The following is a 230,686-nucleotide window of genomic DNA, read 5'->3' as shown; positions in this document are numbered from 1 at the left end:
CCCATTGGCTCCGCCATGCCTCAATCCTCCGCCTCGCGATGCACGCACCCCCACACCGCTCCTTCACCCACCCCCCCCAATTGCCGGTCGGTCTAAGAAAGCTCTCAGAAACGACGCCTAGCGTGCGGAGCATGACAGCCACACCCCGTACTAAGTCCGACGAAGCAGCCGCCGCCGCAGGCGAGCCCGACCGGGGCGACGAGGTCGCCGCAGCAGAGATCAGCAAGGGCGTCGGCCCGGGCGTCACGGACGAGCGCGCCGGCCGTCACGCCGACGCCGACGCAGGCGCAGGCGCCGAGGCAGGCGCAGGCGCAGGCGCCGAGACAGGCGCAGACGCCCACGCCGGGGACGACGGCGTCCACGCGGACGCGGGCGATCAGGCCCCGCGGGTCTCCTCCGGCGTTGCGTCCGGCGCCGGTGCCGTGGCGTCCGCGGTGCTCGGCCTCGCCGCCCTCACCGGTACCTGGATCAGCCGCGTCGCCGCCGAGCGCGAGACGCTCATCGGCCAGCTGGGGACCGCCCAGGGCGCCAGCCCGGCCGACCAGGTCGCAGCGCTCTACGGCAACGCCTGGCACATGACGGCCCTCATCAACGGCGGCTTCGCGCTGCTCGCACTCCTCGTCGCCGCCGTTGTGCTGGTCCGTCCGGCCTTCGGTACGCCCGGCGCCGTGCGCCACGCCGGCTGGATCCGCTCCGTCGCGTGGGCGGGCGTCGCCGTCGGCGTCCTCGGGCTGATCATGTCCGCGGGCATGTACCTCGACCTCTTCGCCTCGATGCCCACACCGCCCGCCGGAACGGGCGCAGGTGCGGGCCAGTAAGCGGGACACGTAAGGCAGCCCGGCCGGGGCCTTAGGGACGTACGCAGACATCCGCGTACGTCCCTAAGGCCCTTCGCGCGGTCAGGATGCGGCACCCTCCCGATGTGCCGGGGCCACCTGGGAAGCGAGAGTCGAAGTATCGCGGAAAGCGACTTCGACCCACGGTCGCACCAGACCGTCACACCCGGGAGAACACCGTGTTCGAGCTCGAGATCCAGAAGCAGCACGCGGCCGAACTGATCCGCCGCGCCGACGCCGAGCGCCTCGCCCGGCAGGCCGTCACCGCCCGGCGCGCCGCGCGCCGGGCCGCCCGTCACGGCGGCCGCCACTCCGGTGGCAACACACCGGAAGGGCCGGTGAGTTCCCTGCGCAGCCGGTTCACCCGGGCTGCCTGACCACCGCGGTGGCCTCGCCGGCCCCGGGGGCCACGAAATTGGCTCTCGTACTGTCAGACCCCTGTGCGATGCTCAGCGATGTGGAAACCAGGTCCGTCAGCCCCGTGTTCGTCGGCCGAGCGGCCGAATTGGCCCAGCTCACCGATGCGCTCGCCCGCGCCACCGCGGGCGAGCCGCAGGCGTTGCTCGTCGGCGGGGAGGCGGGTGTGGGCAAGACGCGCCTCGCCGAGGAGTTCTTCACGGCGGCCTGCGACCGTGGGGCCGTCGTCGTGGCGGGCGGCTGCCTGGAGATCGGTGCCGACGGGCTGCCGTTCGCCCCGTTCTCCACCGCGCTGCGCGCCCTGCGGCGGCGGCTTCCCGACGAGTTCGCCGCCGCGGCCGCCGGCCAGGAGGGCGAACTGGCCAGGCTGCTGCCGGAACTGGGCGAGACGACGCACGCCCGGCACACCGAGGACGGCATGGCCCGCCTCTTCGAGCTCACCGTCCGCCTGCTGGAACGGATCTCGGTCGAGCGCCCACTCGTCCTCGCCCTGGAAGACCTGCACTGGGCGGACACGTCCACGCGCCACCTGCTCGCCTACCTCTTCCGCACGCTGCGGCGCGGCCGGCTGGTGGTCGTCGGCACCTACCGCTCCGACGACATCCACCGCCGCCATCCGTTGCGGCCCCTCCTCGCCGAACTCGACCGGCTCCGCACGGTCCAGCGGATCGAACTGTCCCGCTTCAACCGCCTCGAAGTGCACCGCCAGCTCACCGGAATTCTCGCCGCCGAACCGGAAACATCCCTGCTCGAAGAGGTGTTCACCCGCTCCGACGGCAACGCGTTCTTCGTCGAGGAACTGGCCTCCTGCATCGGCACCGGCTGCACCACGGGCCTCAGCGACTCCCTGCGCGACGTGTTGCTCGTGCGGGTCGAAGCGCTCCCCGACGACGCCCAGAAGGTCGCCAGGATCGTGGCCGAGGGCGGCTCGACCGTCGACTACCCACTGCTGCTCGCCGTCGCCCGCCTCCCCGAGGACGACCTGATCGAGGCACTGCGGGCCGCGGTCGGGGCCAACCTGCTGCTGGCCACTCCCGAGGGCGACGGCTACCGCTTCCGCCACTCGCTCGTCCGCGAGGCGCTCAGCGACGACCTGCTGCCGGGGGAGCGGTCCCGGCTCAACCGGAGGTACGCCGAGGCGCTGGAGGCCGACCCCTGGCTCGTACCCGCGGACGAACGCGCCACCCGGCTGGCCAGCTACTGGTACGCGGCGCACGACGCTGCCAAGGCGCTGCCCGCCGTACTGAAGGCCTCCGTCGAGGCCCGCCGCCGGCACGCGTACGCCGAGCAACTGCACCTGCTGGAGCGGGCGATGGAGCTGTGGGACGACGCCCCCGCCGACGTCCGCTCCGTCCTGCGCCCCCTCGACTACGCCGAGGTGTACCCGCCCTGCGGCTGCGACCCGGCCACCACGCCGCTGCGTTACCTCGACCTCATGGCCGAAGCCACCGTGGCGGGCCGTTTCGGAGGCGAGCGCGAACGGGCACTGAAGATCGCGAAGAAGGCCGTGCGACTGCTGGAGGGCGAGGGCGATCCGCTCCGCGAGGCCTGGTTCTGGGTCCAGCGCTGCAAGTTGATGTCGAACTTGTCGCGCGGCGACGGCTGGGCCGAGCTCGCCGCGGCCCGTGACCTGGTGCGTGGGCTGCCGCCGTCCGCCGTCCACGCCGAGGTCCTCGCCCAGGTCGCGGGCTGGGGCATGCTGCACGAACCGGGCCCCGACACCCTGGTCGCGGCCGAACAGGCCGTGGAGTACGCCCGCATGGTCGGCGCCGGGGACACCGAACTCACCGCCCGGATCACCCTCGGCATCCTGATGGTCGACTCCGGGGACATCGAGGACGGCCTCACCATGCTGAACGCCGTCAGGGAGCAGGCGGTCGAGCAGGGTCCCGCCACGGTGGCGGGCCGCAGCCACGTGAATCTCCCCTCCCAGCTGGAAGCGGTCGGGCGCTCCCGGGAGGCAGTCGGCATAGCAGAGGAGGGCGTTGCCTACTCCCAGAAGTACGGCCTCGCGGAGAACGAGGCCTGGGTCCGCGGCAACCTCGCCGAATCGCTGGTCTCCCTCGGGCGCTGGAGCGAAGCGGTCGAGCACGCCGTCAGCATCGAACGTGCTTCCGTGCCCAGCGCCAAGCCCCGTGGCTCCGCCGCCTGGATACGGGCCGACGTGGCTCGTGCCCGCGGCGAGCTGGAGGAGGCGGAGCAACAGCTGGCTGCCGCCCGGGCGTATTACGGCAGCCACGACCCCATGCCCCAGCAGGATCTCCCCGTGCACCGGATCGCGCTCACCCTCGCGGCGGCCCAGGGCCGCATCCTGGACGTACGCGCCGGATTCGCCCAGGCCGCGGAGTCCGGCTTCCCCCTCGGCACGCACCGCTACGCCTGGGCCCTGCTTGCCGAAGCGGCGGTGGCCGAAGCCGACACCCGCGGGCTCCCCGCGGCGGAGGCCGGCCGGGCCGAGGCGCTGGAGCTGATCCGGACCCGGGCGAGACGCCTCGCCACCCCCGCCCCGCTCTGGGACGCGTACGCGAGGTGGGTCCACGCCGAGCTGCGCCGGGCCGAGGCACTCGACACGGCGGACGACTGGGCCGCGGTCGTCGCCGCGTTCGAGACGGTGGAGCGCCCGTACGACCTGGCGCGCGCTCGCCTGCGCTGGGCGGAGGCGCTGCTCGCGGCCTCCACCGCGACCGGTCCCGGCTCAAGCGCCGGCACCGGGGCGGTCGGGGCCGAACGGCCGCGCTCCTCGGCGCCCGGACCGTCGGCAGAGATGCGCCTGCGCGAAGTGGCGGGCGGCGGTGCACGGGACCGGGCCGCCGACCTCCTGCGTCTGGTCCGGGCCACGGCGGAGCACCTGGACGCCCGGCCCCTGGCGGAGAGCGTCGCGCTACTCGCCCAGCGCGCCCGGCTTCCGCTGACCCAGACCCCGGCGTGTCAGGCCCCCGAAGTCCCGGAGCTGGAGGTGAGCCCGGCTGCGTCGCTCGGTCTCACCCCCCGCGAGCAGGACGTACTGCGCCTGGTGGCGGCGGGCCGCAGCAACCGGCAGATCGCCGGAGAGCTCTACATCTCGCCCAAGACGGCGAGTGTCCATGTGTCCAACATCCTTGCCAAGCTCGGTGTCTCCGGCCGGGGCGAGGCCGCAGCCGTGGCCCACCGGCTGCGACTGTTCAGCGACATCCATGACGAGGCAGCAGCCGCGCGGACCGCCCAGGCAGTCGGCTGACCGGAGCCGGCCAGCCGTGCCGCGGCCGGCACTGAGACGCCGGGCACGGCGCGTCGCGCGTGGCTGGGCTGTCCGCGTCGCGGGCGCTGCGTGGCCCCTCGGCGCGCCTTGCGGTGGACCCGCGCGCGCCGTGCGGTGCATCCGCGCCGGGCGCCGCCGCCTGCCGGTCAGGGCCGCCGCGCCGCCGCGCCGTGGCCCGTGGCCTACTGCACCTCCAGGTCCAGGATCCGGTCGTCGCCGGACTGCGGCGTGCCCCGGTCGTCCGTCTCGCTCGTCACCAGCCACAGTTTGTGGCCGCCCGCCGCCACCACGGTGCGCAGCCGGCCGTACTTCTCCGCCAGGAACGACTCGGGGTCGGCCACCGGCTTCACGCCGTCCAGCGGGATCCGCCACAGCCGTTCGCCGCGCAGCCCCGCCATCCAGACGGAGCCCTCGGCGTACGCGATGCCGCTCGGCGAGGCCTCCGATGTCTTCCACTGCGCCACCGGGTCGACGAAGCCCTCCTGGCCGGCCTTGCCCTCCACCTCGGGCCAGCCGTAATTGGCGCCCGGGCGGATCTCATTGAGCTCGTCCCAGGTGTCCTGGCCGAACTCGGCCGCCCACAGCCGTTTCTCACCGTCCCAGGCCAGCCCCTGCACATTGCGGTGTCCGTACGAATAGACGACCGAATCCGACTCCGGATTGCCCTGCGCCGGTTCCCCGTCCGGAGTCATCCGCAGGATCTTGCCGCCCAGCGACTTCCTGTCCTGCGCCAGCCCCGTGTCGCCCGTCTCGCCCGTACCCGCGTACAGCATCTTGTCCGGGCCGAAGGCGATCCGGCCGCCGTTGTGGATCGTCCCCTTCGGGATGCCCCGCAGGACCGTATCGGGTGCGCCCAGCTGCTGTCCCGCAGGCTTCTTCTCGTCGTACATCATGCGGGCGATGCGGTTGTCGGACGCGGTGGTGAAGTACGCGTAGACCATGCCGTCCGAGGCGAAGGACGGCGAGACGGCCAGGCCCATCAGGCCGCCTTCACCGGCGGGTGCGACGCCCGGCACGGTGCCGATTTCGGTCTTCTCGCCGCTGTTCTTGTCGACCCGGGTGATCGTCGCCTCGTCGCGCGAGGAGACCAGCAGGTCGCCGCCCGGCAGCGCGGCGAGCCCCCAGGGCGACTTCAGTCCCTCGGTGAGGGTGCCCGTCACCTTCGCCGACCCCTTCGCCGGCGGCGGCTCCGCACGGAACCCCGTTCCGGCCGCGTCGCCCGGCGCCGACTGGCCCGGCGCGGCACTTTCCCGGCCGCCCCGGGGCTCGTCGTCCGCACCGGAGCATCCCGCCACGAGCAGGAGAACGGAGGTGGTCAAAAGAGCTGTCACAGCTGGACGTTGCATGGGAATCCCTTCGACGGCCGGCAGTCGCCGCCTCACAGCAGCTCCTCCTACTCATACACCTCATACACCGCGGACCCGCGAGAGGTTCCCGATCACCCGTCGTGCGGCCTTCCCCCGCTGCCGGTCGGTCCAACCTCTGCGCATACGCGCCCTTCGCATAGCCTCCAGAGCATGACCGCAGACATATGGCTCCCCGTTCCGCCCGCCGAGATCGTCGGCCTGCCCGACGGCTTCACCTACCGCTTCTGGGACGGTGGCCAGGACTATCCCGCCGATCCCGCCGACTGCGCCTTCTATGTCGTCCCGTACATGAAGGGCCCCGAGATCGCTGCCCGTCCGTTCTCCGCGATGACGTCCGTGCGCGTCGTGCAGACGCTGTCGGCCGGCATCGACCACGTGCAGCCCGGCCTCCCGGATCTCCGCGCGGGCGTACGGCTGTGCAACGCCCGAGGTGTGCACGAGGCCAGCACCGCCGAACTGACGCTCGCGCTGATCCTCGCGTCCCTGCGCGGGATTCCGGGCTTCGTCCGGGGCCAGGACGCGCAGGAATGGCGGGCCGGCTTCTACCCCGCGCTCGCCGACAAGAACGTCCTGATCGTCGGGTACGGCTCCATCGGCGCGGCCATCGAGGACCGGCTCACACCCTTCGAGTGCGCGCGGGTGGCGCGCGTCGCGCGCTCCGCCCGTACAACGGAGCGCGGCCCCGTGCATCCACTGGCCGAACTCCCCGCGCTGCTGCCCTCCGCGGACGTCGTGATCCTCTCCACGCCGTTGACCGAGGCCACCCAGGGCCTGGTGAACGCCGACTTCCTGTCCCGGATGAAGGACGGATCGCTGATGGTCAACGTCGCCCGCGGCCCCGTCGTCGACACCAAGGCCCTCATCGCCGAACTCGAATCGGGCCGGCTGCGGGCGGCCCTGGACGTCACCGACCCGGAGCCGCTTCCCGCAGGTCACCCGCTCTGGACCACCCCAGGCGTGCTCATCAGCCCGCACGTCGGCGGCAGCACCTCGGCGTTCATGCCGCGGGCAAAGCGTCTGATGGCGGACCAGCTGACCCGCTTCGCCGCCGGAGAACCACTGAGGAACGCCGTCCTCACCACCGACTGACCGCCACTCGCACCCTGCTCACACCTGCTCATGACCACGCTCCGAATCCACTCGAATGCTCCGCGTGCCGACATCGTCGCTGGTCGTCACGGAGAGTAGAGGAACTATGTCCCAGAGTGACGAGTCTGGTGTATCGTCCGGTCCAAGGGGCTGCGCCGCGCAGTATCACGGCGCCGGGAGCGACTGGACTGTGAGGGGGGCGACGGACGATGCACGGCCACAGGACCAACGATCCGACGCGGCGGGGCCACCGGCGACCGCCGTCACCCGATCGGGCCACCAGGCAGGGATCAGGGGTCAGGCCGGGGTCAGCGGCCAGCCAGGGGTCAGGGGCGGGGCCGGCGCATCCGGCCCCGCGTAGGAGGGCGGCCCGGTGAGCGCCCCCGCGGCCGTGCTCGTACGGCGCCCGGTGCCCGGCGGCGGAGCGGGCCTGGTCTCGCAGCTGCTGCTCGCCCTGATCTGCGGGGGGTACGCCACCGGGGCCGCCTTCGGCTGGGGCTCACCGCGGCTCGCGCTGATCATGGGCGACTTCGGTCTCGCCCTGGCCGCCCTGATCGCCGCCGTCTCCTGCTTCCTGTACGCCCGGGCGCGGGACAGCTGCTTCCGCCCCGCCTGGCTCCTTTTCGCCGTCTCCTCAGCCATGGCGGCCTGCGGGAACGCCGCCTGGGGCTGGTACGAAGTGGTGCTGGACCGCCCGGTCCCGGCACCGTCCTTGGCCGACTTCTTCTTCCTCTGCTTCGGACCGCCCGCCATCGTCGGCCTGCTCGTCCTGGCCAAACGCCCGGTCAACCGGGCCGGCTGGGTCTGTCTCGGCCTCGACGCCTGGCTCATCGGCGGCTCCCTGCTCACCCTCTCCTGGAGCCTCGCCCTCGCGCACACCGCCCAGTTCCAGGGCGAGAGCGTGGCCCACGCGGCGCTCTCCCTCGCGTATCCGCTGCTCGACATCGCGCTCGTCAGCATGGTGCTCGCGCTGCACTTCCGGCGCTCCAACGCCAACCGCACGGCGATCAACACCGCCATCGCAGCCCTCGCCATGACGGTGCTGTGCGACGCGCTCTTCACCTCACCGCTGCTGCGCGAGAACTACCGCTCGGGCCAGCTCCTCGACGCGGGCTGGTTCGCGGGCTCGCTGCTCCTCGCGTACGCACCCTGGGGCGCGCGCCGCGCGGGGCAATGGGGGGAGAGCGCTCCGCACAGTCGGGGCAGCCGCAGTCCGAGCCGCCCCATCGGCGGTTCGCTGGCCGCCCTGACGCCGTACCTCGCGGCCGCCGTCTGCACCCTCGGGATCCTCTACAACGTCACCGACGGCCGGCGGGTGGACCGCGTGGTGGTCTTCACCGGCTGCACCGTCGTGCTCGCCCTGGTCGTCCGCCAGGGCATCATGCTCCTCGACAACATCTCCCTCACCCAGGAACTGGCCCAGAAGGAGAACCACTTCCGCTCACTGGTGCAGGGATCGAGCGACGTCATCATGATCGCCGCGCCCACCGGCATACTGCGCTACGTCAGCCCCGCCGCCTCCGGGGTCTACGGCCGCGAGGCCGAGGAGCTCATCGGCTCCGAACTGGCCTCGCTCATCCACCCCGAAGACCTGGGCAGAGTTGTCCACGAGGTGCGCCGCTTCCTCGCGGCGCCGCCCGCCCAGGAGCCCACCACCCGCATCGAATGCCGCTTTAGATCCGGCACGGGGGACTGGCTCAACGTCGAGTCCACCGTCAACCGCCACCAGGGCGGCCTGATCTTCAACAGCCGGGACGTGACCGAACGGGTCCGCCTCCAGGCCCAGTTGCAGCACAACGCCGAACACGACCCGCTCACCGACCTGCCCAATCGCGCCCTGTTCACCGCCCGGGTCAAAGGCGCCCTCGGCGGGCGCCGGGCAGGCGACCCGGGCACGGCCGTCCTGTACATCGACCTGGACGGCTTTAAAGGGGTCAACGACCGCCTCGGCCACCAGGCCGGCGACGAGCTGCTGATCCAGGCGGCCCGCCGCCTCCAGGACTCCGTGCGCTACGGCGACACCGCGGCGAGGCTCGGCGGCGACGAGTTCGCCGCCCTCATCGTCGGCGAGGGCTCCCGCGACCAGGCCGCCCGCGAATGCCAGGTCCACGAGATCGCCGACCGGCTGCGGCTCACGCTTTCCCAGCCCTACCGGATCAGCGGCAACGAGGTGCGCGTCGCCGCGTCCATCGGCGTCGCCTTCGCCGACTCCGGAGTCACCCCCACCGACCTCATGCGCAACGCCGACCTCGCGATGTACCGCGCGAAGGCCGCAGGCAAGGACCGGGTCGAGCTGTACGCCCCCCAGATGCAGGCCGAAGTGGTCCGCAGTACGGAGCTCGCCACCCGGCTGCGCACCGCGCTGCACGACGGCGAGTTCGCGCTGCTCCACCAGCCCGTCGTCAGCCTCGCCACCGGGCAGATCGCCTCGGTCGCCGCCCAGGCCCGGTGGCGGTCCGCCCAGGGCATCCTCTTCACCCCCGCCGAGTTCCTGCGGGTGGGCGACAGCGCGGAGGCCCAGGAGGGCGGCCGCACCGCCGAGCTGGGCCGCTGGCTGCTGGAAGAGGCCGTCGAGCAGGCGGCGGAGCGCAACCGCGCCGGCCACGAAGTACCCGTCGCTGTGCGTCTCTCGGCCCGCCGGCTGGTGGACAGGTCCCTGCCGCTCGGCTCCATCGAGGCGCTGCTCACGCGGCACGGGCTCCCGTCGGGCTCCCTGATGATCGAGCTGGCCGACAGTGACCCTCGGATCTCCTTCGAAGAGCTGGAGCGCCGCCTGGTGGCGCTGCGCAGGCTCGGTGTGCGGATCGCGCTCGACGGTTTCGGCAGCGGTTACGCCGCGATCAACGCGCTGCGCCGGCTCCCCGTCGACGTACTCAAACTGGACCGCGGGCTGGTCGAGGGCGTCGTCGAGTCCGCCCGGCTGCACAAGATCACCAGTGGGCTGCTGCGGATCGCCTGCGATCTGGGGATGCAGTCCGTGGCGGACGGCGTGGACGTGCCCGAACAGGTCAGTGCCCTGCGCGCGATGGGGTGCACGCACGGGCAGGGGATGGCGTTCTCCGGACCTCTCGACGAGTACCGGCTGCGCCGAACCCTGGTTCGCGGCGAATTTCCGGTGCCCGGCGGGATCGCGCTGCCCGTCCTCGCGGGCGGACCGCCGGTATCCCTTCCCGTGCGTCAGGCGGGCGGGAACGGAAAAGAGTCGCTCACACGTACCCCAATGCGCTCAAATAGTGAGACGCCCGTCCCACCTGCTTGACAGGTGCCGTGCTCCGGAGGGAGGGTCAGTGTCATGCGCACCCGAATTCTCGTACTTGGAAAGCGCGTCGGCTGAAGCAGGGCACACCACCATGGCCCCGCAGACCGCACCCGACGCGCTCCCCTCGCCTGCCTCACGGCACGAGGGGTTTTTTGTTGCACAGGCACTCCCCAAAACCTCGCAAAACCCTCAGCTTCGAGAAGAGAATGCCGATGACCGAGCAGGCCTCCGGGGCCCACCATCCGACACCGCGACCCCGCAACGGCGGACACCACGCCGCCACCGTCGAGCACGTGACGGGCGCCCAGTCGCTCATCCGCTCTCTCGAGGAAGTGGGAGCCGACACGGTGTTCGGTATCCCCGGCGGAGCGATCCTGCCCGCGTACGACCCGCTGATGGACTCCTCGAAGGTCCGCCACGTCCTCGTCCGCCACGAGCAGGGCGCGGGTCACGCCGCCACGGGTTACGCCCAGGCCACCGGCAAGGTCGGCGTGTGCATGGCGACTTCGGGGCCCGGCGCCACCAACCTGGTCACGCCGATCGCCGACGCCCACATGGACTCCGTGCCCATGGTCGCGATCACCGGACAGGTCGCCTCCAAGGCGATCGGCACCGACGCCTTCCAGGAGGCGGACATCGTCGGCATCACCATGCCGATCACCAAGCACAACTTCCTGGTCACCAAGGCCGAGGACATCCCGCGCACCATCGCGGAGGCCTTCCACATCGCCTCCACCGGCCGCCCGGGCCCGGTTCTGGTCGACATCGCCAAGGACGCCCTCCAGGCGCAGACCACCTTCAGCTGGCCGCCCGGCCAGGACCTGCCCGGCTACCGCCCGGTCACCAAGCCGCACGCCAAGCAGATCCGTGAGGCCGCCAAGCTGATCACGGCCGCCAAGCGGCCCGTGCTGTACGTCGGCGGCGGCGTCATGAAGGCGAACGCCACAGCCGAGCTGAGGGTCCTCGCCGAGCTCACCGGCGCCCCCGTCACCACCACCCTGATGGCGCTGGGCTCCTTCCCCGACAGCCACCCGCTGCACGTGGGAATGCCGGGCATGCACGGTGCGGTCACAGCCGTCACCGCGCTGCAGAAGGCCGACCTGATCGTCGCCCTGGGAGCCCGCTTCGACGACCGCGTCACCGGCAAGCTGGACAGCTTCGCGCCGTACGCCAAGATCGTCCACGCGGACATCGACCCGGCCGAGATCGGCAAGAACCGCGCCGCGGACGTGCCGATCGTCGGTGACGCCCGCGAGGTCATCGCCGACCTGGTGCAGGCCGTCCAGGCCGAGCACACCGAGGGCAACACGGGCGACTACAGCGCCTGGTGGAAGGACCTGAGCCGCTGGCGCGACACGTACCCGCTGGGCTACGACCTGCCGGAGAACGGCCAGCTGTCCCCCCAGCAGGTCATCCAGCGCATCGGTGAACTCGCCCCGGAGGGCACCATCTACGCCGCGGGCGTCGGCCAGCACCAGATGTGGGCCTCGCACTTCATCCAGTACGAGCAGCCCGCGACCTGGCTGAACTCCGGTGGCGCCGGGACGATGGGGTACGCGGTCCCGGCCGCCATGGGCGCCAAGGCCGGCATGCCGGACCGTACGGTCTGGGCCATCGACGGCGACGGCTGCTTCCAGATGACCAACCAGGAACTGACCACCTGCGCGCTCAACAACATCCCGATCAAGGTCGCCATCATCAACAACGGCGCGCTCGGGATGGTCCGCCAGTGGCAGACCCTCTTCTACAACCAGCGCTACTCCAACACCGTGCTGCACAGCGGCCCCGGAGCAGACGGCAAGCAGCCGAGCTCGGGCACGCGCGTCCCGGACTTCGTCAAGCTGTCCGAGGCCATGGGCTGCTACGCGATCCGCTGTGAGGACCCGGCCGACCTCGACAAGGTCATCGCCGAGGCCAACTCCATCAACGACCGCCCGGTCGTGGTCGACTTCATCGTCCACGAGGACGCCATGGTGTACCCGATGGTCGCCGCCGGCACCTCCAACGACGAGGTCATGGCCGCCCGCGGGGTCCGCCCCGACTTCGGCGACAACGAAGACGACTGAGCAGACGAGAGAGAGACACCCATCCCATGTCCAAGCACACCCTCTCCGTCCTGGTCGAGAACAAGCCCGGTGTCCTCGCCCGGATCACGGCCCTGTTCTCCCGCCGCGGATTCAACATCGACTCCCTCGCGGTGGGCACCACCGAGCACCCCGAGATCTCGCGCATCACGATCGTGGTGAACGTGATCGAGGCGCTGCCGCTGGAGCAGGTCACGAAGCAGCTGAACAAGCTCGTCAACGTACTGAAGATCGTCGAACTCGAGCCCGGCGCCGCGATCCAGCGCGAGCTCGTCCTGGTGAAGGTGCGGGCCGACAACGAGACCCGCTCCCAGATCGTCGAGATCGTCCAGCTCTTCCGCGCCAAGACCGTCGACGTCTCCCCGGAGGCCGTCACGATCGAGGCGACCGGCGGCGCGGACAAGCTCGAAGCGATGCTCAAGATGCTGGAGCAGTTCGGCATCAAGGAACTCGTCCAGTCGGGGACGATCGCCATAGGGCGCGGGTCGCGGTCCATCACGGACCGCAGCCTGCGGGCGCTGGACCGCTCGGCCTGACCCGGCTGCGACGGCCTGACCCGGCTGCGACGGCCTGACCCCGCTGCGACAGCCTCACCTGGCTGTTCTGGCTGTTCGCGCGACGCGCCCGGCTGTTCGCATACCGAGACCCCACAACTCACTTTCCGCACCCCGCCGTACGGTGGGACGTACAACCCGCACACAAGGAGAAACCCAGTGGCCGAGCTGTTCTACGACGCCGACGCCGACCTGTCCATCATCCAGGGCCGCAAGGTCGCGGTTCTCGGCTACGGCAGCCAGGGCCACGCCCACGCGCTGTCGCTGCGCGACTCGGGTGTCGACGTCCGGGTCGGCCTGCACGAGGGCTCCAAGTCCAAGGCCAAGGCCGAGGAGCAGGGTCTGCGCGTCGTGACTCCGGCGGAGGCGTCCGCCGAGGCCGACGTCATCATGATCCTCGTCCCGGACCCGCTGCAGGCCCAGGTCTACGAGGAGTCCGTCAAGGACAACCTCAAGGCCGGCGACGCGCTGTTCTTCGGCCACGGCCTGAACATCCGCTACGGCTTCATCAAGGTCCCCGAGGGCGTCGACGTCTGCATGGTCGCCCCGAAGGGCCCCGGCCACCTCGTGCGCCGCCAGTACGAGGAGGGCCGCGGTGTTCCGTGCATCGCCGCCGTCGAGCAGGACGCGACGGGCAACGCGTTCGAGCTCACCCTGTCGTACGCCAAGGGCATCGGCGGCACCCGTGCGGGCGTCATCAAGACGACCTTCACCGAGGAGACCGAGACCGACCTGTTCGGCGAGCAGGCGGTGCTCTGCGGCGGTACGGCCGCCCTGGTCAAGGCCGGCTTCGAGACGCTGACCGAGGCCGGTTACCAGCCGGAGATCGCGTACTTCGAGTGCCTCCACGAGCTGAAGCTGATCGTGGACCTCATGTACGAGGGCGGCCTGGACAAGATGCGCTGGTCGGTCTCCGAGACCGCCGAGTGGGGCGACTACGTCACCGGCCCCCGCATCATCACCGACCAGACCAAGGCCGAGATGAAGAAGGTCCTGGCGGAGATTCAGGACGGCACCTTCGCCAAAGAGTGGATGGCGGAGTACCACGGCGGTCTGAAGAAGTACAACGAGTACAAGAAGGCCGACTCCGACCACCTGCTGGAGACCACGGGCAAGGAGCTCCGCAAGCTCATGAGCTGGGTCGACAACGACGAGGTGTAAGACCGGCCGGTCTAAGCCTCCGGTGTGAGGGGCCGCTGCGGTGCGTCGCGGCCCCTCACGCACACCTGGACAGAACGTCCAGCCACGGACGGGTGATCCTTCCGCTCAGGCGAAAGACCAGGGCGTTCGCGCCACTACACTCGACCACACATACACGCGTCAGGCCCACAGCGTCGTGCGTCTCACACGCGGCTAGCCCCTCCACCGCCTGCGGCCGTCGGGACGGCCGTCCGCAAAAGGACCAGTGAGGACTCACGTGAGCTCGAAACCTGTCGTACTCATCGCTGAAGAGCTGTCGCCGGCCACAGTCGACGCTCTGGGCCCGGACTTCGAAATCCGGCACTGCAACGGCGCCGACCGGGCAGAGCTGCTGCCGGCCATCGCCGACGCGGACGCGATTCTCGTCCGCTCCGCCACCAAGGTCGACGCCGAGGCCATCGCCGCCGCGAAGAAGCTGCGCGTCGTCGCCCGTGCCGGTGTCGGCCTCGACAACGTCGACGTCTCCGCCGCCACCAAGGCCGGCGTGATGGTCGTCAACGCGCCGACGTCCAACATCGTCACCGCCGCCGAGCTCGCCTGCGGCCTGCTCGTGGCCACCGCGCGCAACATCCCCCAGGCCAACACCGCCCTCAAGAACGGCGAGTGGAAGCGTTCCAAGTACACCGGCGTCGAGCTGAGCGAGAAGACGCTGGGCGTCGTCGGCCTCGGCCGCATCGGTGTCCTGGTCGCGCAGCGCATGTCGGCGTTCGGCATGAAGATCGTCGCGTACGACCCCTATGTGCAGCCCGCGCGGGCCGCGCAGATGGGCGTCAAGCTGCTCTCGCTCGACGAGCTGCTCGCGGTGTCCGACTTTATCACCGTGCACCTCCCCAAGACCCCCGAGACGCTCGGCCTGATCGGCGACGAGGCGCTCCACAAGGTCAAGCCCGAGGTCCGCATCGTCAACGCCGCGCGCGGCGGGATCGTCGACGAGGCGGCGCTGGCCTCCGCGCTCAAGGAAGGCCGCGTCGCGGGCGCCGGCCTGGACGTGTACGCGAAGGAGCCCTGCACGGACTCCCCGCTGTTCGAGTTCGACCAGGTCGTCGCGACGCCGCACCTGGGCGCGTCCACCGACGAGGCGCAGGAGAAGGCGGGCGTCGCGGTCGCCAAGTCCGTGCGCCTCGCGCTCGCCGGTGAGCTCGTACCCGACGCGGTCAACGTCCAGGGCGGTGTCATCGCCGAGGACGTACGCCCCGGTCTGCCGCTGGCCGAGAAGCTCGGCCGGATGTTCACCGCGCTCGCGGGCGAGGTCGCGGTCCGCCTCGACGTCGAGGTGTACGGCGAGATCACGCAGCACGACGTGAAGGTGCTCGAACTCTCCGCGCTCAAGGGCGTGTTCGAGGACGTCGTCGACGAGACCGTGTCCTACGTCAACGCCCCCCTCTTCGCGCAGGAGCGCGGCGTGGAGGTGCGCCTGACCACGAGCTCGGAGTCCCCGGACCACAAGAACGTCGTGACCGTACGCGGCACGCTCTCCGATGGCGAGGAGGTCTCGGTCTCCGGCACGCTGTCCGGCCCCAAGCACCTTCAGAAGATCGTCGGCGTCGGCGAGCACGACATCGACCTGACGCTGGCCGACCACATGGTCGTCCTGCGCTACCAGGACCGCCCGGGCGTCGTCGGCACGGTCGGCCGGATCCTCGGCGAGGCCGGTCTGAACATCGCGGGCATGCAGGTCTCCCGCGCGGACCAGGGCGGCGAGGCGCTGGTCGTCCTCTCGGTCGACGACACCGTCCCGCCGACGGTGCTCGCGGAGATCGCCGAGGAGATCGGCGCGGCCTCGGCCCGCTTCGTCAACCTCGCGGACTGACCGCCTTCTCTCACACCTGTGCCCGGCGCACGAGCGACGCTCGCGCACCGGGCACAGGTGTGTTCTGGCTGAGAAGCTGTTGTCCAACTCCCGCTGCGAGCGGCCGTGCCAGACGCCCCGAGCCCAGCGGGAGTTGGACAACAGCTTCTGAGGTACCGGCGAGGGTCCAGGGTCCGCGACTTCGTGAGCACCGGCTCCTGCGGAAACACCGGAATCCGGGCTGGGCGAGCAGCGGCGGTGTCGGTGGATGATGCGCAATCGGCGGTTCCTCCTCGGTAGAGTCGGTGACAGTGAGTGAGGTATCCATGGTCTTGCTGATCACCGGTTTTGCTGACTGTGGCGGGTCATGACGTTGTTGACGGTGGGGTTGTGCTGGCCGTCGGAGCGGGATCGGCCGTAGGCGGTCTCGCGCGGACGACTGCTCGGTCGCCTCGTGGCCCGAACATGTGAAGGATCTCCACGGCGCTCGTGCCCGCCGGACCGAACCAGTGCGGTTCGGTGGTGTCGAACTCGGCCACTTCTCCGGGGCCGAGGGTGGATTCGTGTTCTCCGAGAATGAGTCGCAGCTCGCCTGCGAGGACGTAGAGCCACTCGTAGCCGTCGTGGGTGACCAGCTTCGGCTCGCGGGCAGCCAGTACCTGCTTGAACACCTGCACCCTGCCTGGGTACTGCGTCAGGGGCACGAGGGTGTTGCCGTGCCCTTTGCGCAAGGGCGTGAGATGCACCCGAGGGTCACCGCTGGCTGGCGCGGCCACCAGTTGGTCGAGCGCGATGCGGTGCGCACGCGCGAGCGGGATGAGCAGCTCCAGGGTCGGGCGCCGTTTACCTGACTCGAGACGAGACAGCGTGCTCACCGAGAACCCGGTCGTAGCGGCAAGCGCCTCCAGCGTGAGTCGACGGTCCCGGCGCAGCGCGCGCAGCCGGGGCCCGATGCCGTCGAGTATCTGCTCCAGTTCCTTGTCCATGGAGTCCATTTTGCAGTCTTCGCAAATCTGCTGGGCGGTGGTCGTCGTCCGGCCCGAGCATGGCCGCACAGATGTTCCCGGACTTGAGAGGTAGGCCGTGACCGCGACGACTCACGATGTGCAGCCCGTTCTGAGCGCGCGTAGGCGCTGGACGGTGCTTGCCGTCTGCTGCCTGAGCATGTTCCTGGTGGGTCTGGACACCACCATCGTCAACGTTGGCCTGCCGGCCATCGGGCGCGGCCTGGATGCCGGGACTCGCGGGCTCGAATGGACCGTGGACGCCTACACCCTGGTCCTGGCCAGTCTCCTGATCTTTTCCGGTGCGCTGGCGGATCGCTTCGGACGCCGACGGGTGTTCCGGTTCGGGTTGGTCGTATTCGGCGCAGCCTCGCTGGTCTGCGCAATCGCCCCTTCGGTGGGCGCGCTCACCGCGGCCCGTGCGGTCCAGGGAATCGGCGCCTCGATGCTCAGTCCCGTGGCACTCGCGATCGTGGTGAACGCGATGCCCGACCCGAAGGAGCGAGCGCAGGCGATCGGGGTCTGGGCGTCGGTCTTCGGGCTCAGCATGGCCGTCGGCCCGGTCACGGGCGGCGCCCTCATCGCCGGCTTTGGCTGGCGGTCGGTGTTCTGGGTCAACGTGCCGGTTATCGTCGTCGCCCTGGTGCTCAGCTCGGTGTTCGTGCCGGAGTCCCGGGCGCAGCGGGCACAGCGGCTCGACCTGCCAGGTCAGGCCCTGCTGACAGCGGTCATCGGGGTCTCGGTCGGCGTCCTCATCGAGGGGCCGCGCATCGGTTGGACGTCGCTCGCGGCGCTTTCCGCGTACGCGTTCGCCTCCGTGGCGGCGGTCGGATTCGTGTGGGTCGAGTCCCGCCGACGCGAGCCGCTGATGGATCCACGACTCTTCCGCAGTCCGGTTTTCAGCGGTGCGGTCCTGGGCGCCGTGGCAGTCTTCGTCGCCCTGAACGTGACGCTGCTGCTCAACACCTTCTACCTGCAGCACACCCGGGGATGGACGCCACTGGCCGCCGGGATGGCGACCTTGCCCATGGCTGCCGGAGCGACCGTCTGCGCACCCCTGTCCGGCTGGCTGGTCGGTCGTGTCGGAGCCCGGCCGCCGCTTGTCCTGGCCGGGGGCTTCATGACAGCAGGCGGACTCTGCCTGGTCAGGCTCGACCAGCACACAAGCGTGCCACTGCTTCTGCTGGCCTACCTACTCATCGGCATCGGGTTCGGGTTCGCCAACGCTCCGATCACCAACACCGCAGTGAGCGGACTGCCTCCGACCCGTGCCGGCGTGGCCGGAGCGATCACGTCCACCGCACGCCAGTTCGGCTCTGCGGTCGGCATCGCCATCGCCGGCGGACTGGTCGCCGGTACAGACCCGGCGGGGCTGGCCCACGCATCCCGTCCGGGCTGGATCCTGGTCGCCATCTGCGGACTATTCCTGTTCCTCGTGGCCCACGCATCGCGGCTGCCACCACGTCGCTCGTGACCCGCCGCCACACACGGCGAACCCCCCGCCTGCCATCACGGTCAGCGACGTCACCCATCGCCGCGCGAGCCGCCTGAACCGGATCGCGGATTTGCTCATTCATCGTCGGTGGAGCGCCTTCATTGTCAGCGAAGTCGCGGATCCTGCACTCGCGGTCACAGGCGGGCCGCTTTCAGGGACATGTGGAGCAGGAGGCGGTCCTCGCCTTCGTGGAGGTCCAGGCCGGTGAGTTGTTCGACGCGGGACAGGCGGTAGTAGAGCGTCTGGCGGTGGATGTTCAGGGCGCTCGCCGTGCGGCCCGCCTGGCCGGCGCAGTCCAGGAACGCCTCGGCGGTGCGGGCGAGTTCGGCGTGCGCTGGTTCGAGGAGGGGGCGTACGGCGGGGTCGACCGGGTGGCCGGGGCCACTGTCCGGGAGTGCGGCCAGCAGGCGGTACGGGCCGATGCCGGACCACTCCGCGACCGGCCCGAGGTGGGGCCGGGCCAGGGCCGCGCGGGCCGCCGCCGAGGCTTCGCGCCAGGCCGCGGGCAGGTCGTCCAGGGTGGCGAGCGGGGTGCTGATGCCGGCCACCGGGCCCGGGGTGGTGAGCAGGGTCGCGGCTGCCTGGTGGGCGGGGGAGAGGTCCGCGTGGGTGCGTAGCCGGAGCAGGGCCGCGAGGCGGGGGCCGGCGGGGCCCGGCACCGCGAGGAGGGTGAGGGCGGCGGCGCCCGGGACCGTACGTACGCCTGGGGGCGGGGCCGGCCAGGGGGCCACGCACAGGACGGCGTACGGGCCACCGCCGCCCAGCGCCTCGCCCAGCGCGGCCAGGGCCGCGGCCCGGCGCTCGGCGGAGTCCGAGGTGAGCAGGGTGGCCAGGTGGGGGCCCAGGTCGGCGCGGGCGCGGGCCTCGTCGGCGAGGAGGGAACCGATGCGGGCGCAGACCCCCATGGCCGCGTCGACGGCGGGCGCCGGCCGGTCGTAGTCCCCGGCGAGCAGCCAGACGTAGCCGTGGACGGTGCCCCGGTGGCGCACCGGGAGGCAGAGCCTGCCGCGCAGTACGCCGGCGGCCGGATCGGCGGGGATGTGCACGGGGCCTTCGGCCTCGGTGATGCCGAACCGTTCGAACCACGCCCGCACCTCGGCCGTCGAGCGCCGGGTGAGGATCGAGCGGGTACGGACCGGGTCCAGGGTCGTCGCGTCGACATCGGTGTCGCTGTCCTGCGCGCCGTACGCGATCAGCCGGAAATCCCGGTCCTCCAGCGTCGCCGGGGCGCCAAGGAGTGCGGAGATCTCGTCGACCAGGTCCTGGTAGTCGCCTTTCACTCGCCCATTCTCGCACCCGCTCAGACATTTGTATGAGAGCCGGGACACGGATGCGTGACAGCTGTCGATGGTCCGGCACCGGGGTGATCCTTAGATTTCACGGTGGTTATCCGTGCCGTTCAGGTTGTTTCTCCTGGGTCGGCCCCCTTCGAGCCCTTTCCGTGGAGGTGCCCCGTGCTGGGTCCCGTGATCCTCGCCGCCTCGCGCAGCGACAAGATGCGCCGCTTCGTGTCGGCCGCCCCGGGCACCAAGCAGGTCGTCGGCCGGTTCATCGCCGGTGAGACGGTCGAGCAGGTCGTCCCGATCGTCCAGGACGCCGCCGGCAAGGGGCTGGAAGTCACCCTGGACGTGGTCGGCGAGGACATCACCACCCGCGAGCAGGCCTACGCCGCCCGTGACGCGTACCTGGACCTGATCCAGCACCTCAAGGGCCTCGGCCTGGGCGACCGCGCCGAGATGTCCGTCAAGCTGTCGATGTTCGGGCAGGCGCTGGACGGCGGGCACGAGCTCGCGCTCGCCAACGTCCGCCCCGTCGTCGAGGCCGCCGCCGAGATCGGCACCACGGTGACCCTCGACGCCGAGGACCACACCACCCTGGACTCGATGTTCGCCATCCACGAGGAGCTTCGGAAGGACTTCCCGCAGACCGGCTGCGTCACCCAGGCGTACCTCTTCCGCACCGAGGACGACGCCCGCAGGCTTGCCGCCGCCGGCAGCCGCGTGCGTATCGTGAAGGGGGCGTACAAGGAGCCCGCCCTGGTCGCGATCCAGGACAAGGGCGAGATCGACAGGGCGTACGTCCGCATCCTGAAGATCCTGATGGACGGTGACGGCTACCCGATGATCGGGTCCCACGACCCGCGCCTGATCGCCATCGCGCAGGATCTCGCCCGCCGGGCGGGGCGCAAACTGGACGAGTACGAGTTCCAGATGCTGTACGGGATCCGCAGCGAGGAGCACATCCGGCTCGCGGCCGAAGGTCACCGGATGCGTGTGTACACCGCGTACGGCACCGACTGGTACGGCTACTTCATGCGCCGCCTCGCCGAGAAGCCGGCCAACCTGCTCTTCTTCGTCCGCTCGATGATCACCAAGAACTAAGGAGTTACGGAAACCATGGACGCTGTGACCCAGGTCCCCGCCCCGGTCAACGAACCGGTGCACTCCTACGCCCCCGGTTCGCCGGAGCGTGCGCGCCTTACGGCCAAGCTGAAGGAGCTGGCGGAGAACCCCGTCGACCTTCCGATGACCATCAACGGCGAGAAGCGGATGGGCGGTGGCGAGCGCTTCGACGTCGTACAGCCGCACAACCACAAGGCTGTCCTCGGCACCGCCGCCCATGCCACCCGGCAGGACGCGCAGGACGCCGTCGACGCGGCGCTGGCCGCCGCTCCGGCGTGGCGCGCGATGTCGTTCGACGACCGCGCCGCGATCATCCTGCGCGCCGCCGAGCTGCTGTCCGGCCCGTGGCGCGAGACGCTCGCCGCCTCGACGATGCTCGGCCAGTCGAAGACCGCCCAGCAGGCCGAGATCGACACCCCGTGCGAACTCATCGACTTCTGGCGCTTCAACGTCAAGTACGCCCGTGACCTGCTCGCCGAGCAGCCGCCGGCGAACTCCCCGGGTGTGTGGAACCGGCTGGACCACCGCCCGTTGGAAGGTTTCGTCTACGCGATCACGCCGTTCAACTTCACGGCCATCGCGGGCAACCTGCCGACCGCGCCGGCCCTGATGGGCAACGTCGTCGTGTGGAAGCCGTCCCCTACGCAGACCCACGCCGCCGTGCTGCTGATGCAGCTGCTGGAGGAGGCCGGGCTGCCCAAGGGCGTCATCAACCTGGTCACCGGCGACGGCATCGCCGTCTCCGAGGTGGCGCTGAACCACCGCGACCTGGCCGGGATCCACTTCACCGGCTCGACCCCGACCTTCCAGTACCTGTGGAAGACGGTCGGCGAGAACATCGCGAAGTACCGCACCTACCCGCGTCTGGTGGGCGAGACCGGCGGCAAGGACTTCGTCGTCGCGCACCCGAGCGCCGACCGCGCGATCCTCAAGACGGCGATGACCCGTGGCTCGTTCGAGTTCCAGGGGCAGAAGTGCTCCGCGTCCTCGCGTGCGTACGTCCCGGCGTCGATCTGGAACTCCGGCTTCAAGGAGGAGTTCGCGGCCGAGGTCGACTCGATCACCATGGGTGACGTCACCGACCTGTCGAACTTCATCGGCGCCGTCATCGACGAGCGCGCTTTCGCGAAGAACAAGGCCGCGATCGACCGCGCCGCCGCCGACCCGACGTGCACGATCGTCGCGGGCGGTTCGTACGACGACTCGGTGGGCTACTTCGTGCGCCCGACGGTCATCGCGTGCACGGACCCGGCGAACGAGGTCTTCACGACCGAGTACTTCGGCCCGATCCTCGCGGTGCACGTCTACGAGGACGAGAAGTACGACGCCATGCTGGAGCAGATGGAGTCCGCTTCCGACTACGCCCTGACCGGCGCCGTCATCTCCGGTGACCGCGCGGCGGCGGCGTACACGATGGACAAGCTGCGCTACGCCGCGGGCAACTTCTACATCAACGACAAGTCGACCGGCGCCGTCGTCGGCCAGCAGCCCTTCGGCGGCGGCCGCGCGTCCGGCACCAACGACAAGGCCGGCGCGCCGCAGAACCTCCAGAGGTGGACCCTGACCCGGGCCATCAAGGAGACCCTGGTCCCGCCGACCGACTACACGTACCCGCACCAGGGCTGACCGCCCGCGGGCCCCGCACCCGCCGGCGCCCGCCCCGAAACGCCGCCCCCGTCCCGGCCCCCCACGCCGACGGGGGCGGTTTCGTGTGCGGGTACGGGTGGGGGCGTGCGGGTGGGGTCAGATCTTGCGCCAGCGGGCCATCGCGAAGGAGAACAGGCCGAACAGCGCCAGCCCCAGGGCCACCAGCACCAGCAGCCACGGCCCCGCCGGGGTCTCGGTGAGGGAGCGCAGGGTGTCGTCGATGCCCTTGGCCTTGTCGGGTTCGTAGTCGACGGCCGCCTTGACCGCGAAGCCGCCGAGCACGGCGAAGACCACGCCGCGCGCGACGCCGCCGCCCACGCCCGTCACGTCGACGGCCTGCCGGGTCCGCCCGTTCAACTGGCCCATATTCAGGTGCTTGTGGTACTTGCGCATCACGGCCCGCGCCGCGATCCACAGGCCGACGCCCGCGATGACCAGGCCGCCGATGCCGACGATCCACTGCCCGGCGGGGAGTGCCATGGCCTTGGCCGTGACGTCCTCGGACTGGGCGTCGCTCGATCCGCTTCCGCTGCCCTGGGAACCGGCCGCGAACGACAGCACCGAGTAGGCGACGAAGCCGTAGAAGACGAAGCGCGCCAGGGACAGCAGACGCTTGCCCGTCTTGTCTCCGTCGGGGCCCGCCGCGCCGAAGACGGCCTCGGAGAGCCGCCACAGGGCCATGCCGGCCAGGCCGATGCCCAGGGCCCAGAGCAGCACCGCACCGAACGGCTGCTTGGACACCTCCGCGAGCGCGCCGCCACGGTCCGCCTGGCCGCCGCTGCCGAAGGCGATGCCCAGCGCCAGCGCGCCGATCAGCAGGTAGAGCACCCCGCGTGCGCCGAACCCCCAGCGCGCCGCGGCCTCCAGGGCCGAACTGTCCGACGCCTGCCGTGCCGTGCGCTTTCCGCGTTGGGTGAGTGCTCGTGTGTTCATACGTCCGCCTCCATAGTCCGCGTACGTGTGCCCCGAAGCGGCGGCGAAATACGTCCGGTGTCCGTCCGGTGTCCGTCCGGGGGGAGGCGGTCTTGTGCGATGGCAATGGGCATGTCAAATTCCTGTTTCGGTGGCACCAGGGACACCCCCAGGTAACCGGACTAAGGAGATTCCCCCATGAGACGCACCCCACGTGCGCACGCAGCGCTGTCCGCCCTCTTCGTGGTCGGCGCACTCGGCCTCGGCGCATCCCCCGCCGGCGCCGCGCCCACCCCCGCGCCCGACGCCACGGCGACGTACGCCCTGAACACCGCGCTGACCCAGCGGCTCGGCGACGACACCGCCGGAACCTACATCGACGACCGCACCGGCGGCCTCACGGTGACGGTCACGAGCGACCGTGCCGCCGATCAGGTCCGCGCGGCCGGGGCGACGCCCCAGCGGGTGAAGCGCAGCGCCGCGCGGCTGGACGCGGCGATGGCGGCGCTGGAGTCCGGGGCGAAGATCACCGGTACGTCATGGGGGATCGACCCCCGGACCAACCAGGTCTCCGTCGAGGCCGACCAGTCCGTGTCCAAGCGGGAGATGGCCCGGCTGAGGAAGGTCGCGGACGTGCAGGACGGCGCGGTGCGCGTCTCGCGCGTGCCGGGTACGTTCAAGCGCGAGGTGGCGGGCGGCGACGCCATCTACGGCGGCGGCTCGCGCTGCTCGGCCGCGTTCAACGTCTCGAAAGGCACCGCGCGTTACTTCGTCACCGCGGGCCACTGCACCAACATTTCCGCCAACTGGTCTGCCACCTCGGGTGGTTCGGTGATCGGCGTCCGGGAGGGCACCAGCTTCCCGACCAACGACTACGGCATCGTCCGCTACACCAACGGTTCCTCGCCCGCCGGAAACGTCAACCTCTACAACGGCAGCTACCAGGACATCTCTTCCGCCGCCGACGCCGTGGTTGGCCAGGCTCTGAAGAAGAGCGGGTCCACCACCAAGGTGACGAGCGGCTCCGTCACCGCCGTGAACGTCACCGTCAACTACGGCGACGGACCCGTCTACGGCATGGTCCGCACCACCGCCTGCTCGGCCGGCGGCGACAGTGGCGGCGCCCACTTCGCGGGCAGCGTCGCCCTGGGCATCCACTCGGGCAGCTCCGGCTGCACCGGCACCAACGGCTCGGCCATCCACCAGCCGGTGCGCGAAGCCCTCTCCGCGTACGGCGTGAACGTGTACTGATCACGCCCGCCGGACGGGCCGTAAAGCACGGGCCCGTCCGGCACCCGGGCTGGAAGAGTGCGGTGCATGACTGAGCCGATGGCCGCCGCCCGGATGCGTACCGCCCACACGAGTGACCTCACCCCCGACGAGCTGCGGGAGATCCGCGCCCTGCTGGACGCCGCCTTCGACGGCGACTTCAGCGACGACGACTGGGACCACACGCTGGGCGGCGTCCATGCCCTCGTCCACGACGGGCAGGGCCTCGCCGCACACGGCAGCGTCGTCCAGCGCCGCGTCGTGCGCCGCGGCCGTTCGCTGCGGGTGGGTTACGTCGAAGGGGTGGCCGTACGCGCCGACCGCCGCAGACAAGGGCTGGGCGGGGCGGTGATGGAGGCGCTGGAAGGGGTCGTCGACCGGGCGTACGCCCTCGGTGCGCTCTCCGCGTCCGACGACGGGGCCGCGCTCTACCAGGAGCGTGGGTGGACGGTGTGGCCGGGGCGGATCGCCGCGCTGGGCCCGGACGGCGCCGTGGCGCTGCCCGAGGAGGAGGGCTCTACATACATACGACCGGCGGCTGGGGGAGCGCTCGGGGACCGCTCCGACGCGCTGTTCTTCGACTGGCGCGACGGCGATCTGCTCTGAAGCGGACACGACGGGACCCCCAGGCGGCCAAGATCGCGTCTCAGATAGTAGGAAGTCCGAGTAATTGTGGAGACAGGGCGTCCACTCTCGCTTAGCTTGGAAGAAGCCGAACGTCTCGCTCCATCAGCGAACGGCGGTCGTGAGCCCGCGCCCGATGCAGGTAACCCCTGCGGCGCCCGCTCCCCGCCCATTCCGGCACCTCGAAATCACTGTGATCTCCAGGAGTCGATCATCATGGCCGAGACCGCCCGACGCGTCCGCCGCACCTCCCGTACCACCGACACCGACCGCCGACAGGCGGCCGAGGCCCTCCAGCGGGCCCTCGACCGCCGCGACAACGGCGGTTCCACCGGCCACTAGGACCTGGCCCCCTACCGCGCAGTCCGAATGGCGGACGCACGGTGTCAGAGGGTGGGACGCGGGAGTAAGGTGCCGGCATGTCTCGCAGCCTCAATCTCGCAGTGATCCCTGGTGACGGTATCGGCCAGGAGGTCGTGGCCCAGGGCCTGAAGGTCCTCGAAGCCGTGCTCCCGCAGGATGTGAAGCTGGAGACCAAGGAGTACGACCTCGGCGCCCAGCGCTGGCACCGCACCGGCGAGACCCTCCCGGACGCGGAGCTGGACTCCCTCAAGCAGCACGACGCCATCCTGCTCGGCGCGATCGGTGACCCGTCCGTGCCGTCCGGCGTCCTGGAGCGGGGGCTGCTGCTCAAGCTGCGGTTCGCCTTCGACCACTTCGTCAACCTGCGCCCCTCCAGGCTGCTGCCTGGCACCGCGACACCGCTGGCCGGCCGCCCCGACATCGACTTCGTCGTCGTGCGCGAGGGCACCGAAGGCCCGTACACCGGCAATGGCGGCTCGCTGCGCACCGGCACCGAGCACGAGGTCGCGACCGAGGTCAGCCTCAACACGGCGTTCGGAGTCGAGCGGGTCGTCCGTGACGCGTACGAGCGGGCCGACGCCCGACCGCGCAAGAAGCTGACGCTGGTGCACAAGAACAACGTCCTGGTCTACGCCGGCCACATGTGGAAGAACATCTTCGACAAGGTCGGCCAGGAGTACCCCCAGGTCACCACCGACTACCTGCACGTCGACGCCGCGACGATCTTCTTCGTCACGCAGCCCGAGCGCTTCGACGTCATCGTCACCGACAACCTCTTCGGTGACATCCTCACCGACCTCGCCGCTGCCGTGACCGGCGGCATCGGCCTGGCGGCCTCCGGCAACATCAATCCGACGGGCGCGTTCCCGTCGATGTTCGAGCCGGTGCACGGCTCCGCGCCCGACATCGCGGGCCAGGGCAAGGCCGACCCGACAGCCACGATCCTCTCCGTGGCCCTCCTCCTGCGCCACCTCGGCTTCGAGGCGGAGGCCCTCCGTATCGAGGACGCGGTCACCGCCGACCTCGCGGAGCGCGACGGCGCCGCCACCCGCACGACCGACCAGATCGGCGACGACCTCGCGGTACGCGTAGCGGGCTGACCCGACGGACTCCTCCCACAGCCGCCGGGTCACCGACACCCGGCGGCTGTGCTTTGCCGCGGCCGGGTGCGACCATCGAACCCGGACCGCATTTCACGCCTTTTGGGCAGCCGCCGTCCGAGGCACTTCTCATACCCGCCCCCCTTCGCGCGATAATCGAACGCGGGGCCGCGGTATGAGGGGAAGCTCGGACGTCCTACTTCAGGCGTGAGCGCGGTCCACCCACACAACCGGTGAAGGACACGCACTCATGACGACGACGCCCACGATCGAGCTCAAGCCCTCCGCGCACCCGCTGTCGGACGCGGAGCGCGAAGCGATGATGGCCAACCCCGGATTCGGTCGGCACTTCACCGACCACATGGTCACCATCAGGTGGACGGACGGCCGAGGCTGGCACGACGCTCAGCTCGTGCCGTACGCGCCGCTTTCGATGGACCCGGCCAACATGACCCTGCACTACGCGCAGGAGATCTTCGAGGGCCTCAAGGCCTACCGGCGTCCCGACGGCTCGGTCGCCACCTTCCGACCCGACATGAACGCCAAGCGCTTCCAGGTCTCCGCGCGGCGCCTGGCCATGCCGGAACTGCCGGTCGAGACGTTCATCGAGGCCTGTGACGCACTCGTCCAGCAGGACAAGGCGTGGGTTCCGGCGCACGGCGGCGAATCCTCCCTGTACCTGCGCCCGTTCATGATCGCGAACGAGGTCGGCCTCGGCGTGAAGCCGGCCAACGAGTACCTCTTCCTGGTCATCGCCTCGCCCGCCGGCTCGTACTTCCCCGGCGGCGTCAAGCCCGTCTCCATCTGGCTGTCCGAGAACTACGTGCGCGCCGTCCCCGGCGGCATCGGCTTCGCCAAGACCGGCGGCAACTACGCCGCGTCGCTGCTCGCCCAGGCCGAGGCCGCCGCGCAGGGCTGCGACCAGGTCGCCTACCTCGACGCGGTCGAGCACAAGTGGGTCGAGGAGCTGGGCGGCATGAACCTGTGCTTCGTGTACGGCGACAAGATCGTGACCCCGGAGCTGACCGGCTCGCTGCTCGCGGGCATCACCCGTGACTCGCTGCTGCGGCTCGCCGGTGACCTCGGCTACACCTCCGAGGAGGGTCGCGTCTCCATCGACCAGTGGAAGCGCGACACCGAGAACGGCACGCTGACCGAGGTGTTCGCCTGCGGCACGGCCGCGGTCATCACGCCGGTCGGCACGGTCAAGTCCGCGGGCGGCGAGTGGACGCAGTCCGCCGGGCGGCCGGGCGAGGTCACGTTGAAGCTGCGGGAGGCGCTGCTCGGCATCCAGACGGGCAAGCGGGACGACATCCACGGCTGGATGCACCAACTGGCGTGACGCCGGGTGGGGGCGCGGGGGAGGGGCCGCTGAGCGCGCGGCCACTCCCCGGGCCCCGGACCCCGCACCCCCTTCGGGCGTTGTCGTCAAAGGTGAACTTTGTCCATACGGCCTGGTGCGCGATAGGGGGCGGATCAGCCCGCGGCGTCGGATGCGGTGCATCGCAAGGCGGCGGAGCGTCCTCATAGCGGAGCTATCAGGGCGTTTCGCCAACGCGGCGAGGTGCCGTAGTCGGCGTCGCGGGCCCGTCCCCTATCGCGCACCAGGCCGTTACCCGCCGACCGGGCAAGGCTGGTGCCACTCACGCCGGGCTGCGGACCTCCGCCGCCGGCTTCACGCCCGCCCTCGCCGTCGCCACCGTGTACGCGAGCCCGCCCACCACGCCGGAGAGCACGAAGCTGCAGTCGACGCCGCCGGTGAGGGTGAGCAGTGGGCCCTGGTAGACCGTGGTGGAGACCGCCGCGAGGCCGACGCCCGCGCCCAGCGCCCAGGACGCGGTGGCCGCTACGTTCCAGCCCGCTCGGTACCAGTAGACGCCGCCCTTGGCGCGGCGGTTGAAGACCTGGAGGGCCTCCGCGTCGTACTGACCGCCGCAGCGTACGTACCCGATCAGCGAGATCACGGCCCACGGGGTGCCGATCGCCGTCAGCAGCAGGACGAAGGACGTCATCGCGGACTGCGCGTCCCAGGCGAAGGAGCCGACGAAGACGAACGCGGTCGCCACACCGGCCGCCGCCACCGTGGCCCGGGTGCGGGTGGTCCGCGGCATGATCGCGTCCAAGTCGAGGCCCATCGAGTAGAGCATCAGCCCGGCGTTGCCGACGGACCCCGCCGACGCGGCCAGCAGCAGCGGCGCCAGGTACCACAGGGGCGCGGCGCTGACCAGCGGTCCCGCGTACTCCAGCCCCGCGCGGGCGGCGAGCGCCGTGTACGTGCCGAACAGCTGCGGCACCAGCAGGCCGAGGAACAGGCCCAGACACGTTGCCCGGAGCACTTTGCGTGAGCTGTGGCGGCGCGGCGAGATGTAGCGCGTGTAGTCACCGAGCAGCGTGATGAAGGCGACCGGGCCGCTCAGCCCGGCGGCGACGGCCGCGAGCAGCCAGGTGGACCAGAAGGAGTCCAGCAGGTACGGGGTGTCCGGAGGCGCGGCCGCGGTGAAGTCGCCGGCGTACGCGAAGACGCCGAGCAGCAGCAGGGCGAGCATGACGAAGGACAGCACCTTGCTGAGGCGCAGCAGCAGGCGGTAGCCGTAGACCGCGGCGACCACCGTGCACAGGGCCAGCAGGGTGTACATCACCGCGCGCGAGGCCCCGTCGTCGGGCAGCCCCACGAGCCGGGACAGGGCACCCACCATCACGTCGCCGCCGATCCACACCGTGAGGGCGGTGTAGCCGAGCGACAGCAGCAGGCCGACGACCGATCCGACGAGCCGTCCGCGTACGCCGAACTGGGCGCCGCTGGACGTGGAGAGGTTGGTCGCCGTACGCAGCGAGATCAGTGCCAGCGGCGCCGTGAACGCGATGCCGACCGCCGTGCCGACGACGATCGCGGTCACCGAGGGCAGCAGGCCGAGGCCGAAGGACGGCGGCAGCCAGCCGAAGACGATGACGCCCAGGCAGAGGTTGGAGCCGAGCAGGATGGAGACGAGGTCGCGCGGCCCGCTGGTGCGCTCCTCGTCGGGGATGGTGTCGACGCCGCGCTGTTCAATCGGCATGGATGGATCTCCCGGTGTGCCGGACAACAAAAGTTTTGAGTGCTGTTCAATGTGACTTAGGCCTAGGCCGCACGTCAATGTTTTCAGGCCATGAAGCTTGTGGTTAGAGTGAAGTTCTAAACCTGGGAGGTGTGGCGGCGTGCGACTGACCCCGACGGAACGCGACCGGCTGCTGCTGTTCGGAGCCGCCGAGCTGGCGCGGGCGCGCCGGGCCCGTGGGCTGCGGCTCAATGTGCCCGAGGCGACCGCGCTGATCGCGGACACGGTGTGCGAGGCGGCCCGCGACGGGCGGCGGCTCGCCGAGGCGATCGAGGCCGCGCGTTCGGTGCTCGGCCCCGACGACGTGCTGCCCGGCGTGGCCGACGTGGTGACCGAGGTGCATGTGGAGGCCGTCTTCGACGACGGCTCGCGGCTCGCGGTCGTGGCGTCGCCGATCGGCGGTGGAACGCTGGGCCGGGACGCTCCGGGCGCGGTGTTGCCCGGTCCCGCGGACGCGGAGCAGGAGCCCGCGGTGCGGCTGACCGTACGCAACACCGCGACCGTGCCCGTCAGTGTCACCTCCCACTTCCACTTCTTCGAGGCGAACCCGCGTCTGCGCTTCGACCGGGCGGCGGCGTACGGCATGCGGCTGTGCGTACCGGCCGGCTCGTCCGTGCGCTTCGACGCGGGCGGCGAGGCCGAGGTCGGGCTCGTCCCGATCGGCGGCGCCCGGATCGCGATCGGCTTCGCGGGCTTGGTCGACGGCCCGCTGGACGCGCCAGGAGCGAAGGAAGAGGCCCTGCGTGCGGCGGCGGCCTGCGGTTATCTCGGAGCAGAGTCAGGAGCACAGGCATGAGCATCGATCCGCTGGAGTACGCCGCCGTGCACGGCCCCCGCGCCGGCGACCGCGTCCGCCTCGGTGACAGCGGGCTGACGGTGCGTGTCGAGTCCGACGCGCAGAAGCACGGCGACGAGTTCCTGGCCGGCTTCGGCAAGACCGCCCGCGACGGGCTGCATCTCAAGGCCGCAGCCGTCCGCGACACCTGCGACGTCGTCATCAGCAACGTGCTGGTGATCGACGCCGCGCAGGGCATCCGCAAGGTCTCGATCGGCATCAGGGAAGGCCGCATCCACGCGATCGGTCGGGCCGGCAACCCGGACACCCTCGACGGCGTGGACGTCGTCGTCGGCACCGGTACGTCGATCGTGTCGGGGGAGGGGCTGATCGCCACCGCCGGCGCCGTGGACGCCCACGTCCATCTGCTGTCGCCGCGCATCATGGAGGCCTCGCTCTCCTCCGGCGTGACGACGATCATCGGTCAGGAGTTCGGCCCGGTCTGGGGCGTCGGCGTCAACTCGCCGTGGGCCCTGCGGCACGCCTTCGGCGCGTTCGACGCCTGGCCGGTCAACATCGGCTTCCTGGCGCGCGGTTCGTCCTCCGACGCCGCGCCCCTCGTCGAGGCGCTGGCCGAGGGCGGCGCGTCCGGATTCAAGGTGCACGAGGACATGGGCGCGCACACCCGCGCTCTGGACACCGCGCTGCGGGTCGCCGAGGACCAGGACGTACAGGTCGCACTGCACAGTGACGGCCTGAACGAGTGTCTGTCGGTCGAGGACACCCTCTCCGTCCTCGAAGGCCGTACGATCCACGCCTTCCACATCGAGGGCTGCGGCGGCGGGCACGTACCCAACGTCCTCAAGATGGCCGGCGTCCCCAACGTCATCGGCTCGTCCACCAACCCCACCCTCCCCTTCGGGCGGGACGCGGTCGCGGAGCACTACGGGATGATCGTCTCCGTCCACGACCTGAAGACGGACCTGCCGGGCGACGCCGCCATGGCCCGCGACCGGATCCGCGCCGGGACGATGGGCGCCGAGGACGTCCTCCACGACCTGGGCGCGATCGGCATCACCTCGTCGGACGCGCAGGGCATGGGGCGTGCGGGCGAGACCGTGCGCCGTACGTTCCAGATGGCCGGGAAGATGAAGGCCGAGCTCGGCCCGATGGACGGCGACGGCCCGGACGACGACAACGCCCGCGTCCTGCGCTACATGGCGAAGCTCACCATCAACCCCGCCATCGCCCACGGCCTGGCCCACGAGATCGGCTCGATCGAGGTGGGCAAGCTCGCCGACATCGTGCTGTGGCGCCCCCAGTACTTCGGCGCGAAGCCGCAGCTGGTGCTCAAGTCGGGCTTCCCGGCGTACGGCGTCACCGGTGACCCGAACGCGGCCACCGACACCTGCGAACCGCTGGTCCTGGGACCACTGTTCGGGGCGTACGGCGCCACCCCGGCCGACATCTCGGTGGCCTTCGTCGCCCAGGCCGCCCTGGACCAGGGCAACGACCTGATGCCGACCCGCCGGCGCCGGGTCGCGGTGCGCGGCACGCGGGGCATCGGCCCGGCGGACCTGCGCCTGAACTCCCGTATCGGACAGGTCGGGGTCGACGGACACAGCGGACTCGTCACGCTCGACGGCGACCCGCTGCGCTCCGAACCGGCCGACTCGGTCTCCCTCAACCGCCTCTATTTCCTGTAAGGACCCGCCATGACCTACCGCATGCCCGCTGAGTGGGCCCCGCACGAACGCACCTGGATGGCCTGGCCCGGCCCCAACGTCACCTTCTCCAACGAGGACGAACTCGCCGCCGCCCGCGCCGCCTGGGCGTCGGTCGCCCGCGCCGTACGCGCCCACGAACCGGTGACCATGGTCGTCGGCCCCGGCCAGTCGGCCGGCGCCCGCGAACTGCTCGGCCCGGACATCGACCTCGTTGAGCGTGAACTCGATGACGCCTGGATGCGCGACATCGGCCCGACCTTCGTCACGGACGACGAGAGCGGCGAACTGGCCGCAGTGGACTGGGTGTTCAACGGCTGGGGCGCGCAGGACTGGGCGACCTGGGAGCACGACGCGAAGGTCGCCGGTCACGTTGCCGACCTGGCCGGCGTACCGGTGCTCAGCTCCACGCTGGTCAACGAGGGCGGCGGCATCCACGTCGACGGCGAGGGCACCGTCCTGCTCACCGACACCGTCCAGCTCGGCCCGGAGCGCAACCCGCAGTGGACGCGTCGGCAGGTGGAGGCGGAGATTCACGCCAAGCTCGGCACCACGAAGGCCGTCTGGCTGCCCCGGGGCCTGACCACCGACTACCCGCCGCACGGCTTCGGCACCCTCGGCCACGTCGACATCGTCGCCGCCTTCGCCGCGCCCGGCGTCGTACTCGCCCACACCCAGCCGGACCCGGCCCACCCCGACCACGAGCCGTGCAAGGCCAACGTCGCCCTGCTGCGCGCCCAGACCGACGCGCAGGGCCGCCCGCTGAAGGTCGTCGAGGTGCCGGCCCCTACCACCGTGAAGATCGACGGCGAGTGGGTCGACTACTCGTACATCAACCACTACCTCTGCAACGGCGGCGTCGTACTCTGCGCGTTCGACGACCCGCGCGACGAGGAAGCGGCCGAGATCTTCCGCGGCCTTTTCCCGGACCGTACGGTCACCCTGGTCGACGCCCGCGAGATCTTCGCGGGCGGGGGTGGCATCCACTGCATCACCCAGCAGCAGCCCGCAGCCGCCTCCCTGGACCGCTGACCGGCAGGCACCGCTTGTCAGGCACCGCTTATCAGGTAGAACGTACGGGTGCTTAATGTGAACGCCTCATGACCGAGCCCGCCGCCACCCCGCCGCCCCGCAGGCGCAACAGCGCCCCGCCCCGCGAGACCATGCTCGCCGCCGCCATGGCGAGCATCGCGGAGCGGGGGCTGGAGCGGCTGACCATGGCCGGGCTCGGCCGTGAGGTCGGCATGAGCAGCGGGCACCTGCTCTACTACTTCCGCAGCAAGGACGAACTGCTCCTGCAGACCCTGGAATGGAGCGAGGAGCAGCTCGGCGTGGACCGCAGGACGGCGCTCGCCCGGCAGGTCCCGGTGCGCGAGCGCCTTGACGCGTACGTCGACCTGTACGTCCCCTCCGGGCCCCGCGATCCGCACTGGGCGCTGTGGCTCGAACTGTGGAACCGCTCGTACGAGGTCGACGAGCAGACCAGGGCCCGGCTCCTGGACATCGAGATGTCCTGGCACCGCGACCTGGTGGCCCTGCTGGTCGAGGGCGCCTCGCGCGCCGAACTGCGCTCGGTCGAGGACGCCGACCGCTTCGCGACCCGGATACGGGCGCTGCTCGACGGATTCAGTACGCATGTGGCGATGGGGCTGCCGGGGTCGGAGCGCTCGCAAGTCCTGACGCAGATCGCCGAGTTCCTGGACGAGTCGCTGCACTGAGAGTCGCTGCACTGACGAGAAGCCGGTACTGGCGGGGAGTCGGTTTCGGCGGGAAGCGCGGGGGCACCCGGCGGCGTACGCCCGCATCGTGAGACGGGGATCCCATGCGGCGGTAGACGTGCGAGACTTCCCTCGTGTTCTCGTTCGCCATGATTATGGGCAGCAGGCGCGCCGGTCCCCAGTGACCGCCCCGTACCACCCCGTACGGCGCGGCCACCGTGCCCCAGACCCGCGCGCAGACCTCTCGCACCCGCGAGAGGTTTTTTCGTTTCCCGGCCCCATCACGGCCGGGGCGAGGCGCGCGCGATGATGGGGGCAAGTGGAGCCAGTCCTTCCACTCGACAGGAGTCCAGACAGCCATGACCACTTCAGGCCCCGACGACAGTTTTCACGTCTTCGACACCACGCTGCGCGACGGCGCCCAGCGCGAGGGCATCAACCTGACGGTCGCCGACAAGCTGACCATCGCCCGGCACCTGGACGACTTCGGCGTGGGCTTCATCGAGGGCGGCTGGCCCGGCGCCAACCCCCGCGACACCGAGTTCTTCGCTCGCGCGAAGGCCGAGATCACCTTTCAGCACGCGCAGCTCGTTGCCTTCGGCGCGACCCGCCGCCCGGGCGCCAGGGCCGCGGACGACCCGCAGGTCGCGGCGCTGCTCGCCTCCGGCGCCCCGGTCGTGACCCTGGTCGCCAAATCCCACGACCGGCACGTCGAACTGGCGCTGCGCACCACCCTGGACGAGAACATCGCGATGGTCCGCGACACGGTCGCCCACCTGCGCGCCGAGGGCCGCCGCGTCTTCGTCGACTGCGAGCACTTCTTCGACGGCTACCGCGCCAACCCCGAGTACGCGAAGGCGGTCGTACGGGCGGCCGCCGAGGCCGGCGCCGACGTCGTCATCCTCTGCGACACCAACGGCGGCATGCTTCCCGCCCAGATCCAGGCCGTCGTCGCCACCGTCCTCGCCGACACCGGCGCCCGCCTCGGCATCCACGCCCAGGACGACACGGGCTGTGCGGTCGCGAACACCCTCGCCGCCGTCGACGCGGGCGCCACCCACGTCCAGTGCACCGCCAACGGCTACGGCGAGCGCGTCGGTAACGCGAACCTCTTCCCCGTCGTCGCCGCCCTGGAACTCAAGTACGGCAAGCAGGTGCTCCCCTCGGGTGCGCTCGCCGAGATGACCCGCATCTCGCACGCCATCGCCGAGGTCGTCAACCTCACGCCCTCCACCCACCAGCCGTACGTCGGAGTCTCGGCCTTCGCGCACAAGGCGGGCCTGCACGCCTCCGCGATCAAGGTCGACCCGGACCTCTACCAGCACATCGACCCGGGCCTCGTCGGCAACCGGATCCGCATGCTCGTCTCCGACATGGCCGGCCGCGCCTCCATCGAGCTCAAGGGCCGGGAGCTCGGCGTCGACCTCGGAGGCGACCGCGAGCTGGTCGGCCGCGTCGTCGCCCGCGTCAAGGAACGCGAGCTGAAGGGCTACACGTACGAAGCCGCCGACGCCTCCTTCGAGCTCCTGCTCCGCGAGGAGGCCGAGGGCCGCGCCCGCCGCTACTTCCGTACGGAGTCCTGGAGGGCCATCGTCGAGGACCGCCCCGACGGTACGCACGCCAACGAGGCCACGGTGAAGCTGTGGGCCAAGGGCGAGCGCATCGTCGCCACCGCCGAGGGAAACGGCCCGGTCAACGCCCTTGACCGCTCCCTGCGCGTCGGCCTGGAGCGGATCTACCCGCAGCTCGCCAAACTGGAGCTGGTCGACTACAAGGTCCGCATCCTGGAGGGCAAGCACGGCACCGAGTCCACCACCCGCGTCCTGATCACCACCGGGGACGGCGAGGGCGACTGGTCCACGGTCGGCGTCGGGGAGAACGTGATCGCGGCATCCTGGCAGGCGCTGGAGGACGCGTACACGTACGGTCTGCTGAAGGCGGGCGTGGAGCCCACCGACTAGAGGGCCTGTCCGGCCCTGGGCGGCGGCTCGACCGGGGGACGCGGCGAGCCGCCCGCCGTCCGTCCCCCACGCCCGTCCCTCAGGAGGCGCGATGTCCGTTCGCAGAGTGGTGCCCGACATCCGGACGGAGTCCGCCGCGGCGATGCGGGCCAGCCGTGACTTCTACGGCCTGCTCGGTCTGGCCGAGGTGATGAACGAGGGCTGGGTCATGACGATGGCCGCCCCCGGCAACCCCACGGCCCAGGTCTCCTTCATGACCCGCGAGGAGTCGGCGCCCGTCCAGCCCGACGTGAGCATCGAGGTGGACGACGTGGACGCGGTCCACGACGCCATGGTCGCGAGCGGGGCCGAGATCGTGCACTCACTGCGGGACGAGGCGTGGGGCGTGCGCCGCTTCTTCGCTCTCGACCCGAACGGCACGGTCGTCAACGTACTGACCCACAGATAACCGAGCCTGCCCTTTTTTCACCCTTTCGGGTAGCGTCGAGGTATGAGAGCACGGCTGTTCTCCACCTTGTCAGGGTTGCTGCTCACGCTGGCGGCCGCCACCTTCGCCGCGGCGCCAGGAGCACAGGCCGCCCCGGGACTCGACACCGCGGCCGACGCGCTGCGCCAGGGCCCGGTGTACGTCGATCCACGCGCCGCCGGGCTGCTGCCGGCCGACGACGCGAACGCGCTGGAAGAGAAGATCCTCGACGCCGGAAAGCCGGTGTTCGTCGCCGTACTTCCGCAGAACGCCGACTTCCCCGAGCAGGACCTGCTGGTGGACCTGCGCACCCAGACCGGGATCACCGGGCTGTACGCCGTCCGGCTCGGTGACGGATTCGACGCGGCCGCCGACGCGAGCGTCATGCCGCCGCGCGCCGTCGACAACCTCACCAACTCCGTCGAGCCCGCCGAGGCGGGCGACGCCGTCACCCAGCTGAACACCTTCGTCGACGACGCCATAGACCAGGCGAAGGGCAGCGCGCCCGACACCTGGGAGAGCGCCGATGACGGCCCGTCCTCGGCCGTCGGTCTGATCACCTTCGCGGTCTTCCTGCTGGCCGCAGGCGCGGGAGTGTTCCTGCTGGTCAAGCAGAACAAGAACCGGCGCGCCGCGCAGGAGCGGGCCGCGCTGGACAAGGTGCGAGTGGTTGTCGACGAGGACATCACCGCCTTCGGCGAGACCCTGGAACGCCTGGACTTCCATCCCGCCGAGCCCGGCGCCGACGACGCGATGCGCTCCGACTACGAGCACGCTCTGGACGCGTACGAGAAGGCCAAGTCCGCCATGGCCAAGGCGACCAGGGCCGACGACGCCCGTGTGGTCACCGAGGCGCTGGAGGACGGCCGCTTCTCCCTCGCCGTCCTCGAAGCCCGCCGCGAAGGCGCCCCCCTGCCCGACCGGCGCCCGCCCTGCTTCTTCGACCCGCGCCACGGCCCCGCCACCGCGGACGCCGACTGGGCCCCGCCCGCCGGCACCACCCGCAGGGTCCCGGTCTGCGCCGCCGACGCGGCCAGGCTCGCCGACGGGCAGGAACCCGACTCCCGCATGGTCGAAACGGGCGACCGCCGCCGCCCGTACTGGGAAGCCGGACCGGCGTACGCCCCCTGGATCGGCGGCTACTACGCGGGCGGTCTGCTCCCCGGCATGCTGATGGGCACCATGCTCGGCTCGATGCTGTACGCGCCCGCGTACGCCGACTCCGGTGGTTACGAGGGCGGCGACCACTCCGGCGGCGACTTCAACTCCGGTGACTTCGGCGGTGGAGGCGACTTCGGCGGCGGCGGTGGTTTCGGCGGCGGAGACTTCGGCGGAGGCGGCGGCTTCTGACGCACGTACGACAGCACTGAGCCCCGGAAACGCTCGTCGCGCACCGGGGCTCAGCGCTGCGCGGGGCAACAGCGCGGGTGGGGTACCAGCGCGAGCGGGGCACCAGCGCCGCGTTCCACGTCAGACCCCATCGCGGATAGACGTTCCGGCAACATTCTCCCGACGCCCTCTGGCGGACGCGCGTAGAACTCGGGCACCATCTCCTTGCTCCACCTGCACAGCTGTTCCGTACATCCCCATGGTCATCACAGCCATCACGGTCACCAGCAGGAGGAAAACCCCGTGAGAATCCGCTCCGTCATCAGCGCGCTCGCGCTCGTCCTCGGCGCCCTCTTCGCGCCCGGCTTCGGCGTCTTCACCGGCGCCACCGAGGCCCAGGCCGTCAGCAAGGTCAGCCACTCCACCGCGACCTCGATGTTCCGCTCGTCCGGCATCACCTGGTCGTCGTCCGGCGGCTGCTCCGACCGCAACAACCCCACCTGCACGTCCTTCGAGCAGCTCAACCTCGCCAGCGCGCAGGGAGCGCAGACCCTCAAGAGCGCCAGCGGCTGCGCCCTCAACATCACCGGCGGCACCGAGACCGGGCACGCGGGCGGCACGTACTCCCACTGGAACGGCTACAAGCTCGACTACGCGAAGTACACCTGCATCGGGAGCTACATCAAGAACACCTTCACCTACATCGGTGTGCGCGGCGACGGAGCGCCGCAGTGGAAGTCCGGGTCCGGGAACATCTACGCGGACGAGGGCAACCACTGGGACGTGACGTACTACAACTGCGGCGGCTGCTGAGCGGCTCGCCTCCGGGCTCGCCCCGGGGCTTGGACTTCCGGGCGGCGGTTGTTGGACTGCCGCTGCCCGGAGGGCCTCGCTTCGTTGACGCCCTCCGCGCGGGGCGACTACTCAGTCCTCATGTCACCCAGATACCGAGCGGCGTACGCCGTCGCAGCCGCCTCGTCCGCCGTGTTCGCCCTGGCCGGGCCCGCCTCCCCGGCCGCCGCCCGCGCCCCGGTCGCGGCCCCGGCGGATCCGGCCGCCGCCGTCGCCGGCATCGTCATCGGCTCCGCGCACCTCTCGGTCGCCGTGGCCGCGGACTTCCCGCGGGTCCTGTCCTACACCGACCGGGCGGGCGGCGCCGCCCTCCTCGGCAGTACGCGGCCGGTCACCGAGGTCACCCTCAACGGCAAGGCGTACGCCGTCGAGACCAGGGGCGCACCTGCCGTCCGGCCCGACAGTGCCGCGTACACCCTGGCCTTCCCCGCCCTGCCCGGTGTCGAGATCGACGCGACGCTGTCCGTGACGGGGCGGGCCACGACCTTCCGGGTCACCGCCGTCCGGGACACCGAGGCGTTCCGGGTCGGGACCCTCGACATACCCGGGCACGACCTGGTTTCGGTCGGCAGCCGGGACGCGGGCGCCGAGACGGCGTTCACCCGCCTCGACCCCGACTCGACGAAGACCGCGGACGTGTTCGCCGATGTGACGGACGCGACGCCGGCCGACGCCGCGCCGGTGGGCGCCTCGTACGCCATCGTCAACACGGGCCGGCTCGCCGCGGCCGTCGAGTCCAACTCGTCGTACGACAAACCGAGCGGCCCGACCGGCGGCGACGACGCCCGGCTGTGGCACCAGGCCCGCACGGCCGACGACGGCAGCGTGCGCGTCGGCGTCTGGTCCGGCCAGTGGACCTACCGGGGCGCCGGGGCGCCTGCCCCGGGCAAGGATCTGCCGTGGTCCAAGGTCGTCGTGACACCCGACGCCAACGGGGACAAGGCAGTCGACTGGCAGGACGGCGCCGTCGCCTTCCGCGCGATCGGCGTCAAGGCGCCCGGCGGCGACGAGACCCCCGACCGCGTGATCACCCACATCCCCTTCAACTTCGCCAGTCAGGCCACCCACCCCTTCCTGCGCACCCTGGACGACGTCAAGCGGGTGTCGCTGGCGACGGACGGGCTCGGGCAGCTCGCCCTGCTCAAGGGGTACGGGTCCGAGGGGCACGACTCCTCGCACCCCGACTACGGCGGCAACTACAACAAGCGCGCCGGCGGCCTCACCGACCTCAACAAGCTGCTGAAGGGCGGCAGGAAGTGGGGCGCCACCTTCGGGGTGCACGTCAACCAGACCGAGGCGTACCCGGAGGCGAAGGCCTTCAGCGAGACCCTGGTCGACAAGACGAAGCCCGGCTGGAACTGGCTCAACCAGAGCTACTACATCGACCAGCGCCGCGACATCAACAGCGGTGACATGGCACGTCGGTTCCAGCAGCTGAGGGACGAGACCGACGCCAACCTCAGCCTTCTTTATATTGACGTCTATTACACCCACGGCTGGATCGCCGACAAGACGATGGAGGAGATCGGGCAGCAGGGCTGGAACGTCGCCACCGAGTGGGCCGACAAGTTCGAGCGGACCTCGCTGTGGTCGCACTGGGCCAACGACCTGAGTTACGGCGGCGCCACCAACAAGGGCCTCAACTCGCAGATCATCCGATTCATCCGCAACGGCGAGAAGGACGTCTGGAACAACGACCCAGTCCTCGGACAGACGGCTCTGGAGGACTTCGAGGGCTGGACCGGCGAGAGCGACTGGACGAAGTTCTCCGCCAACATCTGGCAGAAGAACCTGCCCGCCAAGTACCTCCAGCAGCACGACATCCTGCGCTGGGACAAGAGCGGGAACACCGTCGACTTCACCGGCGGCGTCCGCGGCTCCGTCGTCGACGGCCGGCGGACGTTCACAGCCGGCGGCGCGAAGGTCCTCGACGGCGACCGCTATCTGCTGCCCTGGCAGGGCAAGAAGCTCTACCACTACAACAAGCAGGGTGGATCCAGCACCTGGGAGCTGCCCGAGAAGTACCGGAAGACCAGCGCCTTCACCGTCCACCGGCTCACCGACAACGGCCGCGTCGACGCCCGTACGGTAGCGGCCACCGACGGCAGGGTCACCCTCGACGCCGCCGCCGGCCAGCCGTACGTCCTCTACCCGAAGGACAGCGCCCCCAAGGCCCGCGACGCGGCCTGGGGCGAGGGCACGAAGCTGGGGGACCCGGGCTTCAACGACGCCGGGCTGAAGGCCTGGCAGAAGACCGGCACCGTGGAGCGTGACACCGACAGCCAGGGCCGCAACAGCGCCGAGCTGACCGGTACCCCCACGGCCGCCGTCGGGCAGCGCGTGAGCGGTCTGAAGCCCGGCGAGCGTTACACCGCGTCTGCCTGGCTGGAGGTCGAGCCGGGCAAGGAGCGGCGTACGACGCTGTCGGCGGGCGGCGAGGAGACAGTGATCGAGCGGTCCACCGCCAAGGAGCAGACCGCCGCCAACGACTGGCACGGCACGTACTTCCAGCGCGCCAAGGTCAACTTCACCGCGCCCGCGAACGGCGCCACGACCCTGCGCGTCGAGGCGGCGCGGGGGAGCGCGGCTGAGGGGAGCGCGGCTGAGGGGAGCGCGCCGAAGGTGCGGATCGACGATGTGCGCCTTGTCGCCAACGCACCGGCCGGCAGGCCCGGCACCCTCGTGTACGACGACTTCGAGGCCGTCGACCAGGGCTGGGGGCCCTTCTTCAAGGGCGACGCGGGCGGCGCCACCGACCCCCGCACCCACATCGCGCAGAAGAACGCCCCGTACACGCAGGCGCGCTGGAACGGCAAGCGCATCGACGACGTGCTCGAAGGATCCGAATCGCTCAAGTCCCACGAGGAGAACACCGGTCTGGTCTACCGGACCGGCCCCGGCACCGTGCCGATGCGGGAGGGCCGCAGCTACCGCGTCGAGTTCGACCACCAGTCCAGCCACGCGGGCGCCTACGAGTGGGTGACCGGGTACGACCGGATCGGCGCCGACGGCGCGGCGGCCTCGGTCGAGACCCGGCGTACGCCCGTCGCGGCCACTTCGGACACCGAGCACTTCACCGAGACCGTCGTGGCGGGCTGCGGGGACACCTGGACCGGGCTGCGCAAGAAGAGCGGCGCCCCGGACGGCGCGGACTTCGTCCTCGACGGCTTCACCGTCACCGACCTCGGCCCGGCTCCGGACAATGCGCCCTGCGGCACGCTGGCCCTCGCGGCCACCGGCGAAACCCTGGAACCGGGCCGGAAGAACGAGGTCAAGGCCACCTTCACCAACCTCGAATCGGCCCCGGCCACCGGGGTCGAGGTGCGTCTGACCTTGCCGGAGGGCTGGCGGGCCGAGCCGGCCGGCCCGGTCGGGTTCGCCTCGGTCGCGCCGGGCGCCAAGGTGACGGCGGCCTGGCAGGTCACCCCGCCGGTGGACGCGAAGTACCAGACGTACAGCCTGAGTTCGCAGGCGTCGTACGCGGTGGACGGCGAGGCCCGCAAGCTCGGGGCGACGGCCTCGGTACGCACGCTGCCGCCCCCGCCGACCACCGACACCTACGCCAGTGACCTCGACTGGACGTCGATGGACAACGGCTGGGGACCGGCCGAACGCGACATGTCCAACGGCGAGACGGCCGCCGGCGACGGAAAGCCGCTCACGGTCAACGGCGCGGTGTACGCGAAGGGGCTGGGCACCGCGTCACCTGGGAAGATCCGCTACTACCTGGGCGGGAAGTGCACATCCTTCACCGCGCAGGTGGGCCAGGACGACTCGCAGGGAACCCGCGGCAGCGTGCGGTTCGGCGTGTCCGCCGACGGCAGCGAGAAGGTCACGTCGCCGGTGCTGCGGGCGGCGGACGCGGCGTGGTCGCTGACGGCGGACGTTTCGGGCGCGACGTATGTCGACCTGGTGACGGGCGACGGCGGCGACGGCCCCGGCAACGACCACGCGGACTGGGGCAACGCCCGCTTCCACTGCGCCGCCTGACCCGGACGCCCCCTCGGCGTTTGAGGAGCGGAGGGCGGGTCGGGGAAACAGGCCCGCCCTCCGCAGGGATCGCAAGCGCTTTCTGTCGGTGCGGTCAGGGCCATTGAACGCCGCCGCACCCCGTGCTAGACCCATCCGCACAGGTCTGCACCACCGCCGCCCGCCCCATCGGAGGCCCCCGTGCCGCACACGCCCCCCTGGTCCCGCCGCACCTTCCTCGCCGCCGCGACAGTCACCGCGACAGCCGCCGCTACCGCAACCGTTTTCGGCCTCGCAGTCCCCGTCCCCGCCACCGCCCAAGACGCGAAAGCGGCCGACGAGTTCGACACCCTCCGCCACCGCTGGCTGGACCTCTCCCTCGGCATCGGCTACGACCCCACCGCCGACCCCTACGCCGCCCGCCTCGCGGAGACCGGCCGCCTTGCCGCCACCTTCCGCTCCTCCATGGCTCCCACCGCCACCTCCCTGTGGTCCGCATACCCGTTCACGCCCTCCGCCGGCATCACCCAGAGCTACAACCGCCTGTGGACCATGACCCAGGCCTACGCCCAGCCCGGCACCGGACTCACCGCCGACGCGGGGCTCCTCGCGGACATCGCCCAGGGCCTCGACCACCTGTCCGCGAGGATCTACAACCCCTCGACCACCCGCTACGGCAACTGGTGGGACTGGCAGATCGGCAGTCCCCGCTTCCTCATGGACATCGTCGCCGCCCTCCACGACAAGCTCACCGAAGCGCAGCGCGCAGCCGCCTGCGCCGCCGTCGACCACTTCATCCCCGACTCCGTGCTCACCAACTACTCCGGCACGAGCACCGGCGCCAACCGCGTCGACCTCTGCCGCTGCGTCGCCCTGCGCGGTGTCCTCGGCCGCGGTCCGGCGAAGATCGCCCTGGCCCGCGACGCCCTCAGCCCCGTCTTCCCGTACGTGACCAAAGGTGACGGCCTGTACGCCGACGGCTCGTTCATCCAGCACACCTGGGTCGCCTACTCCGGTACGTACGGGCAGGTCATGCTCGACGGGCTCGGCCGCCTCTTTACCCTGCTCGCCGGCTCCACCTGGGCCGTCACCGACCCGAAGCGTCAGATCATCCTCGACTCGGTCGAGAACGCCTACGCGCCCCTGATCTACAACGGCCTGATGATGGACAGCGTCAACGGCCGTGCCATCAGCCGTGGTTACCTCAAGAGCGACGACCGCCAGGTCATGCGCAGCGACCACTTCCACGGCCAAGGGCTCATAGCCGCCATCCCGCTCCTCGCCGGCTCGGCGTCCGAAACCGAGCGGCAGCGCTGGACCGCGATGGTCAAGGGCTGGATCGAGCGCGACCGTACGACGCCGCTGCTCACCGCGCCCCAGTTCGGCGTCGCCGACCTCGCCCGGCTGCACACCGTCGCCGCGTCGCCCGTGCTCGCGGCCCCGGAGCCCGTCGCACACAAGCCGTTCGCCTCCATGGACCGGGCCGTGCACCGGCGCCCCGGCTGGGCGGCCGGCATCTCCATGGCGTCGGAGCGGATCTCGTACTACGAGTGCGGCAACGGCGAGAACCCGCGGGGCTGGCACACCGGGGCGGGAATGCTCTACTGGTGGCCGGGAGCGCAGCACAACGACCAGTACACCGACTGGTTCTGGCCGACCGTCGACTTCTACCGGCTTCCCGGCACGACCGTGTCCACCAGGCGACTGGCCGACAAGGCGGGTGGCGAGTGGGGCGCGGCCAGGCCCGCGGCGAAGTGGGTGGGCGGCGCCACCGACGGCGAGTTCGCCGCCGTGGGCCAGCACCTGAGGGGCCTCGGCTCGACCCTGGAGGCCCACAAGTCGTGGTTCTGCCTCGCCGACACGGTGGTCTGTCTCGGCGCCGGAATCACGTCCACCGACGGTGTCCCCGCCGAGACGGTGGTCGACAACCGCATGCTCGGCGAGAACGGTACGCACCCGCTCACCGTCGACACCGCCCACACCGCCCCGCACTGGGCCCACCTGGAGGGCCACGGCGGCTGGGTGCTGCCCGGCGGCGCGGCCCTGAAGGCACTCCGCGAGGACCGCACCGGCTCCTGGAGCGACATCAACACCACCAGCACCACCACTCGCCGGACCCGCCGATACCAGACCCTGTGGCTCGACCACGGCACCGACCCGGTCGACGCCTCGTACACCTACCTCCTGATGCCGGGCGCCTCCCGGCGCATCGTCGCCGTCCGCGCCGCCGACCGCGGCTGGCTGAAAGTGCTCGCCAACACCCGCGCCCTCCAGGCGGTGTCCGTCCGCTCCCTCGGCGTCACCGCGGCCAACTTCTGGCAGCCGGGCACCGCCGAGCGGCTCACGGCATCGGCGCCGGCGAGTGTGCTCGTACGCAGGAGAGGGCGCGCCGCCACCCTCGCAGTCGGTGAGCCGACGCGCACCGGACAGCCGATTGACCTGACCTGGGATCACCAGCACCGCACCGTCCGCGTCGTCTCGAAGGACCCGTCCGTCGAGGTGCTGTCCGCCGACCGTACGCTGAAGCTCCGCGTCACGCCGGGCACGGCCGGGGCGAGCCACCACTGTGAGGTGACTCTCAGCTGACTGCGTTGCCCCAGTTGTCGGACCCCCACAATCCGAGAACGCTCTGAGCTGGTACTTAGGCTGCATTGCCGAAAGGTTCTGTTCAGGCCTGACAGGAGAACGGGCCGGAGACTGTGAAGAGTCGACGGCCTGTTTTTCTTGTGCGGCTTCGTAGGGTCAGTACATGACCGTTTTGGACGAGACGCCGCGCGAGCCCACCGACGCCCGAGGCCGGGTGGCCGAGCTGCTGGCCCTGCGCGACGAAGCCCGCCGCGGCCCCAGCGAACGCGCGACCGAAGCCCAGCACGCCAAGGGCAAGCTGACCGCCCGTGAGCGCATCGAGCTGCTGCTGGATCCGGGTACGTTCAAGGAGGTCGAGCAGTTGCGCCGGCACCGGGCGACCGGGTTCGGCCTGGAGGCGAAGAAACCGTACACCGACGGTGTCATCACCGGCTGGGGCACGGTGGAGGGCCGCACGGTCTTCGTGTACGCCCACGACTTCCGCATCTTCGGCGGCGCGCTGGGCGAGGCCCACGCCACGAAGATCCACAAGATCATGGACATGGCCATCTCGGCCGGTGCCCCGCTGGTCTCCCTCAACGACGGCGCCGGCGCCCGCATCCAGGAGGGCGTCTCGGCGCTCGCCGGGTACGGGGGCATCTTCCAGCGCAACACCCGCGCCTCCGGTGTCATCCCGCAGATCTCGGTGATGCTCGGCCCGTGCGCGGGCGGCGCGGCGTACAGCCCGGCGCTCACCGACTTCGTGTTCATGGTCCGCGAGACCTCGCAGATGTTCATCACGGGCCCCGACGTCGTCCGCGCGGTGACCGGTGAGGAGATCACCCAGAACGGCCTCGGCGGCGCCGATGTGCACGCCGAGACCTCGGGCGTCGCGCACTTCGCGTACGACGACGAGGAGACCTGCATCGCCGAGGTCCGCTACCTGATCTCGATGCTGCCCTCCAACAACCGGGAGAACCCGCCGGCGGTCGAGTCCGCGGACCCGGCGGACCGGCGCGGCGACGTACTGCTCGACCTGGTCCCGGCCGACGGCAACCGCCCGTACGACATGCGCAAGGTGATCGAGGAGCTCGTCGACGACGGCGACTACCTGGAGATCCACGAGCGCTGGGCCACCAACATCCTGTGCGCGCTGGCCCGCCTCGGCGGCCAGGTCGTCGGTATCGTCGCCAACCAGCCGCAGTCGCTCGCCGGTGTCCTGGACATCGAGGCCAGCGAGAAGGCCGCGCGCTTCGTGCAGATGTGCGACGCCTTCAGCATTCCCCTCGTCACTCTGCTGGACGTCCCCGGCTTCCTTCCGGGCGTCGACCAGGAGCACGGTGGGATCATCCGCCACGGCGCGAAGCTGCTGTACGCGTACTGCAACGCCACCGTGCCGCGGATCTCGCTGATCCTGCGCAAGGCCTACGGAGGTGCGTACATCGTCATGGACTCCCAGTCCATCGGCGCGGACCTCACCTACGCCTGGCCGACCAACGAGATCGCCGTGATGGGCGCCGAGGGCGCCGCGAACGTCATCTTCCGCCGCCAGATCGCCGACGCCGAGGACCCCGAGGCCATGCGTGCCCGCATGGTCAAGGAGTACAAGGCCGAGCTGATGCACCCCTACTACGCCGCCGAGCGCGGCCTGGTCGACGACGTGATCGACCCGGCCGAGACCCGCGAGGTACTGATCGCCTCCCTCGCGATGCTCCGCAACAAGCACGCCGACCTGCCGTCGCGCAAGCACGGCAACCCCCCGCAGTAATCCTGCGACGTATCCGACGAACACGGAGCCCCAGATGAACGAGTCCATGCTGCGCGTCGAGAAGGGCCACGCCGAGCCCGAGGAACTGGCCGCGATCACCGCGATCCTGATGGCCCGCGCCGCCGGCCGCGCCGACGAGGCGCCCGCCCACCACGGCCGTTCCACGGCCGGCTGGCGTCGCCTGGAGCGCACCCCGGGCTTCCGAGCGCCGCACAGCTGGCAGGGCTGAGGCCCGGCTCCTGCTGGGGGTCCGGGGGTCGTCCCCCGGGTGGGCGCAGTCGAGCGCCGCACAGCTGACAGGGCTGAGGCCGGCTCTTCACCGGCCTCAGCGCGTACGTACGAGAATGGTCCCGCACTCCTCGGAGTGCGGGACCATTCTCGTACGTACGCCGGTCCTACCGGAGCCGCGCCATCAGGGCGTGCTCTACGAGCGTGATCAGCGCGCTCTTGGCGTCCGCGCGGTGGCGGGCGTCGGTGGTGAGGATCGGGGTGTCCGGGCCGATCTGCAGGGCCTCACGGACCTCGTCGGGGTTGTACGGCTGGTGTCCGTCGAAGCCGTTGAGGGCGATGACGAACGGCAGCCCGCTGTTCTCGAAGTAGTCGACCGCCGGGAAGCAGTCGGCCAGCCGCCGGGTGTCGACCAGAACGACAGCGCCGATCGCGCCGCGCACCAGGTCGTCCCACATGAACCAGAAGCGGTCCTGGCCGGGCGTACCGAAGAGGTACAGGATCAGGTCCTGGTCCAGGGTGATACGGCCGAAGTCCATCGCCACCGTCGTGGTGGTCTTGTCTCCGGTGTGGGTGAGGTCGTCGATACCCGCCGACGCGGATGTCATGACGGCCTCGGTGCGCAGCGGGTTGATCTCCGAGACGGCTCCGACGAACGTGGTCTTGCCCACGCCGAAGCCGCCCGCCACCACGATTTTCGCGGAGGTTGTGGAGCGGGCTGCTCCGCTGCTAGAGCTTGCGAAGTCCACTGAGCACCCTTTCGAGCAGTGTCACGTCTGGCTGACCGCCGGCGGACTCGTCGCCGCCGGGCTGGTGAATGGCTACAAGTCCGGCCTCGGCCAGGTCGGCGACGAGGATCCGGGCCACCCCCAGGGGGATGGTGAGAAGTGCCGAGATCTCGGCGACCGACTTGATCTCGCGGCACAGGTGGCAGATCCGCTGGTGCTCGGGCAACTGCCCTTGCAGCCGGGCGGGGTCCGCCGTGGTGCTGACCAGTGCCTCGATGGCGAGCTGGTAGCGCGGCCGGGTCCGGCCGCCGGTCATGGCGTACGGACGCACCAGCGGGTTGTGGATCGACTGCGCGGGCGCGGGAGCCCGCCGGGACTGCGCCGGCTGCCGCTGCTCGTACTGCGACTGGTCGTACTGCGGCGGCTCGTACGGCGACTGCCCGTACGGCTGCTGCTGCCGGCTTGGACCGGAGGGGAAATGGAACCTGTTCTGCGAGGTGTCACCCTGATTCTGGCCCTGGCCGTAGGGCCAGTTGGCCGAAGAACCGTCCGGGGGTGTTGCCACGTTTCCTCCTCCGACTGCCGCGCGCCGATCGCTGTGGAGCCACGTCCCCGAACCCTAAAGCCCGGCCACTCCAAAGCACACTGTCTGTTTACTAGTTGAGAAGAGTTCCTTGCAGCTCGGCGCGGAGGTCCGGGGTCAGGACACTGCCTGCCCGGTCCACCAGGAGAGCCATTTCGTAGCCCACAAGACCGATGTCCGCGTCGGGGTGGGCGAGCACGGCCAGCGAGGAGCCGTCCGAGATCGACATGAGGAAGAGGAAGCCGCGCTCCATCTCCACCACGGTCTGATTGACCGCGCCGCCCTCGAAGATCCGGGACGCCCCCGCGGTCAGCGAGGTCAGGCCGGAGGCCACGGCCGACAGCTGGTCGGCACGGTCACGCGGGAAGCCTTCGGACATCGCCAGCAGGAGTCCGTCGGCGGAGACCACCACGGTGTGGGACACCCCGGGGGTGTTGTCCACGAAGTTGGTGATCAACCAGTTCAGATTCTGCGCCGCCTGGCTCATCGGGCTCACACTAACGCTCCTGGTTGTAGGTGTTGCCATGGCCACCCTGCTGATCGTAAGTGGCCGCTGTGTTCGTGTCCGTTCCCGCGTTGCGTCCCTGCTGGACACCGCGGCGCAGGTTGCTCAGCCTGCCCCGCACGTCCTCGGGTGCGCGGGAGACCTGGGGGCCGCCCTGCGGGGTCTGCTCCGCGGTGCCCTCGACCAGATTGGCCTTGGGTACCCGGCGGGGAAGGCCGGAGGAGGTGACTCCGCCCGCCTGGGGCTCACGGAGCTTCTCGGCCCGCTGCCAGCGCTCGTCGTTCGACGAACGCCAGTCCTCCACGCCGTCACCGGTGCTGACGACGCCGCCCTTGCCGTCCGTGCCCTGCTGCGGCAGGTCCTGCTGCTGCCGCGAGTCGGCCACGGGCCGCTGCGCCGGCGGTCCGGCGGATGGTGCCGCGGGCTCCTCGGCGGGCTGCCAGTGCTGCTGGCCGCCTCGGCGCGGGAGCCCCGCGTCGGTCAGCTCGGGGCCGGTGGCCGGGGCGGAACCGGGACGCTCGAACCCTACGCGCTCACGGTCGTTCGCGGGAGCGTCGGGCGCAGATTCCGGTTCCTGACCGAACTCGCTTTCGTAGCCACCCTGGTAGGAATTCTGATCCTGCCAGTTCCCCTGGTGGGAGGGCGAATCGTAGGTGTTGTCGTACGTCGCCTGAGGCGCGGCGCGGTCCTGGTAGTCGGACTCCGGATAGGCCTGGTAGGCAGGCGCAGGGTAGTCGTCGAATCCGCTCTGGCCGTAGGCGGGCTGCTGCGGCTGGTCGTAGCCCTGCTCGTGCCCGTCGTACGCCGCCTGCGGGTCGTCGTAACCGCCCTGCTGTCCTACCTCGTCGCGGTACAGCGGACGCTCGCCCGGTCCGGCCTGCGCCTCCAGCTGCGCGCGACGCTCCTCGCGCATCAGCGAGCGGCCCACCGGGTCCAGCTCACTCGCGTCGTCCGGGACCTCGGTGTAGCGCGAGTCGTCGAAGCCCAGCTCGGCCGCGGTGCGCATGGGGGCCTTCTCGAAGGACGGCTGCGCGGGAATGATGGAGGAGACCGTGAAGTCGTCGTGGGGGAGTGCCTCGCCGCCACCACCGTGCGTGATGGCATCCGGCAGCATGACCAGCGACGTGGTGCCGGCCTGCTCGCCCGAGGGCCGCAGCTGGACCCGGATGCTGTGGCGGTCCGCGAGGCGGCCGACCACGAACAGGCCCATGCGCTGCGAGACGGCGGCGTCCACTGTCGGCGGGTTCGCCAGCTTGTGGTTGATGTCCGCGAAGTCCTCGGCGGTGAGGCCGATGCCCTTGTCGTGGATCTCCACCATGACGCGGCCGTCGGGCAGCCGGGTCGCGGTGACCCGCACCTTCGTCTGCGGCGACGAGAACGTGGTGGCGTTCTCCAGCAGCTCGGCCAGCAGGTGCACGAGGTCGGTCACGGCCTGGCCGTGGATCTCCGACTCCGGTACGCCGCTCAGCTCGATGCGCTCGTAGCTCTCCACCTCGGACGAGGCGGCGCGCAGCACGTCGACCAGCGGCACGGGCTGGTTCCAGCGGCGGCCCGGCTCCTCGCCGGCGAGGACCAGCAGGTTCTCACCGTTACGGCGCATACGGGTCGCGAGGTGGTCCAGCTTGAAGAGGTTCTCCAGCTGGTCCGGGTCGGCCTCGTTGTTCTCCAGGCCGGTGATCAGCGTCAGCTGGCCCTCGATCAGCGACTGGTTACGCCGCGAGAGGTTGGTGAAGATCGCGTTGACGTTGCCCCGCAGCATGGCCTGCTCGGCGGCGAGCCGGACGGCCTCGCGGTGCACCTGGTCGAAGGCCCGGGCGACCTCGCCGATCTCGTCGTGCGACGTGATCGGGATCGGCTCCACGCGGGTGTCGACGCGGCCCGGCTCCGTACGGGAGAGCTGGTCGACCAGCATCGGCAGGCGCTGCTCGGCGATGCCGAAGGCGGCCGTACGCAGCTGGCGCATCGCGTTGGACATCTGGCGGGCCATGAGGCCGGCCAGGATGACGGAAGCGAGCAGCGCGATGACCACGATCAGACCGTTGACGATGGCGTCGGTCTTGGCCTCGGACGAGATCGTGCCTGCCTCGTTCAGCGATTCGGCGACCAGGTCCTTCTCGATCTCCGTGTAGCCGTCGAACTTGGCAGTGGAGGCGGCCATCCAGGCCTCGGGCGTGATGCCCTTCGCCTTCAGGTCGGACGGCTTGCCCTGGCCGATCTCCTCTGCCATGCCGGCCAGTACGGAGCCGTCCTTGCTCGGCGGAGCCACGAACTTGATGCCCGCCTGGTCGGCCTGCTGCTTGGCGGTGGCGAGCTTCTCGGCGCCGTCCTCCGCTTTGCCCTTCATGATCCGCTTGAGCTTGTCGACGTCTGCCTGCCTGGCACCGGACACGTACTCGCCCAGGGCGATCTGCTCAAGGTAATTGTACGAGTTGAAGGCGACCGACTGCTTCGCGAGCTTGTCCGCGTCTGCGCTCGGGCGGATCAGGAGGTGCAGGCCGATGGAGCGCTGCAGCGAGGCGGCGGCCTTGGAGAGCTGGATGGCGTACACCGCCCGGCCGTAGCTCGTGACGTTGCCGGATTCCAGGCTGAGCTCGTTGGAGAGCTCCATCAGGTAGTGCTGGACCTGGACGTAGCCCTCTTCGGTCTTGACCGGGTCGAGGGCCTCGCTGTACGCGACCTTGCGCAGCGCGGGGAGCTTCGGCTCCGCCTTCGCGAACAGGTCGAGGCGGCGCCTGAGATTCGGGTTGTCGGGCAGGCCCTCGGTGGCGGCATCGAAGTTCTTCGCGGCCTCGTCGGTCGCGGCGTACGCCTGCTTGACTTCGGTGCTGTTGCGCTTGTTCTGCAGAAGCGGCGCGGCGGTGAGGTCACGCTCGTTGAGCAGTGCCTGGCTGTACTCCGAGGCTGCGCCGATGAGGACGGCGGTCTTCTCGGCGTCCTGGGCGTCCTGCCAGGTGTCGATCGAGCCCTTGACCTGGAAGCCGCCCATGACGAGGCCGACCAGCACGGGTATGAGCAGGATCGCGTTCAGCCTGGTGGGCACGCGCCAGTTGCGCGGCGCGAAACGGCTGCTGCTGCCGCTGGCCGCGCCACCGCTGCTCACCGCGGCGCCGGCGGGCGAGGCCGCGGCGGACGTCGCTGTGCGCGGCGGCGGGGTGAAGTTGCCCCGCGCCTGCTGCTGTGCGGAGCTGTCGCTACGCCTCACTCGACCAACAACCTCTCGGCGCCGGCACCTACGTCGTGCCGTCTTTCTTGTTCAGGGCCGTACTACTCGGGAGTTCGACGAATTCCAGCACGTCGAGCCGCTGCTTCCAAACACCCGGAACTGGCCGTTCAGAGTGGTGTAAGCCTCAGATAAAACGGTCAAAAAGAGCGAGCCCCGCCAAAAGGCGGGGCCGAGGTGAGCGCAGTGACACCAGGTGAACGCAACCTGTGGCCGCAGCCGGGCAATTCTCTGTCGAAACGTTATGAACACAGGGGTGGAGAGTGTCAAAGGACACAATCCACCCCCGTCAGGCTATGACAACTGCCGTATATGGGCGACTACTTGAGTCGTGCCATCAGCGCGTGCTCGACGAGCGTGATGAGACCGCTCTTGGCGTCGGCCCGGTGACGGGCGTCGGTGGTGATGATCGGGGTGCCGGGGCCGATCTGCAGGGCCTCGCGCACCTCGTCCGGAGTGTAGGGCTGATGTCCCTCGAAGCCGTTGAGGGCGATGACGAACGGCAGCCCGCTGTTCTCGAAGTAGTCGACCGCCGGGAAGCAGTCGGCCAGCCGCCGGGTGTCGACCAGGACGATCGCGCCGATCGCGCCGCGCACCAGGTCGTCCCACATGAACCAGAAGCGGTCCTGGCCGGGCGTACCGAAGAGGTACAGGATCAGGTCCTGGTCCAGCGTGATACGGCCGAAGTCCATGGCGACGGTGGTCGTCGTCTTGCCCCCGGTGTGCGTGAGGTCGTCGATACCTGCGCTGGCGCTGGTCATGACGGCCTCGGTGCGCAGCGGGTCGATCTCCGAGACGGCTCCGACGAACGTGGTCTTGCCCACGCCGAAACCACCCGCCACCACGATCTTCGCCGACGTGGTGGAGCGGGCCGCTCCGCTGCTAGAGCTTCCGAAGTCCACTGAGCACCCTTTCGAGCAGTGTGACATCCGGCGTGCCGCCGGCCTCTCCATTGCCCGGCTGGTGGATCGCCACCATGCCGGCTTCCGCCAGGTCGGCGACCAGGATCCGGGCCACCCCCAGCGGCATCGACAGCAGCGCGGAGACTTCCGCCACCGACTTGACCTCGCGACACAGCTGGCATATCCGCTGGTGCTCGGGCAGGAGTGAGGCGAGATGCGCCGGGTCGGCTGTGGTGCTGACCAGCGCCTCGATGGCGAGCTGGTAGCGGGGCCGGGTCCGGCCGCCGGTCATCGCGTAAGGACGCACCAGCGGCTGGTCGCCTTCCTGATCGTACGACGCGTCGAGGCGCGCTCCGTACGGATCATGAGAGGCGTGGGGCGGGGTCATGGATCCTCCGGGCATGACAGCAGCGGGTCGGCGTGCCGTCTGACGGGGCCGGGGTGGGGGGCAAGTGCGCGCGGCCTGACGGTTTCAATCTCGGCAATACGGCGGTACCTGGCCTGCGCGGACTAGTGGAGCAGGCTGCCCTGGAGCTCCGCACGGAGATCCGGGGTGAGGACGCTGCCGGCCCGGTCGACCAGCAGCGCCATCTCGTAGCCCACCAGACCGATGTCGCAGTCGGGGTGTGCGAGCACGGCCAGCGAGGAGCCGTCCGAGACGGACATCAGGAAGAGGAAACCGCGCTCCATCTCGACGACGGTCTGGGTCACGGCCCCGCCCTCGAAGATCCGGGACGCCCCCGCGGTCAGCGAGGTCAGGCCGGAGGCCACGGCCGCCAGCTGGTCGGCACGGTCACGCGGGAAACCTTCGGACATCGCCAGAAGGAGTCCGTCGGCGGAGACCACCACCGTGTGGGACACCCCAGGGGTGTTGTCCACGAAGTTGGTGATCAACCAGTTCAGATTCTGCGCCGCCTGGCTCATCGGACTCAACTAACGCTCCTGCTGGTGAGTGGGGTCAATGCGGAAACTGCCGGTCGACTGGCCGCTGCCGGCCTGCCGGCCCTGCTGGATACCCCGACGAAGATTGGTCAGCCGGCCGCGTACGTCGTCAGGCGCACGCGAGACCTGCGGACCGGTCTGGTGGTTCTGCTGCTGCGCGGTTCCGGGCACCAGATTGGCACGCGGGACGCGACGCGGCAGACCCGAGGTCGTGACACCGCCGGCTGCGGGCTTCTTGACCCGCTCGGCCTGCCGTACGAGTTCGTCGTTCGGCGAGGTGCGCCAGGAGGCGCCGTTGGTGGCGTTCGTACCGTTGGCGGCGCTGCTCGCGGCGCCCGTCTCACGCGCCTGGGCGCGCTGCGGCATCGCGGGGCCCGCGGCGGGTGCCCCGGGCGACTGCTGCGGCGCCGGGTGTCCCGGCTCGTGGGGTGCGGCCGGTGCCTGCGGCGCGTTCTGCTGCTGGAACCAGTTGGACTCGAGGGTGTCGAACAGCGGCGTACGGCCGTCCCCGGGACCGGAGGCGGGCGGCAGCTCGTGCTGCGGCGGCTGCGGAGGCAGGCTCGCGGCGGGCTGACGCTGCGCGCCGACGGCGCCGTTGCCGGGGCCGCCCGCGCCACCGGCCTTGCCGGGCCGGCGCGGCGCCACCGGGCCGAGGCCCTGGGGGCCGCTCTGGCCGGGGCCCGCCGGGGGGCGGCCCTGACCCGGGTGCCTGCCCTGGTCGGGTGCTGCGCCCTGCGGCGCGTTGAAGTCCGGGCGGGCGAACTGCTCGGTGGCCGCCGCGTTCTGCGGGGCCTGGAGCTCGGGCCGCTGGTACTGGCCCGGACGGCCGTTGCCGGGGTTGCTGTTGCGCGGGGCGCCCGGCGCCGGGCGCGCGAACTGGCCCGTGGCAGCGGGGTCCACCGGACCTCGTACGTCGGACCGCTCGAACTGGCCCCCCGCCTGGCCCCCCGTGGACGGGGACGCCGGCGCGGGCGGCGGAGCGTCGAAGTCCGGGCGCTGGAACTGCGCCGTGGAGCCCTGGCCGGCCGCGTTGCGGCCGGCGGTGTCCGCCTCTTCGTGACCGCGCGGCTGGTCGTTGCCCCAGCTGGTGGCCTGCGGGCGGACCGGACGCTGCGGGGCGCCGCCCGCACCAGGCAGCTCTGGGCGCGGACCGCCGTTGCGAGGCTGTGTCTGCGGCGGCTGCGGCGGACGGCCCTGGTCGGCGGGGCCACTCTGCTGGAAGCCGTTCTGCCGTACGTCGCCACGCTCACGGTTGCCCGTCGGCCGGGTGCCGCCACCGGCGCCGAACGCACCGGCGAGGCCGCCGCCCTGACCACTCTGACCACCCTGGCCGCCACCGGGCTGCGGTCCCTGACCGCCGCCGGCGCCGTCGCGACCGGGCAGCGCCGCACGCGGACCTGAGCCCGCGACCTGGCCGCGCTGCGCACCGGGACCGGAGGGCAGCCGGCCCGCCGGAGCGGGGCCGCTGCTGAGGCCGGGGCGCCCGGCGCCAGCCGAAGGCACCTGCGGCTGCGCGGAGGCACCGGGCTTGGCCGGGGCCTTCTTGCCGCCCTGGGCGACGTCGACGGGCAGCATGACCAGCGCGGTCGTACCACCGGAGTCGGAGGGGCGCAGCTGGATGCGGATGCCGTGTCGCAGCGACAGGCGGCCGACTACGAACAGACCCATGCGGCGCGAGACCGACACGTCCACGGTGGGCGGCGAGGCGAGCCGCTCGTTGATCGCCGCGAGGTCCTCGGGGGAGAGGCCGATGCCGGTGTCGTGGATCTCGACGAGCACGCGCCCGTCGGGCAGCGCGTGACCGGTGACGCGGACCTTGGTCTGCGGAGAGGAGAACGAGGTGGCGTTCTCCAGCAGCTCGGCGAGCAGGTGCACGAGGTCGTTGACCACGCGGCCCGCGACCTCGGTGCCGGGCACCGACGACAGCTCGATGCGCTCGTACTGCTCCACCTCGGACGCGGCGGCACGCAGCACGTCGACGAGCGGCACGGGCCGGGTCCAGCGCCGGCCGGGCTCCTCACCGGCGAGAACCAGCAGGTTCTCACCGTTACGGCGCATGCGGGTCGCGAGGTGGTCGAGCTTGAAGAGCGAGGACAGCTGGTCGGGGTCGGCCTCGCGCGACTCCAGCTCGGAGATGAGCGAGAGCTGGCGCTGGATGAGACCCTGCGAACGGCGCGACAGGTTGGTGAACATCGCGTTGACGTTGCCTCGCAGCAGCGCCTGTTCGGCGGCCAGTCGGACCGCCTCACGGTGCACGTCGTCGAAGGCCGCGGCCACCTTGCCGATCTCGTCGCGCGAGTGCACACCGACGGACTCCACGGACGTGTCGACGTCCTGCGGGTCCGTCTCGGACAGCTGCTTGACGAGCTCGGGCAGACGTTCCTGGGCGACGGTGGTGGCGGTGTCCTGGAGCCGGCGCAGCGACCGGATCATGGAGCGGGCCACGACGAACGCGCCGACCAGCGAGACGCCGAGGACGAGCAGGATCAGCGCACCGTTGAGGATGGCGTCCTGCTGCGAGTCCTGGCGCAGCTCACGGGCCTTCTGCTCCATCTCGTTGAGGAGCGTGGCCTCGATCCGCTTCATCGCTTCGATCTTGGTGGAGTCGGCGTCGGCCCAGTCCATGTACGAGCGCGGACTGCGGTCCCGCAGGCCGTCCGGGTACGAGAGCACCCGCTGCGCGTACTTGTCGGAGGCCGCGATGATGGCGTCGCCCTCGTCCAGCGGCGCGGTCAGCGCTTCGGCGTCGCCCGCGTACACGTGGGCGAACGTGTTGCGTGCGGCTTCCTCGCTCTCCATCGCGGACTTGGCGAAGAGCCGGTCGCCCTCGTTGAGCTTGCCGCGCTCCCGGTCGTTGGGCGGCAGTGCCGCGGCGATGATCGCGCGCTGGATGGACGCGTACTCCTTGGCCGAGGAGAAGGCCGACAGGGCCCGCGTGCGCTTGATCATCTCCGGGTTGGAGGTGGCCTGGGCCATGTCCTGGGAGAGCGACAGCAGCGAAGCGATCAGCTGGCTGTAGTTGTTGACCGTCTGCGAGTTGGACGTCTGGGTGTACGCGTCCTCGCGGATCTGCTGGATCGAGTTCAGGCGTCCGGCGATGTCACGGAGGTTGACCTGGATGCTCTGCAGGCTCTCGTCGCCCTGCGCGTCGATGTCGTTGGTGCCCGCGATGAACGCCTGCCGCGCCCGGTCGGTCTTGTCCCGGGGACCCTTGACCTTGAAGTCGGCGGGGCTGGTGCCGTTGGCGAGCGGACCGGCCGACTTGTCGCGCTCATCCTGGAGCGCGATGGCGAGTTCGGTCGCCTGCTCGGTCATCTCGGTCAGCAGCTGCATGTGCTCCAGCTGCTCCATGTCGTTCATGGACTCGTTGATACGCAGGCCACCGAGGGTGGTCGCCGCGACCACCGGCAGCGCCAGCAGGGAAACCAGTCGGGTACTGATGCGCCAGTTGCGCAGGGCTATTCGGGAGCCGGTGAGATTCGGCTCCTTGCCCCGCGCCGCAGCGGCCTGCTCACTGCCGCCCTGCGTCCCGGCGCGACCGGCACGCTCGCCGCCACCGACCTTGGCCGGCGCCGCATTTTGGGCGTGCTGGGGCGAGGATCCGCGGTCGGTCCCGCCACGCGGCTCCTGCTCCGCCGCAGCGCTGCCATCCCTCTTGAAACGTCCCTGCACTAGCGTCGCAACCTCTGGACCAGGCGTTCCCCCGCGTGAACGGCGGAACGGTGTCGAGTCGTGGGGCACCGAGCGGGCCCCATGGGTGGTCGTGAGTGACCGGCGATTCTCCCCCTACCCGCCGTCACTCGGCGCTGCGTCGCGCCGTGTGCGCCGGGTTCAAGTCTCGCGGCGGTCCGTGGAATTCCAGCACAGTGCCGGATCTCCAACAAGGCCCGCGTGTCGAGCCGTGACACGAGTGACACCGAGTGGTTGCCGTGTAACAAGGCGTAGGAAGTGATCAGCGTTAAACGGGGCAAAGCAGAACGAGTCTCTTAGGGGTAGGGGGTGTCCCAGTCCTGATGATCAGGAGCGGAATGGGACCTTCGGTGGGCTAATGTCCGTTTTCAGGAGCGGCGAGTGGCGCCTGAAATGGTCGAAATGCCCGCCATCTCGTGAGGAAACTCACACGCTGTTCCCGACTGCTTCACATCTTCGGCGGGGATGACGCTGTTTAGCCTGGCGCTTTACAGGCATGGCGAAACCGACCACCACCGCGCCCATCCGGCGCCGTACCGACAAGGCCACGAACCCCTCATGAAGACCTCGACGATCTTCCGCAGCACCGCCAACCCGCGCCGCACCACGCTGGCGCATCTCGAGGACGCCGTGGACCTGATCACCGCCGCGCGGCCCGAGCACGCCATGGAGCTGCCCTCGGAGACCGCCAACCCGCGCCGGACCATCCTGATGGAAGCCCCGGCCGCCTAGGGGGTGTCTGACAATTTCCCCGGGCGTCGCGACGCCGCGGGGAATTGATCAGACACCCCCTAGCGCCTGTCCGGCGGATCAGGCCGGAGAGGCACAGGAGCTGTACGGGAGGCGGGCCCCCTCACCCGCGTTAGCCTGGGGCGTCAGTCTCCAGCCAGCAGCAAGTAAGGGGCGGCAGCATCCCGTGCGCATCGCCAGGTTCTCCATCGACGGCAATGTCGCCTTCGGCGCGGTCAGCGCGTCCGCCGGCGATGGCGGCCGCGACGACCTCGTCCTCGACATCATCAAGGGCATTCCGTACGCCGACTTCGAGCTCTCCGGCGTCAAGGTCCCGCTGAGCAAGGTCCGTCTTCTGTCGCCCGTGCTCCCCAGCAAGGTCGTGGCCATCGGCCGCAACTACGCGGAGCACGCGGCGGAGCTCGGCAACGCCGTCGTTGACGATCAGGGCCGCCCGGAAGCCCCGATCGCCTTCTTCAAGCCGTCCACCTCGGTGGCCGGCCCCGGAGACGGCATCGCGTACCCCTCCTTCTCCAGCGAGCTGCACCACGAGGCCGAACTGGCCGTGGTCATCGGCCGGATGTGCCGCGAGGTTCCGCGCGAGCGCGTCAAGGACGTCATCCTCGGCTACACCTGCGCCAACGACGTCACCGCGCGTGACGTCCAGCGCCGCGAGAAGCAGTGGGCCCGCGCCAAGGGCTTCGACACCTCGTGCCCGCTCGGCCCCTGGGTGGAGACCGACGTCGACCCCGGCGACCTCACCATCCAGTGCACGGTCAACGGCGAACAGCGCCAGCTCGGCCGGACCAGCGACATGATCCACTCCGTCGAGGACCTGGTCGTGCACATCAGCGAGGCGATGACGCTGCTCCCCGGCGACGTCATCCTCACCGGCACCCCGGCTGGGGTCGGACCGCTCAACGTCGGCGACGAAGTCGCCGTCACCATCGAAGGCATCGGCACTCTCACCAACAAGGTGATCAAGCGTGGATAGCGCACCCCTCTCCCCGGTCCGTGTACGTTTCTGCCCCTCGCCGACCGGGAACCCCCACGTGGGCCTGGTCCGCACCGCCCTGTTCAACTGGGCGTACGCCCGGCACACCGGCGGCACCATGGTCTTCCGCATCGAGGACACCGACGCGGCCCGCGACTCCGAGGAGTCGTACACCATGCTGCTCGACTCGATGCGCTGGCTCGGCCTCGACTGGGACGAAGGCCCCGAGGTGGGCGGCCCGCACGCCCCGTACCGCCAGTCCGAGCGCATGGACATCTACCGGGACGTGGCGGACAAGCTCCTCGCCGCCGGCCACGCCTACCACTGCTTCTGCACCACGGAGGAGCTGGACGTACGCCGCGACGCGGCCCGCGCCGCCGGCCGTCCCTCCGGATACGACGGCCACTGCCGCGAGCTGACCGCCGAGCAGAAGGCGGCGTACGGGACCGAGGGCCGCGCCTCGATCGTCCGCTTCCGGATGCCCGACGAGACGATCACCTTCACGGACCTGGTCCGCGGCGAGCTGACCTTCCAGCCGGAGAACGTCCCGGACTTCGGCATCGTCCGCGCGAACGGCGCCCCGCTCTACACGCTCGTCAACCCCGTCGACGACGCGCTGATGGAGATCACCCACGTGCTGCGCGGCGAGGATCTGCTGTCCTCCACCCCGCGCCAGATCGGTCTCTACAAGGCGCTGATCGAGCTGGGCATCGCCAAGGAGATCCCGCACTTCGGGCACCTCCCCTACGTCATGGGCGAGGGCAACAAGAAGCTCTCCAAGCGCGACCCCGAGTCGTCCCTGAACCTCTACCGGGAGCGCGGTTTCCTGCGCGAGGGCCTGCTCAACTACCTCTCGCTGCTCGGCTGGTCCATCGCCGAGGACCGCGACATCTTCTCCGTGGAGGAGATGGTCGCCGCCTTCGACATCGCGGACGTCAACGCCAACCCGGCGCGCTTCGACCTGAAGAAGTGCGAGCACGTCAACGCCGAGCACCTGCGCATGCTGTCGCCCGCCGACTTCATCGCGGCCTGCGAGCCCTGGCTCAAGGCGCCGTACGCCAACTGGAAGCCCGAGTCCTTCGACCGGGCCGCGTTCGAGGCGATCGCCCCGCACGCCCAGACGCGCCTGACGGTCCTGTCCGACATCACCGCCAACGTCGACTTCCTGTTCCTCGACGAGCCGGTGGAGGACGAGGCGTCCTGGGCGAAGGCGATGAAGGGCGACCCGGCCGCCCTCCTCACCACGGCCCGCGCCAAGCTCGCCGGCGCCGACTGGACGAGCCCCCAGTCCCTCAAGGAGGCCGTCCTGGCGGCCGGCGAGGAGCACGGCCTCAAGCTCGGCAAGGCCCAGGCCCCGGTCCGCGTCGCGGTCACCGGCCGCACAGTGGGCCTCCCGCTCTTCGAGTCCCTGGAGATCCTGGGCGAGACCCGCACCCTCGCCCGCATCGACGCGGCCCTGGCCAAGCTCACCGCGTAGGCGCCGACAGCGCCCGTACGGGCGGAAGGGCCCGCAAGCCACGGCGCCACGGCTTGCGGGCCCTTCGCCCTTACGGGGGCCGTGGGTAGGGTCGAAACCATGCCGATTCGCGCCGTGCTCTGGGACATCGACGACACGATCTTCGACTACGCGACCGCCGATACCGCCGGCATGCGGGACCATCTCGCCGCCGAGGGGCTGCTGGCGGGGTACGGATCCGTCGACGAGGCGCTGGGCCGGTGGCGGGAGCTCACCGAGCTGCACTGGGCGCGGTTCGCCGCCGGAGCGGCCGGTTTCGAGGAGCAGCGGCGCGATCGGGTGCGGGACTTCCTCGGTACGGGGGCGATGACCGACGAGGCGGCCGACGCGTGGTTCCTGCGGTACGTCCGCCACTACGAGGCCGCGTGGAAGCTCTTCCCCGACGCGGTGCCCGTACTGGACGTGCTCGCCGCCGACTACCGGCACGCCGTGCTGTCCAACTCGAGCGTCCACAACCAGGACCGCAAGCTGCGCGTCCTGGGCGTGCGGGACCGGTTCGAGGCACTGCTGTGCGCCGCGGAACTGGGTGTCTCCAAGCCCGCCCCGGAGGCCTTCCACGCCGCCTGTGACGCGCTGCGGCTCGCGCCGCACGAGGTCGCGTACGTCGGTGACCAGCCCGACATCGATGCCCGGGGCGCCGTCGACGCCGGACTGGTCGGCATCTGGCTCGACCGCGGCGGACTCGGCTGCCGGCCCGAGCTGGTCCGCATCACCGGGCTCGCGCAGCTACCTGGGTTGTTGCGGGCTGATACCCGTTTTGGAGCGCCGTCCACCTTCGGGTAATGTTCTTTCTGCGCCGCTCGCGAGGGCCTAAAGGTCAGGTCGGGAAGCGCAACCAAACAGACCCCCATCAGGGGGTTGAGTTTTGGTGGGCTATGGTGTAATTGGCAGCACGAGGGTTTCTGGTTCCCTTAGTCTAGGTTCGAGTCCTGGTAGCCCAGCTCGCAGGAGCTGTTGAAGTACAAGCAGAAGTACTAGCAGTCGTCTGCAAGGCCCCCGTTGTGTAGCGGCCTAGCACGCCGCCCTCTCAAGGCGGTAGCGCCGGTTCGAATCCGGTCGGGGGTACAGATCCTTTCTTTCCACCACCTCCGGGTCGCTCCTGGATGCGGTGACGTAGGGATCGCCAAGGCCCCCGTTGTGTAGCGGCCTAGCACGCCGCCCTCTCAAGGCGGTAGCGCCGGTTCGAATCCGGTCGGGGGTACTGGTTCAATCATACCGGTCCGGACTATTGGTCTAGACCATTGTGGGCTATGGTGTAATTGGCAGCACGAGGGTTTCTGGTTCCCTTAGTCTAGGTTCGAGTCCTGGTAGCCCAGCGCAGTAACAGCAAGAGGCAGTAACAGCAAGAAACAGGCCCCCGTTGTGTAGCGGCCTAGCACGCCGCCCTCTCAAGGCGGTAGCGCCGGTTCGAATCCGGTCGGGGGTACGCGAACGGACAAGGCTCTCCACCCATCAGTGGGGAGCCTTTCCGCTGTGTCAAGGCACTGTCCGCGCTCCGGATGATCACGCGGTGAGCGGCACCGGGTTGATCTCGTCCGCCGGATGACCGGCTCGCGTGTGGACGCGCTGCACGGCCTCCACCGAGGGCCCCTCGGACAGGCAGTACACATTCCCCGACTCCGGGTCGGCCCACGCCTGCCTGAAGTGCACGCCTTCCTCGGCCTCGATCTTGAGATCCGCGCTGTGCGCCTCGTACAGCTGCTCGCCGGTGATGCCCTTCATCCCGCGGTGGACATCCATGAACTCGGCCATGACCCGCACCTCCTCGTCGCACCGGGCCCGGGGCGGCTTCCGCGGTCCGGACGCCGACCGCTGCGGGGACCCGTCGTACTCCCTATCGTCCCACCGGCCCCGCCGACGCACCTGCCCAGACACGCGCCGACCCGCCGCCCGGTCTCCGGCGAGTGAGCCGGAGGCGAACCGAGCCCCCAGCGAACACAGTTCAGCCGCCCGAGCGGCGCAGGGCCTCCGAGAGGCGCGCGGCGGAGTCGATGACGGCCTGGGCGTGCATGCGGCCCGGATGCCGGGTCAGCCGCTCGATCGGTCCCGACACCGAGACGGCCGCGACCACGCGGTTGGAGGGCCCGCGCACCGGCGCCGACACCGAGGCCACGCCCGGCTCGCGCTCACCGATCGACTGGGCCCAACCGCGGCGGCGTACCCCCGACAGGGCGGTCGCCGTGAAGCGGGCCCCCTGGAGACCTCGGTGCAGCCGCTCGGGCTCCTCCCAGGCCATCAGGATCTGGGCCGAAGAGCCCGCCTTCATGGTGAGCGTCGAGCCGACCGGGACGGTGTCCCGCAGTCCGGACAGCCGCTCGGCCGCCGCCACGCAGATCCGCATGTCACCCTGCCGGCGGTAGAGCTGGGCGCTCTCGCCGGTCACGTCCCGCAGGTGCGTGAGCACGGGCCCGGCCGTGGCCAGCAGTCGGTCCTCGCCGGCCGCGGCCGAGAGCTCCGACAGGCGGGGGCCGAGAATGAAACGGCCCTGCATGTCCCTCGCCACCATCCGGTGGTGTTCCAGTGCCACGGCAAGGCGATGTGCCGTGGGTCGTGCAAGCCCGGTCGCCGCGACCAGCCCGGCGAGGGTGGCCGGACCGGACTCCAGGGCGCTCAGTACCAGAGCTGCCTTGTCGAGAACGCCGACGCCGCTAGAGTTGTCCATGCGTCGATACTCGCGTCTCACTCTGTGAAACGCAAGTTCAATTTTCGCGGGAACTTGCGAACCTGGAGGAGAGGCCGCACAACGGCCCGTGGCCACCGCCCCTAGCCACCGCGCCCCGCACGGGGGTCAAGGCGGCGGCGAACCGATCTCTAGATGGGCCGGCGAAGACGCCGGTCGAAGGGAAAGCGATGGGTAGGACACTCGCGGAGAAGGTCTGGGACGACCATGTCGTCCGGCGCGCCGAGGGCGAGCCCGATCTCCTCTTCATCGATCTGCACCTGCTGCACGAGGTGACCAGCCCGCAGGCCTTCGACGGTCTGCGTCAGGCCGGCCGCCCGGTGCGACGCCTCGACCTCACCATCGCCACCGAGGACCACAACACCCCGACCCTCGACATCGACAAGCCCATCGCCGACCCGGTCTCGCGGGTCCAGCTGGAGACGCTGCGCAAGAACTGCGCCGACTTTGGGGTGCGGCTGCACCCCCTCGGCGACGTGGAGCAGGGCGTTGTCCACGTGGTGGGACCGCAGCTGGGACTGACCCAGCCCGGCACCACCGTCGTCTGCGGCGACAGCCACACCTCCACCCACGGCGCCTTCGGCGCGCTGGCGTTCGGCATCGGCACCAGCCAGGTCGAGCACGTGCTGGCCACCCAGACGCTGCCGATGGCCCCGCCGAAGACCATGGCCATCACGGTCGAGGGCGAACTGCCCGCCGACGTGACCGCCAAGGACCTGATCCTCGCCATCATCGCGAAGATCGGCACCGGCGGCGGTCAGGGGTACGTACTCGAATACCGCGGCCCCGCCATCGAGAAGCTCTCGATGGAGGCCCGGATGACCATCTGCAACATGTCGATCGAGGCCGGCGCGCGGGCAGGCATGATCGCCCCCGACGCCACCACGTTCGACTACCTGCGGGGCCGGGCGCACGCCCCGCAGGGCGAGGACTGGGACGCCGCCGTCACGTATTGGCGCACGCTGCGCACCGATGACGACGCGGTCTTCGACGCCGAGGTCGTCATCGACGCCGCCGCACTGGCCCCGTTCGTCACCTGGGGCACCAACCCCGGCCAGGGCGCGCCCCTGTCGGCGAACGTCCCCGACCCCGCTTCGTACGAGGACGCTTCGGAACGCTTCGCCGCCGAAAAGGCCCTGGAATACATGGGGTTGACCGCGGGCCAGCCGCTGCGTGACATCAGGGTCGACACCGTCTTCGTAGGTTCGTGCACCAACGGCCGTATCGAGGACCTGCGGGCCGCCGCCGCGCTCGTGGACGGCCGCAAAGTCGCCGACGGGGTACGGATGCTGGTCGTCCCGGGCTCGGTGCGCGTCGCTCTGCAGGCCATCGAGGAGGGGCTGGACAAGGTGTTCACCGCCGCCGGCGCCGAATGGCGGCACGCGGGCTGCTCGATGTGTCTGGGCATGAACCCCGACCAGCTGGTTCCCGGTGAGCGCTGCGCGTCCACCTCCAACCGCAACTTCGAGGGCAGGCAGGGCAAGGGCGGCCGCACCCATCTGGTGTCGCCGCAGGTGGCCGCCGCCACCGCGGTCCTGGGCCACCTGGCCGCGCCCGCCGACCTGTCCGACGCCCCGACGCTCGTGGAGGCCTGAGCAGCATGGCCATGGAAGCTTTCACCGCACACACCGGCCGGGCCGTCCCGCTGCGCCGCAGCAACGTCGACACCGACCAGATCATCCCGGCCCACTGGCTGAAGAAGGTCACCCGCGACGGCTTCGAGGACGGGCTGTTCGAGGCCTGGCGCAAGGATCCCACGTTCGTCCTCAACCGCCCCGAGCGGGCAGGCGCCACGGTCCTGGTGGCGGGCCCCGACTTCGGTACCGGGTCCTCCCGCGAGCATGCCGTCTGGGCCCTGCAGAACTACGGCTTCAAGGCCGTGATCTCCTCGCGCTTCGCCGACATCTTCCGCGGCAACTCGCTCAAGAACGGCCTGCTGACCGTCGTGCTCGACCAGAAGGTCGTCGACGCTCTCTGGGACCTGGCCGAGGCGGACCCGACGGCCGAGATCACCGTCGACCTTGAGGACCGGCAGGTCAGGGCCGAAGGCATCACGGCCGATTTCGACCTTGACGAGAACGCCCGCTGGCGTCTGCTCAACGGCCTGGACGACATCAGCATCACCCTCCAGAACGAGCCGGACATCGCGGCATACGAGGCCACGAGGCCCTCTTTCAAGCCAAGTACCGTGCAGGTCTGACGCTCTCGTTTCACTCCGTTGCCCCCCGCCGTTCACGGCGGGGGGCAACGGCATGTTTCGGCCCCAACTGCCGTGACACGCGCAGGAGATGTGCCGCTCGCGGGCCGCCTTCGAGCGGCGTTTCGGAGGCCCGGATTCCGTTAGTTGCCCCCGCCGCAGGCGACAACTCGCCCCAGATGGCACAATCGGTGCATGGAACGCGACAGCCAACTCGAGCTCTACGAGGCAGTCGCGGACCGGCTGAAAGAAGCACACACAAGGGTGCGCACACTGCAAGTCCCGGAGGGCGTACGGATGGCGCTGTCTCGGAAGCTGCTGGTCATAACGGCCGCGGCGAAACACGATCTCGCCGACGCGGCAAGGCGCCTGGACAGATTGATGAAGGACCTCGACGAGGGTCGATTCCCTGAAGGCAACTGAGACCTCTCGAACTCCCAAGAGGTCTACTTCGTTGCGGCACTAGGGTGATTAGCCCGTTTCGTGTTTGATTTGCGGTATATATCTGCCTAACGTGCGAAAAAGCTTGAACGCATTCGTTCTGGCAATGTCTCCGAAGGGGAAGACGTGAACAAGGCGCAGCTCGTAGAAGCGATTGCAGACAAGGTCGGCGGTCGCCAGCAGGCCGCCGACGCGGTCGACGCGGTACTCGACGCGATCGTCCGTGCAGTGGTCGCCGGCGACCGTGTTTCGGTCACCGGCTTCGGATCGTTCGAGAAGGTCGACCGCCCGGCCCGGTACGCCCGCAACCCGCAGACGGGTGAGCGCGTACGGGTCAAGAAGACCTCGGTTCCGCGCTTCCGCGCCGGTCAGGGCTTCAAGGACCTGGTCAGCGGCTCGAAGAAGCTCCCGAAGAACGACGTGGCCGTCAAGAAGGCCCCCAAGGGCAGCCTCTCGGGCGGTTCTTCCACCCGTACGACCGCCAAGGCAGCGGCCAAGAAGGCCACCGCGAAGAAGGCGACCGCGACCAGGAAGGCCACCGCCGCCAAGAAGGCGGTGCCGGCCAAGAAGACCGCCGCGGGCACCGCCACCGCCAAGAAGACGACCGCCAAGAAGACCACCGGGACGGCCAAGACGACCTCAGCCGCCGCGAAGAAGGCCACCGGGTCCAAGAAGGCCACGCCTGCGGCCAAGAAGGCCACCGCCAACAAGACTGCGCCGGCCAAGAAGGCCACCGCGAAGAAGGCCCCGGCCAAGAAGGCCACGGCCCGTACGACCACCGCCAAGAAGGCCACTGCCCGCAAGTAGTGCGGCAGCGAGGATTCACGCGCCGGGCCGGGCTCCCTCCGGGGAGCCCGGCCCGCGGTGTGTCCGGGGGCGGGCGGCACCGGCCCGCCGGGCGGGCCCCTCAGAACGTCTGGAGCGTCACCAGGGTGATGCGCAGGGCCGCGCCCTCGCCGTCCCCCTCGATACGCACGCGCTGCCCAGGGCGCAGCAGCCGCAGGCCGCCCGCGTCGAAGGCCGGGGCGTCGAAGTCCACCGGGGTGCCGTCGTCGAGCAGCACACTGCCGCTGCGGGTCTGGGAGTCGTACGTGAACGCGGTCGCCTGCATGGCCGCAGCGTATCGGCCGCCGAGCCGTGCGCTCAGCCCGGCCGTGCGCGGGCCCACGCCCAGTGCCACGGCCGCCAGCAGATCGTCCCCCGTGTCCACGTCCTGACGTACGGAATCGACTCCGGCCAGCGGGATTTCCGTGGCTCCCCCGGCCGAATGCCGGGCCCGCGAAGAGCCCCCGAAGGACGGATTCAATTCCGAGCCGGGAGCGGAGGAAAGCAGCGTCGTACCGATTCCGGCCGCATCCGCCAGAAATGCGCGCGGAAATGCGGCGGCGTAATCGAGCACCTGCTGCAATTCGCTGGGCCTGAGTGCGGGAAGATCCGCATTCAGCGCCGCGACGGCGGCGCGGGGCCGCCGGGCACGGACGGTCCGCGCCCCGTGCGCCAGCGCGGCGTTGAGACCGGCCGCCGGGGCGTCCGTGACGACGCGTGCCCCCAGGGCGGTCAGGGCTCCTCCCGCCGCGGCGTCGTCCGTGACGACCACCACATCGCGCACCACGGCGCAGGCCAGTGCCGCGGCCACGGTGTCCTCGGCGAAGGCGAGCGCGAGCCCCGGGCGGAGCGCCTCGCCCGCCGTGGGGGCGAGCCTGCTCTTGGCCAGCAACAGGGGCTTGAGGGGGACGACCAGGGACCAGGAGGCGGTCCGGGGCGTGTTCAGTGGCGGGCCCTCCGTCCAGTGCGCGGCGGGCCCCATTGTGGCCTGTCCGTGGCAGAAACCGGAGGTCCGGGGTGCGGCCCGGGGCGTACGGTGTTCTCGACAGACTGGGGCCATGGGGCGACACTTGTGCGGCTGATCGGGCACGCATGTTCACTGCAGCCAGGTCGCGCAAGAGGAAGGTGTCTGAGTGTCCCGCCGCAGAATCGGCTTCTGGTACCGCCTGGCAGCGGTCATCGCCAAACCGCCGCTGGTGGTGCTGTTCAAGCGGGACTGGCGGGGAATGCAGCACATTCCGGCCGAGGGCGGATTCATCACCGCGGTCAATCACAACTCGTATCTGGACCCGCTGTCCTACGGGCACTTCCAGTACAACACGGGACGCGTTCCGCGGCTGCTGGCCAAGGCGGGCCTCTTCACCACCCCGTTCGTCGGCATGATTCTGCGCGGCACGGGCCAGATTCCCGTCTACCGCGAGACGGCCAACGCCCTGGACGCCTTCCGGGCCGCCGTGGACGCCATCGAACGCGGCGAATGCGTCGCGTTCTACCCCGAGGGCACCCTGACCCGGGACCCCGACATGTGGCCGATGGCGGGAAAGACCGGAGCGGCGCGCGTCGCCCTGACGACCAGAGCGCCCGTCATCCCGGTCGCCCAGTGGGGCGCCAACCTGGCGATGCCGCCGTACGCCGAGGAGAACAAGCTCCGGCTCTTCCCGCGCAAGACCCTCTCGGTGCAGGCGGGTCCGCCCGTCGACCTCGACCGCTTTTACGGCAGGGAACCGACCCCGGACGTCCTGCGCGAGGCCACCGAGGCCATCATGACCGCCATCACGGGGCAGCTCGTCGAGCTGCGCGGCGAGCCCGCGCCCGCCGAACCGTACGACCACCGCAGGGCCCGCGCGGAGCAGCGCCGCATGGCCGAGGGAGAGAACGCGAAGTGACACGCCAGCCGGTCAAGGCGGCCGTATTCGGAACAGGCTCCTGGGGTACGGCCTTCGGCATGGTGCTGGCCGACGCGGGCTGCGAGGTGACCCTCTGGGGCCGCCGCCGCGAAGTCGCCGACGCCATCAACGACAGCCGCCAGAACCCCGACTATTTCCCGGATGTGGAGCTGCCCGCCTCGCTGCGGGCCACCACCGACCCCGCCGAGGCCGCCGAGGGGGCCGACTTCACGGTGCTGGCCGTCCCCTCGCAGACGCTGCGCGGCAACCTCGCCGCCTGGGCGCCGCTGCTGCCCGCCGACACCGTTCTCGTCTCCCTGATGAAGGGCGTCGAACTCGGCACCGCCAAGCGGATGAGCGAGGTCATCGGGGAGGTCGCCAAGGCCCCGGCCGACCGGGTCGCCGTGGTCACCGGGCCCAACCTGGCCAAGGAGATCGCGGCCCGGATGCCGGCGGCCGCGGTCGTCGCCTGCAGCGACGAAGCGGTGGCCACCCGGCTCCAGTCCGTCTGCCACACCCCGTACTTCCGCCCATACACCAACACCGACGTGGTCGGCTGCGAACTCGGCGGTGCCGTCAAGAACGTCATCGGGCTCGCCGTCGGCATCGCGGACGGCATGGGCCTCGGCGACAACGCCAAGGGCTCGCTGATCACCCGCGGCCTCGCCGAGACGACCCGCCTCGGACTGGCCATGGGCGCCGACCCCCTCACCTTCTCCGGGCTCGCCGGCCTCGGTGACCTCGTCGCCACCTGCTCGTCGCCGCTCTCGCGCAACCACACCTTCGGCACCAACCTCGGCCGCGGCATGACGCTTCAGGAGACCATCGCGGTCACCCGGCAGACCGCGGAGGGCGTGAAATCCTGCGAGTCGGTGGCCGATCTGGCCCGCCGCCACGGGATCGACATGCCCATCACGGACACGGTCGTCGACATCGTCCACAACGGGAAGCCGCCCGTCGTCGCGCTCAAGGAGCTCATGGCGCGCAGCGCCAAGCCCGAACGCCGCTGACGAACGCGGCTGACGAGCCGCGCTGATGAACGCCGCTGACGAACGCCGCCGACGAGCCGCGCTGCCGAGCCCGGCGCCACCAGGTACCCTCAACGCGATATGAGCAGCGAGAACCTCCCCCAGAGCCCTGCGCAGGAGTCCCGCAAGCCGCGGGTGGCCGTCGTCTTCGGCGGTCGCAGCTCCGAGCACGCCATCTCGGTCGTCACGGCCGGCGCCGTCCTGCGGTCCATCGACCGTGAGAAGTACGACGTACTGCCGATCGGCATCACGACGGACGGCCGCTGGGCGCTGACCGCCGACGACCCCGAGCGGATGTCCATCGCGGAACGGACGCTGCCGAGTGTCGACAACCTCGCCGAGTCCCCGGCGGGCGGCGTGGTGCTCTCCGTCGACCCCGGCAGCCGCGAAGTGGTCTACAGCGAGCCCGGATCGGTGCCCAGGGCACTGGGCGAAGTCGACGTCGTCTTCCCGATGCTGCACGGCCCGTACGGTGAGGACGGCACTCTCCAGGGCCTCCTGGAGCTCTCCGGCGTGCCGTACGTCGGCTCCGGAGTCCTCGCTTCGGCCGTCGGCCAGGACAAGGAGTACATGAAGCGCGTCTTCATCTCCTTCGGCCTGCCCGTCGGACCGTACGAGGTCGTCCGCCCCCGCGAATGGGAGCTCGACCCCTCGGCCGCGCGTAAGAAGATCCTCGGTTTCGCCGAGGAACACGGCTGGCCGCTGTTCGTCAAGCCGGCCCGCGGTGGCTCCTCGATGGGCATCACCAAGGTGAACGACCTCTCCGGTCTCGACGAAGCGATCGAGGAGGCCCGGCGCCACGACCCGAAGATCCTCGTCGAGTCACTGCTGCGCGGCCGCGAGATCGAGTGCGGCGTGCTGGAGTTCGAGGACGGGCCGCGCGCGAGCGTGCCCGCCGAGATCCCGCCCGTCACGTCCCACGACTTCTACGACTTCGAGGCCAAGTACATCGACTCGGCGTCCGGCCTGGTGCCCGCGCCGCTGACCGAGGAGCAGACCGCCGAGGTGCGCCGCCTCGCCGTCGACGCGTTCGACGCAGCCTCCTGCGAGGGCCTGGTGCGCGCGGACTTCTTCCTGCTCGACAGCGGGGAGTTCGTGATCAACGAGATCAACACGATGCCGGGGTTCACGCCCATCTCGATGTACCCGCGGATGTGGCAGGAGAGCGGGGTCTCCTACCCGGAGCTCGTGGACCGGCTGATCCAGGCGGCGCTGCGCCGCCCGACGGGACTGCGCTAGCGAGCGGTGTGCCGGACGGCCCCTGGGGCGGACCCCACTAGAGGCTGTCCGGCACCGCCTTGCGCACCGGCTTCGCGAAGACCGCGAGCGGCGTGGAGTCGTGGGCGTACTCCACCGGCAGGGTCACCTCGACGTACGCCTCGCGGTACGTCGTGGTGAAGCGGGGGCGGCCGTCCCGCTGCGGCTCGAACATCCAGTTGACGCCGTCCGCCTCCACCGCCTTCGCCTGAGGATCATCCATCTTCCCGGGCCGCGGGACCCCGCAGCGCAGTACGATCGCCGGATCTCCCCATACCGCGCTGAGGTCCGACTCCGGGTCGGCGCTGCGCCGCTGCCGCCCCTCGACGCTCTCCGGCAGTTCACCGTGCAGCGCCCGGCACACCTCGCCCTCTCGCGAGGACGGGGTGGGAACCTGGACAGCCACGGCGTCGTCCGTGAGGGAGCAACCGGAGGCGGCGAGAAGCAGCGCGGCGGACGACAGCGACAGGAGCCGGCGGGAAGAAGTCACCGGCCAAGAGTAGACGGGGGCTAGAGGTGGACGACCGGGCAGGTCAGGGTGCGGGTGATGCCGTCCACTTGCTGGACTTTGGCCACCACCATGCGGCCGAGTTCATCGACCGTGTCCGCCTCGGCGCGCACGATCACGTCGTAGGGTCCGGTCACGTCCTCGGCCTGGATCACTCCCGGAATCTTGCCGATGAGGTCGGCGACGGTCGACGCCTTGCCCACCTCGGTCTGAATGAGGATGTACGCCTGTACCACGGAACCTCCAGGGCGGCCACGAGGATCATGTGGGGGAAAGAGACGCCACCGTATCGCGTCGTCGTGGGCAGCGGGGAGTCCTGCGCGGCCGTCGCGGCACGGGGCGTGGCGTACGGCGAACAGAAGTTGACGTATGTGTTGACGGTACCTACAGCAGTGACGGCTCGCGACCGCAAGCGCACTGGGGCAGAAGGGGCACATCCATGAAGGGCACAGTGGGCGAGCTGGGGGAGTTCGGGCTCATCGACAAGCTCACCTCCCGGCTCACCACCACCCCGGCGGTACGGCTGGGGCCCGGCGATGACGCCGCTGTCGTGGCCGCACCCGACCGGCGGGTCGTGGCGAGTACGGACATCCTGCTCGAAGGCCGCCACTTCCGGCGCGACTGGTCGACGGCGTACGACGTGGGCCGCAAGGCCGCGGCGCAGAACCTCGCCGACATCGCCGCCATGGGCGCGGTCCCGACCGCGCTGCTCCTCGGCCTCGTCGTCCCCGGCGAACTCCCGGTCAGCTGGCCCACCGAGCTGATGGACGGCATCCGGGACGAGTGCCAGGTAGCGGGCGCCGCCGTCGTCGGCGGTGACGTCGTACGGGGCGACACCATCACGGTGGCGATCACCGCGCTCGGCGACCTGCGCAACCACGAACCGGTGACCCGGGGCGGCGCCAGGCCGGGCGATGTCGTCGCCGTCACCGGCTGGTTGGGCTGGTCGGCGGCCGGGCTCGCGGTGCTCTCGCGCGGCTTCCGCTCGCCGCGCGCCTTCGTCGAGGCGCATCGGCGCCCCGAGCCGCCGTACCACGCGGGCCCCGCCGCCGCCGGGCTCGGCGCGACCGCGATGACCGACGTCAGCGACGGACTTGTGGCCGACCTCGGGCACATCGCGCAGTCCAGCAAGGTCCGCATCGACCTGCGGTCGGGTCTCATCGACATCCCGACGCAGATGTCGGACATCGGGCAGGCGGTGGGCGTAGACCCGCTCCAGTGGGTCCTGACCGGGGGAGAGGACCATGCGATCGTCGCGACATTCCCGCCGGACACGAAGCTTCCCGCCCGCTGGAGGGTGATCGGGGAGGTCCTCAACCCGTCGGCGCTGCCACAGGTGACGGTCGACGGGGCGCCCTGGACGAGCAAGGGCGGCTGGGACCACTTCGCGGACATCGAGACGGGACAGTAGCCGGGAGGCGTCCGGGCCGTTTGCGGGGCGTACTAGATTCGCTGGTATGCGAATACTTCCTTGCGTCCTCACCGTCGCCGGATCCGATTCCGGCGGCGGTGCGGGCATACAGGCCGACCTCAAGACGATGCTGGCTCTCGGCGTGCACGGCATGAGCGTGCTCACCGCGGTGACGGCGCAGAACTCCCTGGGTGTGCAAGGCGCCTGGGACCTGCCGGTGGAGGCGGTACGGGCGCAGTACCGCAGCGTCGTCGACGACATCGGCGTGCAGGCCGTGAAGACCGGCATGCTGTCGTCGGCCGAACTCGTCGAGACCGTCGCGGAACTGCTGGCGGACACCGACGCTCCGGTCGTCGTCGACCCGGTGGGCGTCTCCAAGCACGGTGACCCACTGCTGGCCACCTCGGCCCTGGAATCCGTACGGACGAAGCTGCTTCCCACGGCCACCGTCGCCACCCCGAACCTCGACGAAGTGGCTCAGCTCACCGGCGTACGCGTGGAATCCGAGACGGATCTGCGCCGGGCCGCGGGGGCGCTCCTGGAATTCGGGCCGCGCTGGGTGCTCGTCAAGGGCGGGCACCTGCCGGGCGACGCGGTGGACCTGCTGTCCGACGGCACCGAGGAGCACTGGCTTCGCGCCCCCCGCCACGACAACCGCCACACGCACGGAACCGGCTGCACCCTGGCCTCCGCGATCGCCTCCGGCCTGGCCAAGGGGCTCGACGTACCGCAGGCCGCGGCCGCGGCCAAGGAGTACGTGACCGAAGCGATCGCCGCCGGCTTCGCACTCGGCGCCGGAATCGGCCCGGTCGACCACGGCTGGCGGCTCAGGAGCGGCCCCGCGGCATGAAAAAACCGGTCCACCCTGAGGTGGACCGGTTTCTTAGCAACCAGCTAGGTGGCCGCGCTTGGCATACGTCAGCGCGAGACCTTGCCGGCCTTGATGCACGAGGTGCAGACGTTGAGCCGCTTCGGCGTCCGACCGACCACTGCACGCACGCGCTGGATGTTGGGATTCCAGCGACGGGACGTACGGCGGTGCGAGTGCGAAATGTTGTTGCCGAAGCCCGGCCCCTTGCCGCAGACGTCGCAGTTGGCAGCCACGGGTCACTCCAAAGACTTCAGATGCACTTACAGTGGATCCCGGCATGCCGGGATCGAAGAATCGAGTGGCGTAGCCGGGGGAATGTCCCGATGTTCATCGGGCAACCGGAGCAGCATACATCGGCTGCTCCCGTACAACGAAACTACCATGGCTGCCGCGGCCCCCGTCCCGGTCCCTGCCTCCGCGCGGGCCCCTGGCGGGGCTACCCTGCGGATCGAACCGCTCGCTAGGAGGACGTCAGGTGCCGCAGACCCTCGACGCTGTCGCGGTGCGCACCTGGTGCTCGCTCGCGCTTGAGGCGCTGGGCCAAGCCCGCGAGGACATCGACGCTATCAACGTCTATCCGGTCGCGGACGGGGACACCGGCACCAACCTCTACCTGACCGTGGAGTCCGCCTGCCGCGCCGTCGAGGCGGTCTTCGCCGCCCACGAGACGGTCACCGCGGACGGACAGGAGGACGGCGCCGCGTCCGTGCCTGCTCTCGCCGACACGGTACGGGCCATGGCCCACGGGGCCCTCATCGGCGCCCGGGGCAATTCCGGAACCATCCTGGCGCAGCTGCTGCGCGGCATGGCGCAGGTGCTGTGCGAGGGGGCCGCCGACGCCGAAGGGCTGCGGCGGGCTCTGCGCAGGGCCGCGGAGGCGGCGTACCAGGCGGTCGCGCACCCGGTCGAGGGCACCGTCCTCACGGTCGCCACCGCAGCGGCCACGGCAGCGTCGAGCGCCGTCGGCGGCGCCGTCGGGGTGGCCCGGGCGGCGTACGAGGGGGCGCGCACCGCACTGGACGCCACCCCCGGACAGCTGGCGGTGCTGGGCCGCGCAGGCGTGGTCGACGCGGGCGGGCAGGGGCTGCTGACCGTGCTCGGCGCGCTGGTCGAGGCGGTGTCGGGCGAGGCGGTCGCCGTGCGCAGGCGGGCCGCGATGCTGCGGCTGCCGGTGGCCGCCGCGGCCCCGGCCGCTCCGGGCGCTGCTGACGGGGATGACGGCGACTGCCCGGCGGATTCCACGCCGTCGGCGGACGCGGCCGAGCAGGGGGGCCCGGCCTTCGAGGTGATCTACCTCCTGGAGGCGGACGACATGGCGGTGGCGCGGCTGCGCGCCCGGCTCGACGCGCTCGGGGACTCACTGGTGGTCGTCGGCGGCGACGGCCTGTGGCACGTCCACGTGCACGTCGACGACGCCGGCGCCGCGGTGGAGGCGGGCATCGAGGCGGGCCGCCCGTACCGGATCCGCGTCACCCACTTCGCCGCCGACCGCCTCGCGCCGCCCCGCGAACGGGCGCAGCGCGCGGTCGTCGCGGTGGTGCCCGGCGAGGGGCTCGCGAACCTGTGCACGGAGGCCGGGGCGACCACGGTCCTCGCCCGCCCCGGTGAGCCGCCCGCGAGCGGGGAGCTGGCGGAGGCGATCCGGCGGGCCCACGCGCGCGAGGTCGTGCTGCTTCCGAACAACGCCGACCTGCGGCACACGGCGGCAGCGGCGGCGGAACAAGTGCGTACCGAGGGGGTACGGGTCGCGCTCATCCCGACCCGCGCGGCGGTCCAGGGCATCGCGGCCCTCGCCGTCCACGAACCGGACCGCCGGTTCGACGAGGACGTCGTCGCGATGACCTCGGCGGCGGGCGCCACCCGCTACGGCGAACTGACCGTGGCCGAACGGCAGTCCTGGACGATGGCGGGCATCTGCCAGGCCGGGGACGTGCTTGGCCTGATCGACGGCGACGTGGTCGTGATCGGGTCCGACCCGCGCGCGGCGTCCCGCACGGTCCTGGACCGGATGCTGACGGCCGGCGGAGAGATGGTGACGCTGGTGCTGGGGGAGGAAGCGCCGGCGGGGCTGGCGGAGTACCTGGAGGCGCACGTCCACGAATCCCACCTCGCGGTGGACACGGTCACGTACGCGGGGGGCCGGCAGTCCGCTTTGCTGCTGATCGGGGTGGAGTAGCGGCGGGTGGGGCGTGGGGTGCGGGACGCCCTCCGGGCGTGCCCTCAATCGCCGGACGGGCTGAAAGTTGCCGCAAGCGGCATATCAAGCCGTCCGGCGATTGAGGACCGGGGTCCGGCGGAGCCCCGGTTCGGGAAGGGGCGGGTCGGGGAAAGCCCGCCGCAGGCGCACCCTGCGCACCCGCCACCCACCCCCACCGCCAACGCGAACGCCCTCACTGTCAGAGCCATGGTGTGGAATGGATCCGTGCCCGCGCTCGACGAACCACTCAAGAAGACGCTCGGCGGCACCACCGCGAAGGTGATGGCCGAGCACCTCGACCTGCACACGGTCGGTGACCTGCTGCACCACTACCCCCGGAGATACGCCGAGCGCGGCGAGCTGACGCAGCTCGCCGACCTCCCGCTCGACGAGCACGCCACCGTCGTGGCGCAGGTCGCCGACGCCCGCGTCCTGCGGTTCAACAACGGCAAGGGCCAGCGCCTGGAGGTGACCCTCACAGACGGCAGCGGCCGGCTCCAGCTGGTCTTCTTCGGCAAGTCGATCTACCACCACCAGAAGGAACTGCTGCCGGGCCGCCGCGGCATGTTCTCCGGCAAGGTCGGCGTGTTCCGCACCACCCGCCAGCTCTCCCACCCGGCGTACGAAATGCTCGGCAAGGACAGTGGTGAGGACGCCGTCGAGGCCTGGGCGAACCAGCTGATCCCGCTCTACCCGGCCTGCGCCCAGATGGAGAGCTGGAAGATCGCCAAGACCGTCGACGTGGTCCTGGCGTCCATGGAGGCCACCGGCTGGCAGGAGATCGCCGACCCCCTGCCGCCCGCGCTGCGCGAGGGCCGCGGACTCACCGACCTGCCCGACGCGTTCCGCAAGGTCCACCGCCCGCGCACCAAGGCGGACATCGCCGAGGCACGGGACCGGCTCAAGTGGGACGAGGCGTTCGTCCTCCAAGTCGCCCTGGCCCGGCGCCGGTTCGCCGACACCCAGCTTCCGGCCGTCGCCCGCAGGCCCGTGGCCGGCGGCCTGCTCGACGCCTTCGACGCCAAGCTGCCCTTCACCCTCACCGACGGCCAGCAGAAGGTCTCGAAAGAGATCTTCGACGACCTGGCCACCGAACACCCCATGCACCGCCTCCTCCAGGGCGAAGTCGGCTCGGGGAAGACCCTGGTCGCGCTGCGCGCGATGCTCGCCGTCGTCGACGCGGGCGGTCAGGCCGCGATGCTCGCGCCCACCGAAGTGCTCGCCCAGCAGCATCACCGCTCCATCACCGAGATGATGGGCGAGCTGGCCGAGGGCGGACTGCTCGGCGGCGCCGAGCACGGCACCAAGGTCGTGCTGCTCACCGGCTCCATGGGCATGCCCGCCCGCCGCCAGGCGCTCCTCGACCTGGTCACCGGCGAGGCCGGTATCGTCATCGGGACGCACGCGCTGATCGAGGACAAGGTGCAGTTCCACGAACTGGGCCTGGTCGTCGTCGACGAGCAGCACCGTTTCGGCGTCGAGCAGCGTGACGCCCTGCGTTCCAAGGGCAAGCAGCCCCCGCACCTGCTCGTCATGACGGCGACCCCCATCCCGCGCACGGTCGCGATGACCGTCTTCGGTGACCTGGAGACCTCGGTCCTCGACCAGCTCCCGGCCGGCCGCTCACCGATCGCCACCCACGTCGTCCCCGCCAAGGACAAACCACACTTCCTTGCCCGCACGTGGGAGCGCGTACGCGAGGAGGTGGAGAACGGACACCAGGCGTACGTCGTCTGCCCGCGCATCGGTGACGGGGATGACGACCCCAACGCTGCCAAGAAGAAGCAGGCGGCGCAGGCGGATGAGGACCCCGAGAAGCGCCCGCCGCTCGCCGTCCTGGAGATCGCCGAGCAGATCACCGCCGGCCCGCTCAGGGGCCTGCGCGTCGAAGTCCTGCACGGGCGGATGCAGCCCGACGACAAGGACGACGTGATGCGCCGCTTCTCCGCCGGTGACGTGGACGTGCTGGTCGCCACGACCGTCATCGAGGTCGGCGTGAACGTGCCGAACGCCACCGCGATGGTGATCATGGACGCCGACCGGTTCGGCGTCTCGCAGCTGCACCAGCTGCGCGGCCGGGTGGGCCGGGGCTCGGCGGCCGGACTGTGCCTGCTGGTCAGCGAGATGCACGAGGCGAGCCCGGCCCGCGCCCGGCTGGCCGCGGTGGCCGCCACTCTCGACGGCTTCGAGCTCTCCCGTATCGACCTCGAACAGCGCCGCGAGGGCGACGTACTCGGACAGGCCCAGTCCGGTGTCAGGTCGTCCCTGCGGATGCTCGCCGTCATCGACGACGAGGAGGTCATCGTGGCCGCCCGCGAGGAGGCCGTCGCCGTCGTCACCGCCGACCCCGACCTCGAACGGCTCCCCGAGCTGCGCACCGCCCTGGACGCCCTGCTCGACCAGGAGAGGGAGCAGTACCTCGACAAGGGCTGACAATGGGTTCAGCAGCATCCACTCCCACCAGGCACCCGACCCTAGGAACCGACACCCATGACCCGCGTGATCGCCGGTACGGCCGGCGGACGCCGCCTGGCCGTCCCGCCGGGCAACGGCACCCGCCCCACCTCCGACCGAGCGCGCGAAGGCATGTTCTCCACCTGGGAGTCGCTGCTCGGCACCCTGGAGGGCACCCGGATCGCCGACCTGTACGCCGGATCGGGCGCCGTCGGCCTGGAGGCGCTGTCGCGGGGCGCGGTGCACGCACTCCTGGTCGAAGCCGACAGCCGGGCCGCGCGCACAGTCCGGGACAACGTCCGCACGCTGGGTCTGCCCGGCGCCGAGGTACGGGCGGGCAAAGCGGAGCAGATCGTCACGGGCCCCGCCCCCCAGGCGCCGTACGACGTGGTCTTCCTCGACCCGCCGTACGCCGTCACCGACGACGATCTTCGCGAGATCCTCCTCACACTCCGCGCCCAGGGCTGGCTCGCGGACGATGCCGTCGCCACCGTGGAGCGCAGCACACGAGGCGGAGAATTCAGCTGGCCCAAGGGATTCGAACCAGTGCGGGCCCGTCGCTACGGCGAGGGAACGCTTTGGTACGGTCGCGCCGCCGCTGCGTGCGAAGACGCCCCATGACCGGACCGGAGAGCGAGGGAACACAGATGCGCCGTGTCGTCTGTCCCGGGTCGTTCGACCCCATCACCAATGGGCATCTCGACATCATTGCCCGCGCCTCCAAGCTGTACGACGTCGTGCACGTCGCAGTGATGATCAACCAGTCCAAGCAGGGACTGTTCGCGATCGAGGAGCGGATCGAGCTGATCCGTGAGGTCACCGCCGAGTTCGGCAACGTCGAGGTCGAGTCCTTCCACGGCCTCCTCGTCGACTTCTGCAAGGAACGCGACATCCCGGCCATCGTGAAGGGCCTGCGGGCGGTCAGCGACTTCGACTACGAGCTGCAGATGGCCCAGATGAACATCGGCCTGTCGGGCGTCGAGACCCTGTTCGTGCCCACCAATCCCACCTACAGCTTCCTCTCCTCCAGCCTGGTCAAGGAGGTCGCTGCCTGGGGCGGCGACGTCTCCCACCTGGTGCCCCCGAAGGTTCTCGGGGTGCTCACCGAGCGCCTCGGCAGGAAGTGACGTACTGACTGCCCGTCACCAGGTGTCGGACGGAGGCCGACTGCCCGTACAGTCGTTCCGTCCGTCTCCAGCCGGAAGAACAGGTGGCGAGCACACGGTGGACGTGCAGAAGAAGCTCGACGAGATCGTCGAGGCGGTCGGCAGTGCCCGGTCCATGCCCATGTCGGCCTCGTGCGTGGTCAACCGCGCCGACCTGCTCGCGATGCTCGAAGAGGTACGCCAGGCCCTGCCGGGCTCCCTCGCGCAGGCGCAGGAGCTGATCGGCGGCCACGAGGAACTGGCCGAGCAGGCCCGGCAGGAGGCCGAGCGCATCATCGAGTCGGCGCACGCCCAGCGCGGGACGCTCATCTCCGACACCGAGGTCGCCCGGCGCTCCCAGGAGGAGGCCGACCGCATCCTCGGTGACGCCCGCCGGGACGCCGAGGAGATCCGCGCGGAGGCCGACGAGTACGTAGACTCCAAGCTCGCGAACTTCGAAGTCGTCCTCACCAAGACCCTCGGCTCCGTCGACCGCGGCCGCGAGAAACTGCTCGGCAGGGGCCCCGGTCTCGACGATCAGGGGTACGCGGACCCCGACTTCGCTGAGGCGCCGGAGCGCAGCCAGGACCCCCAGACGCTGCGCGAGCGGGCCGACGAATACGTCGACACCAAGCTCGGCGCCTTCGAGGCCGTGCTGTCCAAGACGCTCGACGCGGTCGGTCGCGGCCGGCAGAAACTGCACGGCCGGGTCGCCTCGGACGAGCTCGGCGCGCACATGGTGGCCCAGGACGGGGCCGAGCAGCAGCGCAGCAGCGACGAGGACTTCCTCGCTGACCTCGCCGAACCGCAGGCCGCGCACGTCGCCGCACCGATGTCCGCACCGAAGTCCGTGCCGATGCCTCCACCGATGCCGCCGCCCGCGGAGCAGCAGCCCCACATCCCCGAGCAGCAGCAGCCGTACGACCCGTACGCGTACCAGCAGCCCCACCAGCCGCAGGACACCTACGCGTACCAGCAATCCCAGGACCCGTACGGCTACCAGCAGCAGGATCCGTACGCGTACCAGCAGCAGGGCTACGACCAGCCCTACGGGCAGCAGCCGCAGCAGGCCACGCACCAGCAGCCGCAGCAGGCCACGCACCAGCAGCCGCAACAGCCGCAGCAGCACCAGCAGCAGAGCGGCGCTCTCGACGAGACCAGCCTGTTTGACACCAGCATGATCGACCTCGACCAGCTGCGGGAGTACGAGCAGGGGCGGTAGGGACCGGATTGGGCCCTGGGCGAAGCGTCAAGTATCCTGGCTCTTCGGTCGCGCGTATGACCGCGATCTCGGCTGCCCGATTTTGCCCTTGCGGCACGGCGGCCCACCACAGCGATCCGAAAGCGGGAAAACCCCTGAACGCCCACCTCGACCACCGCAACCCCCTCGTGTTCGACACACACGAGCTGGGCCGGCGTCCCGGTGCGCTCCAGCGGCTGACCCGCTCGGCAGTGGCCCCCAAGGACTTCGGTATCGAAGGGGTCGTCGGAGTGCCCGAGGGTGCGCCGTTGGATCTCAAGCTCCGCCTCGAATCCGTCATGGACGGGGTGCTTGTCACAGGCACCGCCCGTGCGACGGCCAAGGGGGAGTGCGTAAGGTGTCTGGAGCCGCTGGAGCTCGATGTTGCAGCGGACTTCCAGGAGATGTTCTCGTACCCTGTCGCCGACGACCGGGGCCGCGCAAAAGCGGAACCGGCCGACGACGACGAGGACGACGAGGACAGGCTCTTCCTCGAGGACGGCCTGTTCGACCTCGAGTCTGTGCTGCGTGATGCGGTGGTGCTCGCACTGCCGATGCAGCCGGTGTGCCGGGAGGACTGCGCCGGCCTGTGCCCCACCTGTGGGGTCAGGCTGGACGACGAACCCGACCACCACCATGACGCCGTCGACATTCGTTGGGCGGCACTGCAAGGACTCGCCGGGACCATTCAGGACGGCGAGAAGGACAACATCAGCGGCGCCGCCGAGTCGGGCGTCGACGAGAAGCAGGAGAAGTAGCCGTGGCTGTTCCGAAGCGGAAGATGTCGCGCAGTAACACGCGCCACCGCCGGTCGCAGTGGAAGGCTGCGGTCCCCACCCTGGTTTCGTGCGAGCGTTGCCAGGAGCCGAAGCTGCAGCACATCGCGTGCCCGAGCTGCGGCACGTACAACAAGCGCCAGGTCCTCGAGGTCTGAGCGGCTCGTGAGAGGCACCGTGTCTAGCCACCAAACGGCGGATGACGCCAAGGCGGAGAACGCCAAGAAGCCGGCGGAGAACACGGCCTCGTCCCACACGCTTCTGGAAGGGCGGCTCGGGTATCAGCTCGAGTCCGCCCTTCTGGTGCGTGCGCTGACCCACCGTTCGTACGCGTACGAGAACGGCGGCCTGCCCACCAACGAGCGGCTGGAATTCCTCGGGGATTCCGTGCTCGGCCTGGTGGTCACGGACACGCTGTACCGAGCCCACCCCGATCTGCCGGAAGGCCAGCTGGCCAAACTGCGGGCCGCGGTGGTCAATTCTCGTGCACTTGCGGAGGTGAGTCGCGGCCTCGAACTCGGCTCCTTCATCCGGCTCGGCCGGGGCGAAGAGGGCACGGGTGGCAGGGACAAGGCTTCCATCCTGGCCGACACCCTGGAAGCGGTGATCGGCGCGGTCTACCTGGACCAGGGCCTGGGAGCCGCATCGGAACTGGTGCACCGGCTGTTCGATCCGCTGATCGAGAAGTCTTCGAGCCTCGGGGCAGGCCTGGACTGGAAAACCAGTCTCCAGGAACTGACCGCGAGCGAGGGACTCGGCGTGCCCGAGTACCTGGTCTCGGAGACCGGACCCGACCACGAGAAGACCTTCACTGCTGCTGCCCGCGTCGGTGGTGTCTCGTACGGCACCGGCACCGGACGCAGCAAGAAGGAAGCGGAGCAGCAGGCCGCGGAGTCCGCGTGGCGCGCTATTCGCGCGGCCGCGGACGAGCGTGAGACGGCGGCCGAGGCCGCCGGCGAAGCGACCCCCGTGACGCCTGAGGCAACTGCGACGCCTGCGGAGCCCGTGGCACCCGAGACCGACGACGCATCGCCGTCGGCCTCCGCCACGGCCTGATCCACGCAGGGCTTTTGTGACCTGGGCGCCCCCGACCGGATTCCGGCCGGGGGCGCCCAGGCATGCCGTCACATTCTCCCGAGGAGCACCGTGCCCGAGCTGCCCGAAGTCGAAGTCGTACGGCGTGGGCTGGAGCGCTGGGTCACCGGACGTACCGTCGCCGAGGTGCAGGTGCTGCATCCCCGGGCCGTACGCCGTCACCTGGCCGGCGGCGAGGACTTCGCGCTGCGACTGACAGGGCACCGCATCGGCGCCGCTCGCCGGCGCGGCAAGTACCTGTGGCTGCCGCTGGAGGACACCGCCGCCTCCGTCCTCGGCCACCTCGGCATGAGCGGCCAACTGCTCGTCCAGCCGCAAAGTGCCCCCGACGAGAAGCATCTGCGCATCCGCGTCCGCTTCGCCGACGAGTTCGGCACCGAGCTGCGCTTCGTCGACCAGCGCACCTTCGGCGGTCTGTCCCTGCACGAGAGCGCCGCCGGGAGCACGGACGGACTTCCCGACGTCATCGCGCACATCGCACGCGACCCGCTGGACCCGGCGTTCGACGACGGCGCGTTCTTCGCGGCGCTGCGGCTGCGCCGTACGACCGTCAAGCGCGCCCTGCTCGACCAGTCGCTGATCAGCGGCGTCGGCAACATCTACGCGGACGAGGCACTGTGGCGCACCCGGCTGCACTACGAGCGTCCCACCGCGACCCTCACGCGCCCCCGCGCGGCCGAACTGCTCGGCCATGTGCGGGACGTGATGAACGCCGCGCTCGCGGTCGGCGGCACCAGCTTCGACAGCCTCTACGTGAACGTGAACGGGGAATCGGGCTATTTCGACCGGTCGTTGGACGCCTACGGCCGCGAGGACGAGCCGTGCCGCCGCTGCGGTACGCCGATGCGCCGACGCCCCTGGATGAACCGCTCCAGCTACTTCTGCCCACGCTGCCAGCGCCCGCCGCGCATCACGCCGTAACCCTCGCGTCGGGGCCCTCCCCGGTAGCCCGGGGAGGAGAGTGCGGGCTCAGAAGCCGAAGTTCTGCGTCCACCAGGGGCCGCCGGAGGCCATGTGCACGCCGACGCCCAGGGTCTTGTACTCGCAGTTCAAGATGTTCGCGCGGTGGCCCTCGCTGTTCATCCAGGAGTCCATCACCGACTGTGCGTCGGACTGGCCGCGGGCGATGTTCTCGGCCGCGAGGCCGGTGATGCCCGCCCGCTCGGCGCGGTCCCAGGGGGCCGCGCCGTCGGGGTCGGTGTGGTCGAAGAAGTCGCGGGCGGCCATGTCCTCGCTGAAGTTCCCGGCCAGCGCCGCCAGATCGTTGTCGGCACGCACCGGGGAGCAGCCGGCCTTCGACCGCTCCTGGTTGACCAGGCTCAGGACGGCGGCCTCGGCTGCCGCTTCGGCGTCGGTTCCCTGGGTGTTCCCTGTGCCGCCCGTGTCCGGGGTCTTCGGGGCGGGCGCGGCCGGGGTGCGGTCCGGCTGTGTGCTCTTCCTGCGCGGCTCGGCGGGCTTCTCGGCCGCCTTCTCCCGCTGGGAGGGAATGGTGGACGGCTTGGTGGAAGGCTTCGCGGACTTGGAGGGCTCGCTCGTCCTGGATGCCTCGGCCTTGGACGGCTCGGAAGTCTTCGGCTTCGGCGAAGCGGACTTCGACGGCGTGCCCTGCGGCGACGCGTCCTGGGAGGCGGGCGCCGACGGCTGGTCCGTGGGCTCCTGCCCACTGCCGCCCTGCGTCTCCAGGTCGGCCGGCCCCTCGGCGCGGACGCGGTCGCTGGGGCCGCCACCGCTGAGGGAGTAGTTGTCCGCGCCGGGCACCAGCCCGGAGGTCACCGCCACCGCGCCGAGGGCCACTGCGGCGGAGACGCCGAGAAGCCCGGTGCGTACGGGGGTGGCCCGCTTCTTCCGACGGCGGGCACCATGCTGGTGCCGGCCGGCCGGAACGTCCGCGTGATCTGCGGCGACGGGTCCGGCGGCGGAGCGACGATGGCGTCCCATCTCCTGTGCCTTCCTGAATGCCTCAAAACTCTTCATGGTCAACTCAAACGTGCTTCACCCGAAAGAATGAAACGCATTTCGTCGGGACTGTACGCCATGACCGCTGGGGGCGAAGTGCCTCATGTGCAATTGGCCGGTTAGCGTGACGTCATGAACGAAGATGTGCGGCTGACCGCCTGGGTGCGCGGCCGAGTACAGGGAGTCGGCTTCCGCTGGTTCACCAGGGAAAACGCTCTGGAGATCGGCGGCCTGGTCGGCTTCGCGCTCAACCTGGACGACGGCCGTGTGCAGGTCGTGGCCGAGGGCCCGCGTGAGAATTGCCACCGTCTCCTGGAGTGGCTCCACTCCTGCGACACTCCCGGGAAGGTCGACGGAGTGACGGAGATCTGGGGCACACCGCGCCGCGGATACGCGGACTTCGCGATCCGCTGAAGGCATCCCCGAAGAGGTGCCCGGCGGAGGCGCGAGGAGGGGGACTCGCACGGGTGTCTGGGACAGAAATGGCCTGGTGGTTGCCAAGAATGGCTTGCCGTGGAAAGCTGCCGACCTAAGGATGATCTCTACGCCCCCAGGGCCCCGCTGCAGAGGCCGCGTCGCGCAGTTCGCGACCGCGTGCCCCCGGGCCGCCCGCCGATACGGGGCGTGATCGTGTTGACCGTCAAACTTTTTGGTGAGACTCTGGAATCCCCGCGCACTCCAGCTGTTTGGCATTGAGAACAACAGATTCAGATGATGACAAGCACCGCGGGTGCGATTCCCTCACGACCCACCACCGCTTCGGTCGGTCACTCATTGTGGAGGACCATCCATCATGGCAAAGGCGCTTCTCGGTTACGTCGGCGGTTCCGACCCGCGACTCCTCGCCGAGATGCGACGGCTTCAGCAGCGCGTTCAAGATCTTGAGTCCGAGCTCAACCGGATTCAGGACGAGAACGACGCGCTCAGCGCCGCCGCTCACCACCGCGGAGATTCGCTGCTCGACAGCATCGACATCGACGTACCCCAGGCGGAGCCTGCGCTCACCTGACGGGGTTTGCAGACAGACCACGCCAGGCTGTCCGTAACAGCCGCTTGAGATCTGCTCAAGATCTATCCAGCAAGACATTGCAAGGGACGCTCCGGCGTCCCTTCTTTCTTTCCGCCCCCGTCGTAGACCTCTTCCCCTACCGTCTGATGTGCCCTGCACCTTGACAGGTGAAACCGGCGGTGAAAGGTAGAGTGCGGCGGTGCATCTCAAGGCCATGACTCTCCGCGGTTTCAAGTCCTTCGCGTCGGCCACCACCCTGCGGTTCGAACCGGGCATCACCTGCGTCGTCGGACCCAACGGATCAGGCAAGTCCAACGTGGTGGACGCGCTGTCCTGGGTGATGGGGGAGCAGGGCGTCAAGTCGCTGCGCGGCGGGAAGATGGAGGACGTCATCTTCGCCGGGACGACCGGGCGGCCGCCGCTCGGCCGCGCCGAGGTCTCGCTGACCATCGACAACTCCGACGGTGCGCTGCCCATCGCATACGCCGAAGTCACCATTACGCGGATCATGTTCCGCAACGGCGGCAGCGAATACCAGATCAATGGCGATACCTGTCGGTTGCTCGATATTCAGGAACTGCTCTCCGATTCCGGTATTGGACGCGAGATGCACGTCATCGTCGGGCAGGGGCAGCTCGACTCCGTTCTGCACGCCGATCCGATGGGGCGCAGGGCCTTCATCGAGGAGGCCGCCGGCGTACTCAAGCACCGCAAGCGGAAAGAGAAGGCGCTGCGGAAGCTGGACGCGATGCAGGTGAACCTCTCGCGCGTACAGGATCTGACCGACGAGCTGCGGCGGCAGCTCAAGCCGCTCGGCAGGCAGGCGGTGGTGGCCCGGCGGGCGGCCGTCATCCAGGCAGACCTGCGCGACTCCCGGCTGCGGCTGCTCGCCGACGACCTGGTCCGGCTGAGGGACGCCCTGCGTACGGAGATCGCCGACGAGGCGGCCCTCAAGGAGCGCAAGGACGCCGCCGAGGCACAGCTCAGGGCCGCGCTGGGGCGCGAGGCCGAACTGGAGGAAGAGGTACGCCGTCTGGCGCCGCGCCTCCAGCGTGCCCAGCAGACCTGGTACGAGCTGTCGCAGTTCGCGGAGCGGGTGCGCGGCACCGTCTCGCTGGCCGACGCCCGGGTCAAGAGCGCGACGGCGGCCCCCGATGAGGAGCGGCGTGGCCGCGATCCCGAGGAGATGGAGCGGGAGGCCGCGAGGATCCGTGAGCAGGAGGCGGAGCTTGCGGCAGCCCTGGACGCGGCGCAGCGGGCTCTGGAGGACACGGCCGAGCACCGGGCCGAACTGGAGGCGGAGCTGGCCGCCGAGGAGCGTCGGCTCAGGGACGCGGCGCGGGCCATTGCCGACCGGCGTGAAGGGCTGGCCCGGCTGCAGGGTCAGGTCGGCGCGGCGCGCAGCCGGGCCGGTTCGGCGCGGGCGGAGATCGACCGGCTGGCCGCGGCACATGAGGGCGCCGAGCAGCGGGCCGTGGCCGCGCAGGAGGAGTACGCGCAGCTGCGGGCCGAGGTCGACGGTCTGGACGCCGGCGACGCGGACCTTGCCGGGCAGCACGAGACGGCCAGGCACCGGCTCGCCGAAGCGGAGGCGCAGCTCACGGCCGCCCGGGAGGCCACCACCTCCGCCGAGCGCCGCCGGGCGGCGACGTCCGCCCGCCACGACGCGCTGGCACTGGGCCTGCGGCGCAAGGACGGCACGGGGGCGCTCCTGGGTGCGCAGCCCCGGCTGCCGGGACTTCTGGGTCCGGCGGCGGAGCTGCTGACGGTGACCCCGGGATACGAGGTCCCGGTGGCGGCGGCGCTGGGCGCGGCGGCCGACGCCATCGCGATGAGCGACCCGGCCGCGGCCGCCGACGCGATCCGTCTTCTGCGCAAGCAGGACGCGGGCCGGGCGGTACTGCTCCTGGGCGGCCAGCACCCGTCGACCGCCGAAGCCCAGGACACCTCCTCCGCCGCCGGGCCGCGCGCCGTGGCTGACCTGGTGTGGGGGCCCGGGGAGCTGATGCCCGCGGTGCGGCGGCTCGTACGGGGCATGGTGGTCGTCGGCACGCTGGAGGACGCCGAAGACCTGGTCGCGGCCGAGCCCGGCCTCACCGCGGTGACCGCCGAGGGCGATGTCCTCGGCGCGTACTTCGCTCAGGGCGGTTCGGCCGGGGCGCCGAGCCTGCTGGAGGTGCAGGCCTCCGTCGACGAGGCCGCAGCGGAGCTGGAGGAGCTGGCCGTACGGTGCGAGGAGCTGGCGGCGGCGCAGCGTCTGGCGGCGGAGCGGCGCAGCGGATGCGCCGTACACGTCGAGGAGCTCGCGGAGCGCCGACAGGCCGCCGACCGGGAGAAGTCGGGGGTGGCGCAGCAGCTCGGGCGGCTCGCCGGGCAGGCCCGCGGCGCGGTGGGCGAGGCCGAGCGGTCCGCGGCCGCGGCGGCGAAGGCGCAGGAGGCCCTGGAGCGGGCGACCGAGGAGGCCGAGGAGCTGGCGGAGCGCCTGCTGGTGGCCGAGGAGGCGCCCGTACAGGAGGAGCCGGACACCTCAGTACGGGACCGGCTGGCCACGGACGGGGCCAATGCGCGCCAGACCGAGATGGAGGCCCGGCTGCAGGTTCGTACGCACGAGGAACGGGTCAAGTCGCTGGCGGGGCGGGCCGACTCGCTCGACCGGGGGGCGCGCGCGGAGCGTGAGGCGAGGGCGCGCGCCGAGCAGCGCCGCGCCCGGCTGCGCCACGAGGCGCGGGTGGCCGGGGCCGTGGCGTCGGGCGCGCGGCAGCTGCTGGCGCACGTCGAGGTCTCGTTGCTGCGGGCCGGCGCGGAGCGTACGGCGGCCGAGGCCGCCAGGGCGGAGCGGGAGCGCGAACTGGGGGCGGAGCGCGGCCGGGGCCGTGATCTCAAGGGCGAGCTCGACAAGTTGACTGATTCGGTTCACCGGGGCGAGGTACTCGGCGCTGAGAAGCGGCTGCGCATCGAGCAGCTGGAGTCCAAGGCGCTGGAGGAACTGGGCATGGAACCGGCAGGACTGGTGGCCGAGTACGGGCCCGGTCAGCCCGTGCCGCCTTCGCCGGCGGCGGAGGGCGAGGAGGTGCCGGAGGACCCGGCGCACCCGCGCAATCAGCCGCGGCCCTATGTGCGGGCCGAGCAGGAGAAGCGGCTGAAGGCCGCCGAACGGGCGTACCAGCAGCTCGGGAAGGTGAACCCGCTGGCGCTGGAGGAGTTCGCGGCGCTGGAGGAGCGGCACCAGTTCCTCTCCGAGCAGCTTGAAGACCTGAAGAAGACGCGCACCGACCTGATGCAGGTGATCAAAGAGGTCGACGAGCGCGTGGAGCAGGTCTTCACCGAGGCGTTCCACGACACCGCGCGTGAGTTCGAAGGCGTCTTCTCGCGGCTCTTCCCGGGCGGGGAGGGCCGGCTGATCCTGACCGACCCCTCCAACATGCTCACCACGGGTGTGGACGTGGAGGCGCGGCCGCCGGGCAAGAAGGTGAAGCGGCTCTCGCTGCTCTCCGGCGGTGAGCGGTCGCTGACCGCGGTGGCCATGCTGGTATCGATCTTCAAGGCCCGGCCCAGTCCCTTCTATGTGATGGACGAGGTGGAGGCCGCACTGGACGATACGAATCTCCAGCGACTGATCCGGATCATGGAGGAGCTGCAGGAGAGTTCGCAGCTGATCGTGATCACTCACCAGAAACGGACGATGGAGGTCGCCGACGCCCTGTACGGCGTTTCCATGCAGGGGGACGGCGTCTCGAAGGTCATCAGTCAGCGACTGCGCTGAGTTTCACCAGCTCAGCCACCATCTTCAAAACTTGAACACATCTCAGGCCCGACCGGGGCGGAGAGGGTGTGACATACGGCCCCTTTGACTTCGACACTTGAAGGCATAGTCTCGGCAACGTCGTTTTTACATTCAAGTGGTGGGCGGCTGGTGTTGTGCCCCACTTGAAGTGCTTGCCCCCCACGCCAGGCACCGCGGCCAGGCACCAGGAGTTCATGTGACCAGCACTGCGCAACCGCCGGCGTCCGGAGCCCGCGTGGCCCACCCGGATCACCTCGGCCACGTCATCTTCATCACGGCGGCAGCCGCGATGGGTGGCTTTCTTTTCGGCTACGACAGCTCGGTGATCAACGGCGCGGTCGAGGGCATCCGCGGCAAGTACGACGTGGGCTCCGCGGCCCTCGCCCAGGTCATCGCCATCGCCCTGATCGGCTGCGCCGTCGGCGCCGCCACCGCCGGCCGCATCGCCGACCGGATCGGCCGTATCCGCGTCATGCGGATCGCCGCCGCGCTCTTCACCATCAGCGCCGTCGGCTCCGCACTTCCCTTCGCCCTGTGGGACCTGGCGTTCTGGCGCGTGCTGGGCGGTATCGCCATCGGTATGGCCTCGGTCATCGGCCCCGCCTACATCGCCGAGGTCGCCCCGCCCGTGTACCGCGGCCGCCTCGGCTCGTTCCAGCAGGCCGCCATCGTGATCGGCATCGCGGTCTCCCAGCTCGTCAACTGGGCCATCCTGAACCTGGCCGAAGGCGACCAGCGCGGCAAGCTGCTCGGCATCGAGGCCTGGCAGGTCATGCTCGGCGTGATGGTGATCCCGGCCGTGCTCTACGGCATGCTCTCCTTCGTGATCCCCGAGTCGCCGCGGTTCTTGATCTCGGTGGGCAAGACCGCCAAGGCCAAGGAGATCCTGGCCGACGTCGAGGGCAAGGGCATCGACCTCGACGCGCGCGTCGCCGAGATCGAGCACGCCATGCACAGCGAGCACAAGTCCACCGCCAAGGACCTGCTCGGCAGCCGCTTCGGCTTCCTGCCCATCGTCTGGGTCGGCATCGGACTCTCGGTCTTCCAGCAGCTCGTCGGCATCAACGTCGCCTTCTACTATTCGGCGACGCTGTGGCAGTCGGTCGGTATCGACCCGAGCGCATCGTTCTTCTACTCCTTCACCACATCGATCATCAACATCATCGGCACCGTGATCGCCATGCTCTTCGTCGACCGGATCGGCCGCCGGCCGCTCGCGCTCATCGGCTCCGCCGGTATGGCCATCGCCCTCGCCTTCGAGTCCTGGGCGTTCTCCGCGGACCTCGTCGGCGGCAAGCTGCCGGAGACCCAGGGCATCGTGGCCCTCATCGCGGCCCACGGATTCGTGCTCTTCTTCGCCCTGTCGTGGGGTGTGGTGGTCTGGGTCTTCCTCGGCGAGATGTTCCCCAACCGGATCCGCGCCGCCGCGCTCGGCGTGGCCGCGTCCGCGCAGTGGATCGCCAACTGGGCGATCACCGCGAGCTTCCCGAGCCTCTCCGAGCGGAACCTCGGCGGGACGTACGCGATGTACACGTTCTTCGCCCTGCTCTCGATCCCCTTCGTGCTCAAGTTCGTGAAGGAGACCAAGGGCAAGGCGCTGGAGGAGATGGGCTGAACCCCGCTGCCCCGCTCCCCGCACACGTCACTGCCCCGGCTCAGCTGTTGAGCCGGGGCAGTACGTCTTTCTCGAGGCCGTGGCCGATACTGGATGCGTTATGGACATCCTCATCCTTGCCGTAGTCATCGCCCTGGTCGCGGTCGGCGCGATCAGCGGGCTCGTCGTCAGCAGCCGCAAGAAGAAGCAGCTGCCGCCGCAGGCACCGCCGAGCACGCCGACCATCACTGCTCCGCCCGTCGAACCGCAGGTCGGCGACGATGCGGCGCCACCTCGCGACGAAGCGCGCCGGACCATCGAGGAGGTGGATCTCCCCGACCGGTCGACCGCGGTCGAAGAGCCCGTCGCCATCGAGGACCCGGTCGTCGCCGAGCCCCTCGCGCCCCGGATCGAGATCCCCGAACCGACCGCGGGCCGCCTCGTGCGGCTACGCGCCAGGCTCGCCCGCTCGCAGAACACGCTCGGCAAGGGTCTGCTGACCCTGCTCTCCCGGGAACACCTCGACGACGACACCTGGGAGGAGATCGAGGACACGCTGCTCACCGCCGACGTCGGTGTCGCCCCGACCCAGGAACTCGTCGAGCGGCTGCGCGAGCGCGTACGGGTGCTCGGCACGCGTACGCCGGACGATCTGCGCGTACTGCTCCGCGAGGAGCTGCTGAACCTGCTCGGTACGGACATGGACCGCGAGGTCAAGACCGAGAGCGGCCTGGACACCCCAGGCGTCATCATGGTCGTCGGCGTCAACGGCACCGGCAAGACCACCACCACCGGCAAGCTCGCCCGCGTCCTGGTGGCCGACGGCCGCAGCGTGGTGCTGGGCGCCGCCGACACCTTCCGTGCCGCAGCCGCCGACCAGCTCCAGACCTGGGGCGAGCGTGTCGGCGCGCGCACCGTACGCGGGCCCGAGGGCGGCGACCCGGCGTCCGTCGCCTTCGACGCGGTGAAGGAAGGGATCGCCGAGGGCGCCGATGTCGTACTCATCGACACGGCGGGCCGGCTGCACACCAAGACCGGGCTCATGGACGAGCTCGGCAAGGTCAAGCGCGTCGTGGAGAAGCACGGCCCGCTGGACGAGATCCTGCTGGTCCTGGATGCGACGACCGGGCAGAACGGCCTGGTGCAGGCGCGGGTGTTCGCGGAGGTCGTGGACATCACCGGCATCGTGCTGACGAAGCTGGACGGCACCGCCAAGGGCGGCATCGTGATCGCGGTCCAGCGTGAGCTGGGTGTGCCGGTGAAGCTCATCGGGCTCGGCGAGGGCGCGGACGACCTCGCGCCGTTCGAGCCGGAGGCGTTCGTCGACGCGCTCATCGGGGACTGACCGGGGCGTCGCCCCTGGGCGCTTCCCGCACGCCGGGCCGACCGGATCCTGCCAGTCGGCCCGGCGTTTCCGCGTCAGCGTCCGTCGGCTCAGTCGGCGTCCGTCAGCGTCCTCAGCGTCCGATTTCTGTCGTTACGCCGGTGAACGGTGGGCGACGTACGCCAGCGTCCCCAGCAGCAGCCGCGCCTGTGGCGGGGACTGCGCCGTGTCCAGCGACGGCGGGCGCAGCCAGCGCACCGGGCCGAGGCCGCCGAGGTCGGACGGTGGCGCCGTGATGTGGGCGCCGGGGCCCCGCCCCTTCAGGTCGAGGTCCGCGTCGTCCCAGCCCATGCGGTAGAGCAGCCGGGGAAGCTCGGTGGCCGCTCCCGGCGCGACGAAGAAGTGCGCCCGGCCGTCGGGGGTGGCGGCCACCGGGCCGAGCGGCAGGCCCATCCGCTCCAGCCGTACGAGCGCCCGGCGCCCGGCGGCCTCGGCGACGTCGAGGATGTCGAAGCAGCGTCCGACGGGCAGCAGCACCGCGGCACCGGGGAATTCCGACCACGTACGGCTGACCTCGGCGAGGGTCGCTCCCGCGGGTACCTCGGGTGCGAAGCCCAGGGGGTGCGCGCCCGGCGCCCGGCACGACGTGTCGCCGCAGGAGCAGGCGAGCCGCCCCGGCTGCCCGGACAGGCCGGCCGCCGCGGACGCTCTGGCGCCGGGAACCGCCGCCCAGCCCCACAGCCCTGTGTACTCGGCCACCGTCGTGCAGTCCGAGGTGCGGCCGCGTCGTCGTGAGCCGGACCGTGTCTCCCGGCCGATCGTGAAGCCCATGCCCCCTCCAACGGGTCCAGTGCGCCGATGGTTACGATCCGGAGGTTCCCCGTAACGCTCCGCTGCCGTAGGCGGGGGGGCCCGGCGGCGCACAGTGTTGCGAAAGGTGGTGCGGAGCGGTCCGCGCGCCCTGGCGCACACCGCTCCGCCGACTCCCGATCGGCGTATGTCAAGTGAATCGCGCCCGGCCGCGCGGGAGTTCATTCGAAGGGGTGGCGAATGGTGGCGTTTATGGAATCGCCATGGCAGGACGGGTGATCGTAGGATTACTTTCGGTACACGAACCCCGGAATCACCACGCATGTGGGTATGCCGGAGGCAAGTCGCTTCCCTGTTCGAGGAGGCGCATCCTCCGGACAACGGACCGTAACTCACGGCATTCTGTTACGGGTTCGCGCAAAGAGGCTTCAGCCGGATGGGGGCGTTCCAGTGAGCGGCAGTGGCGCAGGCGGTACGGACACGGGGAAGCGCCCCAACGAGCAGCTGGGCTCGTGGTTCGTGCGCAGCGGCTGGTCGAAGGGCGAGCTGGCACGCCAGGTCAACCGCAGGGCCCGTCAGATGGGCGCGCACCACATCAGCACGGACACCTCACGGGTGCGCCGCTGGCTCGACGGCGAACAGCCGCGCGAGCCGATCCCGCGGATCCTCTCCGAGCTGTTCTCGGAGCGCTTCGGCAGTGTCGTCGCGGTGGAGGACCTCGGGCTGCGCTCCGCGCACCAGTCACCCTCCGTCTCCGGGGTCGACCTGCCCTGGGCGGGCCCGCAGACGGTGGCGCTGCTCAGCGAGTTCTCGCGCAGCGACCTGATGCTCGCCCGGCGCGGCTTCCTCGGGACCTCGCTGGCGCTCGCCGCCGGGCCCGCCCTGATCGAGCCCATGCAGCGCTGGCTCGTCCCCGCACCGCCCGGCGAGGCCCGCGCCCAGGAGTCGGCCTCGGCCGCGCGGCGACCGTCCCGGCTGTCCGGGCCGGAGCTGGACCTGCTGGAGGCCACGACGGTGATGTTCCGCCAGTGGGACGCCCAGTGCGGCGGCGGCCTGCGGCGCAAGGCGGTCGTGGGCCAGCTCCACGAAGTGACGGACCTCCTCCAGGAGCCGCAGCCCGAGGCCACGTCCAAACGCCTCTTCAAGTGCGCCGCCGAACTGGCCGAGCTGGCCGGCTGGATGAGTTACGACGTGGGTCTGCAGCCCACCGCGCAGAAGTACTTCGTCCTGGCCCTGCACGCCGCCAAGGAGGCGGGCGACAAGCCGTTCGGGAGTTACGTCCTGTCCAGCATGAGCCGCCAGATGATCCACCTGGGCCGCCCGGACGACGCTCTTGAGCTCGTGCACCTCGCGCAGTACGGCAGCCGCGACTGCGCCACCCCCCGCACCCAGGCCATGCTGTATGCGATGGAGGCCCGCGCGTACGCCAACATCGGCCAGCCGAGCAAGTGCAAGAGGGCCGTCCGCATGGCCGAGGACACCTTCTCCGACGCGGGCATCGACGCTGAGCCCGAGCCCGACTGGATCCGCTTCTTCTCCGAGGCCGAGCTCAACGGCGAGAACGCGCACTCCTACCGCGACCTGGCCTACGTCGCCGGCCGCAGCCCCACCTACGCCTCGCTGTCCGAGCCCGTCATGGACCGTGCGGTGGAGCTTTTCGGCAAGGACGAGGAGCACCAGCGGTCGTACGCACTCAACCTCATCGGCATGGCCACCGTGCACCTGCTGAAGAGGGAGCCCGAGCAGTCCGTGGTCATGGCCGAAAAGGCCCTGGTCGTCGCCCAGAGCGTGCGCTCCGAGCGGGTCAACAACCGGCTCCGCAAGACGGTGGACACCGCCGCCAGGGACTTCGGCGAGGTGGCTCAGGTCCTCGATCTCACCGACCAGCTCGCCGCCCGGCTCCCGGAAGCCGCCGAAGCGGTCTGACGGATCCGCGCCGGGTCCGCCGTCCGGGTCCCCGGCCGTTCCGGGCAGCCGGCGCGGCCGGTTTTCGCCCTGCGGTGGGCCCCCGGCGCGGAGAGTACCGGCGTCCTCGGCGCCGGGCGGTGGTTCATCCGTACGTAACACGCACGACCTCTTCGTCACTGGCGCGAAACATCGAGCGGCATTCACCGAAACCGCGCTGCGCGAACCTCATGGCTCAACCGGCTCATCCCTTTGCTGCCGATCAGGCCAACAGGCTCCGCCTCCGCACGGGCCGCACCGACGACGAGGAGACGCCGATGCCTCCAGGCATCACGACGCTTGCCGCAGACACGATCGAACTGTCTGCCGCCAACACCGGTTTCATGCTCATCTGTTCCGCCCTGGTGATGCTCATGACGCCGGGCCTGGCCTTCTTCTACGGGGGCATGGTCCGCGTCAAGTCCACCCTCAACATGCTGATGATGAGCTTCATCAGCCTCGGGATCGTCACGATCCTGTGGGTGCTCTACGGCTTCAGCCTCACCTTCGGCACCGACTCCGGCTCCCTCATCGGTTGGTCCTCCGACTACGTCGGGCTCAGCGGCATCGGCATCACCGAACTCTGGGGCGCCACGACCATCCCGGTCTACGTCTTCGCCGTCTTCCAGCTGATGTTCGCGATCATCACGCCCGCCCTGATCAGCGGCGCCCTCGCCGACCGCGTCAAGTTCACCGCCTGGACGCTGTTCGTCGTCCTGTGGGTCACGGTCGTCTACTTCCCCGTCGCACACTGGGTCTGGGCCGAGGGCGGCTGGCTCTTCGACATGGGCGTCATCGACTTCGCCGGCGGCACCGCCGTCCACATCAACGCCGGCGCCGCCGCGCTGGGCGTCATCCTCGTCATCGGCAAGCGCGTCGGCTTCAAGAAGGACCCGATGCGCCCCCACAGCCTGCCGCTGGTGATGCTCGGCGCCGGTCTCCTGTGGTTCGGCTGGTTCGGCTTCAACGCCGGCTCCTGGCTGGGCAACGACGACGGCGTGGGCGCCGTGATGTTCGTCAACACCCAAGTCGCCACCGCCGCCGCCATGCTCGCCTGGCTGGCGTACGAGAAGATCCGGCACGGCGCTTTCACCACCCTGGGCGCCGCATCCGGCGCCGTCGCGGGCCTCGTCGCGATCACCCCGTCCGGCGGCGCCGTCAGCCCGCTCGGCGCCATCGCGGTGGGCGTGATCGCCGGTGTGCTGTGCGCCATGGCCGTCGGCCTGAAGTACAAGCTGGGTTACGACGACTCCCTCGACGTCGTCGGCGTCCACCTCGTCGGCGGCGTCGTCGGCTCTCTCCTCGTCGGCTTCTTCGCCACCGGCGGCGTCCAGTCCGACGTCAAGGGCCTCTTCTACGGCGGCGGGCTCGACCAGCTCGGCAAGCAGGCCGTGGGCGTCTTCACGGTACTGGCCTACTCTCTGGTCGCCTCCGCACTCCTCGCGCTCATCATCGACAAGACGATGGGCATGCGGGTCCCCGAGGACGACGAGGTTTCCGGAATCGACCAGGTCGAGCACGCCGAGACCGCATACGACTTCAGCGGCGCGGGCGGCGGTTCGGCCTCGCGTACGACGGCATCCGGCCAGGCCGCATCCGGGTCCGGCCGGACCGGGAAGGCCGGTGCGGCGACGCAGAACAAGAAGGTGGACGCATGAAGCTCATCACCGCGGTCGTCAAGCCGCACCGGCTCGACGAGATCAAGGAGGCCCTCCAGGCCTTCGGAGTCCACGGACTCACGGTCACCGAGGCCAGCGGGTACGGCCGCCAGCGCGGGCACACCGAGGTCTACCGGGGCGCCGAGTACACCGTCGACCTCGTACCGAAGATCCGGATCGAGGTCCTGGTCGAGGACGAGGACGCCGAACAGCTCATCGAGGTGGTGGTCAAGGCCGCCCGTACGGGCAAGATCGGAGACGGCAAGGTCTGGAGCGTTCCGGTCGACACGGCAGTCAGGGTACGAACCGGCGAACGCGGGCCTGACGCCCTCTGACCGCAACGCACGGCGAACGGGAGCTGCTGGGTGACGAGCGTGGATGTACCTACCGAACCGACCGACGCGGGACCCAGCGGCTACGCGGCGGCCCGCCTGCGACTCCTCCAGGAGAAGTCCCAGGCCGGGCCGCCCCGCCGTACCGGGCTCTCCCGGCTGACCGACGACTGGCTGAGCGCCCTGTTCACCACGGCGGCCCGCGCGAGCGGGGTGAGCGGCGCGGCCCTCGTCGCCGTCGGCGGCTACGGCCGCGGCGAACTCTCCCCGCGCAGCGACCTCGACCTGCTGCTCCTGCACGACGGGAGCTCCGGCCAGGCCGACCGGGGCGCGATCGCCGCACTCGCCGACCGCATCTGGTACCCCGTCTGGGACCTGGGCGTCGCCCTCGACCACTCGGTACGCACCCCCGCCGAGGCCCGCAAAACCGCAGGCGAAGACCTCAAGGTCCACCTCGGACTGCTCGACGCCCGGCACATCGCCGGAGACCTCGGCGTCACCGCGGGACTGCGCACCGCGGTCCTCGCCGACTGGCGCAACCTCGCCCCCAAACGGCTGCCCGAGCTCCACGAGCTGTGCCAGGAACGGGCCGCGCGCCAGGGCGAACTCCAGTACCTCCTCGAACCGGACCTCAAGGAGGCACGCGGCGGCCTGCGTGACGCCACCGCGCTGCGCGCCGTCGCCGCGTCCTGGCTCGCCGACGCACCCCGCGAAGGGCTCGACGCGGCGCGCCGCCGCCTGCTCGACGTACGCGACGCACTGCACCTGACCACCGGGCGCGCCACCGACCGCCTCGCCCTGCAGGAACAGGACCAGGTCGCCGACGAACTCGGCCTGCTGGACTCCGACACCCTTCTGCGCGAGGTGTACGAAGCCGCCCGCACCATCTCCTACGCCGGCGACGTCACCTGGCGCGAGGTCAACCGGGTCCTGCGCGCTCGCTCCGTCCGCCCCCGGCTGCGCGCCATGCTCGGGGCCAAGGGCGCCCCCGAGCGCACCCCGCTCGCCGAGGGCGTCGTCGAGCAGGACGGCGAAGTGGTGCTGGCCCGCACCGCACGCCCCGAACGCGACCCGGTCCTGCCGCTGCGGGCCGCCGCGGCCGCCGCCCAGTCGGGGCTGCCGATCAACCTGCACGCCGTACGCCGCCTGGCCGCCGTCGCCGCGCCGCTGCCCGTGCCCTGGCCGGCCGAGGCCCGCTCGGAACTCGTCACGCTGCTCGGCGCCGGCGAGGCGACCGTCGCGGTGTGGGAGGCCCTGGAGGCCGAAGGCCTCATCACCCGGCTGCTCCCCGACTGGGAGCGGGTGCGGTGCCGCCCGCAGCGCAACCCCGTCCACACCTGGACCGTCGACCGGCACCTGGTCGAGACGGCGGTGCGGGCCGCCGCGCTGACCCGTCGCGTCGGCCGCCCCGACCTGCTGCTCACCGCCGCCCTGCTGCACGACTTGGGGAAGGGCTGGCCCGGCGACCACTCGGTGGCGGGGGAGGTCATCGCCCGCGACGTCGCGACCCGGATCGGCTTCGACCGGGCCGACGTCGGCGTGATCGCCACCCTCGTACGCCACCACCTGCTCCTCGTCGAGACCGCCACCCGCCGCGACCTGGACGACCCCGCCACCGTCCGTTCCGTGGCCGACGCCGTGGGCTCCACCGGCACCCTGGAGCTGCTGCACGCCCTCACCGAGGCCGACGCACTCGCCACAGGACCAGCCGCCTGGAGCAGTTGGCGGGCCTCGCTCGTCACCGACCTGGCCGGGCGCGTCGCCGCGGTACTCGCCGGTCAGGCGCCCGCCGCGCCCGAACCCACCGCCCCCAGCGCCGAGCAGGAACGCCTGGTCGTGGAGGCGCTGCGCACCGGCGGGCCCGTCCTGTCGCTGCGCGCACAGCTCGAGGGCGGAGCGCAGGACGCCGCGCAGGCCGAGCCCGAGCCGCTGGGCGTCGAACTGCTGATCGCCGTACCGGACCAGCCGGGAGTGCTGCCGGCCGTGGCGGGCGTACTGGCGATGCACCGGCTGACCGTACGCACCGCCGAACTGCGCGCCGCCGAGCTGCCGGGCCAGGTGTCGGACGGCGCCGACGCGGCGGCCCCGATCCTGCTGCTCGACTGGCGGGTCGCGGCGGAGTACGGCTCGCTGCCCCAGGCGACCAGGCTGCGGGCGGACCTCGTACGCGCCCTGGACGGCTCCCTGGACATCCCCTCGCGCCTCGCGGAACGGGAGCGCGCGTACGCGAAGAACCCGCGGCGCCGGGGAGCCCAGGCGCCGCCGCCCCGCGTCACCGTCGCCCCGGCCGGCTCCCGGCTCGCGACGGTGATCGAGGTCCGCGCCCAGGACGCCCCCGGCCTGCTGCACCGCATCGGCCGCGCCCTGGAGTCGGCCGACGTCCGGGTCCGCAGCGCGCACGTCTCGACGCTGGGCGCGAACGCGGTCGACGCGTTCTATGTCACGGGGAGCTCCGGCTCCCCACTGCACGATGTGCGTGCCGCCGAGGTCGCGAGGGAACTGCAGCGGGCGTTGTCCTGACGGTGACCGTGCCCCCCTCGCTCACCGGTTCCGGCGGGCGAGGGCACACACTTTGCGCGGCCGGATACCCTGGGGGACGACTGACCCAGCGCCCCCGACCCCGAGGATCTGCGACCACCGTGTTCGATACCCTTTCCGACCGCTTGGCGAGCACTTTCAAGAACCTCCGGGGCAAGGGCCGCCTGTCCGAGGCGGACATCGACTCCGTCGCCCGCGAGATCCGCATCGCACTGCTTGAGGCGGATGTCGCCCTTTCCGTGGTGCGCACCTTCATCGCAAACGTCAAGGAGCGGTCACGCGGCGCCGAGGTCTCCAAGGCGCTCAATCCGTCGCAGCAGGTCATCAAGATCGTCAATGACGAACTGATCGCGATTCTCGGCGGCGAGACGCGCCGGCTGCGGTTCGCCAAGAACCCGCCCACCGTGATCATGCTCGCCGGTCTCCAGGGTGCGGGTAAGACGACCCTCGCCGGAAAGCTGGGTCTGTGGCTCAAGGGCCAGGGGCACTCGCCGATCCTGGTCGCCTGTGACCTCCAGCGCCCCAACGCCGTCAACCAGCTGAGTGTCGTCGCCGAGCGCGCCGGTGTCGCGGTGTACGCCCCGGAGCCGGGCAATGGTGTCGGCGACCCGGTCGAGGTCGCCAAGAACTCCATCGAGTACGCCAAGAACAAGCTGCACGACATCGTCATCGTCGACACCGCGGGCCGCCTCGGCATCGACCAGGAACTGATGCGGCAGGCCGCGGACATCCGCGACGCCGTCAGCCCCGACGAGGTCCTGTTCGTCGTCGACGCGATGATCGGCCAGGACGCGGTCAACACCGCCGAGGCCTTCCGTGACGGCGTCGGCTTCGACGGCGTGGTGCTGTCCAAGCTGGACGGTGACGCCCGCGGTGGTGCCGCGCTGTCGATCGCCCAGGTGACCGGCCGTCAGATCATTTTCGCTTCCAACGGCGAGAAGCTGGACGACTTCGACGCGTTCCACCCGGACCGCATGGCCTCCCGCATCCTCGGTATGGGCGACATGCTGTCGCTGATCGAGAAGGCCGAGCAGACCTTCAGCCAGCAAGAGGCCGAAGCGATGGCGGCCAAGCTGGCGAAGGGCCCCAAGGAGTTCACGCTCGACGACTTCCTGACCCAGATGGAGCAGGTCCGCAAGATGGGCTCCATCTCCAAGCTGCTCGGCATGATGCCCGGCATGGGGCAGATCAAGGACCAGATCAACAACATCGACGAGCGCGACGTGGACCGTACCGCCGCGATCATCAAGTCGATGACCCCCGCCGAGCGGCACGATCCGACGATCATCAACGGCTCGCGCCGGGCCCGTGTCGCCAAGGGTTCGGGCGTCGAGGTCAGTGCCGTGAAGAACCTGGTGGAGCGGTTCTTCGAGGCACGCAAGATGATGTCGAAGATGGCCCAGGGCGGCGGAATGCCGGGCATGCCTGGCATCCCGGGTATGGGTGGTGGCCCCGGCCGGCAGAAGAAGCAGATGAAGCAGGCCAAGGGCAAGCGCAAGAGCGGCAACCCGATGAAGCGCAAGGCGGAGGAGCAGGCCGAGGCCCAGCGCCGCGAGCAGGCCGCGCAGTCGGGCGGCGCCCTGGGGCTGCCGGCCGGCCAGAGCGCGCAGGACTTCGAACTGCCCGACGAGTTCAAGAAGTTCATGGGCTGATTCGGGCTCTTCTTACGGTGCCGTGGGCTTACGGTGCCTTGGGCTTACGCTGCCGTGGGCGCCCACCCCTGGGTTCAGGGGTGGGCGCCCATTCGGTTTCAGGGCTTGCGTGCGATCAGGTAACGGAAGACGTTGGGCATCCAGATCGTGCCGTCCCGCCGCAGATGCGGGTGGAGCGCCTCGGTGAGCTCCTTCTCCACCTGCAACGGATCCGTGGCCCGTACGGCCGCGTCGAACAGCCCGGTCGACAGGAGCCCGCGTACGGCGCTGTCCATGTCGGCGTACCCGAAGGGGCACGCGACCCGGCCCGACCCGTCCGGCTTCAGCCCGGCCCGCGACGCCACGTCCTCCAGGTCGTCACGCAGCGCGGGCCGCCAGCCCCGGCCCGAGGCCGCGCGCAGGGTCTTGGTCAGCCGCGAAGCGACGCGCAGCACCCCGGAGGTGGCGCAGCGCTCGGGCGGACCCCAGCCGGCCAGGACGACCGGGCTGCCCCGCTCGGCGAGCGGCACGGCGCCCTCCAGCGCGGCGACCAGTGACTCCGAGTCCCCGGCCGCGCAGCCCAGCGGCTCGAAAGCGCTGACCAGGTTGTACGGGGGCGAGTCGGGGTCACGGGCGTCCGCCGGGCCGCCTTCGAGGAGGCGGGCGGGCAGGTCGGGCGAGGTCGCCGGACCGCCATGCCCCGCCGTGCCCGGCAGCAGACGCTGACGGGCCAGGGCAACGCGTGCGGGGTCCGCGTCGACGCCGGTCACCCGGGCGCCTCGGGACGCCGCGATGAGCAGTGCGAGGCCCGAGCCGCAGCCGAGACCGAGCAGCCGGGTGGCGTGGCCCACCTCGAGCCGCTCGTACGCCGCTTCGTAGAGCGGAACCAGCATCCGTTCCTGGATCTCGGCCCAGTCACGGGCGCGGGCACCCGCGTCCGCGACCGGAGCCGAGGCCGCCTTCGGGTGGTGCTGGACGAGCGTGGGTGTCATCGAATGCGCCCCAATCCGCCGAGAGGTCATTTCTGGTCCTGAATGGACGTCCCCCGTGTGCGTTCGCTCGTGCTCCCCCCGTATGCCAGGGAACTCCGCATACGGCATCAAGTCCAGGGGTCGTAAGGCAATGCTTGTGTGCCCCTGCCGTGCGCCCCCGCGCCCGGAGCGGATCCGGTTTCCAGAGTGATACGGCCGCGCCGATCGCGCCACGGGAGGAGCGTGCGGCCGCGCCGTCCGAGTGGCCCGAGTGGTGCCCGGTAGCCAAAAGCGCCCCTTGTACTGTCGCTGTCATGGGCGCCGTGCGCTCCGGGCCCGAGGTGCCCGGCTACGCGTCGAGTCCTCTGTCTACGGCATTGCTTCGTAGACGCGCGGGTACGCCCCGCCTTGCGGCGAGGTGGGCTGGGTCCTCCGCAGATCTACGCACCCGCCCTCGTCCGGACGCATCAATGGCAACTGACGGGTACGTGCAAATTATTTGGGATGGCCCGGAATAGGAACACCGGGGCACCCCGGCTCGTTGTCACGACGTGAGCACGACACCACCTGTTCTCGCCGCAGAGCTGGCGCAGGCGTGGGCCGACATCCAGCGGTACCACCCCGAGCTGCCAGATCTAGCCGCGCCCGAGTCCCTGATCGGAGAGTCCTCGTCCGCCTGCGGCGCCGAGCTCTCCTTCGAACGCCTGCTGCACGAGGCAGTCCACGGCATCGCCGCCGCCCGCGGCGTCCGTGACACCTCACGCGCCGGCCGCTACCACAACCGCAGATTTCTCGCGATCGCTGAGGAGCTCGGCCTCGACCACCCCGAGGAACCGCATCCCAGCAGCGGCTTCTCACTGGTCTCGCTCAACCCGGAGGCGAGGCGGCGCTACCGCCCGACGATCGAGCGGCTCCACCGCGCGCTGAAAGCACACACCGTCGCGACCGCGGCGGACACCAAGCGAAGTTTCCGCGGGCCCGCCGCCCGGCATGGCTCGTCCGGCGGCGGCGTGCGCGTCAAGGCCGTCTGCGACTGCGGGCGCAATGTCCGCGTGGTGCCGTCCGTCCTCGCCCAGGCCCCGATCGTCTGCGGAGGCTGCGGAAAGCCGTTCCGTATCCCGGAAGTGGTGGGCATGGCGAGCTGATCGCCCGCGGTGCTGGTCGAGTACAGCGGTGCCACAGGTGTGTGGCACAATGTCTAGCTGTACTCGACAGCCGCACAGGAACCCTCTCGCCTCCGGCTGACGCGTCCATCGGGCACCCGAGTACCGCAACCCCACGTGGCATCTTCGTTGTGCCCAACCACGTCAGAGACCAGGAGACACCACTCCAGTGGCAGTCAAGATCAAGCTGAAGCGTCTGGGCAAGATCCGTTCGCCTCACTACCGCATCGTCGTCGCCGACGCCCGTACCCGTCGTGACGGCCGGGCCATCGAAGAGATCGGCCTGTACCACCCGGTGCAGAACCCCTCGCGCATCGAGGTCAACGCTGAGCGCGCGCAGTACTGGCTGTCTGTCGGCGCCCAGCCGACCGAGGCCGTTCTCGCCATCCTCAAGGCGACCGGCGACTGGCAGGCGCACAAGGGCCTCCCGGCCCCCAAGCCGCTGCTCCAGCCGGAGCCGAAGGCCGACAAGCGTGCCGCGTTCGACGCGTTCGCCAAGGGCCTTGAGGGTAGCGACGAGTCCAAGGGTGAGGCCATTACCCCGAAGGCGAAGAAGGCCGACAAGAAGGCTGACGAGGCTCCGGCAGCTGCGGACTCCGCGCCCGCCGCCGAGTCGACCGAGGCCTGAGCATGCTCGAGGAGGCTCTCGAGCACCTCGTGAAGGGCATTGTCGATAATCCCGACGATGTGCAGGTGGCTTCCCGCGACCTGCGCCGCGGACGCGTGCTGGAGGTCCGGGTCCACCCCGATGACCTCGGCAAGGTGATCGGCCGCAACGGCCGTACCGCCCGTGCGCTGCGTACCGTCGTGGGCGCCATCGGCGGCCGCGGCATCCGCGTCGACCTCGTCGACGTGGATCAGGTTCGCTGAACAAGTTGGCTGTTTTACCTAGATACGCCGCGGCTCGGGCCGGGGAGGGCTCTGTGGCCCTTCCCGGCCCGTAGTCGTGAGACAGGAGAAACGCAAGTGCAGCTCGTAGTCGCGCGGATCGGCCGCGCCCACGGCATCAAGGGCGAGGTCACCGTCGAGGTGCGCACGGACGAGCCCGAGCTGCGGCTCGGCCCCGGCGCCGTACTCGCCACGGACCCGGCGTCCGCGGGGCCGCTGACGATCGAGACCGGCCGGGTGCACAGTGGCCGGCTGCTGCTGCGCTTCGCGGGCGTGGCGGACCGTACGGCCGCCGAGGCGCTCCGCAACACCCTCCTCATCGCAGAGGTCGACCCGGAGCAGACGCCGGAGGACCCCGAGGAGTTCTACGACCACCAGCTGATGGATCTCGATGTCGTGCTGGCCGACGGCACCGCGATCGGTCGGATCACCGAGATCACCCACCTGCCGTCGCAGGACCTGTTCATCGTGGAGCGCCCCGACGGGAGCGAGGTGATGATCCCCTTCGTCGAGGAGATCGTCGCCGAGATCGACCTGGAGGAGCAGCGGGCCGTCATCACCCCGCCGCCTGGCCTGATCGACGCCGCCCAGGCGGAGGTCGCCGGGGCGCGGGACGACGACGCATGAGGCTCGACGTCGTCACGATCTTCCCCGAGTACCTGGAACCGCTGAACGTCTCGCTGGTCGGCAAGGCCCGGGCGCGCGGGCAGCTCGACGTGCACGTGCACGACCTCAGGCAGTGGACGTACGACCGCCACAACACGGTCGACGACACCCCCTACGGCGGCGGCCCCGGCATGGTCATGAAGACCGGGCCCTGGGGCGCCGCCCTCGACGACGCCCTCGCGGACGGCTACGAGAAGGGCGCGCACGGCCCGGCGCTCGTCGTGCCCACACCCAGCGGCCGACCCTTCACCCAGGAACTCGCCGTCGAGCTCTCGGAGCGGCCCTGGCTGGTCTTCACGCCCGCGCGGTACGAAGGCATCGACCGACGCGTCGTCGACGAGTACGCCACCCGTATGCCCGTGTACGAGGTGTCCATCGGGGACTACGTGCTGGCCGGCGGAGAAGCGGCCGTACTGGTCATCACCGAGGCAGTGGCCCGGCTGCTGCCCGGTGTGCTCGGCAACGCCGAATCGCACCGCGACGACTCCTTCGCCCCCGGCGCCATGGCGAACCTCCTCGAAGGCCCCGTCTACACCAAGCCGCCCGAGTGGCGCGGCCGGCCCATCCCGGACGTGCTGCTCAGCGGGCACCACGGGAAGATCGCGCGGTGGCGCCGGGACGAGGCTTTCCGGCGTACGACCGCCAACCGGCCCGACCTGATCGAGCGCTGCGACCCTGCGGCCTTCGACAAGAAGGACCGCGAAATGCTCAGCATCCTCGGCTGGCAGCCGGGCCCGGACGGCCGATTTGGGCGCAGCCCCCAGGCCGTGGAAGAATAAGCCGCTGCTGTACGTCCGGCGTGCGCCCCTGCCACAGGGGGAACGACGCCCGCCCGACGGGGACAGCACCCCGAAACTCTTTTACGAATTCCGTCGATGACCTGTGGCATCGGCGAGGAAGAAGCTTACATGTCCAGCCTTCTCGACTCCGTCGACTCCGCGTCGCTGCGCACGGACCTCCCCGCGTTCCGCCCCGGTGACACCGTGAACGTCCACGTTCGCGTCATCGAGGGCAACCGCTCCCGTGTGCAGCAGTTCAAGGGCGTAGTCGTTCGCCGCCAGGGTGCGGGCGTCCGCGAGACCTTCACGGTCCGCAAGGTCTCCTTCTCCGTCGGCGTCGAGCGCACCTTCCCGGTGCACAGCCCGATCTTCGAGAAGATCGAGCTCATCTCCCGCGGTGACGTCCGCCGCGCCAAGCTGTACTTCCTCCGTGAGCTGCGCGGCAAGGCCGCGAAGATCAAGGAGAAGCGCTACCGCTGATCGCGCAGTCGGCGCCGGGGACCGGCCGGATAGGCTCAGGTCCCGATGGACACCGAAGCAGACGTCACGGAGCGCGACCGCTCCTGCGACCCCGAAGCGGGGGAAGCACAGCGGTCGCGCTCCGCGCGTTTTCCGGGCACCGCGTGGCGCGGGCCGGCTCTGCTGGCGTCCGCCTGCGCGGTCTTTCTGCTGCTGTTCAGCACCTTCGTGATGCAGCCCTTCCTCATTCCCAGCGGCTCGATGCAGCCCACGCTCGGGATCGGGGACCGGGTACTCGTCAACAAGTTGGCGTACCGTTTCGGGTCCGTACCGCAGCGCGGTGATGTGGTCGTCTTCGACGGCACCGGATCCTTCGTACGCGAGGAGCCCGCCGGGAACCCGGTCACCGGGCTCGTACGGTGGGGGGCCGCGGCCGTGGGACTGGCCGAGCCCGCCGAGACCGACTACATCAAGCGCGTGCTGGGCGTGGGGGGCGACCGGGTCGTGTGCTGCGACAAGCGGGGGAGGGTCGAGGTGAACGGCCGGGCTGTCGACGAGGAGTACCTGCATCCGGGTGATGCCCCGTCACGGGTGCCCTTCGACATCGTCGTACGGCAGGGGACCCTGTGGGTCATGGGCGACCACAGATCGCACTCCCGCGACTCACGCGACCATCTCGGGGAGCCGGGCGGCGGCATGGTGCCCGTCGCCAAGGTCGTCGGGCGCGGCGACTGGATCGGCTGGCCGGTGGGCCGCTGGTCGTCCCTGGAGAGACCGGACGCCTTCTCGCGCGTCACGGCGCCCGGTTCATCCGGGGCGGGGCGCGCGACGGCGAAGGCGGGGCGCCATGGGTAACCGGGGCAGGGTCCGGGCGAGCCACCGGGCGGACACCCGGCTGCCTACGGGGACACGTCCCACGACCGGGCCCGCGCTGCCGGGCCGGGCGGACCGGCGGAAGCTCGCGCGGCGGGTGAAGAGGCGGCGGCAGAGGTCGGCCGTGAAAGAGATCCCGATCCTCATCACCGTGGCGCTGCTCATCGCGCTCGTACTCAAGACGTTCCTGGTGCAGGCGTTCGTGATCCCTTCGGGCTCCATGGAGCAGACGATCCGGATCGGCGACCGGGTACTTGTCGACAAGCTCACACCGTGGTTCGGCTCGGAGCCCGAGCGCGGGGACGTCGTGGTCTTCAAGGACCCGGGCAACTGGCTGCAGGACGAGAAGACCGGCATCAAGGACGACCCGATCTTCCTCAAGCAGATCAAGAAAGGCCTGACGTTCATCGGGCTGCTGCCGTCCGAGGACGAGCAGGATCTCATCAAGCGGGTGATCGCGGTCGGCGGGGACACCGTCAAGTGCTGCGACAAGGACGGGCGGGTGACCGTCAACGGCGTACCCCTCGCGGAACCGTATCTGGACCCCGGCGACCGGCCCTCCGAGATCGAGTTCGACGTGACGGTGCCCGAAGGGCGGATCTTCGTGATGGGGGATCACCGGTCGAACTCCGCCGACTCCCGGTTCCACCTGGACGAGAAGTTCGAAGGCACGGTCTCCGAGACGCAGGTCGTGGGACGGGCGGTCGTCATCGCCTGGCCCGTCGGTCACTGGCGGAAACTGGAACAGCCCGAGACGTTCGCCGGCGTGCCCGCCGCGGGCAGCGGGGCGACCTCGGCCGACGGCCCGTCGAATAGGCTGTCGTCTCAGGATCCGAACGTGGTGATCCTGCTCCCGACCCCTGCGGAACTCCCGCTCGTTATGGGAGTAGTGGGCCTGCTCCGGATCCGGGGCGGGCAGTGGCACGGAGTGAGGAGTGGATGTGGGGGATTTGGCGGTCGGCGCACGATCCGGACGCGACGAGCCCGAGGAACGACCGGAGTCACCCGCAGCCGTGACAGAGGACGCACAACGCGATGAGCATGGCAGCGGCGACAGCGAGGGTCCGAAGAAGCCGCGTTCGTTCTGGAAGGAACTGCCGCTGCTGATCGGCATCGCGCTGGTACTGGCGCTGCTCATCAAGACTTTCCTGGTGCAGGCGTTCTCGATCCCCTCGGACTCGATGCAGAACACCCTGCAGCGGGGCGACCGGGTGCTTGTCGACAAACTGACACCGTGGTTCGGCTCGGAGCCGGAGCGAGGCGAGGTGGTCGTGTTCCACGATCCGGGCGGCTGGCTGGAGAACACCACCTCGCCGGAACCCAACGTGGTGCAGAAGTTCCTCAGCTTCATTGGCCTGATGCCGTCGGCCGAGGAGAAGGACCTGATCAAGCGGGTCATCGCCACCGGCGGGGACACGGTCACGTGCAAGAAGAACGGGCCGGTCACGGTCAACGGGAAGGCGCTCGACGAGAAGTCGTACATCTTCCCCGGCGACACCCCGTGCAACGACGAGCCCTTCGGGCCGCTCAAGGTGCCGGACGGCCGGATCTGGGTGATGGGCGACCACCGGCAGAACTCCCTGGACTCGCGGTACCACCAGGAACTGCCGGGGCAGGGCACGGTCTCGACCGACGAGGTCGTCGGGCGGGCCATCGTGGTGGCCTGGCCGGTCAACCGCTGGGCCACGCTGCCCGTTCCCGGCACCTTCGACCAGCCGGGGCTGAACGCCGCGGCGGCCGCGATGTCGGCCGCGCCGGGTGCGCTGGGGCTCGCGGGAGCCGTACCGCTGGTGCTCTGGCGCAGGCGGAGGCTGACCGAGGGGCGTACCGCCGGGTAGGGTGCCGCTCGGATCAGCGATTTTCGATCTCCTGGATGGGGAGCGCTGCGATGGGCGGAACAGGACGTACGGCAGGCGGCCACGGCCGGCTCGGAAACGCGTTGTCCGGGCTGGCCGTGGCCGTCGGCTGTGTGCTCTTCCTGGGCGGCTTTGTGTGGGGCGCGGTGGCGTACAAGCCGTACACCGTCCCGACCGATTCGATGGCGCCGTCGATCAAGGCGGGCGACCGGGTGCTCGCTCAGCGAATAGACGGCCCGCAGGTGCGGCGCGGGGACGTGGTGATCTTCACGGACTCCGTGTGGGGCAACATGCCCATGGTCAAACGCGTGGTCGGTGTCGGCGGGGACAAGATCGCCTGCTGCTCCGAGGGCGACCGCCTCACCCTGGACGGCGAACCGCTCGACGAGCCCTACCTGCCGGGCGGAGAGCCGGCGTCAACCACGCCGTTCGCCGCCGAGGTGCCCCAGGGGCATCTCTTCCTGCTGGGCGACGAGCGGCGTACGTCCGTGGACTCTCGGGGGCACATCGAGGACGCCGCCAAGGGAACGGTGCCGGTGGGCAAGGTGGACGCGCGGGTCGACGCCGTGGCCTGGCCGCTGGGCGCAATGATCGACCGGCCGCAGAGCTTCGCCTCGCTTCCGGGTGGGGTGTCGCAGCCGGGGCCGGTCGGGCTGGTGCTGGCCGCCGTGCTGGCCGGAATGGCGCTGATCTTCGGCGGTGCGGCGTACGGCCCGCTGACGCGCCTGGCGGGGCGGCGAGGAGGGCGCACGAGGGCTTCCGCGCCGGGCGGGTCGAGCGCCGGTGGACGCTGAGGCAGCGGTGGCAGCGGCAGCGCACCCGAGGAAGGTCGCGCGGGTGCTCCTGCTCGACCCGGACGACCGCGTCCTGCTGATGCGGGGGTACGAGCCGGACGATCCGGCGCTCACCTGGTGGTTCACCCCGGGCGGCGGGCTCGAGGGTGCCGAGACGCGGGCCGAGGCCGCGCTGCGCGAGCTGACGGAGGAGACGGGGATCACACAGGTCGAGCTCGGCCCGGTGATCTGGCAGCGGCGGTGCGCGTTCTCCTTCGACGGACGCCGCTGGGAGCAGGACGAATGGTTCTACCTGGCGCGCACGACGCAGACCGAGACGGTCATGTCCGGACTGACCGTTCTGGAGCGGCGGAGCATCGCTGGGCTGAGGTGGTGGACGTCCGCCGAACTGTCGGCGACGCGTGAGACGGTGTATCCCATCAAGCTCGCCGGGCTGCTGCGTACGCTGCTCGACGAGGGTCCCCCGAGTACGCCGACGATCTTGGCCCCGGAAGTCGCATAGGGGCGCACGGGGCTGGCGCACAATAGGGGGACGAAAGGCTGAAGGGGAACATGCCATGAGCGCCGAGGACCTCGAGAAGTACGAGACCGAGATGGAGCTGAAGCTCTACCGGGAGTACCGCGACGTCGTCGGTCTGTTCAAATACGTGATCGAGACTGAGCGGCGTTTCTACCTCACCAACGACTACGAGATGCAGGTGCACTCGGTCCAGGGCGAGGTTTTCTTCGAAGTCTCCATGGCCGATGCCTGGGTCTGGGACATGTACAGGCCCGCGAGGTTCGTCAAGCAGGTGCGGGTACTGACGTTCAAGGACGTCAACATCGAGGAGCTCAACAAGAGCGATCTCGAACTTCCGGGTGGCTGAGTTCTCCACAACGGCCGAGTTGTCCACCAAGATCCACTAGTTGGCGGTGATCGCGGCACATTCGGTTCCGGAGGTGGAACCGGATGAACGCGAAGAATGCCACAGGAGCTCTCGGCCGGTACGGCGAGGACCTCGCGGCGCGCAGGCTCGTCGAGGACGGCATGACCGTCCTGGAGCGCAACTGGCGCTGCCGGGCAGGAGAGATCGACATCGTCGCCAGGGACGGCGACGCCCTGGTCATCTGCGAGGTCAAGACCCGCAGAGCAGGACCGTTCGAGCACCCGATGCAGGCCATCAGGTCCACGAAGGCCGAGCGGCTGCGTCGGCTCGCCGAGCGCTGGATGCACGAACACGGAGGGCCACCGCCCGGCGGGGTGCGTATCGACCTCGTCGGAGTGGTGCTTCCCCGACGGGGTGCGCCCGTCGTCGAGCATGCGCGGGGGGTGGCCTGATGGGGTTCGCTCGAACGTGCTCGGTGGCCCTCGTGGGGGTTGAGGGTGTGGTGGTCGAGGTGCAGGCCGACCTGGAGCCGGGGGTGGCCGCCTTCACTCTGGTGGGGCTTCCGGACAAGAGCCTGGTCGAGAGCCGGGACCGGGTCAGGGCGGCGCTGGTGAACTCCGGCGCCGACTGGCCCCAGAAGAAGCTCACCGTGGGGCTCAGCCCGGCGTTCGTACCCAAGAGCGGGAGCGGTTTCGATCTTGCGGTGGCGGTAGCGGTGCTGGGAGCGGCGGAGCGTGTCGACCCCAAGGAGATCGCCGATCTGGTGATGATCGGGGAACTGGGACTCGACGGCAGGGTGCGCCCGGTGCGCGGCATCCTGCCCGCCGTTCTCGCGGCGGCCGAAGCCGGGTACACCCAGGTCGTCGTGCCGGAACAGACCGCCGCTGAGGCCGCGCTGGTGCCGGGAGTGTCCGTCCTGGGCGTGCGGAGCCTGCGCCAGCTCATCGCCGTACTCAGCGGAACCGAGGTGCCGGAGGAGACGCGGGACGAGGGGGGCCGGCCCGACGCGATGCTGGCCGGGCTGATGGTGCCGGGCGCCGGTGTGGGCACCGGACTCGCCCCCGGAGAACGTGGCGGCGACGCCCCGGACCTCGCGGACGTAGCGGGGCAGCGGACGGCGCGCACGGCCCTGGAGGTCGCCGCGGCGGGAGGCCACCACCTGCTGCTGCACGGGCCGCCCGGCGCCGGCAAGACCATGCTGGCCGAGCGGATGCCGGGCATTCTTCCGCCGCTGACCAGGCAGGAATCCTTGGAGGTGACCGCCGTGCACTCCGTGGCGGGCATCCTGCCGCCCGGCGAACCACTGGTCAGGACGCCACCGTACTGCGCGCCGCACCACTCGGCGACGATGCAGTCGCTCGTCGGCGGCGGGAACGGGCTGCCACGACCGGGAGCCGTGTCGCTCGCGCATCGGGGGATCCTGTTTCTCGACGAGGCGCCCGAATTCAGCGGACGCGCGCTGGACTCGCTGCGCCAGCCGCTGGAGTCGGGCCACGTGGTGGTCGCGCGCAGCGCGGGCGTGGTCCGGCTGCCGGCCCGCTTCCTCATGGTGCTCGCGGCCAATCCCTGTCCCTGCGGACGGCACACCCTGCACGGATCGGGGTGCGAGTGCCCGCCGTCCGCGATCCGCAAGTACCAGGCGCGGCTGTCGGGGCCGCTGCTCGACCGGGTGGATCTGCGAGTCGGGGTCGAACCGGTGCAGCGCGCCGACCTGCTGGGCCAGGGCGGTCGCGGTGAGCCGACCGAGACGGTCGCGGCCCGGGTACGGGAAGCCCGGGCCCGCGCCGCCGCGCGGCTGGACGGCACCCCGTGGGCCACGAACAGCGAGGTACCCGGCCATGAGCTGCGTACGCGCTGGCAGCCCGCGCCCGGAGCGCTCGGCGCTGCCGTACGGGACATGGATCGCGGGCTGCTGACGGCGCGTGGGCTCGACCGGGTGCTGCGTGTCGCGTGGACGGTCGCCGACCTGGCCGGGTGCGACCGACCCGACGAGCGCCACGTCGACCTGGCGCTGGAGCTGCGTACCGGGATCGCCCGGGGGGCTCCCGCACTGATCGGAGGCGCGGGATGAGCGGGGGAGCGGGCGAGAGCGTGCGGGGGGACGTGCGCGGGGGCGACGGCGAGTGCTCGGGTGCGGGCGAGACGGAGCGGCTGGCCAGGGCGGCACTGACCCGGGTGATCGAGCCGGGGGACGAAACCGGCGGGCGGTGGCTGCGGGAGTGCGGCGCCGTGGAACTGATGCGCCGGCTCACCTCGCTCGAGTGCGACGAGGCGGCCGCGGTGCTGACGGGGGTGAGCGGCAAGCGACTCGGTGGGTACCGGATGCGGGCGGCGGCGGCCGACCCGGAGCGGGACCTGGCAGCGGTGGCCGAGGTGGGCGGCCGCTTCGTCTGCCCCGGCGACCAGGAATGGCCCGGCCAGCTCGACGACCTGGGCGACGGCAGACCGGTGGGGTTGTGGGTGCGCGGGCGGCCGCATCTGCGGATGTGGGCGCTGCGGTCCGTCGCCGTCGTCGGAGCCCGGGCCTGTACCTCGTACGGGGCGCACATGGCCGCTTCGCTGGGCGCCGGACTCGCCGAGCGCGGTTGGGTGGTGGTGTCCGGGGCGGCCTTCGGAGTGGACGGCGCCGCCCACCGGGGCGTACTGGCCGCGGGCGGGGCCACCGTCGCGGTGCTGGCCTGCGGCGTCGACGTCGCCTACCCGCGCGGGCACGCCGAACTGATCGGCCGCATCGCGGACCAGGGCCTCGTGGTGGGCGAGTTGCCGCCCGGAGGGCATCCCACGGCGAGCCGGTTCGTCCTGCGCAACCGCGTGATCGCCGCTCTCACCCGTGGCACCGTCGTGGTGGAGGCGGAGTACCGCAGCGGATCGCTGGTCACCGCGCGCAGCGCTCAGCGGCTCGGGCGCTTCACGATGGGCGTGCCCGGTCCCGCCACCAGCGGGCTCTCCGCGGGCGTGCACGAACTGCTCAGGGGCGAAGGCGTGCTGGTCACCGACGCGGCCGAAGTGGCCGAACTGGTCGGTGACATCGGTGATCTCGCCCCGGCGCGCCGGGGCCCCGTACTCCCCAGGGACCTGCTGGATCCGGTGGCCGCGCAGGTGCTCGAATCGCTGCCGGCGCGTGGCCGCGTCGACGCGCTCGGCGTCGCCCGGGGAGCGGGCACCACCCCTGACGACGCGCTCGGCAAGCTGTACGAACTCCACTCCTTGGGGTTCGTGGAACGCAGCGGTGACGGATGGCAGTTGGCGCCCGGAGCCCTGCAGCATGCCAAGGCGCGGCGAGGCGGCGCTTGACCAGCGGCATCCGGCTGAAAAGGTGATGACCACGACCCTTGGAGTCCGCCCCGCGACCCCTCGGGGACGGGAGTGCGCGGTGACTGCCCCGGGACGAGATGCCCCTGGGGCATTCATTCGGGTGGGGACGATCCCATATCCTGCGCGCACTGCGACTCCTCAGTCACGCTACGCTCACGAAGTCTCCCGCCCAGACGCATGATTCCCCCGACGTCACAGCAGAACGGCTCAAGGCAACGCATGCCCCAGCACACCTCCGGGTCTGACCGCGCGGCAGTGCCACACGCGGCGCGTGCCAGCGTGCGGCCCACCGCACCCTCGTCGCTCGACGAGTTGTGGCGGTCCTACAAGACCACGGGCAACGAGCGGCTGCGGGAGCAGCTGATCCTGCACTACTCGCCGCTGGTGAAGTACGTCGCGGGACGGGTGAGCGTCGGGCTGCCTTCCAACGTCGAGCAGGCCGACTTCGTCTCCTCCGGCGTCTTCGGGCTCATCGACGCCATTGAGAAGTTCGACATCGAGCGGTCCATCAAATTCGAGACGTACGCGATCACACGCATCCGCGGCGCGATGATCGACGAGCTGCGCGCCCTCGACTGGATCCCCCGCTCGGTGCGGCAGAAGGCCAAGGCCGTCGAGCGGGCGTACACGACGCTGGAGGCGCAGCTGCGGCGTACGCCCTCCGAGAGCGAGGTCGCCGCGGAAATGGGCATCGTCCTCGAAGAACTGCACGCGGTATTCAGCCAGTTGTCGCTGGCGAACGTCGTCGCGCTCGAAGAGCTGCTGCACGCCGGTGCCGACGGCGGCGACCGGCTCAGTCTCATGGACACGCTGGAGGACACCCACGCGGACAACCCGGTCGAGGTGGCCGAGGACCGGGAGCTGCGCCGGCTGCTCGCCCGAGCCATCAACACCCTGCCCCACCGGGAGAAGACCGTGGTGACGCTGTACTACTACGAGGGGCTCACCCTCGCCGAGATCGGCAATGTGCTGGGGGTCACGGAGAGCCGGGTCAGCCAGATCCACACCAAGTCGGTCCTCCAGCTGAGGGCGAAACTGGCCGACGCCGGGCGCTGACGCCCCGCGCCCCCGGTCGGCGCTGAATCGTGCCTGCCGCCTGCCTGCCCGCCACCCGGCCGGCCTGTCGCACAGCCCGCAGCCGCACAGTCGCCCTGCCGTCCGCATCGTCAGGGCGGTGGGTCATCCGTAGAGTGGGACCGTGCCAAGGATTCGAGCGGCCTCGGTGGCCGAGCACCGGACGATGCAGCGCGGCGCCCTGCTGGACGCCGCCCGCTCCCTGCTGTCCGAAGGCGGTACGGAGGCGCTGACCTTCCCCGCCCTCGCCGAGCGCACCGGCCTCGCCCGGTCGTCTGTGTACGAGTACTTCCGTTCGCGCGCCGCCGTGGTCGAAGAGCTGTGTGCCGCCGACTTTCCGCTCTGGGCCGCCGAGGTCGAGAACGCGATGGCCGGCGCCGGTACTCCGGCGGGCAAGGTCGAGGCCTACGTGCGGGCTCAGCTGACCCTGGTCGGCGACCGGCGCCACCGCGCCGTGGTCGCCATCTCCGCGAGCGAACTCGACGCCGGGGCGCGCGAGAAGATCCGTGCGGCGCACGGGGGCCTGGTGACGATGATCGTCGAGGCGCTCGGTGACCTGGGGCACGACCAGCCCCGGCTGGCGGCGATGATGCTGCAGGGGGTGGTCGACGTGGCGGTGCGGCGCATTGAGCTCGGCGCGGCGGAGGAGCCGGACGTGATCGCGGACTCGGCGGTCGCCATGGCTCTGGGCGGCGTGCGGGGCTGAGTCCCCGCGCCGACCGTCGCCGACGGCGGGCCGGTCGAGACGTCGAAGACCGGGAGCAGGCGCGGCGGGCCGCGTCGCAGCAAGCCCGGGGGGAGCAGCGTCAGTGGGTCCAGGTAGGTCTCGCCGCGCAGCAGCCCCCAGTGCAGGCAGCCGGACGGGCAGTGGAACGGGCCGTTCTGCAGGACGCCCACCACTTGCCCCGCCCGCACCTCCTCGCCCTGGGCGACCAGCGCCCGCACCGGCTCGTACGTCGTCCGCAGCGGCGGGTCGCCCGTCCCCGACAGGGCGATGGACAGTACCCCGCGCCCGCCCACCGGCCCCGCGAAGGAGACCCGGCCGGGGGCCGCCGCCCGTACCTCCGCGCCCGGCGGGGCGGACAGGTCCGCCCCGCGGTGCCCCGCCGCGTACGGCGACGGGGGCGCGTCCCAGCCGCGTAACACCGTGGGGCGCCCGCTCACCGGCCACACCGCGCCCGGGACCGCATCCGAGGCCGCACCCGGTCCCGAGCCAGAGACCGCGCCCGGAACCGCGGCAGGGGCCTGCCCGGGTCGGCCGAGAAGAATCGCCATGAGGATCAGCGCCAGCATCGTCATTGGTCGTCGTCGCATACCGAAACGGTCGCGTGGCGGGCCGGTTCGTGGGGATCATGGCCGGGATCTGTGGACTGCCGACCGGTTGTGGACATCGCCGTCACCCGGCACTGCGGAGGTCCCGTACACTTCTTGTGGCGATCCGGGTCACCGGGTCGACTTCGCACGCCCCGCCACCCAACCTTCTCTGCGGTCGGTGGCCGCGCCGCTCGGTCCTTCGTGGCACGGCGCATGGGGCGTCAGGCGCGACAGCAATCCTGCCGTCGCGGCAAACCGAGTAACTCAAGGAGTACGGCCATGGCCGTCGTCACGATGCGGGAGCTGCTGGAAAGCGGCGTCCACTTCGGTCACCAGACCCGTCGTTGGAACCCGAAGATGAAGCGTTTCATCTTCACGGAGCGCAACGGCATCTACATCATCGACCTGCTCCAGTCGCTGTCGTACATCGACCGCGCCTACGAGTTCGTCAAGCAGACCGTCGCCCACGGCGGCTCCGTCATGTTCGTCGGCACCAAGAAGCAGGCGCAGGAAGCGATCGCCGAGCAGGCGACGCGCGTGGGCATGCCCTACGTCAACCAGCGCTGGCTCGGCGGCATGCTGACCAACTTCTCCACCGTCTACAAGCGCCTTCAGCGTCTGAAGGAGCTTGAGCAGGTCGACTTCGAGGACGTGGCCGCCTCCGGCCTCACCAAGAAGGAGCTCCTGGTCCTCTCGCGCGAGAAGGCCAAGCTGGAGAAGACCCTCGGCGGTATCCGCGAGATGTCCAAGGTGCCCAGCGCCGTCTGGATCGTGGACACCAAGAAGGAGCACATCGCCGTCGGTGAGGCGCGCAAGCTCCACATCCCGGTCGTCGCGATCCTCGACACCAATTGCGACCCCGACGAGGTCGACTACAAGATCCCCGGCAACGACGACGCGATCCGCTCCGTCACGCTGCTCACCCGCGTGATCGCCGACGCCGTCGCCGAGGGCCTCATCGCCCGTTCCGGCGCCGCGACCGGCGACTCCAAGCCGGGCGACAAGGCCGCCGGCGAGCCGCTCGCCGAGTGGGAGCGCGACCTGCTCGAGGGCGACAAGAAGGCTGATGAGGCCGCTCCGGCCGCGGACGCCGCTGTCCAGACCTCCGCCGAGACCGAGAAGGTCGCCGACGCCGAGCAGGCCGACGAGGCCGCCGCTCCGGCTGCCGACGAGGCTGCCGACGACGAGGCTGCCGCCGACGAGCCCGCTGCCGAGGCTGTCGCCCCGGCCGCCGAGGCCGAGCAGGCCTGACACCCTGTCACGGTTGACGACGGCGGGGGAGGGCGCCACAAGCGCCCGCCCCCGCCGCCACCCGTAGATCTTCGCTTCGACTTCGAGAGAGATTCACAGATCATGGCGAACTACACCGCCGCGGACGTCAAGAAGCTCCGCGAGCTCACCGGCGCCGGCATGATGGACTGCAAGAAGGCCCTCGACGAGGCCGACGGCAACGTCGACAAGGCCGTCGAGGCTCTGCGTATCAAGGGTCAGAAGGGCGTCGCCAAGCGCGAAGGCCGTTCTGCCGAGAACGGTGCCGTCGTCTCCCTCATCTCCGAGGACAAGACCTCCGGCGTCCTGCTCGAGCTGAAGTGCGAGACGGACTTCGTCGCCAAGGGCGAGAAGTTCCAGGCCGTCGCCAACACGCTCGCCGCCCACGTCGCCGCCACCTCCCCGGCCGACCTCCAGGCGCTGCTCGCGTCGGAGATCGAGTCGGGCAAGACCGTGCAGGCGTACGTCGACGAGGCCAACGCCAACCTCGGCGAGAAGATCGTCCTGGACCGCTTCGCGCAGTTCACCGGCGGGTACGTGGCCGCGTACATGCACCGCACCATGCCCGACCTCCCGCCGCAGGTCGGTGTGCTGGTCGAGCTGGACAAGGCGACCGACAGCGCTGCCGAGATCGCCAAGGATGTCGCTCAGCACATCACCGCGTTCTCGCCGAAGTTCCTGAACCGTGACGAGGTCCCGGCCGAGACGGTCGAGAATGAGCGTCGTGTCGCCGAGGCCACCTCCCGCGAGGAGGGCAAGCCCGAGGCGGCCCTGCCGAAGATCGTCGAAGGCCGCGTCAACGGCTTCTTCAAGGACGTCGTCGTGCTGGAGCAGCCGTTCGCCAAGGACAACAAGAAGTCCGTCCAGAAGGTCCTGGACGAGGCCGGCGTCACGCTGAAGCGCTTCTCGCGCATCCGCGTCGGCGGCTGAGTCCGTACGCGATCGACCCAAGACCCCGATAGGGTCTGACGCAGTCGTCCGCGTGCGCGCCGGGCGACCGCAGATCTGACGAGGAGGCCATTGCCGCAGAGGGAACCGCAAGGATCCACCGGCAATGGCCTTCTTCGTATGTGCACGAGGAGATCTCCATGAATCAGGGCGCGGACGCCAAACAGTCTGCCGACGACACGATCGACCCCGGCAAGAAGACCGGCCGCTTCATGCTGAAGCTGTCCGGTGAGGCGTTCGCCGGCGGTGGGGGGCTCGGAGTCGACCCCGACGTCGTGCACGCCATGGCACGCGAGATCGCCGCGGTCGTACGCGACGGCGCCGAGATCGCCATCGTCATCGGCGGCGGCAACTTCTTCCGCGGTGCCGAGCTGCAGCAGCGCGGCATGGACCGGGCGCGTTCCGACTACATGGGCATGCTCGGTACGGTCATGAACTGCCTCGCCCTCCAGGACTTCCTGGAGAAGGAGGGCATCGACTCCCGCGTCCAGACCGCCATCACCATGGGCCAGGTCGCCGAGCCGTACATCCCGCTGCGCGCCGTACGTCACCTGGAGAAGGGCCGCGTCGTCATCTTCGGCGCGGGCATGGGCATGCCGTACTTCTCCACGGACACCACCGCGGCGCAGCGCGCCCTGGAGGTTGGCGCCGAGGCCCTGCTCATGGGCAAGAACGGCGTGGACGGGGTCTACGACTCGGACCCCAAGAAGAACCCGGACGCGGTGAAGTTCGACGCGCTGGAGTACGGCGAGGTCATCTCGCGCGACCTCAAGGTCGCCGACGCCACCGCCGTCACCCTCTGCCGCGACAACGCGCTTCCGATCCTCGTCTTCGAACTCCTCACCGAGGGCAATATCGCGCGCGCCGTCAAGGGTGAGAAGATCGGCACCCTCGTGAGTGCGCAGGGCACCCGGAACTGACCGGGTGGCCGCCCCGATGCGGGGATGGACAAAGCCCTGCCGGTCGGACACCGTGCAGGACTAGTTGCAGGACCAATGCAGGACCAGACGCGCGTAACTGCGGGCCTGGGCGCCGAGAGTTGGCGCCCGGCCCACTCGAGACATGCAGGAGCAAGTGGTGATCGAAGAAATCCTTCTCGAGGCCGAGGAGAAAATGGAGAAGGCCGTCCTGGTCGCCAAGGAGGACTTCGCCGCGATCCGCACGGGCCGTGCGCACCCGGCGATGTTCAACAAGATCGTGGCCGACTACTACGGCGCGCTGACGCCGATCAACCAGCTCGCCTCGTTCTCGGTGCCCGAGGCGCGGATGGCGGTCGTCACGCCGTTCGACAAGAGCGCGCTGCGCAACATCGAGCAGGCGATCCGGGACTCCGACCTGGGCGTCAATCCGAGCAACGACGGCAACATCATCCGGGTGACGTTCCCCGAGCTGACGCAGGAGCGCCGCAAGGAGTACATCAAGGTCGCCCGGACCAAGGCCGAGGACTCCAAGATCTCGATCCGCTCCGTCCGCCGCAAGGCCAAGGAGACCCTCGACAAGCTCGTCAAGGACAAGGAGTCCGGCGAGGACGAGGTCCGCCGTGCGGAGAAGGAGCTCGACGACACCACCGCGAAGTACGTCGCGCAGGTGGACGAGCTGCTCAAGCACAAGGAAGCCGAGCTGCTCGAGATCTGATGAACGACTCTTCCTGGGGGGCCCCGCCGCGGAGCGACTTCGCCGGCGTGTGGGGACCCTCCGACCAGGGGCCTGCCCCGGCGGGTCCCGCCTACGAAGTGCATCAGGCCGATCAGACTCGCCCCATGCCCATCGTGCCCGAGGAGCCCATGCCCACTCCGCCGATTCCCCCGCCGAAGAAGCGTGCGGGGCGTGATCTGCGCGCTGCCATAGGGGTGGCCGTGGGGCTCGGCGCGGTGATTATCGCGTCGCTCTTCGTGTGGAAAGCGGCCTTTGTCGGTGTGGTCGCGGTCGCCGTGGTCGTCGGGCTGTGGGAACTGATCTCGCGGCTGGAAGAGCGCAAGAAGATCAAGGCGCCGCTGGTGCCGCTCGCGGTCGGTGGCGCGGCGATGGTCGTGGCCGGGTACGTCAGGGGCGCGGAGGGCGCCTGGGTCGCCATGGCGCTCACCGCGCTCGCGGTGCTCGTGTGGCGGATGACGGAGCCGCCCGAGGGTTACCTCAGGGACGTTACGGCCGGTGTGTTCGCGGCGTTCTACGTGCCGTTCCTTGCCACGTTCGTGGCCATGATGCTGGCGGCGGACGACGGCGCGCAGCGGGTGCTCACGTTCCTGCTGCTGACGGTGGTCAGCGACACCGGGGCGTACGCCGTGGGGTGGCGCTACGGCACCACCAAGCTCGCTCCGCGCATCAGCCCCGGCAAAACCCGGGAAGGGCTGTGCGGCGCTATCGCCTCGGCGATGGCGGCGGGCGCCCTGTGCATGGAGTTCCTGGTGACCGACGGGACGTGGTGGCAGGGGCTGGTGCTCGGTCTCGCGGTCTCCGTCAGCGCGACCCTCGGTGACCTGGGCGAGTCCATGATCAAGCGCGACCTCGGCATCAAGGACATGGGCACGCTTCTGCCGGGGCATGGCGGCATCATGGACCGGCTCGATTCGCTGTTGCCTACGGCGCCGGTGGTGTGGCTGTTGTTCGTGGTGTTCGTGGGGTCGGGCTGAGAGCGCGGCGCCGCGCGGCGGGCAGCCGCACACCGACGCTGGTGTGGGCGTTGCTGGTGATCTTCGTCCGGGCCGGCTGACGCAGTCCGGTTACCCTGGAAGGGCGCGTCGCTCATGAGCGACGCGCCCTTGTCGCCCCGCAGACGCGGGGGTGATCTTGTGAGGTCTCCTGGCGCCGGCATCGTCCTGCCGCCTGCTCCGCTGCGGCGGAGATCGCCCGGCCTCGTCGTACTGAGGAGTTACCACCCATGACACCCCCCGTACCGGGAGAGCTCACCTTCGTCGCGCCGCGCGGTGCGACGAAACCCCCGCGGCATCTGGCCGACCTCACACCGGCCGAGCGCCGCGAGGCCGTGGCCGCGATCGGTGAGAAGCCGTTCCGCGCCAAGCAACTGTCGCAGCACTACTTCGCGCGGTACGCCCACGACCCGGCGGAGTGGACCGACATCCCCGCGGGGTCGCGGGAGAAGCTCCAGGCTGAGCTGTTGCCCGACCTGATGAACGTGCTGCGGCACATCAGCTGTGACGACGACACCACCCGCAAGACGCTGTGGAAGCTGCACGACGGCACGCTCGTCGAGTCCGTGCTGATGCGCTACCCGGACCGGGTCACCATGTGCATCTCGTCGCAGGCCGGATGCGGCATGAACTGCCCGTTCTGCGCCACCGGACAGGCCGGCCTCGACCGGAACCTGTCAACCGCCGAGATCGTGCACCAGATCGTGGACGGTATGCGGGCGCTGCGCGACGGCGAGGTCCCCGGCGGGCCCGCCCGGCTGTCCAACATCGTCTTCATGGGCATGGGCGAGCCGCTCGCCAACTACAAGCGGGTCACCGGCGCCATCCGCCGTCTCACCGACCCCGAGCCCGACGGCCTCGGGCTGTCGCAGCGCGGCATCACCGTCTCCACGGTGGGTCTGGTCCCGGCCATGCACCGCTTCTCCGACGAGGGCTTCAAGTGCCGCCTCGCCGTGTCGCTGCACGCCCCCGACGACGAGCTGCGCGACACCCTCGTGCCGGTCAACACGCGCTGGAAGGTGCGTGAGGTGCTGGACGCGGCCTGGGAGTACGCCGAGAAGTCCGGCCGCCGCATCTCCATCGAGTACGCCCTGATCCGGGACATCAACGACCAGGCGTGGCGCGGTGACCTGCTGGGCCGCCTCCTCAAGGGCAAGCGGGTGCACGTCAACCTGATCCCGCTGAATCCCACCCCCGGCTCGAAGTGGACCGCGTCGCGTCCCGAGGACGAGAAGGCGTTCGTCGAGGCGATCGCAGCGCACGGCGTGCCGGTGACCGTACGGGACACCCGTGGCCAGGAGATCGACGGAGCGTGCGGACAGCTGGCGGCCACCGAGCGGTAGGGCCCGTGTAACGTGGGCCGCACATTTACATATTCCGACAGGGGAGCGCCACAGCGCTGAGAGTGCGGCACGCTTTTCACGAGCCCAGCCCGCAGACCCTCAGAACCTTGCCCAGGTCATTCTGGGTAGGAAGTTCGGTCACCACTCGAGCTGTTGCGCCCTGCCCGTTTCCGCGGGCAGGGCCGCGTCTCTTCCTGGATGTCCCATCCCAGGAGGAATTCAGTGAGCACCACCAAGAAGTTCGCCGTCACCGCGCTGGCCGCCGCCCTCGGCGTCTCCACGCTCGCCGCCTGCGGGGGCGAGGACGCCGCGGGGTCTGGCGACGGCAAGAAGTCCAAGACCGTGACGCTGGTCAGCCATGACTCGTTCAACGTCTCCAAGTCCGTCCTGAAGGCGTTCACGAAGGAGACCGGCTACACGGTCAAGGTCCTCAAGAGCGGGGACGCCGGCGCCGCCCTCAACCAGGAGATCCTCACCAAGGGCTCCCCGCGCGGCGACGTCTTCTTCGGCGTCGACAACACGCTCCTCTCGCGCGCTCTCGACAACGGCATCTTCACGTCGTACGAGGCCAAGGGGCTCGGCGCGATACCGGCCGACGTGCAGCTCGACAGCGGCAAGCACCGGGTCACGCCCGTCGACACCGGCGACATCTGCGTGAACTACGACAAGAAGTACTTCGCCGACAAGAAGCTCGCGCCGCCGAAGTCCTTCGACGACCTCGCGAAGCCGGCGTACAAGAACCTGCTCGTCACCGAGAACGCCGGCACCTCCTCGCCCGGCCTCGGCTTCCTGCTCGGCACGGTCGCGCAGTACGGCGACGACGGCTGGCAGGACTACTGGACCAAGCTCAAGGCCAACGGCGTCAAGGTCGTCGACGGCTGGGAGCAGGCCTACAACGAGGAGTTCTCCGGCTCCGCGGGCGGTAAGAGCGCCAAGGCGGACCGGCCGCTGGTGGTCTCGTACGCCTCCAGCCCGCCCGTCGAGGTGCTGTACGCCGACCCGCAGCCCAAGGAGGCGCCGACCGGCGTCGCGACGGCCACCTGCTTCCGGCAGACCGAGTTCGCCGGCCTGCTGACCGGGGCGAAGAACGAGGCCGGCGGCAAGGCGCTCATCGACTTCATGGTCGGGAAGAAGTTCCAGGAGGACATGCCGCTCAACATGTTCGTGAACCCGGTGATCGAGGACGCGAAGCTGCCGGAACTGTTCACGAAGCACGGCGTCGTGGTCGACGAGCCCAAGACGGTCGCTCCCGACAAGATCGCCGACAACCGTGAGCAGTGGGTCAAGTCGTGGTCCTCGCTCGTCCTGAAGTAACCGGGGGCATGCGAGGCGCGGCGCGGCTCGCCCTGATGGCCGGGCCCGTCGTGTTCTTCGCCGTCTTCTTCGCCTACCCCGTGGCCGCGATCGTCGGCCGCGGGCTCCAGGTGGAGGGCGTCTGGCAGTTCGGCCGGATCGGGGAGGTACTCAGCGATCCGGCCGTCCTGGACGTGCTGTGGTTCACGACGTGGCAGGCACTCGCCTCGACGGCGCTGACCCTGCTGATCGCGGCCCCGGCGGCGTACGCCTTCGCCCGGCTCGACTTCCCCGGCAAGCAGCTGCTGCGCGCCGTGGTGACCGTCCCGTTCGTGCTGCCGACCGTCGTCGTCGGTACGGCGTTCCTTGCGCTGCTCGGCCGGGGCGGACCGCTCGACGAGGCGTGGGGGGCGCGGCTCGACACGACGGTGTGGGCGATCCTGCTCGCGCACGTCTTCTTCAACTACGCGGTGGTCGTACGAACCGTCGGCGGCCTGTGGTCGCAGCTCGACCCGCGTCAGGAGGAGGCCGCCCGCGTCCTCGGCGCCGGGCGCCTCGCGGCCTGGCGGCGGGTGACGCTGCCGGCGCTCGCCCCCGCCGTGGCCGCCGCCGCGCTGATGGTCTTCCTCTTCACCTTCACCTCCTTCGGTGTCGTCCAGATCCTCGGCGGCCCCGCCTACGCCACGCTGGAGGTGGAGATCTATCGGCAGACCGCGCAGCTGCTGGATTTGCCGACGGCCGCCGTGCTGACGCTGGTGCAGTTCGCGGCGGTGGGCGCGATCCTCGCCGTACACGCGTGGACCGTACGGCGCAGGGAGTCGGCCCTCAAGCTCGTGGACCCCGCCGAGACCGCCCGGCGGCCGCGCGGGGCGGGACAGTGGGCGCTGCTCGGCGGGGTGCTGGCCACGCTGGCGGTGCTCATCCTGCTGCCGCTCGCGGTGCTGGTGGAGCGGTCGCTGGACGGTCCTGACGGGTACGGCTTCGCGTACTACCGCGCGCTTCAGTCGGTGGACGCCGGCGGGGGCACCTTCCTGGTACCGCCGCTGGAGGCGGTGTGGAACTCGCTGGAGTACGCCCTGGTGGCGACCGCCATCGCGCTGGTGATCGGCGGGCTCGCGGCGGCGGCCCTGACCCGGCGGGCCGGGCGGCTGGTGCGAGGATTCGACGCGCTGCTGATGCTGCCGCTGGGTGTTTCGGCCGTCACGGTCGGCTTCGGTTTCCTGATCACGCTGGACCGGCCGCCGCTGGACCTGCGCACCTCCTGGATCCTGGTGCCGCTGGCCCAGGCCCTGGTGGGCGTTCCCTTCGTCGTACGGACCATGCTTCCGGTACTGCGGGCGGTCGACGCGCGGCTGCGTGAGGCGGCGGCGGTGCTCGGGGCGTCGCCGCTGCGGGCGTGGCGGGAGGTCGACCTGCCGCTGGTGCGGCGGGCCCTGCTGGTGGCCGCCGGGTTCGCTTTCGCGGTGTCGCTGGGCGAGTTCGGGGCGACCGTTTTCATCGCGCGGCCCGACAATCCGACCCTTCCGGTGGCCGTGGCGCGGCTGCTGGGACGTGCCGGGGACCTCAACTACGGGCAGGCGATGGCCCTGAGCACGATTTTGATGTTGGTGTGCGCGGTGTCGTTGCTGGTCCTCGAACGTCTGCGGCCCGACCGAACCCGATCCGGGGAGTTCTGATGTTGCGGCTGGACAGGGCGAGCGTGCGGTTCGGGAAGCGGGTCGCGCTCGACGCGGTGGACCTGGAGGTCGCCGAGCACGAGATCGTCTGCATCCTCGGGCCGAGCGGAAGCGGCAAGTCCACGCTGCTGCGGGTCGTCGCCGGGCTCCAGTCGGCGGACGCCGGGCGGGTGCTGCTGGAGGACCGCGACCAGGGCGGGGTGCCGGCGCACCGGCGGGGAGTCGGCCTGATGTTCCAGGATCACCAGCTCTTCCCGCAGCAGGACGTCGGCGGGAACGTCGCCTTCGGGCTGCGGATGCGCGGCGACTCGAAGGCCCGGCAGGCGGACCGGGTGGGCGAACTGCTGGAGCTGGTCGGCCTGCCGGGGGCGCAGCGCCGCGGCATCGCGACCCTGTCGGGCGGCGAACAGCAGCGCGTCGCGCTCGCCCGCGCGCTCGCCCCGCAGCCGAGGCTACTGATGCTCGACGAGCCGCTGGGGCAGCTGGACCGCGGCCTGCGCGAACGGCTGGTCGTCGAACTGCGCGGACTTTTCTGCCAGTTGGGTACGACCGTCCTGGCCGTCACGCACGATCAGGGTGAGGCATTCGCGCTCGCCGACCGGGTCGTCGTGATGCGTGAAGGCCGGATCGCGCAGAGCGGTACGCCGCTTGAGGTCTGGCAGCGGCCCGCCTCGGAGTTCGTCGCGCGCTTCCTCGGCTTCGACAACGTCGTCGCGGCCACGGTCGGCGGCGAGACGGCGGACACGGTGTGGGGCAGGATCCCGGTGCCGGCCGGGTCCCCGCAGGGTGAGGGCCGCGTTCTGGTCCGCCCGGCGGGCGTCGGGCTGGTCCCGGCCGCGGACGGGCTGCCGTGCACGGTGACGGCGCGCACGTTCCGGGGCAACCATGTCGCCGTACTCCTCCAGCCCGCTGACGGGCCGCAGTTGGAGGCGGAGTGCGCACTGCGGGACGCGCCGGACGAGGGGGCGCGGGTGGGCGTCGCGTTCGCGGCGGACGAGGTCGTACTGCTGCCGTCGTGAGGCCGGTGGTGGAGCGGGGGTGGAGCGGGGTGGAGCGAAGGCTGAGCGCGGTCGAGCGGGCCACGGGGGCGGCGGCCCGAACCTGCCGGACCGCCGCCGCCCCGCGGGCTCAGTTTCTGCGGCCTCGGCCCCGGCCACCCCAGCCGCTGCCGATCCCGGCCACGTGCAGGGCCAGTAGGGCCAGCCCGATGAGCATGATGTTGACGGAAGAGAAGACGTCGTTGGTCGAGATGTCCGCCGCGTTGAGGATGAACGCGATGAAGAACAGAACTGCGGCCGCGATGGCGAGCATGGGGTCTCCTTCTTGGGATTTTCTTGGGATTCTCGAAGTGGTGACTCCCGTCTGCCCCGCACGTGCCCGACTTAACTCAGCGTGCGCCGCCGGACATCCGGTCGAGCGCTGCCGGGGCTTCCTCGACGCTGTCGACCAGGGCGATGCGGGTCTCCATTGCGCGGTCCTTGGCCAGAGCCTGGAGGAGCGGCCAGGCGGGGAGCCTCTCGGTCCAGTGGGTGCGGTCGACCAGGACCATGGGGGTCGGTTCGCCGCGCGACTCGTAGTAGTTGGGGGTCGCGTTGTCGAAGATCTCCTGGACGGTGCCGGCGGCGCCTGGCAGGAAGACGACGCCGGCGTTGCAGCGGGCGAGGAGGCCGTCCTCACGGGTGGCGTTGGCGAAGTACTTGGCGATGTGGCCCGCGAAGGCGTTCGGCGGCTCGTGGCCGTAGAACCAGGTGGGGATGCCGACCGAGTCGCCGCCCGACGGCCAGCGGTCGCGGATGTCGAAGGCGGTACGGGCCCAGTCGGAGATCGACGGGGTGAACGACGGCGTCTTGGCGAGGAGTTCGAGGGCGTCGTCGAGGGCGGTGTCGTTCCCGAAGGGCGCCATGTACGCGCCGAGGTTCGCCGCCTCCATCGCGCCGGGACCGCCGCCGGTGGCCACGGTCAGGCCGGCGCGGGCCAGGGAGCGCCCGAGACGGGCGGCGCCGGCGTACGCGCTGGTGCCGCGGCCCATGGCGTGGCCGCCCATGACGCCGACGACGCGGGCGCCGGAGAGGTGTTCGTCGAGGGCGTCCGAGATGGCGTCGTCGTGGATGGCGCGGAGCATCGAGGCGAGTATGTCGCCGTCCGCCTTGGTGCGGTTGAACCAGGCGTAGGCGAGGGCGTCGGGGGTCGCCTCGTAGCCGGCGTCCAGGTCCTGGAAGAGGGCTCCGGCCGTATAGAGCAGGCCGCGGTACGGGTCGAACGGCAGGTCCGGGACCGGCGGGAAGACCACCGCGCCGTCCGCACGGACCTTCGCCAGGCCGGCGGCGTCCATGGGGCAGCCGAGGAATATCGCGGCGGACGTGTCCACGGCGAGGAGAGCGGGGGTGCGGGCCGTGAGATCGACGGCCTGGAGCCGGTAGCCGGCGAGTGAGCCGCGTCGCACGACGTCGTCGAACTCTTCGATGGTTTCGATCTCGCGGTCGGGGACGGGGCCGGTTGCGGGGTTCATGGGGTGAGGCACGCGACGATGCTAGGCGGTGGGCCCGCGAACCCCGGCTTCGGGCCGCGAGCCCGGCGCTAGCCCGCCAGCGGCAGCGCCGCCAAGGACGCGACCGCCCAGGTCAGGGGGGCGAAGACGGCGAGGATGGCCCCCGCCCTCAGGGCTGCTGACCTGCGCAGCGTCTGGGCGGGCGCGCCCAGACGGCCAAGCGCCCGCGTGGTGTCCGCGCGTGCGTGCTTGGCTTCCAGCGTCGCGGTCAGCAGCGTCGCCACCGTGCAGCCCATCACCAGGGCCGCGCCCAGGCCGGTGAGCGGGCCGAAGGGGTGCGGGCCGGCGCCCGGGCCGTACAGGCTCGCCGACGCGATCACCGCCGACGCCACCGCGCAGACCACGCCCAGCGGCCGCCCGATGCGCTGCGCCTCGGCCATCAGGACCCGGCCCGCCAGCAGCCGGATCACCCTGGGGCGTACGGACTGCAGCAGCCGGCCGCACAGGTACGTGAGACCCGGCCCCGCCATCGCCAGGCCCAGCGCCGTCAGCGCCCAGCCCGCCAGCACCCCTGCCGGGACGACGTCGAGCCGCCCCGGCAGGGCGAGCCGTACACCCGGCGGGCCGGAGGCGGCGTACGTCTCGACCGCGAGGCCGGCCGCCGTCAGGGCCATCCCCCAGGGCAGGCCGGTGGGGATGGCGGGTCCGGCGGGCCGCTCGTGTTCGTCGGCCCGCCCGGTCCGCGCCGGCCGGCGCGGACGCAGCGCCAGCGCGCTCGCGGCCGCCGCCGTGACCGGCACCAGGCACAGCAGGGTGAGCGCCGCAGCCGGCGGCAACGGCTGCTCCGCGCCCAGCAGCCGGGCGGCCGCCCCGTCGAACGGCAGGCCCGTGAGTTCGCCGCGCAGGTGGAGGTAGAACAGCAGGGCGAGCGCGGAGCCCAGGGTGCAGGAGAGCGCGGTCGACACCGCCGCGAGCGTCGTCAGGCGGGCCGGGCCGAGGCCGACGGCGGACAGCCCGGTACGTGGCGGGTGGGTGCTCGGGTCCGTACGGGCCACCGCCACCGCGAAGTACACCGTCGCCGCCAGCGGGGCCAGACACCACAGCAGCCGCAGCACGGAGCCGCGGGACTGCGCGGGGTGGCCCAGGGCGTGACCGAGCGTGCTCAGCAGGAGGAAACCCACACCGGCCGACGCCGCCGCGACCAGCAGCCGGCGCAGCAGGACCAGCGGGTGGGTGCCCCGGGCTAGGCGGAGAGCGAGCACGCGGCCCGGCCTTCCTCCACACCGTCGGCCTGCGCCGAGTTCGCGCGGCGTCCGTCGATCAGCGAGACCGTACGGTCCGCGAGGGCGGCCACTTCCGAGTCGTGCGTGGCGAGAACGACGGTGATCCCGTGCGAGCGGGCCGCGGTGGTGAGCGTACGCAGCACCTGGGCCCGGTCCGTGCGGTGCAGCGGCGCCGTCGGCTCGTCCGCGAAGATCACCGCCGGCTTCGTGACCAGGGCGCGCGCGACGGCGACGCGCTGGCGCTGCGACTGCAGGAGCGCGGCGGGGCGTTTGCGGGCGACCACGCCGATGTCGAGCCGCTCCAGCCACTCCACGGCGGCCTTCTTCGCGACCCGGTGCGAGACGCCGTGCAACAGGAGGGGGAGCGCGGCGTTCTCCCACGCGGTCAGCTCCGGTACGAGCCCCGGCTCCGGGCCGATCCAGCCGAACCGGTCACGGCGCAGCCGCTCGCGCAGCGAGCCGCTCATGGTGTGCACGGGCGTGCTGTTGAACCAGACCTCGCCCTGCTGCGGCACCAGCTGACCGGACAGGCATCGCAGGAGGGTCGTCTTGCCGCTGCCGCGCGGGCCGCCAACGGCGAGGATCTCCGCCTCGCGGACGCCCAGCGAGACTCCGGTGAGGGCGGGGGAGCCGCTGTGAGAGTGGTGCAGGGAGCGTGCCCAGAGCACATCGTTGTCCGGTGGGGCCACCATGGCGTACACCTCGGTTCACGTCTGGAAAGTGACACGTTAGGGATCCGGGGCGCGGTGGTGGGGAAAGCGCGCGGCCCGGACGCATCCGTTCTCACTCGAACGGGCGCATCCGGGCCGCGGTGGGGCCGTACGGCCGGTCTCAGCCGGCCGGTCTCAGCCGATCAGAGCTTCGTCCAGGCCTCCGTGAGGACCGCCCGCAGGATGCCCTCGATCTCGTCGAAGGTCTCCTGCGTGGAGATCAGCGGCGGGGCGAGCTGCACGACCGGGTCGCCACGGTCGTCGGCCCGGCAGTACAGGCCGTTCTCGAACAGCGCCTTGGAGAGGAAGCCATACAGCACGCGCTCCGTCTCCTCGTCGGTGAAGGTCTCCTTGGTGGCCTTGTCCTTCACCAGCTCGATGCCGTAGAAGAAGCCGTTGCCGCGTACGTCGCCGACGATCGGCAGGTCGTTCAGCTTCTTCAGCGTCGAGAAGAACGCGTCCTCGTTGTCGAGGACATGCTGGTTGAGGCCCTCGCGCTCGAAGATGTCGAGGTTGGAGCAGCCGACCGCCGCGGAGACCGGGTGGCCGCCGAAGGTGTACCCGTGCAGGAAGGTGTTGTCACCCTTGTAGAACGGCTCGGCCAGGCGGTCCGAGATGATACACGCGCCGATCGGGGAGTAGCCCGACGTCATGCCCTTGGCGCAGGTGATCATGTCCGGCACGTAGTCGAACTTGTCGCACGCGAACATCGTGCCGAGTCGGCCGAAGGCGCAGATGACCTCGTCGGAGACGAGCAGCACGTCGTACTTGTCGCAGATCTCGCGGACCCGCTGGAAGTACCCGGGCGGCGGCGGGAAGCAGCCGCCGGCGTTCTGCACCGGCTCCAGGAAGACGGCGGCGACCGTCTCGGGGCCCTCGAAGAGGATCTCCTGCTCGATCTGGTCGGCGGCCCAGCGGCCGAAGGCCACCGGGTCGTCGCCGTGGATCGGCGCGCGGTAGATGTTGGTGTTCGGCACCTTGTGCGCGCCCGGGACGAGCGGCTCGAAGGGCGCCTTGAGGGCCGGCAGGCCGGTGATGGACAGGGCGCCCTGCGGGGTGCCGTGGTAGGCCACCGCGCGGGAGATCACCTTGTACTTCGTGTAGTTGCCGGTGAGCTTGTGGTACTGCTTCGCCAGCTTCCACGCGGTCTCGACGGCCTCGCCGCCGCCGGTGGTGAAGAAGACCTTGTTCAGGTCGCCCGGCGCGTAGTTGGCGAGGCGCTCGGCCAGCTCTACGGCCTTGGGGTGGGCGTACGACCAGATCGGGAAGAAGGCGAGTTCCTGCGCCTGCTTGTACGCGGTCTCGGCGAGCTCGTGACGACCGTGGCCGGCGTTGACCACGAACAGGCCGGAGAGGCCGTCGAGGTACTTCTTGCCTTTGTCGTCGTAGATGTAGGTGCCCTCACCACGCACGATGGTGGGCACGGGTGCGTTCTCGTACGACGACATCCGGGTGAAATGCATCCACAGGTGGTCGTACGCGGTCTTGGAGAGGTCCTGGCTCACGACTATCGGGTTCCCCACATATAGGTCTGCTTCTTCAGCTTGAGGTAGACGAAGCTCTCGGTGGATCGCACGCCGGGGAGCGAACGGATCCTTTTGTTGATCACTTCGAGCAGGTGGTCGTCGTCCTCGCAGACGACCTCCACCATGAGGTCGAAGGAGCCCGCGGTCATCACCACGTACTCACATTCGGCCATGGCAGTCAGCGCTTCGGCGACGGGGTCGAGGTCGCCCTCGACGTTGATGCCGACCATGGCCTGCCGCCGGAAACCCACGGTGAGCGGGTCGGTGACGGCGACGATCTGCATCACGCCCTGGTCGAGCAGCTTCTGCACCCGCTGGCGCACAGCCGCCTCGGAGAGGCCCACGGCCTTGCCGATGGCGGCGTAAGGACGGCGTCCGTCCTCCTGGAGCTGCTCGATGATCCCCAGAGAGACGGCATCGACCGCGGGGGACGCACCGCTCCCGGTTCTGGAGTCTGCGCTTCTACTGGCCACGCCCACACCATGCACGACGTCTCGTCCGTTCCGCAACCCTAGAACGTTGTTATTCGTTGTTTGCGGCCTCCGATCTCACTGAATCCGAAGTTCTCGGTGGTCGGGTATGTCGAAAGCGATACCGGAGCGACTAGTGTGGGGATCTCAGCAATCGGACATCTGACTAGGGAGGGGTGGCAGTGACCACCGAACTGCGCCGCCTGCGCAACTACATCGACGGAGAGTTCCGCGAAGCCGCCGACGGGCGGACCCTCGACGTGGTCAACCCGGCCACCGGCGACGTGTACGCCACCTCGCCGCTCTCCGGCCAGGAGGACGTCGACGCCGCCATGGCCGCCGCCGCCGCGGCCTTCCCGGCCTGGCGCGACACCACGCCCGCCGAGCGTCAGAAGGCGCTGCTCAAGATCGCGGACGCCTTCGAGGAGCGTGCCGAGGAACTGATCGCGGCCGAGTCCGAGAACACCGGCAAGCCCATCGGTCTCACGCGGACCGAGGAAGTCCCGCCGATGGTGGACCAGATCCGCTTCTTCGCGGGCGCGGCCCGGATGCTCGAAGGCCGCTCGGCCGGCGAGTACATGGAGGGGCTCACCTCCATCGTCCGGCGCGAGCCGGTCGGCGTATGCGCGCAGGTCGCGCCGTGGAACTACCCGATGATGATGGCTGTGTGGAAGTTCGCCCCGGCGATCGCCGCGGGCAACACCGTCGTCCTCAAGCCGTCGGACACCACCCCGGCCTCGACGATCCTGATGGCGGAGATCATCGGTTCCATCGTCCCCAAGGGTGTCTTCAACGTCGTCTGCGGCGACCGTGACACCGGCCGGGCGATGGTCGAGCACCCGACCCCGGCGATGGCCTCCATCACCGGTTCCGTACGGGCCGGCATGCAGGTCGCCGAATCCGCCGCCAAGGACGTCAAGCGGGTCCACCTGGAGCTCGGCGGCAAGGCGCCCGTCGTGGTCTTCGGCGACACCGACATCCCCAAGGCCGTCGAGGACATCTCGGTCGCGGGCTTCTTCAACGCCGGGCAGGACTGCACGGCCGCGACGCGCGTGCTCGTGCACGACTCGATCCACGACGAGTTCGTGACCGCGCTGACGAAGGCCGCCGCGGAGACGAAGACCGGGCAGCCGGACGACGAGGACGTGCTGTACGGCCCGCTCAACAGCGCCAACCAGCTCAAGCAGGTCAGCGGGTTCATCGAGCGGCTGCCGGCCCACGCCAAGGTGGAGACGGGCGGCCAGCGGGTCGGCGACAAGGGCTTCTTCTACGCCCCGACCGTCGTCTCCGGCCTCAAGCAGGACGACGAGATCATCCAGAACGAGGTCTTCGGCCCCGTCATTACCGTCCAGTCCTTCACCGACGAGGCTCAGGCCACCGAGTGGGCCAACGGCGTCGACTACGCGCTGGCGTCCTCGGTGTGGACCAAGGACCACGCCCGCGCGATGCGCATGTCCAAGAACCTCGACTTCGGCTGCGTGTGGATCAACACCCACATCCCGCTGGTCGCCGAGATGCCGCACGGCGGGTTCAAGAAGTCCGGTTACGGCAAGGACCTCTCGGGCTACGGCTTCGAGGACTACACGCGCATCAAGCACGTGATGACCTCGATCGAGGGCTGACCAGGACGCTGGCCGACAGGGGCGGGCGATAGACAGACTGTCTATTGCCCGCCCCTCCTGCGCGGGACGAGGGTGGGGGCCATGAGTGATCTTGGTCATGTGTCGCGTCGTACGCTGCTCCGCGGACTCGGGACGGCAGGCGCGCTGGCGGCGCTCACCGGGTGCGGGGTGCCCGCCGCGTACGTCGAACCGGGGGACCGGGCCGCGGGTGACCGCTCGGGCCGTGACCGCAGCCTCAACTTCGCCAACTGGCCGCTCTACATCGACACGGACGACGAGCACGAGTCCGAGCGGCCCACCCTGCGTTCCTTCACAGAGGGCACCGGGATATCCGTCCGCTACACCGAAGAGATCAACGACAACGACGAGTTCTTCGGCAAGATCAGCCCCGCGCTGATGAACCACCAGGAGACCGGGCGCGACCTGATCGTCATCAGCGACTGGATGGCCGCCCGGTTCGTACGCCTTGGCTGGGTGCAGGAGATGGACCGGGCGAAGCAGCCGAACGTCGCCAAGTACCTCGATCCGCAGCTGCGCACGCCCGCCTTCGACGACGGCCGGCGGCACTCCGTGCCCTGGCAGTCCGGGATCACCGGCATCGCGTACAACCGCAGGAAGCTCGGCCACGAGATCCGCTCCACCTCCCAGCTGTGGGCGGACGACCTGCGCGGCAAGGTGACGCTCTTCTCCGGCCTCGACGAGAGCTTCGCGCTGCTGATGCAGGGCAACGGCGCCGACGTGACGCGCTGGGGCGCCGACGACTTCGACGCGATGTGCGAACAGGCGGAGAAGCTGGTCGCCGCCAAGCACATCCGGCGCTTCACCGGCAACGACTACATCAAGGATCTGGCAGGCGGCGACGTACTGGCCTGCCAGGCGTACTCCGGCGATGTCATCCAGCTCCAGGCCGATAACCCGGACATCGAGTTCGTGGTGCCGGAGGAGGGCGCGGAGCTGTGGGCGGAAAGCCTGATGATCCCCAACCTCGCCCGCCACAAGCGCAACGCGGAGCGACTGGTCGACCACTACTACGACCCGGAGGTCGCGGCGGAGCTGGCGGCCTGGGTCAACTACGTCTGCCCGGTCCCGGCCGCCCGCGACATCCTCGCCTCCGCCAAGGACAAGGAGACCGCCGCCCTCGCCGAGGACCCGCTGATCTTCCCCGACGACGCGATGCGGAGCCGGCTCGCCATCGCCCGGGACATCACGTCCGAGGAGCGCGTGGACTTCGCCAAACGGTGGAACGCGATCGTCGGTCTGTAGGTACTACGGCCGCTGTTCGCCGCGCGCCTTGACGACGGCGTGCAGTACGTCGATGCGGTTGGTGGTGATCGAGTCCGCGCCGCGGTCGATCAGGCGGCGCATCGTGCGGGCGGTGTCCGCCGTCCAGGCGGAGACCAGCAGACCGTCCCGGTGCAGCCGGTCGGTGAGTTCGCGGGTGACCAGGCCGAAGCGGTAGTTCAGCCATCGCGGTGTGATCGCGTCGAGGAGGATGGCCGGGGGCGGGGCCTGCGTGGTCCAGGTCAGGGCGGTTTCGGCGGCGGGGTCCGCGGCGCGTACGGCCAGCATGATGGAGGCGTTCGAGCAGTAGTACGCGCGCTCGCCCGCCCCGCACTCGTGGACGGCGCCGACCACGGTGCGTACCGAATCCTCCGTGGCGCCCGGCAGGTCGATCATGACGCGGTGGGCGCCGACGGCGCGCAGCGCCTCGCGCAGGGTGGGGACGCCGCCGCGGCTCAGCTCGGTCACGTCCCGCGCGGTGAGGTCGGACAACAGCAGGTCGTGGCCCCAGAGTCGCTTGAACGAGTCGTCGTGCAGCAGGACCGGGACGCCGTCGCGGGTCAGCCGGACGTCGATCTCGACGGCGTCCGCGCCCGCTCCACCGCCGAGCGGATCGAGGCGAGGGTGTTCTCGCGGAACAGATAAGGGTCGCCGCGGTGAGCCACGGCAGTGACAGTGCGCATGCGCCCATTGTCGCCTCACGTCATGGCACGGTGTACGGCATCCGGCTTACGGCCTGGTGCGCGATAGGGGGCGGGCCCGCGACGCCGGCTACGGCACCTCGCCGCGTTGGCGAAACGCCCTGATAGCTCCGCTATGAGGAGGCTCCGCCGCCTTGCGATGCACCGCATCCGACGCCGCGGGCGTATCCGCCCCCTATCGCGCACCAGGCCGTTACGGCCTCCCCCACGATACGGAGCGGGCTCCCGGCGCGCGGGAGGTCGTTACCGCGCGAGCCAGTTCGCCGTGTACGTGTCGATCTCGGAGGCGATCCTGTCCTTGCCCGCAGGGTCGAGGAAGGACGCCTCGACCGCGTTCTTGGCGAGTTCGGCGACGCCCCGCTCGTCGAGGCCCAGCAGCCGGGCGGCCACCCCGTATTCGCTGTTGAGGTCGGTGCCGAACATCGGCGGGTCGTCGCTGTTGATCGTGACCAGGACGCCGGCCTCCGCCATCTGCTGGAGCGGGTGTTCGTCCAGCGTGGCCACCGCCCGGGTGGCGATGTTGGACGTCGGGCAGACCTCCAGCGCGACGCGGTGCTCCGCCAGGTGCGCCAGCAGCGCCGGATCCTGGACGGAGCTGGTGCCGTGGCCGATGCGCTCGGCGCGCAGGTCCTTCAAGGCGTCCCAGACCGTCTCGGGCCCGGTGGTCTCCCCGGCGTGCGGCACGGAGTGCAGACCGGCCGCGATCGCACGGTCGAAGTACGGCTTGAACTGCGGGCGCGGTACGCCGATCTCCGGACCGCCGAGCCCGAACGACACCAGGCCCTCGGGCCGCAGGTCCACCGCCAGCCTGGCCGTCTCCTCCGCCGCCTCCAGACCCGCCTCGCCCGGAATGTCGAAGCACCAGCGCAGCACGGTGCCCAACTCGGTCTCGGCCGCCTTGCGGGCGTCCTCGATCGCCTCCATGAACGCCTTCTCGTCGATCCCGCGCCGGGTCGAGCTGAACGGCGTGATGGTCAGCTCGGCGTACCGGATGTTCTGCCTGGCCATGTCGCGGGCGACCTCGAAGGTCAGCAGCCGGACGTCCTCCGGAGTGCGGATGAGGTCCACGACGGACAGGTAGACGTCGATGAAGTGCGCGAAGTCGGTGAACGAGAAGTAGTCCGCGAGCGCTTCCGGGTCGGTGGGGACCTTCGAGTCGGGGTGGCGGGCCGCCAGCTCGGAGACGATACGGGGAGAGGCGGATCCGACGTGGTGCACATGCAGTTCGGCCTTGGGCAGCCCCGCGATGAAGGGGTGCAGATCGGTCATCGGGTCCTCCGGGTGTACGGGCCTGTGGGGCGGTGAGTGCGGGGGTGCGGGTGAGTGCGCCGGTGCCTGGGGCGGGTGTGCGGCGGTTCAAGGATCATCGCAGGCGGCCATGGGGTGCCGGAAGGCAGGCCGTAGCATGGCGGAATCACGATGGGGGAGGCACATGTCAGACAACGCACAGCACCCCTCGGGCCCGCAGCCCGAGCAGCCGAGGGACCCGTGGGCGCCGCCGGAGCAGCCGCAGCGCCCGGCGTACGGGGTGCCGATGGACAAGCCGCCGGCCGGCCTGCCCCCGGTGCACGACCAGCAGACCGTCACCTCGATGCCGGGCTCGGACCCGGGACCGGGCTTCGGCCCGAGCGCCGGTGCGGGCCACGCCCCCGGGCAGGGGTCCGTGCCGCCGCCTCCGGTCGCGCCGACAGGCCCGGGCCCCGCGGCCCCGGGTGACTACGGCTACCCGAACTACCCGGCCCCGCAGGCCCCGGCGGCGTACAGCACCGGCGGCTACCCCGGATACCCGGGCTACGGCGCCGGCGCGGGCCCGGCCGGCTGGACCGGCCAGCAGCAGGCTCCCGCGAACGGCTACGGCATCACCGCCATGGTGCTCGGCATCATCTCCGTCACCTTCTTCTGCGCGTACGGGCTGGGCGTCATCCTGGGCGTCCTCGCTCTGATCTTCGGCATCCTGGGCCGCAAGCGCGTCCAGCGGGGCGAGGCGACCAACCAGGGCATGGCGCTTGCCGGGATCATCCTCGGCATCGTGGGCTTCCTGCTCAGCGCGGCGTTCCTCGCGATCGCCGTCTTCGCGATCGTCCAGGCCGACAAGCACAGCGACAACGACTCGGACACCTACGACCCGTACGCGAACTCCTCGCTGGTGGTCGATCACCGCCGGTAGTCACCTCCCACCCAGCTCCCACCCGCCCCAGGCCCGGTCGAAATCGACCCGGACCTGGGGCGGAGCCATGAGGCGGACACTCCGTACGGTATTTCCTCGCGGACGCGACACATGGTCGACCGATTCCGTCGCGTAACCAAAAGGCAACAACGGAATCACTTGTTGAAGAAGAGTGGCTCTGTCAGGATCGGCACTCAAATCGAGCTGGAGCTACGCCGACCCCCGCTGAGCGGGGAGCGGCCGGCGGAGGAGAGCGTCATGGTCAACCGCTTCCAGGTGCAGGACCGGTTCGCGGACGGAGCGCAGTACATCGGCGGCCGGCTGCGGGCCGGCACCTCGGGCCGCACCCACGCGGTCGTGAACCCCGCGACCGGCGAGCAGGTCTACACGTACGAGCTGGCGTCACCCGCCGACGTCGACGACGCGGTCGCCGCCGCCGTTGCGGCCTTCCCCGGATGGTCCGGCGCGACCCCCGCCGAGCGCTCCGAAGCGATGCACCGCTTCGCCGCCGTACTGGACGCGCAGGCCGAGGACTTCGCGTACGCCGAGTCGCTCCAGTGCGGCAAGCCGGTCAAGCTGTCCACCGAGTTCGACGTGCCGGGCAGCGTCGACAACACCGCCTTCTTCGCGGGCGCCGCGCGCCACCTGGAGGGCAAGGCGGCCGGTGAGTACTCCGGCGACCACACCTCGTACGTACGCCGCGAGCCGATCGGCGTCGTCGGCTCCATCGCACCCTGGAACTACCCGCTCCAGATGGCCGCGTGGAAGGTGCTGCCCGCCATCGCCGCGGGCAACACCATCGTGCTGAAGCCCGCCGAGATCACGCCGCTCACGTCGATCATGTTCGCCCAGGCGGCGACCGAGGCCGGCATTCCGGACGGTGTCGTCAACATCGTCACCGGCGCTGGCAAGGACTGCGGCGAACACCTCGTCGGTCACCCGGATGTCGTCATGACCTCTTTCACCGGGTCGACGGCCGTCGGCAAGCGGGTCGCCGAGATCGCCACCTCCACCGTCAAGCGCCTCCACCTCGAACTCGGCGGCAAGGCCCCCTTCGTGGTCTTCGACGACGCCGACCTCGAAGCGGCCGTCAACGGCGCGGTCGCCGGATCGCTGATCAACACCGGCCAGGACTGCACCGCCGCCACGCGCGCCTACGTCCAGCGCCCGCTCTACGACGCCTTCGTCACCGGCGTCGCCGAGCTGATGGAGAGCGTGCGAGTCGGTGACCCCTTCGACCCGGCCACCGACCTCGGGCCGCTCATCAGCCACGCCCAGCGCGACCGGGTGGCCGGTTTCGTCGAGCGGGCCCGCTCGTACGCCCGCGTGGTGGCCGGCGGCGAGGCGCCCGGAGGGGACCTCGCCAAGGGCGCGTACTACCGTCCCACCCTCGTCGCCGACGCCCCGCAGGACAGCGAGATCGTCCAGGCCGAGATCTTCGGCCCGGTCCTCGTCGTGCTGCCCTTCGACACCGACGACGAAGGTCTCGCCCTCGCGAACGACACCCCGTACGGACTCGCCGCCTCGGCCTGGACCCGGGACCTGTTCCGCGCGAACCGGGCCACCCGCGAGATCAAGGCGGGCTGTGTGTGGATCAACGACCACATCCCGATCATCAGCGAGATGCCGCACGGCGGATACAAGGCCAGCGGCTTCGGCAAGGACATGTCGGCGTACTCCTTCGAGGAGTACACGCAGGTCAAGCACGTGATGTACGACAACACCGCGGTCGCCCGCAAGGACTGGCACCGCACGGTCTTCGGGGACCGCTTCTAACGGCCTGGTGCGCGATAGGGGACGGGCCCGCGACGCCGGCTACGGCACCTCGCCGCGCTGGCGAAACGTCCTAATAGCTCCGCTATGAGGACGCTCCGCCGCCTTGCGATGCACCGCATCCGACGCCGCGGCCTGATCCGCCCCCTATCGCGCACCAGCCCGTAAGACCGACCGCCCACACCCATCCCGAAAGGGCACTTGCGCATGGAGCAGTACGAGCCTGACAGCCTGTCCGCGGCCCAGTTGGCCGCCATGCGACGCAGTGCGACGAGCGGCAGGGGCGCACTCACCCGCCGTTCGCTGCTGCGCGCCTCAGGCGTCGGCGCACTCACGGTCGGCGGCCTGGGCGCGCTGAGCGCCTGCGGCATCCCGCCCGCCAAGCGGGAAGGCGAGGCCCCGGCCTCGGACGACCACTCGGCCGGGGAGAAGCAAATCACCTTCTCCAACTGGACCGAGTACATGGACGTCAGTGAGGACGAGAAGGGCCGGCCGACCCTGGAGGCGTTCACCAGGCGCACCGGGATCAAGGTCAAGTACACCGAGGACATCAACGACAACGTCGAGTTCTTCGGAAAGATCAAGCCGCAGCTCGCCGCCGGTCAGGACACCGGGCGCGACCTCATCTGCGTCACCGACTGGCTGGCCGCCCGGCTCATCCGGCTCGGCTGGGCGCAGAAGCTCGACGCCGCGCACCTGCCGAACGCGTTCGCCAACCTGTCGGCGCAGTTCCGCTCGCCCGACTGGGACCCCGGCCGCGCCTACTCGTACCCCTGGACGGGCATCTCCACGGTCATCGCCTACAACACCAAGGCGACGGGCGGCAAGAAGGTCGAGACCGTAACCCAGCTGCTGGAGGACTCCTCGCTCAAGGGCAAGGTCGGTTTCCTCTCGGAGATGCGTGACTCCGTGGGGATGGTCCTCCTCGAGCTGGGCAAGGACCCGGGGAAGTTCACCGACGACGACTACGACGAGGCGATCGCCCGGATGCAGAAGGCCGTCGACAAGAAGCAGATCCGCCGCTTCACCGGCAACGACTACACCGCGGACCTGTCCAAGGGCGACCTCGCCGCCTGCCTCGCCTGGGCCGGTGACGTCATCCAGCTCCAGGCGGACAACCCGGACATCCAGTACGTCATCCCGGAGGCCGGGTACATCACCTCCAGCGACAACCTGCTGGTCCCCGCCAAGGCGCGGCACAAGGGCAACGCCGAGAAGCTCATCGACTACTACTACGAGCCGCCGGTCGCCGCCGAACTCGCCGCGTACATCAACTACGTGTGCCCGGTCGACGGAGTCCGCGACGAGCTCGCCAAGATCGACAAGTCGATGGCCTCCAACACGCTGATCCTTCCCGACAAGGCGATGGCCGCCAAGTCCCACGCCTTCCGCTCGCTCAGCGGCGAGGAAGAGACGGCGTACGAAGAGAAGTTCGCCAAGCTCATCGGTGCGTAACGCCGTGCGGTGCCCGAATCCCCTTCCCCTCTACTCCGGGAAACTCCTATGACTCAGACCACCGGCGGAGACGTCCGCCTCTCCGGGATCAGCAAGACCTACGGCTCCTTCACCGCCGTGCACCCGCTCGACCTGACCGTCCCGCAGGGCTCGTTCTTCGCCCTGCTCGGCGCGTCCGGCTGCGGCAAGACCACCACCCTGCGCATGATCGCCGGCCTGGAGGACCCCACCACAGGCACGGTCTTCCTCGGCGACAAGGACGTCACCGACCTCCCCCCGTACAAGCGCCCGGTCAACACCGTCTTCCAGAGCTACGCGCTCTTCCCGCACCTCGACGTTGCCGAGAACATCGCCTTCGGCCTGCGCCGGCGCGGCATCAAATCGGTGAAGAAGCAGGTCGGCGACATGCTCGACCTGGTCCAGCTCGGCGCCTTCGCCCAGCGCAAACCGCATCAGCTCTCCGGCGGCCAGCAGCAGCGCGTCGCCGTGGCCCGCGCCCTCATCAACCACCCGCAGGTGCTGCTCCTCGACGAACCGCTGGGCGCTCTCGACCTCAAGCTGCGCCGCCAGATGCAGCTGGAACTCAAGCGCATCCAGACCGAGGTCGGCATCACGTTCGTGCACGTCACCCACGATCAGGAGGAGGCCATGACCATGGCCGACCAGGTCGCGGTGATGAACGGCGGCCGCGTCGAGCAACTCGGCGCCCCCGCCGACCTCTACGAGAACCCGAAGACCACCTTCGTCGCCAACTTCCTCGGTACCTCCAACCTCTTCGAGGCCGAGGTCGTCGAGACCGCGGGCGGCGGCACCGGCGCGACCGGTGACACAGGCGCCACCGGCGACACCGTGGTCACCTGCGGCGGCTCCAAGCTGCGGCTGCCCGGCGACCGGTGTGCGACGCAGCCGCGCAGCGGCGGCAAGCTGCTCGTCGGCGTACGCCCCGAGAAGGTCTCGCTGACCCACGCCGACGACGCGGGCGCGATACCCGACGGCCGCAACAGGATCAGCGGCCGGATCGCCGCCTCCAGCTTCATCGGCGTCTCCACCCAGTACGTCGTCGACAGCCCGGCCTGCGCCGACTTCGAGGTGTACGTGCAGAACATCGAGCGGGACACCCGGCTGGTCCCCGGCGCCGAGGTCGTCCTGCACTGGAACCCTGCACACACCTTCGGCCTCGACGCGGACCAGGCCATTGACGCCGGTGTGGAGAGCGTGGGGGCGAGCGCGTGACGGCCACCCAGGCGCCGCCTCTGGCGCCCTCCCCCTCGCCGGACGGGCCGCCACCGCGCAAGGCGCCCACCCGCAGGCGGCTCGTACCGTACTGGCTGCTGCTGCCCGGCATCCTGTGGCTGATCGTCTTCTTCGCGCTGCCGATGGTCTACCAGGCGTCGACCTCGGTGCAGACCGGCTCGCTGGAGAAGGGCTTCGAGGTCACCTGGCACTTCCAGACCTACTGGGACGCGCTGACCGAGTACGCACCCCAGTTCGTCCGGTCCCTGCTGTACGCCGGCACCGCCACCCTGCTGTGCCTGCTGCTCGGCTACCCACTCGCGTACATGATCGCCTTCAAGGCGGGCCGCTGGCGCGGGCTCGTCCTGGTCCTGGTCATCGCCCCCTTCTTCACCAGCTTCCTCATCCGCACCCTGGCGTGGAAGACGATCCTCGCCGACGGCGGCCCGCTGGTGGAGGCGCTGAACACCCTGCACATCCTCGACGTCACCAGCTGGCTCGGCTGGACCGAGGGCAGCCGGGTGCTGGCCACGCCGATGGCGGTGGTCTGCGGCCTGACGTACAACTTCCTGCCGTTCATGATCCTGCCGCTCTACACCTCGCTGGAGCGCATCGACGGCCGGCTCCACGAGGCGGCCCGCGACCTGTATGCGACGCCGGCGACCACCTTCCGTAAGGTGACGTTCCCGCTGTCCATGCCGGGCGTCGTCTCGGGCACGCTGCTCACGTTCATTCCGGCGAGCGGCGACTACGTCAACGCCGAACTGCTCGGCTCCACCGACACGAAAATGGTGGGCAGCGTCATCCAGTCGCAATTCCTGAGGGTGCTCGACTATCCGACGGCGGCCGCGCTGTCCTTCATTCTGATGGCGATCGTGCTGGCCGTGGTCACTGTCTACATCCGGAAGTCCGGGACGGAGGATCTGGTATGAGCGCGTCCACGCGGCGGAGCCGCACAGTGAGCTGGGGCCGGCGTAATCTTGTCGTCATTGCCGGGCTGCTCACACTCGCCTACATGATTCTGCCGAACATCGTCGTCATGGTGTTCTCGTTCAACAAGCCGAACGGGCGATTCAATTACGCCTGGCAGAAATTCTCCCTGGACGCGTGGAAGGACCCGTGCGGCGTCGCGGACCTGTGCGGCTCGCTCTCCCTCTCGCTCCAGATCGCAGCCTGGGCCACACTCGGCGCCACGGTGCTCGGCACGATGATCGCCTTCGCGCTGGTCCGGTATCGCTTCCGGGCGCGCGGCTCGATCAGCTCGCTGATCTTCCTGCCGATGGCGATGCCCGAGGTGGTCATGGCCGCCTCGCTGCTGACCCTCTTCCTCAACATGGGCGCCCCGCTGGGCTTCTGGACCGTCCTCATCGCGCACATCATGTTCTGCCTGAGCTTCGTCGTGACGGCGGTCAAGGCGCGCGTGATGTCGATGGACCCCCGACTCGAAGAGGCCGCACGCGATCTCTACGCGGGGCCCGTGCAGACCTTCGTACGGGTGACCCTGCCGATCGCGGCGCCGGGAATCGCCGCGGGAGCGCTGCTGGCTTTCGCGCTCTCCTTCGACGATTTCATCATCACCAATTTCAACGCGGGCTCGACCGTGACGTTCCCCATGTTCGTCTGGGGTTCGGCGCAGCGCGGCACGCCCGTGCAAATCAACGTCATCGGTACGGCCATGTTCATCATTGCCGTACTGATGGTGCTCGGCGGTCAGCTCATCGCGCGCAGCCGCAAGAACAACGCACAACCCCGGTAAGTGTTGAAGGAGTTGGAAACCATGGCCCCAGTTGCCATGCGTACTGCCGCACAATCCCTTTCCGAAGCCCGTCCCGTCTCGTTCTGGCTGGACGATCCCCACAAACCCGCGCCGAGGCCCGCACTCACCGGCGACGAGCGCTGTGACCTGCTCGTCATCGGCGGCGGCTACAGCGGACTGTGGACCGCGCTCCTCGCCAAGGAGCGCGACCCCGAGCGCGATGTCGTACTGATCGAGGGGCACGAGGTGGGCTGGGCCGCCTCGGGCCGCAACGGAGGTTTCTGCGCCGCCTCCCTCACCCACGGCCTGAGCAACGGCCTCTCCCGCTGGCCCGCCGAGCTCGCCGCCCTGGAGAAGCTCGGCGAGGCCAACCTCGACGCGATCGAGGCGGCGGTCGCGGCGTACGGCATCGACTGCGACTTCGAGCGGACCGGCGAAATAGACGTCGCCACCGAGCCGCACCAGCTGGCAGAGCTGCACGAACTGCACGACCAGGCCCGGCAGCACGGCTTCACCGGCCTCGAACTCCTCGACCGGGACGCGGTCCGCGCGCAGGTCGACTCACCGACCTTCCTCGGCGGGATGTGGGACCGCCGGGGCGTCGCCATGCTGCACCCGGCGAAGCTGGCCTGGGGCCTCAAGCAGGCGTGCCTGGGCCTCGGCGTACGGATCTACGAGCACACCCGGGGCCTGGACCTGGTGTCCGCCGGCGCCGGCATGGCCGTGCGCACCCCGTACGGCCGGGTCTTCGCCCGCCGTGTCGCCCTCGGCACCAACATCTTCCCGTCACTGGTCAAGCGGGTGCGCCCGTACACCGTCCCGGTCTACGACTACGCGCTGATGACCGAGCCGCTCACCGACGAGCAGCTGGCCTCGGTCGGCTGGCACAACCGGCAGGGACTCGGCGACAGCGCCAACCAGTTCCACTACTTCCGGCTCAGTGCCGACAACCGCATCCTGTGGGGCGGCTACGACGCCGTCTACCCCTACGGCGGCAAGCTGAGCGCCGACATGGACCACCGCCCGGAGACGTACCTCAAGCTGGCCGGTCACTTCTTCCGCTGCTTCCCGCAGCTGGAGGGCCTGCGCTTCAGCCACGCCTGGGGCGGGGCGATCGACACCTGCTCGCGCTTCTCGGCCTTCTTCGGCACGGCCCACGCGGGCAAGGTCGCGTACGCCGCCGGGTACACCGGTCTCGGTGTCGGCTCCACCCGCTTCGGCGGGGACGTCATGCTGGACCTGCTGGCGGGGGAGCGAACGGAGCGCACCGAGCTGGAAATGGTGCGCAGCAAGCCGCTGCCGTTCCCGCCGGAGCCCCTGGCGTGGGCGGGCATCGGGCTCACCAAGTGGTCGCTGGCCCGATACGACGTCAACGGCGGGCGCAGCAATCTGTGGCTGAAGACCATGGACAAGCTGGGGCTGGGCTTCGACAGCTGAGCACCAGCAGGGCGGCGCACAGACACCAGCTGCCGACCACGTCCAGCGGCCAGTGGTAGCCGCGCAGCACCAGCCCGGCGCCGGTGGCGACGACGAGCACGAGCGCCAGGGCTCGCGGCCACCAGCGGTGGCGGCCGGCGTACGCCGACAGGAGCAGGGCCGCGCCGCCATAGGCGACGGCTGCCGTCGCCGCGTGCCCGGACGGGTAGTAGCCGGTCTCCGCGGTGAGCGGGCCCAGGCGGGCGATCCACACCTTGAGCGGCACGACCAGCGCGGGCACGGCGGCCATGGCGACGGCGGTCGCGCAGACGCCGAAGACGGCGCCCCGGCCGCCGCGCCACAGCGCGTACGCGAGGGCCGCGGCCAGGGCCGGCAGCGCGACCGGGGGATTGCCAAGGTCCGCGAGGAACTCGGTGAGGGGGGTGGGCCCATGGCCGACGGCGGCCCGCCCCACCTGCTCGTCCACGCGGCGCAGGGGGCCGGCGGCGGCGACCTGCCAGGTGATCAGCGCGAAGAGGAGCAGCGGCGCCATGAGCGCCGCGCCTGTGCGAGAGCGGAATGCGCGGGAGAGAGACGCGCGGGAGAGCAAAGTGCGGGAGAGGAAAGCCGGCTGCCCCGGAACAGGGGGGGTGGTTCCGAGGCAGCCGCCTGGACCGGGCTGCCGCGCGCCCCGGGGGGTGTGGGGCGGGCGGCGATCCGATCGGTGAGGAGTTCCGGAGCCGGGAGCTCCAGGGGTGTGCGCGAGGGCACGGCCAGGGCGGCGCTGGTGTTGCTCCGACCCGGAACCGCCCGCAGTCCCCTGCGAGCGGGGTGTTTCTCTCATCTGGCCAAACCGTACGTCAGGGGGTGGGGGACCGACAGGCGCAATTCCATCCCGCCATTGGCCCCCCACACCTTCTTCACAGCTACACCCCGGCGAAGGCCGCCTCGATGATGTCCAGGCCCTCGTTGAGCAGGTCCTCGCCGATGACCAGCGGGGGCAGGAAGCGGAGCACGTTGCCGTACGTACCACAGGTGAGGACCACCAGGCCCTCGGCGTGGCACGCCTTGGCGAGCGCACCGGCGGCGGCCGCGTTCGGCTCCTTGGAGTCCCGGTCCGTCACCAGTTCGACGGCGATCATGGCGCCACGGCCACGGATGTCGCCGATGATGTCGAACTTCTCGGCCATGGTGGCGAGGCGGCCCTTCATGACCTCCTCGATGCGCTTGGCCTTGCCGTTGAGGTCCAGCTCGCGCATGGTCTCGATGGCGCCGAGCGCGCCGGCGCACGCCACCGGGTTTCCGCCGTACGTACCACCGAGGCCACCGCTGTGCGGGGCGTCCATGATCTCGGCGCGGCCCGTGACGGCGGCGAGCGGCAGGCCGCCCGCGATGCCCTTCGCGGTCGTGATGAGGTCGGGGACGATGCCCTCGTCGTCGCACGCGAACCACTGGCCGGTGCGGCAGAAACCGGACTGGATCTCGTCGGCGACGAAGACGATGCCGTTGTCCTTCGCGAACTGCGAGATCGCGGGCAGGAAGCCCTTCGCCGGCTCGATGAAGCCGCCCTCGCCGAGGACCGGCTCGATGATGATCGCGGCGACGTTCTCGGCGCCGACCTGCTTGTTGATCATGTCGATGGCCTGGGCGGACGCCTCGGCGCCGGCGTTCTCGGCGCCGGTCGGCCAGCGGTAGCCGTACGCGACCGGGACGCGGTAGACCTCCGGGGCGAACGGGCCGAAGCCGTGCTTGTACGGCATGTTCTTCGCGGTCAGCGCCATCGTGAGGTTCGTCCGGCCGTGGTAGCCGTGGTCGAACACGACGACGGCCTGGCGCTTGGTGTACGCACGGGCGATCTTGACGGCGTTCTCGACGGCCTCGGCACCCGAGTTGAACAGCGCGGACTTCTTGGCGTGGTCGCCCGGCGTGAGCTTCGCCAGCTCCTCACAGACCTCGACGTACCCCTCGTACGGCGTGACCATGAAGCAGGTATGGGTGAACTCCTGCAGCTGCGCGGACGCGCGGCGCACCACGGCTTCGGCGGACGCGCCGACCGAGGTCACGGCGATGCCGGAGCCGAAGTCGATCAGACGGTTGCCGTCCACGTCCTCGATGATCCCGCCGCCGGCGCGCGTGGTGAACACGGGCAGCACGGACCCCACGCCACCGGCGACCGTGGCCGTGCGGCGGGCCTGCAGTTCCTGCGACTTCGGGCCGGGGATGGCGGTGACGACGCGGCGCTCCTGCGGAATCGCGGTCATGAGGGGCTCCTGGGGGTATTTCGGACGCTTCTTTACTTTCGCAGGCTAGGGGCGGGAGGGCATGTGGGGCATGTTCCGTTCGGGAGAAATGCGGGCGGGTCGTTGTCCGCGACGGACATAGGGCGTCACGGCGGGAAGGGGCGGCCGCACAGCGGGAAGGGGCGGGCAGAGGAAAGCGCCCCCGCAGTTCACGGGCGCGCGCCCGTGAACTGCCCAGCCGGGACCACTAGATTGGGCAACACCGCACCGAGCCGGGCAGGGGACGAGGGGCAGCACATGGACACCGAGGGCACACCCGACGCACGCCGCGCCCGGGCCCATCCCGTTCCGCGCCCGGCCGGCCCGCCCCCACCGCTGCCCCCCACCGCGCCCGCCGTACCGCCCGCCCCCGCGCACGCCCCCTCCGGCGGGCCGACCCTCGGGGAATGGCTGCGTACGCCCCGACCCGAGGCCGGCCCGGGCGTCTGGTCGTACGGGCACGTGCCGAGGCCGGCCGAGGAGCCCGAGATCGTCCCCGGCCGCCAGCTCATCAGCGGCGCACTGATCTCCCTGCTCACCGCCCTGCTGATCTGGTCGCTGTGCTGGAACGGCTACATCAGCTTCTGGCTGTGGCCGCTCTTCTGGTTCACCCCCGAAGCGTGGCGCGAGGACGGCGGCAACATCGCGTACGTCTGGGTCTCGTACCTCTACTACGGCCTCTTCGGACTCCTCCTCGCCGTCGCCTTCGGGCGCATGGGCCGCTGGGCGGAGGTCGTACGCCGCTACCTGCTGCGGGGGCCCCGCACGGTGGCCCCCGTCCCCGACCCCCGCACCGAGGCCGGATCCGCCGCCGATCCGGCCGAGTGGCCCGAGCTGCACGCCGCCGGACAGGCCGAGGCCGGCGTGCGGCTCGCCGATGAGGCCCGCTCGGGGCGGATGAACGACGTCGACCACACCCGGATCCGCCGCGCCTGGCAGTCCGTGCAGGCCGACCCGTCCCGGCTCGCCGCGTTCACCGACACCGTCCTGCGCAACGGCGCCGCCGCCTGCACGCACCCCTCGGGCGCGCGCGACCTGCCCGTGCGCTGTGCCGTGCACGATCTGCGCGCCCGCCAGGTCAGGCTCGGCACCGTCCATTCCGGCGAGCGCAACCCGTACGGGCGCCGCGGGACCGGCCTCGCCCTCGACCCCGGGCTCCTCGGCACCTCCCTGGTCGCCGTCGGCCCGCCCGGCACCGGCAAGACCCGGGACCTGGTGCGGCCCGTCGTCGAATCGCTCGCCCTCCAGGCGCTGGCCGGCCAAGCCGCCGTCGTCGCCGTCGCGGCGGCGGGTGCGCAGCTCGGTCCCGACGAGGCGTACGACGTGGTCGTCAAGATCGGCGACCCGGCGTCCGCGTACGACCTGGATCTGTACGGCGGCACCACCGACCCCGACGAGGCCGCCGCCGTGCTCGCCGAGGGCCTCGTGGGGGACCTGCCCGACGTCGACAGCAGGCGCGCCGCGACCGCGCTGGCCCAGATCCTCGGCCCGTACCGCGCGGCCCACGGGTGCTTTCCCGCCGTACCCGCACTGCGCGAACTCCTCGACGGGGCGCCCACCGCGCTCGGCGCGCTGCGGGCGGCGCTGGACGACGGGTCGCAGCACGCCCACCAGCGCGAACTCGACGCCCGCGCCCGGCAGGCCGGGGCGGCCGGCGACCCGGGGGTGGCGCTCGCCGACCGGGTCGCGCTGCTCGACCGGCCCGCGTTCGCCTCGTTCTTCGACACGAGCGGCAGCGCACGGCCCTTCTCCCTGCGCTCCCTGGAACATCCGCTGCGGGTACGCATCGACCTCCCCGAGCGCGGTCACGCCGAGGCGTCCCGGATGCTCGCGCGACTCGTCCTCGCCCAGTTCACCGCCAGCGCCGCACACCGCGCCGACCGGTCGCTCTTCGCCTGCCTCGTGCTGGACGACGCCACGCGGGCGATCACCTCGGAGACGGTGCGTGGCATCCAGCGGCTGCGTTCGGCGCATGCCGGCGCGGTGATCGTGCTGCGCTCGCTGGACGACGTACCGGAGAAGCTGCATGCCGCGCTGCTCGGCGCCGTCGGGTGCCGGATGGCCTTCTCCGGCGTCACCACGTGGGACGGGAAGCGGTTCGCGGAGGCGTGGGGCACGGAGTGGGTCGAGACGCGCGATGTGACGAGCCGGACGGTCTTCGCCGACCAGCCGCTCACCCGGGCGTTCCACGTCTTCCGGCGGATCGTGACCGGCAAGGCCGTGACGACCGACGCGATCACGGTGCGCAAGGTCGAGCGGGAGCGGTGGTCCGCCTCCGAGCTGGCGCACTCGGTGCCGGCCGGGCACGCGGTGCTGTCGCTGACCACCGTGCGCGGGCAGCACGCGCCACCGCTGCTGGTGGATCTGCGGGGCTGAGGGGTGCGCGGAGTCGAGAATCCGTACGCCCTGGCAGAATCGGTAGTAGCCGTTCATACGGGACGGCGAAAAGTCTCTCTCCCAGCTGAGGTCTACCGTCCATGCCGCCCACGCTCGCCTCGCTCGTCCACCACTCGGCGCTCAAGCTCGCCGTGCGCGCCGGGGAGGACCGGCTGGACACGCCGGTGCGGTGGGCCCACGTCAGTGAACTCGCCGACCCCGTGCCGTACATGGAAGGCGGCGAGCTCCTCCTCGTCACCGCCGTGACCCTCGAAGCCGAAGACCCCGAAGCGATGCGCCGGTACGTGCGGCGGCTGGCCGGGGCCGGTGTGGTGGGGCTCGGATTCGCCGTCGGCGTGCACTACGAGGAAATCCCGCCCGCCCTGGTCGACGCCGCTGTGGAAGCCGGGCTGCCGCTGCTGGAGGTACCCCGGCGTACGCCCTTCCTCGCCATCAGCAAGGCCGTCTCCGCGGCCAACGCCGCCGACCAGTACCGGGCCGTGACCGCCGGGTTCGAGGCGCAGCGGGAGCTGACGAAGGCGGCGCTGACGGGGGAAGGCCCGGGGGCCCTCTTGGCACGGCTGGCCTCGCACGTCAACGGCTGGGCCGCGCTGTACGACGTATCCGGCGCGGTCGTGGCGTCGGCGCCCGACTGGGCCGCGCGGCGCGCCGCCCGGCTCACCGCCGACGTCGAGCGGCTGCGGGAGCGGCCGGTGCCGGCCAGCTCGGTCGTGGGCGGCGGCGGGGCGGACAGTGACGCGGAGGCGGACGACCGGGTCGAGCTGCAGTCCCTGGGTGCGGGGCGGCGCGTACGGGGCGTACTGGCCGTGGGGACGGGGGCTCCGCTCGGGACCGCCGAGCGGTACGCCGTGCACTCGGCCATCGCGCTGCTGACGCTGACCACGGAGCGGTCGCGGTCGTTGCAGGCGGCGGAGCAGCGGCTGGGCGCGGCGGTGCTGCGGATGCTGCTGGCGGGGGAGCCGGAACACGCGCGGTCGGTGGCCGGGGATCTGTGCGGGGCGCTGCTCGACGCACCCTTCCGGCTGCTGATCGCCGAGCCGGCGTTGTCGCCGGTGGCGGTCGCGGTGGCGGAGCCGGCGGATGGTGCGGTGGCCGCCGCCGATCCCTTGCAGGGGCTCGCCGACGCGATGGAGTCGGCGGCGCTACGGGCGGGGGAGCCGGTGCTGGTGGTGCCGGAGGGCGAGCGACTGGTGGTGCTGGCCGCCGACGGCGGGGACGCGGTCGAGGCGTGCCTCGCGTACACGGAGGCCCGGCGCGGTGACTCGGCCCGTCCGCACGAGCCGGCGGACCCGGACGAGCTGGTGGTGGGGCTGTCGGCGCCGACCGGGCCGATCGCGGCGGTCGGGGCGTACAAGCAGGCGGAGCAGGCGTTGTCGGTGGCGCGGCGGCGGGGGCGGGTGCTGGTGGAGCACGAGGAGGTGGCGGCGGGGTCGGTGATGCAGCTGCTGGCGGACGACGCGGTGCGGTCGTTCGCCGACGGCACGCTGAGGGCGCTGCACGAGCATGACGCGACGGGGCGCGGGGACCTGGTCGCGTCGCTGCGGGCGTGGCTGTCGCGGCACGGGCAGTGGGACGCGGCGGCGGCGGACCTGGGGGTGCACCGGCATACGTTGCGGTACCGGATGCGGCGGGTCGAGGAGATCCTGGGGCGGTCGCTGGACGACGCGGATGTGCGGATGGAGCTGTGGCTGGCGCTGAAGGCTACGGGGGCGGGGTCGGGGGCGGGGACCGCGTGATGCGGCTTCGCGGGGCGGGGTCTGGGGTGCGCGACGCGGTGGGCCGGGGCAGGGGTGCGCGGTGCGGCGTCTCGGGCCGGGGGCCGGGGGCTCCGGGAGCGGTATTCGGGACTGCGTGATTTACGGCCTGGTGCGCGATAGGGGACGGGCCCGCGACGCCGGCTACGGCACCTCGCCGCGTTGGCGAAACGCCCTAATAGCTCCGCTATGAGGACGCTCCGCCGCCTTGCGATGCACCGCATCCGACGCCGCGGGCTGATCCGCCCCCTATCGCGCACCAGGCCGTTAGGCGCGAAGCGGCGTTGTGCCCTTGAACCGGCGTTCAGCCCACAAATCACGCTCTACGTCCCGAACACCACTCCCTACGCCCCCGTCCCCCTCCGCCGCCGCAGCTGTGCGGCAACATCAAGCGCCCTCCGCCCTCCAAACCGGCGTCTCCGGTGCCCCCCGCACTCCACCCTGGACAAAGGACCTCCGGGGTCCTCACCTCTACCGTGGGGACATCAAGCACCCACCCCCTCCGAAGGGCCGGAACGATATGACTTCCACCCACGCCTTCTGGCTCGCCGGCCGCCAGGCCACCGGCGAGGACGCGTTCGACGTCACGTCTCCCTGGGACGGCCGGCTCGTCGGCAAGGTGAGCGTGCCGACCGACGCCCAGGTCGAAGAGGCCGTCGCCGCCGCGTACGCAGTCGAGAGCGAGTTCGCGGCCACCCCCGCGCACGTCCGCGCCGCCGCCCTCGACCACGTCAGCAAGCGTCTCGTGGAGCGTACGGAGGAGATCGCTCAGGTGATCTCCGCCGAGAACGGCAAGCCCATCAAGTGGGCCCGCGGCGAAGTCGGCCGCGCCGTCTCCGTGTTCCGGTTCGCGGCCGAGGAAGCGCGCCGCTTCAACGGCGGCGAGGCCCAGCGCCTGGACACCGACGCCGGCGGCGTCGGCCGCCTCGCGCTGACCCGCCGCTTCCCCAAGGGCACCGTCCTCGGCATCGCGCCGTTCAACTTCCCGCTGAATCTGTGCGCCCACAAGATCGCCCCGGCCATCGCCGTCGGCGCCCCGATCATCCTCAAGCCGGCGCCCGCGACCCCGCTGTCCGGTCTGATCCTCGGTGAGCTGCTGGCCGAGACCGAGCTGCCGGCCGGTTCGTGGTCCGTGCTGCCCGTCGCCAACGACAAGATGCCGGCGCTGGTGCAGGACGAGCGGCTGCCCGTCATCTCCTTCACCGGGTCCGAGACCGTGGGCTACGCGATCATGGACTCCGTGCCGCGTAAGCACTGCACCCTGGAGCTCGGTGGGAACGGTGCGGCCGTCGTGCTGGCCGACTGGGCTTCGGAGAAGGACCTGGACTGGGCTGCGACCCGTATCGCCACCTTCTCCAACTACCAGGGTGGCCAGTCCTGCATCTCCGTTCAGCGCGTCATCGCTGACGCCTCGGTGTACGACCGGCTCGTGCCGAAGATCGTCGCCGCTGTCGGGGCGCAGGTCACCGGTGACCCGTCGGACGCCGGTACGGACGTCGGGCCGCTGGTCAGCGAGGACGCCGCCAAGCGGGTCGAGGCGTGGGTCGAGGAGGCCGTCACGGGCGGTGCGAGCCTGCTCGCCGGCGGCAAGCGGGATGGCGCCGCGTACGCCCCGACCGTCCTCGCCGATGTGCCGGCCGACGCCACGATCTCCTGCGAGGAGGTCTTCGGTCCTGTCCTGACGGTGCGCAAGGTCGAGGGGGAGGCCGAGGCGTTCGCCGCGGTCAACGACTCGAAGTACGGCCTCCAGGCCGGTGTGTTCACGCACGACCTGCAGACCGCCTTCCGCGCCCACCGCGAGTTGGAGGTCGGCGGCGTGATCGTCGGCGACGTCCCGTCGTACCGCGCGGACCAGATGCCGTACGGCGGCGTCAAGCAGTCCGGCGTCGGCCGCGAGGGCGTGCGCTTCGCGATGGAGGACTACACGTACGAGCGGGTCATGGTCTTCACCGGCCTCGCCCTCTGACGTACGCGCATGAGCCAACGGCCGGAGCCCACTGTGCGGGGGCTCCGGCCGTTTCATGTGGTGACAGGGTGGCGGGAATGCCAAGGATGGGGTGGATACGGCCGGTTGAAGCTGGGCACGTACGGCGAACTCCGGCGCTCCGCGCCTGCGTAAACGGCGGAGCACTGGCTACGATCGAAGGGAGAAACCGGTCGGTAACCCGGTCGGTACCCGACTCGCGGCGAGGTGAGCTCCTCATGTCCGCACCACCCACCCAGCAGCCCAAGGTCTCCGAGCGCGAAGCACGTCAGGTAGCCGAGGCGGCGCGCGAAAAGGACTGGCGCAAGCCGAGCTTCGCCAAGGAGCTCTTCCTTGGACGCTTCCGGCTCGACCTGATCCACCCCCATCCGATGCCACCGCGCGAGGACTCGGCGCGCGGCGAGGCATTCCTCGCCAAGCTGCGCGTCTTCTGCGAGACGAAGATCGACGGTGCCCGGATCGAGCGCGACGCGAAGATCCCGGACGAAGTCATCAACGGGCTCAAGGAGCTCGGCGCGCTCGGGATGAAGATCGACACGAAGTACGGGGGCCTCGGGCTCACCCAGGTGTACTACAACAAGGCCCTCGCGCTCGTCGGCTCGGCCAACCCGGCGATCGGCGCGCTCCTGTCCGCCCATCAGTCGATCGGCGTACCGCAGCCGCTCAAACTCTTCGGCACGCAGGAGCAGAAGGACGCTTTTCTTCCGCGACTTGCCCGGACCGATATCTCCGCGTTCCTGCTGACCGAGCCGGACGTGGGTTCGGACCCCGCCCGGCTCGCGACGACGGCCGTGCCGGACGGCGACTCGTACGTCATGGACGGCGTGAAGCTCTGGACGACGAACGGGGTGGTCGCCGACCTGCTGGTCGTCATGGCGCGGGTGCCGAAGTCCGAGGGTCACAGGGGCGGGATCACCGCGTTCGTGGTGGAGGCCGACGCCCCGGGCATCACCGTCGAGAACCGCAACGCCTTCATGGGTCTGCGCGGCCTGGAGAACGGCGTCACCCGCTTCCACCAGGTCCGCGTCCCCGCCGCGAACCGCATCGGCCCCGAGGGCGCCGGGCTGAAGATCGCCCTGACCACCCTCAACACCGGGCGCCTCTCGCTGCCCGCGATGTGCGTGGGCGCGGGCAAGTGGTGCCTGAAGATCGCGCGGGAATGGTCTGCGGTGCGCGAGCAGTGGGGCAGGCCGGTCGCCTTCCACGAGGCCGTGGGGTCGAAGATCTCCTTCATCGCGGCGACGACGTTCGCCCTGGAGGCCGTCCTGGACCTGTCGTCCCAGATGGCCGACGAGGACCGCAACGACATCCGTATCGAGGCGGCCCTGGCCAAGCTGTACGGCAGCGAAATGGCCTGCCTGATGGCCGACGAACTGGTCCAGATCCGCGGCGGGCGCGGCTTCGAGACGGCCGACTCGCTGGCGGCGCGCGGCGAGCGGGCCGTGCCTGCCGAGCAGATCCTGCGGGACCTGCGCATCAACCGGATCTTCGAGGGTTCGACCGAGATCATGCACCTGCTCATCGCGCGGGAAGCGGTCGACGCCCATCTGAAGGTGGCGGGCGACATCATCGACCCCGACAAGGCTCTCGGGGACAAGGCCAGGGCGGGCGCCAACGCGGCCGCCTTCTACGCTCGCTGGCTCCCGAAGCTCGTGACGGGCGCCGGTCACCTCCCCCGCTCGTACGCCGAGTTCCATCCTGACGGCCACCCGGATCTCGCGGTCCATCTGCGGTACGTGGAACGCACGGCCCGCAAGCTCGCCCGGTCCACCTTCTACGCCATGTCCCGCTGGCAGGGCCGTATGGAGACCAAGCAGGGCTTCCTCGGCCGGATCGTCGACATCGGCGCGGAACTCTTCGCCATGAGCGCGGCCTGCGTCAGGGCCGAGCTGCTGCGCACCACGGAGGACTACGGCCGCGAGGCGTACCAGCTCGCGGACGTCTTCTGCCGTCAGTCCCGCATCCGCACCGAGGAACTCTTCAACCGGCTCTGGACCAACACCGACGACCTCGACCACAAGGTCGTCAAGGGAGTCCTCTCCGGTACGTACACCTGGCTGGAGGAGGGCATCGTCGACCCGAGCGGCGAGGGGCCCTGGATCGCCGAGGCGGCCCCCGGCGCCTCCCAGCGGGAGAACGTCCACCGCCGGATCAGCTGACGGCTGCGCGGGAGGGGGTCGTCCGGCCCCCGCCCGCGCCTTACGGCCTGGTGCGCGATAGAGGGCGGATCAGCCCGCGGCGTCGGATGCGGTGCATCGCAAGGCGGCGGAGCGTCCCCCTAGCTTGAGATTTAACCTCGCCGCTCGAACACGACCGCAAGTCGGCTTCACGGAACCAGCATGCGCACCGTTTGTCCCGACTTGCTTAGATTTCCGACTGTGCTGCGGAGCCTGCTCGTGCGGCAGGAAGGGCTGGTCGGAGCTGTTCGAATCCGGAGGTTAAATCTCAAGCTAGGGCGTTTCGTCAACGCGGCGAGGTGCCGTAGCCGACGCCGCGGGCCCGTCCCCTATCGCGCACCAGGCCGTTACTTCGGGGCCAGTTCGGCGACGATCTCGTCGTCCTCCACCGCTCCGGTGGGCAGGAACCCCAGGGACGCGTACAGCCGGGCCGCCGCGACGTTCGACGGCTGGTACGACAGCCTGATCGCCCAGCAGTCCCCCTGCTCCGCCAGCCACGCCGTCAGCGTCCGCACCAGCGCCCGGCCGACCCCCTTGCCCTGCTCGGCGCTGTCCACCAGCATCCCGCCGATCCAGTGCGAGCCGTCCTCGTCGCGGGCCCACATGACGTGGCCGACGACCCGCCCGTCGGCGTACACCGCCAGCGACGTCCACGCGTCCTCGTACATCGACAGCAGCAGATACCGGGCCGCCAGCGCCGGAACGTACCCGCGCTGGCTGTCCAGCGGGGCGATGTCGGCGACCGCCCGCCAGTTGTCGCCATCCACCTCGCGCAGGGCGACGCGGCGTCCGGTGGCGTCGAGATGTCCGTAGCTGATCACCGGCGCAGACTAGGCCGAACGAGGCATCCGGGCAACAGGATTCATGCCCCGACCGCCCCGTCGATGCCCTCGCGGAGAAAGTCGGCGTGCCCGTTGTGGCGGGCGTACTCGTGGATGAGGTGCACCATCACCAGCCGCAGTGACACGTCCTCGCCCGTCTTCGCCACCCGCCCCGTCACGTCGAGCGACGGTGCCTCACCCTCGATGCGGCGGGCTTGCTCCACCTCGGTGTGCCAGGTGCCGAACGCCTCGGCGCGCGTGGCGGTCCTGGCGTCGTACGCCGCCTGGAAGTCGCCCACCGCCGACCACACGAGCGGGACGTCCTCGCCGTTGATCACCCGCCGGAACCACGCCCGTTCCACCTCGGCCATGTGCCGCACCAGGCCCAGCAGTGACAGCGTCGACGGCGGCATCGACTGCCGGCGCAGATCCTCATCGCTCAGCCCCTCGCACTTCATGGCGAGGGTCGCACGGTGGAAATCGAGCGTGTCGCTTCTCTCGGGCTTGGGGGACGAGCGGACGCGAAGGGCGCCAGGTTCTCCCAGATCAGAGGCATGACCCGTCCGGTGCCGGGTGCACGACAGATGTCGCGGACACAGGGGCCAGGAAGGCGACCGGCATCGTGTGAGTTTCCCCATGGGCGCCGTGTGTGACCAACCGCGATCACCCTACGGCCGGGTCGCACTGCGGTGGGGTGCTCGATTCCCCGGTACGCCGCCATCAGCCGGGCCCGGCAGCTCTATCAGCGCCGCGAGTTCGGCTGGGACGGGGTGACTGACGGGGGCGTTTCGTACGTGGCGATCAGGCGGGCCAGCTGCCGGCCTGCCGCCCGCAGGGGCTCTTCGCTGCGGGTGACCTGCGCTGTGACTTCGGCGCCTTCCAGGGTGCTGATGATCGTGGTGGCCAGGTCCCGGGCGTCCTCGGCGGAAAGGCCGGAGCGCAGCAGCTTGTCGCGGACCAGTTGCTCCCAGCCGCGCAGCGCGGTTTCGCACACCCGTTGGATCTCGGAGTCGGTGCCCAGCGTTTCCAGCGCCGTGGCGGTGATCGGGCAGCCGTCGACCCAGCCGGACTCTCGTAGTGCTTCGGCGAGCTGCCGGGTGCAGGCTTCCACGGCCGCTCCCGGGTTCTGCTCACTGTCCAGCGCGCTGCGGAGCAGGTCCGCGAATTCCTGATCGCCGTGCTGGAGTGCCGCGACCGCGACGGCCTCCTTGCCGCCCGGGAAAAAGTGGTAGATCGAGCCGAGGGTGGCCTGTGCCTCCCTGGCAATCTGCTTGATGCCCGTGCCGGTGTAGCCCTGCCGCTGCAGGAGGCGCGAGGCGGTGATGACGATCCGGCCCTGGGTGCTGGTCTGGTCCATGCGCACAGCGTACTAGTTAGAACGTTCGTTTTAGGGCTGTGCTACGTTCTCTCCATGATCTGAGTAGAGCGTTCTTTCTAATTATCGTGCACGCACACCCACCACGGAGGTTTCACAGTGAGCACAAAACAGCCCGTGACCGTGATCGGACTGGGCCCCATGGGACAGGCGATGGTCCACGCTTTCCTCAACAAGGGCCACCACGTCACCGTCTGGAACCGCACCACGTCCCGCGCGAATGCCCTGGTCGAATGCGGGGCCGTCCTCGCAGGCAGTGTCGAGGAGGCGCTGGCGGCCAACGAGCTGGTGATCTTGAGTCTCACCGACTACGACGCGATGTACGCCGTGCTGGAACCGGCGGCGCACGCCCTGCCCGGCCGTGTGCTGGTCAACCTCAGCTCCGACACCCCGGACAAGACCCGGGCGGGGGCGCGGTGGGTCGCTGGGCATGGCGGGGTCCACCTCACCGGCGGGGTCACCGTGCCGCCTTCGGGTATCGGGCAGTCCGAGTCGTCCACCTTCTACAGCGGACCGCGCGCGCCGTTCGAGGCTCACCGCCCGGTCCTCGAAGCCCTGACCGGCACGGACTACCGGGGCGAGGACCCCGGACTGGCCGCGCTGTTCTACCAGATCGGCATGGTCATGTTCTGGACGTCCATGCTCAGCTATTGGCAGGCCATCGCCCTCGCCGACTCCAACGGCCTCACCGCCGCGGACGTCCTGCCGCACGCCACCGAGACCATGACGTCAATGCCGCAATTCCTGGCCTTCTACGCGGCCCGCATCGACGCCGGCGAGCACGGCGGCGACGTGGACCGCCTCGCCATGGGCCTGGCCAGCGTCGAGCACGTCCTGCACACCAACGCCGACGCGGGTGTCGATACCGCCCTACCGGCCGCCGTCGTCGACCTGTTCCGCCGCGGAATGGACGCCGGGCACGCGGCCAACAGCTTCTCCAGCCTGGTGGACCTGATGAAGAAGCCGGCGATATAGAAAGAGCTCGCGAAGCCGCTGTGCCTGCTCTGCCCCCCGCTGGCCGCGGGTCAGAGCAGGCACAGCGGCTGGGCTTCCCCGCCCCGGCGCCGACCGACAGTGCATCTGGCGATCAACGCCGCCGCCCTGGCGTGGTGGGGGACGGCGATGATGTGGTCAGCGGTTGAGCTGGGCTATCAGCTCACGGTTCGCGGCGCGGGCGGCTTCGAGGTCCTCGTCCCGTTCTGCGAGTTCGCCGCGGAGGTCGAGGATCTGCTGTTCAAGCTCGGTGGTGCGGCGTGTGAGCGTCTCGATGTCGGCTGGGCCGCCGAGGCCGGAGGCTTCCCAAGCTGTCTGGCCCAATGCCTCGGAGAGACGTCGTTCGAGTCTGGTTATGTGGGCGGCCAGTCGGCCGTTGCGGGCCGTGAGGTTCGCGACGTCGGCCAGCAGCGACTTGCGGCTGACCTGCGCTCCGGCGGTCGTGCCGGGCGGGAGCTGGCCCGCGCGGGCGATGACGGCCGCGTGCAGGTCTGCGTGGCGGTGAATCAGGCTGCGGTGGACGCCGGCGGCGCGGGCGACCGAGGAGACGCTGATCTCCTCGCCGGCGGAGGCCAGTTGGTCGAGGGCTTTGAATACTCGGTTCCGTCGGCGGTCGGAGTCCGCGGCTCGCGCTCGGGTCAGGTGGTCCGGTGATGTGCTCACGCGTCACGCTCCAGCCGCAGGTCCGGCTCGGGCGGACGGGTTCCGGGCATGCCCAGGGAGACGGTGCGGGACTTGCGCAGAGTCCGGGTGGCGTCCTTGATCTGCTCGCGTTCGTCGTCGGTGAGCCCGTCGAGGTCGGTCTCGACGCGGCGGATCAGTGTGCGGATGCGCTTGATCTCCTCGTCGGACGGAGTCGCTTCGGTGCGGGCCCAGGCGTCGAGGTCCGAGGCCGCGGCGAGGCGTTCGCGGTCCCGCAACAGGGTGTCCAGGTAGGTCCGAAGCTCCGGCAAGTACGACGGGTCGGTGCGGAAGTGGTCGCATCCCACGCAGCGGAACCGGAACGGGCAGCCGTGGCCGCCGGCCTTGACGTTGCTCGGCTCGACGCAGATGCCGTAGGGGACGGACACCTGGCCGATCCGCAGACGGGCGTGCTCGTGCTCCAGGAGCTGGCGGGCCTGGGTCCAGATCTTGTTGCCGTGCCGGTCGAACTGGTGCGAGACGAGTTTGTCGACCGCGGCCCGGGTGCGTTTCTCCGTGACCCGTAATGGTGGAGTCGGGTATTGGAACTGCCTGAATGCCTGCGGTCCTGAGCGGCGGTGGCTCTCCGGACTTGGCATCAGCGGTCGGGCGTTGACGTGCGAGGGCATTGGTCAGACCTGTTCGAAGTGGAACGCTTTGATGAAGCAGTCGCGAGGCTGGGTGATGGCGAAGAGGATGCACTCCACGAGCGAGTGCGCGGTGAGGGCATCCTTGGCCTCGCGCGGGGTGGTCTCCCATGCCTTGGAGAGCGGGTCGGGGTTGTCGAAGTCGGGCGGGTAGAGCGAGATCACCCGGATCCCTTGAGGGCGCAGGCGCTTGGAGAGGATCTCGGTGAACCCTGCCTGGGCGCTCTTGGCTGCGTAGAAGGCGTCGTGCGCGTCCGACCGGTGGTGGCCCGGTGTTCCGCATGCGGAGACCATCGTCACGACATCTGGTATCTCCGAGTTGAGCAGGAGAGGGAGGAAGCTCTTCGTGGTCAAGACCGTGCCGGTGGCGCCAGAGGCGATGGTGTCGACAACGTCGGCGTCGGTTGCGGACAGCAGGTCCGGCCCTGCGAGGTAGCGAGAGCCGTTGTTGATGAGTACGTCGACACGGTCCGTGTGTTCCGCGACGCTGGAAGCGAAGTCTCGGATTGAGGCGGGGTCCGTCAGGTCGCAGGCGAAGGCGTGTACTTGCTGATGGCCGCGGTCGCGAATCTCGTCACGGACTCGTTGAGCGGCGGAGTGTTCGCGTGCCGAGAGGAAGACCTCGGCGCCGAGGTCCGCGAGGTGGATGGCCAGGGTTCGCCCGAAGTCGCGGCCTGCGGCCGTGATGACGATGCGGCGGTTGTCCAGTCTCATGGTGTCGCTCCTGGTGCGTGGATCAGTTGGTGCGGTGCATTGCGGCGGCTGACGTCTGCGGCGTAGGCGGCCCAGTCGCCGGCGGCGGCTCGCTGCCATTTGACGGCGACGGTGATGTCGATGCCGAGGGTGCGGGCGAGGACCGCGGCGGGCAGCTCGGTGGCGAGCTGGAACAGGGCGGTCGAGCGGGCTTGTGCGAGTCGGATGCCGAGTTTGCGGAGCCGTTCTCCCATCGCCCAGGCACTGATCGGACGGCCTGGCTGTCCGCCGGGGAAGAGCCAGGGTGAGTCTGTGCGGCCGAGGACGGCATGGCTGCGGCGAACCTTGACCTGTTGGAGGGCCAGTTCAGCGACGGGTGCGGGAAGCTCGACAGGGACGGCGCCGAGGCGGATACGGACTGCTCCGTCCGTCTCCTCGATGTGGTCGACGGTGAGCCGGGAGATCGCGGCGGGCCACTGGGCGTAGAGGAGCAACAACAAGCCGGCGAGACGGTCTTCGGGCTTCAGGACGGCCTCGTGCAACAGGCGGCGGGCTGTGGCCCAGCGGGCTTCATCGTCCATCGGCCGGGAGGGGCCGTTCCACCGCTCGGCCGGGAAGCTGAGATCACGGGTGATCTTCTGGGAGAGGGTCCAGCGTACGAAGTGGCCTGCCTCCTGGCGAAGGCGGACGTTGTCGCTGGTCATCCACCGCTCAAGGTCACTCTGGCGGCAGGTGGCCAGGGTCAGGTTCTGGCCCTCGAGCCAGTTCAGGAGATAGACGGCTGCCCGCAGATGCTGCCGCGCGACCGTCAGCTGGTAGTGCGTGGTCTCCGTGCCGCGGCTGCGACGGCGAAGCCGGCGCAGGAGGTGCCACGTCGCGTACCGGTGCAGGATTTTCCGGCCCTCGGCGGTCGCGTGGGAGGCGATGAGGTCCTTCACATGTCGCTCGAGACGGACCATCTGCTCGTCCCGCTTGGGCAGGGCGCCGGTGGCGACGAGGACGCTGCGGATGTGCTCGACGACCTTGCCTTCCGGAAGCTCGTCCAGGGCCTTGTGCGTCAGAGGGCGGCGGCCGGAGCCGAGATCGGACAGGACGGTGGAGACGATGCCCTTGGAGAGCCAGCGCATCGCGGTGCCGGCGCGTTCGGTGCTGGCCAGAGCCTCGTGGAGGGCCTGCAGTTTCGGGGATATGGAGCCGGTGTCATCGGCGAGGAGTTCGTGGAGTCGCTGCTTGAGGGTGCAGCGGGGGCACGGGCCCGGGGCGTGCAGCCGTTCGGCTTGTCCGCAGGTGGGACAGGGGCGCCAGAGCTCGGCGTCCGGTTTGGTGCAGGGGCCGCAGACGGGGGCGTCGGCGGTGCCGGAGTGCATGCCACGGATTCGTCCGCAGATGGTGCAGTGAGCAGGGCGTCTGTCGCAGCCTCCGCAGCGGGGCAGGCCGGTGAGCTTCGAGAGTGTGCAGGGTGCGGTGCGGCCGCAGATCGAGCAGACCAGGACTGGCAGGGGACGGCAGTTGGGGCAGACCGGCCCCTCGGCAGTGCGGGAGTTGACCATGCGTGATTCGCCGCAGACGATGCAGGTTTCCCGGTTGGCCGGGTCCCTGATCAGGCAGCCCGGACACAGGGGTCGTCCCTGGGCGTCGCGGGTGGCCGGTTCTCGCCGAGCACCGCAGCGTACGCATTCTTCGAAGCGGGACTTGGCGATGCAGTTGCGGCAGACCCGCTGCCCGTCGAGCGGCTTGTCGATGCGTACGACTCTGTGGCAGCGAGGGCAGGCCGGGCGGACAATCCCGGTGACGCCGGCCTCGTGCAGCAAGTCGATGAACCGCAGGATGGCGCGATGCGGCGCGAGATATCCCTCCCCGGTCAGCAGACGAGGGTTCTCCTCCAGGGCCCAGACCAGCCTCTGCCGATAGTGGGGACGGTGGGGTGCCGACTGGTGGAGGGCATCGGCGATCACGTCACGGTCGGCGTCCCTGGTGATCCCGGTGATCACCGCGTAGATGACCTCGACCGGGTCGCGGTCATCGTTGTCGGGACACATCTTGCAGCGCAGCAGGCCCTTGCGGTCCCGGAAGGCGACGCGTCGGACGGTGCCGCAGGCGGCGCACTCAGCGGTCTCCTGCCCACAGACCGAGCAGTACCAATCCTGGCCCTGGCGTTGGAGGGTTCGCAGCTTCTTGCCGCACTCGACGCAGACCGGCGGCGAGATCGCCGAGGCGCCGGCCTTGCGGAGCTCGATGAGCAGATCACCGATGGCCCGGGGTGCCGGGGACCGGCCGTCGGTCAGGACGGAGGGCCGCGTCGCCAGGACCTCCGCCAGGCGCCGTGACTTCGCGCGGCCGCCCGCGACCGCGGTGACCACGGCCCGGATGGTCTCCGCGCCGAGTTCCTTCTCGACATCGGCGACGAGGTCGGTGATCAGGCCGGTCGGGTCGGCGACGGCACGGCCGAGGTCGAGATGGTCAGCGGTGGTCATGACCGGTCGACACCCCTGATCCGGGCACGCTTTGGCCGCAGACCGCCAAGCCCCTCCGCATCGGGCGCCGAGCCGCCTCCGGCGGCAGCCCTCTTCGGCTTCTTCACGGCCCCTGCCGCCGCGACGGGCTCGATGAGGTCGTCCATGGTGCAGTCGAGGATGTCGAGCAGGGCCATGAGGATCTTCAGGCTCAGTCGCTCCGGTCGCTCGACGACGAGCCGGTAGACCTGGCTCGACGAGAGGGTGATGCCGCGTTCGGCGAGCGGAGGGATGAGGTCGGTGGTGGAGAACAACCCGCGGCCGGCCATGACCTTGCGCAGGTGCCAGTGGTAGTCGAGCTTGGCGGCCATCGCCGGATCTCTCCTGTCAGGACCCGGCGAACGCCGGGGCCAGTGCCTTGTGCAGGGAAGTGTTCATGAAGTCGTCGCTGACGTGCGTGTAGATGGCCAGGGAGCTGTCGCACTCGTGGCCGACCTGCTGCTGGATGAAGCGCCGGTCGACTCCGTCCTCGGTCAGATGTGTGACGTAAGAATGTCGGATTGAGTGGGGAGTTAGCTCTTTTGGGAGCTTTAGGGCGTCCCGGTATGCCTCGAACCGGTCGTTGATGGAGCCGGGCTGGAGGCGGCCCCCGCGCTCGGTGATCCACAGAGCCGGGTGATCGGGGAATCCGAAGCGTGGACGGGCGTTCTCGGCGTAGTCGGCGACCGCCTCGACGGCCCAGTCCATCACCGACAGCACGTTCCGCCGCCGCGGCGGCTGGCCCTTCTTCGCCTTGCCGTAGCGGACGTTGAGCGTGCCGTACCGGCCGAACTGCGGGGCCTGCGGGTTGCGTCCGAAGTCGACCACGTCCAGCTTGGACGTCTCGGTCCGGCGAAGACCCCACCCGTAGATGACCTTGAAGAGAGTGGCGTCCCGGTAAGCGGCGAGGGCTCCCTTGCGCTTGGCCTTCACGGCGCGTGCGACTTGGTCGTCGGCGTAGTCGAGGAAGCGCTGCAACTCTTCCCGCGTGAAAGGCCGTGCCTCCGGATCGCCTTCGTAATCCTGCAGGTGAGGGAGGGTGTTCCACTCATGGCAGATCGCCACCGGGAAAGCGCCGAAGGCTTCTTCGCATGCCGGGCCCCAGCCGTAGCGGGCGTCGATGAGGAGCTCGGTGAACAGCCGAACGGTGCCCTGGTAGCTGCGGATCGTGGAGGGCGCCAAGCGCCTCTCGCTCGTCAACGATGACGACCACTCGTCCAGGTGGGCCGGCGTCCACTGCCACGGATACTCGTTCGCGAACTCAAGGAACCGGCGGATCAGGCGTTCTCTCGGGTCGATCGTGTCGTCTCTCAGCCCTCGCGACTTCTGCTGAGCCCGCCAGCCCCTCAGCATCGCGTCGAACATCGCGTCCTCCGGACGCAACTGGACCACGCCGGAGACGAGCTCCATATGGGCCGCCCCGGCCAGGGCCACCTTGCGCTGATGCACCACTCCAGACCACCCCTCCTGAAGGGCAAATCATGCATCAGAAGGGATCGCATCGGCAACATGCCTGCTCAGGAGGCACGTTCGTAGTAGCGTCGGAGTCCATCAGTCTCTCGTCGTGACCTGGCGACCTGCGGTTTCTCGCCCGTCTGATGCAATTCCCGAGGGTTGTAGTAGCCCTGGGTGGTCTGCAACGACCGGTGGCCCATGAGTTCGCGCAGCACGTCGGGCAGGGTTCCGGCGTCGGCGTGCCGTTGGGCGTAGGAGTGCCGGTAGGAGTAGGGCACGACTTCCAGCCTGGGGAACTCGGTGCCGTCGGCCAGCAACAGCGGCGCCATGGCGTTGACCCAGCGTCGGTGGACGTTGCCGATGTGGCTCATCCGGAACGGCTCGGTGCCCTCGGAGTTCTGCCGGGGCCGGGGGAAGAGGACCAGCTTGGACAGCTCGGTGTCCGGGAAGCGGGCGCGGATGGACTTCTTCTGCCGGACGATGATCTCTGCAGTGGAGTCCGGGATCGGCAGGCGGAGGCCGATGCGGTTGTTCTTGAAGTCGGTGTAGACGAGCACGGATTTGCCGTGCTCGTCGGTCTCCATGCAGTCCCAGGGCAAGCACCCGATCTCGTCGGGACGCCGGCCGGTATCGACGAGGACCTCGATGGCGGCCCGCGCGTCGTCGCTGCCGTCCCGGATCTGGTCGAGGGTGGGCAGCCGCTCGCAGAGCTGGCTGAGGATCTCCTTCGGAAGGGCTCTTCCTGGTCCTTCCTCGATGACGACCGGGGGCATGTCGTGCCTGCGCAGCGCGAAGTCGTCAGGCAGATCGGCGAGGATCTCGCCGGGCCGGGTCAGGCCCAGGTCGCGGATCTCGCGCAGGAACCGGCTGGTGAAGCGGCAGACCGTCGTGCGGCGGAAGGCGCTGATCTCGCCGGTGTGTGCGAGGTGGGCCACGTACTGCGTGAACGTCTCGATGTCGCTTCGGCCGAGCGTGGCCATGTCCGCTCCGTAGTCCTGACGGGAGCGGACCAGGCTCTGGGAGAGGTAGCGCAGGCAGAGGATCATGTCGGAGAGGCCGTTGGGGATGTTTTTGCCGTAGCGGCGGGGGATCTCGTCCAGCACCCACGTCTTGCAGGCTCGCCGCATCCACTCCTGGTGCAACGGCGTGAAGTCCATCCTCCGCCACTGGCCCAGTCCGAAGGCGCCCATGTTCCAGACGTCCTTGATCTGCTCCAGTTCCGGAGTGGAAACGGCTGCCGCGAGTGTGTGGCGCATGCGGTTGGCCATGCCGGCCAGGTGGGTGTTGCGGGGGACCTGGACATCGTCGAACTGCTCGACGCGTTGCTCGCGCAGATGCCGGACGACGCCTCGCAGCAGGACGGGCGGGCTCTTGACCTCGGTGTCCGTGCGGGCCTGAAGGACGTAGAGGATCTCGGCGGTCACCAGGGCCGGCAGACCCCGCAGGCTCAGCGCCGTGGACTCCGCCGTCCCGGGCTCGGTGCGGCACCACGTCTCGAAATCAGCGTCGGGTACTTGTGCCTCCTGCCACCTCGTCCAGTGCGGAGGGCAGAACAGGTGCGAGCTGTTCGCCTGGTGCCGATGGCAGGCATCGACCGAGCACAGGCCGAAGCCCGGCAGCGGGCGAACGCGCGAGTCGGCGAAGAACGCCGCCAGTGGCGGGCGCCCCAGTCTCGTGAACAACTCGCGGTGCCGCATGCACATCTGGGTGCGGGACGACGTCCAGGGGCGCCGGCACTTGGGGACCGCGCACCCGCCCGAGATGTTGCTGATCTGTTTTGGCTCGGTGGCCAGGAAGTCCTCCGGTGTTTTGCCGCTTCGCTTCCAGCTGCCGCGGCAGGCCGAGCACAGCCCCAGGTCCGTTTTGCGGGCCGCTGCCCAGCAGCCGGAACGGGCGCAGATATGCATGCCAAGGAAAGGGTGGTCCGGTGAGGGGCGAAGGATCTTGAACTTCTCGTCCCAGTTCAGAACGTCCAGTGTCTCCGGTCGGATCAGAGCACGCAGCCGTTTCGTGCGGGCAGGCAGCAGATCCGATGCGGGAGCGGGCACCAGTCGCAGGGCCGTGGTCATCCGTTCCTCCTGGGAGCGAGAGCGCCGACCCGTTCGACGGCGGACCGCAGCCGTCGCGGATCGGGATGCAGGTAGACCTGCGAGCTGGACGCGCTGGCGTGCCCGAGCAGGTCGGCGATCTCGTCCAGGACGGCGCCGGCGTCGGCCGCGTTGCTGGCGAATCCGTGGCGCAGAGCGTGGGGATGGACGCCGTCGGTCAGGCCGGCCCGGCGGGAGAGCCGGTCGAAGAGGTCGTTCAGGGCTCCGGGAGGCATGGGCGCCCCCAGTGGGGGCCGGAACAGGTTCACCAGCACGAAGTCGCTGTCGCGGGCCTCGCGGCAGGCGTCGCGCTCGACGACGTACTGGTCGTAAGCCTGGACCAGCAGGAAGTCGACCGGGACGGCGCGCGAACGCTTCGACTTCGCCCAGGCGCCGTTGTCGTTGTCCCGGCGCACCACGTGCAGGTGGGAGCCGGGAATCCGGCAGCCCAGCGCGCTGGCGTCCAGGACGAAGTGGATGTCCTCGCGCCGCATACCCACGGCCTCGCTGCGACGCAGCCCGGCCCTGGCCAGCAGAAGGACGATGAACCGGTCCCGGGCCGAGCGGCAGACCCGCAGCAGGGCAAGGACCTCCTCGTCACTGGCGCGGCCGACCGGCTCGTGCGGCTCGGCGGCCCGGTGCCGGGCCTTGGCGTAGTAGCGGAGGTGGCTTCCCTCGCCGCGGGCCTGGACCGGCAAGTCCCGGTCGTCAGCGACCTCGTAGAGCTGGGACAGCACGAATGTCGGCACCGTGCCGAGCGTCGTGCCGTGAGCGAGGAACTCGCGGACGCCGGCCAGCACGGTGTTGATCCGGCGCGGCCCGCGAACGGGTTCACTGCCCGGCCCGGCCACCACCGGACTGCCGTCACCGGTCGAGTGCCGCAGCCAGAACATGAAGCTTCCCAGCCTGCCCGCCGCCGTCGTCCAATCCCGGCCGGTGCAGCGACACCACGTCAGATAGAGCACGACCGCCCCGGCATATGTACGCGTAGTCGACTCCGCCTGATCACGGCCGAAGCGCACATGCCGCAAGAACTCGTCCGCTTCCGGTATGGGCGTCAACCGCTCCTCGTCCAACACGGTCCAGTACCGCTGCCCCGACGGCATGTGTACCGGGAAGGGCCGCAGCCCTCTGGAGATCACCTGATGAGTCACGAGCCTTCAACGACAACCACGACATGTGCGACACGGCAACGCGAACCGTCGGACACAACACCCCAACTGGGGGGTGACACGACAGTGCACGACGCCTCTACAAACCAGAGAGAACGCCGCGCAGCGTTTCGCGCTCACCGGCGGTCAGGGGCGGGCCCATGCGTTCCGTGGTCATCGCGTCATTGTCGTCTCGACGTGAAGGCAAGCTCAAGCCCCACGCGTACCCGCGGTCGCGTACGACGGGGGAGTGCCGGAAGAGGTCATGGACGCCCCGGGGGAGAAGTGCCGGGCGGCGGTCGGGGGCTCGTTGTCCGCGCGGTGACGCATTGCGGCAACAATGGGGGGCATGAGCGACAGCCCATCCCCCCTAGCCGACCCGCACATCGTCTTCGCCCCCGACCAGGGCGCAGGCCGCCGGGACATCGTCGTCCTCGGCTCCACCGGGTCCATCGGCACCCAGGCCATCGACCTGGTGCTCCGTAACCCCGACCGCTTCCGCGTCACCGCGCTCTCCGCGGCCGGCGGCCGGGTCGCTCTGCTGGCGGAGCAGGCGAGGCAGCTGCGGGTCGCCGCCGTCGCCGTCGCCCGTGAGGACGCCGTGCCCGCCCTGCGCGACGCGCTGAGCGCGCAGTACGGGCCCGGAGAGCCGCTGCCCGAAATCCTGGCGGGACCCGACGCCGCCACCCACCTCGCCGCGTCCGCCTGCCACACCGTGCTCAACGGCATCACCGGCTCCATCGGTCTCGCGCCGACCCTCGCCGCGCTCGAAGCGGGCCGAACCCTGGCGCTCGCCAACAAGGAGTCGCTGATCGTCGGTGGTCCGCTGGTGAAGGCGCTCGCCAAGCCCGGCCAGATCATCCCGGTCGACTCCGAGCACGCCGCCCTCTTCCAGGCGCTGGCCGGCGGCACCCGGGCAGACGTCCGCAAGCTCGTGGTCACCGCGTCCGGAGGGCCCTTCCGCGGGCGTACGAAGGCCGAGCTGGCGGCGGTGACCCGCGAGGACGCCCTCGCGCACCCCACCTGGGCGATGGGCCCGGTGATCACCGTCAACTCGGCGACGCTCGTCAACAAGGGACTCGAAGTCATCGAGGCGCACCTCCTCTACGACATCCCCTTCGACCGCATCGAGGTCGTCGTCCACCCCCAGTCCTACGTTCACTCCATGGTGGAATTCACCGACGGTTCCACCCTCGCCCAGGCGACGCCGCCCGACATGCGCGGCCCGATCGCCATCGGCATCGGCTGGCCCGAGCGCGTCCCGGACGCCGCCCCCGCCTTCGACTGGTCGAAGGCGTCCACCTGGGAGTTCCACCCGCTCGACAACGACGCCTTCCCCTCCGTCGCACTCGCCCGCCACGTCGGTACGCTCGCGGGCACGGCCCCGGCGGTGTTCAATGCCGCGAACGAGGAGTGCGTCGACGCGTTCCTCGCCGAGCGGCTGCCGTTCACCGCGATTGTGGATACGGTCGCCGAAGTCGTGGCCGAGCACGGCACCTCCCACCGGGGAACCTCGCTCACCGTCGCGGACGTCCTGGAAGCCGAGACCTGGGCACGAGCCCGGGCCCGTGAAATCGCAGCACAGGCAACAGCGGAGGCTCGCGCATGACGACAATCCTGTTGACGGTCCTCGGGATAGTCATCTTCTTCGCCGGGCTGCTCTTCTCCATCGCCTGGCACGAACTCGGTCACCTCTCGACCGCGAAGCTCTTCGGCGTCCGCGTGCCCCAGTACATGGTCGGCTTCGGCCCGACGCTCTGGTCCCGGCACAAGGGCGACACGGAGTACGGCGTCAAGGCGATCCCGCTCGGCGGCTACATCCGCATGATCGGCATGTTCCCGCCGGGACCGGACGGGAAGATCGAGGCCAGGTCGACGTCCCCGTGGCGCGGCATGATCGAGGACGCCCGTTCGGCGGCGTACGAGGAACTCCAGGACGGCGACGAGACCCGCCTCTTCTACACGCGCAAGCCGTGGAAGCGCGTGATCGTGATGTTCGCCGGGCCGTTCATGAACCTCATCCTGGCCGTCGCGCTGTTCCTCGGCGTGATGATGACCATCGGCCTGAACCAGCAGACCACCACCGTCAACGAGGTCGTGCCCTGCGTCGTCGCCCAGAGCGAGCAGCGAGAATGCCGGGCCAGTGACCCCGAGTCGCCCGCCAAGGCGGCCGGCCTGCAGAAGGGCGACAAGATCGTCGCCTTCAACGGCACCCCCGTCGAGGACTGGCCGACGCTCTCGGAGCGCATCCGAGACACCATCGGCCCGGCGACGGTCACCGTCGAGCGCGCCGGTCAGGAAAAGGTCCTCGAAGCCGACCTGATCGCCAACAAGGTCGCCAAGCGCGACTCCGACGGACAGCCCCAGGAGGGCACCGTCGAGGCCGGCTACCTCGGCTTCGGCCCCGGCACGGCCGTCGTCCCGCTCTCCTTCACCGATTCGGTGGACCGGATGGGCGTCATGATCGAGTCCGGTGTCCAGTCGCTCATCGACCTGCCCTCCAAGGTCCCCGACCTGTGGAACGCCGCTTTCAACGGCGAGGAGCGCAAGGCCGACTCCCCGATGGGCGTGGTCGGCGCGGCCCGCGTCGGCGGCGAGATCCTCGGACTCGGGCTGCCGATGGAGAACACCGCCGGGATGATGCTCTTCCTCATCGCGGGCTTCAACCTCTCTCTCTTCCTGTTCAACATGCTGCCGCTGCTCCCCCTGGACGGCGGGCACATCGCGGGAGCCCTGTGGGAGTCCCTGCGGCGAGGCGCGGCGAAGGTCTTCCGCCGTCCCGACCCGGGCCCCTTCGACGTGGCCAAGCTGATGCCCGTGGCGTACGTCGTCGCAGGGATCTTCATCTGTTTCACCGCACTGGTCCTCGTCGCCGACGTGGTCAATCCGGTCCGCATCTCATAGCACCGGCGGAGCGCCGGCGCGTCCGCCATTGGGGGGACTCGCCGGTGCGATGCGCTCCGGGCTTCCGGGGTGACGTAACCTCGAAGCCTGGAGCCCGCCGATCTCGGGACCTTGATCCACACCTTGGGGTTGCACAGCAGATGACTGCAATTTCTCTCGGAATGCCATCCGTTCCGACGAAGCTCGCCGACCGGAGGGTCACCCGCAAGATCCAGGTCGGATCCGTGGCGGTCGGCGGGGACGCACCCGTCTCGGTGCAGTCGATGACGACCACCCGGACATCCGACATCGGCGCGACGCTCCAGCAGATCGCGGAGCTGACCGCATCGGGCTGCCAGATCGTACGAGTGGCCTGTCCCACCCAGGACGACGCCGACGCGCTCGCCACCATCGCGAGCAAGTCGCAGATCCCGGTCATCGCCGACATCCACTTCCAGCCGAAGTACGTCTTCGCCGCGATCGACGCGGGCTGCGCTGCCGTCCGGGTCAACCCGGGCAACATCAAGCAGTTCGACGACAAGGTGAAGGAGATCGCCAAGGCGGCCTCCTCCACCGGCACCCCGATCCGCATCGGCGTGAACGCCGGATCGCTCGACGCCCGGTTGCTGCAGAAGTACGGCAAGGCCACCCCCGAGGCGCTCGTCGAGTCCGCCCTGTGGGAGGCCTCCCTCTTCGAGGAGCACGGCTTCGGTGACATCAAGATCTCGGTCAAGCACAACGACCCGGTCGTGATGGTCAACGCCTACCGCCAGCTCGCCGCCCAGAGCGACTACCCGCTGCACCTCGGGGTGACCGAGGCCGGGCCCGCCTTCCAGGGCACCATCAAGTCCGCCGTCGCCTTCGGCGCGCTGCTCAGCGAGGGCATCGGCGACACCATCCGGGTGTCCCTGTCGGCGCCGCCCGTCGAAGAGGTCAAGGTCGGCCTCCAGATCCTGGAGTCGCTCAACCTCAAGCAGCGCCGCCTGGAGATCGTGTCCTGCCCGTCCTGCGGCCGCGCCCAGGTCGACGTCTACAAGCTCGCCGACCAGGTCGCCGCCGGGCTCGACGGCATGGAGGTGCCGCTGCGCGTCGCCGTCATGGGCTGCGTCGTCAACGGCCCCGGCGAGGCCCGCGAGGCGGACCTCGGTGTCGCCTCCGGCAACGGCAAGGGCCAGATCTTCGTCAAGGGCGAGGTCATCAAGACCGTCCCCGAGTCGAAGATCGTGGAGACCCTCATCGAAGAGGCGCTGAAGATCGCCGAGCAGATGGAGAAGGACGGAGTGCTCTCGGGAGAGCCCGAGGTCGCCGTCGGCTGACCGTCCGACGACGCGCTCGCAGAGCCCCGGCCCCGTTGGCCGGGGCTCTACTGCGCACGCGGCGCCCCGCAGGAGCGCCAGGTACAGTGCGGAGATCAGAAGACCGTACGGTGAGGCCCCTCACGTGTTGACTCAGACCACCACCCGGGTCCTCGACCCCGGCGAACTCGGCGCCGCGCTCGCCATTCTGGAGAGCGAGCCCGTCGCCAACGCGTTCGTGACCTCCCGCGTCCAGGCCGCCGGCCTCGACCCCTGGCGCCTCGGCGGCGAGATGTGGGGCTGGTACGCCGACGGGCGACTCCGCTCCCTGTGTTACTCCGGCGCGAACCTCGTCCCGATCTGCGCCACCCCCGAGGCCGTCCGCGCCTTCGCCGACCGCGCACGCCGGGCCGGCCGCCGCTGCTCCTCGATCGTCGGCCCCGCCGAGCCCACCACCCAGCTGTGGCGGCTGCTCGAACCCAACTGGGGCCCGGCCCGCGAGGTCCGCTCCCACCAGCCGCTCATGGTCACCGACCGGCCGGCCCGCGACATCCGGCCCGACGCCGGCGTGCGGCGCATCGGCAAGGCCGAGCTCGACGCGATCATGCCGGCCTGCGTGGCGATGTTCACCGAGGAGGTCGGCGTCTCGCCGCTCGCCGGCGACGGCGGTCTCCTCTACCAGGCGCGTGTTGCCGAACTCGTCGCCGCCGGGCGCTCCTTCGCCCGTATCGAAGACGGCAAGGTCGTCTTCAAGGCCGAGATCGGCGCCGCGACCCCGCAGGCCTGCCAGATCCAGGGCGTCTGGGTCGCGCCCGAATTCCGCGGCCGCGGACTGTCCGAGACCGGCATGGCGGCCGTGCTGCGGCTCGCGCTGGCCGACGTCGCACCGGTGGTCAGCCTGTACGTCAACGACTTCAACACCGCCGCCCGCGCGTCCTACCGGCGGGTCGGCTTCCGCGAGGTCGGGGCCTTTATGAGCGTGTTGTTCTGAGGTTGCCGCCCAGTAGGGTGCCTCCCATGGCACCACTCTCCGGGCCCGGACCCCAGACCCCCGCCGTCGTGATCGCGCCGGTCGATCTCACCGCGCGAGTGGACGAGGCGCTCGCGGTGCAGGCCGCCGCCTTCGGGCTGAGCGACGAGGAGATCGGCGTACGCCGTCACATCGTGCTGCGGCACCTCCAGAGCCCCGGCGCGCTGGCGCTCGGCGCCACCACACCCGACGGGCGGCTCGTCGGCTTCGTCTACGGGATGCCCAACGACCGTCACCACTGGTGGTCCACCGTCGTCGAGCCGTACCTGCGGCGCACCGGTACCGACGGCTGGCTCGACGACTCCTTCGTCATCACCGAACTCCACGTCGACCCCGCCCACCAGGCACGCGGCATCGGCCGCGAGCTGATCACCACCCTCACGGACATCTCCGGGCAGCCCCGTTCGATCCTCTCCGCGATCGACATCGAGAGCCCGGCCCGAGCCCTCTACCGCGCGCTGGGCTACACCGACCTGGCCCGCCAGGTCCTCTTCCCGAGTGCGCCGAGGCCGTACGCCGTGATGGGTGCGCCGCTCCCACTGCGGCGTCACGGCGGGTAACGGATTTCCCGGGGCCTGCGCCACCCGGCTAACCTCCTAGCCATCACACTTTTCTTCGCAGGAGTTCACCATGGCCCAGGTCCAGCGCATGTCCCGTCTGATGGTCAAGACACTGCGTGACGACCCGGCGGACGCCGAGACGCTCAGCCACAAGCTGCTGGTGCGCGCCGGGTACGTCCGCCGGAACGCGGCGGGGATCTGGACCTGGCTCCCGCTGGGCAAGAAGGTCCTCGACAACATCTCGCGCGTCGTGCGCGAGGAGATGGACGACATCGGCGCCCAGGAGGTGCTGCTGCCGGCGCTGCTGCCCAAGGAGGCGTACGAGGCGAGCGGTCGCTGGCAGGAGTACGGCGACCTGCTGTTCCGCCTCCAGGACCGCAAGGGCGGCGACTACCTGCTCGGGCCGACGCACGAAGAGATCTTCACCCAGACGGTCAAGGACCAGTGCACGTCCTACAAGGACCTGCCGGTGATGCTCTACCAGATCCAGATCAAGTACCGCGACGAGGCGCGTCCGCGCTCCGGCGTGCTGCGCGGCCGCGAGTTCCACATGAAGGACTCGTACTCCTTCGACACGACGGACGAAGGCCTCGCCGAGTCGTACGCGCTGCACCGCGCCGCGTACCAGAAGATCTTCGCGCGCCTCGGTCTCGACTACCGGATCGTCTCCGCCGTCTCCGGCGCGATGGGTGGCTCGGCGTCCGAGGAGTTCCTGGCCCCGGCCGCGGCCGGCGAGGACACCTTCGTGGACTGCCCGTCCTGCGACTACGCGGCCAACACGGAGGCCGTGACGTTCGCCGCCGCCGTGAACAGCAGCGGGGGGCACGGCCCGGTCGAGGAACTGGACACCCCCGACACCCCGACGATCGAGACGCTGGCCGCGATGCTGGACGTGCAGGCGTCCGAGACCCTGAAGAACCTGCTGGTCAAGGTGGACGGCGAGATCGTCGCCGTCGGTGTCCCCGGTGACCGCGAGGTCGACCTCGGCAAGCTCGGCGAGCACCTGGCGCCGGCCGTGGTCGAGCTGGTCACGGCCGAGGACTTCGTGGGCCGCCCCGATCTCGTACGCGGCTACGTCGGTCCGCAGGGCCTGGAGAAGGTCCGCTACATCGCAGACCCGCGCGTCGCCGCGGGCACCGCGTGGATCACCGGCGCCAACAAGCACAACACGCACGCGAAGAACGTCGTCGTCGGCCGCGACTTCGAGGTCGACGACTACCTGGACGTCGTCGTTGTCGAGGAGGGCGACCCCTGCCCCAACTGCGGCGCCGGCCTCAAGCTCGACCGCGCGATCGAGATCGGGCACATCTTCCAGCTCGGCCGCAAGTACGCCGACACCTTCCAGCTCGACGTGCTCGGCCAGCAGGGCAAGCCGGTCCGCGTGACGATGGGCTCGTACGGCATCGGCGTCTCCCGCGCCGTCGCGGCCATCGCCGAGCAGAGCGCCGACGACAAGGGACTGTGCTGGCCCGCCGAGATCGCGCCGGCCGACGTGCACGTCGTCGCCGCAGGCAAGGCACTCCAGACCGAACTGGCCGTGGAGGTCTCGGACAAGCTGGCCGCGGCGGGTCTGCGGGTGCTGGTCGACGAGCGCCCCGGCGTCTCGCCGGGCGTGAAGTTCACCGACGCCGAGCTCATCGGCGTACCGAAGATCCTGGTGGCGGGCCGCCGCAGCGCCGAAGGCGTGGTGGAGCTGAAGGACCGCCGCACGGGCGAGCGCGAGGAGCTGACGGTCGACGAGGCGATCGCCCGCCTCACCGCCTGACGGCCCGGAGCGGGGTGCGGGCCGGGGTTCCGCCGCGCGGGGGTAGGCCCCGGAACCCGGACGCCCGTAGGGCGTTGTCCTCAATCGCCGGACGGGCTGAAAATGCCGACCGCGCGGCGGAACCCGGCCCCGGACCTAGGGGGTGTCTGACAATTCCCCGCGGCGTCGCGACGCCCGGGGAATTGTCAGACACCCCCTAACTTGAGATTTGACCTCCGGATTCGAACAGCTCCGACCAGCCCTTCCTGCCGCACGAGCAGGCTCCGCAGCACAGTCGGAAATCTAAGCAAGTCGGGACAAACGGTGCGCATGCTGGTTCCGTGAAGCCGACTTGCGGTCGTGTTCGAGCGGCGAGGTTAAATCTCAAGCTAAAGCCAGGCCGCGAACTCCAGCAGCAGCTCCGCGTCCTGGTGGCGGCCGGCCGCGCTCGCCCGTACGCCCGACTCCACCGCACGGAACAGCGTCCAGCCGTGCAGCCGGGCCCGGTCCACGTCCAGGGAGTCGGCCAGCCTGTTCACCCGGCGGCGGGTGGCGGACGCGCCGCCGGCCGCCGCGACCAGGTCCTCGACCCGGTCGCGGACCAGTCGCGCCAGGTCGTACGCCCGCTCACCCACCAGCGGCTCCGGGCCGACGGCGAGCCACGGCGCCCGGTCACCGGCCAGCACCTTGCCCTGCCGGAAGTTGCCGTGCAGCAGAAGGAGTTCACCGGCGGAAGCGGTGAGTTCCTCGCGCGCCGCGAGGGCCGCGTCGACAAGCGGGGTCAGCGCGGACGAGGCGGTGGAACGCATCGGCCCCGCCTGGCGGGCGGTGCGCTCGGCCACCGTCTCGAAGGGATGGTCTGCGGCCGGCTCGGTCCACAACCGCCGCATGATTCCCGCAGCTTCCAACAGCGCCTTGGCCTCCGGCAGCGAACGCAGCGAGACCTCGTGGTGCAGCCGCTCCAGCAACAGCGCGCCGTCGTCGCCCTCCTGGTCGAGCAACTGGACCGCGCCCCAGCCGTTCCAGTGCGCGAGCGCCGCCCGCTCCAGGTCGGGCCGGGCCGCCGCGGGGGCGATCTTGAGGGCGGCCGGCGAACCGTCCCGCTCCCGGGCGAGGACGACCAGGCTGCTGCGCCCGCCGGGGTTCTGCACCCGCTCGACGTCCAACTTCCGCCGCGCCACCGCGTCTTGGGCGAGCTCCGGCAGGCGGCCCAGCCACTGGGCGGCGGCGTCCCCGTACGCCTCGCCGAGCGCTCGCACGAGACGCTGCGGCGGTTGAAAAGTCATGCGTGTGGTGTCCCCTTCAACGGCGAATCAATGCGTGGCGCTCACTGCTTGCGGCCGGCGGCGGCCGCCGTGCCCAGCTCGGCGAGCCCAGGAAAGGCTACGCCGCGCCCCCGCCAGCGCACGGCCCGCACTGCCGCCTCCCGCAGCGCGGCCGCCGCGTCGCGGCGCAGCGTGCCCTCGGCGGCGCGTACGACGTCGGAGTAGACCCCGGCCACCTTGTCCTCCAGCTCCGCCGCCAGCCGTACGGCGGCGGCCGCGTCCGGCACCGGGAACGGCAGGGCGTACGCGGCTGCCGCGGCCACCGGGGTGGCGCCCAGGTCGCGGACGGTCCGGGCGAGCGCGTCGCGCCGGGCGCGGTGGGCGTCGTACGCCTCCCGCGCCTGGTCCCTGCGGTCGTCGGTGACCCGGCCGCCGACCACCCCGTACCCGTACACGGCGGCGTGCTCGGCTGCCAGCGCCGCCTGCACCGCTTCCACGGCGCCCACGGCGCCCACGGCGCGAAGTGTCCGGTGCGGCCTGCTCACTCGCCGCTCCCTTCGGTCAGCAGGTACGCGTGGGCGGCCGCGGCCGCCGCGACGGAGGCCAGCAGCCGGGCCAGCTCGCCCGGGGCGTCCATCAGGGCGGCGGTGTGCGCGTCCGCCTCCCGGCGCTCCTCGGCGGCCAGGTCCCGGAGCGCGGCGCCCCGTACCGCGGCGACGGCGGGCGGCTGCGGGGCGGGGCCGTCCGGGGCCTTCGCGCCACCGGCCCGCCCGGAGTCCGCGGCCCGGCCCGGCGGGCGCAGCGCGTCGGCGTGCCGGGCCACCGCTTCGCGCATCGGCTGCAGCAGCTCCGCGGTGGAGGGGTGTGCGGCGGCCACGGCGTCGTAGTGCGCGAGCAGTGCCCGCCTGGCCTGGGCGGAGGCCTTCCGCAGCCGGGTCTCGGCCCGTACGCTCACGGCCTTCGCGGCGGCGCCCTCCGCTCCGCGTGTGGGCGGGGCGCCGGCGCACCCGCCGGTCAGCGCCGCGACGGCGGCGGCCCCGGTCACTCCGAGCACACGCCGTCGTGTGGTTTCCGTGCGCCCCACGTGTGTCTCCCTCGGGCCTCGGCGGTGATCACCGCAGGCGAGCGTACCCGCGGCTGTCCGGCAGGCGGACGGCAACACCCCTCGGGACCGGATACCCTTTGATCTGACACGCGACGAACCACACAACAGCACAGGCGGCCGAGGAGTTACCCGGATGAGCACCACCCAGAGCGACAGGCTGCGCGCACTCCTGGAACCACTGGTCAGCGCGGAGGGCCTCGATCTGGAAGACATCGAGGTGTCCCGGGCAGGCAGACGCCGCATGCTGAGGATCGTTGTCGACTCCGACGAGGGCGTGGAGCTGGACACCTGCGCCGAGCTGAGCCGCACCGTCTCCGAGAAGCTCGACGAGACGGACGCGATGGGCGAGGGCGAGTACGTCCTCGAAGTCAGTTCGCCGGGCGCCGACCGCCCGCTGTCGGAGCACCGCCACTACGTGCGCAACACCGGCCGGCTCGCCAGGCTGCAGCTGCACGACGGCACCGAGCTGGTCGCACGCATCCTGACCGTGGACGACGAGGGGCTCGACCTTGAAGTGCCGGGCGTCAAGGGCCGCAAGCCCAGCGCCCGCCGGGTCGCCTTCTCCGACATCGCCAAGGCGCGCGTGGAGATCGAATTCAGCCGCAAGGACAAGAAGGAAGAGGAGGCGTAGCCATGGACATCGACGTAAAGCTCCTGAAGGGCTTGGCGAAAGAAAAGGAGATCTCCTTCGACCTGATGGTCGAGGCGATCGAATCGGCCCTCCTCATCGCGTACCACCGGACCGAGGGCAGCCACCGCCGGGCGCGCGTGCAACTCGACCGTGAGAGCGGTCATGTGACGGTCTGGGCGAAGGAAGACCCGGCCGATCTCGAAGAGGGCCAGGAGCCCAAGGACTTCGACGACACGCCGTCCGACTTCGGCCGGATCGCGGCGAGCACCGCCAAGCAGGTCATCCTCCAGCGCCTGCGCGACGCCGAGGACGACCGGACCTTCGGCGAGTACGCGGGCCACGAGGGCGATGTCGTCACCGGCGTGGTGCAGCAGGGCAGGGACCCCAAGAACGTCCTGGTCGACCTCGGCAAGCTGGAAGCCATCCTGCCGGTGCAGGAGCAGGTGCCCGGCGAGGAGTACACGCACGGCCTGCGTCTGCGGACGTACGTCGTACGGGTGGCCAAGGGCATGCGCGGCCCCTCCGTGACGCTCTCGCGCACCCACCCCAACCTGGTGAAGAAGCTGTTCGCGCTGGAGGTCCCCGAGATCGCCGACGGGTCGGTCGTCATCGAGGCCATCGCACGCGAGGCCGGTCACCGCTCCAAGATCGCCGTACGGTCGAACCGCTCGGGCCTCAATCCCAAGGGTGCCTGCATCGGTCCGATGGGCGGACGCGTGCGCAATGTCATGGCCGAACTGCACGGCGAGAAGATCGACATCGTGGACTGGTCGGACGACCCGGCCGAGATGGTCGCCAACGCCCTGTCGCCGGCCCGTGTCAGCAAGGTCGAGGTCGTGGACCTCGCCGCCCGCTCCGCCCGGGTCACCGTGCCCGACTACCAGCTGTCGCTGGCCATCGGCAAGGAGGGCCAGAACGCCCGCCTCGCGGCGCGGCTGACCGGTTGGCGCATCGACATCCGGTCCGACACCGAGCAGCCGTCGGACCAGGACTGAGCACGTTTTACGACAACGACCGTTCGATTTCTACCCCCATGGGGTGAGGTCGCTGCGGGGAGGTAGACTAAATAGTGTCTGGCCGGACGCATGCCCGCGTATGCCCTGAGCGAACCTGTGTGGGATGCCGGGAGCGAGTGGCCAAGAAGGAACTGCTGCGCATCGTGGAGATCGAGGGTGAATGTGTCCCCGATCCTCGCGGTACGCTGCCCGGCCGGGGTGCGTACGTCCACCCCGCCTCTGTCTGCCTCGACCTGGCGGTCCGCCGCCGGGCGTTTCCCCGGGCCTTCCGGGGCAAGGGGCCGCTCGACACATCGGCGCTGAGCCAGTTCGTCGAGCAGGCGGCGCAGGCAACACCGTAAGAAGAGAACGGCACGGATAACCGTGCGGTCAGGTACCTCGCGAGTTGGAAGTAGGTCGAGATTGCGATGAGCACTCGATGAGTACGCGATGAGTACGCCCATGAAGTAGCGACGGTCCGGCGGTAACCCGGACCTAAAAGGAGCGAAGTGGCTAAGGTCCGGGTATACGAACTCGCCAAGGAGTTCGGCGTAGAGAGCAAGGTCGTCATGGCCAAGCTCCAAGAACTGGGTGAATTCGTACGTTCGGCGTCCTCGACGATCGAGGCGCCGGTTGTACGCAAGTTGACTGACGCGCTGCAGGGTCCCGGCGGCAACGCCGGCAAGTCCGCAGCCAAGCCGGGCGCGCCGCGTAAGGCGACGCCCGCCAAGCCGTCCCCGACGGCAGCACCCTCTCCGGCACAGGCAGCACGTCCCGGAGCTCCGAAGCCCGGCGCTCCGGCCCCCAAGCCGGCTGCGGCCGAGGCCGAGGCTCCGAAGAGCGCGCCGGCCGAGTCCGCGCCGTCCGCGCCCTCGGCCGGCCCGCGTCCGGGCCCGAAGCCTGCGCCGGCCAAGCCGGCACCGGCCGCTCCGGTACCCGCGGCGGAGTTCTCCGCCCCGGCTCCGGCACAGCCCGCCGCCCCGCAGCAGCCGCAGGCCCCGCGTCCCGCGGGTGCCACGCCCGGCCCCCGCCCTGCCGGTGGCCCTGCCCGTCCGGCCCCGGCCGGCGGTCAGCGTGACGGCGGCCAGCGCGATGGCGGTCAGCGTGACGGCGGCCGTGGTGGCGAGCGCGGCGGCGAGCGCCCCGCACGTCCCGGTGGCCAGCAGGCCCCGCGTCCGGGCGGCTCCCGTCCCGCGGGTCCCCGTCCCGGCAACAACCCGTTCACCTCTGGTGGCACCACCGGCATGGCGCGCCCCGGCGCACCCCGTCCCGGTGGCGCACCCCGCCCCGGCGGCGCCGGCGCCCCCGGTGGCGCCCCGCGCCCCCAGGGCGGTCCCGGCGGCGCTCCGCGTCCGCAGGGCGGCCAGGGTGGCGCACGTCCTACCCCCGGTGGCATGCCCCGTCCGCAGGGCGGCGCCCCGCGACCGGGCGGCGCTCCGGCCGGTAACCGTCCGAACCCCGGCATGATGCCGCAGCGTCCCGCAGCCAGCCCCCGTCCCGGTGGCGGTCCTGGCGGCGGCGGCCGCGGTCCCGGCGGCCCCGGTGGCCGTCCGGGCGGTGGCGCCGGCGGCGGTCGTCCCGGTGGCGGCGGCTTCGCAGGCCGTCCGGCCGGTCCCGGCGGTGGCGGCGGCGGCTTCGCCGGCCGTCCCGGTGGTCCCGGTGGCGGCGGTGGCGCGGGTCGTCCCGGTGGCGGCGGCGGTGGCTTCGGCGGCCGTCCCGGCTTCGGTGGCCGTCCCGGTGGCCCCGGTGCCCGCGGTGGCACACAGGGTGCGTTCGGCCGTCCCGGCGGTCCGGCGCGTCGTGGGCGCAAGTCGAAGCGGCAGAGGCGCCAGGAGTACGAGGCCATGCAGGCCCCGTCCGTGGGCGGCGTCATGCTGCCTCGCGGCAACGGACAGACCGTCCGCCTGTCGCGCGGTGCCTCGCTCACCGACTTCGCCGAGAAGATCAACGCCAACCCGGCGTCGCTCGTCGGCGTGATGATGAACCTCGGCGAGATGGTCACTGCTACGCAGTCCGTCTCCGACGAGACGCTGAAGCTCCTCGCGGACGAGATGAACTTCGTCCTCGAGATCGTCAGCCCGGAGGAGGAGGACCGCGAGCTTCTCGAGTCCTTCTCCATCGAGTTCGGTGAGGACGAGGGCGGCGAGGACATGCTCGTCTCCCGTCCGCCGGTCGTGACCGTCATGGGTCACGTCGACCACGGAAAGACCCGACTGCTGGACGCGATCCGCAAGACGAACGTCGTTGCGGGCGAGGCCGGCGGAATTACGCAGCACATCGGTGCGTACCAGGTCGCCACCGAGGTCAACGGTGAAGAGCGCGCCATCACCTTCATCGACACCCCCGGTCACGAGGCGTTCACCGCCATGCGTGCCCGTGGTGCGAAGTCCACCGACATCGCGATCCTCGTGGTCGCGGCGAACGACGGTGTGATGCCGCAGACGATCGAGGCGCTGAACCACGCCAAGGCGGCCAACGTGCCGATCGTGGTCGCGGTCAACAAGATCGACGTCGAGGGTGCCGACCCGACCAAGGTGCGCGGTCAGCTCACCGAGTTCGGTCTGGTGGCCGAGGAGTACGGCGGCGACACGATGTTCGTCGACATCTCCGCGCGCCAGGGTCTCAACATCGAGCAGCTGCTCGAAGCCGTGATCCTCACCGCCGACGCGTCGCTCGACCTCCGTGCGAACGCCGAGATGGACGCGCAGGGTATTGCCATCGAGGCTCACCTCGACAAGGGCCGCGGCGCCGTCGCCACGGTGCTCGTCCAGCGCGGAACGCTCCGCGTGGGTGACACGATGGTCGCCGGTGACGCGTACGGCCGAGTCCGCGCCATGCTCGACGACAACGGCAACAACGTCGAGGAAGCGGGTCCTTCGACCCCCGTCCTGGTCCTGGGTCTCACCAACGTCCCCGGCGCCGGCGACAACTTCCTGGTCGTCGACGAGGACCGTACGGCCCGCCAGATCGCCGAGAAGCGTGCTGCGCGTGAGCGCAACGCCGCCTTCGCCAAGCGCACCCGCCGGGTGTCCCTCGAGGACCTCGACCAGGTGCTCAAGGCCGGTCTGGTCCAGGACCTCAACATCATCATCAAGGGCGACGCGTCCGGTTCGGTGGAGGCTCTCGAGTCCTCGCTGCTCCAGCTCGACGTCGGCGAAGAGGTGGAGATCCGGGTCCTGCACCGGGGTGTGGGTGCGGTCACCGAGTCCGACATCGACCTGGCGATGGGCTCCGACGCCATCGTCATCGGCTTCAACGTCCGAGCTGCCGGCCGCGCCGCGCAGATGGCGGACCGCGAGGGCGTCGACGTCCGCTACTACTCGGTGATCTACCAGGCCATCGAGGAGATCGAAGCGGCCCTCAAGGGCATGCTCAAGCCGGAGTACGAAGAGGTCGAGCTCGGCACGGCGGAGATCCGCGAGATCTTCCGCTCGTCCAAGCTGGGCAACATCGCGGGTGTTCTCATCCGCTCCGGCGAGGTCAAGCGCAACACCAAGGCGCGCCTCATCCGCGACGGCAAGGTCGTGGCCGAGGACCTCAACATCCAGGGTCTGCGCCGCTTCAAGGACGACGTCACCGAGATCCGCGAAGGCTTCGAGGGCGGTATCAACCTCGGAAACTTCAACGACATCAAGATCGACGACGTCATCGCGACGTACGAGATGCGGGAGAAGCCGCGCGGCTAGTCCGCACAGCTGATCCGCACAGTCGGGGCCGCCCGGCGGAGAATATTTCCGTCGAGCGGCCCCGGCCGTTGCGTGTACGGTTCTTGTGTCCCCGCCAGTTGGCGGGGCACGACCCCGAACCGGCGGGACATCCGGACACACATGTATGTGGGGACACTGTCCTTCGACCTGCTCCTCGGCGACGTACGGTCGCTGAAGGAGAAGCGCTCCGTCGTACGACCGATAGTCGCCGAGCTCCAGCGCAAGTACGCGGTGAGCGTGGCGGAAGTCTGTGACCAGGACCTCCACCGCAGGGCCGAGATCGGCCTCGCCGTGGTCTCCGGGGAGACGGGGCACCTCACGGACGTACTGGACCGGTGCGAGCGCATGGTCGCCGCCCGGCCCGAGGTGGAGCTGCTGTCGGTTCGGCGGCGGCTGCACAGTGACGAAGACTGACGCAACACAGCAGCAGAAAGAGGAGACGGACCGGTGACCGACAAAGCGCGGGCCCGCAAACTGGCCGATCGCATCCAGGTCGTGGTCGCGGAGACCCTGGACCGGCGTATCAAGGATCCGCGACTGGGGTTCGTGACCATCACGGACGCCCGGGTCACCGGTGACCTGCGGGAGGCCACGGTCTTCTACACGGTCTACGGCGACGATGAGGAGCGCGCGGCCTCGGCGGCCGCGCTGGAGAGCGCGAAGGGCGTCCTGCGCTCCGAGGTCGGCCGCCAGACCGGCGTGCGGCACACGCCGTCGCTGGCCTTCGTCGCGGACGCCCTGCCGGACAACGCCCGCACCATAGAGGACCTCCTCGACAAGGCGCGCGCCAAGGACGCCGAGGTGCGCGAGGTGTCCACGGGCAAGAAGTACGCCGGCGAGGCCGACCCGTACCGCAAGCCCGAGGACGACGACGAGGCCGAGGGCGAAACCACGGAATGAAGCGCACCACCACGACGCCGGACGGCCTTGTCATCGTCGACAAGCCGTCCGGCTTCACTTCGCACGACGTAGTGGCCAAGATGCGCGGGATCGCGGGGACCCGCCGCGTCGGGCACGCGGGCACGCTCGACCCCATGGCGACGGGCGTCCTCGTCCTCGGCGTCGAGAGGGCCACCAAGCTGCTCGGCCATCTCGCGCTGACCGAGAAGGAGTACCTGGGCACGATCCGGCTCGGCCAGACCACCGTCACCGACGACGCCGAGGGCGAGATCACCGCGTCCGCAGATGCCTCGGGCGTGACCCGCGAGGGCATCGACGCCGGGGTCGCCGTCCTGACCGGGGCGATCATGCAGGTGCCGTCGAAGGTCAGCGCCATCAAGATCAACGGCAAGCGGTCGTACTCGCGGGTCCGTGAGGGCGAGGAGTTCGAGATCCCGGCCAGGCCGGTCACCGTCTCCTCCTTCCAGGTGTACGACGTGCGCCCCGCGGTGGCCGAGGACGGCACACCCGTGGTCGACCTGGTCGTCTCTGTCGTCTGCTCCTCCGGCACGTACATCCGCGCCCTCGCCCGCGATCTGGGCGCCGGTCTCGGCGTCGGCGGCCACCTGACCGCGCTGCGCCGGACCCGCGTCGGCCCCTACGGGCTCGACGCGGCGAAGACGCTCGACCAACTCCAGGCCGACTTCGCGGTCATGCCGATCGCCGACGCGGCGGCCGCCGCGTTCGCCCGCTGGGACGTGGACGAGCAGCGTGCCGGGCTCGTGACGAACGGCGTACGCCTCGACATGCCGGCGTACGACAGCAGCCCCGTAGCGGTCTTCGACCCCCACGGCCGCTTCCTCGCGCTCGTCGAAGAGCAGCGCGGCAAGGCGAAAAGCCTCGCAGTGTTCGCCTGAGGCCGATTCACCCTTTTGGTCAGGCGCTCGAAGCGAATGACGGGTGCACTGGGGGGCGCGTCCTTCTCTTACTGATCACCGCCGACCTAACGTCAAGGTGACAGGGGAGGTGCGGCGATGGCGGTACGGGAGCCGCAGGTCACGCTCGTGCGGATCTGCGATCCGGCCGGACGGCCGCGCGGCACCGGCTTCGTCGCCGACCACCTCGGCACCGTCGTCACCAGCCACGAGGCGGTCGATGGCCTGACCCGCGTCGTCCTGCAGGCGCCGGGGGAGCGGACCCGCGTCGCCGAGGCCGACGCGATCACCGCGCTGCCCGAAGCGGATCTGGCCCTGATTCGGGCAGAAGGCCTCGCCGTAAGACCGGTTCCGATCTCGCTCCGCGACCGCGTCGAGAGCGGCACGTACGTACAAGTGGCGGCCGGCGGCTGGCGCCACGCGAGGGTCCTCGGACCGCGCCCCGTCACCTACACGACCACCGACCGCACACACGCCGTCCCCTGCGCCGTCGAGTTGGCGCTCGGCACGGCAGGCAGCGACGCGCTGCGCCTGGGCGGCGCGGCACCGGGCGGGCCGGTCCTCGACGCCGGTACGGGCGCGGTGCTGGCCGTGATCGGCACAGCGCCGCAGGAGCGGGAGCTCGCGGCCTTCGCCGTACCCCTTCGGGCAGCGGCGGCGCCGGACGGACCGCTGGCGGCCCTGCTGCGCAGAAACGCGGCGACGGTGCCGGGCTATGGCCGCGACCTCAACCCCGCAGGCGCCCTGCGCCTCATGACCGCGACCACCCCCGCCGGGCCCCCCGAGGTGCCGGGAGGGGACGTGTCGGGGCGCTCCCCGCAGGGTGTCGAACGCAGAGTGGCCGCAAAAACCAACCCTGCCGAACGTTCGGCACCCGAGGAGACGCCCCGGCACGGCACCGACCCCAGCGCCGCCCCCGTCGGCCAGGACGTCGGCGTTCAGGACCGGAGCCGGGGCCCGCATCTGCTGGGCGAGGCCTGGCTGCGGGCGGGCGACGCACCCGGCCACCTCGCGGCGCTGCGGATGCTGGCCGACGCGATCACCCGGCGGTCGGTCCAGGCCAGCGGACCCCAACGGCTCGGCGGCATCGGGGAGTTCGGTCCCTGGTTCTGGGAGCGGATCCCCGTGCCGGAGGCCGAGCGGATCGACCTGCTGCGCCGACTCCTGCCCGCCGACGGCCCGCCCGGCGGCGCCGCACCGGCGCAGGGCCGCTACCTCGACGCCGTCGACCGGCGTCTCGCCGCCGCGCCACGGGTCGTGCAGCCCCTGCTGTGCCACTGGTTCGACGACGACCGCCCGCTGCCCGCCGCCCCCGACGCCGCCGTACGGCCCACCATCGCGGGAGTCGCCCAGGCGCTGCTCCACGCCCGCCGCCGGACGGCCGTCGACGACCTCACCGAAGCACTCGTCGAAAGGCCCCACCCCCGCGCCCACGAACTCCTCACCGCACTCGCCGAGGACGAGCCGTCCGCGCTCTGCCGGGCCGCCGCCCGCTGGGCGCGCGACGCGCGGCCCGACCGTTGGGCGGCCGCAGCCTCGTACGGCCCCGCCGCCGCGCCGTACGCCGCAACCACCACCGACCGCGAGCTGCTCACGCAGGCCGCGCTCTCGCTGCTCGCACGACCAGGGGGCGACACCCTGCGCGGGCCCGCCCTCGGCCTCCTCGTCCGCGACCCGCACACCCGGCCCCGCCACCTCGCCGCGGCGCTGGCGGCGTTCGCCGGCGACGGCCCGCACCGCCCGCCGGCCACCGCTCTCGCCGCCGCGCTGGACACCGACCCGCAACCGGTCCTCGCCGCCTTCCGCGACCGGCTGGCCAGGCCCGCCGAAGACGCCGACGACATCCTCCGGGCCCTCGCCGCCACCACCACCGCCACCACCGCCACCACCTCCACCACCCCAGCCACCACCCCCGCCGCCCACCAGATCGCCGCCGCCGCCCTCATCGCCGCATACGCCCGCGACCACCCCGACGCCGCCCCGCACACCGCCGCGTACGTCGACCGCCGCCTCGAGCACGGCCCCGACGCCCGCGCCTGCCTCCTCCCCCTGGTCAGGGCCCTGCTCCAGGAGGGCCCCGCCCACCTGCGCCGCGCCCTCGCCCCCGTACTCGCCGCGCCCGGCAGCCGCGCCTCGCGGGCCCTGCGGGCCGAGCTGCTCGACGTACTCCTGGACTGCGAACACCGGCAGCCGTACGGCGCCCAGGACCTGGCAGTCCTCGACGCGCTGCTGCGGGCCGCCGCGCTCGGCGCCGGGCGCAGGGCCGAGGCCCGGACCAGGGACCTCGTGCACCGCACCGGGACGCTTCTCGTCCGTACGCCCGAGGGCGCGGCCCGCTTCGACCGCCGACTGGTCGGGCTCGCCCACGAGGCGCCGGAATTCGCCGCACTCCTCGCGGGCTGGCTGGCGGCGGCGCCGCAGGAGTGGGCGGCGGTCATGGGGCCGGGCGCCCGCCGGACGGTCGAGAGCCTGGGGACGCCCATGCCGATGCGAGCCGCACCCCGTGGGCATGGCAGTCTTAGACCTGCGTAAGAAGCTGTTGTCCAACTCCCGCTGGGCTCGGAACGCCTGGCACGGCCGCTCGCGGCGTTGCCGAAATGCCCCGATAGCTCCGCTATCAGGACACTCCGGTGCCTTGCGATCGACCGCACCAGACGCCCCGAGCTGATCCAGCGGGACCTGGACAACAGCTTCTAATCGGCAGACTCACGTACACAGGTTCGGGTTCGGGCGAGGAGAGCGGTCACAGTGCAGCGCTGGCGCGGCTTGGAGGACATCCCCCAGGACTGGGGGCGCAGCGTCGTCACCATCGGCTCCTACGACGGGGTGCACCGCGGCCACCAGCTGATCATCGGGCGCGCGGTGGAACGGGCCCGCGAGCTCGGTGTGCCCTCCGTCGTCGTCACCTTCGACCCGCACCCCAGCGAGGTCGTGCGCCCCGGCAGCCACCCGCCGCTGCTGGCCCCGCACCACCGCCGTGCGGAGCTGATGGCGGGCCTTGGGGTGGACGCGCTGCTGATCCTGCCCTTCACGCCGGAGTTCTCGAAGCTCTCGCCGGCCGACTTCATCGTGAAGGTACTGGTCGACAAACTGCACACGCGGGCCGTCATCGAAGGCCCCAATTTCCGCTTCGGGCACCGGGCGGCGGGCAATGTCGCCTTCCTCACGGAGCTGGGCCCGACGTACGACTACGAGGTCGAGGTCGTCGACCTGTACGTCACCGGCGCGGCGGGCGGCGGCGAGCCGTTCTCCTCCACGCTGACCCGGCGGCTGGTCGCCGAGGGCGACGTCGAGGGCGCCGCGGAGATCCTGGGCCGGCCGCACCGGGTCGAGGGCGTCGTCGTGCGCGGGGCGCAGCGCGGCCGTGAGCTGGGCTACCCGACGGCGAACGTCGAAACGCTGCCGCACACCGCGATCCCGTCGGACGGCGTGTACGCGGGCTGGCTGACCGCCGCGGGCGAGGAGATGCCCGCGGCGATCTCGGTCGGCACGAACCCGCAGTTCGACGGCACGGAGCGGACGGTTGAGGCATACGCCATCGACCGGGTCGGCCTCGACCTGTACGGGCTGCACGTCGCCGTGGACTTCCTCGCGTACGTGCGCGGTCAGGCCAAGTTCGACTCGATCGAGGCGCTGCTGGAGGCCATAGGGGCCGACGTGCAGCGCTCGCGCGAGCTCATCGGCGCGTACCACCCGGCCCGCTAGCCTCCTCCGCCTCCGCCGGCCCGGAAGTGCGGGCCAAGGCCGCCGCCCAGTGGCAGGCGACCTGGGCCTCCTCGCCGCCGGTCAGGACCGGTAGTAGCTTCGCACGGCAGTCGCCGGCGACACCCGCGGCCTCGGCCGCTCCGGACGCGAGTACCTGGCAGCGGGCGTGGAAACGGCAGCCGCCGGGGACGCGGGACGGGTCCGGGGGCTCGCCGGTCAGCACGACCGGTGTTTCACCGGACTCGGGCAGGACGGACAACAGGGCCTGCGTGTAGGGATGCTGAGGCGTCGTCAGCACCTGTTCGGCGGGACCCGTCTCCACGATGCGGCCCAGGTACATCACGGCGACGCGGTCCGCGATGTTCCAGGCCAGACCGAGGTCGTGGGTCACCACCAGGGCGGACAGGCCCAGTTCGTCGCGAAGCGACAGGAGCAGGGCGAGGATCTCACCCCGTACGGACGCGTCCAGGGACGCCACCGGCTCGTCGGCGACGATGAGTTCGGGTTCGAGGACAAGTGCGCCGGCGATGACGACGCGCTGACGCTGGCCGCCGGAGAGTTCGTGCGGGTACCGCAGGAAGAACCGCTCCGGGGGCCGCAGCCCGGCCCGCGAGAGGGCCCCAGCGACGGCCTCGCGCTCGTCGTCCGTGGAGCCGTGGATCCGCAGGCCTTCCGCGACGGCGTCGTACACGGTGTGCCGGGGGTTGAGCGAGCCGCTGGGATCCTGGAGGACGAGCTGGACGCGCTTGCGGTACGCCTTGAGGGACCGGGAGCCGTAATCGAGGGGGCGGCCGGCGAAGGTGACGTGGCCTGTGGTCGGCGGGACGAGGCCGAGCAGCGAGCGGGCGAGCGTCGTCTTGCCGCAGCCGGACTCGCCGACGAGCGCGACGATCTCGCCGGGGCGGATGTCGAGGTCGACGCCGTCGACGGCCCGGGCGGTCGGGGCGCCGCGGCGGCCGGGGAAGGCGACGTGCAGGGCGGTGGCGGAGAGGAGGGGAGCGGGGCTCATGTCTGACTCCGGTGAAGGGCGGCTGGGGGTCGCTGGGCGGGTTGGAGGTGGCCGCACTTTCAGCCTCTCCGGCGTTCGAGGAGGGGGCCTGGGTCGGAGCCAGCTTCGGGAAGGGGCGGGGTTTCGGGAAGGGGCGGGGTGGGGAACAAGCCCGCCGCAGGCGCGGCGCACACCCCCGTCACACCCCTGTCACGCCCCCGTCAAGGCGCCGGCACCACAACCGCCTCCGCCCCCACATGCACGCACGCGGCTCTCCGCCCGGCCCCCGCCTCCCGCAGCGCCGGATCCTCCACCCGGCAGGAGTCCAGCGCCACCGGACACCGGGGATGGAACGCACAGCCAGCCGGCAACGCCGCCGGATCCGGCGGATCCCCGGGCAGCCCCCGCGGCGCCCGCCGAGAAGCAGGGTCGCCGATGCGGGGGAACGCCGCCGACAGGGCCCGACCGTACGGATGCTGGGCCTCGGCGAACACCTGGTCCGCCGGGCCCTCCTCCACGACCCGCCCGGCGTACATCACCGCGAGCCGGTCGCACGTGTCGGCCAGCACCGACAGGTCGTGACTGATCATCAGCAGGCTGATGCCGTGGTCGGCGACCAGCCGCTCGATCAGCCGCAGAATCTGCGCCTGGATCATGACATCCAGCGCCGTCGTCGGCTCGTCGGCCACGATCAGCCGCGGATCGCACGCCAGCGCCATCGCGATCATCACGCGCTGGCGCTGCCCGCCCGACAGCTCGTGCGGATACGCGTCGGCCCGCGCCACCGGCAGCCCGACCTGCTCCAGCAGCTCGGCGACCCGCTTGCGCGCCGCCGCGGGGGTGGACCTGCGGTGCAGCAGGACCGGCTCGGCGATCTGGTCGCCGACGCGGTGCACCGCGTTCAGCGAGTGCATCGCGCCCTGGAAGACGATCGAGGCTCCCGCCCACCGTACGGCGCGCAGCCTGCCCCACTTCATGGTCAGGACATCCTCGCCGTCGAGCAGGATCTCCCCGCTGAGCGTCGCCGACGCCGGGAGCAGCCGCAGCAGCGCGAGCGCCAGCGTCGACTTTCCGCAGCCGGACTCCCCGGCGACGCCCAGTTTCTCGCCCGCGGAGAGCGTCAGGTCCACACCGCGTACGGCGCGCGTCCCGGCGCCGTAGGTGACATGCAGGTCCTTCACCTCAAGAGTGCTGACGCCTGTCGTCGGGAGCCCCGTCATCGGGAGCCCCGTCGTCGGGAAACGTGTCATCGGGAAACCCCCAGCTTCGGGTTGAGCACCGTCTCGACCGCACGCCCGCACAGCGTGAACGCCAGCGCGACCAGCGCGATGGCGATGCCGGGCGGCGCCAGATACCACCAGTGGCCCGAGGAGACCGCGCCCGCCTCCCGCGCGTCCTGGAGCATGCCGCCCCACGAGACGACGTTCGGGTCGCCGAGGCCGAGGAAGGCGAGCGTGGCCTCGGTCAGGATGGCGTTGGAGATGCCGAGCGTGGTCTGCGCGAGCACGAGCGGCATCACGTTCGGCAGGACATGGCGGGTCATGATGTGCCCGTGGCCCCCGCCGAGCGCCGTGGCGCGCTCGATGTACGGGCGCGACTCGACGGCGAGGGTCTGCGCCCGCACCAGCCGGGCCGTCGTCGGCCAGGTGGTGACGCCGATCGCCAGGATCACCGTCCAGACGCTTCGCGACATCACCGTGGCCAGCACGATCGCGAGTACCAGCGTGGGCATCACCAGGAACCAGTCCGTGATGCGCATGATCACGGTGGAGAACCAGCCGCCGAAGTGTCCGGCCACGATCCCCACGAGCGTACCGATCGCCACCGACAGCGCGGCGGCCAGCAGCCCCACGGTCAGCGAGATCCGCGCGCCCCAGATCAGCAGACCGAGCAGCGAGCGCCCGAACTGGTCGGTACCGAGCGGGAACTCTCCGCTCGGCGGCTCCAGCGCGGTGCCCGGAGCGTTCGTCACGCTCTGTACGTCGCCGCCGACGAGCAGCGGCGCCGTGAGCGCGATCAGCCCGATGAGAGCGAGCGCGCAGAGCCCGAGGAGCCCCGCCCGGTGCGTACGGTACGCCCGCCAGAACCGGGCCACGGAGTGCCGGCGCCGCGCCCGGGCGAGCGACGAGGCGGTCTGCGGTGTCTTGGTCGTCGTCGTTGTCATCGGCCCACCCGGGGATCGAGCAGCGGATAGAGCAGGTCGGCGAGGAGGTTCATCACGATCATCGCTCCGGCGAAGACCACGAACAGCCCCTGCACCAGGGGCAGGTCGGGCACGCTCAGCGCCTGGTAGAACAGCCCGCCGAGTCCCGGCCAGGAGAAGACCGTCTCGACCAGGATGGAGCCGGCCGCCACATGGCCGAGGTTGATGAAGACCATGGTGACGGTGGGCAGCAGCGCGTTGGGTACGGCGTGGTGGCGCCGCACGATGTCGTCGCGCAGGCCCTTCGCGCGGGCCGTCGTGAGGTAGTCGCTGCCCATCTCGTCCAGCAGCGAGGACCGCATGACCAGCAGCGTCTGGGCGTACCCGACCGCGACCAGCGTGACGACGGGCAGCGCCATGTGGTGGGCGACGTCGAGGGCGTACGCGAATCCGGATGTCGTGCCCGAGTCCATGCCGCCCGTCGGGAACATTCCCGGGATCGGGCCGATGCCCACCGAGAACGTGATGATCAGCAGCAGGCCGAGCCAGAACGACGGCACCGACCACAGGGTCAGCGCCACACCGGTGTTCACCTTGTCGCCGGTCCCGCCGTGGTGCCAGGCGGAACGGGTGCCGAGCCACAGGCCGAGCACCGAGTAGATGACGACGGCGACACCGGTCAGCAGCAGCGTCGCAGGCAGCTTCTCGGCAATCAGCCCACCGACCGGCGCGTGGAACTGGTACGAGGTGCCGAAGTCGCCGGACAGGGCCTTGGCGCAGTACTCCGTGAACTGCTGCCAGACCGGCAGGTCCAGTCCGAACTGGCGCCGCAGGGCGGCCAGCTGTTCGGCCGACACCTGGCGCCCCTGTGTCATGGTGCGCACCGGGTCGCCCGGGATGATCCGGAAGAGGAAGAAGCTGGTGATGAGGACGGCGAAGAGCGAGACGGCGGCCCCGCCGAGCTTTCCGGCGACGTACAGCAGGTAGGCGCGGGCGGAGCGGGCGCGGGGGCCGGACGGCCCGGTCTTCACCGGGACCGGGCCGTCGGCCGTACCGTCCGCGACAGCGGCGGTGGTGCGTGCAGTGCTCATGGACTACTCACGGTCTTCCGCGGTGGAACGGCGGCGCATCAGGACGAAGACGCCAAGACCGGCGGCGAGGACGACGGCCGCACCGATGCCGACGGCGAGCCCCGTGGAGGATCCGCTCTTCTCCCCGGTGTCACCCGTGTCGGCGGGCACGGCCGACCACCAGCTCCAGTAGCCGTCCTGGCCCCAGAGATTGCCCCCGGCCTCGGGCATCGTCGTGATCGACTTGATCTGGTCGGTACGGTACGCCTCGACCGCGTTCGGATAGGCCATGACATTCATGTAGCCCGTGTCGTACAGCCGCGACTGCATCTGCTTGACGAGGTCGGCGCGCTTGGTCTCGTCGTACTCCGCGGTCTGCTGCCCGTACAGGTCGTCGAACTTCTTGTCGCAGATGAAGTTGTCGGTCCCGCCGGTGTCCTTGGGCGTGGCGGGCAGCGCCGCGCACGTGTGGATGGAGAGGACGAAGTCCGGATCGGGGTTGACGGACCAGCCGTCGAAGGCCAGGTCGTACTCGCCGGCCAGCCAGGGGTCGGTGGTGTTGTCGAGGCAGTCGACCTTCAGGCCGATGCCCAGCTCGCCCCACCACTCCTGCATGTACTTGCCGATGGCCTTGTCGTTCGGGTCGGTGGCGTGGCACAGGATGCGGAAGTCCAGCGGCTTGCCGTCCTTGCCGACGCGCTTGCCCGCACCGTTCTTCTCGTAGCCCGCCTCGTCGAGCAGCGCGGCGGCCTTCGCCGGGGCGTACTCGATCTTCTGATCGGCCGCCGGCTTCCAGAAGTAGTCCGAGAAGCGGGGCGGGATGTACCCCTCGCCCTCGACGGCGTACCCCTGGAAGACCTTGTCGATGATCGTCTTGCGGTCGGTCGCGGCGAAGAGCGCCTGGCGCACCTTCGCGTCGAGCAGCGCGGGATGGCCGTTGCCGAACTTCTTGCCGTTCTTCGCCTTGGCGCCGGGGTTGGTGGCCAGAGCGTAGAAGCGGCGGCCCGGGGCGTTGTTGACCTTGACGTTCTTGGCCTTGCCGAGGGCCGCGGCCTGGGCGGGCGTGAGGTTGGACGCGAACGACACCTCGCCCTTCTGCAGCGCGGCGACGGCGGCGTCACCGTCCTTGTAGTACTTCAGCACCAGCTCGTCGAACTTCGGGGCGCCGCGCCAGAACTTCGGGTTCGGCTTGAACTTGACGTACTGGTCGACCTTGTAGTCGGTGAGGATGAAGGGACCGTTGCCGACGATCGGAAAATTCTTGTCGTTGTTGAACTTCGAGAAGTCCCCGACCTTCTCCCACTCGTGCTTGGGCACGATCGGCACATCGAGCGCCGTCATGGTGGCCTGCGGCTTCTTCAGCTCGATGACCAGCTCGGTCGGACTCTTGGCGGTGACCTTCTTGAAGTTCGCGACGAAGCTGCCGTTGGAGGTGGCCGCGGCCTCGTCGGTCATCATCTTGTTGAAGGTCCAGGCGGCGTCCTCGGCGGTGGCCTGCTTGCCGTCGGACCACGTCGAGTCCTCGCGGATGGTGTACGTCCACGTCAGCTTGTCCGGGGACGGCTCCCATTTGGTGGCGAGGCCGGGGATCGCCTGGTTGTCCTTGGCGTCGTAGTTCGTCAGGAAGTCGTACATCAGACGATGGACGGTGGTCGAGACCAGACGTTGCGCCAGGAACGGGCTGAGAGTGTCGACGCTCTGGGAGACCGCGACGGTCAGCGTCCGCTTCCCTTCGCCCGGTGCGGCTTCGGCCTTCTGGGGAGCGGGGTTCAGCGGTGTCGCGGCTGCGGCGGCCAGGGCCAGGGCGGTGGCTCCGGCGGCCAAGAGGATTCGGATACGGGGGCGTTGCCGGGTACTGCGCGGAATCTGTGTGTCCATGGGACGGTGACCTCGCGTCATCACTCGCACGGGGAGCGTGGGTTGATCATCGGGCTCCAGCTGGTGAAGCGAAGGTTTATCAGCGCCGGTCCGGTCTGGTCAACGATGCTGAAAACACCGTGTGGACTGCGGGAATACCGGATCGGACGAAGTACGGGCCGCTCGGCGGTGACCGTGGTCGACCCTTATTGGTCTATACCCTTGTTGCCTTACTGCTGAGGGGCTGACGGTGGGTCGACGGAGCCAGTGAACGTGTGAAGAGGCCGCGCCGAGCATCGGGGTGGCGGGGCCTCGCGGGGGCCCGTTTGGTAATTTGGCGACTCCACTATCTGCTTCTCGGGGGACCCGTTTTGAGCCAGCCCTGGCAGCCCCAACCCCAGCCTCCGTACCACCCGGCGAATCCGGGCAACCCCGGCAACCAGCCCCCGATGCCCCAGACCCCGATGCCGCAGCAGCCGCCCGGGCCGCCGACGCCTCAGGGCGGGCAGGCACCGGGGGGATACGGCGCACCGCAACCCTTCCCCGGCCCGGGGCAGTTCCCGATGCAGCCGGGGCCGGGCTATCCGGTTCAGGCGCCCTACGGCCCGCAGCCGAGGTCCGGTAATCCGGTGGGCGCGTTCTTCCTCGGGTTCCTGGTCTCGTTCATCGTCGCGCTGATCTACAGCGTCGTCATGTACGCCACGTACAAGGACCAGTCGGCGGACACGGCACGCGTCCTCTATGTGCTCCACGCCCTCCTCAACGGAGCGGCTGTCGGCGCCGTGGTCGGCCTGGTGGCCCGCCGCAGCGTCGGAGCTCACATCAGCGGGGCCATCGTGGCCATGCTCGGCACCTTCTTCGGCTTCACCAACGGCGTGGTACTCATCACCGCCGACGCCGGTGGGCACTTTGCCCTCAGGGACATGATGGAGGTCGATCCCTTCTACCCGGCCAAGGTGTGGTGGGGCGGGGCTTCCGGGACCGAGATGCACACCCTGCTCGGCCTCCTGGCCGCCGTCGCGGCGGCCTGGGGACTCGCCTTCGTCGTCAGCAGAAGCCGCCGCTGACACGGACCAACGACTGTGCCCCGCCGAATCGCGTTCGGCGGGGCACAGTGCTGTCAGGCCTCAGGCCTCAGGTCAGATCGAACTCGCCGTCGCGCGCCCCGAGTACGAACGCCCGCCACTCGGCCTCCGTGTACCGCAGGACGGTCTCCGGGTCCATGGACGAGCGCATCGCGACCGCCCCGCCCGGAAGGTACGCGATCTCGACCCGCTCCTCGTTCTCGCTCGTGCCGGGGGCGCTGTGCCACTCGATACCGGAGATGTCGAGGGCGTACAGCTCATCCTTCTCCTGTGCGCTCCCCATCACTCACTCTCCCCTTCGCAAACGGTCCTACGTCGTCCCCGGCATCCTAGGCCAGCTCGATCCCGGCCGCTCGAAGATCGCAGGAGTCGACCCGTACGGCTAACCCTGCTGCGTCCAGCCGCTCGGCGGCTGCTGCCAGCCCTGGCCCTGCGGGGGCTGCTGCGGTGCCTGCTGCTGCCAGCCCTGGCCCTGTTGCGGGACGACTCCGGGCTGCTGGGGGGCGTACCCCTGCTGTGGCTGCTGCTGACCCGGGGCCTGCTGTCCCAGCGCCTGCTGTCCCGGGGCGGCGAAGCCCTGGCCCTGCTGGGTGCGGGCGATGTCCTCGGCGACGAGGGCCGAGAGGTGGAAGTACGCCTCGCGTGTCTTGGGCCGCATCATGGCGAGGTCGACCTCCGCGCCGGCCGCGAGGTGTTCGTCGAACGGCACCACGACGACACCCCGGCAGCGGGTCTCGAAGTGCGCGACGATGTCGTCCACCTTGATCATCTTGCCGGTTTCGCGGACCCCGGAGATCACGGTGAGCGACCGCTGTACGAGGTCCGCGAAACCGTTCGCCGAGAGCCAGTCGAGCGTTGTCGAGGCGCTGCTCGCGCCGTCGACCGACGGAGTCGAGATGATGATCAGCTGGTCGGCGAGGTCGAGGACTCCGCGCATCGCGCTGTAGAGCAGACCGGTGCCCGAGTCGGTGAGGATGATCGGGTACTGCCTGCCCAGGACCTCCAGCGCGCTGCGGTAGTCCTGGTCGTTGAACGTCGTGGAGACCGCGGGGTCCACGTCGTTGGCGATGATTTCGAGCCCGGACGGCGCCTGCGAGGTGAAGCGGCGGATGTCCATGTAGCTGTTGAGCTGCGGGATCGCCTGTACCAGGTCACGGATGGTGGCACCGGTCTCGCGCCGTACACGTCGGCCGAGGGTTCCGGCGTCCGGGTTGGCGTCGATCGCGAGGATCTTGTCCTGGCGTTCGGAGGCGAGCGTGGAGCCGAGCGAAATGGTCGTCGTGGTCTTGCCGACGCCGCCCTTGAGGCTGATCACGGCGATCCGGTAGCACGACATCACCGGGGTACGGATGAGTGCCAGCTTGCGCTGTCGCTCTTCCTCCTCCTTCTTGGCGCCGAGCTTGAAGCGGGACGGAACCGAGTGGTTCTTGCGGGCCTTGGGCTGGTTGCGCAGCAGCCGGTCGGAGGAGAGCTCGACGGCGGCGTTGTAACCGAGCGGGGTGCCGGGCGCGGCCTGCTGCTGAGGCGCGCCGGCCTGCGGTCCCGCCGGGGCGCTCCAGCCCTGGCCCTGGCCATGCGCGCCGTAGGCCGGCGGGGCGGGAGACTGCTGTTGGGGCGCCGGCTGCTGGGGCTGCTGTTGGTACGGATGCTGCTGGGCCTGCGGATGCTGCTGGTACGGAGGCTGCTGGGCCTGCGGTTGTTGCTGCTCCGGCTGCTGCTGCGGCGGTACGGGCAGGCCTGCCTGCGGGTAGCCGTAACCGGCCTGCTGCGGCGGGTAGTTGTAGCCGGGCTGAGGCTGCTGCGGCGGTACGCCGTGGGGCTGCGCGGAGTACGGCTGCGCCCCCTGCTGCTGCGCGGGCGGCGGCGGCACGGGCTGCGGCTGAGGTGCCTGCCCGTGCGGTGTCCCGGTTGCTTGCTGCTGGTGCGGCTGCGGGTAGCCGGGGGCGCCCTGCGCGGGGTATCCCGGGTGCTGCGGCGGCATGGGCTGCTGGTGGGGCGCGGGCAACGGCTGGGCCGCGCCGAAGGTGCCCTGCGGCGGGGCCTGGTGCTGCGGCAGTGGTTGCGCCTGCTGGGCGGGGAGCTGGGGGTAGCCGTATCCGGCGGTCTGCGGCTCGGGCTGCCCGGCCTGCGGCGGCGCACCCTGGGGAGGCTGCGCGGGCTGGTACCCCTGCGGCAGCGGCGGCAGCTCCTGCGGGTTCTGCACCGCGGGCTCGCCCTGCGGCTGCTGCACGGCCGGCTGCTGCACGGCCGACTGGGACCCGCCGGCTGCTGCACCGGTGTCCGGGGCAGCCGTTGAGTCCGTGCGGGGGGCGCCTGTGTCCGTGCCGGGGGCCACCGGTTCGGCCGAGGCGGACTCGTCGAGGCGTTGGGGGTTGTCGGCGTCGACAGCCACGGGCGTTTCGGTGTCCGTGGCCGCCTCGTCGTCGCTGCCGAACAGCGCCGCTGCTTCGGCGTCGGCTGCCGCGTAGTTCGGCTCGGGGGCCCGCGGGGCGGAGGCGGGCTGCTGCTCGGGGGCGGCGGTTGCCTGCGGTGGGTTGTTCTGGGCGCCCTCGTCGGCCGGGCGCAGTACGGGGAAGCCGGGTGCGGCGGGTGGTGCGGAGGGTGGCTGCTGCTGCTGGGGGTAGCCGTAACCGCCCGAGGCGTCCTGACCCGGCGCTGGCTGCTGGGCCGGGGCGGGTGGTTGCCCGGGGGCACCTGCGGTGCCCTGCGGTGGGTTGCTCTGCGGGTCTTCAGCGGCCGGGCGCAGTACGGGGAAGCCGGGTGCGGCGGGTGGTGCGGCCGGTGGCTGCTGCTGGGGGTAGCCGTAACCGCCCGAGGCGTCCTGACCCGGCTGCTGCGGATACCCGTACCCGCCCGGCGCCGGCTGCTGGGGATACCCGTAACCGGCGGCCTGCTGGGGCACCGCGGCCCCGCTGCCCGGATGCTGCGACGGCGTGCTCGGCGCGTAGGGCTGCCCCTGCGCGGGAACGTGCGGCGCCGCCGCCGGTCCCGGCTGACCGGGGCCACCCAGGGGCGGGCGCACCGGGGGGCCGCTCGGAGGCGGGGGAGCGGCCTGACCGGCGCCCCCCTGCCCATCCTGCCCGCCCTGTGCGGCGCCACCCCGCGTGCTCTGGTCGTACCAGGCAGGGGGCTCGTAGACGATCTCGAACTCGCCGGTGAGATCCAGCTCACGGTCGTCCCCGTCCGAGGACTGGCCGTCGCCGTGGTACTCGGACCGATCCCTGTTCACTGCTTTGCCTCCTGGTCGGCCACTGCTGCTGCTGAGCCACTGCTGCTGAGTGCGTCGTCACGTTCGTCGCGGTCGGGCGGATGAGGTGGCGCGTCCTGCGCGGCTGCGACGTTCACCGCATCACCAGAAGACTAATCATTCGTATCGCGGTACGGAAAAGCACCCTTGCGTGCCCAACTGGTCATACATCCGTCCCGCGTCCGCCCCGCGAGGGCGCACTCAGTCCATGCGGCGGGCCATGCCGAGCAGCCCCGTCTCCGCGTCCGTCGGCTCGGTCATGACGTACTTGCGGTGCTTGCGCGTGCACCACAGCGCGACGTTGTCGGACAGCGTCGGCAGCATCTCCAGGTGCTGGGCGGGGATGCCGAGGGTCTCGCGTACGACCTCGGTCTCCTGCGGCGAGATCCGCTGAATCCCGACCAGCTGGGCCTGCATCAGCCAGCGCGGCGCGTGCTCACCGACGAACGGCAGCACCGTGACCACCGACTGCCACGGCAGGGACGTCACCCGGCCGCGCGGCGGACGTACGCCGCAGTCCCTGATCAGCACCACCGGGCTGGACACCGAGGGACCCTGCGCGGGTACCCGGCCCACCGGGTAGACCGTCATGCACTGCTGGCCGCCGCCGGCCGCCTGCGCCAACTGCTGCCAGGCCTGCGGGCGGCCCGTCTCGACGGCCACCCGCGCGCCCGTGGCCGCCGAACGCAGCGCCAGCACCTGCGCCAGCCACAGACCACCGACGACCACGACGTCGAACGGCGTGGGCCGGGCCAGGCCGAGCACGGCCGGCTGGGACTCGGTGTCGGTGCCGATGATCACGCCGTCGTCACCGATCGGCATGCTGATCGCCGCGATCTCCTCGGCGGTGACGACATGACGGTTGCGGCGCGGCCCGCGCAGCCCGAACCCCGGGCTGAAGATGCGGCGTTGCTGCTGCGGCGGTTCCGGCTGCTGGACGAGCGGGATCATGCCCGTGTCGGTGGGCGAGGCCACGTGCGCGGGTGTGCGGGCGGGGTCCTGGCCGCGCCCACCCGGGTTCACGGGCCCCGCGTTCACGGTGGGAGTGGGGTAGGACATCAGGACGTACCTCCGAGCGGCAGGGTGGCCAGAGCGCCGGGGACCTGTTCGCGGTCGAGGCGTACGAGGCCGACCTTGGCGGCGCCGGCGATACGCTCCAACTCCCGGCGGACCTCGCCCAGTTCGTTCTCACCGCGACCGGTGACACGCACATGCCCGGCTACCGAGATACCTCGGTTCCCGGCCTTGCTCAACGTCATGCTGAACGTCGTCGCGAGCACCGGCAGCGACGTGAACTGCGCGATCAGCTGCGGCAGCGCGAGACCGCCGTCGCCCAACTGCGGCCACCGCGAGATCCAGTACGTCGAGTGCCACCGGTCGTCGACCCGCCAGCTCCGTACCGACTCGACCGTACGCCGCTGCGCGGGACGGCCGTCCTGGCCGCGCTGCGCGTTGGCGCGCGGGTTGAGGCAGCTGGAGGTGGCCAGCGCCTGCACCAGCTCGTTCTCGTCGAGGATCGTCGCCCGGAAACCGGCACCGGCGAGCCGGCTCGCCAGCTGGTCCGCGACCCGCAACAGCGCACGCTGGGTGCCGGGTACGCCGTCGCCGCGCGCCTCCACCGCCTCGGGGCACAGCTCCGGGTCGAGCTTGAGAGCGATCCAGGTCAGGCGCAGCGCGGGCGATCCCGCGCGGGCCTGGAGCGGGCCGTACGACCGCGCGGCGACGGACTGCGGCGGCAGATGCGGCGCGGGCGCCGGCTGGGTGTGCTGCACCACCTGGGCGGAGGCGAGGCGGATGCCGTCGACCTCCAACGCGTCCTGGACCAGGTGGAGCGGCAGTTGACGCCCGGCGAACCCGGGGCGCAGCGGCTCGTCGGCCGGCTGGACGTACAGCACCGCGGTCAGGAACGACCCGTCGCCGATCATGCCGATCGTCCGGTCGTCGCGGGAGACGAAGCTGTACGTCCGCAGAGCCGGATCGCACTCCACGGTGGGCGCCAGCATCGGGTCCGTGCCGGGCGGCACGGGCAGTTTGGCGGCGCGCTGGCGGCGCTTGAGGACGCGCACCGTCTCGTACCACTCCGGCAGCGGCCGACGGTGCCGGCGCACGATCGCCAGGAGCAGCAGCAGCGCGGCCACGGCTCCGGCCGGCGCGAGGACCCAGCGCTCGGTGACCCAGGCGACCAGCATGACGGCGGCCGCGAGCTCCACCAGAATCAGCTGCTGAAGGCGCAACGGGCCCATGCCTCCGGGGCTGGGCAGTGTGCGCGGCGCGGCGGTGCGGATAGTGGCAGGCGCGGGGGCCTGGGCCGGCGCGGACCCTCGGCCACGGCCCGGTTGCTGCTGTGCGCGGCGTCCGCGCCGAGTGCTCGTAGCGCTGGTCATCCCCCGGGACATCCCTTTCGCGAAGTGGTGGCCCGGCGTCGTGCGGATCGTCGACGGTCGAACGTTGAACGTCGACGGAGATCTCAGCGACGGGGCCAGGGGCTCCGATTGCCCTCTATCAGTCGTGCGAGTGGTCACGGTACCCGCTGACGAACCCGCGACGAACAGGTGGCGGCTACGAACAAGCCACAGGCCTGTGAAGATGCCGAGGGGGACCCCTACCTGGTGGATCGAGGTCGCCGGGCGCAGTGCATAGTTGATGACTGCCCGGCTGAAGGAGCCTCGGGCAGGACTGCCGGGCTGAAGCAGCCTCGGGCAGCGTCAATCACGCACGACCACACGGGGAGAGCCAGGACCATGGCAACGCGTCGGGATGAGCTCGCCGCCTACACGTTCGCGCGCAAGCGCACCGTCGCAGCGTTCCTGGCGCCGTCGCCGGGCGGCTCCGACGAAGGCGCGCCCCGTCCGATCCGGACGGTGATGCCCAGCCTGGCGCTGGGTGTTGTGCTGGTGGTGGGTTTCATCGCGTGGGGTGTGATCAAGCCGTCCGCGCCCAAGGGCTGGGACACACCGGGCGAGTACATCATCGTCGACAGCGACTCCACCACGCGATACGTCGTCATCAAGGACGAGGGCGCGAACGACACGGAAGTCCCGACGCTGCACCCCGTCCTCAACTACGCCTCCGCCAAGCTCCTGCTGGACAAGGGCAAGGGCAACGTCATCGAGGTCCCGGGCAAGGACATCGACAAGAGCGGCATCCCGCACGGCGCGACGCTCGGCATCCCGTACGCTCCCGACCGGCTCCCGGTCAAGGAGGACGCCGAGAAGGCGAAGACCTGGGCCGTCTGCGAGCGCCCGGCGCCCGGCACCGGCACGTCCATCGACCGCGCCGTGTTCGTACTCGACGGCGAGGACGCCAAGTCGGTCGACAACGCGGGGAAGGTCGACGCGAGCGAGGCGCTGTACGTCGCCGACAGCAAGACCCGACAGGAATACCTGGTCGACGGCAAGGGCAACGCGTTCGAGCTCGGTGGCACATCGAGCCTGGACGGCACGACGATGGAGCAGCTGCGCGCCGCGGTCATCGGCACGGCCGCCGAACCGCAGTCGGTGAGCACGGAGTGGCTGGCGACCCTGAACAAGGCCGGCGCCATCGCCTTCCCGACCGTGCCCGACATCGGCACGGACACCACGGTTGAGGGGCTTCCCGACGAGGCGGGGACGGTGGGCCGGGTGCTCAAGTCCCAGGACGCCCAAGGGGATCAGTTCTACGTGGTGCTGAAGGACAAGGTGGCCGCCGTCACCCCGTTCGTCGCCAACCTGCTGAAGAACTCGCCCGCCGCCGAGGCCGCCTACGGGACCGACACCCCCGACTACATCAGGGCTGAGACCTCGAAGATCATCGAAGCCAACGGCGGTGGCGCCGACGGCTTCTACCTCGACCGGGGCTGGCCGCAGGTCGTTCCGCGGCAGGCCAACTCCGGTGCGACGGCGTCCGATGAGGCCAACACCACATCGTGCAGCGTGTACGGCGGCACCATCGGCCCCGACAAGAAGCCGAAGCTCGCCGCATGGGCCGGCTCGACGTACCCGAAGAAGGTCATTGCCGACTCGCTCAACGCCTATGTGTCCTCCGGCTCCGGGCTCCTCTTCCAGGAGGTCACCGGCACGGCGCAGGGCGGCGGTGGGACGTATCTGCTGACGGACACGGGGCTGCGCTACTCGCTGCCGACGAACAATGACAGCGCCACGGACACGGCCGGCGAGGACGCCGCCTCCGAGGACGAGGCGAGCGAGACGGACAAGGCGCGTACGCGGCTCGGTTACGAGAAGGTGGCCAACCCCGCGATCGTTCCTCAAACATGGGCGAAATTCATTCCGAAGGGGCCCATGCTGGACACCGGCAGCGCCGCGCAGCCTCAGAGCCAGTAGGCCAACGAGCTGTCGCCTGCGGCGACTTGGCCGGACCTGATCCGGCCTGATCACCGAGCCGTAGCGCATGTGTGTGAAGTCTGTAACTGATAACAGCTGTCTGTGTGTGAGTGAGAAACGAGCGATAGAGTGCTTGCAGCGCTCATTGATGTGACGCTTATCCGGGGGGCGGCACAGGCTTCCCGGACCATCAACGACATGGGGGAAGGTTCACCATGGCCGGCCAGTTTCGGGTAACAGAAGATGAGCTGACCAAGCTCTCGGGGCAGATCAGCACGGTGAATGGTCAGATCCAGGGCGAGATCAGCCGCCTCAACGGAGTGATCGACCAGGTCGCCGGCGGCTGGCAGGGCGAGGCGGCCAAGTCGTACCACCGCCTGCAGGAGACTTGGAACCAAGAAGCCAAGAAGATGAGCGACATCCTCAACGACATCAAGGAAGCCGTGGACTCCACGCGGAGCAACTACTCCGCGTCGGAAGCGCAGCAGAACGCCGAAGTCAGCAAGATCATGTCCGACTTCGGCTGAGCAGCACTCCTCCACACTTCCCGTACCACTTCCTGAAAGGGAGCGACGATGTCGATTCTCGTCAATTACGCCACCATCACCAACGCGTCCACGGACGTGAAGAGCACCGCCGGTCGTATCAAGCAGCAGCTCGACGACGTCGAGGCCGCGGTCAAGCGCGTAGCCGCCAGCTGGGAGGGTGAGGCGCAGGAGGGTTACCAGCGCAAGCAGCGCGAGTGGGACAAGACCGCCGCCAGCCTGCACGCGACCCTGCTGAAGATCTCCACCGCACTGCAGAGCTCCGCCGAGAACTACCAGGCCACGGAGAAGAGCAACGCCAACACCTGGGGCTGATCCGCGCCCGAGGTGAGATGAGTGGGGCGGCCCGGCCGACGCCAACGCGTCCGCTGGGCCGACCCACTTGTGCGCGCCACGCCGGCGGCGCACCACGTGTGCGTACGGCTCGCACCATCGCGTACCACCGGCACCACTGCGCCCGCACCAATTGCGTACCACCCACACCATTCGGAATCGGAACATGGGAGCCTGACCATGGGGGTCCTGACACCCCGTCCGTGTACGGCCGCGAGCCGAACCCGCGTACTACAGCGGGCCCTTGGCGTACTCGCGGTCACCGGGGTGTGTCTCACATCCGCCCCACCGGCGCTCGCCACGACGACGCCCGCCCGGGGCGCGGGCTCCGACGGTTCCCCGCTCTCCAAAGAAGTCGACTTCGGTCTGTCCGCCGGCTCGGAGTGCGTCTTCGGCGGCGAGATCATCAAGTCCACGCCCTGGTCGCTCCAACGCATCCTCCTGGACCAGCTGCGCGAACAGGCGACGGGCAAGGGCGTCACCGTAGCCGTGATCGACACCGGTGTCGACGACGCGAACGACCAGCTGCGCGGCGCGCTGGCGCCCGGCGGCAAGGACTACGTCGGCAAGTCGGACGGCAGCGCCGACATCGAGGGCCACGGCACGCGGGTCGCGGGCATCATCGCGGCTCGCGAGATCCCCGACACCGGCTTCGCGGGCATCGCACCGGAATCCAAGATCATCTCGCTCCGTTACACCGGCGGCGAGGAGAAGCAGGGCAACTCGCGCACCATGTCCGCCGCGATCCGCGACGCCGTCGACAAGGGCGCCGAGATCATCAACATCTCTTCGGACACGGCGAAGAAGCAGGACAACACGGAGCTGCGGAACGCCGTGGCGTCTGCCGTGAGGGAAGGCGTCCTCATCGTCGCCGCCTCCGGCAACGACGGCGCCACCGGCCAGTCCGCCACGACGTACCCGGCTTCGTACCCCGGCGTCCTCGCGGTGGCGGCCTCGGACCGCAACGACGAACGCGCCTTCTTCTCGCAGGCCGGCGACTTCGTGGACGTGGCGGCCCCCGGCGTGGGCATGGTCTCTACGGTCCCGGAGGGCGGCCAGTGCGCGGCCGACGGCACAAGCTTCGCGGCTCCGTACGTCGCGGGGGTGGCGGCGCTGCTGAAGGACAAGAACCCGGACTGGTCGGCGGCCCAGATCACCACCCGCATCCAGGAAACCGCCAACCGCCCGGGCCGCGGCCCGAACCGCTACCTCGGCTGGGGAGTGGTGGATCCGGTAGCCGCCCTCTCGGACAACTCCACTCCGGGCACCCGCCCGCAACCCGACGCACCGGTGACACCGGGCTCGGGAAAGGTCATCCCGATGGCGGTGACGATGGGCGAAACCAAAGCAGAACGCGACGGCCGCATCGCGATGTACGTCATGGGTGCGGCGCTGGCACTGGTCCTCGTGGCGAGCGGCAGCGGGGTCGCAATACGAGACTGGCGGCGCAAGCGCGCCGGATACACAGGTTAGAACAGGGGAGAGGACACGGGGTATGAGTGACGGAATGCGGGTCGATCTGAGTGCGCTCGATGAAGTGATCAAGAAGCTCTGGGCGCTTCTCGACGACATGGACAAGGCCGGCGGCAAGGTGAAGTACTCGACGAACGTTCCGAGTAGCGCGTTCGGCAACGAGAAGTTTCTGGAGTCGAACGACCTCCACGCAGCCCACGAGCAGATGAAGACCAAGATCGAGGGCTTCATCAAGGGACTGCACGGTCTGATCGACGAGTTCGGTAAGAGCGCCTCGAAGGTGCGGGACAAGTACAACGAGCAGGAACACGCCAACAAGCACGGTATGGGCGGCGACTCGGGCCCGGCCAAAAAGGGCTCTTACGCGTAAACGATCTCAGGCATCGATCACTGACGGAGGGGATGTTCGAAGATGGCGTACGGCTACCACCAGCCCACACCTGAGCAGATTGAGGCGGGGCAGAGGGCTCGAGAGCAGCGCATCAAGGACGATCACGACGAGAAGCTCGAAGAGCAGGCAAATGGCGGCAAAGGCGGCCCGGACCGGAGCACGCTCAAGACGCAGTTCATGCAGGAAGGCATTCCTGAGCTGCGAAGGATGGTGCTGGACTCGAATCCGGATGCCATCTACGAAGCCAGCCTGAGCTGGAAGCAGGTCCACAACATCCTCTCCGGAGGTGACGGCGATGGCTCGAGCGGTGGCGTGGACGCAGTCTCTGCCAAGGACAGCGTCGCGGGCATGATGCAGACTGCCGTCGACAACGTCATGGAGCACTGGGCGGGTGACGCGGCCCGGGCCTTCCAGCGGAAGGCCGCAGAGATCACGCAGAAGGTCAGGAACGGCGGTGCCCACGCCAACCTCACCGCAACCCAGATGGAAGCTGTGCAGAAGGACCTGCGCGCGGCCAAGGAGAAGATGAGGGACGTCAAGCAGCCCTCAGGCTGGGACAGCTTCTGGAACAGGGTGGGAGACCCCGGCCGCGACGACACCCAGTTGAAGGAGGACGTTAAGGACGGCGTCTCCACGGAAGCGGCGCGCAAGGCGAACGAGGAGATGCTCTCCGCTGGCAAGGAGGCACAGCTTCAGGGTGTTGCTGTGATGGAGAGCTTGGGGGCGAACTATCAGGTCTATGCCAAGAACATGAAAGGCGGGGCTGTCCACGAGCCGGGGGACCCCTTCAAGCCGCCGAGCAACGAGGTGACGATGCCGCCTCCCATCACCATGCCGTCGCCTTCGGGCAGCGGCCCCGGTGCAGCGGGAGCAGCTACCAAGCCGTGGAGTGCCGGCAGTACGAGCAAGATCGGAGCCACTCCTGAGATCTCCCGTGCCAAAGGAATCACGGGCGGTTCGCAACTCCCCGTTGCGAAGACCAACGTGGACAGCATTTCGCCCGGTCTTACTGGGGGCAGCCCTGCCACGGGTCCCAGCAGCGGAATCGGAGGCCCGGGCAGCGGCGGTAGCGGGCCGGGAGTCGGCGGTCCAGGAGGGATTCCTCCTCTCGGTGGCCCCGGCACCCGAGGCGGCACACCCAGTGGCATCAGTGGTGCGAAGCGCACGGGTATCGGAGCTCCTGGTGGTGGTCGTTCCGGCATCGGCGGTCCGGGTGGCGCCGGTGCTGCCCGCGGCGGAGCCCGAGCTGGCATGGGCGGTATGGGCGGTGGCGCCGGGGCAGGCGCGGCAGGTCGAGGCGGCGCGGCAGCCGGGGGGCGAGGCGCCCTTGCGAAGGCTCGCGGTGGCGTAATCGGTGCGGCCAAGGGCCCGACCGCCAACGGCACTGGTGCTGGCGGAGGCCTGCACGGCAGCCGCGGCGGATCGCAGCGCGAGGGCATGGCAGGCGGCATGGGCGGCGCCGCCGGTATGGGCCGAGGCGGCCGACGCTCCGAGGATGAGAACAGCCGGGGCGAGCGTCCCGACTACTTGGTCGAGGACGAAGAGACCTGGGTGTCGGAGGAGGACCGCAAGCGGAACGTCCCCCGCAACATCGAGTAGGTAGAAAAGCGAGCCGCTCGGATAACCGAGTCCGGTTCGCCTATGAAGGCTGGCGCAACCAGTCGTAGTTGAATGAGGAGCAAGGAATGGGTGTCAAGCGAGTCTGGTCCACGGCGGGAGTCGTGGCGCTGACAGGAGCCTTGCTCCTCACTTCAGCCCCCACAGCCTCGGCGGATTACGTCCGCGATCAGCAGTGGACGTTGGATGCCTTCAGCGTAGACAAGATCTGGACTGAATCCCAAGGCCAGGGAGTCACGGTTGCCGTCGTGGATACCGGTGTAGACCCGACTCACCCGGATCTGACTGGGCAGGTGCTGAAGGGCCAGGACGTTACCGGTGATGGCGATGCCCATGATGACGAGGCTGGGCATGGCACAGGAATGGCGAGTTTGATCGCCGGCCACGGTCATGGGGCTAACAATTCCGCCGGTGTGATGGGCTTGGCCCCTAAAGCCAAGATCCTGCCAGTGAGGGTGATGCGTTCGGGGAAGAACGATGTGGTCGATGAGAGGCGATGGGCGGCGGGTATCCGGTACGCCGCTGATAACGGTGCATCAGTCATTAACCTTTCTTTTGTGGACGACCACGCCAACCCGAATTCGGAAGCGGCAAATGCCATCGCCTATGCGCAGGATCGCGATGTGGTCGTCGTCGCAGGTGCCGGCAATGACGGCGACGCGAGGATCATGTACCCCGCTGGGCTGCCGGGTGTGGTGGCTGTAGGGGCCTTGGACCGATCGAACGACCTTTGGGATAACTCGAACTTCGGCAAGGGGATGACCCTTACAGCGCCGGGAGAGAAGATCCTCAGCGCTGACCCCACTCGCTCCGGTGGTTACGCAGAAGCAGACGGCACATCAGACGCAACAGCTCTTGTCTCGGCCGCAGCTGCCCTAGTCCGATCCAAGTTCCCCGATCTCACAGCCGGCCAGGTCATCCACCGTCTCACCAAGTCGACGACATTCCTGGGACATGACGTCCAGAACGTCCCCGACGACGAGTTCGGCTATGGCGCCATCCGTCCTTACCGAGCGCTCACCATGGACATCCCCAAGGGATCTAAGCAAGGCCCCCTCGGTAAGGTCCAGCAGCCGTCCTCCGCCTCGAACTCTGGCAGCGCATCCGATGGCGACAACAGCAGCAGGCCCCAGGCCAAGAGAAATCCTCGTCCGGCAGCATCCTCGTCATCGCCGGCATTGCTGCTGTGGTCGTCATCGGCGGCATCGCCTTCGCGATCATCCGCAGTCGACGCAACCGCGGCGATGGGGGCCCCGGCCCCGGTGGCCCTGGCGGTGGCTACCCGAACCAGCCGTCATACCCGACGAATCAGCAGCCGTACCCCACTACGGCGCCCAGCCAGCCCGCGCACAACCCCAGCCACTACGGTCAACAGCCGCCGTATCAGGGGCAGTAGGCAGAACAGCGTGTTCTGGCCGACGTAGCTGTCTGGCCAGACCAGCCTCCAGCAGGCATCAAGCCGTAGCAACCCTGAGTAGCCGCCACCGTGGTGGCGACGCCTCAGGCGCAGGCCGGCAAGGTCCAGTTGCGCGAATCAGGAACAGACGGCACCGACCACGGATCAGCCCAGGTCGAGAAGAAAAAATCTTCATTGCGCCATCTCATTGCCGGTGGTATCGCGGCTGCGGCCGTTGTAGTCATCGCCGGCATCGTCATCGCCATTGGCCGCGACCGCGGAAACCGTGGTTCCGTTCCGGGGGGCGCTAGCGGTGGAGGCATGGGCTATCCCAACCATGCGCCATACCCGCCAGCGCAGCACTCACATCCCAAGGCAGTACACCACCAGTGATATCCCACGTCTCCCGGTCAGACTCCGCAGCAGCCCACGGGACTGTAAGACGTTTGCTTGACAGACCCTCGGGCGGGTCTCGGCGGGCGGGGCATACGCGCCGAGAGGCGTCACCGGCAGCAGGCTATTGAATTGCCCCATCGCCCCGCCGGCGGGCTGCGACGCCCCGAATCTGCCGGGGAGCGGCCGTCGAGGCTGGGGCCCTCATGCTGACGTAGACGTGCCCGTGGGTGAAGTGGGCTGCTGTGGCGGGAGGCGGCGGAGAGGTGTCTGCCGCGTATGGGGGCGCCACGCAAAGACGCCGCGGAGGAGAAGACCCGCACCGGATTTCCGCCCCTCGTCGGCAGCGCAGTATCAGGGACGACTTCCGGTAAGCCGCGTACGTGGGGTGTGGGGGGCCCTTGCGCGGGGGGAGTGTTCACCCCGCCGCTCGGAAGTAGACCCCCGGCCGGGGGGTGCGGGCGCGCTGCGGCTCCCGGGTGGCAGCGCACGTAAAGCCGCTCAGGCCACGCTGCGCAGTACTACCAGCACCACACTGCTCCCTATAGGGCGGTCGCCAGCAGCAGTGGGTGATCGATCGGCTCCGATCACAATTTCTCCGCGGAACTCCTACGCGGGGGCTGCGGACCCGACTTCGCCAAGGTCATAGGGTGTTGTGTGATTAACGGGGAGGGGGGCCCAGCGTTACGAACGGTACTCAATCGGGCTCGTAGCTAGGACTCTGTACGTCGAGTGGATGGCCCCTGCGGCAGCATCGCGGTTCCGCCGCCCTCTCCCGCCCTATGGGCCGTTCGTGCGGGGGTCCGGTCATTTTCGGGCCGGGCGGGATGCGTGGGGTGGCTGCGGGCGTTGGCATGGGGGCTCCGGATGTCAGCCGGGGCGCTACTTGTGCGCCCAACGGTCACACCAGGTCTCTGCCTCCCGGTCTCCTGGTCCTCGGGGGCGTGCTTCGTAATCTGTTCAGCGTTTGTGATGAGTCGGCAGCAAAAGGAGAATCGGTCCATGGGGGATCACTTCAAGACGGATACGGATCAGTTGGGGGAATTCCTCAAGACCCTTGAGGGATGCGTCCGGGACCTCAACGAGGCACGTGCCGCCCTCGATCACGTCCGTGCTGAGCAAATCGGGACCAAGCGCCTGGACGAGGCGTGCGACGGATTCCAGGAGCGCTGGAAATACGGGTCCGAGCAGACCAAGAAGATGATCGATGCCATCAGCGAGGGCGTGAAGTCCAACAAGAAGGGTTACGAAGAGGTCGAAGAGGCCTTGGAGAAAGCCCTGAATCACATGGCGAAGCAGGCGAACTCAGGCGAAGGTGGCGGCAAGTAATGGCGCCGAACCCCTACCCGAACCTCGGCTGGAACCCGGTACCCGGCATACCCAGCGAGGTCAACGCGCTGAAGCAGAAGGTCACTTCGGCTGCGACAGCGCTCCGCACCTGTCACACCCAGCTCGAGAAGCTGATCGGAGAGAGCAGCTACTGGGAAGGCGACGCGGCGAAGGCGTTCCGGGAGGCCATCGACGGTGAGTTGCCGACATACATCAAGAACGCCGCCCGCTCCCTCGAAAAGGCCTCCGCGCAGCTGAGCAACTGGGACGGCTACCTGACAGCCAACCGCGACCTGGCGCGGAAGTACGACGCCGTGGCCGGCGAGAGGAAGACCGCGGCTAACACGGCCAAGAAGCGTCACGAGAAAGCCGGCCAGCACCCGGATCTGGGGCTCGCCAACCAGCAGTTCTCCACCCAGGAAGAGGCCGATGCGGCGACCGCGCGGCTGCGATCCGCCGAGCGCAGCCTCAACGAGGCCACGACCGCGCTGAACCAGGCCAACGGCGCGTACGACGAAGTCATCACCAACGCGCGAATGCTGGAGACCACCCACTCGGACAACGCCGAGACGGTAGCCAAGTCCCTCGATGACGCCACGGACAATTTGGCGCCCATGGAGCCGGGCTGGTTGAGCAAGGCCGTCGACGCCATCTGGGACGGCATCAAGGCGGTCGGCGCGTTCCTGTACGAGCACGCTGGAACCATCGGCGCCATCGCCGGTTTGCTGGCCCTCTTTCCCACCCCGTTGGCACCGCTGTTCGCCGGGATCGCCGTCGTGGCGAGCGCGGCGTCGATGTCCAAGAACCTCTCAGATCCAAAATTTAGAAGTGACTTGTTCGGTGGCGGAAGCGGAATGGACATGTTCTCCGCATGGGCCTCGATTGCCGGTGACACCGTCGGCATGATTCCGGGCGGAAAGGCGCTCGGTATGGCGGCGAAAGAGGTAGCTGACGGAGCGGGCATGGCCGGCAGGATGGGCGTCGCTGTTTCGAACACCGAGAAGGCCGGGGCTTTCGTCAAGGAAGTCGTGCCCGCCTTCTCGAAGAGGGCCGTGGACGATGTGAACGACGCGTGGCGCGGAGCTGCGGAGAGCGCGTCGGGATCGGCGAAGCTGATGGGCAGCATTCACGCTAACGGCCTGAACGTCGCCGCCAACCTTGTCTCGTCCGCCGAGAGCATGGGGCTGGTCGACCAGGAAGGTGATGCGCACAATGCCGCGGAGAGCACGAAGGCGGCTGCCACAGCGCACAGCATTGCGGGGTTGCTGGGATGGGCGTGAGTGACAATTCCCCGATTCCGGTTCCCGAAAGGCTGATTGCGCAGTGACCAATCTTTCCACAGAGACAGCGAGCGATCCGAAGCCGCTTTTCTGGTACGGGCTTCCGCACGGCTATCTGCAGCTGGACCTCGATCCTCCGTACGAGCAGGTCGTCGAACTGATCAACCAGGTGCTCAGCCTGCCCGAGGAACTGCGCGAACGAGCCGAAGAGGTGGCGCGGTTCTACGCAGGTGCCGTGAGCTTGCTAAACGCGCAGAACGTGCAGGGATGCGCCATCGGTATGCACCCCGACGAGATCGGCGGCTTCACGCTCTCCGTGCTGACAGTCTCGACCGTCCCCGCGTCCGGAGTCAACGCGAAGCTGGTGCTCGCCAGCATGGCGGGCACCGCTGCGGACAAACCCGACGAAGGCATGCGCCCCCTGGAGCTGCCGTGCGGTACCGGGTTCATCGCCGAGAAGAAGCGGCGCACCGTCGCGCCGGGCGAGCCGCCCGAGGGCAGTGAAACTCCTCCGGAGGGGACGGTCTGGCAGGGAACCGTCGCGGTGACCGGCGCCGGCATGCCCGACATCGTGGTGGTCCAACTGGTGACCGCAGCCGTCGGTCTGGCCGACGACTACCGGAATGTACTGCTCGGCGTTGCGAATACGCTGACGTTCACTGATCCGTCGCCTCGCGAGGAGACGGGCGACCAGGGCAACACAGGACCGGGTTCTCCGGCAACCAATTCGATGCGAAACGACTTCGGTTAGACCAGACCTGGTCGTGGCCTAGCTGGAAGGAGACGCGATGTCTGAATATTCTCAAGTCACTCACTCGACCGTCGCTGTGGACGCGGAGCAGGTGCGAAAGCAGCTGACCTCGCGCGTGCTCTGGAAGTTCCTCACCCTTGGTGTGACCTTCGCGATCATGGCGTTCCTCCCGCCCGTAATGGCCGGTTTGGAGGCCCTGGACGGGAAGTGGCGTTGGGTCGTCTACATCGCGGCCCCGTTTACGGGCGTAGGAATCATGGGCCTCATCGCGCTGCTTTTCTATCTCCTTCCCTCGGCCGTCGTCATCACCCGCGCCTGCAGGAAGGTGCTGAGGCAGTACTCCTTCGACGAGTTCTGGCCGCAAGTGGAGAAGAAGGACGGGAAGGATTCCGCCAAGGGGCGGCCCAAGCTCACCCTCAGAGTGAGGAACGCCGAGGGTGGCAGGTCGCCGCTGATGAAGGTCGTGGAAGTGCCCAGCCGGGGTTTCTGGCGCGACCCGTGGCCCGAAGGCATCGAGAACGGTGTGTGGGTGGCGGGCGACCTGCCCTTCGGTGGCATCGCGTTCGTGCCCAGCAGTGGCGCGGTGATGCTGATGCATCCCGAGAAGTGGGACCGCCTCGCCTCGGAGCGGGATCAGGCGGGGGCGGACCGTGTTGCCAGGGCCGAGCGGGCAGGGCTCACGTCCAGGGTCTTCTAGGTTCGGTCCCTGGACGGTGCAGGATGCGGGGCGTAGGACGCAGGGCACAGGGCGCACAGGACCGCACTGGGATGCGGCTGCTCGTAACCGCATGTCAGAGAAGCAGGGGGCGCGGGCCGTACGTGGGGGAGTGGGGCCTGTCGGCGCGGGGTTTCGTGTCGCTGGCGAATTGGACGGCGCCTGCGGGCGGCGGCGCTCGCCGTTGCGCTTGTTGACGCATCCGTGGTGATGCTGGTTCGGGCCCCACGCCCCCGGCGAGCTGGGCGAACGCCTCGGGCGACGGTGTGCCGGCGGTCGCCGCGACGGTTTCTCGTCGGTTGTGGTCCGCACCAGGGAGCGGCTCTCTCACACCTTCAGGTGCTGATCAGGGCGCCCTACCGGGAATCCGGAGGATGGGGTTCACCGAGGCGGCACGATGGGTGGCCATGAAGTTCCCTTCGGCGTACGGCGTACGCGACCTCGTACGGCAGGGGCTTCGCCGCTACTGGACGCACGCCGTAGGGCATCGCCTTCGATCCGCGTTGGACGAGCGACCCGCGGGTGCGCCCACCCACGTGAATGAGGGTTGGCGAATGGCTGATGATGCGCCATTTTATGCGCAGGACGCGGTGCGGGCACTGGCTCGGATCCTGGAATTGCAGGCTTACGACCTGCGCGCGCACGCGAAGAAATTCACGGATGAAACAGGCGAGGAAGCCATCTCGGAGGGATTCGGGCTCTTGACCGAATCGGGCGAGTTAAGGACTTCGTACATCGAGTACTCGACGGATGCCGCCAACAGTGTGCGGGCTGTCCAGGAGTACTTGGACGCTGTTGCCGATGCCTTGAGAAAGGTCAACCGCAACACCGAGGTGACCGATGACGGCGTCGCGGTGCTTTTCGGTAAGAAGAGCGAGCGTGCCAAGCCGTGAGCGGAAACGAGTCGACAGCCGAGATGCTGTACGAGCTCGGGATCGAGCTGGTCAATCCGGGCGGCAGGCCGGAGGAGCTGAGGCAGGCGGCTAAGGCGTGGCGTCTGCTGCAGAAGCAGGTTGCCGGCGCCGGTGGTGTGCTCAAGGACGTGGACAAGGCCGTTGAGAACACGGTCGGTGAGTCTTGGCGTGGACCCGCCGCCGAGGCCTTCAGGAAGCACTGGCGTGAGGTCAGGGAAGCGGTCGAGAAGGCCGCTGAAGATTACGACGAAGTAGCAAAGCAGCTGGATGAAGCCGCGGACCAGATCGAGGAAGTCAACTCCGAGATCCACGGGATCTACCTGGAGATCGGTGTTTCCATCGGTGTGGGCATTGCTCTGTCCTTTGTTACCGTCGGTCTCGGATCTGCGGCTGCCGCGGCTCGCGTAACCATGCTGGCGACTCGGGCCATTCGCCTCTCCGAGCGGCTCGGCAGGCTTCTTCATGGCATTGCTTCGCGCATGCGCGCCTTTCAGCAGTCGGGAAACCTTGCCAAACTGCTGATGAATTTCGGGGTCAACTGGGGTGGCAACACATTCGGTTCGGCCATCGGAGCGGCAGCGTCAGGTGACGGGCTCACCGGTGCGGAGTTGGGCGAAGCCGCGTGGCAGGGCGGTGTGGCCGCTGCGGTGGGCACCCCCCTGGGCATGGGCACAGCTGCATGGGCAGGGGCGCGGCTCGGCAGTATCCCCGCAGTAGGTGCCGTTGGAAGGCATGTCGGGGAGAACATGGCCGGTGGCATCGTGGGCAACGTCGCGGGTGGAGGCGCCGTCGACGGCATCACTGCCCTGAGCACGGACGAAAAGCCCGAGTGGCTGAAGAATAGCCTGGTCAACGCTGCCGGAGGCGGTCTGGGTGGCGCCGGTATGGGGGCCGTGGGCGTAAGTAGGCAGCGGGCGCTCGACACCGACTTCACTCCTCCTCCGGACTTCGACCAGTCGAAGGTTCCCGGTGGTGGCCGGCGAGGAGGCGGACCGCACTTCGCGATCGATGTGCCGATGGGTGGGGCTGGTGCAGCCGTCGCGGGAGGTGGAGGCGAGGTGATGGCCTCGAAACCGCCCGCTGAGGATGATGGTTCCAGGAATCGCGTCGGGACGGGGAATCAGGCCCCGCCTCGGCAGCGCAGCATCAGAGACGACTTCGGCTGAGAGCGTCCAGGGCCATGGAGGTCGCGCCCTGCTGGATGGGTACGGACTCGGGCTGGTACGACGCCCGTTGCCGTTCGCCCAGCAAGGGCGTGATGCCGCACTGTCGATGGGAGTCCGCGGCGAGTGATACTTCGGGTGACACGAGTTGAGGAGAGGCGAGATGGCCCAGCAGCCCCACAGCCCGCAGAACCCGCAACGCCCCCAGGGGCCTTCCCCCGACCGGGGGGTGTTGGACGAAGCGCTTGAGCCTGAGCAGTTGCGGTCGTTGAACTCCGACCTCCGCAAACTGTCCGCCGGAAATGGTGTGAGTCCGGAACTGCGGGACATGGCGCAGAAGTTGCTCTCGGGGCGCGTCACCCTGCGCAACGCACTCGATGACCCCTCGGCGGCGCGCGCCCTCGGTGGCGGCCTGGCGTCGCTGCGGGGGAAGTGGGAGGCGCTCTCCGAGGAGGAGCGCGAGCAGGTTCGGCAGGGTGAGGACCCGGAGGCGCCCGCCGGCAGTGGCGACACCCCCTCGGGCTCGTCCACACCCCGGCGCAGCGAGGGGGAGCGTCCGGAGGGCGGAAAGAAGAAGCCGGGGCGGCACAGCGGAGGGTTCTCCTTGTACTGAGGCTCTCGCTGGGCTGGGGACTGGGGGGGGGGGGGGGGGGGGGGCAGCCAGCCAGCGTGCGGGCGTGCGTGCGCGTGTGTGTAGGGCGGGTGGCGTGGGGCGCGGCGGAGAGCCGTTCAAGGTTGGACTGTCGGTTTTGATCACTGATCAATACGCTTAGCTCTACAGACAGTTGCCTGTCGCTGTGCAGCCGTGTAGCCGTGTCACCGTCCGAAGGAGCCACCCCGTGACCACCACCGAGTCCATCCCCGACATACTCTCGCCCGAATTCGCCGCTGACCCCTACCCCGTCTACCGCGCGATGCGTGAGCACACCCCCCTGCTCTGGCACGAGGGCATGCAGAGTTACGTCATCTCCCGGTACGAGGACGTGCAGCGCGTCTTCAAGGATAAACAGTCGGAGTTCACCACCGACAACTACGACTGGCAGATCGAGCCCGTACACGGCAAGACGATCCTCCAGCTCAGCGGCCGCGAGCACGCCGTGCGGCGGGCGCTGGTGGCGCCGGCCTTCCGGGGAAGCGATCTGCAGGACAAGTTCCTGCCCGTCATCGAGCGCAACTCCCGCGAACTCATCGACGGCTTCCGCGCCAGCGGCTCGGCCGACCTCGTCAGTGACTACGCCTCGCGGCTCCCGGTGAACGTCATCGCCGACATGCTCGGGCTGGACAAGGCCGACCACGCCCGGTTCCACGGCTGGTACACGGCGGTCATCGCCTTCCTGGGCAACCTCGCCGGCGACCCGGAGGTCGCGGCGGCGGGTGACCGTACCCGCGTCGAGTTCGCCGAGTACATGATTCCGATCATCCAGCAGCGCCGCGGGAACCTCGGTGACGACCTGTTGTCCACGCTCTGCGCGGCCGAGGTCGACGGTGTACAGATGAGCGACGAGGACATCAAGGCCTTCTGCAGCCTGCTGCTGGCCGCGGGCGGCGAGACCACCGACAAGGCCATCGCCAGCATCTTCGCCAACCTGCTGCTCAACCCCGAGCAGCTGGCGGCCGTACGGGAGGACCGGAGCCTGATCGCACGGGCCTTCGCCGAGACCCTGCGCTTCACTCCGCCCGTCCACATGATCATGCGGCAGTCGGCGTCCGAGGTGAAGCTGAGCGGCGGAGTCGTGCCTGCCGGGGCGACGGTGACCTGCCTGATCGGTGCGGCGAACCGCGACGATTCGCGCTACGCGGACCCCGACCGCTTCGATATCTTCCGTGACGACCTGACCACGACCACGGCGTTCTCCGCGGCCGCCGACCACCTCGCCTTCGCCCTCGGCCGCCACTTCTGCGTCGGCGCGCTGCTCGCCAAGGCCGAGGTCGAGATCGGCGTCGGACAGCTCCTCGACGCGATGCCCGACCTGGCCCTGGCCGACGGCTTCGACCCGGTCGAGCAGGGTGTGTTCACCCGCGGCCCGAAGACCCTGCTGGTGCGTTTCACACCGGCCGCTCCGTGATCCGCGGGCATTGACGAGCGGAGCTGTCGGACGGTAGCTGGTGCGAGCACGGCCGGCCGTCTGACAGTTTCCGTACCGTAGGCCCACCAGTACGCCCGCCAGCTAGGCCCACCAGTACGCCCGCCAGCTAGGCCCACCAGTACGCCCGCCAGCTAGGCCCACCAGTACGCCCGCCAGCTACGCCCGTACGTACGCCCCTCAGTGCGTGACCGGCGTGAACCGCACCGGCAGCGCAGTCAGCCCGCGCATCCAGATGGACGGCCGCCACGTCAGCTCTTCCGGCTCGACGGCCAGCACCATGTCCGGCAGCCGTTCCAGCAGCGTCTCGACCGCGGTACGGGCGACGACGTCGGCCAGCAGCGGCGCCGGGTACGGGCAACGGTGCTCGCCGTTGCTGAACGACAGGTGCGCCGAATTCTCCGCGCCGACCTGGGAGTCGGGCCAGATCTGCGGATCCGTGTTGGCCGCCGCGAGCCCCAGCACCAGACAGTCGCCCGCCCGGATCTGGCGCCCGCCGAGCTGGATGTCGCGGGTGGCCCACCGGCCGATGAAGTTCTGCGTCGGGGTGTCGAGCCACAGCACCTCGTTGAGCGCCTGGCCCACACTGAGCCGGCCGCCGGAGACGTTCAGCGCGAACCGCTCGTCGGTGAGCAGCAGCCGGATGGTGTTGCAGATCCAGTTGGCGGTCGGCTGCTGCGCGGCCGCGATCACCGAGATCAGGTCCTGGATGACCTCCTCGTCCGTGAGCCCCGCGGGGTGGGCCAGCATCCGCGATGTGACGTCGGCGGCCGGACGCTCACGCTTCTCCTTGATCAGACGGCTCATCCGTTCGCCGACACGTACGTACGCGGCGACCGGGTCGTCGCCCTCGTGGGCGTCCAGGGAGATTCGCAGGTCCTCGATGAGCTCCTCCGTGTCGGTGGTGCCCGAGGGCATCCCGCACATGTGGACCGCCGCGCGCATCGCCACGGAATGTGTGTACGCCGTCATGAGTTCCGCGTGCCCGCTGCCGGCGAACGTACTGATCAGCTGATCCGCGATGTGCGCGCATTCGCGGGCGAGTTCGAACTGGTCGATGGACTCCAGGGCTTCGGTGATCACACCGGCCCGCCGGCGGTGCTCGGCGCCCTCCGTGAACAGCACCGAAGGCTGGTAGCCCACGAAGGGCATCAGCGGCCAGTCGGCCGGGATGTTGTCCCACTGGTTCCAGCGCCGGGAGTCCCGCGCGAACAGTTCGTCGTTGTTGGTGACGTAGGTGAGTTCGGAGTAGCCGAGGACCAGCCACGCCGGGATCCCGCCGTCGAGCAGGACGGGCGCGATCGCGCCGTGCTGTCTGCGCAGGGTGCGGTAGAGCTCCGACGGTGTCTGCTGGTACTCCAGACCGCTCAGCGGTACGGCGCCGGCGTGTGCGGGGCAGCCGGGCGGGGGCCCGGACTGCTCGCCCGGCGGCCGGGACGGTTCTGTTGCGTGGCTTACGTCGCTCATGGCGTCAGCTCCCGTGCCCGGGCCAGCTCGTGAAGGTGCTTCACGAGGGTGATCAGTACATCCTTGCCCGACGATCTGACCCGCGCGTCGCAGTCGATCAGCGGTACGTGCTCGGGCAGCGTCAGCGCCTGACGGATCTCGTCGAGGGAGAACCGGGCCCCGTCGTCGTCGAACCGGTTCACTGCCACGACGAAGGGCGTCCGGTGGTGCTCCAGCCGGTCGATGGCGTACCACGACTCGTCCATCCGGCGCGTGTCCACCAGTACGACCGCGCCGAGCGTGCCGGAGAAGAGCCGGTCCCACAGGAACCAGAACCGTTCCTGCCCGGGTGCGCCGAACAGATACAGCACGAGCTGTTCGTTGAGACTGATCCGCCCGAAGTCGAACGCCACGGTCGTTGTGGTCTTGCCCGCGACCGCGGAGGTCTCGTCCACCCCGACGCCGGCCTGCGTCATGACCTCCTCGGTGTTCAGTGGCCGGATCTCGCTGACCGACTGGACCAGCGTGGTCTTGCCCACCCCGAACCCGCCCACGATGACGATCTTGAGCCCGGTCTCGGCGGCGTCGCCGAGCGGCGTCCGGGAGTGTGGTGCAGGCGTGGGCTCAGACCGGGGCTCAGGCGTGGGCTCAGACCGGGGCTCAGACGTGGGCAGCTCAGAGATTGCGGAGCCCATGAAGCACCTCCGTGAGAAGAGCGGAATCGGGGAGGGCCGCGCGGGAGCGGGCCGCGCGCGGGTGACGGGCGGTGATCCGTCCCGTCGCGAGTAGGTCGTCCAGCAGAATCCGTACGACCGTGACCGGCAGCTTCAGCTCCGCCGCGATCTCGACCACCGCCGCCGGATGCCGGCACAGCTCCAGGATCCGTACGTGCTCCGACTGCATCCCCGGCGAGGGTTCGCACTCGCTGACGATCAGGGTGACCAGGTCGAAGGAACTGCCGTCGGCACGGCTGCGTCCGCCGGTGACCGTATAGAGCCGGTCGGGATCACCGGTGTCCACAGGCCGCCGTGTCACGACTGCGCGTTCTCATGGGGGAACCCGCGCGGCGCCGCCCGCAGATGGTCACCGATCTGCTCGACCAGTTCGCTCATCCGGTGCCCGACGACTCCGGGGTCGGCCCCGTCGTCCGCCACCACGGCGAGATGAGCGCCCTCGCCCGCCTCGACGATGAACAGCAGCCCACCGTGGAACTCGGTCATGGAATGCCGTACTCCGCCGGTGCCGTTGCCGAACTCCACGGAAGCGCCGTGCGCCAGCGCCTGAATGCCCGAGCAGATCGCGGCGAGCTGATCGGCCTGGTCCAGCGTCAGATGAGGGCTCCAGCAGAGCTTCAGCCCGTCCCGGGACAGCACCAGCGCGTGCCGGGTGCCGGGGGTACGGTCGAGGAGGCTCTCCAGGAGCCAGGTCAGGCTGTTGTCGGTGGTCTGCATGACGAGCCGGGCAAGGTCTGCGGTGAACCGGACACCTGCCCGTGCCTCCATTCCGGTGTCAAGAGCGGGGGAGCGTTGCAAGGGGGGAAGGGGACGCGCCCGGGCGGGACACGCCATGGTGGGTGCGCCGAGGCCTAGTCCGACCGCGGCGGCTGACCGGAATCGCCGGCTCCGCTGCGCCGGCCGCGGTGGAACGCGCCGAACTGGGTACCGGCGTCGCGGCCTGGGGTGGTCTCGGCGCCGGTGGCGGTCTCGATGGCGGTCTCGGTGGCTGTCGAATCGGCTGAATCGGCCGGTGCGGGGTGCGCGGCCGGACGCTGCGGGCGGTCGGTGTGCGCGGTGGCCATGGTGCGGCCCGGCGGGCGTACCGGCAGGCCGTTGGGAGTCGACTTCTGCGCGCCCGCGCCCGCGCCCGCCGGCTGTGCGGCGCGTGGGTCCTGCGGCGCCTGCGGGCTCTGCGGCTCCAGAGGCTCCTGTGGGCTCTGCGGCCCCAGAGGCTCCTGCGGCCCCTGAGACTCCGCCGGGAGGGCAGATGCAGCGGCCGGAGCCGCCGCGGAAGCACCCGGCAGGTACGCCGCCGGGCCCTGCACCGGGGCCGCCTGCTGAGCGATGAGCTGATGCGGGAAGAGCACCACGGCGCCCGTACCACCACGCGAGGACGGCCGGTAGCTGACACTGATGCCGTACTTCACCGCAAGGCGCCCCACCACCGCGAGGCCCAGCCTCGTACCCTGCAGCGCGGACAGGTCGGTCACCCGGCCGGACACCGACTCCGCGGCCCGGCGCATCGCGGCCTCGGCCATCTTCAGGCCGCTGTCCTCGATGGTGACGACGATCCCCGCGCTGGCCTCCTCGACGTAGACGTGCACTTCGTCGATGGGCGGCGAGAAGTTCGCCGCGTTGTCCATGAGTTCGGCCAGGAGATGCATGACACCCTCGGCCGCGAAGCCGGCGATGGCCACGTTGGTGGCGCAGTGCAGCCGGACCCGCTTGTACGCCGAGATCCGGCCGACCGCGCCCCGCAGGACGCTCTCCATGACGATGGGCTTGTTCCACGCACGACTGGCGCGGCCGCCCATCAGCAGGGCGAGGCGGTCGGTCATCAGGCCGAGCTGGGAGGTGCTGTGGTCGAGCTTCAGCAGATCGCCGAACACCTCTTCCCCGTGGCGTTCCTGCATGTCACGGAGGTCGGCCAGCATGCTGACCGACTTCGCCTGCACCCGGCTGAGGGCCTTGGCGCTGGCGGCCTGAGCGGCTGCCGCACGCCGTTCGCTCACGGCCAGCTCGCGCAGCGCGGTCTCGGTGATCGCCCGTAGCCGGTCATCGGCCGGCAACTCCGCCCCGGCCAGGACTCTTTCCGCAGACGCGCCGCCCCGCAGCTCCGCCACGGCGGCGGGCAGGGTGGCCGTGGACAGCAACACCAGATCGTCGTCGATCCGGGACAGCTCCTGAGCGGTCTGCCGGCCCGCGGCGCCGGCGGACGCCGCCTGCTTCTCGGCTTCGGCGACCGCGAAGGCGAACGTCTGGAGGAGCTGGCGATGTTGCGGATCGACCGGAGGCGCGACGCCCGCCAGCGTTTCGTTGACACCCGTTCCGTCACGCAGCCGCTTCGCCACGGACGGCAGGGAGACATGGACGAGATGCGCTCCCTCCGCGCTCTGTTGCTCCGACTGCTGCTGCAACTGGCGTACTTGCTCCGCATCGCGGTCCGACGCGTGACGCAGCCGCTGGAACACGCCCATCGAGACGATGATGGTGACGGCCAGACACACCCAGGCACCCGCGACCGACGCCTGTACCCAGCCGCGTGCCGAGGCGGGTGCCACGGCGGCCACCGCGCCACCGGCCGCTGCTGTTGCCACGAGTACGACCAGCGGGACGGAGAACGACGCACGCCCCGTGCTCGGTATTCGGCGTGGACGGCGCTTGGCAGACAAAGACATTCCGCGGTGGTCCCTCGCTGCTTGGTAAGGGGAAGTGAGCCGGCGGGCCCACTCCGGTCGCGTGACGCCGCGAGCACCCACCGCCTACATGGAAGGTGATTTTCCAGCGCCACGTGTGGCGTTCATGCTAGTCACGTATTCGAATCGGGGAATCGGGCAATCAGTGCAGTCCGCCCGGCCACGCAGTTCGTCGTGAAAAACAGACCTGGCCGCGTGGGCGTGCTACCGCGAACGAAATCCTGTGGCCGCGCGTTGAGCGCCACGTCGTCGATCTTACGTGCCCCGAGTTCGGGCCGGCGCGGCCGCAGCGATGCCTCGGAGCGTGCTGCACGGACCATCGCGGCGTCGATTTCCGGCCAAATCTTGACGCATCAGAACAGCCCGTGCCACATCTGCTCGACGATCAGCGACCACCAGGTGTCCGGGTTCGCCAGCGCCGACGCGTCGATGGCCGCCAGCTGCTCCTGCAGCGAGGCCACCGCCGCTCCGGCCGCCACCGGGTCCAGGCCCCGCATCTGCTGCCGGGCCGTGGCCAGGAGTGCGAGGGAGCGGGCGAAGGCGCCGGCCGCCGCTCCCCGGTCCCCGGGTCACGTCAGAAGCCGAGCCGGTGCACGGCGTCGGAGTACTCGGGCAGCCCGTCCTCGACGAACGCGGTCTCCAGGAGAGCGGCGCGCAGCGCGGCCGGTGCCTCGGTGCGGGTGAGCAGCGGGGCGATACGCAGGTACGTACGGGCCGGCGCGCCGAGTGCCTCGACCGGCACCGCCTCCAGGGCCGTACGCAGCGGCGCGGGCTCGGCGTACACGAAGAGCCCGGGGTCCGTGAGGAGTTGGGGGAGCAGCCCGGCTTCGAGCGTGTGCCCTGCGATGTGATCGCGTACGTACGGGTCGGCCTTGCTCCAGTCCTGCTCCGGCACCGCTTCGAGCAGAGCCATCGCGATCTGCGACTGGGCGGCGCGGAGGTTCGGGAGGCCGGCGCGGATCTCGTCGCCGATGGCGGGATGCACCAGGCCCAGCAGCGTACGCCCGCCATCGCCGGCTGCGTTCTTGGGGTCCTTGGGCTGCACGAACGGTCTTGCGAGCGCCATCCCGCTCGCGATCGCCGCGCTCATGTCCTGACCGGCGACGGCGCCGGCGAGCCTCGCCAGCATCTCCACAGGTAGCCCGCTCCCCTCGGCGAGAGCCAGCGGCGCGAGCACCAGCCGCAGGGTCTGCGGGTCGGCGCCGAGCCGGCGGGCGTGCAGGTCGAGGGCTTCGCCGATCGAAGTGGGCAGGTACCGCTCGTCAGCCGGGTCGAAGCCGTCGGGCGCCATGAGGATGCTGTGCACCGCCAGTTGTACGACGAGCGGACTGGTGCCGGCCCGGCGGGCGATGGCCGTGGCGAGCGCGTGGCGGGCCTCGGAGCCGACGGTGAACGGCAGCTCGGGCGCCCCGAACTGCGGACTCAGTGCCGCTTCCGCGTGCAGGACGAGCCCTTCGGGGTCCGCCCACTGCGGTTCGTCGAGATCGATGACCTGGACCGCGCCGGGCGGCAGACCCTCGGCCATCTCGGCGGCGAGCGGCCGCGGTACGTCCACGAGCAGCCGTACGGTCTCGACCGCGGCCAGCGGCTTGAGCACCTCCCGCACCAGCCGCGCGGGCTCCTCGGCGGCGCGCACCGGGCCGGCCAGGTCGACGTCCGGCACGACGACGGTCACCGGCTCGTCGAGGGCGGCCAGCTCTGCGTACACCTCGTCGGTACTGGTGGCGCTTAGCTCGTAATGATCGGCGAGCAGCCACAGCACCTGGGCGGCGGTCAGCCCCTCGCCTGCCGGCACGGCGGGGGCGGGCAGCTCGGGTGGCACGGTGGAGGGATCCATGCCGTCCAGCGGCAGGCGCTTGCGGAAGTCCGGGTCGCAGAGCATCAGAAACCCGGTGACCAGCCGCGAACGCCCGCTGCCGGACCTGCCGGTGAGCACAACGACGCGCGGCGCGCCCGGCCACTCCATCCGCCACGCGGCGAGCGCGCGCAGGGCTGCGGTGCGGCCGCCTATGTGGGGGTTGTGGACGATCACGTAATTCCCCGGGCTCAGCGTCACGTAATTCCCCAGGTCCTGGCCTCGTCCATGTCTACTTGATCGAGGGCTTGTTTGTCTTGTCGGTGACGCCTGCGCGGGGCCGCTTGTTGGGGCGGTAGCTGGGACCGTTCATGATCACCTGATGGCTGGTGTTGATGAGCCGGTCCAGGAGGGACTCGGCGACGACGGGGTTGGGGAAGAGCGGATACCAGTCGCTCGGCGCCCTGTTGCTGGTCAGGATCAGCGACCGGCCCTGCCGCTCGGAGACCAGCTCGTAGAGGTCGTCGGCCTGGGCCGCGGTCAGCTGGCGCATCGCGAAGTCGTCCAGGATGAGCACGTCGGGCCGTACCAGTTCGCGCAGTCGGCGGTCCCAGGTGCGGTCCGCGTGGCCGCCGGCCAGGTCGGCCAGAACCCGGCTGGTCTTGGCGAAGCGGACGTTGGCGCCCTGGCGGATCGCCATATGTCCGAGTGCCTGGGCGACGTGTGTCTTCCCAACGCCGACCGGCCCGAACAAAATTACGGACTCGCCGGTGTGCAGCCAGCGCAGTGCCGCAAGGTCGCGGACCTGGGCCGCGGGTATCTTCGGGGAGGCCGCGAAGTCGAACTCCTCCAAGGTGACCTGCTGCTCGAACTTCGCCCGGGTCAGGCGCCGTTGGAAGGCGACGGTCTCCCGGCGGGTGATCTCGTCCTGGCAGAGGATCTGGAGGAACTCCAGGTGGCCGAGCTCGCCGCCGTGGGCCTGCGAGAGGCGGGCGTCGAGAGTTTCCAGCATGCCCGAGAGCTTCAGCGCGCGAAGCGCGTCCCGCAGGGCGGTGTCCATGATGCTCATCACGCCACTCCTTCTTCGTGACGGTGGTCATCACGGTCGTCGTTCGTCATGTCGGGGGGTGTCGCGGTCGCGAAGAGCCGCTGAGGTCCGTGCAGGAAGGCGGCGGCTCCGCCATCGCCGGAGGATTCGGGGGCCGGCTCGGTCTCGGTGCCGGCGACGAGGATGCCCTTGATCGTGCGATAGGACGGGTCGCCGACCAGGGTCGCCTTGGCGCAGGCGGCCTCCAGCCTGCCCTCGCCGTACTTCTTGCGCAGGCCGAGGATCCCCTGGGCGGCGCGGAGCCGATAGAGCGCGTTGACCTCCAGCAGCCCATCGACCACCTCGCGGCAGGCCGTGCCGACCTGCGCGGACTGGGTCCGGCACCAGGTCGGGGTCCGCATGTGGAAAGCGATCTTCTCCGGCGGGTAGTCGCTGGCATGGGTGCGCTTGCCCTGCTCAAGTGCCCCGTGGGTCTTGACCAGTTCGCCGTCGTGGAAGACCTGCACGAAGGTCGCGGTCGAGCGGACGTCGACCCGCTTGCCCATCAGTTTCCACGGCACCGAGTAGAGGGTGCGGCCGGCCTTGATGTGAATGTCCGGGCCGACGGTGGCCGTCGACCACTTCGCGAGCACGAACGGGGTCTTCGGCAGCGGCAGCAGCGTGGACGCCTCGACGGCCTCGAAAACCGAGGCCGGGGCGGCCCCGCCCAGCGGGCGGCACTGCCGCTGACCGGCGACTTCGGTGCACCACCGGATGGCCTCGGCCTGCATCTGCTCGAGCGAGAAGAACTCCCGGCCCCGCCACCAGGAATCACGTATATAGGGCATAGGGCGCTCGACGCGCGGTTTATCTTTTGGCTTCAGAGCGCGGGCTGGATCTACCAACGCACCGTAATGGGCCGCGAGTTCGGCATACGCTTTGTTGATTTTAGGGTCGTAGAGGTCGGGCTTGTCCACCCCGGTCTTCAGGTTGTCGGGCACCAGCCGCTGCGGGACGCCGCCGAAGAATCTGAAGGCTTCGACGTGGGATTCGGTCCAGGAGTGCTGGTCCAGGTGGATCACCGGGCGGACGAACATGTGCCGCGAGCACGGCAGCACCATCACGAACGCCCAGATCCGGTGCCGCTTCCCGCTCCGCGGGTTGATCCACTGGCCAAGGAAGCCGTAGTCGATCTGAGCCTCCAGCCCCGGCTCGATCTCGTCGCGCAGGACCGTGACCTGAGAGCGACGGGTCTCCTCGGGCAGCGTCGCCGATATCCACCGCCGAAGCGACGACACCGAAACCACCAACTCGTTCTCGTCCCGCAGCCGTTGGTGGATCGTGGCGACGGTCACCGTCCCCAGCAGGCTCTTGATGTAATCACGGTGCTTGTCGATCTCGGGCCAGGTCACCTGCCGCAACCGGGCATCGGCGAGCTCGGGGAACCAGCCCTTGATCAGAGAGGCCCAGTCCTCCGCGGCCATCGCCGCCCCGCCCGGGGCCATCCCGGCGGCCTCCGCCGGGGCCAGGTACTTCCTGATCGTCTTGCGGTCCAGTCCCAGCGACGCGGCCAGCTCGCTCTTGGAGCGGCCCGCGTACCAGTGGACATAGATCTCGGTCACATCGACCACGTTGAACGTTCTCCTTGCCATCGTGCGCTTCCCTCGACCTCGAACCACTGATCGAGGAAGCGTCCGTCATCTCGACGGCCAGGACCACTACCCGCTGCGTCCGTCGTCCCCATGGGGAATTACGTGACCGCGGGGGTGGGGAATTACGTGACGCGGAACCCGCCTCACCTGGGGAATTTCGTGATCGCTCACAGGGGTGCGGCGCGTAGCCGTCGCTCGAGCCGGTCATGGGTCCCCGTCCTCCGCCTCTACGGACACGTGTGCGTACCCCGCCGATCTTATGGTCGGGGGCCGGGCGGGTCAGGTGGGGGTAGGGCCGGTGAAGGCAGGATGGGACAAGGCCGCACGGGCCCAGGCTGATCTCACCCTCACCCGAACCCGTTCGGCTCTCTGCACCTCACGGGCTGGCCCGTCAGGGCAATGTCCGATTTCCGCCAGCACAGAGATGAGTAACTGCTGATGCTGGAGTCATGATCACGACTCATGAGGCCCGTGCCATCGATCCGGCCGCACTGAAGCAGCTACGCGAGCGGGACGACGCCGGTCTCACCCGGCAGCCCGTCACCGACCCGCAGGGCGGTGCCCCGCTGCGCTGCTGCCTGCGCCACAGTGAGGCCGGTGAACAGATCGTCCTTGTCTCATACGCGCCATTGCGCCGCTGGGCAGCCCAGACTGGCGCTGAACCCGGCCCGTACGACGAGTGCGGCCCCGTTTTCATCCACGCCGAGGAGTGCGGCGGGCAGACCTCCGGCCCCGGCTATCCGGCCGAGTTGCACGGCGCTCGTCGGGTACTGCGCGCCTACAACGCCCAGGGCCACATCCTTGGTGGCACGCTGATCGAGATCCCCGGGGAACGGGCTGCTGAGGTGGACAGTGCACTGCGAGACGTCTTCGCCGACCCGGCGGTGGCACTGGTGCACGTTCGTGCGGTGGAGTTCGGCTGCTTCATGGTCGAGGTCCACCGCGAGTAGACAGCCCAGTGGACAACAGCGAATCACGCTCATGGCGTCAACTGCGAACATCGCCGTAAGCCCGAGCCCCCTGCCTCACCCTTCGCGGTGCCAGGACGCGGATCGTCCTGTGCGGTCTGATCGTCGTCGGCGTTGCCGTCGTTCTGATCGTGGCCGGTGTTCTGCGGAGCATCGGTCTCGCCCGCCCCGTCGCCAGATAGCAGTGCCTCTCGAACCAGGCTCTGTCCTTCGGATCCTTCGAATTGGCACGCGAGGGCATCGCCAGATCGCGCTGCCGACGGCCTTCCGGGTCGTCGCCGGCCGGTCGTCTGGTTGTCTGCCGTCCGGGGACGGCTAGGCGTCGCGTTCGAGGTTCTTGCGGTAGAGGGCGATGGCTGTCTCTGTGGGGTAGTTGGGGACGGTTACGGATTCGCCGGTCTCCTTCGAGACCACGATCTTGGCGCCGCCCGGTGGGGAGGGTTGCGGTTGTCCCGCTGCGTCGGTGGTGGGCGGGAAGGCGGCGTACACGAGGTAGCCGATGTCGAACTCGTGGACGTTCAGCTCGGCGGGGGTGCCGTCGGGGAGTTTGGGCTGGGCGTAGCGGCTGCGGACGATGGCGATGGCCTCGTCAGGCGTGGTGGGCGGACCTTGGGGTGCTGGGGTGGGGGTGTCCGGCGTCATGGGCTTCCTCTCTGGTGCTCGGTCGGCGCATCGGTTACGTGGGGAATTCGTTTACCCAGCCGCCGTCGAGCAGGAACTTGGGTAGATATTCGGACTCGACGGTGAGGGTGAACCCGGCCTGAACGGCGAGGCAGGACACGGCCAACGGGCCCAGAGCAACCAGGCCCTCGGCTTCCAGTTCGCGGTCCTCGTTGCGAGTCCAGTACTCCTTGTGCCACTCCAGGGCCTTGGCCAACTCGGCGTTGAACTTGTCCTGGTCTCCGCGTGCCAGCTGGGTCAGGAGGTTCATCGGGGGATACATGATCTGCAGGACCCCGTCGCGCGGCGCATGCCGCAGCATCTCGGGGTCAGTCCCCTCCACCGCGGCCACCAGCTTGTCGCCGAACCCCGGACGCTTGAGCCAATAGGCCTGCAGCGCCTCCACCCAGTCGTAGATATACGCATCGAAAACCCCGTCGGCTTCCCGCATCCGCGAGGCCGGGAACCGGCACAGCTCGGCCATCCGCTTCTTCTCACGGCACACGCAGGCGAGCCAGAAGGCGCTGAGCCAGTTGCCTGCGTGGGCCCGCGGGAGGGCACCCGCGCGGATGGGTCGCATCTTGTGATCAATACGGCACTCGATGCTGTTGCTCGTGGCCTGGGCCGACGCGAACAGGGCTGACCCCACCTGCATGGCAGTGACACAGGCCTCCCACGTCTCAAGCTTGTCGCCCTCCGGGTCCACGGCGCAACGCAGGCCGAGGATCTGGATAGCGGAAGCCAGAGCATTTGAGAACCACGAGGGTTCGCCCTGCAGGAACTCAACCGTGCGCCAGAAGTCCTCTCCGTCAGATGCCAGGACCGACGCGACATTGCGCGTCGGGAAATCATGTCGCGGAATCTGCATCGTTTTCCTTCTCTTCTTCCGTTCTGATGTCGAACTGTTTCATCTCGTAGCCCTGGTGCTGTCCCCCGGAAGGGTTTCCCTTAACGAGGATGTACTTGATCCGCGACGGCTTCGCATTCAGGGCTTCTCTGAGGTCGCGTGCCAGTTGCCGCTCTGCCTTGGCTGCTGCTGCTTCCTCATCGGTCTTGGCCCTGATTTCATCCCGGCGTGCGCGACTCTCCATCTCATGCAGGATCGTCTCAAAGTAAGCGCGAGTGCCCTGCCGGACCTTCGGCACACCAGGACGCGGCTCATCCTGGTCGGCCTGGTCCTCGTTCTGCTCTCCGTCGCCTTGCTCCTGGTTAGGATCGCTTGGCGAAGCGGTCCGGTCGGAGCCTTCCTCCGACGCGAGCCCCCGCCGGTCGCCGAGATCGGCTTTCAGCGAGCCCTTGGCCTCCACGACGACGAACTCGGGTGGGTCGGTGCTCGGA

199 protein-coding genes, 5 tRNA genes and 3 pseudogenes (1 of these 207 running past the window's edge) are annotated in these 230,686 nt (G+C 70.2%); 139 read left to right on the top strand and 68 right to left on the bottom strand.

Annotated features, from left to right (window positions below):
- Positions 1 to 131 precede the first annotated feature (131 nt).
- From ACU6WZ_RS06445 to ACU6WZ_RS06435, 3 genes are all read left to right on the top strand, one after another.
- Positions 132 to 818: a hypothetical protein gene (locus ACU6WZ_RS06445; RefSeq protein WP_447032159.1), complete on the top strand. Its 687-nt coding sequence runs from the start codon at positions 132 to 134 to the stop codon at positions 816 to 818.
- 197 nt (positions 819 to 1,015) lie between these two features.
- Positions 1,016 to 1,213, top strand: coding sequence for a hypothetical protein (locus tag ACU6WZ_RS06440; RefSeq protein ID WP_447032158.1), 198 nt, complete (start codon positions 1,016 to 1,018; stop codon positions 1,211 to 1,213).
- A 68-nt stretch (positions 1,214 to 1,281) separates the two neighbouring features.
- Entirely contained in the window at positions 1,282 to 4,470 is a 3,189-nt protein-coding gene (locus ACU6WZ_RS06435) for a helix-turn-helix transcriptional regulator (protein ID WP_447032157.1), read from the top strand.
- A 203-nt stretch (positions 4,471 to 4,673) separates the two neighbouring features.
- Here ACU6WZ_RS06435 and ACU6WZ_RS06430 read toward each other — a convergent pair whose 3' ends face one another.
- Positions 4,674 to 5,837, bottom strand: coding sequence for a PQQ-dependent sugar dehydrogenase (locus ACU6WZ_RS06430; RefSeq protein ID WP_447032156.1), 1,164 nt, complete (start codon positions 5,835 to 5,837; stop codon positions 4,674 to 4,676).
- 171 nt (positions 5,838 to 6,008) lie between these two features.
- Here ACU6WZ_RS06430 and ACU6WZ_RS06425 point away from each other — a divergent pair, with 171 nt between their 5' ends.
- The 6 genes from ACU6WZ_RS06425 (at position 6,009) to serA (ending at position 15,854) form a co-directional block, all read left to right on the top strand.
- Entirely contained in the window at positions 6,009 to 6,947 is a 939-nt protein-coding gene (locus ACU6WZ_RS06425; protein WP_447032155.1) for a 2-hydroxyacid dehydrogenase, read from the top strand.
- Between the two features lie 373 nt (positions 6,948 to 7,320).
- The gene (locus tag ACU6WZ_RS06420) at positions 7,321 to 10,206 is read left to right on the top strand and encodes a putative bifunctional diguanylate cyclase/phosphodiesterase (RefSeq protein ID WP_447032154.1); all 2,886 of its coding nucleotides are present in this window, start codon (positions 7,321 to 7,323) and stop codon (positions 10,204 to 10,206) included.
- A 206-nt stretch (positions 10,207 to 10,412) separates the two neighbouring features.
- Positions 10,413 to 12,272 (top strand): acetolactate synthase large subunit, encoded by a 1,860-nt coding sequence (locus ACU6WZ_RS06415; RefSeq protein WP_447032153.1) that lies wholly within the window; start codon positions 10,413 to 10,415, stop codon positions 12,270 to 12,272.
- A 26-nt stretch (positions 12,273 to 12,298) separates the two neighbouring features.
- Positions 12,299 to 12,826, top strand: coding sequence for an acetolactate synthase small subunit (ilvN, locus tag ACU6WZ_RS06410; protein ID WP_069933100.1), 528 nt, complete (start codon positions 12,299 to 12,301; stop codon positions 12,824 to 12,826).
- Positions 12,827 to 13,003: 177 nt separating this feature from the next.
- Positions 13,004 to 14,005 carry a ketol-acid reductoisomerase gene (gene ilvC / locus ACU6WZ_RS06405; RefSeq protein WP_447032152.1) on the top strand — a complete coding sequence of 334 codons (1,002 nt, stop codon included), beginning with the start codon at positions 13,004 to 13,006 and terminating at the stop codon, positions 14,003 to 14,005.
- 256 nt (positions 14,006 to 14,261) lie between these two features.
- A complete protein-coding gene (gene serA, locus ACU6WZ_RS06400; protein ID WP_447032151.1) occupies positions 14,262 to 15,854 on the top strand; it encodes a phosphoglycerate dehydrogenase in 1,593 nt (530 codons plus the stop codon).
- Positions 15,855 to 16,198: 344 nt separating this feature from the next.
- Here the strand turns inward: serA and ACU6WZ_RS06395 are convergent, their stop codons facing one another.
- Positions 16,199 to 16,828, bottom strand: coding sequence for a helix-turn-helix domain-containing protein (locus ACU6WZ_RS06395; RefSeq protein ID WP_447032150.1), 630 nt, complete (start codon positions 16,826 to 16,828; stop codon positions 16,199 to 16,201).
- Positions 16,829 to 16,916: 88 nt separating this feature from the next.
- On the opposite strand from ACU6WZ_RS06395, the gene ACU6WZ_RS06390 reads away from it, so the two are divergent.
- Positions 16,917 to 18,311, top strand: coding sequence for an MFS transporter (locus tag ACU6WZ_RS06390; RefSeq protein ID WP_447032149.1), 1,395 nt, complete (start codon positions 16,917 to 16,919; stop codon positions 18,309 to 18,311).
- Between the two features lie 155 nt (positions 18,312 to 18,466).
- Here ACU6WZ_RS06390 and ACU6WZ_RS06385 read toward each other — a convergent pair whose 3' ends face one another.
- Positions 18,467 to 19,612 carry a PucR family transcriptional regulator gene (locus ACU6WZ_RS06385; protein WP_447032148.1) on the bottom strand — a complete coding sequence of 382 codons (1,146 nt, stop codon included), beginning with the start codon at positions 19,610 to 19,612 and terminating at the stop codon, positions 18,467 to 18,469.
- 174 nt (positions 19,613 to 19,786) lie between these two features.
- On the opposite strand from ACU6WZ_RS06385, the gene ACU6WZ_RS06380 reads away from it, so the two are divergent.
- Both ACU6WZ_RS06380 and pruA read left to right on the top strand, forming a co-directional pair.
- On the top strand, positions 19,787 to 20,713 hold the full coding sequence (locus tag ACU6WZ_RS06380; RefSeq protein WP_447032147.1) for a proline dehydrogenase family protein: 927 nt from the start codon (positions 19,787 to 19,789) through the stop codon (positions 20,711 to 20,713).
- Between the two features lie 15 nt (positions 20,714 to 20,728).
- A complete protein-coding gene (pruA, locus tag ACU6WZ_RS06375) occupies positions 20,729 to 22,360 on the top strand; it encodes an L-glutamate gamma-semialdehyde dehydrogenase (protein WP_447032146.1) in 1,632 nt (543 codons plus the stop codon).
- A 117-nt stretch (positions 22,361 to 22,477) separates the two neighbouring features.
- Here pruA and ACU6WZ_RS06370 read toward each other — a convergent pair whose 3' ends face one another.
- Positions 22,478 to 23,314, bottom strand: a complete 837-nt coding sequence (locus ACU6WZ_RS06370; RefSeq protein WP_447032145.1) for a DUF1206 domain-containing protein — start codon at positions 23,312 to 23,314, stop codon at positions 22,478 to 22,480.
- A gap of 177 nt (positions 23,315 to 23,491) precedes the next feature.
- Between ACU6WZ_RS06370 and ACU6WZ_RS06365 the strand changes: the two genes are divergently transcribed.
- The 5 genes from ACU6WZ_RS06365 to ACU6WZ_RS06345 all read left to right on the top strand — a co-directional run bounded on the left by ACU6WZ_RS06365 (position 23,492) and on the right by ACU6WZ_RS06345 (position 27,991).
- A complete protein-coding gene (locus ACU6WZ_RS06365) occupies positions 23,492 to 24,544 on the top strand; it encodes a S1 family peptidase (protein ID WP_447032144.1) in 1,053 nt (350 codons plus the stop codon).
- Between the two features lie 66 nt (positions 24,545 to 24,610).
- The gene (locus tag ACU6WZ_RS06360; protein ID WP_447032143.1) at positions 24,611 to 25,168 is read left to right on the top strand and encodes a GNAT family N-acetyltransferase; all 558 of its coding nucleotides are present in this window, start codon (positions 24,611 to 24,613) and stop codon (positions 25,166 to 25,168) included.
- A 234-nt stretch (positions 25,169 to 25,402) separates the two neighbouring features.
- Positions 25,403 to 25,528 (top strand): hypothetical protein, encoded by a 126-nt coding sequence (locus ACU6WZ_RS06355; protein WP_447032142.1) that lies wholly within the window; start codon positions 25,403 to 25,405, stop codon positions 25,526 to 25,528.
- 77 nt (positions 25,529 to 25,605) lie between these two features.
- Positions 25,606 to 26,649, top strand: a complete 1,044-nt coding sequence (locus ACU6WZ_RS06350) for a 3-isopropylmalate dehydrogenase (RefSeq protein WP_447032141.1) — start codon at positions 25,606 to 25,608, stop codon at positions 26,647 to 26,649.
- Positions 26,650 to 26,899: 250 nt separating this feature from the next.
- A complete protein-coding gene (locus ACU6WZ_RS06345; protein ID WP_447032140.1) occupies positions 26,900 to 27,991 on the top strand; it encodes a branched-chain amino acid aminotransferase in 1,092 nt (363 codons plus the stop codon).
- A gap of 301 nt (positions 27,992 to 28,292) precedes the next feature.
- Here ACU6WZ_RS06345 and ACU6WZ_RS06340 read toward each other — a convergent pair whose 3' ends face one another.
- A complete protein-coding gene (locus tag ACU6WZ_RS06340; RefSeq protein ID WP_447032139.1) occupies positions 28,293 to 29,705 on the bottom strand; it encodes a cytosine permease in 1,413 nt (470 codons plus the stop codon).
- Between the two features lie 139 nt (positions 29,706 to 29,844).
- Here ACU6WZ_RS06340 and ureA point away from each other — a divergent pair, with 139 nt between their 5' ends.
- The 12 genes from ureA to ACU6WZ_RS06280 all read left to right on the top strand — a co-directional run bounded on the left by ureA (position 29,845) and on the right by ACU6WZ_RS06280 (position 47,100).
- Positions 29,845 to 30,540, top strand: coding sequence for an urease subunit gamma (gene ureA, locus ACU6WZ_RS06335; RefSeq protein ID WP_447032138.1), 696 nt, complete (start codon positions 29,845 to 29,847; stop codon positions 30,538 to 30,540).
- Complete coding sequence (locus ACU6WZ_RS06330) at positions 30,537 to 32,225, top strand: urease subunit alpha (protein ID WP_447032137.1); 1,689 nt, start codon at positions 30,537 to 30,539, stop codon at positions 32,223 to 32,225. The genes ureA and ACU6WZ_RS06330 overlap by 4 nt, the downstream gene beginning before the upstream one ends.
- 9 nt (positions 32,226 to 32,234) lie before the next feature.
- A complete protein-coding gene (locus tag ACU6WZ_RS06325) occupies positions 32,235 to 33,275 on the top strand; it encodes an agmatine deiminase family protein (RefSeq protein ID WP_447032135.1) in 1,041 nt (346 codons plus the stop codon).
- A 68-nt stretch (positions 33,276 to 33,343) separates the two neighbouring features.
- Positions 33,344 to 33,961, top strand: coding sequence for a TetR/AcrR family transcriptional regulator (locus ACU6WZ_RS06320; protein ID WP_447032134.1), 618 nt, complete (start codon positions 33,344 to 33,346; stop codon positions 33,959 to 33,961).
- A gap of 359 nt (positions 33,962 to 34,320) precedes the next feature.
- Positions 34,321 to 35,922, top strand: coding sequence for a citramalate synthase (gene cimA, locus ACU6WZ_RS06315; RefSeq protein WP_447032133.1), 1,602 nt, complete (start codon positions 34,321 to 34,323; stop codon positions 35,920 to 35,922).
- Positions 35,923 to 36,013: 91 nt separating this feature from the next.
- Positions 36,014 to 36,370 carry a VOC family protein gene (locus tag ACU6WZ_RS06310; RefSeq protein WP_447032132.1) on the top strand — a complete coding sequence of 119 codons (357 nt, stop codon included), beginning with the start codon at positions 36,014 to 36,016 and terminating at the stop codon, positions 36,368 to 36,370.
- A gap of 42 nt (positions 36,371 to 36,412) precedes the next feature.
- A complete protein-coding gene (locus ACU6WZ_RS06305) occupies positions 36,413 to 37,738 on the top strand; it encodes a hypothetical protein (RefSeq protein WP_447032131.1) in 1,326 nt (441 codons plus the stop codon).
- 282 nt (positions 37,739 to 38,020) lie between these two features.
- A complete protein-coding gene (locus tag ACU6WZ_RS06300; protein WP_447032129.1) occupies positions 38,021 to 38,530 on the top strand; it encodes a hypothetical protein in 510 nt (169 codons plus the stop codon).
- 120 nt (positions 38,531 to 38,650) lie between these two features.
- The gene (locus ACU6WZ_RS06295; protein WP_447032128.1) at positions 38,651 to 42,559 is read left to right on the top strand and encodes an endo-alpha-N-acetylgalactosaminidase family protein; all 3,909 of its coding nucleotides are present in this window, start codon (positions 38,651 to 38,653) and stop codon (positions 42,557 to 42,559) included.
- Positions 42,560 to 42,739: 180 nt separating this feature from the next.
- Positions 42,740 to 45,124, top strand: coding sequence for a polysaccharide lyase 8 family protein (locus ACU6WZ_RS06290; protein ID WP_447032127.1), 2,385 nt, complete (start codon positions 42,740 to 42,742; stop codon positions 45,122 to 45,124).
- Between the two features lie 163 nt (positions 45,125 to 45,287).
- Positions 45,288 to 46,871: an acyl-CoA carboxylase subunit beta gene (locus ACU6WZ_RS06285; RefSeq protein WP_447032126.1), complete on the top strand. Its 1,584-nt coding sequence runs from the start codon at positions 45,288 to 45,290 to the stop codon at positions 46,869 to 46,871.
- A gap of 34 nt (positions 46,872 to 46,905) precedes the next feature.
- Positions 46,906 to 47,100: an acyl-CoA carboxylase subunit epsilon gene (locus ACU6WZ_RS06280; RefSeq protein WP_447032125.1), complete on the top strand. Its 195-nt coding sequence runs from the start codon at positions 46,906 to 46,908 to the stop codon at positions 47,098 to 47,100.
- A gap of 166 nt (positions 47,101 to 47,266) precedes the next feature.
- Here the strand turns inward: ACU6WZ_RS06280 and ACU6WZ_RS06275 are convergent, their stop codons facing one another.
- From ACU6WZ_RS06275 to ACU6WZ_RS06240, 8 genes are all read right to left on the bottom strand, one after another.
- Entirely contained in the window at positions 47,267 to 47,848 is a 582-nt protein-coding gene (locus ACU6WZ_RS06275) for a GTP-binding protein (protein ID WP_028813754.1), read from the bottom strand.
- Positions 47,829 to 48,392: a DUF742 domain-containing protein gene (locus ACU6WZ_RS06270; protein WP_447032124.1), complete on the bottom strand. Its 564-nt coding sequence runs from the start codon at positions 48,390 to 48,392 to the stop codon at positions 47,829 to 47,831. Before ACU6WZ_RS06270 ends, ACU6WZ_RS06275 begins: the two co-directional genes overlap by 20 nt.
- A gap of 91 nt (positions 48,393 to 48,483) precedes the next feature.
- Positions 48,484 to 48,897: a roadblock/LC7 domain-containing protein gene (locus ACU6WZ_RS06265; RefSeq protein WP_447033890.1), complete on the bottom strand. Its 414-nt coding sequence runs from the start codon at positions 48,895 to 48,897 to the stop codon at positions 48,484 to 48,486.
- Between the two features lie 10 nt (positions 48,898 to 48,907).
- On the bottom strand, positions 48,908 to 52,117 hold the full coding sequence (locus ACU6WZ_RS06260; protein ID WP_447032123.1) for a nitrate- and nitrite sensing domain-containing protein: 3,210 nt from the start codon (positions 52,115 to 52,117) through the stop codon (positions 48,908 to 48,910).
- Positions 52,118 to 52,455: 338 nt separating this feature from the next.
- Complete coding sequence (locus tag ACU6WZ_RS06255) at positions 52,456 to 53,037, bottom strand: GTP-binding protein (RefSeq protein WP_214909311.1); 582 nt, start codon at positions 53,035 to 53,037, stop codon at positions 52,456 to 52,458.
- A complete protein-coding gene (locus tag ACU6WZ_RS06250; RefSeq protein WP_447032122.1) occupies positions 53,018 to 53,425 on the bottom strand; it encodes a DUF742 domain-containing protein in 408 nt (135 codons plus the stop codon). Before ACU6WZ_RS06250 ends, ACU6WZ_RS06255 begins: the two co-directional genes overlap by 20 nt.
- Before the next feature lie 122 nt (positions 53,426 to 53,547).
- The gene (locus tag ACU6WZ_RS06245; protein WP_037649408.1) at positions 53,548 to 53,961 is read right to left on the bottom strand and encodes a roadblock/LC7 domain-containing protein; all 414 of its coding nucleotides are present in this window, start codon (positions 53,959 to 53,961) and stop codon (positions 53,548 to 53,550) included.
- Between the two features lie 9 nt (positions 53,962 to 53,970).
- Positions 53,971 to 57,651: a sensor histidine kinase gene (locus ACU6WZ_RS06240; protein ID WP_447032121.1), complete on the bottom strand. Its 3,681-nt coding sequence runs from the start codon at positions 57,649 to 57,651 to the stop codon at positions 53,971 to 53,973.
- A gap of 576 nt (positions 57,652 to 58,227) precedes the next feature.
- On the opposite strand from ACU6WZ_RS06240, the gene ACU6WZ_RS06235 reads away from it, so the two are divergent.
- The 9 genes from ACU6WZ_RS06235 (at position 58,228) to ACU6WZ_RS06195 (ending at position 62,334) form a co-directional block, all read left to right on the top strand.
- A complete protein-coding gene (locus ACU6WZ_RS06235) occupies positions 58,228 to 58,401 on the top strand; it encodes a hypothetical protein (protein WP_447032120.1) in 174 nt (57 codons plus the stop codon).
- A 184-nt stretch (positions 58,402 to 58,585) separates the two neighbouring features.
- Positions 58,586 to 59,392: a fumarylacetoacetate hydrolase family protein gene (locus ACU6WZ_RS06230; RefSeq protein WP_447032119.1), complete on the top strand. Its 807-nt coding sequence runs from the start codon at positions 58,586 to 58,588 to the stop codon at positions 59,390 to 59,392.
- Positions 59,385 to 60,869, top strand: a complete 1,485-nt coding sequence (gltX, locus tag ACU6WZ_RS06225) for a glutamate--tRNA ligase (protein WP_447032118.1) — start codon at positions 59,385 to 59,387, stop codon at positions 60,867 to 60,869. Before ACU6WZ_RS06230 ends, gltX begins: the two co-directional genes overlap by 8 nt.
- Positions 60,870 to 60,968: 99 nt before the next feature.
- Positions 60,969 to 61,691, top strand: a complete 723-nt coding sequence (locus ACU6WZ_RS06220) for an HAD family hydrolase (protein WP_447032117.1) — start codon at positions 60,969 to 60,971, stop codon at positions 61,689 to 61,691.
- Between the two features lie 86 nt (positions 61,692 to 61,777).
- Positions 61,778 to 61,849, top strand: a tRNA-Gln gene (locus ACU6WZ_RS06215).
- A 51-nt stretch (positions 61,850 to 61,900) separates the two neighbouring features.
- Positions 61,901 to 61,973, top strand: a tRNA-Glu gene (locus ACU6WZ_RS06210).
- Between the two features lie 63 nt (positions 61,974 to 62,036).
- A tRNA-Glu gene (locus tag ACU6WZ_RS06205) sits at positions 62,037 to 62,109 on the top strand.
- A gap of 43 nt (positions 62,110 to 62,152) precedes the next feature.
- Positions 62,153 to 62,224: transfer RNA gene (locus tag ACU6WZ_RS06200), tRNA-Gln, on the top strand.
- 37 nt (positions 62,225 to 62,261) lie between these two features.
- Positions 62,262 to 62,334 (top strand) — tRNA-Glu (locus ACU6WZ_RS06195).
- Between the two features lie 77 nt (positions 62,335 to 62,411).
- Here the strand turns inward: ACU6WZ_RS06195 and ACU6WZ_RS06190 are convergent.
- Both ACU6WZ_RS06190 and ndgR read right to left on the bottom strand, forming a co-directional pair.
- Positions 62,412 to 62,660, bottom strand: coding sequence for an SCO4226 family nickel-binding protein (locus ACU6WZ_RS06190; RefSeq protein ID WP_447032116.1), 249 nt, complete (start codon positions 62,658 to 62,660; stop codon positions 62,412 to 62,414).
- A gap of 190 nt (positions 62,661 to 62,850) precedes the next feature.
- The gene (gene ndgR / locus ACU6WZ_RS06185; RefSeq protein WP_028813744.1) at positions 62,851 to 63,570 is read right to left on the bottom strand and encodes an IclR family transcriptional regulator NdgR; all 720 of its coding nucleotides are present in this window, start codon (positions 63,568 to 63,570) and stop codon (positions 62,851 to 62,853) included.
- A 188-nt stretch (positions 63,571 to 63,758) separates the two neighbouring features.
- On the opposite strand from ndgR, the gene leuC reads away from it, so the two are divergent.
- From leuC to ACU6WZ_RS06165, 4 genes are all read left to right on the top strand, one after another.
- A complete protein-coding gene (gene leuC, locus ACU6WZ_RS06180) occupies positions 63,759 to 65,183 on the top strand; it encodes a 3-isopropylmalate dehydratase large subunit (protein WP_447032115.1) in 1,425 nt (474 codons plus the stop codon).
- 11 nt (positions 65,184 to 65,194) lie between these two features.
- Complete coding sequence (gene leuD / locus ACU6WZ_RS06175; protein ID WP_447033888.1) at positions 65,195 to 65,788, top strand: 3-isopropylmalate dehydratase small subunit; 594 nt, start codon at positions 65,195 to 65,197, stop codon at positions 65,786 to 65,788.
- A gap of 192 nt (positions 65,789 to 65,980) precedes the next feature.
- Positions 65,981 to 66,208, top strand: a complete 228-nt coding sequence (locus tag ACU6WZ_RS06170; protein ID WP_447032114.1) for an SCO5555 family protein — start codon at positions 65,981 to 65,983, stop codon at positions 66,206 to 66,208.
- A 144-nt stretch (positions 66,209 to 66,352) separates the two neighbouring features.
- The gene (locus ACU6WZ_RS06165) at positions 66,353 to 67,033 is read left to right on the top strand and encodes an HU family DNA-binding protein (protein WP_447032113.1); all 681 of its coding nucleotides are present in this window, start codon (positions 66,353 to 66,355) and stop codon (positions 67,031 to 67,033) included.
- A 340-nt stretch (positions 67,034 to 67,373) separates the two neighbouring features.
- On the opposite strand, the pseudogene cofC reads toward ACU6WZ_RS06165, so the two are convergent.
- Positions 67,374 to 68,033: pseudogene (gene cofC / locus ACU6WZ_RS06160) on the bottom strand (2-phospho-L-lactate guanylyltransferase); the annotation flags it as partial.
- Positions 68,034 to 68,184: 151 nt separating this feature from the next.
- Here cofC and ACU6WZ_RS06155 point away from each other — a divergent pair.
- From ACU6WZ_RS06155 to ACU6WZ_RS06145, 3 genes are all read left to right on the top strand, one after another.
- Complete coding sequence (locus ACU6WZ_RS06155; RefSeq protein WP_447032111.1) at positions 68,185 to 68,937, top strand: lysophospholipid acyltransferase family protein; 753 nt, start codon at positions 68,185 to 68,187, stop codon at positions 68,935 to 68,937.
- 59 nt (positions 68,938 to 68,996) lie between these two features.
- Entirely contained in the window at positions 68,997 to 69,947 is a 951-nt protein-coding gene (locus ACU6WZ_RS06150; protein ID WP_447033886.1) for an NAD(P)H-dependent glycerol-3-phosphate dehydrogenase, read from the top strand.
- A 99-nt stretch (positions 69,948 to 70,046) separates the two neighbouring features.
- Positions 70,047 to 71,204 (top strand): D-alanine--D-alanine ligase family protein, encoded by a 1,158-nt coding sequence (locus ACU6WZ_RS06145; RefSeq protein ID WP_447032109.1) that lies wholly within the window; start codon positions 70,047 to 70,049, stop codon positions 71,202 to 71,204.
- A 37-nt stretch (positions 71,205 to 71,241) separates the two neighbouring features.
- On the opposite strand, the gene ACU6WZ_RS06140 is transcribed toward ACU6WZ_RS06145, so the two are convergent.
- Positions 71,242 to 71,712, bottom strand: coding sequence for a DUF3515 domain-containing protein (locus tag ACU6WZ_RS06140; RefSeq protein WP_447032107.1), 471 nt, complete (start codon positions 71,710 to 71,712; stop codon positions 71,242 to 71,244).
- A 20-nt stretch (positions 71,713 to 71,732) separates the two neighbouring features.
- Complete coding sequence (locus ACU6WZ_RS06135) at positions 71,733 to 71,966, bottom strand: Lrp/AsnC family transcriptional regulator (RefSeq protein ID WP_447032106.1); 234 nt, start codon at positions 71,964 to 71,966, stop codon at positions 71,733 to 71,735.
- A 203-nt stretch (positions 71,967 to 72,169) separates the two neighbouring features.
- On the opposite strand from ACU6WZ_RS06135, the gene ACU6WZ_RS06130 reads away from it, so the two are divergent.
- Complete coding sequence (locus ACU6WZ_RS06130) at positions 72,170 to 73,141, top strand: thiamine-phosphate kinase (protein ID WP_447032105.1); 972 nt, start codon at positions 72,170 to 72,172, stop codon at positions 73,139 to 73,141.
- A 46-nt stretch (positions 73,142 to 73,187) separates the two neighbouring features.
- Positions 73,188 to 73,991 carry a bifunctional hydroxymethylpyrimidine kinase/phosphomethylpyrimidine kinase gene (thiD, locus tag ACU6WZ_RS06125; protein WP_447032104.1) on the top strand — a complete coding sequence of 268 codons (804 nt, stop codon included), beginning with the start codon at positions 73,188 to 73,190 and terminating at the stop codon, positions 73,989 to 73,991.
- A 68-nt stretch (positions 73,992 to 74,059) separates the two neighbouring features.
- Here thiD and rpmB read toward each other — a convergent pair whose 3' ends face one another.
- Positions 74,060 to 74,245, bottom strand: coding sequence for a 50S ribosomal protein L28 (gene rpmB / locus ACU6WZ_RS06120; RefSeq protein WP_003957616.1), 186 nt, complete (start codon positions 74,243 to 74,245; stop codon positions 74,060 to 74,062).
- A gap of 242 nt (positions 74,246 to 74,487) precedes the next feature.
- Between rpmB and fakA the strand changes: the two genes are divergently transcribed.
- The 9 genes from fakA (at position 74,488) to mutM (ending at position 83,840) form a co-directional block, all read left to right on the top strand.
- Complete coding sequence (gene fakA / locus ACU6WZ_RS06115) at positions 74,488 to 76,188, top strand: fatty acid kinase ATP-binding subunit FakA (protein WP_447032102.1); 1,701 nt, start codon at positions 74,488 to 74,490, stop codon at positions 76,186 to 76,188.
- A 228-nt stretch (positions 76,189 to 76,416) separates the two neighbouring features.
- Positions 76,417 to 78,642 carry an ATP-dependent DNA helicase RecG gene (recG, locus tag ACU6WZ_RS06110; RefSeq protein WP_447032101.1) on the top strand — a complete coding sequence of 742 codons (2,226 nt, stop codon included), beginning with the start codon at positions 76,417 to 76,419 and terminating at the stop codon, positions 78,640 to 78,642.
- 57 nt (positions 78,643 to 78,699) lie between these two features.
- Entirely contained in the window at positions 78,700 to 79,284 is a 585-nt protein-coding gene (rsmD, locus tag ACU6WZ_RS06105) for a 16S rRNA (guanine(966)-N(2))-methyltransferase RsmD (protein ID WP_447032099.1), read from the top strand.
- A gap of 26 nt (positions 79,285 to 79,310) precedes the next feature.
- Positions 79,311 to 79,790, top strand: a complete 480-nt coding sequence (gene coaD, locus ACU6WZ_RS06100) for a pantetheine-phosphate adenylyltransferase (RefSeq protein ID WP_447033884.1) — start codon at positions 79,311 to 79,313, stop codon at positions 79,788 to 79,790.
- Positions 79,791 to 79,887: 97 nt separating this feature from the next.
- Positions 79,888 to 81,030, top strand: a complete 1,143-nt coding sequence (locus ACU6WZ_RS06095) for a F0F1 ATP synthase subunit B (RefSeq protein ID WP_447032098.1) — start codon at positions 79,888 to 79,890, stop codon at positions 81,028 to 81,030.
- Between the two features lie 56 nt (positions 81,031 to 81,086).
- Complete coding sequence (locus tag ACU6WZ_RS06090; RefSeq protein ID WP_447032097.1) at positions 81,087 to 81,806, top strand: YceD family protein; 720 nt, start codon at positions 81,087 to 81,089, stop codon at positions 81,804 to 81,806.
- Between the two features lie 2 nt (positions 81,807 to 81,808).
- On the top strand, positions 81,809 to 81,982 hold the full coding sequence (gene rpmF, locus ACU6WZ_RS06085; RefSeq protein WP_003965982.1) for a 50S ribosomal protein L32: 174 nt from the start codon (positions 81,809 to 81,811) through the stop codon (positions 81,980 to 81,982).
- A gap of 7 nt (positions 81,983 to 81,989) precedes the next feature.
- On the top strand, positions 81,990 to 82,880 hold the full coding sequence (gene rnc, locus ACU6WZ_RS06080) for a ribonuclease III (protein ID WP_447032096.1): 891 nt from the start codon (positions 81,990 to 81,992) through the stop codon (positions 82,878 to 82,880).
- 90 nt (positions 82,881 to 82,970) lie between these two features.
- The gene (gene mutM, locus ACU6WZ_RS06075; RefSeq protein WP_447032095.1) at positions 82,971 to 83,840 is read left to right on the top strand and encodes a bifunctional DNA-formamidopyrimidine glycosylase/DNA-(apurinic or apyrimidinic site) lyase; all 870 of its coding nucleotides are present in this window, start codon (positions 82,971 to 82,973) and stop codon (positions 83,838 to 83,840) included.
- Between the two features lie 48 nt (positions 83,841 to 83,888).
- Here mutM and ACU6WZ_RS06070 read toward each other — a convergent pair whose 3' ends face one another.
- Positions 83,889 to 84,857 (bottom strand): CAP domain-containing protein, encoded by a 969-nt coding sequence (locus ACU6WZ_RS06070; RefSeq protein WP_447032093.1) that lies wholly within the window; start codon positions 84,855 to 84,857, stop codon positions 83,889 to 83,891.
- Between the two features lie 150 nt (positions 84,858 to 85,007).
- On the opposite strand from ACU6WZ_RS06070, the gene ACU6WZ_RS06065 reads away from it, so the two are divergent.
- The 5 genes from ACU6WZ_RS06065 to ftsY all read left to right on the top strand — a co-directional run bounded on the left by ACU6WZ_RS06065 (position 85,008) and on the right by ftsY (position 92,607).
- Positions 85,008 to 85,289 (top strand): acylphosphatase, encoded by a 282-nt coding sequence (locus ACU6WZ_RS06065; protein WP_447032092.1) that lies wholly within the window; start codon positions 85,008 to 85,010, stop codon positions 85,287 to 85,289.
- Between the two features lie 379 nt (positions 85,290 to 85,668).
- Positions 85,669 to 85,884 (top strand): hypothetical protein, encoded by a 216-nt coding sequence (locus ACU6WZ_RS06060; protein ID WP_447032091.1) that lies wholly within the window; start codon positions 85,669 to 85,671, stop codon positions 85,882 to 85,884.
- Positions 85,885 to 86,083: 199 nt separating this feature from the next.
- Positions 86,084 to 89,647 (top strand): chromosome segregation protein SMC, encoded by a 3,564-nt coding sequence (gene smc, locus ACU6WZ_RS06055; RefSeq protein WP_447032090.1) that lies wholly within the window; start codon positions 86,084 to 86,086, stop codon positions 89,645 to 89,647.
- Positions 89,648 to 89,864: 217 nt separating this feature from the next.
- A complete protein-coding gene (locus ACU6WZ_RS06050) occupies positions 89,865 to 91,283 on the top strand; it encodes a sugar porter family MFS transporter (RefSeq protein ID WP_447032089.1) in 1,419 nt (472 codons plus the stop codon).
- 100 nt (positions 91,284 to 91,383) lie between these two features.
- On the top strand, positions 91,384 to 92,607 hold the full coding sequence (gene ftsY, locus ACU6WZ_RS06045; RefSeq protein ID WP_447032088.1) for a signal recognition particle-docking protein FtsY: 1,224 nt from the start codon (positions 91,384 to 91,386) through the stop codon (positions 92,605 to 92,607).
- 132 nt (positions 92,608 to 92,739) lie between these two features.
- Here the strand turns inward: ftsY and ACU6WZ_RS06040 are convergent, their stop codons facing one another.
- Positions 92,740 to 93,417 carry a bifunctional DNA primase/polymerase gene (locus ACU6WZ_RS06040; protein ID WP_447032087.1) on the bottom strand — a complete coding sequence of 226 codons (678 nt, stop codon included), beginning with the start codon at positions 93,415 to 93,417 and terminating at the stop codon, positions 92,740 to 92,742.
- Between the two features lie 429 nt (positions 93,418 to 93,846).
- Here ACU6WZ_RS06040 and nsdA point away from each other — a divergent pair, with 429 nt between their 5' ends.
- The 5 genes from nsdA to ffh all read left to right on the top strand — a co-directional run bounded on the left by nsdA (position 93,847) and on the right by ffh (position 101,520).
- Positions 93,847 to 95,322 carry a transcriptional repressor NsdA gene (gene nsdA / locus ACU6WZ_RS06035; protein WP_447032086.1) on the top strand — a complete coding sequence of 492 codons (1,476 nt, stop codon included), beginning with the start codon at positions 93,847 to 93,849 and terminating at the stop codon, positions 95,320 to 95,322.
- A gap of 296 nt (positions 95,323 to 95,618) precedes the next feature.
- Positions 95,619 to 96,998: an ammonium transporter gene (locus ACU6WZ_RS06030; RefSeq protein WP_447032085.1), complete on the top strand. Its 1,380-nt coding sequence runs from the start codon at positions 95,619 to 95,621 to the stop codon at positions 96,996 to 96,998.
- Complete coding sequence (locus ACU6WZ_RS06025) at positions 96,995 to 97,333, top strand: P-II family nitrogen regulator (protein WP_030117734.1); 339 nt, start codon at positions 96,995 to 96,997, stop codon at positions 97,331 to 97,333. Before ACU6WZ_RS06030 ends, ACU6WZ_RS06025 begins: the two co-directional genes overlap by 4 nt.
- Positions 97,334 to 97,363: 30 nt before the next feature.
- Complete coding sequence (locus ACU6WZ_RS06020; RefSeq protein WP_447032084.1) at positions 97,364 to 99,850, top strand: [protein-PII] uridylyltransferase; 2,487 nt, start codon at positions 97,364 to 97,366, stop codon at positions 99,848 to 99,850.
- 119 nt (positions 99,851 to 99,969) lie between these two features.
- Positions 99,970 to 101,520, top strand: a complete 1,551-nt coding sequence (ffh, locus tag ACU6WZ_RS06015; protein ID WP_447032083.1) for a signal recognition particle protein — start codon at positions 99,970 to 99,972, stop codon at positions 101,518 to 101,520.
- Between the two features lie 98 nt (positions 101,521 to 101,618).
- Here ffh and ACU6WZ_RS06010 read toward each other — a convergent pair whose 3' ends face one another.
- Entirely contained in the window at positions 101,619 to 102,491 is an 873-nt protein-coding gene (locus ACU6WZ_RS06010) for a methyltransferase domain-containing protein (RefSeq protein ID WP_447032081.1), read from the bottom strand.
- Between the two features lie 530 nt (positions 102,492 to 103,021).
- Between ACU6WZ_RS06010 and ACU6WZ_RS06005 the strand changes: the two genes are divergently transcribed.
- The 17 genes from ACU6WZ_RS06005 to ACU6WZ_RS05925 all read left to right on the top strand — a co-directional run bounded on the left by ACU6WZ_RS06005 (position 103,022) and on the right by ACU6WZ_RS05925 (position 115,909).
- Positions 103,022 to 103,615, top strand: a complete 594-nt coding sequence (locus ACU6WZ_RS06005) for a hypothetical protein (protein WP_447032080.1) — start codon at positions 103,022 to 103,024, stop codon at positions 103,613 to 103,615.
- Positions 103,616 to 103,802: 187 nt separating this feature from the next.
- Positions 103,803 to 104,261, top strand: coding sequence for a 30S ribosomal protein S16 (gene rpsP / locus ACU6WZ_RS06000; RefSeq protein WP_447032079.1), 459 nt, complete (start codon positions 103,803 to 103,805; stop codon positions 104,259 to 104,261).
- Positions 104,262 to 104,263: 2 nt separating this feature from the next.
- Positions 104,264 to 104,503, top strand: a complete 240-nt coding sequence (locus ACU6WZ_RS05995) for an RNA-binding protein (protein WP_014153811.1) — start codon at positions 104,264 to 104,266, stop codon at positions 104,501 to 104,503.
- A gap of 96 nt (positions 104,504 to 104,599) precedes the next feature.
- A complete protein-coding gene (gene rimM / locus ACU6WZ_RS05990; RefSeq protein ID WP_447032078.1) occupies positions 104,600 to 105,148 on the top strand; it encodes a ribosome maturation factor RimM in 549 nt (182 codons plus the stop codon).
- Positions 105,145 to 105,966: a tRNA (guanosine(37)-N1)-methyltransferase TrmD gene (trmD, locus tag ACU6WZ_RS05985; RefSeq protein ID WP_447032077.1), complete on the top strand. Its 822-nt coding sequence runs from the start codon at positions 105,145 to 105,147 to the stop codon at positions 105,964 to 105,966. The genes rimM and trmD overlap by 4 nt, the downstream gene beginning before the upstream one ends.
- Positions 105,967 to 106,095: 129 nt before the next feature.
- Positions 106,096 to 106,446: a 50S ribosomal protein L19 gene (rplS, locus tag ACU6WZ_RS05980; RefSeq protein WP_447032076.1), complete on the top strand. Its 351-nt coding sequence runs from the start codon at positions 106,096 to 106,098 to the stop codon at positions 106,444 to 106,446.
- A gap of 45 nt (positions 106,447 to 106,491) precedes the next feature.
- The gene (gene lepB, locus ACU6WZ_RS05975) at positions 106,492 to 107,280 is read left to right on the top strand and encodes a signal peptidase I (RefSeq protein WP_447032075.1); all 789 of its coding nucleotides are present in this window, start codon (positions 106,492 to 106,494) and stop codon (positions 107,278 to 107,280) included.
- Positions 107,273 to 108,337 (top strand): signal peptidase I, encoded by a 1,065-nt coding sequence (lepB, locus tag ACU6WZ_RS05970; RefSeq protein ID WP_447032074.1) that lies wholly within the window; start codon positions 107,273 to 107,275, stop codon positions 108,335 to 108,337. Before lepB (ACU6WZ_RS05975) ends, lepB (ACU6WZ_RS05970) begins: the two co-directional genes overlap by 8 nt.
- Positions 108,249 to 109,136: a signal peptidase I gene (gene lepB / locus ACU6WZ_RS05965; protein ID WP_447033882.1), complete on the top strand. Its 888-nt coding sequence runs from the start codon at positions 108,249 to 108,251 to the stop codon at positions 109,134 to 109,136. Before lepB (ACU6WZ_RS05970) ends, lepB (ACU6WZ_RS05965) begins: the two co-directional genes overlap by 89 nt.
- Positions 109,137 to 109,186: 50 nt before the next feature.
- Entirely contained in the window at positions 109,187 to 109,948 is a 762-nt protein-coding gene (gene lepB, locus ACU6WZ_RS05960) for a signal peptidase I (RefSeq protein WP_447032072.1), read from the top strand.
- Positions 109,949 to 109,955: 7 nt separating this feature from the next.
- Positions 109,956 to 110,450, top strand: coding sequence for an NUDIX hydrolase (locus ACU6WZ_RS05955; protein WP_447032071.1), 495 nt, complete (start codon positions 109,956 to 109,958; stop codon positions 110,448 to 110,450).
- A 55-nt stretch (positions 110,451 to 110,505) separates the two neighbouring features.
- Positions 110,506 to 110,814: a DUF2469 domain-containing protein gene (locus ACU6WZ_RS05950; RefSeq protein WP_003965949.1), complete on the top strand. Its 309-nt coding sequence runs from the start codon at positions 110,506 to 110,508 to the stop codon at positions 110,812 to 110,814.
- An 83-nt stretch (positions 110,815 to 110,897) separates the two neighbouring features.
- The gene (locus ACU6WZ_RS05945) at positions 110,898 to 111,266 is read left to right on the top strand and encodes a YraN family protein (RefSeq protein WP_447032070.1); all 369 of its coding nucleotides are present in this window, start codon (positions 110,898 to 110,900) and stop codon (positions 111,264 to 111,266) included.
- Positions 111,266 to 112,885, top strand: a complete 1,620-nt coding sequence (locus ACU6WZ_RS05940) for a YifB family Mg chelatase-like AAA ATPase (protein WP_447032069.1) — start codon at positions 111,266 to 111,268, stop codon at positions 112,883 to 112,885. Before ACU6WZ_RS05945 ends, ACU6WZ_RS05940 begins: the two co-directional genes overlap by 1 nt.
- The gene (dprA, locus tag ACU6WZ_RS05935) at positions 112,882 to 114,108 is read left to right on the top strand and encodes a DNA-processing protein DprA (protein WP_447032068.1); all 1,227 of its coding nucleotides are present in this window, start codon (positions 112,882 to 112,884) and stop codon (positions 114,106 to 114,108) included. Before ACU6WZ_RS05940 ends, dprA begins: the two co-directional genes overlap by 4 nt.
- Before the next feature lie 240 nt (positions 114,109 to 114,348).
- A complete protein-coding gene (whiG, locus tag ACU6WZ_RS05930) occupies positions 114,349 to 115,185 on the top strand; it encodes an RNA polymerase sigma factor WhiG (RefSeq protein ID WP_447032067.1) in 837 nt (278 codons plus the stop codon).
- Positions 115,186 to 115,351: 166 nt separating this feature from the next.
- The gene (locus ACU6WZ_RS05925) at positions 115,352 to 115,909 is read left to right on the top strand and encodes a TetR/AcrR family transcriptional regulator (RefSeq protein ID WP_447033881.1); all 558 of its coding nucleotides are present in this window, start codon (positions 115,352 to 115,354) and stop codon (positions 115,907 to 115,909) included.
- 164 nt (positions 115,910 to 116,073) lie between these two features.
- Here the strand turns inward: ACU6WZ_RS05925 and ACU6WZ_RS05920 are convergent.
- A pseudogene (locus ACU6WZ_RS05920) lies at positions 116,074 to 116,478 on the bottom strand (peptidoglycan DD-metalloendopeptidase family protein); the annotation flags it as partial.
- 318 nt (positions 116,479 to 116,796) lie between these two features.
- On the opposite strand from ACU6WZ_RS05920, the gene rpsB reads away from it, so the two are divergent.
- From rpsB to ACU6WZ_RS05875, 9 genes are all read left to right on the top strand, one after another.
- Positions 116,797 to 117,768 carry a 30S ribosomal protein S2 gene (rpsB, locus tag ACU6WZ_RS05915; RefSeq protein WP_447032066.1) on the top strand — a complete coding sequence of 324 codons (972 nt, stop codon included), beginning with the start codon at positions 116,797 to 116,799 and terminating at the stop codon, positions 117,766 to 117,768.
- 102 nt (positions 117,769 to 117,870) lie between these two features.
- Entirely contained in the window at positions 117,871 to 118,716 is an 846-nt protein-coding gene (gene tsf, locus ACU6WZ_RS05910) for a translation elongation factor Ts (RefSeq protein ID WP_447032065.1), read from the top strand.
- Positions 118,717 to 118,874: 158 nt separating this feature from the next.
- Entirely contained in the window at positions 118,875 to 119,654 is a 780-nt protein-coding gene (gene pyrH / locus ACU6WZ_RS05905; RefSeq protein WP_447032064.1) for a UMP kinase, read from the top strand.
- Between the two features lie 157 nt (positions 119,655 to 119,811).
- Positions 119,812 to 120,369, top strand: coding sequence for a ribosome recycling factor (gene frr / locus ACU6WZ_RS05900; RefSeq protein WP_447032063.1), 558 nt, complete (start codon positions 119,812 to 119,814; stop codon positions 120,367 to 120,369).
- Entirely contained in the window at positions 120,369 to 121,364 is a 996-nt protein-coding gene (locus ACU6WZ_RS05895) for a phosphatidate cytidylyltransferase (protein ID WP_447032061.1), read from the top strand. The genes frr and ACU6WZ_RS05895 overlap by 1 nt, the downstream gene beginning before the upstream one ends.
- Positions 121,365 to 121,612: 248 nt before the next feature.
- Positions 121,613 to 122,725 carry a dual-specificity RNA methyltransferase RlmN gene (rlmN, locus tag ACU6WZ_RS05890; protein ID WP_447032060.1) on the top strand — a complete coding sequence of 371 codons (1,113 nt, stop codon included), beginning with the start codon at positions 121,613 to 121,615 and terminating at the stop codon, positions 122,723 to 122,725.
- A 222-nt stretch (positions 122,726 to 122,947) separates the two neighbouring features.
- Entirely contained in the window at positions 122,948 to 124,039 is a 1,092-nt protein-coding gene (locus ACU6WZ_RS05885) for a thiamine ABC transporter substrate-binding protein (protein WP_447032059.1), read from the top strand.
- Positions 124,040 to 124,074: 35 nt separating this feature from the next.
- Entirely contained in the window at positions 124,075 to 125,694 is a 1,620-nt protein-coding gene (locus tag ACU6WZ_RS05880; protein ID WP_447033880.1) for an ABC transporter permease, read from the top strand.
- Complete coding sequence (locus ACU6WZ_RS05875; RefSeq protein ID WP_447032058.1) at positions 125,694 to 126,713, top strand: ABC transporter ATP-binding protein; 1,020 nt, start codon at positions 125,694 to 125,696, stop codon at positions 126,711 to 126,713. Before ACU6WZ_RS05880 ends, ACU6WZ_RS05875 begins: the two co-directional genes overlap by 1 nt.
- A gap of 109 nt (positions 126,714 to 126,822) precedes the next feature.
- On the opposite strand, the gene ACU6WZ_RS05870 is transcribed toward ACU6WZ_RS05875, so the two are convergent.
- The 6 genes from ACU6WZ_RS05870 to ACU6WZ_RS05845 form a co-directional block, all read right to left on the bottom strand.
- Complete coding sequence (locus tag ACU6WZ_RS05870; protein WP_447032057.1) at positions 126,823 to 127,005, bottom strand: hypothetical protein; 183 nt, start codon at positions 127,003 to 127,005, stop codon at positions 126,823 to 126,825.
- A 76-nt stretch (positions 127,006 to 127,081) separates the two neighbouring features.
- Positions 127,082 to 128,203, bottom strand: coding sequence for an LOG family protein (locus tag ACU6WZ_RS05865; protein ID WP_447033878.1), 1,122 nt, complete (start codon positions 128,201 to 128,203; stop codon positions 127,082 to 127,084).
- A gap of 68 nt (positions 128,204 to 128,271) precedes the next feature.
- A complete protein-coding gene (locus ACU6WZ_RS05860; protein WP_447032056.1) occupies positions 128,272 to 129,444 on the bottom strand; it encodes a hypothetical protein in 1,173 nt (390 codons plus the stop codon).
- The gene (locus tag ACU6WZ_RS05855) at positions 129,426 to 130,157 is read right to left on the bottom strand and encodes an ABC transporter ATP-binding protein (protein WP_447032055.1); all 732 of its coding nucleotides are present in this window, start codon (positions 130,155 to 130,157) and stop codon (positions 129,426 to 129,428) included. The genes ACU6WZ_RS05860 and ACU6WZ_RS05855 overlap by 19 nt, the downstream gene beginning before the upstream one ends.
- 161 nt (positions 130,158 to 130,318) lie before the next feature.
- Complete coding sequence (locus ACU6WZ_RS05850; protein WP_447032054.1) at positions 130,319 to 131,698, bottom strand: aspartate aminotransferase family protein; 1,380 nt, start codon at positions 131,696 to 131,698, stop codon at positions 130,319 to 130,321.
- The gene (locus tag ACU6WZ_RS05845) at positions 131,683 to 132,189 is read right to left on the bottom strand and encodes an Lrp/AsnC family transcriptional regulator (protein WP_447032053.1); all 507 of its coding nucleotides are present in this window, start codon (positions 132,187 to 132,189) and stop codon (positions 131,683 to 131,685) included. The genes ACU6WZ_RS05850 and ACU6WZ_RS05845 overlap by 16 nt, the downstream gene beginning before the upstream one ends.
- 164 nt (positions 132,190 to 132,353) lie before the next feature.
- On the opposite strand from ACU6WZ_RS05845, the gene ACU6WZ_RS05840 reads away from it, so the two are divergent.
- A complete protein-coding gene (locus ACU6WZ_RS05840; RefSeq protein ID WP_447032052.1) occupies positions 132,354 to 133,793 on the top strand; it encodes a gamma-aminobutyraldehyde dehydrogenase in 1,440 nt (479 codons plus the stop codon).
- A 99-nt stretch (positions 133,794 to 133,892) separates the two neighbouring features.
- Positions 133,893 to 135,056, top strand: coding sequence for an ABC transporter substrate-binding protein (locus ACU6WZ_RS05835; RefSeq protein WP_447033877.1), 1,164 nt, complete (start codon positions 133,893 to 133,895; stop codon positions 135,054 to 135,056).
- Positions 135,057 to 135,059: 3 nt separating this feature from the next.
- On the opposite strand, the pseudogene ACU6WZ_RS05830 reads toward ACU6WZ_RS05835, so the two are convergent.
- Together ACU6WZ_RS05830 and ACU6WZ_RS05825 are read right to left on the bottom strand one after the other, a co-directional pair.
- Positions 135,060 to 135,757, bottom strand: a pseudogene (locus ACU6WZ_RS05830) (glycerophosphodiester phosphodiesterase).
- Between the two features lie 261 nt (positions 135,758 to 136,018).
- On the bottom strand, positions 136,019 to 137,044 hold the full coding sequence (locus ACU6WZ_RS05825) for an adenosine deaminase (protein WP_447032051.1): 1,026 nt from the start codon (positions 137,042 to 137,044) through the stop codon (positions 136,019 to 136,021).
- 163 nt (positions 137,045 to 137,207) lie between these two features.
- Here ACU6WZ_RS05825 and ACU6WZ_RS05820 point away from each other — a divergent pair, with 163 nt between their 5' ends.
- The 7 genes from ACU6WZ_RS05820 to ACU6WZ_RS05790 all read left to right on the top strand — a co-directional run bounded on the left by ACU6WZ_RS05820 (position 137,208) and on the right by ACU6WZ_RS05790 (position 145,596).
- Positions 137,208 to 137,942, top strand: coding sequence for a DUF4190 domain-containing protein (locus ACU6WZ_RS05820; RefSeq protein ID WP_447032050.1), 735 nt, complete (start codon positions 137,208 to 137,210; stop codon positions 137,940 to 137,942).
- Between the two features lie 258 nt (positions 137,943 to 138,200).
- Positions 138,201 to 139,718, top strand: a complete 1,518-nt coding sequence (locus ACU6WZ_RS05815) for a gamma-aminobutyraldehyde dehydrogenase (protein WP_447032049.1) — start codon at positions 138,201 to 138,203, stop codon at positions 139,716 to 139,718.
- A gap of 204 nt (positions 139,719 to 139,922) precedes the next feature.
- The gene (locus tag ACU6WZ_RS05810; RefSeq protein ID WP_447032048.1) at positions 139,923 to 141,170 is read left to right on the top strand and encodes an ABC transporter substrate-binding protein; all 1,248 of its coding nucleotides are present in this window, start codon (positions 139,923 to 139,925) and stop codon (positions 141,168 to 141,170) included.
- 48 nt (positions 141,171 to 141,218) lie between these two features.
- A complete protein-coding gene (locus ACU6WZ_RS05805) occupies positions 141,219 to 142,403 on the top strand; it encodes an ABC transporter ATP-binding protein (RefSeq protein ID WP_447032047.1) in 1,185 nt (394 codons plus the stop codon).
- The gene (locus ACU6WZ_RS05800) at positions 142,400 to 143,335 is read left to right on the top strand and encodes an ABC transporter permease (protein ID WP_447032046.1); all 936 of its coding nucleotides are present in this window, start codon (positions 142,400 to 142,402) and stop codon (positions 143,333 to 143,335) included. Before ACU6WZ_RS05805 ends, ACU6WZ_RS05800 begins: the two co-directional genes overlap by 4 nt.
- Complete coding sequence (locus ACU6WZ_RS05795) at positions 143,332 to 144,159, top strand: ABC transporter permease (protein WP_447032045.1); 828 nt, start codon at positions 143,332 to 143,334, stop codon at positions 144,157 to 144,159. Before ACU6WZ_RS05800 ends, ACU6WZ_RS05795 begins: the two co-directional genes overlap by 4 nt.
- A gap of 21 nt (positions 144,160 to 144,180) precedes the next feature.
- Positions 144,181 to 145,596, top strand: coding sequence for an NAD(P)/FAD-dependent oxidoreductase (locus ACU6WZ_RS05790; protein WP_447032044.1), 1,416 nt, complete (start codon positions 144,181 to 144,183; stop codon positions 145,594 to 145,596).
- On the opposite strand, the gene ACU6WZ_RS05785 is transcribed toward ACU6WZ_RS05790, so the two are convergent.
- Complete coding sequence (locus ACU6WZ_RS05785; RefSeq protein WP_447032043.1) at positions 145,529 to 146,128, bottom strand: phosphatase PAP2 family protein; 600 nt, start codon at positions 146,126 to 146,128, stop codon at positions 145,529 to 145,531. The two genes, ACU6WZ_RS05790 and ACU6WZ_RS05785, sit on opposite strands and share 68 nt — an antisense overlap.
- Positions 146,129 to 146,501: 373 nt before the next feature.
- Complete coding sequence (gabT, locus tag ACU6WZ_RS05780; RefSeq protein WP_447032042.1) at positions 146,502 to 147,836, bottom strand: 4-aminobutyrate--2-oxoglutarate transaminase; 1,335 nt, start codon at positions 147,834 to 147,836, stop codon at positions 146,502 to 146,504.
- A 276-nt stretch (positions 147,837 to 148,112) separates the two neighbouring features.
- Here gabT and ACU6WZ_RS05775 point away from each other — a divergent pair, with 276 nt between their 5' ends.
- The 4 genes from ACU6WZ_RS05775 to ACU6WZ_RS05760 all read left to right on the top strand — a co-directional run bounded on the left by ACU6WZ_RS05775 (position 148,113) and on the right by ACU6WZ_RS05760 (position 156,148).
- A complete protein-coding gene (locus tag ACU6WZ_RS05775) occupies positions 148,113 to 150,230 on the top strand; it encodes a type IV secretory system conjugative DNA transfer family protein (protein WP_447032041.1) in 2,118 nt (705 codons plus the stop codon).
- Between the two features lie 101 nt (positions 150,231 to 150,331).
- Complete coding sequence (locus tag ACU6WZ_RS05770; protein ID WP_447032040.1) at positions 150,332 to 151,987, top strand: PucR family transcriptional regulator; 1,656 nt, start codon at positions 150,332 to 150,334, stop codon at positions 151,985 to 151,987.
- A gap of 538 nt (positions 151,988 to 152,525) precedes the next feature.
- The gene (locus tag ACU6WZ_RS05765; RefSeq protein ID WP_447032039.1) at positions 152,526 to 153,971 is read left to right on the top strand and encodes an aldehyde dehydrogenase family protein; all 1,446 of its coding nucleotides are present in this window, start codon (positions 152,526 to 152,528) and stop codon (positions 153,969 to 153,971) included.
- 236 nt (positions 153,972 to 154,207) lie between these two features.
- On the top strand, positions 154,208 to 156,148 hold the full coding sequence (locus tag ACU6WZ_RS05760; RefSeq protein WP_447032038.1) for an acyl-CoA dehydrogenase family protein: 1,941 nt from the start codon (positions 154,208 to 154,210) through the stop codon (positions 156,146 to 156,148).
- Positions 156,149 to 156,513: 365 nt separating this feature from the next.
- On the opposite strand, the gene ACU6WZ_RS05755 is transcribed toward ACU6WZ_RS05760, so the two are convergent.
- The 3 genes from ACU6WZ_RS05755 to ACU6WZ_RS05745 all read right to left on the bottom strand — a co-directional run bounded on the left by ACU6WZ_RS05755 (position 156,514) and on the right by ACU6WZ_RS05745 (position 158,344).
- Positions 156,514 to 156,987 carry a GNAT family N-acetyltransferase gene (locus tag ACU6WZ_RS05755; protein WP_447032037.1) on the bottom strand — a complete coding sequence of 158 codons (474 nt, stop codon included), beginning with the start codon at positions 156,985 to 156,987 and terminating at the stop codon, positions 156,514 to 156,516.
- Positions 156,988 to 157,028: 41 nt separating this feature from the next.
- On the bottom strand, positions 157,029 to 157,532 hold the full coding sequence (locus ACU6WZ_RS05750) for a DinB family protein (protein ID WP_447033876.1): 504 nt from the start codon (positions 157,530 to 157,532) through the stop codon (positions 157,029 to 157,031).
- Positions 157,533 to 157,729: 197 nt separating this feature from the next.
- On the bottom strand, positions 157,730 to 158,344 hold the full coding sequence (locus tag ACU6WZ_RS05745) for a TetR/AcrR family transcriptional regulator (protein WP_447032036.1): 615 nt from the start codon (positions 158,342 to 158,344) through the stop codon (positions 157,730 to 157,732).
- Positions 158,345 to 158,503: 159 nt separating this feature from the next.
- On the opposite strand from ACU6WZ_RS05745, the gene ACU6WZ_RS05740 reads away from it, so the two are divergent.
- Positions 158,504 to 159,337, top strand: coding sequence for an NAD(P)-dependent oxidoreductase (locus tag ACU6WZ_RS05740; protein ID WP_447033875.1), 834 nt, complete (start codon positions 158,504 to 158,506; stop codon positions 159,335 to 159,337).
- 156 nt (positions 159,338 to 159,493) lie between these two features.
- On the opposite strand, the gene ACU6WZ_RS05735 is transcribed toward ACU6WZ_RS05740, so the two are convergent.
- From ACU6WZ_RS05735 to ACU6WZ_RS05700, 8 genes are all read right to left on the bottom strand, one after another.
- Entirely contained in the window at positions 159,494 to 160,018 is a 525-nt protein-coding gene (locus ACU6WZ_RS05735) for a hypothetical protein (RefSeq protein WP_447032035.1), read from the bottom strand.
- Positions 160,015 to 160,635, bottom strand: coding sequence for a hypothetical protein (locus ACU6WZ_RS05730; protein ID WP_447032034.1), 621 nt, complete (start codon positions 160,633 to 160,635; stop codon positions 160,015 to 160,017). The genes ACU6WZ_RS05735 and ACU6WZ_RS05730 overlap by 4 nt, the downstream gene beginning before the upstream one ends.
- Positions 160,636 to 160,668: 33 nt before the next feature.
- Complete coding sequence (locus tag ACU6WZ_RS05725; RefSeq protein ID WP_447031727.1) at positions 160,669 to 161,397, bottom strand: SDR family oxidoreductase; 729 nt, start codon at positions 161,395 to 161,397, stop codon at positions 160,669 to 160,671.
- Complete coding sequence (locus ACU6WZ_RS05720; RefSeq protein ID WP_447031726.1) at positions 161,394 to 163,850, bottom strand: site-specific integrase; 2,457 nt, start codon at positions 163,848 to 163,850, stop codon at positions 161,394 to 161,396. Before ACU6WZ_RS05720 ends, ACU6WZ_RS05725 begins: the two co-directional genes overlap by 4 nt.
- On the bottom strand, positions 163,847 to 164,200 hold the full coding sequence (locus ACU6WZ_RS05715) for a helix-turn-helix domain-containing protein (protein ID WP_447031725.1): 354 nt from the start codon (positions 164,198 to 164,200) through the stop codon (positions 163,847 to 163,849). The genes ACU6WZ_RS05720 and ACU6WZ_RS05715 overlap by 4 nt, the downstream gene beginning before the upstream one ends.
- Before the next feature lie 16 nt (positions 164,201 to 164,216).
- A complete protein-coding gene (locus ACU6WZ_RS05710) occupies positions 164,217 to 165,320 on the bottom strand; it encodes a tyrosine-type recombinase/integrase (protein WP_447031724.1) in 1,104 nt (367 codons plus the stop codon).
- Positions 165,321 to 165,385: 65 nt separating this feature from the next.
- Complete coding sequence (locus tag ACU6WZ_RS05705) at positions 165,386 to 167,392, bottom strand: tyrosine-type recombinase/integrase (RefSeq protein WP_447032033.1); 2,007 nt, start codon at positions 167,390 to 167,392, stop codon at positions 165,386 to 165,388.
- The gene (locus ACU6WZ_RS05700; RefSeq protein WP_447032032.1) at positions 167,389 to 168,564 is read right to left on the bottom strand and encodes a tyrosine-type recombinase/integrase; all 1,176 of its coding nucleotides are present in this window, start codon (positions 168,562 to 168,564) and stop codon (positions 167,389 to 167,391) included. The genes ACU6WZ_RS05705 and ACU6WZ_RS05700 overlap by 4 nt, the downstream gene beginning before the upstream one ends.
- A 346-nt stretch (positions 168,565 to 168,910) precedes the next feature.
- Between ACU6WZ_RS05700 and dxr the strand changes: the two genes are divergently transcribed.
- From dxr to ACU6WZ_RS05670, 6 genes are all read left to right on the top strand, one after another.
- Positions 168,911 to 170,170, top strand: coding sequence for a 1-deoxy-D-xylulose-5-phosphate reductoisomerase (gene dxr / locus ACU6WZ_RS05695; RefSeq protein WP_447032031.1), 1,260 nt, complete (start codon positions 168,911 to 168,913; stop codon positions 170,168 to 170,170).
- Positions 170,167 to 171,465, top strand: coding sequence for a M50 family metallopeptidase (locus tag ACU6WZ_RS05690; RefSeq protein WP_447032030.1), 1,299 nt, complete (start codon positions 170,167 to 170,169; stop codon positions 171,463 to 171,465). The genes dxr and ACU6WZ_RS05690 overlap by 4 nt, the downstream gene beginning before the upstream one ends.
- Before the next feature lie 140 nt (positions 171,466 to 171,605).
- Positions 171,606 to 172,760, top strand: coding sequence for a flavodoxin-dependent (E)-4-hydroxy-3-methylbut-2-enyl-diphosphate synthase (gene ispG, locus ACU6WZ_RS05685; protein WP_447032029.1), 1,155 nt, complete (start codon positions 171,606 to 171,608; stop codon positions 172,758 to 172,760).
- 124 nt (positions 172,761 to 172,884) lie between these two features.
- Entirely contained in the window at positions 172,885 to 173,730 is an 846-nt protein-coding gene (locus ACU6WZ_RS05680) for a GNAT family N-acetyltransferase (protein WP_447032028.1), read from the top strand.
- A gap of 26 nt (positions 173,731 to 173,756) precedes the next feature.
- Complete coding sequence (locus ACU6WZ_RS05675; protein WP_447032027.1) at positions 173,757 to 174,329, top strand: GNAT family N-acetyltransferase; 573 nt, start codon at positions 173,757 to 173,759, stop codon at positions 174,327 to 174,329.
- Between the two features lie 70 nt (positions 174,330 to 174,399).
- A complete protein-coding gene (locus ACU6WZ_RS05670) occupies positions 174,400 to 176,094 on the top strand; it encodes a proline--tRNA ligase (protein ID WP_447032026.1) in 1,695 nt (564 codons plus the stop codon).
- A gap of 368 nt (positions 176,095 to 176,462) precedes the next feature.
- Here the strand turns inward: ACU6WZ_RS05670 and ACU6WZ_RS05665 are convergent, their stop codons facing one another.
- Genes ACU6WZ_RS05665 through ACU6WZ_RS05655 form a run of 3 tightly spaced genes read right to left on the bottom strand, consistent with a single transcriptional unit; the run spans position 176,463 to position 178,422 of the window.
- On the bottom strand, positions 176,463 to 177,359 hold the full coding sequence (locus ACU6WZ_RS05665) for an aminoglycoside phosphotransferase family protein (protein ID WP_447032025.1): 897 nt from the start codon (positions 177,357 to 177,359) through the stop codon (positions 176,463 to 176,465).
- Positions 177,360 to 177,400: 41 nt separating this feature from the next.
- Complete coding sequence (locus tag ACU6WZ_RS05660) at positions 177,401 to 177,883, bottom strand: ferritin-like domain-containing protein (protein WP_447032024.1); 483 nt, start codon at positions 177,881 to 177,883, stop codon at positions 177,401 to 177,403.
- Positions 177,880 to 178,422 (bottom strand): hypothetical protein, encoded by a 543-nt coding sequence (locus ACU6WZ_RS05655; RefSeq protein ID WP_447032023.1) that lies wholly within the window; start codon positions 178,420 to 178,422, stop codon positions 177,880 to 177,882. Before ACU6WZ_RS05655 ends, ACU6WZ_RS05660 begins: the two co-directional genes overlap by 4 nt.
- 154 nt (positions 178,423 to 178,576) lie before the next feature.
- Here ACU6WZ_RS05655 and rimP point away from each other — a divergent pair, with 154 nt between their 5' ends.
- The 9 genes from rimP to ACU6WZ_RS05610 all read left to right on the top strand — a co-directional run bounded on the left by rimP (position 178,577) and on the right by ACU6WZ_RS05610 (position 189,295).
- Positions 178,577 to 179,074 carry a ribosome maturation factor RimP gene (gene rimP, locus ACU6WZ_RS05650; protein WP_447032022.1) on the top strand — a complete coding sequence of 166 codons (498 nt, stop codon included), beginning with the start codon at positions 178,577 to 178,579 and terminating at the stop codon, positions 179,072 to 179,074.
- 2 nt (positions 179,075 to 179,076) lie between these two features.
- On the top strand, positions 179,077 to 180,069 hold the full coding sequence (gene nusA / locus ACU6WZ_RS05645) for a transcription termination factor NusA (RefSeq protein ID WP_447032021.1): 993 nt from the start codon (positions 179,077 to 179,079) through the stop codon (positions 180,067 to 180,069).
- 74 nt (positions 180,070 to 180,143) lie between these two features.
- Entirely contained in the window at positions 180,144 to 180,431 is a 288-nt protein-coding gene (locus ACU6WZ_RS05640; protein ID WP_447032020.1) for a YlxR family protein, read from the top strand.
- Positions 180,432 to 180,578: 147 nt separating this feature from the next.
- Positions 180,579 to 183,755: a translation initiation factor IF-2 gene (gene infB, locus ACU6WZ_RS05635; protein WP_447032018.1), complete on the top strand. Its 3,177-nt coding sequence runs from the start codon at positions 180,579 to 180,581 to the stop codon at positions 183,753 to 183,755.
- Positions 183,756 to 183,896: 141 nt separating this feature from the next.
- Positions 183,897 to 184,190 (top strand): DUF503 domain-containing protein, encoded by a 294-nt coding sequence (locus tag ACU6WZ_RS05630; RefSeq protein ID WP_447032017.1) that lies wholly within the window; start codon positions 183,897 to 183,899, stop codon positions 184,188 to 184,190.
- Positions 184,191 to 184,223: 33 nt separating this feature from the next.
- Positions 184,224 to 184,676 (top strand): 30S ribosome-binding factor RbfA, encoded by a 453-nt coding sequence (gene rbfA, locus ACU6WZ_RS05625; RefSeq protein WP_447032016.1) that lies wholly within the window; start codon positions 184,224 to 184,226, stop codon positions 184,674 to 184,676.
- Positions 184,673 to 185,572: a tRNA pseudouridine(55) synthase TruB gene (gene truB, locus ACU6WZ_RS05620; RefSeq protein WP_447032015.1), complete on the top strand. Its 900-nt coding sequence runs from the start codon at positions 184,673 to 184,675 to the stop codon at positions 185,570 to 185,572. The genes rbfA and truB overlap by 4 nt, the downstream gene beginning before the upstream one ends.
- Before the next feature lie 117 nt (positions 185,573 to 185,689).
- The gene (locus ACU6WZ_RS05615; protein ID WP_447032014.1) at positions 185,690 to 188,122 is read left to right on the top strand and encodes a hypothetical protein; all 2,433 of its coding nucleotides are present in this window, start codon (positions 185,690 to 185,692) and stop codon (positions 188,120 to 188,122) included.
- Between the two features lie 216 nt (positions 188,123 to 188,338).
- On the top strand, positions 188,339 to 189,295 hold the full coding sequence (locus tag ACU6WZ_RS05610) for a bifunctional riboflavin kinase/FAD synthetase (protein ID WP_447032013.1): 957 nt from the start codon (positions 188,339 to 188,341) through the stop codon (positions 189,293 to 189,295).
- Here the strand turns inward: ACU6WZ_RS05610 and ACU6WZ_RS05605 are convergent.
- The 5 genes from ACU6WZ_RS05605 to ACU6WZ_RS05585 form a co-directional block, all read right to left on the bottom strand.
- A complete protein-coding gene (locus ACU6WZ_RS05605; RefSeq protein ID WP_447032012.1) occupies positions 189,267 to 190,304 on the bottom strand; it encodes an ABC transporter ATP-binding protein in 1,038 nt (345 codons plus the stop codon). The genes ACU6WZ_RS05610 and ACU6WZ_RS05605 overlap by 29 nt on opposite strands.
- Before the next feature lie 200 nt (positions 190,305 to 190,504).
- A complete protein-coding gene (locus ACU6WZ_RS05600; protein ID WP_447032011.1) occupies positions 190,505 to 191,533 on the bottom strand; it encodes an ABC transporter ATP-binding protein in 1,029 nt (342 codons plus the stop codon).
- Positions 191,530 to 192,447 (bottom strand): ABC transporter permease, encoded by a 918-nt coding sequence (locus tag ACU6WZ_RS05595; protein ID WP_447032010.1) that lies wholly within the window; start codon positions 192,445 to 192,447, stop codon positions 191,530 to 191,532. The genes ACU6WZ_RS05600 and ACU6WZ_RS05595 overlap by 4 nt, the downstream gene beginning before the upstream one ends.
- Positions 192,444 to 193,517, bottom strand: coding sequence for an ABC transporter permease (locus ACU6WZ_RS05590; RefSeq protein ID WP_447032009.1), 1,074 nt, complete (start codon positions 193,515 to 193,517; stop codon positions 192,444 to 192,446). Before ACU6WZ_RS05590 ends, ACU6WZ_RS05595 begins: the two co-directional genes overlap by 4 nt.
- 3 nt (positions 193,518 to 193,520) lie before the next feature.
- Complete coding sequence (locus ACU6WZ_RS05585) at positions 193,521 to 195,374, bottom strand: ABC transporter substrate-binding protein (RefSeq protein ID WP_447032008.1); 1,854 nt, start codon at positions 195,372 to 195,374, stop codon at positions 193,521 to 193,523.
- Between the two features lie 428 nt (positions 195,375 to 195,802).
- On the opposite strand from ACU6WZ_RS05585, the gene ACU6WZ_RS05580 reads away from it, so the two are divergent.
- On the top strand, positions 195,803 to 196,420 hold the full coding sequence (locus ACU6WZ_RS05580; RefSeq protein WP_447032007.1) for a hypothetical protein: 618 nt from the start codon (positions 195,803 to 195,805) through the stop codon (positions 196,418 to 196,420).
- Positions 196,421 to 196,487: 67 nt separating this feature from the next.
- Here ACU6WZ_RS05580 and ACU6WZ_RS05575 read toward each other — a convergent pair whose 3' ends face one another.
- The 4 genes from ACU6WZ_RS05575 to eccE all read right to left on the bottom strand — a co-directional run bounded on the left by ACU6WZ_RS05575 (position 196,488) and on the right by eccE (position 202,069).
- Positions 196,488 to 196,721 carry a DUF397 domain-containing protein gene (locus ACU6WZ_RS05575; RefSeq protein WP_447032006.1) on the bottom strand — a complete coding sequence of 78 codons (234 nt, stop codon included), beginning with the start codon at positions 196,719 to 196,721 and terminating at the stop codon, positions 196,488 to 196,490.
- Between the two features lie 99 nt (positions 196,722 to 196,820).
- Complete coding sequence (locus ACU6WZ_RS05570) at positions 196,821 to 199,667, bottom strand: SCO5717 family growth-regulating ATPase (protein WP_447032005.1); 2,847 nt, start codon at positions 199,665 to 199,667, stop codon at positions 196,821 to 196,823.
- Between the two features lie 219 nt (positions 199,668 to 199,886).
- Entirely contained in the window at positions 199,887 to 200,744 is an 858-nt protein-coding gene (locus tag ACU6WZ_RS05565; RefSeq protein ID WP_447032004.1) for a hypothetical protein, read from the bottom strand.
- Positions 200,744 to 202,069, bottom strand: coding sequence for a type VII secretion protein EccE (gene eccE, locus ACU6WZ_RS05560; protein ID WP_447032003.1), 1,326 nt, complete (start codon positions 202,067 to 202,069; stop codon positions 200,744 to 200,746). Before eccE ends, ACU6WZ_RS05565 begins: the two co-directional genes overlap by 1 nt.
- A gap of 357 nt (positions 202,070 to 202,426) precedes the next feature.
- On the opposite strand from eccE, the gene eccB reads away from it, so the two are divergent.
- The 16 genes from eccB to ACU6WZ_RS05480 all read left to right on the top strand — a co-directional run bounded on the left by eccB (position 202,427) and on the right by ACU6WZ_RS05480 (position 218,370).
- On the top strand, positions 202,427 to 204,004 hold the full coding sequence (gene eccB / locus ACU6WZ_RS05555) for a type VII secretion protein EccB (RefSeq protein WP_447032002.1): 1,578 nt from the start codon (positions 202,427 to 202,429) through the stop codon (positions 204,002 to 204,004).
- A gap of 215 nt (positions 204,005 to 204,219) precedes the next feature.
- Entirely contained in the window at positions 204,220 to 204,531 is a 312-nt protein-coding gene (locus tag ACU6WZ_RS05550; RefSeq protein WP_447032001.1) for a WXG100 family type VII secretion target, read from the top strand.
- 48 nt (positions 204,532 to 204,579) lie between these two features.
- Positions 204,580 to 204,864, top strand: coding sequence for a WXG100 family type VII secretion target (locus tag ACU6WZ_RS05545; RefSeq protein WP_447032000.1), 285 nt, complete (start codon positions 204,580 to 204,582; stop codon positions 204,862 to 204,864).
- Positions 204,865 to 205,149: 285 nt separating this feature from the next.
- Positions 205,150 to 206,355: a type VII secretion-associated serine protease mycosin gene (gene mycP / locus ACU6WZ_RS05540; RefSeq protein ID WP_447031999.1), complete on the top strand. Its 1,206-nt coding sequence runs from the start codon at positions 205,150 to 205,152 to the stop codon at positions 206,353 to 206,355.
- Between the two features lie 22 nt (positions 206,356 to 206,377).
- Positions 206,378 to 206,725: a hypothetical protein gene (locus ACU6WZ_RS05535; protein WP_447031998.1), complete on the top strand. Its 348-nt coding sequence runs from the start codon at positions 206,378 to 206,380 to the stop codon at positions 206,723 to 206,725.
- A gap of 42 nt (positions 206,726 to 206,767) precedes the next feature.
- On the top strand, positions 206,768 to 208,345 hold the full coding sequence (locus ACU6WZ_RS05530) for a hypothetical protein (protein WP_447031997.1): 1,578 nt from the start codon (positions 206,768 to 206,770) through the stop codon (positions 208,343 to 208,345).
- Positions 208,346 to 208,431: 86 nt separating this feature from the next.
- Positions 208,432 to 209,787 carry a type VII secretion-associated serine protease mycosin gene (mycP, locus tag ACU6WZ_RS05525; RefSeq protein ID WP_447031996.1) on the top strand — a complete coding sequence of 452 codons (1,356 nt, stop codon included), beginning with the start codon at positions 208,432 to 208,434 and terminating at the stop codon, positions 209,785 to 209,787.
- Between the two features lie 62 nt (positions 209,788 to 209,849).
- Positions 209,850 to 210,152 (top strand): hypothetical protein, encoded by a 303-nt coding sequence (locus tag ACU6WZ_RS05520; protein ID WP_447031995.1) that lies wholly within the window; start codon positions 209,850 to 209,852, stop codon positions 210,150 to 210,152.
- Positions 210,153 to 211,154: 1,002 nt separating this feature from the next.
- Positions 211,155 to 211,481, top strand: coding sequence for a DUF6317 family protein (locus ACU6WZ_RS05515; protein ID WP_447031994.1), 327 nt, complete (start codon positions 211,155 to 211,157; stop codon positions 211,479 to 211,481).
- Positions 211,481 to 212,761: a putative T7SS-secreted protein gene (locus tag ACU6WZ_RS05510; protein ID WP_447031993.1), complete on the top strand. Its 1,281-nt coding sequence runs from the start codon at positions 211,481 to 211,483 to the stop codon at positions 212,759 to 212,761. The genes ACU6WZ_RS05515 and ACU6WZ_RS05510 overlap by 1 nt, the downstream gene beginning before the upstream one ends.
- 43 nt (positions 212,762 to 212,804) lie before the next feature.
- Positions 212,805 to 213,512: a hypothetical protein gene (locus ACU6WZ_RS05505; protein WP_447031992.1), complete on the top strand. Its 708-nt coding sequence runs from the start codon at positions 212,805 to 212,807 to the stop codon at positions 213,510 to 213,512.
- A gap of 37 nt (positions 213,513 to 213,549) precedes the next feature.
- Complete coding sequence (locus ACU6WZ_RS05500; protein ID WP_447031991.1) at positions 213,550 to 214,209, top strand: hypothetical protein; 660 nt, start codon at positions 213,550 to 213,552, stop codon at positions 214,207 to 214,209.
- A gap of 572 nt (positions 214,210 to 214,781) precedes the next feature.
- A complete protein-coding gene (locus tag ACU6WZ_RS05495; protein ID WP_447031990.1) occupies positions 214,782 to 215,120 on the top strand; it encodes a hypothetical protein in 339 nt (112 codons plus the stop codon).
- Positions 215,117 to 216,307: a WXG100 family type VII secretion target gene (locus ACU6WZ_RS05490; RefSeq protein WP_447031989.1), complete on the top strand. Its 1,191-nt coding sequence runs from the start codon at positions 215,117 to 215,119 to the stop codon at positions 216,305 to 216,307. Before ACU6WZ_RS05495 ends, ACU6WZ_RS05490 begins: the two co-directional genes overlap by 4 nt.
- A gap of 160 nt (positions 216,308 to 216,467) precedes the next feature.
- A complete protein-coding gene (locus ACU6WZ_RS05485; protein WP_447031988.1) occupies positions 216,468 to 216,917 on the top strand; it encodes a hypothetical protein in 450 nt (149 codons plus the stop codon).
- A gap of 226 nt (positions 216,918 to 217,143) precedes the next feature.
- A complete protein-coding gene (locus ACU6WZ_RS05480) occupies positions 217,144 to 218,370 on the top strand; it encodes a cytochrome P450 (RefSeq protein ID WP_447031987.1) in 1,227 nt (408 codons plus the stop codon).
- Positions 218,371 to 218,568: 198 nt separating this feature from the next.
- Here ACU6WZ_RS05480 and ACU6WZ_RS05475 read toward each other — a convergent pair whose 3' ends face one another.
- The 9 genes from ACU6WZ_RS05475 to istA all read right to left on the bottom strand — a co-directional run bounded on the left by ACU6WZ_RS05475 (position 218,569) and on the right by istA (position 227,699).
- Positions 218,569 to 219,855 carry a cytochrome P450 gene (locus tag ACU6WZ_RS05475; RefSeq protein WP_447031985.1) on the bottom strand — a complete coding sequence of 429 codons (1,287 nt, stop codon included), beginning with the start codon at positions 219,853 to 219,855 and terminating at the stop codon, positions 218,569 to 218,571.
- The gene (locus ACU6WZ_RS05470; protein WP_447031984.1) at positions 219,852 to 220,529 is read right to left on the bottom strand and encodes a GTP-binding protein; all 678 of its coding nucleotides are present in this window, start codon (positions 220,527 to 220,529) and stop codon (positions 219,852 to 219,854) included. Before ACU6WZ_RS05470 ends, ACU6WZ_RS05475 begins: the two co-directional genes overlap by 4 nt.
- The gene (locus ACU6WZ_RS05465) at positions 220,510 to 220,869 is read right to left on the bottom strand and encodes a DUF742 domain-containing protein (RefSeq protein WP_447031983.1); all 360 of its coding nucleotides are present in this window, start codon (positions 220,867 to 220,869) and stop codon (positions 220,510 to 220,512) included. Before ACU6WZ_RS05465 ends, ACU6WZ_RS05470 begins: the two co-directional genes overlap by 20 nt.
- On the bottom strand, positions 220,866 to 221,285 hold the full coding sequence (locus ACU6WZ_RS05460; RefSeq protein ID WP_447033873.1) for a roadblock/LC7 domain-containing protein: 420 nt from the start codon (positions 221,283 to 221,285) through the stop codon (positions 220,866 to 220,868). Before ACU6WZ_RS05460 ends, ACU6WZ_RS05465 begins: the two co-directional genes overlap by 4 nt.
- A gap of 134 nt (positions 221,286 to 221,419) precedes the next feature.
- Positions 221,420 to 223,228 carry an ATP-binding protein gene (locus ACU6WZ_RS05455; protein ID WP_447031982.1) on the bottom strand — a complete coding sequence of 603 codons (1,809 nt, stop codon included), beginning with the start codon at positions 223,226 to 223,228 and terminating at the stop codon, positions 221,420 to 221,422.
- A gap of 371 nt (positions 223,229 to 223,599) precedes the next feature.
- A complete protein-coding gene (locus ACU6WZ_RS05450) occupies positions 223,600 to 223,743 on the bottom strand; it encodes an SUKH-4 family immunity protein (protein ID WP_447031980.1) in 144 nt (47 codons plus the stop codon).
- A 77-nt stretch (positions 223,744 to 223,820) separates the two neighbouring features.
- Positions 223,821 to 225,302, bottom strand: coding sequence for an ATP-binding protein (locus ACU6WZ_RS05445; RefSeq protein ID WP_447031979.1), 1,482 nt, complete (start codon positions 225,300 to 225,302; stop codon positions 223,821 to 223,823).
- 31 nt (positions 225,303 to 225,333) lie between these two features.
- On the bottom strand, positions 225,334 to 226,110 hold the full coding sequence (istB, locus tag ACU6WZ_RS05440) for an IS21-like element helper ATPase IstB (RefSeq protein ID WP_447028588.1): 777 nt from the start codon (positions 226,108 to 226,110) through the stop codon (positions 225,334 to 225,336).
- Positions 226,110 to 227,699, bottom strand: a complete 1,590-nt coding sequence (gene istA / locus ACU6WZ_RS05435) for an IS21 family transposase (protein WP_447033763.1) — start codon at positions 227,697 to 227,699, stop codon at positions 226,110 to 226,112. The genes istB and istA overlap by 1 nt, the downstream gene beginning before the upstream one ends.
- Before the next feature lie 470 nt (positions 227,700 to 228,169).
- Between istA and ACU6WZ_RS05430 the strand changes: the two genes are divergently transcribed.
- On the top strand, positions 228,170 to 228,670 hold the full coding sequence (locus ACU6WZ_RS05430) for a DUF1203 domain-containing protein (protein WP_447031978.1): 501 nt from the start codon (positions 228,170 to 228,172) through the stop codon (positions 228,668 to 228,670).
- A gap of 333 nt (positions 228,671 to 229,003) precedes the next feature.
- Here ACU6WZ_RS05430 and ACU6WZ_RS05425 read toward each other — a convergent pair whose 3' ends face one another.
- The 3 genes in view from ACU6WZ_RS05425 to ACU6WZ_RS05415 are tightly spaced (at most 34 nt apart) and all read right to left on the bottom strand, a layout consistent with a single transcriptional unit that may run on beyond the window.
- The gene (locus tag ACU6WZ_RS05425; protein WP_447031977.1) at positions 229,004 to 229,330 is read right to left on the bottom strand and encodes an SUKH-4 family immunity protein; all 327 of its coding nucleotides are present in this window, start codon (positions 229,328 to 229,330) and stop codon (positions 229,004 to 229,006) included.
- A gap of 34 nt (positions 229,331 to 229,364) precedes the next feature.
- A complete protein-coding gene (locus ACU6WZ_RS05420; protein ID WP_447031976.1) occupies positions 229,365 to 230,216 on the bottom strand; it encodes an immunity 49 family protein in 852 nt (283 codons plus the stop codon).
- Positions 230,197 to 230,686 carry the final stretch of a toxin glutamine deamidase domain-containing protein gene (locus tag ACU6WZ_RS05415; protein WP_447033871.1) on the bottom strand. It continues 4,940 nt past the right edge of the window, so 490 of the gene's 5,430 nt are visible here — the last part of the coding sequence; its start codon lies off the right edge, out of view; its stop codon occupies positions 230,197 to 230,199. Before ACU6WZ_RS05415 ends, ACU6WZ_RS05420 begins: the two co-directional genes overlap by 20 nt.

The sequence above is a fragment of the Streptomyces hypolithicus genome (genome assembly GCF_052934925.1).
The sequence above is the reverse complement of the archived record's forward strand: the minus strand, read 5'-3'. Positions and strand labels throughout refer to the sequence as shown.

Bases quoted from the DNA above. Each gene is read 5' to 3' on its own strand.
- ACU6WZ_RS06250 (WP_447032122.1), bottom strand. From the start codon at position 53,425: ATGACCCCGCCCCACGCCTCTCATGATCCGTACGGAGCGCGCCTCGAC.
- ACU6WZ_RS05585 (WP_447032008.1), bottom strand. From the start codon at position 195,374: ATGGACACACAGATTCCGCGCAGTACCCGGCAACGCCCCCGTATCCGA.
- ACU6WZ_RS06245 (WP_037649408.1), bottom strand. From the start codon at position 53,961: ATGAGCCAGGCGGCGCAGAATCTGAACTGGTTGATCACCAACTTCGTG.
- ACU6WZ_RS05420 (WP_447031976.1), bottom strand. From the start codon at position 230,216: ATGCAGATTCCGCGACATGATTTCCCGACGCGCAATGTCGCGTCGGTC.
- ACU6WZ_RS06360 (WP_447032143.1), top strand. From the start codon at position 24,611: ATGACTGAGCCGATGGCCGCCGCCCGGATGCGTACCGCCCACACGAGT.
- whiG (WP_447032067.1), top strand. From the start codon at position 114,349: ATGCCCCAGCACACCTCCGGGTCTGACCGCGCGGCAGTGCCACACGCG.
- ACU6WZ_RS05870 (WP_447032057.1), bottom strand. From the start codon at position 127,005: ATGCTCGCCATCGCGGCCGCAGTTCTGTTCTTCATCGCGTTCATCCTC.
- rplS (WP_447032076.1), top strand. From the start codon at position 106,096: ATGTCCAGCCTTCTCGACTCCGTCGACTCCGCGTCGCTGCGCACGGAC.
- ACU6WZ_RS06025 (WP_030117734.1), top strand. From the start codon at position 96,995: ATGAAGCTCATCACCGCGGTCGTCAAGCCGCACCGGCTCGACGAGATC.
- ACU6WZ_RS05745 (WP_447032036.1), bottom strand. From the start codon at position 158,344: ATGGACCAGACCAGCACCCAGGGCCGGATCGTCATCACCGCCTCGCGC.
- ACU6WZ_RS06445 (WP_447032159.1), top strand. From the start codon at position 132: ATGACAGCCACACCCCGTACTAAGTCCGACGAAGCAGCCGCCGCCGCA.
- pruA (WP_447032146.1), top strand. From the start codon at position 20,729: ATGGACGCTGTGACCCAGGTCCCCGCCCCGGTCAACGAACCGGTGCAC.
- ACU6WZ_RS06340 (WP_447032139.1), bottom strand. From the start codon at position 29,705: ATGCCGATTGAACAGCGCGGCGTCGACACCATCCCCGACGAGGAGCGC.
- ACU6WZ_RS05770 (WP_447032040.1), top strand. From the start codon at position 150,332: ATGCCGCCCACGCTCGCCTCGCTCGTCCACCACTCGGCGCTCAAGCTC.
- ACU6WZ_RS06010 (WP_447032081.1), bottom strand. From the start codon at position 102,491: ATGACACCCACGCTCGTCCAGCACCACCCGAAGGCGGCCTCGGCTCCG.
- ACU6WZ_RS05785 (WP_447032043.1), bottom strand. From the start codon at position 146,128: ATGGCGCCGCTGCTCCTCTTCGCGCTGATCACCTGGCAGGTCGCCGCC.
- ACU6WZ_RS05515 (WP_447031994.1), top strand. From the start codon at position 211,155: ATGGGGGATCACTTCAAGACGGATACGGATCAGTTGGGGGAATTCCTC.
- ACU6WZ_RS05615 (WP_447032014.1), top strand. From the start codon at position 185,690: ATGGCGGTACGGGAGCCGCAGGTCACGCTCGTGCGGATCTGCGATCCG.
- ACU6WZ_RS06040 (WP_447032087.1), bottom strand. From the start codon at position 93,417: ATGGGCTTCACGATCGGCCGGGAGACACGGTCCGGCTCACGACGACGC.
- dxr (WP_447032031.1), top strand. From the start codon at position 168,911: ATGAGCGACAGCCCATCCCCCCTAGCCGACCCGCACATCGTCTTCGCC.
- lepB (WP_447032072.1), top strand. From the start codon at position 109,187: ATGGGCGGAACAGGACGTACGGCAGGCGGCCACGGCCGGCTCGGAAAC.
- pyrH (WP_447032064.1), top strand. From the start codon at position 118,875: ATGAATCAGGGCGCGGACGCCAAACAGTCTGCCGACGACACGATCGAC.
- ACU6WZ_RS06350 (WP_447032141.1), top strand. From the start codon at position 25,606: ATGTCTCGCAGCCTCAATCTCGCAGTGATCCCTGGTGACGGTATCGGC.
- ACU6WZ_RS06345 (WP_447032140.1), top strand. From the start codon at position 26,900: ATGACGACGACGCCCACGATCGAGCTCAAGCCCTCCGCGCACCCGCTG.
- ACU6WZ_RS06145 (WP_447032109.1), top strand. From the start codon at position 70,047: ATGAGCAGCGAGAACCTCCCCCAGAGCCCTGCGCAGGAGTCCCGCAAG.
- ACU6WZ_RS05670 (WP_447032026.1), top strand. From the start codon at position 174,400: ATGGCCCAGGTCCAGCGCATGTCCCGTCTGATGGTCAAGACACTGCGT.
- ACU6WZ_RS05805 (WP_447032047.1), top strand. From the start codon at position 141,219: ATGACTCAGACCACCGGCGGAGACGTCCGCCTCTCCGGGATCAGCAAG.
- ACU6WZ_RS06285 (WP_447032126.1), top strand. From the start codon at position 45,288: ATGACCGTTTTGGACGAGACGCCGCGCGAGCCCACCGACGCCCGAGGC.
- eccB (WP_447032002.1), top strand. From the start codon at position 202,427: ATGGCAACGCGTCGGGATGAGCTCGCCGCCTACACGTTCGCGCGCAAG.
- tsf (WP_447032065.1), top strand. From the start codon at position 117,871: ATGGCGAACTACACCGCCGCGGACGTCAAGAAGCTCCGCGAGCTCACC.
- ACU6WZ_RS05875 (WP_447032058.1), top strand. From the start codon at position 125,694: ATGTTGCGGCTGGACAGGGCGAGCGTGCGGTTCGGGAAGCGGGTCGCG.
- gabT (WP_447032042.1), bottom strand. From the start codon at position 147,836: ATGACCGCGATTCCGCAGGAGCGCCGCGTCGTCACCGCCATCCCCGGC.
- ACU6WZ_RS05820 (WP_447032050.1), top strand. From the start codon at position 137,208: ATGTCAGACAACGCACAGCACCCCTCGGGCCCGCAGCCCGAGCAGCCG.
- ACU6WZ_RS05740 (WP_447033875.1), top strand. From the start codon at position 158,504: ATGGGACAGGCGATGGTCCACGCTTTCCTCAACAAGGGCCACCACGTC.
- ACU6WZ_RS05810 (WP_447032048.1), top strand. From the start codon at position 139,923: ATGGAGCAGTACGAGCCTGACAGCCTGTCCGCGGCCCAGTTGGCCGCC.
- ACU6WZ_RS05530 (WP_447031997.1), top strand. From the start codon at position 206,768: ATGGCGTACGGCTACCACCAGCCCACACCTGAGCAGATTGAGGCGGGG.
- ACU6WZ_RS05580 (WP_447032007.1), top strand. From the start codon at position 195,803: ATGCCCCAGACCCCGATGCCGCAGCAGCCGCCCGGGCCGCCGACGCCT.
- ACU6WZ_RS05720 (WP_447031726.1), bottom strand. From the start codon at position 163,850: ATGACCACCGCTGACCATCTCGACCTCGGCCGTGCCGTCGCCGACCCG.
- truB (WP_447032015.1), top strand. From the start codon at position 184,673: ATGAAGCGCACCACCACGACGCCGGACGGCCTTGTCATCGTCGACAAG.
- dprA (WP_447032068.1), top strand. From the start codon at position 112,882: ATGAGCGGGGGAGCGGGCGAGAGCGTGCGGGGGGACGTGCGCGGGGGC.
- coaD (WP_447033884.1), top strand. From the start codon at position 79,311: ATGCGCCGTGTCGTCTGTCCCGGGTCGTTCGACCCCATCACCAATGGG.
- ACU6WZ_RS06355 (WP_447032142.1), top strand. From the start codon at position 25,403: ATGGCCGAGACCGCCCGACGCGTCCGCCGCACCTCCCGTACCACCGAC.
- ispG (WP_447032029.1), top strand. From the start codon at position 171,606: ATGACTGCAATTTCTCTCGGAATGCCATCCGTTCCGACGAAGCTCGCC.
- ACU6WZ_RS06305 (WP_447032131.1), top strand. From the start codon at position 36,413: ATGAGAGCACGGCTGTTCTCCACCTTGTCAGGGTTGCTGCTCACGCTG.
- recG (WP_447032101.1), top strand. From the start codon at position 76,417: ATGGTGTGGAATGGATCCGTGCCCGCGCTCGACGAACCACTCAAGAAG.
- ACU6WZ_RS06365 (WP_447032144.1), top strand. From the start codon at position 23,492: ATGAGACGCACCCCACGTGCGCACGCAGCGCTGTCCGCCCTCTTCGTG.
- ACU6WZ_RS05940 (WP_447032069.1), top strand. From the start codon at position 111,266: ATGGGGTTCGCTCGAACGTGCTCGGTGGCCCTCGTGGGGGTTGAGGGT.
- ACU6WZ_RS06395 (WP_447032150.1), bottom strand. From the start codon at position 16,828: ATGGACTCCATGGACAAGGAACTGGAGCAGATACTCGACGGCATCGGG.
- ACU6WZ_RS06060 (WP_447032091.1), top strand. From the start codon at position 85,669: ATGGCAAAGGCGCTTCTCGGTTACGTCGGCGGTTCCGACCCGCGACTC.
- ACU6WZ_RS06150 (WP_447033886.1), top strand. From the start codon at position 68,997: ATGGTGCTGGCCGACGCGGGCTGCGAGGTGACCCTCTGGGGCCGCCGC.
- ACU6WZ_RS06170 (WP_447032114.1), top strand. From the start codon at position 65,981: ATGGAACGCGACAGCCAACTCGAGCTCTACGAGGCAGTCGCGGACCGG.
- ACU6WZ_RS05880 (WP_447033880.1), top strand. From the start codon at position 124,075: ATGGCCGGGCCCGTCGTGTTCTTCGCCGTCTTCTTCGCCTACCCCGTG.
- ACU6WZ_RS06295 (WP_447032128.1), top strand. From the start codon at position 38,651: ATGTCACCCAGATACCGAGCGGCGTACGCCGTCGCAGCCGCCTCGTCC.
- ACU6WZ_RS05795 (WP_447032045.1), top strand. From the start codon at position 143,332: ATGAGCGCGTCCACGCGGCGGAGCCGCACAGTGAGCTGGGGCCGGCGT.
- ACU6WZ_RS05595 (WP_447032010.1), bottom strand. From the start codon at position 192,447: ATGACAACGACGACGACCAAGACACCGCAGACCGCCTCGTCGCTCGCC.
- ACU6WZ_RS05995 (WP_014153811.1), top strand. From the start codon at position 104,264: ATGCTCGAGGAGGCTCTCGAGCACCTCGTGAAGGGCATTGTCGATAAT.
- ACU6WZ_RS05705 (WP_447032033.1), bottom strand. From the start codon at position 167,392: ATGACCACGGCCCTGCGACTGGTGCCCGCTCCCGCATCGGATCTGCTG.
- leuC (WP_447032115.1), top strand. From the start codon at position 63,759: ATGGGTAGGACACTCGCGGAGAAGGTCTGGGACGACCATGTCGTCCGG.
- ACU6WZ_RS05895 (WP_447032061.1), top strand. From the start codon at position 120,369: ATGAACGACTCTTCCTGGGGGGCCCCGCCGCGGAGCGACTTCGCCGGC.
- ACU6WZ_RS06320 (WP_447032134.1), top strand. From the start codon at position 33,344: ATGACCGAGCCCGCCGCCACCCCGCCGCCCCGCAGGCGCAACAGCGCC.
- ACU6WZ_RS05535 (WP_447031998.1), top strand. From the start codon at position 206,378: ATGAGTGACGGAATGCGGGTCGATCTGAGTGCGCTCGATGAAGTGATC.
- ACU6WZ_RS05450 (WP_447031980.1), bottom strand. From the start codon at position 223,743: ATGCGGGGCCTGGACCCGGTGGCGGCCGGAGCGGCGGTGGCCTCGCTG.
- rlmN (WP_447032060.1), top strand. From the start codon at position 121,613: ATGACACCCCCCGTACCGGGAGAGCTCACCTTCGTCGCGCCGCGCGGT.
- ACU6WZ_RS05470 (WP_447031984.1), bottom strand. From the start codon at position 220,529: ATGGGCTCCGCAATCTCTGAGCTGCCCACGTCTGAGCCCCGGTCTGAG.
- ACU6WZ_RS06325 (WP_447032135.1), top strand. From the start codon at position 32,235: ATGACCTACCGCATGCCCGCTGAGTGGGCCCCGCACGAACGCACCTGG.
- ftsY (WP_447032088.1), top strand. From the start codon at position 91,384: ATGGACATCCTCATCCTTGCCGTAGTCATCGCCCTGGTCGCGGTCGGC.
- rsmD (WP_447032099.1), top strand. From the start codon at position 78,700: ATGACCCGCGTGATCGCCGGTACGGCCGGCGGACGCCGCCTGGCCGTC.
- ACU6WZ_RS05545 (WP_447032000.1), top strand. From the start codon at position 204,580: ATGTCGATTCTCGTCAATTACGCCACCATCACCAACGCGTCCACGGAC.
- ACU6WZ_RS05565 (WP_447032004.1), bottom strand. From the start codon at position 200,744: ATGTCCTACCCCACTCCCACCGTGAACGCGGGGCCCGTGAACCCGGGT.
- ACU6WZ_RS05855 (WP_447032055.1), bottom strand. From the start codon at position 130,157: ATGGTGGCCCCACCGGACAACGATGTGCTCTGGGCACGCTCCCTGCAC.
- ACU6WZ_RS05865 (WP_447033878.1), bottom strand. From the start codon at position 128,203: ATGAACCCCGCAACCGGCCCCGTCCCCGACCGCGAGATCGAAACCATC.
- ACU6WZ_RS06430 (WP_447032156.1), bottom strand. From the start codon at position 5,837: ATGCAACGTCCAGCTGTGACAGCTCTTTTGACCACCTCCGTTCTCCTG.
- nusA (WP_447032021.1), top strand. From the start codon at position 179,077: ATGGACATCGACGTAAAGCTCCTGAAGGGCTTGGCGAAAGAAAAGGAG.
- ACU6WZ_RS05455 (WP_447031982.1), bottom strand. From the start codon at position 223,228: ATGTCTTTGTCTGCCAAGCGCCGTCCACGCCGAATACCGAGCACGGGG.
- leuD (WP_447033888.1), top strand. From the start codon at position 65,195: ATGGAAGCTTTCACCGCACACACCGGCCGGGCCGTCCCGCTGCGCCGC.
- ACU6WZ_RS05725 (WP_447031727.1), bottom strand. From the start codon at position 161,397: ATGAGACTGGACAACCGCCGCATCGTCATCACGGCCGCAGGCCGCGAC.
- ACU6WZ_RS05950 (WP_003965949.1), top strand. From the start codon at position 110,506: ATGAGCGCCGAGGACCTCGAGAAGTACGAGACCGAGATGGAGCTGAAG.
- ACU6WZ_RS05665 (WP_447032025.1), bottom strand. From the start codon at position 177,359: ATGACTTTTCAACCGCCGCAGCGTCTCGTGCGAGCGCTCGGCGAGGCG.
- mycP (WP_447031996.1), top strand. From the start codon at position 208,432: ATGGGTGTCAAGCGAGTCTGGTCCACGGCGGGAGTCGTGGCGCTGACA.
- ACU6WZ_RS05730 (WP_447032034.1), bottom strand. From the start codon at position 160,635: ATGCCAAGTCCGGAGAGCCACCGCCGCTCAGGACCGCAGGCATTCAGG.
- ACU6WZ_RS06065 (WP_447032092.1), top strand. From the start codon at position 85,008: ATGAACGAAGATGTGCGGCTGACCGCCTGGGTGCGCGGCCGAGTACAG.
- ACU6WZ_RS05765 (WP_447032039.1), top strand. From the start codon at position 152,526: ATGACTTCCACCCACGCCTTCTGGCTCGCCGGCCGCCAGGCCACCGGC.
- ACU6WZ_RS06090 (WP_447032097.1), top strand. From the start codon at position 81,087: ATGACCGCGATCTCGGCTGCCCGATTTTGCCCTTGCGGCACGGCGGCC.
- cimA (WP_447032133.1), top strand. From the start codon at position 34,321: ATGACCACTTCAGGCCCCGACGACAGTTTTCACGTCTTCGACACCACG.
- ACU6WZ_RS05430 (WP_447031978.1), top strand. From the start codon at position 228,170: ATGATCACGACTCATGAGGCCCGTGCCATCGATCCGGCCGCACTGAAG.
- ACU6WZ_RS05550 (WP_447032001.1), top strand. From the start codon at position 204,220: ATGGCCGGCCAGTTTCGGGTAACAGAAGATGAGCTGACCAAGCTCTCG.
- ACU6WZ_RS06310 (WP_447032132.1), top strand. From the start codon at position 36,014: ATGTCCGTTCGCAGAGTGGTGCCCGACATCCGGACGGAGTCCGCCGCG.
- ilvN (WP_069933100.1), top strand. From the start codon at position 12,299: ATGTCCAAGCACACCCTCTCCGTCCTGGTCGAGAACAAGCCCGGTGTC.
- lepB (WP_447032075.1), top strand. From the start codon at position 106,492: ATGGACACCGAAGCAGACGTCACGGAGCGCGACCGCTCCTGCGACCCC.
- ACU6WZ_RS05825 (WP_447032051.1), bottom strand. From the start codon at position 137,044: ATGACCGATCTGCACCCCTTCATCGCGGGGCTGCCCAAGGCCGAACTG.
- ACU6WZ_RS06220 (WP_447032117.1), top strand. From the start codon at position 60,969: ATGCCGATTCGCGCCGTGCTCTGGGACATCGACGACACGATCTTCGAC.
- rimP (WP_447032022.1), top strand. From the start codon at position 178,577: ATGAGCACCACCCAGAGCGACAGGCTGCGCGCACTCCTGGAACCACTG.
- ACU6WZ_RS05675 (WP_447032027.1), top strand. From the start codon at position 173,757: ATGGCACCACTCTCCGGGCCCGGACCCCAGACCCCCGCCGTCGTGATC.
- eccE (WP_447032003.1), bottom strand. From the start codon at position 202,069: ATGACCAGCGCTACGAGCACTCGGCGCGGACGCCGCGCACAGCAGCAA.
- ACU6WZ_RS05475 (WP_447031985.1), bottom strand. From the start codon at position 219,855: ATGAGCGACGTAAGCCACGCAACAGAACCGTCCCGGCCGCCGGGCGAG.
- lepB (WP_447032074.1), top strand. From the start codon at position 107,273: ATGGGTAACCGGGGCAGGGTCCGGGCGAGCCACCGGGCGGACACCCGG.
- ACU6WZ_RS06415 (WP_447032153.1), top strand. From the start codon at position 10,413: ATGCCGATGACCGAGCAGGCCTCCGGGGCCCACCATCCGACACCGCGA.
- ACU6WZ_RS05715 (WP_447031725.1), bottom strand. From the start codon at position 164,200: ATGGCCGCCAAGCTCGACTACCACTGGCACCTGCGCAAGGTCATGGCC.
- ACU6WZ_RS05575 (WP_447032006.1), bottom strand. From the start codon at position 196,721: ATGGGGAGCGCACAGGAGAAGGATGAGCTGTACGCCCTCGACATCTCC.
- ACU6WZ_RS05485 (WP_447031988.1), top strand. From the start codon at position 216,468: ATGGCCCAGCAGCCCCACAGCCCGCAGAACCCGCAACGCCCCCAGGGG.
- istB (WP_447028588.1), bottom strand. From the start codon at position 226,110: ATGAGCATCATGGACACCGCCCTGCGGGACGCGCTTCGCGCGCTGAAG.
- ACU6WZ_RS06130 (WP_447032105.1), top strand. From the start codon at position 72,170: ATGAAGGGCACAGTGGGCGAGCTGGGGGAGTTCGGGCTCATCGACAAG.
- ACU6WZ_RS05690 (WP_447032030.1), top strand. From the start codon at position 170,167: ATGACGACAATCCTGTTGACGGTCCTCGGGATAGTCATCTTCTTCGCC.
- ACU6WZ_RS06070 (WP_447032093.1), bottom strand. From the start codon at position 84,857: ATGGGACGCCATCGTCGCTCCGCCGCCGGACCCGTCGCCGCAGATCAC.
- ACU6WZ_RS05500 (WP_447031991.1), top strand. From the start codon at position 213,550: ATGTCTGAATATTCTCAAGTCACTCACTCGACCGTCGCTGTGGACGCG.
- ACU6WZ_RS05790 (WP_447032044.1), top strand. From the start codon at position 144,181: ATGGCCCCAGTTGCCATGCGTACTGCCGCACAATCCCTTTCCGAAGCC.
- ACU6WZ_RS06435 (WP_447032157.1), top strand. From the start codon at position 1,282: ATGCTCAGCGATGTGGAAACCAGGTCCGTCAGCCCCGTGTTCGTCGGC.
- ACU6WZ_RS05590 (WP_447032009.1), bottom strand. From the start codon at position 193,517: ATGAGCACTGCACGCACCACCGCCGCTGTCGCGGACGGTACGGCCGAC.
- rpsB (WP_447032066.1), top strand. From the start codon at position 116,797: ATGGCCGTCGTCACGATGCGGGAGCTGCTGGAAAGCGGCGTCCACTTC.
- ACU6WZ_RS06370 (WP_447032145.1), bottom strand. From the start codon at position 23,314: ATGAACACACGAGCACTCACCCAACGCGGAAAGCGCACGGCACGGCAG.
- ACU6WZ_RS05495 (WP_447031990.1), top strand. From the start codon at position 214,782: ATGGCTGATGATGCGCCATTTTATGCGCAGGACGCGGTGCGGGCACTG.
- ACU6WZ_RS06425 (WP_447032155.1), top strand. From the start codon at position 6,009: ATGACCGCAGACATATGGCTCCCCGTTCCGCCCGCCGAGATCGTCGGC.
- ACU6WZ_RS05815 (WP_447032049.1), top strand. From the start codon at position 138,201: ATGGTCAACCGCTTCCAGGTGCAGGACCGGTTCGCGGACGGAGCGCAG.
- trmD (WP_447032077.1), top strand. From the start codon at position 105,145: ATGAGGCTCGACGTCGTCACGATCTTCCCCGAGTACCTGGAACCGCTG.
- thiD (WP_447032104.1), top strand. From the start codon at position 73,188: ATGCGAATACTTCCTTGCGTCCTCACCGTCGCCGGATCCGATTCCGGC.
- ACU6WZ_RS05945 (WP_447032070.1), top strand. From the start codon at position 110,898: ATGAACGCGAAGAATGCCACAGGAGCTCTCGGCCGGTACGGCGAGGAC.
- ACU6WZ_RS05760 (WP_447032038.1), top strand. From the start codon at position 154,208: ATGTCCGCACCACCCACCCAGCAGCCCAAGGTCTCCGAGCGCGAAGCA.
- ACU6WZ_RS05425 (WP_447031977.1), bottom strand. From the start codon at position 229,330: ATGACGCCGGACACCCCCACCCCAGCACCCCAAGGTCCGCCCACCACG.
- ACU6WZ_RS05510 (WP_447031993.1), top strand. From the start codon at position 211,481: ATGGCGCCGAACCCCTACCCGAACCTCGGCTGGAACCCGGTACCCGGC.
- ACU6WZ_RS05630 (WP_447032017.1), top strand. From the start codon at position 183,897: ATGTATGTGGGGACACTGTCCTTCGACCTGCTCCTCGGCGACGTACGG.
- ACU6WZ_RS06265 (WP_447033890.1), bottom strand. From the start codon at position 48,897: ATGAGCCAGGCGGCGCAGAATCTGAACTGGTTGATCACCAACTTCGTG.
- ACU6WZ_RS05460 (WP_447033873.1), bottom strand. From the start codon at position 221,285: ATGCAGACCACCGACAACAGCCTGACCTGGCTCCTGGAGAGCCTCCTC.
- ndgR (WP_028813744.1), bottom strand. From the start codon at position 63,570: ATGGACAACTCTAGCGGCGTCGGCGTTCTCGACAAGGCAGCTCTGGTA.
- ACU6WZ_RS06190 (WP_447032116.1), bottom strand. From the start codon at position 62,660: ATGGCCGAGTTCATGGATGTCCACCGCGGGATGAAGGGCATCACCGGC.
- ACU6WZ_RS05775 (WP_447032041.1), top strand. From the start codon at position 148,113: ATGGACACCGAGGGCACACCCGACGCACGCCGCGCCCGGGCCCATCCC.
- ACU6WZ_RS06235 (WP_447032120.1), top strand. From the start codon at position 58,228: ATGAAGACCTCGACGATCTTCCGCAGCACCGCCAACCCGCGCCGCACC.
- ACU6WZ_RS06030 (WP_447032085.1), top strand. From the start codon at position 95,619: ATGCCTCCAGGCATCACGACGCTTGCCGCAGACACGATCGAACTGTCT.
- ACU6WZ_RS06330 (WP_447032137.1), top strand. From the start codon at position 30,537: ATGAGCATCGATCCGCTGGAGTACGCCGCCGTGCACGGCCCCCGCGCC.
- ACU6WZ_RS06280 (WP_447032125.1), top strand. From the start codon at position 46,906: ATGAACGAGTCCATGCTGCGCGTCGAGAAGGGCCACGCCGAGCCCGAG.
- ACU6WZ_RS05600 (WP_447032011.1), bottom strand. From the start codon at position 191,533: ATGACACGTTTCCCGACGACGGGGCTCCCGATGACGGGGCTCCCGACG.
- ACU6WZ_RS05605 (WP_447032012.1), bottom strand. From the start codon at position 190,304: ATGAGCCCCGCTCCCCTCCTCTCCGCCACCGCCCTGCACGTCGCCTTC.